Source organism: Sphingobacterium sp. UBA3519 (assembly GCF_002377215.1).
GTDB lineage: Bacteria > Bacteroidota > Bacteroidia > Sphingobacteriales > Sphingobacteriaceae > Sphingobacterium > Sphingobacterium multivorum.
Window position 1 is genome coordinate 115,344 of sequence record NZ_DFPI01000025.1, and the last position, 230,686, is coordinate 346,029.

Sequence of the window (230,686 nt, forward strand, 5' to 3'; positions counted from 1 at the left end):
TGAGATCATGGCCGGGAAATACCGAAATGGTTTTGAAAAAGCGCAGGCCCTGACTCCAGGAATGGTCGAAAAGGTGAATTTTGAAATGCCAGATGTTGCGCATACGTTCAAAAAAGGACATCGCATTATGGTTCAGGTACAAAACTCCTGGTTTCCGCTGGCAGAACGAAATCCACAGGTGTTTTTAGCGCCTTATACAGCTACCAAAGCTGACTTCCGTAAAGCCACACAACGTATTTTTCACGATGTGAACAATGCCACGTACATCGAATTTTCTGTCCTCAAAGATTAACGGTTAAATTTGAATAATAGCGTTTAAGAGCGAATTGAATAAGGCTACATCAGCTAAACAGCTGTGCCTGATGTAGCCTTATCTTTAATCTTCCGCTACATACTTATCTTCCCCGGCCTTCCATCCTGCAAACAATAAAAGTACGATACTGCCCGCTAAAAAATAGAAGGAGTAATTCCAGGTAGCATCTATTTCGTGCAGCTTACCGAATACCGGCGGGCCAAAAGCTGCAATCAGATAACTAACAGACTGGGCCATGCCCGATATTTTAATCGCATTCGCCGTTGACCTCGCCCGCAGGGTAAAGAAAAGAATAGACAAACTGAAAGAAAGTCCATTGGAAAGTCCCAACAATATGGCGGCAACATAAATTCCCTGAAGTTTGTAATGCCAAAATATAAAGATACTTCCAAACATGCCTATCGCAACAGCCGCTGCCATTAGACGCTGATCCTTCATCCGATGTGCCAAAATAGGCCCAATAAACATTATGGGAATCATGGCAATTTGGATCAAAAAAAGCAACCAGCCCGTATCCTCCGCTGGCATACCATAATCGACCAATACTTTAGGTAACCAAGAAATCAAACTGTAGTAAATTAAGGACTGAATACCCATAAATAAGCTGATATACCAAGCTAATCTTGACCTAAAGATATGTCCGATTCCACTTGTCGCCGGTCTATTTTCAGTGATACCCTGTGCTTTCTTTCGGCTTAAAGCATCAAAGGAAACAACGATAAGGGATAACAAGGCTAAAATCACCCAAACCCCCAAGGAACCCTGCCACCCGAGACCAGTCCATTCGCCCAATCGTAAACTAAACCCCGAAGCAAAAGCTGCGGTCAGATTCATTGCTACGGCAAAAATGCCTGTCATCAGTCCAATCTGCTTTGGAAAATTTGTTTTTATATAACCGGGCGTAACGACATTGCCCACACAGATCCCAAGTCCGATTAAAAAAGACCCCACAAACAGCGTTGGCATATTGCCCCAAACCCGAAGCACAATTCCTACACTCAACGCCATTAAACCGAGTAATAAAAAACGGTGCATGCCCAGTTTATGTGAATATCGGCTCACTGCTACAGAACAGCTCGCAAACATAAAAAGAGGTATTGCCGTCAATAGACTGCTTTGAAAACTATTTAATTGCAAATCTTCACTGATTTGCCCCAGTACAGGGCCAACGGCTGTGATTGGCGACCGCAGATTGGTGGAGACTAAAACAACAACCAATATGGGTAACCAGGTCCAAGACACAGCTGCGGATATTTTTATATTTTCTTTCATCATAAAACCACACTATACATGTAAACCAAACTATACACGTAATGAATGCTTGCAAAGGTATGTTTGGAATTTTAATTAAATTTGCCATTAATTTAATTTAAAACGACATGGATCAGACAAATCATACGTTGATAATTGAAGGCATCCAGAAATCAACCTATGTCTGGTTTGAAGAAAACTGGATACACGACGACGAGTTACACAGTCATCGGAAAGGTCAATTGATTTATGTTGAGCAGGGTTTTCAATACCTTACCGTTGCAGGAAAAATGTACCTACTCCCCCAAAATCACGTTGCTTGGATTCCTTCAGGTGCATTACATAAGACCAACTCCCACTCGGAACGCATTAAGCTTATGGTCCTTTTTTTTGATCCCCCACAATTTGACAGCTCACAAGAGCATTTGTTTTTCAATCAGGTACAGCTATTTTCGGCGCCTAAAGTATTACGGGAAATGATTTTATATACCGAAAAATGGTCAAAATTGAGAGAAGAAAATGAACAGGAAAGAGTTTTCCTCGGTGCTTTACTCCATGAACTCCCCTATTTCTGCTCACAATTACTCCACTTAGAAATTACCCTTCCGCATGAAAGCAGGCTTCAAACGGTCTTAAATCACCTACATGACCATTACACAGAAGCCATCACGTTAGACGAGATTGCCATGCTGTCCAATCTTTCGCTCCGAACTATTGAACGCCTTTTTAAAAAAGAAACCGGAATGACGCTTGCAAAATATCAGCAGCTCCTTCGCATTATCAAGAGTTTGGAGCTTTTGAGCACAAAACAATTCACCATCTCTCAAATTGCGTATAAAGTCGGTTATAAAAGCGTCCAAGCATTTACCAATAGCTTTTATGCCGTGATGAAATATAGGCCTTCAAACTTCATGGCGGGCTAGTTTTGGCGTATCCACAGGTAATTTTGTAGCTGTTCAGCTACAAAATTCAGGACGTTTAAAAAAAATAGTAACGAATATTTGCACAGGTGTAATATTTACACTATCTTTGTATCATCATAATTTAGGTTTATAATTGGTTATTTAAGGTTTTCATTCTCCCCGTTTGAAAACCTTTTTTTATTTATTTTCACCGTCCCTCAAATCATTTCGCTACTCCGCAAACGTAATAATTTCCCTTTTAGACCCAAACAAAAGCAGCTGATCGCATGTTCTCAAAAAATAGCGTTCAAATTAATTCTCAAAAAATTCAAGATATTCTTTAACAATACTGTATTTTTAACGAATATATTCGGATGAGAAAGGTCACGCGAATAGAAAAGAGTTCAAATATTATATTGAAAAAATAATCTAAACATATATGGCAGAACATGGGGATTTGCAAATCGCAATACTAATCGATGCGGACAATGTATCTTATCGAAAGATCGAAGAGATTTTGAATGAAGTCAAAAGATATGGAATTCCGACCATCAAACGCATCTACGGAGACTGGACCAACCCATATGTTGAAAAATGGAAGGATAAACTCCTTACCCATGCAATTACCCCCATACAACAATACAGTTATACACAAGGCAAAAATTCTACTGACTCGGCATTAATTATTGATGCCATGGATATTCTGCATTCAGACCGAGTTGATGGGTTTTGTATTGTATCCAGCGACAGCGATTTCACCCGACTGGCTACACGTCTTCGAGAATCCGGTAAACTGGTCATCGGTATCGGCGAGAAAAAGACCCCCAAACCCTTTATTGCCTCCTGCGACAAGTTCATCTACGTCGAAATTTTTGAGAAAAATCAAAAGAAAGAAACGGTCGCAAAGAAAAAGCAACAAAATCAGCCCAAACCTGCTCCCGTTGACAATCCAACAAGTATTGCCGTATTGGACGAGGAGACTTTGGAACTTTTAAAGGACACGGTGGATGATACTGCAGATGAAAATGGCTGGGCATTCCTGGGTGAGATCGGAAGTCTTTTCAACAAAAGAAAGCCTGATTTTGATGCGCGCAACTATGGATACGACAAGATGTCTCATCTTTTCAAAGCTTACAAAGAAGATTTTGAAATTGAGGAACGAAACACCGACAAATCGCGCATAAAACACTATTACATCCGTAATATTATTAAACGGCCTTTAGCAATGGCCAGCCCAGCTACAGCAGTGGACACCGAGCACAAAACTCCTGCTACTCCTACTCCTTCCGTACCCTCTACAGAAACTACGGAAAAAACTGCAAATCAAAACACCAGAAAGAAAGGGCGGCAAGATAAGAAACGTCAGGATAAAACAAACTCTGAGCCGATACAAAACGAGGCTCCAAAAGTTCAGGAAATTCAGGAGCAAAAAACAGAAACGCCCCCCCCTACAGCTGACACTCCGCCCACGAACATGTTGTTTCCTTCTGAAGGTAACAAGATCACTACAGATGACGTAAAAAAATCGCAAATACGGATCACGAAAGAATTTAAACCCCTATTCCCAACCAAATCCCAAAAATTAAGGATTATGATCAACGCTGGAGAATATGAATGTAATTTTACCTATCGCGGCAGAGGGTTTCATGTGCTTAAATTAGGAAAAGATGCGGCGACCAAACTTGGCCTTTCCGAGGGGATACAAATACAAATAGTCAGACTGAACGAAGTTAGCTTTAGCCTTCAAAATAAATCAGTTTAATATCATTCAGGGGAATTATCTTCTGTATCATACGATAATAGGACAACAATACATTGTCCTATTATCGTATTAAAGCCTTATGCAGGAGGTTTGTCGTATTGAAATAACAACTAGCGTCCACCAGCAAATTCCATCGTAAAATGGTAGTTCTCATCGATGGCCATTGGCTTACGATCCACTTTACGAAAATCGCGTGCTTCTTCAGTCCACAGGAAAGGGTAAAATGAAAAAACTTGATTGCCGCTCAGGAGTTTGACCTCTTCGCTCCAGTCTTTCCATTTAAATGTTTCGTAAAACTGTCTAATATCCCCTTTCAATGCCCAAAAAATAAAGTCCGAATAGCCACATTCCAAACTCTCCCATTGTAAGGTATCTTGTGCGAAATAATAGACCTGTCCAATAGCATCTCCCAGCGCACCGGCATTAATAGCGAAATAACCACCTAGAACATCGTCTGCAATCAGCAAAAAACCACCTTTTTCGCCTTCCTTGTCAAAACTTTTCCCTTTATTCCATTCCATAATCCCTCGGTCCAACTGCGACGAGCCTGAGCCTAAAATCCGCAACCAGCCCCCATCGATTAAAATACCACCAGTTTGATGAATAATGGCTCCCATAGGCGATTTTGTGGTAATTTGGGCCCTTAAAAGTTCCTCATCAGCCCGCTTAGGGTTTCGAGGAAGCACTTCATAAGCATTCGTCGCTTCTTTCATCCAACTTTCTACCAACTTCCATCCCGAATTACTTGTATCAATCAGTTCTTTTAGACTTTTCATTTCCTATGTGTTTTATGCAGCGACCAGCTAGTCTACCGGTCGAATTCGAACGCTATCCAGCTATTCATTGTGCCGAAATTACCATAATTCTTTATCGCATCCAAATTACAGCAGACCCAAGAGCAAATCGAAGAAAATATTCTTCGAAAACATACACCTAAAGATTAGGAACCTTGTGTCTATTTTAACTAATTTTAAGTCATGCAACATGAATTAGAAAAACTCAGATACCCTATAGGTCGCTTTGCGATACCCGATGTCATCGACAAATCCCTGTTGAATGACTGGATCAAAACAATTGCCGACTTTCCGGCCCGGTTAAAATCCGAAGTCGGCGATCTAACAGACGACGTACTGGAAAAACGCTACCGTCCCGAAGGCTGGACGATTCGTCAGGTCGTTCATCACTGCGCCGACAGCCACATGAACAGCTTTGTCCGTTTTAAATTAGCCCTCACAGAAGAAGACCCAACCATCAAATTATATGAGGAGAAATTGTGGGCCGAGCTTCCCGACGCAAAAAATATTCCAATAGAAAGCTCAATCAAATTGCTCGAAGGTCTACATGAACGCTGGGTTATTTTGTTGAAAAGTTTAACTGGCGAACAGCTTGAAAGAGGTTTTATTCATCCTGCGACCAAAAGGTTGATTTCTTTAAAGATCAATATTGGCCTCTATGCCTGGCATTGCAATCACCACCTGATGCACATTGTCAATGCTAAAAACCATTGATGGGCATCACATATCGCAATGATCATTTCACTTACAGTCAATAGATCATTGCGATAAATTTACTTTATTGCCGTCACCTTACGATAATGACATCGCCCATATAAAGGCCAGCAATCCGGCGGCAACCAGTCCAATAACACCCGATACCACAAAGGATAGGAAATAATATCCTACCGTCCGTGTTTGCTTCTTTAAACGATGAACAATGCCTGCAGATAACGTATAAAGTGTTCCAAATCCAAAAAAAACAATCAGGATCAAGTCGATCAGAATGCCACTAAAATCTATATTTGCTGATGATAACATAATTTACTTTTTCTTTTTAAACAGTTTGCCAAAAAAGGACGAGCTAGCACCTAAGTCTTCAGACTGATTATCCCATTGCAATAAATCCAGTTCGATATCCAGTTCATTGTTTTTTGCAAAATCAAGCCAATGGACATATTTTTCCTGATTTCTAAATGTAGGATCATTCTTGTAATAATCCAATAAGCGAGCAGTGGCACTTTCGTAAACACCATAGTCGTTGGCTCGTTCAAAATAGTGGATCGCCTTTTTACTGTCCTTTTTAAATTTAAGTCCCTGATCATAGAGTAATCCATAATAAATATTGGAATAACTATTTTCTTTATCCCTTTTCAAATAAACCAATAGACGATCGTAATCCTCCAAACTGTAATAGATAGAAGCTATATTGCTATTGTTCTCAACTAATTTTAATTCAGCTTTCTGATAATAGCTGAGGGCTTTTTCCAGATCTTCTTCGACATAGGTTCCACTTGAATAAAAGTAGCCTAAATTGGACAAAGCATAGCCATTACCCAACTCTGCTCCTTTCATGTAGGCATTAAATGACTTTTCCAGGTCCTTTTTATAGCCGATGCCATACTGAAAGAGGTAGCCAATTGCATTCCATGCAGCGGAATAATCTTTTTGGGCCGCTTGTTCATAATATTGAATTCCTTTGTCCAAATCTAAAAAAGGATTGTCTTCGCTATCAGTATCCGTATAGATATTCCCCAATTCATGCATGCTGCTTTCATTATTCTGGTCAGCAGAAAAGGTAAAATAGCGTATCGCCATTTCGACATCGCCTTGTCGGCAACAGTCCAAGGCCATATGATATAGCGTATAACTATCATAACTGGATTCAAAATTATCGCCCTTCGCAGCCTTCCACCCTTCAAAAAAACGATTACATACTTCAAAATCTTCCCCAGACAATTGATCCAGCTTCTTCAGAAACTGACCATATTGATCTTCCTGAATTACTTCCACACCATCGTAGCCCTTTTTATACAACAGGTCACCTTGCAACAACATCAGATCCTGATAGTGATTAACGCTTGCGCATACATAATCGTAGGCGGAACTGAGCGTCCTTTCCACTGCGTCAAAATAGTAATATCTTCCCGCATGGTCTTTCAGAATAAAATAATCCATCACAGCAGCATATACAATTTTCACATAGTGCGTTGAGAGCGGGACCAGCCACACCTTTTCAGCAGCCTGATAAATTCCCCTCCCGGTTGCTGTTTCGATAATATAGCAATCCCAGGCGCCATTACCAAAATCAGCCCACCCTTGAATGGACCGAATTGCCAAATCTTGCAGTACAAAGGCGCGGGCTTCCAGGTCATACAAACGGATGCCGCCGGAATCAGCAAAAAATAATGCGCTTCGGCCATTTCCGGCATTGAGTACAGCAACATCTTTGACCAAGATAGTTCCATCGGGAGACAAAACTGATTTTTTCTTTTTATTATTCAAATTGACTGCATAAAAATCAAACAGTAATTCGCTCAGTGCACTACTGGCAAAAGCGCCAAGCAAAATACCGCTATTGGAATAATAATGACGCAGTTTATTTCCCCCAATCTCTTGATAGATAAATCCATCATAATCAATTTCAAACGGTTTGTCCGCACCGGCAGCATTGAACAGCTGGCCTTGAGCATTGATGATATAATATTGCTGATCTTTCTTCCCCTGATAATAACCGTAAGCAAAATCTTCGAGTTCATCATATTCAAGTGGTATGATTATTTCTCCGTTCCCGACGTTGACTAATCCATATTTTTTAGCTAAGCTCACCTTACCAACCGTTGATCCGGTTCCATATTGGGCTGGCGCCGCCGATGAATAAACACAGGAAATAGTTTCTTCTCCACCCCTATTCAAATAACCGAACAACTCATTCTTCTGTATGACTGCGATACCTTCACACTCAAAAGTACCAATTTCCTGATAGCTAGCTTCGACCTTCACCTCCCCTTTTGCATTGCGTATCCCCCAAAGCCCCTGATCTTCAAAAAATTGATTATCCAGACTATCAATCGCGTCTCTATTCCACCAGCCTAAGCCATAGTTGCTCCATTCCAGTTCGAGCATCGCTAAAAAAGAAGTATAACCAGCGGACACCAAAATAAACTCAAGCTCAGCTAAGGATTGTTTTTCGATTGCTTTTTCATAGAGCAAATTCTTCTCAAGGATTTCAATTGCAAAATCTTTGGCCTGTTGGCTATGTTTAACATCGCTCATGTTAAATACATCACTTGCGTTCAGCTGGAAATAATCGAAGGGTAAACCGTCCAAAAAATCGAACAGTTTCCCGATAGCTGCCATGGCCAGCGCATCTGAATTTAACCCATATTCATGAATGAGCAAATCATACAACGCACGAAGCTTTCTGACTCCCGGTTCCTTTTCGGAGTAAACTAAGGTACCTTTTGCTTTCGGATTAGCAGCAAATAGGGGTAAAAAAAGGGGTGGAATCACATAGTTCCATTCTCCTAAATAATGAGGGAAGTAATCTTGATCCTTCTTATCTGTATTGTAAATATATATGCGATGAGCCATTTTCTATGCAATTTCCTTACTATTGATCAATTTCAACAGCATTTTCTTTAGCAAAATTGAACCAAAATCCGTATTTATCCGCGTCTGAAGCCGCTCCATGCGCTCCATAGAGTTGTAGCAAACGATTAACGGCATAGGCGTACACGCTATTTTCATTGGCTTTTTCATAGTTGCGGATCGCTTTTTGTAAGTTTTGCTTTACACCAAAGCCTTCCTCATAAAGAATCCCATAATAAATAGCAGAAAATTGATTGGTTGTATCCTTTTTCAAATAACGCAATAAGTTCGCATAATCTTGCCCTTGATAGTAGATTTCTGCGATTTGAGCATCATTATAAATCCCCGCTTTCTCTGCTTGTTTAAAATAATCTAGGGCCAAGGCATAATCTTGTTCCACATATTCACCCTCGTAATACCAGTTACCCAGGTTGCTCATGGCCTGCGCTTCACCCAGCGCAGCAGACTTTTGATAGGCCTTTAAGGCTTTGGATACATCAAAGGCTACACCATGGCCTGTGGCATATAAAAATCCCCAATTGTTCCATGCCTGCGCATGATCCTGAGCCATGGCCTTTTCATAAAAAGACTTTCCTTTTTCGATATCCATCCCCTCATAGTCATCATCCGTAAAGATATTTCCAAGCAGATATTGACAGTCTGCACTACCCCGATCTGCCCCAATGCTGAGCAGTCGAATGGCATCTGAAATCTTTCCCTCCGCTTCCAGCGTCTTACCATTTTCCAACAGCGTTTCATTGTCAAAATACTGTTCGTAGCCGTCGCCCTTACGCCTGATAGAACTGAACAAAATAACTTTGATCACGCCCCCGGAGCTGGTATCGCTCGGAATATAAATAGCCATATGCTGTTTCGGGAATCTCGACAACATTTCGATTTAAATCCAAATTAAACAACTTATCCCCTTTGAATAAAAGCAACAGTTCACCTTCGGCCGCTTCTGGTTTTGGGTAATGAAAGGGCGAACAGATATAATCATACAGCTCACTCCAGACGTTAAGCTTCGTATCGAAATAACGCATTCCATGTGCACAGTGTATGCGCATAAAATCCAAAAAGCAATGTTCGATTTTCTGATAGGCAATAGCAGGTTCAAGTAACCATTCCCCTCGATGAGCGTCATAAATCCCCTGTCCTTGGGCACAACCAACGACAAAGATATCTTTACGGTACTGCTGTATATGATCGACTAGAACCTGATCAATCGTTAAATCAGCCAATCGGAATAAGCCTAGTTCAAGCGAATAGATCTGCCATCTTTTATTTTTGAGATACGCAATACTTCGATAGTCGTCCAACACTATAATCCGGTCAATTCCTTCATCCAAAATATTACCATCGGGTTGAATGACGGCAATTTTTGACTGTAGCTTATTGGGTTTAATCCAAAAATAGCGATTGGCTAGCGGCTCCAGGCTACCTTCCAAAAAAGTCCCTAAAAACTGACCATCCATTAGGTAATAGTTCCTTTTTATCGTTCCTTTTTGCCGGCTATAGAACAACTTGTTATAGTCAAACATAAACGACTCGGCTGCGGGATCTGAAATAATCAATCGTCCTTCGGCCGAAAGGAGCATGTGGCTATCCCCCTGTCTTGCATTTAAAAAGCCATAGGCGATCCAGTCGAGTTCATCATATAATGCAGGTATGCTCAGCTGTTTGGTATCAATATGCAGTACCCCACGTTTTCCTGCCACTTCCACTTCAGCGTAATTGTTCCCGTTGATATGCCGGGCATCAAAGGCCTCCACATATTGACATGGAATTAATATAGTGCCACTCGTATCAATATAACCAAAAAGGCCATCGCGTTCAACAACGGCGATCCCCTGTTCATTGAATTCGAATATTTCATCGTAAATCGCCTCAACCAAAATATCCCCCTTGGCATTCTTTATTCCCTGCTTTCCTACTGCCTCAAAAACCTCAGGGTCTGGCTCTTTCAGAACGTCTTCTTCCCATAAACCCAATCCATAATCAATCCAATCGGTTTGAAGGGCATCTAAAAAAGAAGTATAACCAGACGCTTTCACAAGCGGGTCCAGCGGATCTAAGGACTGTTCTTCGACAGCTTGTTCAAACAATAAGGCTTGCATTTTAATTTCTTCCACCCAATCTTTGGCTTGCTCCACATCTTTTTCCGCATTCATGGTAAAAACATCGCGTCCATCGATCTGCAAGGTATCAAAAGGTAGCGCTTCCAAAAATTCAAACATGTTGTTGACAGGCTCATAATAGCTTTTTTTATAATGCAATTGATACCTATCAGCCAACAACGCATAAAAATAGCGAAGTCTTGCGATCCCATCTTCCTTGTTGGCATAAAGCTGAGAACCTTTGGAACGGATATTGGCGGAAAATAATGGCCGCATGAGGATGGGAATTTCATAATTCCATTCAGCCAGGTAAGTGGGATATATTTCTTTGGTCCTGAGATTTACATTATAAATATAAATACGATGTGCCATACTTTATTTCTTCTGTTTTTTGTTGTATCACATTGATCCGTTCCATACGACAAGAATCATGCGAATGCCGTAAAAATACCGTATTTATCGATTTTTTCGATTAGCGGAAAACAGGGATTTTTTTCTCCCCCTATTTTCGGCAACTTTGGATTGGATTTTGTAACAGAAAGAACAATGAATCATTTCAAATACAGTTATTATAGCAGTGCATTAGCACTCCTCGCGTTACAAATCGCTTGTCAGGAAAAACCAAAACAAGCTGAAGCACCTGTAAGTTCAAGCAAGGCCATGGAAAAAGCTGTCGAGGATACTGCCCCAAAAAAAAGTATCTCGTTAAAAACTTCCAAACTGGATAGCATTGACCAAGCAAATGCACAAAGCGTACTGGAATCTGACGAAATCACCAAAGCTTATGTAAACTTAAGTGCTCGAGACAGTATGATCCGCTTACATGCCAATATACGTATCGATCATCGCTTCTTTGGATACGAAGAGGCAGATAAACAGGCTACGAAGTTGCTTTTGTTTTCCATCTTTACAAATGATGTGGAACACAATCCATTTCAACTCAAATTGGGTGCATACTATGATACCTCCGACTTAGAAAGTAAAGGTTTAAAACTAAAATATGCTGGCCTAAAGGGCGACTTTGTAGCAGCGAAAATCATAGACGCCACCGATACACCGGTAGGCACCGTCTACTTCGAAAGAAAATGGGTTGAGATTGAATAACAAAAACCGTTTCTCAATCTATATGTTTATGAGTAACAACAATAATTGCGAAAAATAACGATGAAGGTAATCTTAAAGACTATGTTTCTGTCCTGCATGGTATTGTTTTTCAGCTGCCAGCAAAAGAATGGAGCCAAAAAATCAGCTGCCGCATTCAGCAGCACCGCCAGCATAGACTCCATAAAGAAACAAAAAGAGCTAACATCCATATCCGATGATAACCTTTCGCTCTTTAAACAGCTGTATCCTATTGCTATTCTTCGACCGGAAAGCAACGATAGTTTTAAGAAGTATGGCATCGAATTCTCAGGAATATGTTATGCATGCGATCTTGCAGAAATCAAAATGAATAAAAAACAACTGCTTTTGGTCAATGTCTGTGATTCCAATGAAATCTATCAAATCAAAGATTTCACCTATAATTTTCGTGACAGCGGCCTCACGATTAAGACTAAAAATAATGAGTTTTACTTCAAGAAAATAGAAAAAGAGCCCATTTTCGAATTAAAAATCAAGGGGGATTCTCTTTTGTTAAAAAATAAACGTGTCGCAAAATACTACACGCAGAAAGCTTTAGTCGATCAGTTCGAAGTCCATGATTGTGGTGATTTTCAGGGTTAGCCCAAACGCGACTCAGCTTGAATTAGTGCATTAAGACAGCGCTGCACCGGACATTAACGTAAGATCTTAAAAAGACCAGACAGCAATGAAAGCAGGCAGAAGCCAATTTCATGGTTGCCTGCTCCGTTCGTTAGACCTATACTTCAAAATAAAAGCCCGATTCAGTAAGTTCTTTATATTTTACCCTGTCAAAACTATAGATCTTTGCAGCCCTGGCACGCCGGTCTTTTTGCTTATCGCTGTGGTCGATCAATAAACCCATGCTGAGAATTTTTTTTCGAAAATTCCCACGGTCAATTGACCGCTGCAGAACGGTTTCATACAAATTGTGTAAATCGGGCAACGTAAACTGTTTGGGCAAGAGCTCAAAACCGATTGGTTGATAACGAATTTTACCCCTGAGCCGTTGTATGGCGGTGTTCAAGATCTGTTTATGGTCAAAAGCGAGATCCAACTTTTCGTCAATACCAAACCATTGCACCGCATCGATATCAACCCCTGCTTCCAACGTATAAGCATCGGGCCTGACAAGTGCATAATAGGCAATACTAATGACTCTTCCGCGCGGATCACGAGCTAAGTTTGAAAATGTATAAAGCTGTTCGAGGAAAATATCTTTGAGACCGGCCTCCTCCTGCAGTTTACGAAGCGCACAGTCGTCGGCGTTCTCATCTTCCTGAATAAAACCGCCAGGAAATGCCCATTTTCCCAAGAAAGGCTCTATTGCCCGTTTGGTCAATAATACCTTAAGCTGGTTTTTATCAAAGCCGAAGATTACACAGTCAACCGTAACAGCAGGTCTTGGGTAATCATATGTGTATTTTTTTTCGGAGGCTGTCATCTGCTACAAAGTTACTTCGGTTGACAATTTGATCTGGATTCCATACTTCTCCTTTAAAGCCTCAAACTGCTGTAAAGTCTGCGCTTCAAATCCAGCGATGGGCGACATACAGTCGATCAATAAGGTGATTCGTGACGTAATCGCTCGATCTTGTTCAAAATATTCCAAAATCTGCACGGTTGATGCTAAAACACAATGACTGGAAGCTTCACCGGCGATGTATATCGCATCGTAATCGCGAATTGCATCGAGCACAGCATGATTTACGAATTTATTATCGTCATATTCCGCTTTGATAATACCGTACATTTCCGTATTTGGATCTTGCCCCTTATAAACCAATATCGGTTTGACCTGACGCGCTGCACTGTGAAAATAAAGCATATTGGTAAATTGACTCTCCAGCTGCGCCCCCGAAGTCCCTTCCAGACAATGGTATGGCCAGATACACAATTGTTTTTTTCCCTCAGCTTCCAAATGCTGGAGATAATCCAGCGCTAAGGCCGTATGGTCATTCGCAGCACGCCAGATACCATCGCAGACATCGGCATGGCGAATAATGGTGAATGGCTCCGGATGATTTCCCGCACTGTCAAGCCACCAATCGGCATGGAAAATCTGCCTTATCGAGTGGCAATCGAGACTACACATGACTTGCGTTAAGGCCTCAATATTACGGTACATCCACTGCGTCAGACGTTGTACATCGGCCTTTGAACCGTTGACGGCAAGACTACCGATGGATTCCATAAAATCATTTTGGACATCGATCGCCAATAGCAAGGTTCGTTTTTTATCCAAGGCTGCTGGCTGTATATTTTCTTCCTGTGCCAACATCAACATGTTTGGAATATTATCCTTTTTGCCGCTGGCAATCTGTTGGACATCTACAATCTGATCAAATTGTGTTTTTATGTTATTCAGTTTCATAACATCTATATTTATTTCAACGCAGCCTTCATTTCGCAGAACGATGAAGCCATTAAAGCCTTCTTCCAGTGAAAAATCATCTTCACTATAGTACTTTTTTGTCCCTTGTTGCCTGTTATGAAGTGCTTGCGTCGACTTCTCGAACCATTTAAAATTAACCTTTGAATATAGGCACCGCTGCAAACTTGTGGGCAGATTGTTGTATACGTTTACGAATAATTTCGTCTATAACCGGATCGCCCGATGTACCTTTTAAAATAAACCCATCGATTTGCGCATAGGTCATACCCAATTCCTCTTCATCGGTCTGCCCCTCCCAAAGACCAGCAGATGGACTTTTATACTGAATAGATTCGGGCACCCCCAAATATTTGGCTAAGGTATATACTTCCTGTTTGGTAACCATTGCCAGCGGGTTCAGATCATAGGCACCATCGCCCCACTTCGTAAAATAACCTACAGTAGCTTCGGCCATATTCCCCGTACCAATAACAAATCTACTACCCAATTGTGCTAATTGATACAAATACGTCATACGAACACGTGGACGAATATTAGCAAGGCTCAAAGCGCGGTTAGTGGCGGTAGCTTCTGCGAAAAACTTTTCTTGATGAATGGCCAACGCATCCACCGCGGGTTGAATGTCAAATACATGAAATGGAAAATCAAATTTCTGAATAAGCTCCATGGCATGTTGATGGCTTTTACTTTTGTTCATATCACTGCCATACGGCATCAACACCAAGTGGACATCCACCTGTGCCAGCCGGCATAGGCAAGCGACAACACTGCAGTCTATTCCACCACTCATACCCAATACAAGTCCTTTGCGGTCGGCCGATTTCACCTGTTGGGCAATCCAGGATGCCATCAATTGTGCATACTGTGCAACGTTTTCATCCTGGATGAAAAACGGTTTGTTTACGCTATTTTCCATATACTCGAATTGTTTCAGTTCTTAATCTATTCCTTATTTCTTCAAAACGCGTTGTGCGTATAAATTCGCCATTCAGATAACATGTTTCCAGCAGATTTCGTTCACCCAGATCGGCGACCGTTTGCGGTGTAAGATCGTCTATCAAACGAAAATCGTCATTTTCAAAGACCACAGCGACCATCCCCTTTTGCGACTTTTTAAAGTTGCCAGTATCTGTAGCGGGACGTTTCTGTATCGCTTTAAACTCACCATTGACAATCTCAGCCGTCCCTTTTAACGCAAAGCCAAAGGTATCCCGTGTCACATACTGATAGGTATACGAACCTATGCCCAATATGGTATTCGTCGAGGCAAAACCCTTATCCAGCAAACCTTGACAGATCTTATCCGCTCGATCGACTGTAATGGAATCACCGTACACTACGCCAATATGGGGATCCAGCTCCTTAAAGCCTTTGCTGTTGGTCGTACCACCAAAAAGTTCAAACAAACGTTCGACGATACCTTTCTGCACAGTACTGCGATCAGATGCAGCATCGCCACAGATAATCTTCACAGGATCGCCACTATCGGGACGAATAACAACCTTCCCCTCCCTAGCCATAATAAGATCTTTCAATTGCGGCAATACATTGTCAACTACATTCCAGAGGTCGTAGGTATCCGATACGATGGAGATATTTCCACTTGGATACACCGTTGTGATTAAATGTCGAAATGCTTCTACCTCGTCCTCTCCGTACGAACACATTACACTGTGCTCCGTCGATGGGGTGTACATCATTACATCACTTTTTGCATGATAGTAGGATTTCAGATACTCCCGAACAGACAATGTAGCAGAGACACCGAAGCTCAACAGATGTCCCCCAGCCGTACGATAAGCCGTTTCAGGGGAACCCATACCACGCATGGAAAAATCTCCGGCCTGCGTAAAGACTTTATTGACGTCGCCCGTTCTCTCGGCAAACCCCGTCAATAACCTTTTATAGCGATCTGCGATTGTCGCTGCAGTCATCGGTGACCAGATAAAAGCCGATAATTGTGTTTCCAGGTAACCCGGAAGCCAGAAAAAATCGGGATGTGTATTTTCAATCGTAAACATTGGTACGCCGACAGGAACCAAGCTTCCTTCCTGCAACGCATTTACCTTGATTGGAAGATACCCCAGCCGATGTAAGTCGCGAATATGTTTCGAATCATGCGTCGCCGCAAACTTCGCGTTTGTATTTTCAAAAACAGTTGCAATTGCCTCTTCGTAAGCCGCCACGACCTCTTCTTCCGGTTGAGCAAAAAAGTTTGCATCAAATGAATTGGTGATTTCGGCCAAGGCTCCCTGTAATCCAAAAAATACAACATGACTAATACCTTCTATGCGAGACATGCGTGGCGTCCAAGTCTCATAAACCCATTCCGTATGTGTTGGATATTGATCCTTATGACACAATTTATAACCATCTGTCCAAAGTATTGGATTCTTGCTCATTGATTTAAACATAACTTTCAGTCGTTAAGTTGATATAATTTATTTTTGGGTGCTCGGTATCCATCATGGAATTGGTGGTAAAGACACTGGTTATTGGTGAATCATCATCCAACAGGGTCCCTTTAAAAATTCGGGCTTCACAATGTGTGACCAAAAGATAAACTGCACTGGCTCCCATTTCTTTCAATATTTTCCCGGCCCAAAGAAATGTGCCACCTGCAGAACAGAGGTCATCGACAATAATACATTTTGCGCCAAGCGGAATATCTCCAGCCTTAAGTTCCATCCCTTCTATCCGGCCTGTTTGTGGATTTCGCTTTTTCTCAAAAACACAGCTATTTTCATAGCCGCTGTTGATGTAACGTGCCGCCGCTCCTTTATCCGGGAAAACAATCCGATCATTGTCCGAAAAATCAAGCTTTTCCATCAACTGTGGCAACCAGTCCAATGCCGGATAAACCCCAACACTGTTCACTAAAAGTTCCAGGGTAACGTGGGAATGCGGTTCGACCACAAACACCTGATCAAATTGCAAACTGTTGATAAACTCCGCCACATAGTTCAATGTGAATAAATCACCTTCTATTTTGCGATCCATACGGCTATAGGGCATATAATGGATCAATAACCGACAAGTTTCAGCTTCGGTTTCATCCAACCGCTTCTTGACAAAAAGCAAGCGGATTAAGTCTCCATCTTCTTGATATGTAAATTCGACAAGGTTGTCTTTTAAGATCAACTGATCAAAATCTTTCACTTTTGTTTCCCCGTTTGGAAATTGTTCTGTGACTACCTGTTGCTTATTTAATACGATCATAGCTTTTAATTTTACTTTGTACTATTGAGTATTTTTTACTCAACAAATATGAGGATTAAATTTAAGCGCGCAAAATATATTGAGTACTTTTTACTCATAAAATCACAAAAACACCATAAAACACTATCAATCAATCAAATAATTTAGAGAAAATTAGTTTACTTAAAATTCATCCCCCATTTCTAACTATTGGTCCTAAAGCTGATCTCCTGATTCACCTATATTAAACCAAGCATACCTATACCAAGTCGTATCTCATAACAATTTTTAGTCACTATTTAGACAGTGATCATTCATTAATTATACAGTCCACACTGAGTCATCACTGAACAAGCACTGAACAAACAATGTTAAAAGGTAGAATTTGATAGCTCGCTCATCCCCGTTTGGCTACACGGCATCCCGCTCTCCGTTTGATTGACGGGCAGAAAGAAAAATACGTGCGACAAGACAGAAAAATGCGATGGAAATATGGACTGCACAGGTCCTATAGGAGATGCTCAGGTGATAAAAAACTGCTGAGCGACAGTCTCCATAAAAATTAGCTGATTATAGGGATTGAAATTTTGCGATAAAACAAGATCTTTGTCTATACCAAAGTCAAAAAATTCTTTGTCAGCAAATTTGTGAGCCGGCGGGGGACTTTAGATTACTTTAAGCATAAAGCATGGAAATAGCCAATCTTATCAAACAGGATATTGAGTCAATCTTACAGATTGAATCTCAAGACATCAAACAGTTGGTCGAGGACTATCGCGAAGACTTAATGGATTCGGAAACCTATGACGCCATTGATGCGTACAATATGCTCTATTCGAATATTTATGAAATGTCCGAGGAAGAATACCTCGATGCTTTTCGCACGTTGGGAGAGGCCTATCCGAACTTTGGCAAGGCCGATGAAAATGACGTCCAAAAATCAATCGCTGAATTGGAACGATTAAAACATGCCTTTAATGAACTACAACTCCATACTACAGAAGGCAAACAGCTGCTCGCACTACAATTAGCCGTTTTGGAACTAGATATTCAGGTCTATCGAAAGCTTACCTTGTCGCCGACTACAATGGAGATACAAGCTGAAATCAATTTATTGGAATCCGAATCGTTTGGGTTAACCAATCAGATCAATCAGTTTTTAGAGCTATACCACGATTAGTCATGCGATCATTTTATACCATAAATCGCTTAGGGTTAAAAATAGGTCTTTGCATGCTTTGCTTACTAGCCGGTCTGGCAACATCGTTATTTGCCTACCAAAACAAGATCGTTTTTCAGTCACAGCAGCAGCCGGGGAGCAGAATACCCTTTTACATCACAGAGCAAGGAACACTTTGTTATAATTTGCATGCAGACAAGTTGGGCGTATACGCCATACAGATCAATCTCAACAGGCTCTTTCCCACCGCAACGACAGCGCATCTTCGTTCAAAACATTATGAATTATCAGACAGTACAATAACAATAATCAACTATGCTGAACCAGCTATCTTTATCAACTATAGGATTGCTAACAACACCTTTGTAATAGCCAAATCCTCCAATTGGCTCGCGGACTATCAACCCGAATTTCAATTTATCGCTTTGGACAGCCTCAGACACATGGAGAATTTATTCGACACGAACGATCTGAGCGGCCTCATGCAACTGGAGGTAGCCAAGCTCCCTTTTGAAAATATACTTTTATTTTTTAGTCAGCTGCATGGATTTTCCACAGTAGAGGAATTTAGCAGCAATGCCATTCATCGGATTTTAGAAAAGGGACAGTACGCTATCGCCAAACAGTTTCACCATTTATTTCTAGCTAAAAACAGACAATTCAATGATTTCGAAATCCTGAAGATAGCAATAGAAAAAAACGACATGGATTTTATCCGTAAAACTTGTTTAAATAGCCTGAACCGACTGGGTATTGATGAAATTAAAGCTGATTATAGCTTTACACAATGCACATTACTTGGAAAAGCTATCTTAATAAAAAACAAAATAATCGTAGATTATCTTTTGCAGAACGGTGCAAACACGGAGAAAGTATACCAATATGAATCCGACGTATTATCTGCTTTTCAACTTGCCGAAAGGACCAAGTCAAAGAAAATCATGAAACTATTTCAATAAGTCATCAATAAAACAATGAAAAAGACATTTATATACCTGCTATCGCTGATTAGCTTGATGTTAGTCACACTGATCTTTGCTGAGCCAATACATGCTCAACCAAAAAAAGTGGCCCCCAAACACGCAAAAGATAATGCGAAATTGCCCCCACTCAAAGATGGTGATATGATCTTTCAGTCTTCCATTTCACCGCAATGTAAAGCGATCCAATTAGCGACGCGTTCTCCGTATTCCCATTGTGGGATTATTTTTTATGAGAACGGTAATCCTTATGTACTGGAAGCCGTACAGCCCGTAACTGTAACTAAGTTAGAACACTGGATTGCGCGAGGGGAAAAGCAGCATTACGCGGTCAAGCGCCTCAAAAATGCAGATCAGGTACTGACCAATTCGACGCTGGCCAAAATGAAATCAATCGGCAAAAATTTTCTCGGAAAAAATTACGATGCTACATTCGAATGGTCGGACGATAAAATATATTGTTCGGAATTGATCTGGAAAATATACCAACGTGGAGCAGGCATCGAAGTTGGGAAGCTGGAAAAGCTGAAAGATTTTGACCTAAGCAGCCCCGAAGTAAAAACCAAATTGAAAGAGCGTTACGGCAACAGCGTCCCGCTAAATGAAACGGTCATATCACCAGCTTCGATTTTTAATAGTGCGTTATTGATCACGATTGCGAATACGTATTAAGCATACCTACATAGTTTTTTATTTTTGAAGCAGAACCGTCTTGCCGCCGTTTAATTTACTTTCTTCGGCGGCGTCTATAAAGGCGCATATTGCCAGGGTTTCCTTTTCGTCAACCGGACTTACACCCGTTTCGAAAAATGGAAGGATCTTATCCAACAAGGGACCGTATCCCATAAATTGCCCCAAATGGACAATCTGATCTTTCAAAAAAACCGTTCCACCAAAATCATCCTTCCCCTCACGAATGCCCCGAAGTGAGGCAATTCTTCCATCCGCCCAGTTCCCAACATAAAACGAGGTACCCTGTTCCTGAACAGTCTTTACCGAAAGACACCCCGATCCCATCAACGCAAATAACATTTCAACGCCATGAATGCCGTACCAATATAAATCCTTATGTGAAGGTTCCGTTACTGCCGGACAATAGATATCTGCTCCGATAACCTTAGTCCTATCCAATTCCTGAAGACCGGTAATATAACGCAAGGAGCTTGACGAAAAAATAGGGCAACCATACTTTCTTGCAGCTTCAAAAATTTTGAAAGCGTCCGCATAGGAATTCGCTATTGGTTTGTCAATAAATAAAGGTTTCTTTGCTTTAATCACTTGAAGTGCCTGTTCCAAATGGAGATTTCCATCATTTGTCTCCAAAAGTACATAATCTACTTTCTTCAATAGTTCGGCAATACTTGATACGATCGAAACCCCGAGCTGTTGCACTTCCGCTGTAATTTTCGGAATACGCTTGATACTTAAAGGGATCGTTTTGCTTCCATAGGGGTAAGCCGCAACCACCCTGAATTTTCCATAGGGATGATTGCTGGCAGCCGTATTAATCGCTCTTGTAAAAGCAGCAGCGTGCGTAATATCCAGTCCAATGATCCCTATTTTTTTTACCTTCTCTTGCCTCGAGGACAGCTTGTTATTCGCATTAACGGCATAGGATAGTCCAAATGCAAAAGAGGACATCAAGAATTTCTTTCTATTCATTTGATTCATTCAAAAGAGAAATAGCTGCATTGACCAAAACAGCCATGGATGTTTCGAAAGCCTTTTCATCCAGATTGAACTGTGGATTATGAAGGCCATATTGCGTGGTGGAATCGTCGTTATTTGTCCCAATCAACATGAACAACGCCGGATAACGATAAGAATAATAAGCAAAATCCTCGGCCGCCATCCAGATTTCGAGATCTTGTGGCACACTATTCCCCATCGTTTCCGCAATAATTGTTTTGACTTTTTGCGTTAATGCGGGATCGTTATAAAGTGCGGGGTAACCATGCCGGACTTCAACTTCCACCTTTGCACCCAGCGATACGGGAAGCGTTGCCGCTATTTCAGCAACCATTTCCAGCGCCTCCTTGCGCCATACCTCATCCATGGTACGAAATGTTCCGGCTAATTTGACTTCCTCGGGAATAACATTGGCAGCACCATCCCCAATGAAACGACCAAAGGTCAATACAGACGGCACATCGGGGTTGGCTTTCCGGCTGACAACTTGCTGTAAGGTGGTGAGTAACTGCGCGCCGATCATAATGGAATCAACAGCCCGATGTGGCTCCGCGGCATGGCCACCACGTCCCTTAATGGTGAAATAGAATTCGTCGCTCGAGGCCATAAAGCGGCCCGAACGTAAACCGACTTTTCCTACAGAAACACGGGGACTTACATGTAACCCCAGCACAGCTTTAATCGTTCCACCAAAAGATTCCAGCATACCGGATTCCAAAACCTGAATCGCTCCGCCCGGAATCTTTTCCTCAGCAGGCTGAAATAGTAGTATAATTTTACCAGAAAACTCCGTTTTATAATCATTTAATATGGACGCCGCCCCCAAGAGATTAGCCGTATGAAAATCATGGCCACAAGCATGCATGACACCGCTATTCCTCGATTTATAGTCCACATCATTTTGCTCATGTATCGGCAAAGCATCAATATCAGCCCGTAATACCACAATATCATCGCTCGCCGATTTTTGTCCGGTCAGTACAGCCACAACACCTGTCTGAGCGACAAGCTCGAATGGTATACCCAGTTCGCGAAGTTGTTGCTGAATATAGGCACTTGTCTCGTATTCTTGAAAAGACAATTCAGGATGCTGATGGATATGTCGGCGCATTGCAACGATTTTTGGAAAAACAGTCGCTATCTTGGCATTTAATTCTTTCAATATTGGGTCGATCATCTGGATAAGTTTTAAGAGTATAACAGGTCAACAAGTTAAGCTAAAAATAACGTACATAAAAATAAAGCACCAACACCGTTATAATAATCCACCATAAGGTCGGATTCCGAAAACCACGGTAAGCGGCTTTATCCTGATCCGGTACCTGAAAAGAATCGCCCGTCAACACCAGATTTTTTAATCTTGCTTCGGCGACCGCTGGTGTCAACAAACTGACCACAGCACAAGCAAGCATACAAGTCCAGAATACAATGCCTGTTCTATTAAAAAACGGCATTTCAGGTAAGGTGTATTCCAAAAGTAAAGAAAGGGGAATTGTCAGTAAACCTGCTGTTAAAGCACCCTGCGATGTGGTTCTTTTCCAAAATACCCCCATTAAAAACATTGTTGCGATGCCTGGCGTGAAAAGACCATACAGATTCATCAAATAAAGGAAAACCGGCTTATCCGAATAACTGATCAGTACAACCGCACTCATGATCCCGAGTACGATAATAGCAACGCCGGCGCGCTTACCAAAACGGACCGCTTCGTAGTCGCTTGCATTTTTATTAATATACTGGCTATAGATATCCACGGTCAGAATTGTTGTACAGGAATTGATCGCTCCTGAAATGTGGGACATGATCGCCGAAATTAATCCTGCCATCACCAACCCTACCAGACCTTTGGGCAGTAAGGTTTCCACGAGTGTTGCAAACAGCAAATCGGGCTGATCGAGATGAGGTAGGAATTTTGGAGCCACCAATGCCGGAATAGTAATAATCAATGGAACCAAAAATTTAAGATAGTCACCAAAGATAACTCCCATACGCCCATGCCATTCATTTTTTGCCGCTAATACGCGCTGCACAATAAACTGGTTTGTCGCACAATAAAACACACTGATACACAACAATCCGCCTAAGTACATGGTCCAGGGAAAATCAGGATCAGAAGCAGGATAAAACATTTTCCAATCTTTCGATGAGTCTATGACCGACTGAAATCCCCCTGCTGCATCAATGGTGGCAAAAGTTAGTACAATTCCCCCCAACACCAAAATGACAAGCTGCACCATCTCTGTCCATATCACCGCTTTTAGCCCACCTAATACGGTATATAAACCGGTCAGAATTGCCATTCCAAAAATGCTGTATAAAATAGGAATGCCGAATAAAGCGTGCAGCGACAGACCGCCCAAATAAAGAACTGCCCCAATCTCCACAAACACATAAGTAAACAAGATCAAAATTGCATAAAGTACACGGGTAGCGTTGCCGTATCTCTTTTCGAGGTATTCAGGTATCGTATAGAAACCGTTGCGGATATAAAAGGGAAGAAATATCCACAATAATGCATTAAAACCGATTAGAATCGCGCCCCACTCCAGGGTAATGGCTACAAAACCACGACTATAAGCGGCGCCCATAGCGCCAACGAGATGATGACTGCTGATATTTGCTGCGATGATACTACCCCCGATCATCCACCAGGGCAGCTTATCGCCCGCAAGAAAATAGTCCCGCTTCGAGGCGGAGTTTTTTTTCGAAGCGTATAAGCCCAATACCACTATACCAATAATATACACGGCAAAAATAATGACGTCAATCCAATCGAGTTTCATCGGTCAATAATGTTTGAATTCCTAATTTAGTTTGTTCAATAAGTATTTCAAGACCGCCGCTGGCATAGGGGCTTTGCCACACGGCATAAATATCCTTATCATAAAGCTCTTTCGGTGCAAGGTACCCCACATACCCATTCGCGATATTGATAAAAACGATCGTATGATCTGGAAATTCGGCTCTTACTTCGATTTGATAACAGGAATAAGCTTCGTTGGCCTGCGCCACCAACACAGCATCTCCCATTTTCCAGATCCACACCGGAATAACAGCATCCTCTTGATCGCCGATGGATTTGCGGGTATTATATTTTCGCCAAAGGCGATCTTTCATAACACGGTCCGTACAGCCTTCGTATTCACTCAAAATTGCTTCGGGACTCGGTAGCTTTTTGTAAGGTACTTTGATCGATAATACCCTTTGCTTAAAATCGGTTGAAGCGCGCTGTTCCCGAAATCCCCAACAGGCCAGTGGCGCCCCCGAGATCAAAGATTCCTTAAAAATCCAATTTTTATGACTACGCTGTTCCTGGGCCAGCGTCGCGAGCACCGCATAGCCCAACTGCTTCCCGTTGGCTTCAACCAGTGCCGGATCTTTTACATACTGTCTCCGCGGAGCCAAATCACCGGATGCACCCTGTAAAAAAAGACAAGGCACGGATAAAGAGCGCTCTACTGTATTCCGCATCTCGCCAACAAAATCGGGCGAGAGCAAATCATTCTCGTGGGCAAAGCTGGTTGGGTGGCAGGCATAATTACAAATAACTGCTTTTAAGCTTTCAGTTTCATCATACAACCGCCCGACCAACAAGGTTGTATCCGCTTCTTTCAATGGATTGTAGCCAATCAGATAATGATCATCGACTTTCAGATCGCGGTTGCTGGCCAAATCGCATACACCATAATTCCAGGTTAGGCTGCCGTTAAACAGCCCACTTAGTGCCGTTTCGATGCAATATATCGCCTGTTGTTTGAGGAATTCAAGGTAGGGCGAAATCAGTTCACCTCCAGGTTGTGCTGCATCTGTCGAACAGATGCTTGGCCCGGCATGGGTATGCGACAGCGCAAAAATCAGCTGCGATTCAGCCAGATTAAAATGACTGAGCAGTGCTAATCGCAAATTTTGTTCATCAGCTGCATTTTTCCACCAGCCCAAATCGGCGGTTAGCAGAATTGCGGGCAAGCCATCGCAGGATTGCATAGCTAAACAATGCATCAACAGAGGTTGGTGAACAGCGGTTGCCTGGTCAAATGCAGCTGCACCCCAATTACGGGAATAGATGCCGACCGGTGGAGTAATATCACACTGGCTAAGTCCAAATCGTGCGTACAAGCTACCGGTCGTTTCTTTCAAGAGGTCTTTCTGTTTCATACATTAGGGTCTAATCAAGGACAGTCCACCATCCATCACAATTGCGGTACCAGTCATATGTTTACAATTGTCCGAACAGATCCAAAGTACCTGTTTTGCAACCTCTTCAGCTTCTATAATCTGACCAAGTGGCACCACAGCCTTTGCTTTCATTTGAAGTTCGGCATTTGATGACCAGACCACTTTGCTCAAGCCCGCATTGACATAGCCTGGTGCAATCTCGTTGACACGAATTCCGTATGCTGCATATTCAAGAGCCATGGCCTGGCAAAGCATACGCAGGCCAGCCTTAGAGACACTATATGCCGGTAAATTTTGATGTACGGCGTGTGCCGCCCAGCTGCCCATAAAAACGATCGAACCTGCGATCTCATTCTCCACAAATGACTTTGCACAGGCATTCGCCAAGAAGAATGAACCGTCGAGATTAACGGCCATTTCATTCTTCCATTCCGCATTGCTTAACGTGCTGAAATCTTTAATCGTAACGCATGCTGCATTCGCGATACAGATGGAAATTGCCCCCAGCTCCTGTCTTATCCGTGTCACCCAGGCGTCCACCTGCCCGGCATCCGCTACATCGACCTGATCATAAAATAGACGCGCTCCAGGGGCATCCAACAAGGGCCATCGCTCGCTAGCCACCTGTGGTTCAAACCGATCCGAGATGCATACAATGGCCTGCTGGGTCAAAAATGCTTCAGCCATAGCCCTTCCGATATCGCCAAGTCCCCCACTGATCAAGACGACCTTATTCTTATATTCCTCCATTATCGCTATTTTTAGACTACCAATCCCCTACACTACCGTCTTTATAAAAGGTTCGCTGCAATATTTCCTGTTGAAAAGGGTGTTTCTTTACCTCTTCTTCATTGATTTCAATACCCAAACCGGCGCGCTTATTCGGAAGGACAATCCGCCCTTTCTCTTGAACCGTAAACCCTTCGGTAACGACGTCCTGACGCCATTCGACGTCCTTATGCACACTTTCACAAATAATATAAGATGGTGTTGCAAATCCCAGCTCAATGGAAGCAGCCGTACTCACGGGGCCCTGTGGATTATGTGGTGCCATAGATACACGGTAAGCATCGGCCAAAGCTCCAATTTTACGCGCTTCAGTCAGACCGCCACAATGTGTAATATCAGGCTGTATAACACTTACGGCGCGCTTTTCGAGCATATCCCGAAAGGCATGCACTCCGATCAAACGTTCGCCTGAAGCAATAGGTGTCGTCACCGCCCGTTGAATCAAAGCAATATCTTCCATGGTCTCTGGCCAGCATGGCTCTTCAAAGAAATACAGGCCATAGGGCTCCAAGGCTTTCGCAAATTGCATCCCCATACGTGGGCTTGGCCGCGCGTGGCAATCCACCATAATATCAATATCGTCGCCGACAGCATCACGCATGGCCTTCACACAAGCTTCAGCATATTTAATGGGACGAAGACCTTCCAACGACATCGTCTCTGGAACAGCCATCGATTTAAAAGCAGTAAAACCCTCCTCAACAGCTTTTAGCGCCAGATCCCCAAATCGCTTGGCATCGTCCGGAGCAGTCTCATAAAAATCCTCCATGCGACCTCCACCTAAATGACAATACAAACGGATATAGTCACGTACACGACCTCCCCACAGCTCATGACAAGGGACATTGTGAATTTTACCTAAGATATCCCATAAGGCGATATCGATACCACTGATGGCCGTACCGCGAACGATACCGTTTCCATGCCAGAAATGTTGTCTATACATCATCTGCCACAGGTATTCAATACGACGCGGATCTTCGCCGATCAACAATTGAGAAATATCCTTGATAGCTCCGACCACACTTTGCGTATGCCATTCCAATGTGGCTTCGCCCCATCCCCAAAGCCCGGGCTGGTCGGTCATAATTTTGACAAAAATCCAATTTCGCATGCGCGCATGGCATACAAAGGTTTCAATAGCGGTTATTTTCATAGTTAGGGTTTACAAACTTTTTATTACGCGTTCAGTTGCCTCCAACGTTCTGTCGATATCATCCTCCGTATGCGCAAAGGAGATACTTCCTTGTTTAATTGGTGCCGGGAAATTGAAAATCCCCTCTTTTATGAGCTTTTTTCGATATTGGGTATCCAGCTCAAAATTGTGGTTATCCAAAATATCATGAAAATTGACTGGCGCATGGTCCATAAAATATGTACAGAAGGCAGATCCTTGGCGTGCGACATAAAACGGTACGCCTAATTTAGGAAATATTTCCTTATATCCTTGCTCCAAACGCGCACCAAGCGCCTCTACGTGCTCATAAACGCGGTGCTCAGCGCTTCCTAATTTTTTCAAAGTCGCAATCGCCGCCGCCGTCGTTAGCGGAAAAGCATTAAAGGTACCGGCAATCATAACGCGCTTCGACTTATCAGGATCCACAAAGTAATCCATATATTTTTTCTTCCCTGCAATAACCCCCAATGGGTAGCCGTTTGCAACCGCCTTTCCGAAGGTTGAAAGATCGGGCTGAATACCACAGATGGACTGATAGCCACCCAGCGCATGTCTGAATCCGGTTTTCACTTCATCAAAGATCAACAGAAATCCATGCGCGTCGGCCATGTTGCGTAAGCCTTCCAAATAACCTTCCTTTGGCTTCACAATCCCGATATTCTGAAGAATCGGTTCCAACAGAATACAGGCAACATCATATTTTTGAACCACATACAGCACACTTTCCAAATCGTTGTAGTTGACAATGTGTACTAAATCGCTGTGATTTTTGGGAACGCCAGCACTCAATGAATCGAATGGATATTCCCCCGGACTTTGATATGAACCCACATCTGCACGTTGACTGATCACATTGCAGGCCACATCGTTATGCCAGCCATTGTAGCCCCCCTGCATAACAATCACATGATCACGGCCTGTTACCGCACGAGCAATACGGATGGCATGGTAAGTCGCTTCCGATCCTGTCGTTGTAATCTGAACACTCTCCACCGAAGGAACAGACTGACAAAAAAGCTCCGCAAACTCTCCTTCGAGTAAGGTTGGCCCAGCCCCCATCAATACCTGCTGTTCCTGCAAGGTCTGTAACACTGCAGCGTTCACGTCAGGATCATTATGCCCCAGAAAGGATGCTGCAAATCCAGCCTGATAATCTATGTAGCTGTTCCCGTCAATATCTTCGACCAAACTACCATTCCCTTTGACGAAGCAGATATTCGGATCTGACTTCCGATTTAAGGACACCACTCCACCCGGTATCCATCTTGCATTCTCCCGCAGTATCGCGGCTGATTTTTCATTTTCTTGCATGCCTATTAAAAGTTTTGCTATTTGTTATTGTTATAATTGGACGATCACCGCCACACATGTTGCAGTCATCAATAATTTGTATTTAAATACACCTTATTTTATGTATACCAAATTACAATATTTTTGTATACATTTAAAATAAATTTTAAAATTTTTAAAAATGAATATTCTCATTGAAGGACTTCTTTTTCCAGAAGGCCCCGCTTTCGACCGGGAGGGTGGTATATGGCTTGTGGAGAAAGAAGCAGGAAACTTGATCTATTACAAAGACAATCAGTATAGCAGAATAGCTGTGAATGGACATCCCAACGGCATTGCAATCGATAAAAACGGCATAATATGGTTTTGCGACTCACAACAAAACAGCATCCGTTGCTATGATCCCTTCGACAAAACCTGCACAACAATAGCTACGAAAATCGCAGGAAAGCCATTAAAAATGCCCAACGACTTATGTTTTGATACCGAAGGGAACCTATTATTCTCCTGCCCGGGAAATGACCTGGAAGATGGTACAGGCTACATCTGCTGTCTACATAAACATGGTGCGCTTACGAAGATCCACACAGGTCTTTTTTACCCAAACGGATTAGCCTTTGCAGCAGACAACTGCACACTTTTTGTCGCTGAAACGGGTACAAAATGGATCTGGAAAATGCACTGGAACAGCTTGACACAACAGGTGGAGAACATCGAAAAATTCATCGAAACAGGTGGTCTTATTGGCCCAGATGGAATTGCCTTCGATCAGGATAACCAGCTTTATGCCGCTATCTATGGATCGCAACATATCCTATCCATTGATACCAAAAACAAGACGACCGAGAAAATACCTACGCCGGGAAAGAATCCGACAAATTGTGCTTTAGACCCAAAAGGCATTCAGGGACTTATGATTACAGAAGCTGAAAAAGGGCAATTGTTGCAGTGGAACAGCACAAAAAAGGGTCTATTGTAAACAATAGACCCCCTATAAAAATCCAAAAAATATTAAACCAATTCCAAGGCTTCTTGCTCGCCCCGATCCAAATGATGGACCAAAGTGGTATAAGCTTTATTCCAGTCATCCGCTTTCAACGCATCAACAATAGCGCGATGCTCCTTCTCCGTATCCAGGTAATCTTCCATCTGCCCCATAATAGCCCCGAGCTTCATATGAAATAAGGGAATGTTACTGTTCTTGTAAATAGAAATCAACCTTGAATTGCAAGTTCCCTCAATAATCCGCTCATGAAAACGAACATCCGCCTCGCAAGCACCACCATAATACCCCTTGCTGACCATCTCAGAAAAATCGTTACAGATCAGTTCCAAATCTTCGATAAGCTCTTTACTTTTCTTTGAAAACAGAATCTTTAATGCACCTATTTCCAACAACTCACGCAGCTCACGAATATCCTTCACATCTTCGACTGTCATTTTTTTCACAAAGCAGCCGCCTTTTTCACCAAACTCTACCAGACTCTCGCCTGCTAACCGCATAAAAGCCTCACGAACAGCCACTCGACTCACCGTCAACTTATCCGCCCAAGCACTCTCCACCAATCTCGCCCCTCCAGCCAGCTGACTGGACAAAATTTTCTTACGTACTTCTAAATAAACTTTATAGGCAAGCGAATCCTCTTTCATATTGTATACAATTTTATGCAAAAATAAGAATACAAAATCATTAAAAAAATTTAAACAACGTATTCTTTAATTAATCTTCCCCTCTTGGGCACCATACTGTCTCCCCGGCGACAAATAAATAGTTTCGGCTTTAGATTTCCAACTGGTTGTATGATTCCCTTTCAGGACATTTATATTAAAGCTACTATTTTTTAATGAACTTTTCATATTCCAGAAACCATCTTTCAAACCAACCACAACAACCTCATACTGCTGATCTCCCGGTACCGCAAATTCAATGGCTTCATTAAGATATTGATTTGGTTTGGCCACCACCAGTAAACGATCAGCCACCCTTATGAGGTAATAGTTTGCTTTTTCCTCAGCATACACCGGTAATTTTGAAGAACCACTCTCCGTCATCTGAAAAACCGAAGCATAACTCGCCTGATCACTTTCCTGTTTGGGCGAGACCATAATCCGTGTTCCTCTAGCCTCTGGCCAAGGAGACTTGACCTGATAAAGATCACCAAAGACAAAAGCAGTCGAATCGCCTGAATACAATTTCACCGCACAGTCTCTTAATTGCGGCTTCAGCAAATCAACATAGGTAGCACCAGCGACATTTTTAAATTGACTATGCAATACAAAACCTGTTTCACTTTGTAACGGCTTTTCAAGCGTATTGATCTGCCAGTAGGGCTCAAATTTCTGATCATTGGTCTTAAGCTCGTCCAATAGGACAATGACCGCAGGCACATCCTTCCGCTTCAAATTCAAAAACAGGAAACTTTTAGTATAGGATTTCACTTTAGCGGTATATGCAGCCGTTAGATCCACATTGAAATAGCTATAGCTCGGCTGAATGGGATCCTTACCAAATGCCGATGCCCTGATCTCTCCGGTATGGTACCAGGAGTCACTTAATACCTCCTCAACCGTACGTGGAAAACGCTGGCTAAACCGAGTACCACCATCGTTTGTTTTGGTCCTGAACAACAGCGGCTCAGCAGGATCACGCACCAAAAGCATACTATGCGCAACCGACCGCTTATTAAAGTTAAAATCATAAGGGGAGCCATAGGAAAGATACAGGCCAAGATCACCAACCTGAATACCATGATGATAGATCTGCAGCGCACCTGCATCGGCATGCTGATGATTGCCGAAATGATAACCACCACCCTTAATTTCTGCAACCACATCGGAACTTCCGTTCTCTTCGCTCCAGCCTGTCCGGGCAACCATAGACCCTAAGATGGGTCCAAAATCCTTTGTCAACGGCATTTTCTCACGGTCAAAATCCGGCTTCAATTTTGGATCATCCAAGAGGAGGAACAAGATTGGATTGTCGGGCAAACCGCCCTGCTTGACAAACTCGGCCTTGATTACCGGATTACCTGAATAGGCATAACAAAGCAACATGGTCTGCGGATTTTTCCAATAAAAATCGGCACTGCTGTTGTACTTTACATTAAACATATCCCCGTCGCGTAACATTTTTCCGTCAGGCGTTCGCATATACAGCCAGTAATACGGCATATCCTTGATGTTATCGTCAAAAACCGGATAGCCAAGCATGCGATAATACAACCAGGCTCCGTGCATTTCCCACCCAAAACGATAGCCACCGTAATCAACACCTTGATTATGGCGCGGAGACTGATACTCAAACTTGCGCATAGGCACCAACTCTTCCAATATCGAATATGAAGTATATTTGTAAGGTACAGGATCCTCATCATATAAAGCAATACTCATTGCCAGCAGATCGCGCGACACCTGCGCCTCATTCCCATGCCCATTGATAATACTTTCGATACCAAAAAAGGGAGGCCAGCCGATTTCCATATCTTGCGCCAGACGCATCATATTTTTATGCAGATTGGTCTTAACGCGCACATCCAACAACGAGTAGCACCAGTCGTACACCAGTGCACCCGTATAAATTGCACGTCCCAACTCGCGTGTAATATCACCATAGGATACATTCCCGAACTCCAACATCGTCAAGTATTGATCCGCCAGCCTGACCGCCTCTTGACCTATTTTTTCGTCACCGGACATGAGGTAATAAAACGCTTTTGATTCAATAGCACGCTCGAGCTTTTCATCGTAAAACATTTCCTTATTCGGATCAAAAATAAATTGAACAGGTTGCTGCGCAAGTGTTTTCACTTTTCCCCAAGCTTCCAGATGCTCCACCTCTTCCAGCCGCCCTTTAACAAGCAGCAAAGATTCTTTATTAACCCATAATCTGGGATGACCTGCAGGTGGAACAATCTTTGGTTTATAATTTTCCGCTGCAACCGGCGCAACTGGAGGTACAAAGGCATCGATCGAAATAGCTTTGACCTTAAAATAAGCGGGCAACTGCATACCGACTGTCTGCTTCCCTTTCTCAAAATAAAATTTACCAAGATCTTGTATCGCACCTTTAAAGCTGTCAAATACGATCCGTTTGGTCGATCGCGCAGCGCGAACATCAATCACCGCGTACAACGTCATCATACCTGTTTTATCCGCAGCCTTAATTTTATCCAAATCGGTAACCTCACCTTCTGAAACCAAGCTATAGACACCTGCCGTCGGAACATCCACCTGCACCTGCAACCTCTGTCCATTTCCCTTTATCGAAGTAACCTTTGCCTGCTGCCCATAGGACGTTCCAAGGATCGCCATAAAAGCGACCCCTAGCATAGTACCTTTAACTTTTAGCCATATCCTCGCACCCATATCCTTATTTTACTTGCAACCTTTTTACACTGATCTTCATTTCTTTCGTGGTATTATTTACACTATTGACAAATACATAAGCATTGTATTTACCATCAGCCGTTTGCAGCCATATCCCTGATTCAGCCTTCAAATTAATGGCAAAATCTGGCGCATCAATAAACGATTTGTCTTTCAAATCCACATCGTCCACAAATACACTGTATTGCAATCGCGCCAATTGTTGATCGCGCACGGTCCAAGCCTTCACGATCTTCGTTTTATTTGTCAGCCCGACAGGTAAGGTGAAGCTCGGCAAATAACTGGCATCCGTCGTGGGAGCAACCAATGAATGTGCATAAGTCACCGTTGGCAATGGCCGGTACAAATAGATCAAATCAATTTTATCCGGGTTTGCTGCAGCTTCCGTTGCTGTATACCATTTTAGATCTGCTACAGAAAAAAAGCAGGCTGCCCCATCTTTCCCGATCAAATCTAAGGCCATATCCATATTACGAATCGCATACGCTTCGGTCTTCAACGCAATTTCCTGCCCATTACTGGACCTCGCCCTGAATGTAAACGTAACCGATTTGCCTTTTGCTGCTGCCGGTATTTTGTAGCTATAACGCAGCGTTGAAGCCGAGGTGTCTTTTGTAAATTTCACCTCCGTGCTATTCCCATTTACTGTCGCGGGGTCGCCAACGACCACACCTACATCTGCCCCCGTACTACTGGTGTAGTACGATTTGTTTTCAAGCACAGTACCCTCATCACCCGCAATGCTAGCTTCCACAGCTATCGATGTGAGCTTCCCCTGATCTGGTAATATCGCCGCCGCATAAGCAAAGTCTATGGTAGCACCAACCACATTTGGCCCTAAAGAGCGCTTAATGATATCGTTTTGCAAACCATCTTTTGCTTTTGGAATTTCATAAGCTTCTTCTTTACAAGAACCTAACAGCAAGAGCCCAAATCCAATGGACAGTAGCTCTATTTTTAAATAATTTGTTTTCATCAGCTTACTTATTTTTGTACTGTCAAATAAACTTTATACGTCTTACGAACCTTTCTATTTCCAGACACGACAGTCCATTCACGTGGCGTATCCAAATTAGAAAAATCTTGTTTTCCTAAAATCTTAGGATCTAATACCGCATCGGTGACCAGTGAAAACTGTGGGTATAGATTTTTCAAATCCGTACCAAAGAGCACCTCCACTTTTATGGTTTGCTCAACGGTATCTACCAAGGCAGCTTTGGTCCGTACCGTCTGAAAATCGGCGCCCAACAGTTCAAAACTACTGACATAACATTCCGACCTGGTCGTGATCAACAAACCATCCTCATCCATTGGATAATCATCCTTACAACCGGACAAGCTAACGAACAGCATGCCGATTAAAAATAATGTATATTTCATCTTATTACAGTCAAGTGTTACCATCTTATTTCCAAGGTATATTTTGTGTTAAATTCGGATTCCGCGAACGTTCTGTTTCCGGGATTTGATAGATATAACACTTTTGATAAGTCAACTCAGACTCATTGAAGAAAAAGCGCTCCCAATTATTCCCAAAACTATCCTGGAACCATTTCCCATCACCATAAGGCTTACCAAATACGGTTTCCAGTTTACGCCATCTCCGCAGATCAAAGGCACGCTGTCCTTCACCAAACAACTCTACAATCCTTTCCTGTTCTATAGCATCAAAAAAAGCATCACGAGAAGCGGTTTTAGCACCAGCAAGCGCGGGCAAGTTACCACGGCGCCTGACCTTATTAACCAAATCAATCGCATCCGCCTGTGGACCACCAATCTCATTGGTCGCTTCAGCATACATCAGATACACGTCTGCAATGCGCATCAAAGGCCAATTGTAATTTCCGTCACTACGTGCCACACCACCATAATTGCGCACAAATTTACGCGATTGTAATCCCGAGAGATTTGTGGTATTATCGGTGAAGGAAGTTTTGTAAGAGACACCGTTAACCGTCACCGCAGCACCCCACGTTTTGTAGACAAAAGGAATATAACCTGTCGTCTCCGTAGGGCTCATACCCATAATCAGTTCATAATCCCACAACAAAGTCGCTTTCATGCGATAATCGCGATTACGGTACGACTCAGGGTTCACCGCTGAATTTGCTGTTGTACGTGCTGCCGGATTTTTCACTGGATCTAGCTGAACCATCTTGGGCAAGAAATCTCCCGTAATGGTAGATTGATAACGGTCGGCCAATTCATAACGCGGAATAGCTTGGTTCTGCCCTAAAGACACCAATGGCCCAGTCCACACACGTTGATATTCCTCACTCTGTTTTGTACCCACACCGCCATGGGTAAGCACCATGACCATTTCCTCATCTTGACTCAAGTTGCCCGTAGAAGGTATAAACATGTAGTAATAATTTGGGAGCACATCTGCCTTCCCCAATTCACCCCATGAACCCGGATCACCATTCCTAAACATTTTGATACCAAAATCATTGATCACACGCTTAAAATCCGCAGCTGCCGCCGTATAGGCCGACTTAGCGTCGGCAGCAGATTGCACAAATCCATCCAATTCGGGCCATCCATTTTTCTTCCACGAACCCCAGTACAATTGAAACTTACCACGGAAGGCCAACGCGGCAGGCTTACCGGCACGACCAATTGCAGCCCCCTTATTCGGCAATTTGTCCACAGCGTAATTTAAATCAGCCATAATGGAATCTTTCAGCTGCGCAATAGGCATTCTACGCACCGTATCAGCCTCTGCAGGCGCCGGTGCCGATTTATAAAAATAAGGTACATCGCCCCATAAGGAAATCAGTCTAAAGTAGGCAATGGCACGCAGCAATTTGGCTTCCGCCACGATTGTTTCCAAGGTCTGTTTTACAGCATCAGTTTTTGCTACGGGCAGCAAGCGCGCATTGGTATTTTCGATCACAAAGTTGGAACTGAATATAGATCCATACAATGCTCTATACATTGCCGACGCACCGGAACCATAATTCATCGGACTATTCACCGTTAATGAAATAGGCGCCGCACCGGTATTGTACACCTTCAGGTAATCACCATGACCATCAAAATGATAGTCACGATCAAAACAAGGTCTAAATATCGAATAGTTCGCCATTAAGGCAGCAAGCGCGTCATTTTCGTCCACCCAGAACGTTTCAGAGCTTGGCGTTGTTGTTGGATTTTGATTTAACAAATCTTTGCGGCACGCGGATAAACCAAGAAGCAACAAAGAAGAAATAAACACGATGTTATATATCGATTTCATAAGTTCAAATATTATAAGTCTACATTCAGTCCAACCACAAAACTCTTCGTCATCGGATAGGCATCATTGGTATAGGTACTTTTCTCCGGATCTAAGCCTTTAAAACTCGTCAAAACCGCCAAATTATCTACAGAACCGAATACACGTAACTTCTGGATCCCCAGCTTCATCAATAATTCTTTCTTAAAAGTATAGCCAAGCTGCAGATTTTTAACCCTTAAATAAGACATGTTTTGCAACCAAAATGTACTCAAGTACGCATTTGGACTCGTTGATCCCAATGTACTTGGAAGCAATTTAGGATAATCGGCATGGCGATTGTCCAGGCTCCACATATTATTCCACTGATCTTCCGTAATCGCCTGATTTGCCGTCCCTAAAAAATTTGAATTCGCTTTGTTCATCCAAAATTCTTTTCGTCCGGTAGCAGCCTGCAACAGGAAAGAGAAATCAAAACCTTTGTAGTCAACAGAACCTCTAAATCCGTAATTTACCTTTGGCCTACCCAATTGGTAAGCGGGATATGCCACGCGGTCATTCGCATCCAATTTGCCGTCACCATTGACATCTTTCAACAAAATATCTCCCGGAGAAGCCCCCTGAGGAACTGCATTATAGACATCCTGCCAAGACTGCGCAATGCCCAACGATTCGAAAGCATAGATAAAATTATAAGGCATATCAATAAATACCGAACCTCTTTGCAACTGCTCATTCCAAGACAGTAGCTTGTTCTTGTTGTAGCCCACATTAAAGTTCAGCATGTAACCCACATCACCTTTTCTATCATTCCAGATCACATTTGCTTCCAGCCCTTTATTCATCATATCGCCGATATTACGTCGCGGAGCAGCAAATAAACCCGTCAGATGCATCGATACATCCGAAGGTCTGTTCATACCGATCGTCTTTCTTTCGTAGTAATCCAACTCGGCCGTCAGTTTATTTTTAAAGAACCCAAGGTCCAAGCCCAAATTAAACACACGTGTCTTTTCCCAGGTAAGGTCATAGTTGATCAGTTTTTTATTGATCAACCCCTTGACAACAGACCCTGTTCCTGTACTATTGTCAATCAGATAGTAGGGACTGGACACCAAAGATTGTTTCTGCTCATACAAGCCTACACCACTATTATTACCCAATGAACCATAAGAAGCTCTAAATTTGGCCGAACTCAGGCTAATCTTATCCTTAAATGCCGACATAAACGCCTCATCTGAGATCCGCCACCCCACTGCCGCGGAAGGAAAAAAACCATATTGATCGCCCGGCAAGAAACGCGAAGAACCATCTACCCGGAAGTTCCCTTCAAACATATACTTTCCAAAGGCTGTATAATTTAATCGTCCGATATAAGAACGTAAACCTTCCGCCGATGATGATCCCGACACATTTTGTACATCTTCAGATGCACCATCGATTTCATGTAAACTAGGATGCAAACGATCTAAGCGACTACCCGCCAAAACACGATTGTTCCAATATTCTTCGGAATACACGGCCAAAGCAGAGAAATCATGATTAGCGCCGAACTTATGATCATAACTCAACTTGAAGTTCAGCTGTGTTTTGTAATTGTTCCGGTCTGTATTATAGATCCCATCATTTGTTGGCACAAGATCCCGGATAGACAATCCTGTCCGGATGTTATACAATTTTGTCGGCATATCTGCCTTCCATTGAAAACGCGTGTCATAATTTAGGGCATAATCCACTTTAGCCTCAAACCCTTTGAACGGCTTCCAGTTTAAATAACCATTCACCAGAGCCTGCTTTTGATTCATGTGGTTCTGGTTGCGCGTCATGTAATCCGCATAAATATTATTGGCCTGCGGACTTTCATTGTAAGACATTGCTCCACCATAAAAACCGGTCATAGGATCATAAGGCAATATACCTGCTGGCGAGGTAAACAAATCCATTCCACTTGTTGAGTTGGCAGTCATACCATCCTCGTAGTTATACCGGTAATCGGACCAATTTCCGGAGAACCGGACCCCAGCACCGATGGTATTGGTTACTTTTGTTTCGAAGTTAAATGCAGCATTATAACGTTTAAAATCATTATTGATCTGTATCCCCTTCTCATCCAGCATACCCACAGACAAATAGTAATTGTTATTTTCAGTCCCCCCATTAATGGAAACATTATAATTCCCACTTTGACCATTGCGAAGAATAACATCCCACCAATCGGTACTTGGATACAATCTCGGGTCGATCATACTTAAAGCCAACCATTCGTCGATCGTTCCATTTTTAAAATTGAATGCAGATGCAGCGGTATTATAAGCCTGGGCCCTTTGCGTAGCCGTCATTGCTTTTGCATAATTATTGACAAAATCAAAAGAGCGGGTAGGTTTCACCAGCGATTTGTTGGCACTAAAGGAAATAGCCGTCCTACTGTTTCTTTTACCAGACTTTGTCGTAATCAATACAACCCCGTTGGCCGCTCTGGAACCGTATACAGCAGCGGAAGAAGCATCTTTTAGCACGGTCACACTTTCAATATCATTCACATTCACACGGTTCATATTGACATCGGGCATTCCGTCGACCACGATCAGCGGTCCAGCACTATTGACCGTCCCCAAGCCCCGGATCAAAAGATCCGCTGCATTATTTCCGGCCATCCCTGAGTTTTGACTTACGGCCAAACCAGGAATAACACCCTGTAAGGCCTGCGAGGCATTGGAAAGCCCCCGGCTTGAAGTAGATTGGTCAAAATTGACACTGGCCACAGCACCAGTCAAGTTGCCTTTTTTCTGCTTACCATACCCCACCACAACCACTTCATCCAGCGCATTTTCGCTCGCATCAAGCACCAAAGCCTGCACGTCTTTCCCCGACACCACTTTTGTATTAAAACCGATTAACCGAAATTGAATCTGATCTGAAACCGAACCCGTTAATTTAAAACGGCCTTCTTGATCCGTAACGGTAACAGTTGCATTTTTAAGGTTACGCACTTCCACACCGGACAGTGGCTGCCCTTTGGCGTCCAGCACCTGCCCGACAAGCTGCTGCTGAAATTTAGCTAAACCCGGCGAAGGATTTAGAACATCCGAGATCGGAATCTTTCCATTATTAGGGGAAGAAGGTACATTTGCCAATGCAGCCATCGAAATAAAAGGTAGCCCTACCAACAGGCAACTCCTGTTTATTACATCCCGGATTTTAATCTGCTTTAGTATCATGAATACTCAGGTTAAAGTGGTTAAATAAATGATTTATAAGCTCTTTAGTTTATTGGTATTTTTTAAGAAAAATAATTTTCGACCCCTATGCGATCGCAATTCCTCTTCTTTACTTTATCATAGTGAATACAATAATATATATTTTTTGTATACAATTCAATATTTTTTTCACTTTTTTACAAAAATAGCCCTGCTAACAAGTTCGTGACAAATCTATAATACCACATTTTTGCCCACCAGATTATAAACTAAATCGTATTTACCTTAGGCCAATAAAATATTTTTGTATACAATTTAACTTATTTTTTGTATATTTATTTTTATTCAACTACATTTGACTAACCACATAAATCAAAGGAATAACCGTAGATCCTATATGAAAAAACACACCTATATTTGGCTTGTATCGCTGATCCCGCTGCTTTCTTCCTGTTCTTCCGAGACAGAAAGAGAACGTAAACCCATAAATAACATCCAACTGGAGCACAGCATACTATCGCTAACCAAAGAAGCTACAAAACTCCATGTGCCCTGGGATTTACAATATGACCGGGTCAATAACGCAATTCTGTTTTCTGAAATCGGAGGAAGTATACGAAGACTGGATACAAAAACAAAAGTTGTTACTTTGGTGGACAGCCTGACCGACGTATACCATCAGCGCACCCTGGGACTCTTGGGAATGGCGCTCTATCAGCCGGAACAGCAGCAAGCTTATCTTTACCTTTCTTACACCAGTAAAAAGAACAGCCTCATTTTCTCCAACCTATATCGCTACGATTATAATACGGCCGGCAAGTTGTCAAACCCAAAATTGCTTTTACAGATCCCTGGAAACACCGGACACAACGGCTCCCGAGTTATTGTTTCGACGGACAAAAAAGTGTACTGGGCGACAGGTGATGCCGCAAGTGATACCTTCGCACAAGACAGCACCTCCTTAAATGGCAAGATCTTACGCCTCAATCTCGACGGGAGCATCCCCAAAGACAATCCAATTAAAAACAGCTATGTATATGCCTGGGGATTTCGAAACATGCAAGGACTTACCCATGATGCAAAAGGCTTAATTTACACCTCCGAACATGGCGATGCCATCGAAGATGAAATCAACCTGATCCAACCGCTAAAAAATTATGGCTGGCCACAGATCGAAGGCATGATTGACACGGAAAAGGAAAAAGCTATCGCCAAAAGCTCGCCAAGACAGGAACCTATTAAATCGTGGACTCCAGTCGTTGCACCATCTGGTATGGCCTATTACGGTTCCAACGTTATCCCTGAATGGCAACATAGCTTATTGCTTGCGACGTTAAAAAATCAGTCTCTACGTATCCTAAAATTATCTGCCGATGGGCAGCAGATCGTCGATGAGAAGATCCTATTCAAAGATCAACTTGGCCGGCTAAGATCCGTATTGACCTTACCCAATGGGGACATTTATTTCTGTTCAAGCAACCGGGACTGGAATCCACAAAAGGGGTTTCCAAAACCCGATGACGACGTGATCTACCGACTCCTCATTACCGATAAAGCCGTTGCGCCAATGATTAAGCCCGTTGCAGCCAACGCCGTCAGCTCCCCGACCAAAAGTGGTCAAGCCTTATACGAAGCGTATTGTGCATCTTGTCATAAAGCAGATGGAAAGGGACTTACAAACACCTTCCCCCCATTAGCCAATTCATCTCTTGTCAAAGGCGACCCAACACCTTTATTGCGGGTTATCCTCCACGGACTGAAAGACAAAACAATAGCCAAGGTCAACTACGAGAGCGCAATGCCATCTTTTTCATTCCTGAAAAATGAAGAGGTCATTGAAATTACCAATTATATCCGTACACACTTTGGAAATTCTGCACCTAAAATCAACCAACAGCATTTAACCTCATTACGATAAATCTCATGGAAAACAACCTCGAGCCAAAACCCTCTTTGTTTAAAAATTGGCTATCCATCTTAGGTCCCGGCATCATTACCGCCGCCCTGGTTTTCGGGCCCAGCAAAATGACCATCACATCAAAAATGGGTGCAGATTATGGCTTCGCCCTATTATGGGTTGTCGTCGTCGCGATCTTTTTTATGATGGTTTTCACCAATATGGCGGCACGTATCGGCATTGCGAGAGACGAATCTTTACTTACCTTGATTCGCCAGAAATTTGGTAAAACAACCGCCATCATCATTGGCCTCGGAATCTTCCTTGTCGCAACCTGTTTTCAATCCGGAAATGCCACAGGGGTCTCCATTTCTGTTTCGGAAGCAACGGGGACAAACCCCAAAATATGGATCATCGTTTTTAATGTCATCGGCATTTTACTGTTGTTCTTCAAGTCTTTCTATGCGCTACTGGAAAAACTGATGCTAGCACTTATTATCCTTATGCTATTTGCTTTTTTATCCACAGCCATAATGACAAAGACGTCTGCACAGGACTTTTTCTTAGGTTTTATTCCAAGCCTCCCGCCTTTATCAATGGGTTTAATTATTGCTTTCACAGCGTCTTGCTTTTCGATCGTGGGAGCCTTTTATCAAAGTTATCTTGTGCAGTCAAGAAGAAAACTGTCGTCCAACAAGCAGACTTCGGAACGGCAGATAGTCGGGAGCAGAATCGGCATCATTATACTCGGGATCATGAGTGCTGCCGTGATGGTCTGCGCTGCAAATACCCTTCATCCGCAAGGCATCAGATTAAGTTCTGCCGCTGAGATGGGCCGTGCATTGGAACCGCTTTTGGGAAGCTACGCCTCACACCTCTTTTTTATCGGTCTTTTCGGCGCCTCCTTTTCTTCCTTGATCGGCAATGCTGTATTAGGCGGTTCATTACTGGGCGATACCTTTGGCTTCGGCAACAATCTCAATCACCCCAAAGTGAAACTCTTTATTTCTTTGGTCATGATTTTTGGGTCTGCCATCGCACTGATCTTCGGAAATCTCCCCTTGGAGCTTATTGTTTTTGCCCAAAGCATCACCATTTTTCTTGTTCCCTTTATTGGCATTATCCTCTTTCTGATCGCAAACGACAAAGAAATTATGGGTGCGCTCAGAAACAGCCCACTAACAAGATTATGGGCAATCCTCGGACTTCTCTTACTCGTTTTTCTTGCTTTTAGTAATTTCTATAATTTAATCAAATAATTCAGACATGGACCATAACAATTTAGCGGAATTGGAACAGCAAATACTTGCACCATCATTAGATCTAATTGAAGATATAAAAAAGATACAAGGTGATATCCTTTTCCTAGGTATTGGCGGAAAAATGGGGCCAAGCATGGCAAAACTAGCCATGAGGGCTATTCAAGCTGCAGGAATAGACAAAAAGGTCATTGGTGTTTCGCGTTTTTCAACCAAGGAACTCCAACAGGAACTGGAAGATCTAGGCATAGAGACCATCGCCTGCGACCTGCTGAATGAGGAAGAACTCAAAAAGATTCCGCAGGTTCCGAATGTCATTTACCTCGCAGGACATAAGTTCGGCACCACAGGAAATGAAGATTTCACCTGGGCAATGAACACCTATCTTCCCGGAATGGTAGCTTCTCATTTTCGAGACTCCAACATTGTTGCTTTTTCTTCGGGTAACGTACTGCCCTTTGTGCCGATAAGCAATGGCGGCGTTTCCGAGGAAAGAACTCCTGAGCCTGTCGGTGAATACGCACAATCCTGCTTGGGTAGAGAGCGCATATTCGAGTATTTTTCGAAGAAAAATGGTACACCTACCCTGATCTACAGATTGAATTATGCGGTGGATTTTCGCTATGGTGTCCTCGTAGAAATTGCAAAATCGGTCAAAGGGCAGCTCCCAATAGATTTGACAACCGAAAATGTCAATGTCATCTGGCAGGGAGATGCCAACGAAATTGCCTTAAGATCATTATTGCACTGTCAGTCTCCGGCCAAAATACTGAATGTCACGGGGCCCGAAATCCTTTCTACACGATGGATCGCAGAGCGCTTTGCTGAGCATTTCAACACTAGGCCCATCTTTGTGAATGAGCCCGCCGGAACTGCTTTACTAAACAACGCTTCCGAATGCCATCGTTTATTTGGCTACCCGAAGACAACCATACGGGAAGCGATAGACATTACAGCCAAATGGTTGATCCAAGGTGGCGAACTATGGAACAAAGACACGCACTTTCAAGAACGAAAAGGAAAATTCTAATGAAAACTTTAGACAACAAATTACAACAGTTGCTTTGGGAAGGGACGGTCATTCCGGCGCACCCCCTCGCCCTCAATGAGGACCGCAGCATTGACGAAGCACATCAACGACTCCTGACCCAGTATTACATAGCCAGTGGAGCGGGCGGAATTGCTGTCGCTGTACATTCAACCCAGTTTGAAATCCGGGACCCTGAGATCAATCTTTTTGAAACCGTGTTGAGATGGGCTAGCGAAGAAGTCGATAAAGCTGAGCTCCAACGACCATTTATCAAAATTGCGGGCATCTGCGGCGCCACAGAACAAGCGGTACAGGAGGCAACAACTGCACTTCAATACGGTTATGATATCGGACTTTTGAGTATGGGTGGACTTCAAAGCTGGACTGAAAATGCAATATTAGATCGAGTCCGGGCAATAGCAGCTATTATTCCTGTTTTTGGGTTCTATCTTCAACCCGCCGTTGGTGGCCGTATTTTCTCTTATTCCTTTTGGCAGCAGTTTGCCGAAATCGACAACGTCGTCGCGATCAAGTGCGCCTCCTTCAACCGCTACCAGACATTAGACGTCATGCGTGCTATAGCAAACTCCAGCCGGCGAGATCAAATTGCCATGTACACGGGCAATGATGACAATATTGTCAACGATCTGATGAGCGTGTATAATTTCCCCGTAGCTGGAGAAAACGTCTCCATAGAATTTAAAGGTGGTTTACTAGGTCATTGGGCCGTTTGGACGGCAAAGGCCGTTGAGCTCCTTCGGGAAATAAAATCATACAAACAGAACCCCAATAACCTCCATGCGAGCCATCTCCTAAGCAAAGCGATTGCTGTCACAGACAGTAATGCCGCATTTTTTGACTCAGCAAATGCATTCCATGGCTGTATACCAGGCTTACATGAGGTGCTCCGTAGACAAGGTTTGATGAAAGGTATCTGGTGTCTGAACCCCGACGAAAACCTTTCCATCGGACAGCAAGAAGAAATTGATCGTGTATATAAAGACTACCCTGACTTAAACGACGATGAATTTGTCAAGGAGTTTCTTAAATCTAGATCCCAATAGTCGCTTCCTTTTATAATAATCGGTTCCCTCTCAAAGGTCTCATCACCCGGGCTAGTCATAGCTAACGAGGTGATGGGACCTTCCTTTTTGCTCCAGTTCATATTTTACCAATCAATGACTGACCGGGAGGAATATCGCGCACAACAAAAGGTTTGATTTTTATAACTTTGCGTCATGACAACTTCTGAAAATATAATTGATTTCTATCAACGGGTATTTCGAGAATCCAATTACCCAATAGGCTCCTCGCCCGAACAAATTTCTCATTTTAACGTATTTTCACGTGAGCATTGTCCCTTAAAATCACCGTACAATAGAAAAGATTATTTCAAAATATCCCTTATGATCGGCGAGGGTCAACTGCATTATGGCGATCAATGGATCCCTATTGACCGTCCAGCGCTTGTATTTTCAAGTCCGCTTGTTCCCTACTCTTGGGAAACAGACAATCCCGATCAAAAAGGATGGTTCTGTCTTTTTACACAAAAATTCATTCAGGAGGACAAACATTACAACCACAACATCCTCGAAAGCCATTTTTTCAATCCGAGTGGTAGCCCCGTCTATTTCTTAACGGACGAACAGGTCGATCTTTTCGATCACATTTTTCAGCGCATCAATGCGGAACTGCTATCTGATTTTTCGTTCAAATATGAAATTATCCGGAATCAGTTGCAGTTACTCGTTTTAGAAACATTAAAACTAGCGCCAAATGAGGGAATATCACCTTACCAAAACGCCAATCAGCGTATTTCCCATCTTTTCTTAGAGCTACTGGAACGCCAATTTCCGATTGACACCGAAAATTTGCTTCGTTTTAAAAATGCAACGGATTATGCACAGCAGCTCAATATCCATGTCAATTCGCTAAACAGGGCTTTGAAACAAAATACAGGAAAAACCACACAAGAACTCATCGCACTACGCATCACACAGGAAGCAAAAGCCCTCCTCCAACATAGCAGCTGGAATATCAATGAAATCGCTTATGCCCTGGGTTTTGAGGAACCCGCAAACTTCAGTAATTATTTCAAAAAACATGCGGGCATACCGCCTTTAGCTTTTCGCAACAGGCCTGTTTGATTTTCACAATAATTTGTTTGAATTCTATATCTTTCGAAACAGGCAATGAAGCTACTTTTGTCCACATCATATTTAGCAGGTCAAAGAGAAAAAAGTGGCTGGCTGCATGAACGTCCATAGAGACGCGAAATTTAAAAAATTACAGGATGGAAAAAAACACTAAACCACAGCAATCTTTTATCCCGACGATACTAGCATTTGCACTTGTTCCGATTACGGGACTTGCGACCGATATTTATCTTCCGTCGATGCCACAAATGGCTCAGGAGCTTGGCTTGAATGAAAGCAAAATCCAGCTAACCCTTTCGCTTTTTCTAATCAGCTATGGTGTTGCTCAGTTCTTTACAGGAGCGTTGGTTGACGCTTGGGGAAGATATCGCATCAACCTGATATCACTTTTCCTTTTCATTGTCAGTTTCTGGATTACAGCAAGCACGCAAGATATTTGGGTTATTTACCTGATGCGTATTCTACAGGGCATCTTATCGGCATTCGTGGTCATCTCAAAAAGAGCCTATTTTGTGGATGTCTACGAAGGTGAACAGCGCAAGCACTACCTCAGCATTATGACCATCGTCTGGTCGATCGGTCCGATTGTCGCTCCTTTTATTGGCGGCTACCTTCAGACACAATTTGGTTGGCGTTCTAACTTTATGGTTCTGGCCGTTTACAGTGCTGTACTTTTCATCCTTGAACTGATCTTTTCTGGCGAAACAATCAAACAGAAGAAACCTCTCCATATCAACTACCTGATTGGCGAATTTAAAATGATGCTTAAAAGCAATGATTTTACCTTCGGTATAGTCATGTGCGGTATATCCTACGGTCTTGTCATGTTCTACAACCTCAGCGGTCCCTTTTTTATTGAACACCAGCTGGGCTATAGCGCAATCACAACCGGTTATACCTCGCTAATTATGGGCTTAGCTTGGATGTGTGGTGGTTTTATTGGTAAAGCCCTTATTAAAAGAGCCTTGGTTCCGAAGTTGAGAATCGCCAACTTCATTCAGATCAGCCTGATTGTATGTATGCTCTTGGTTTCACCTTACCTGTCAAATCTCTATACATTGACATTTTTCGCATTTGCTGTACATTGTACAGCAGGATTTATTTTTAACAATTATTTCAGCTACTGTTTAGGGAGGTTTCCATTGTCGGCAGGTATCGCCGGCGGATTGGTTGGCGGAATTACCTACCTGCTGACCTCTTCACTCAGTTACATCACGGTAAGCTTGGTAAACCCTTCTTCGCAGTTTCAGATTGGATTAGGTTATGGCATATTTGCGCTGTTGGGATTGACCACTTTATACGTTATTCATAAGTTGGTCAAAAGCGTATAAGCTATGGGCAGGTTCTTTCAGCGACAGGGCAATATTAACCTGTAGCTGGACAGCTACAAAACTATACTTAAAAGTTGAATTATTTTTAAAATAGTATTAAAAACAACTATATTTGTTGCATCATAATTTAGGTTTATAATTGGTTATTTAAGGTTTTCATTCTCCCCGTTTGAAAACCTTTTTTTTTGACCGAAAAAAAATTCAGTCTGCTGTCCTCGCTGCTGCTGACCAAATCACGAAAACCCTTGCTTATTTTTCTAAATTGCTACTTTCCTTTACACCGAATTTTTCAACATAGGTACGTGGACTCTCCTTATAGAATTTCTTAAATGATTTGCTAAAATACTTTGGATCATTGAACCCGACCTGATAAGCCACCTCGCTGATACTCAAACCTGTATCGTTCACCAAAATATAGGCTGCTTTCTTGAGACGGACCATATTAATAAATTCAACCAGATTCAGTCCCGTTTGCTGCTTAATCTTGCGGTACAAAACAGAGCGGCTCACACCGATGGCTTTTGTAAGATCAAGCACGCCAAAATCTTCGCAGCCCAGATTTTCTTCAACAATCTTCAACACTTGATCCAAGAAACGAGTTCTTTCGGGCAGATCTGTTCCCTGCGCTCCAAGAAGATAATGCTGTACAAATTTTTCCTCCAACCTTTTCCGCGTCTGTAAGATGTTAGAAATTTTCTGAATGAGGTGCGGCATACTGAAGGGCTTGGTAATGTAATCATCTGTACCGATTTCAAATGCCTCTGTGATATAAGGATCAGCTGTGCGGGCTGTCAAAAGAATCACCGGAATATGATTTGAACTGCTATCATTTTTAATCTGCTGCAAAAGTGTGATTCCGTCACAGTTGGGCATCGTTACATCCGAAATGATAATATCGGGCTGTTTTGTTTGCACCAATTCCAGGGCCTCAATACCATCGTTGGCTTCCAAAACAATATATTTTTTTCGTAAATTTTCACATAGAAAACAACGTAGCTCCACATTGTCCTCGGCAACAAGTATGATGGGTTTATCTTCCTCCGCCGCAGGACGCTCAATTGCTGTTTTTGTAGTATCCACATAGGGCATACCGGCATCTGCTGGGTCAGCGCATATCATCCCTGGAGTATCCGTTAAGACCGGTAGCTCTTCGATGACGACAGCGCTCTGGGGCAGGCTGATCCGAAATACCGTATTGTAGTCTGTCGTTTCCTGTACCATATTGCTTTCAACAGTGAGTTTCCCGCCGTGCAACTGGACAATGGAACGGCAAAGTGCCAAACCTATTCCACCGTTGGTAGCCGACAAGCCTTTTGTATTGGCCTGATAAAATTGTTCAAATACAAAAGGAATATCTTTGGGTGGGATTCCACGCCCGGAATCCCAAACGGAAACAAGCAATTTCTCCAACTCACCTTCCACTTCTAGCTCAACCTGTATCTTTATTTTACCCCCCTTATCCGTAAATTTAAACGCATTATAAATCAAATTGACAAGGACTTTTTCAAATTGTTCCGGATCGAAACCTGCAACGTAATTAGGACTTACCTTATTATCCAGAAAAAACTGAATATTATTTTTTTCGGCAATAAAGTGAAAATTCTGGCGAATGTTTTCCAAATACGTAGCAAGATGAACCTTTTGGCAAAACAATTTCATCTTTCCGCCTTCATGTTTTCTGAAATCAAGCAGCTGATTGACCAGATTCATCAACCGATCGGCATTTCTCGTCGCATAACCAAGGTGCTCCTGTGCATACGCTGAAAGCGATCGGTCGCCTTTTAATTGATTTAACGGCCCGATAATTAATGACAATGGCGTACGGAATTCATGGGAGATATTGGTAAAGAAATTCAGTTTTGCTTCATGGAGCTCCTCCTGTTTTTCCGAATCTATTTGCCGAATCAAAAGGTCCTGTTTCAATTTATTCCGGCCGTGGAAAAATCGGATAACCAAAAAACCGGCCGCAGCAAAAAGAAGAAAATAGCCGCTATAGGCCCACCATGTCTTCCAGGGTGCTGGCAGCACTTTAATCTTCAAAACCGTTGCCTTTTCGTTCCATACCCCATCGTTGTTGGCCCCCTTTACCCAAAGCTCGTAGGTACCAGGGTCTAAATTGGTATACGTAGCCACGGGATTGCTCACATAATTCCAGTCTTGATCAAAACCTTTCAGATAATACGCGTATTGATTTTTCTCCGGATGGACATAATTCAACACACTGAATTCGAGACTAAAAACATTTTGATTGTGATCAAGTATCAATTCATCCATCATGGATATATCTTTGGGAATAACAGCATCAATACCTGGGAGAACTGTTTTATTGAATAATTTCAGCTCTGTAAACTGAATGGGGGGAATATAATTATTGACACTTAAACTATCCGGATTAAATAGGGTGAAGCCGGAGAAACTTCCAAAGGCAAGTTTTCCGTCCCGCAACATTGCTGCTGCATTTTGAATATATTCGTTGCCAGGAAGACCATCGGTCTTCGTATAGGTGCGTACATGACCCGATAGGGGGTCGAAACAAGAAATCCCTGTATTTGTACTCAACCACAATTTGTTTTTCAGATCGCTCAACATCGCAAAAACATTGTTGATCGGCAATCCATTTCGTTCATTGAACCTTTTGAACGCTTTCTTCTCCGGAAGATAGCGATTGAGCCCGCCCATATAGGTACCGATCCAAATCTGTCCTTTTCGATCTTCATGGATACTCACAATATCATTTCCGCTAATTGAAAGAGAATCTTTCTTGTCATTTAGAAAGGAAACAAATTTATCGGTACCGGCTAGTTTTAGATTTAACCCATTGGAAGTACCGATCCATAGATTACCTTTTGAATCCTCTAGCAAAGCGCGCACCATATTGGAGCTCAATTGCTTTCCTGCAACATCAAATGTCTGGAAAGATCCCACTTTCTGGTTTTTACGAAGCACCTGTAGTCCGCCACCGAACGTGCCAATCCAAATATCGCCATTGCGATCCTCTAAGATTGCATAGACATTATTGTTTGCCAGGCCATTACTTACATTGGGATCGAAACGAAAATGTTCATAGCCTTGTTGCCCCTTTCGTCTTAAATTCAATCCACCGTCATAGGTACCTACCCATAAGTTCCCTCCCTTATCTAGACAGATGGACTTCACATTGTTATGACTTAGGCCATTCAGGTTATTTTTATCGTGACGTTCACTAAAAAACGAATTCGTACGCCGATTAAAATAATTCAATCCTCCACCCTCAGTTCCGATTACAAGTTCTCCCATTCCATTTTCAACAAAAGCGCTCACCACATTGTAACTTAAGCTATTGCGTTTAGCTTGATGGGTAAAATTCTGAAAATTGGGAATATCCTTGTCATAGATATTGACCCCTCCAAAATAGGTTCCGATCCAAATAGATCCCCTCTTATCCTGAAATATAGGACGAATGGAATTATTGCTTAAGCTATTGGGATTTCCATCGTCTGCCTGAATAAAAAGCAGTTTTCCATTTTGATAAACATATAGGCCATTGAATGTTCCGATCCAAATCTTTCCATCAACTGTTTTTTTTAAGGACCGTACATCTTGACTGGCCAAACCTGTATGATTGCCCGCTTCAGTTAACGAGGATATTTCGCCTGTATGCTCATTGATAATCCGAATCCCATTATATTTCGTGCCTACCCAGAATACACCTGGACTAACCTCCAATACGGCCTGAAACCGTTGATTAACTTTATTATCTACTGATTTCTCTTTGAAGTAAGTCCGTAGAACCTTTAAACTATTTCCATCTTTCGATGCGGCCTGCATGAGTACAATGGCATCATCAGTACAAAACCACAATCGCTTTCTGCGATCCTCATACACGGTTCGAAAATTACGATAGTATTCTTTTCCCTGGCTTCTTTCAACGGTAATCTCATTGAAGACCAATTCCGCTTCGAGATGCCGGCCCTCTTTAATCTTATACAAGCCTATATTTGTCGCAATCCAAATCTTGCCCTTGGAATCCTGAAAAATCTGATGAACGTTGACATCCATTTTTCCACTGCTACTCTCCACAGTAGGTAAGGGTATACGGATGAAATTGTCTGACGCACGATTGTATAAATTCAGTCCTGTCATTGTCCCTATCCAAAGCCGCCTTTTGTTATCTTCCGTAATCGCTTGAATAAAGTTGTGCTCTAAGGAAAGGCTATCTTGTGGATTGCTGCGGTAAATCGTAAACTTTCTGGCGTCGTACTTATTTAAGCCATCACGGGTACCGATCCACATAAAACCCAAATAATCTTGAGCAATAGCGAAAACGCTGCCCTGAGACAAACCTTCATTGACATCCAAGTGTAAAAAACGATAGTTTTTTTCCTGCGCATGCAAAACAGAAATTAACGCTAAAGCACAGCAAAAACAGCGCACAAAAACACGTAGTGGCATCATAAGGTATATAATTGAAATAGATGATAAAAATAATCATTCCATTGAATAAACACGAACAAGAATCACTTTAATCGATCTTTTAATTGTTGCTCATAAAGCGAGCCGATCGACATTATCCGGTTTTGATTTTCCCAATAACCAGCGTTTCTATTTTTCAATCTTCCAGCTACTTTCTCTCCCTTTACGCCTATGGCAAAATTTTGCCCAGAAGTCCAGGGCTGTTGTACTGCAGCACTTTTGACCGTACAATTCCATAAGACTTGTGTCACCCCAGCCCAACCGTGTCCACTCCCCCAATTACCCCGATCCTGCACATTAATTTCACCATCCGTTACGATTTGATCGTATAAGGTTCCAACAGCCCATCGATGATGTGGACCAATATCCGCATGTGTTCGTTCCGCGCTAGAAAGGCTAAAAACGTTCGGACCGAGGGTCCTGGCCCCTGTTACGTAATCATGACGACCTTCCGTCGTATAAAGTTCTTTAAATAAATTAAGCTGACCGTCATTATTGAACGAATACCTCCGCCCGCCTGTAATTTGAGATTTTCCATCCAGACACCGCGACTTCATTACTGTAATCTGTTTGGCAAAAGCACCAAGACTCACCGCCGCATAGCCAAAATAACGCGCGGTGATATTGCGCACCCAACCATTCGTTATTTTATCCATATCAATTGCAATCCAGCCGTGATTTTCGTCCGTATCACTTACAAAATCAGACTCGAACCGTATATTTTCGATCCCAACTTCACTTATACGCCCGTCGAAGGTGTAGGGAATGACGGCCACTTTTGCGTACCTCGGATCAATCGCCATCACCAGGGGATTATCAAAAAATACAGAGTCACCTCGAATGGCTAAAATAGTACGTTCAAAATTTAGCTTGTATTCCCGCGCTGTCCACTGTTTCGTCCCTTCTCTTTTTTCAATCTGGTTCATTCGAAGCGCTTCAATCCAGGCATCGTTCATTTCATACGAGAGGAGGACCTGCTCGCCCACTCTCCATTCCTTCGGACGATCGACCAGAACATAGTTAGCCCCTACAGGTCCATAGCCAGGCTTAACAAACTGTTGTCTAGCCTGGTCCACTGTATAATTACCCGTACCAGAAACTTTCAATAAGCTCCGTTGGTGCTGGCCTGCTGCTTTAAGCAGGGTTTGTCCTTCAGCATCCCCCTCACCTCTCAACACGACACCGCTGGCATGAATTTCCAAACTCCCAGGTATAGTGTACAGGCCTTTTTTTAACAAAACAGCACCTCTATAACCGTTTTTATCAGGTGGTTTTGCTGCTACGGCATCGATAGCCTGCTGTATAATTTGCTGATCATCGCCATTTACGCTGGGTTTTACCGTAACCACGACAGGAACATTGGGCAGCTTTTGATCACCTTGATGATAGCCCACATGGCTAAAGTCGGGGATGACGTTTCCTTGTGCATCCGGAAAATAGATCAATTGTCCCGCTGGATTTTTCCGGACCAGATCCGATTGCACTTTTCCGGACTGCAGCTCTTCTTGTCGATGCAGTGCTTCCAAGAAATAATAATCGGCGTAACTCAAAGGTTTATCCACTTCGGTATTGGAAGGTTTCGATCCCGTACTGTGTAATAATATAAAACCGCGATTTTTATTTGGTGGCGACATGTAATGGTCTATCAAGTTAGCCAATATGGTCTGTGCTTTTGCACGATAATCTTTCCCTTGGTTGCTATACGTGCTTAATTCCAACAGCCCCGATGCAATGACTGTCGCTGCCGACACGTCCCGTGGTTCATTTGGTATATGAGGTGCATCGAAATCCCAATAAGGGATCAAGTCTTTCGGCATATTAGGATGTGTAAACAGCCAATGCGCAACTTTTTCGGCTTGCTGCAGATATTTCGGATCGCCGGTTTCTCTGTAACACATCGTATATCCATAGAGTGCCCAGGCCTCACCCCGCGACCAGGTCGATTCGTCACTTAAGCCCTGATGGGTGTTTTTATGCTGCACAGCTCCTGTTTTCGGGTTGTAGTCTATCACATGATAAGTGCTGTAATCCGGTCTAAAATGATTTTTTAGCGTTGTGTTGGCGTGGCTCACCGCGATCTGATAATAAGTAGAGTCTCCAGTGAGTTTGGTTGCTTCAAACAGCAATTCTAGATTGAGCATGTTATCAATGATAACCGGAAAGTCCCAGCGGTGGCTATTGTGGTCCCACGAACGTATACAACCGACTGTTGGATTGAAGCGGGTTGCCAGCGTTTTGGCTGCCTGTACAAGCACCTCCCGGTACTGTGGATCTGCAGTTAAGCGATAACCATTTCCAACGCTACAGTAGATCTTAAAGCCCATATCATGGGTCTTACCATTAAATTGCTCCGCCTCGATCGACCTTGTTGTTTCCGAAGCGAGATCCTTCCATTGTTGTTTTCCCGACTTTTCGTAGAGAAACCATAGGACGCCAGGAAAAAAACCACTGGTCCAGTCCCCCCTTTTCACAGCAACCAGTTCGTTATCTGTGGAAAGCGTACGTGGCGAAACCAAGGATGAATCCCTTTTTTTCAAGAGCTGCAATTCTTTATAAAGTAGTTGAGCTTGTTGATCTGCAAGGCCCCACGCTTTTTGCAGCTGCCTGGTACTCTGTGCCTCAACGTGTTGAAAAGCGCACAGAATTCCCGTCAAAAATAGTGCTTTGGCAATGGATGGCCTTTTTAAATTTCGAAAGCGCAAAAAGAGGGTATATCTTCGCAAAGACGTCGCATTAACATTCATGTTATCTGTAGGTTTTTAAGGTGAAATGGTTAAGTTATTTTATAAAGAGCCAGGAAAATCAAAGCCATATAATCGGGTTGCGAATGGGCAAATTTCGAACAACCTCTTCTTGTTCAGGTGCATGATCAAGCTTTTTCCAAAGCTGCAGATAGTCTTTATTCTGGTAAGCTTCTGCCGAAAATACGAGTGCCGGATGCGCAATTGGCCACTGATCCCAATACATGACATCTTTCGGATACGGCCATTTTTCTTTATCTGCAATATAAGGGACCATAAAATCAACACCCGTTTTTATTGTCCGCCCATCTGACAATGTATACTGCCAAAGGGAGGTGTTGGTCTTGGACAAAATCTGGCAGATCATGGTCATCGCATCCAGATTAAACAACGCGTATCCATAAGGTTTTGTCCGCTGCAATTCTCTCGGAAAACTGCCATTAGACTCCATTTGATTCGGCAATAACACGTGCGCATAGCGATCTGCACATCTGTTGAGTAATACCGTGTCTTGCACCAAACTCGAAAATGCAGCGACCTGCATCACCCAACAGGTACCATGGTTATTGGCAGCATTCATTTCATCGATTCCATATTGATGCGTTGTAAGCCAGCGTAAATAGGTTGCAAACCAGCGATGTATGGCATCCTTAGCAGCCTGTGGAAAATTGGGGTCGTTTTCAAATATCTTTACGCCCTGTGCAACTTCCATCAGATGAATGGTATCAATAATGCCTATTCCTCGCCCTGTAAAACGCCCTTGTATAGCCTGAGCATAAAGAAGATTCGGATTCATCATCGTTTCTGCATCCACGAACCAAGCCTTTAAATGGCGAAGGGCCTGCTGTACGTATTTTTTATCCGGATTCAAACGATAGGCTGAAGCCAGTGCCCCCACAATTCGGCTGAAGCGGATCATCGCTTTACGATGTTCAACGAAATTGGCCGGACTAGTCATCCCATCCCGTTGAATATAGGGCGCAGCGGGATCTTTGGGATCGGGCCACCAATAATCACCTTCAGAATAAAAATCATGAATACCCCCGGCACTCCGAACTGCCTTATAAGCTGTCACAGTCACTGGCTTCTGCTTCATCGCCCACTTGGACTGCTTTAGGATAACAGGGCGCAGCGTCTGGATGATCTCCTGCTCAAAAACACCTTCCTTCATTTTTGCCCTCAAGAATAAAGGGAAAATTGCGATCCCAAGGAGACAGCCCATGACGCGAACAATTGATGTAAATTTCATTTTTCCTGGATTTTGATTTATAGCGGAACAATACGGTACCGTTTACCTTTTATGGTCTCAAATTGAACTTCAAACGTTTTTGGACCAGCTAAAAGGGGCAGTTTGGAAGAATCCGCTACCGTATACGGAAGTTGTTCCGGTTTATATAATAGCGCATTGTCTGTGACAGCTGCCGGATTTGATTCGACACCGACAACTTTAACGGGTAAAGGTGTACGCAAACGACAAACACCACCAATATTGGACACGATCATTGCTTCGGTCAATACGTTATTTTTCCAGGCAATATCTACGGTAAAGTTTCCCCTGGCCTTAATTCCTTTTATCGTCCCAGCAGACCATTCATCAGGTAGGGCCGGTAACAAGTGGACGGCTCCATCATGACTCTGCAGCAACATTTCAGTCATTCCCGCCGTAGCACCAAAATTCCCATCTATTTGAAAAGGTGGATGTGCATCAAATAGATTCGGATAGGCTCCGCCACCGCTCATCTGCGCACGGTCCAATTTGGGATCAATAAAATTTAAGGCATCCTTGAGGATTTTATAGGCATGATTTCCATCCTGAAGCCTCGCCCACCAATTTGTCTTCCAGGCCATCGACCAGCCGGTACTCACATCGCCCCTTAAAAGCAATGAACGCTTGGAGGCCGCAGCCAAAGCCTTGTTTTCTGCAAGGCTGATCTGATTGCCCGGGTATAATCCAAATAGGTGGGAAATATGCCGATGCTGGTCCTTTGGATCATCCCAATCTTTAAACCATTCCTGCAATTGTCCATATTGCCCCACCTGATAGGGATAAAGCTTCTCCTTCGCTTGTTCTAGTGCTGATTTAAATTCAGGATCAACGTTCAGTATAGCACAGGAGTGAATAACAGCTGTGAAAAGCTCCCGAATGATCGCCATGTCCATGGTAGAGGCCATGGTCAATTGATATTCCTTACCTGCTATTTTAATTGTATTTTCAGGTGAAGTGGACGGATTGGTGACGAGATATTTATTTCCGAGATCCGCAATCAGCCATTGCAACATAAATTGGGCTGCCCCTTTCATCAAGGGGTAGGCCTTCTCCTTCAAGAACGTTTTGTCACCCGTAAAACGGTAGTGTTCCCATAGATGTGTGCTCAACCAGGCTCCTGCCATAGGCCATGCCGACCAGCGCGGCATTCCTTTGGGATCCCAATCGTATCCGCCCGGAGGGGAAGTTTTGGCCCATAGATCGGAATTATGATGAACAACCCAGCCCTTATCGATATTGTAATTTATCGATGCTGTTTTGGCCCCATTGATAGCCAGCTCATCCATAAAATCAAACAAGGGTTGATGACATTCTGCAAGATTGGTATTTTCCGCGAGCCAATAATTCATTTCTGTATTGATATTGGTCGTGTAATTACTTCCCCAGGGCGGCTGCACATGATCATTCCAGATCCCCTGTAAATTAGCTGGTCTCCCTCCTTGTCTGGAACTGGCAATCAACAAGTACCGTCCAAAATGATAATACAGTGTCAGCAGCCCCAAATCGGCCGGTCCTTTGGAAAACTGTATGATACGTTGATCTGTAGGCAATTTATCATGCGCAGAGGTACCAGCCAGCTCAAAGGCTACTCGATTGAATAGTGCTTGATAATCTTTTTGATGATCGGAGAGTATGGTCTGAAAATTCTTTTTGGAGACAGTATGCATGCGGTTTTTTGCGAGCAGCGTGGCATCTTTACCTTCCTGACTCGGCGACTTATCAAAACCGTTAAAGCTTGTCGCTTCCGTCAAAAATAAAATCACCTCATCGGCGCCTATGATCTTAAGCTTATCCCCCTCTTTTTTTACCACACCACCGATATTCTTTACGCTTACCTGCATCGCAAAAGCCATCCCTTTTCCGCCAATACTGTCGTACACAACTTGTTGGGGTTCATAATCCCTATTGGCGACAAAACTTGGTGCTTTACCCTGCAAGGTCAGCTGATTATTCCCTTGCGCTGAAACACTGTATTTTAGCTTACTGGTTAAGGAAAGGTCGAATGTAATTGATTTTTTCTTGTCGGCCTTCAGTCGAACAACCAATGCTTTATCCGGAAAGCTGACAAAACTTTCTCTTAGGTATTGAACACCTTGATAGGAATAACTGACCAGATTGATCGCTCGCTCCAGATCCAGCTCCCGTTTGTAATCTTTTATCTTTTTTTCGTCCTGGTGAAAATCCAACCATAAATCGCCCATAGGTAAATACCGGGCAGAATAAGGTCCTTGCATTTTCTTCCAAAGAACTGCTGCCTCTTCATATTTTCCAGCAAAGATGGCTTGGCGCACCTGGGGTAAAACCTGCGGGCCGTTTGCATTATTGCCCGCATCGGGTTCACCCGACCATAGGGTATTATCATTAATTTGAAACCTATCTTTACTTAGCCCACCAAAGACCATCGCTCCTGTAGTGCCATTGCCTAGCGGTAGTGCCTCCTCCCAGAGCGAGGCCGGTTGATCATACCAAAGCTTGAGCTGCGGCGAATTGCCTTGTGCACGGCATGGCGCAAGCGACCCCATAAGGCCGAGCAGTAAAAAGAAGTTCAAATGATTCGTTGCTTTTAACATCTTGTGTTATTTTTCTATCGTTAACAAGGTACTTTTTGATCCTTCCATCCGGCCTGATACCACAGCGCTTCCCGAAGGCAGTCGAAGCTTAATCAATGCACGACCATTGTAGGCCTGCACTTTTTTCGACCCCGTAGAAGTGCCTTGGTCGACGATCAACTGACCATCGCCGGTCGAACCAAAATAGATCCAATCCTTTGCATCGAGACAGGGGGTATTGGTATTATCCACAATTTGAGCTTGCACAGTGATCATATCGCCTTCCGTGGCAATTTTTTCCACAAGAAGTTTTGCCGGTTTACCCCACTTTTTTGTCTGATACTGCTGTTCAATTTCATCCACGAGAATTTCCCGGCCGTTTTTCGCGACAGCTTTAATCTGATTGCTTCCTTCGTTCAGTTTCACCATCCAGCGCAAACCTGCCGCTGGAAAATCTTGGCTATTTCTTTTCTTTAGTCCTTGACTTTTGCCATTGACAAAAAGCTCAACCTCCTTGGCATTGGAATACACCTTGATCATTTTCGACTCGTCTTTTTCACCCCAACGGACCGGCCAGCTATGGCCATAAATATGCAACATTGGCTTCTCGGTCCAATACGACTGGAATACGTAGTACGATTCTTTTTTGGTAAAATCCCGTTCAACAACACCCTTCTGATTGACATAAGGCACAGGATTGTCTGGCCGGACCGGAGTTGAAAAATCTTTAAATGGCCAGTAGGCTGTTCCCGTGAGCCAAGGCATGGTTTCCTGTTCCTTTAAGTGCCAATCGATGAGATTACAGATGTAGCTTTCACTCCAATCGCCATCTTTAGAAACGCGTGCTGCTCCACCAATGAGCGACGCATCGCCTGCCCGTTCATCTGTTGTACCATCACCTTTGATTTTAGCTAGAGCACGGTCAGGGTCCTCTGCATGTCGTCTTGCATGACTATCCCCGCCCCACTCCACATGAAGGAAATGCTTTACCTTTTTCATTTCTTCCTCGGAGGCTGCTTTATAGTCGGTATAAACGCCTCTATACCAACCCGCCCAAATGGACGGAGAATAAACATCAACAATATCTTTACAGAAATCACAACGTCGTATCGCTGTTTTCCGGCTTGGGTCCAATTGATGAGCTAAGCCATTGAGTTCACTCATATAAGCTCTTATCTTCGCCTGATCAAACTCCGTAAAATCACCGGGCCAATCATTTTCGTTGCCGAGGCCCCAAATAATGACCGATGGATGATTATAATGCTGTTCAATCATATTGGTTAACATCCGTTTTCCCTGAAGCTGATAGACCTCTCCACCCAATCCACCTCTGCACCATGGAATCTCTTCCCAAACCAAAATACCCAGACTATCGCAGGCCTCAAGCACTTTACGACTCTGCTGATAATGTCCCAAGCGTATAAAGTTTACACCCATCTCTTTCATCAGGGTCATCTCCTGTAAGGTCTGATCGTCAGTCATTGCTGCAGCAACTCCGGCATGGTCTTCATGACGATGGGTACCGCGAAGCAAAAGTCTTTTCCCGTTCAGCAGAAAAGGACCTTTTTCTTTAAACGCTACATGTCTAAAGCCAAAGACACTCTCTTCCTTAAATACTTGTCCATTGCTTTTGATTGTCGTAACTAAACGGTATAAAGCCGGTTGATCAGGGCTCCAAAGCTGTGGCTTCTTGACCATGAATTGTCCAAATTCAAGATTTAATGCGCCCTTATTAACCTGTGGTTGCTGGGTTTGCACGATTTTTCCAGCGGGGTCGTAGAGCTGCATTTCGACTTCAAAATTAGTCTGAGCCGAAAATGGCATCAGTCGTCCATGGACGTTGGCTACCCCCTGCCTGCCATCAGCCCCTACTGACGCCTCAACAAATACACGTTCCAAGGCTGTCTGCGGAACATATTTCAGGTTTAGATGTCTGTAAATACCGCCATAGACGTTAAAATCAGACAGATTGGAGGGAATCATTTCTAAATCACGCGAATTATCCACACGAATTGAAAGCGGTATTTTACCCTTAAACTGTTTTTTAAAAGCAGCTGTTTTTTTAAACTTTTCAACCGCATCCGTAATGTCCACAGTCCATTCGTCGTATCCACCAACGTGCTCCCCAACTTTAACGGTATGGATATAAACAGCTGTCTTTTGTCCGGCTCCTTCAAAATGAAGGAGAGTGTGACCATTTAAATAGGGGTTGTCGATCTCCAGCGATTTTCTATACCAACTGGGTCCCTGATAATAATTGATAGCTGGATCAACAGCGTCCAGCGCATTATAACAATGCGGTAGATCAACCTGCTGCCACAATGGAACAGATTCGGGATTACCGACTCCCACCGGCCTTACAGCTTCCCAGATTCCACCCAGATCGCTCTTTAAGAAATCCCAGCCATGATCAATCCGCTTAACTTCCTGAGCGTGGAGCTGAGCAACTCCAAAAGTCAACAACAACGCAACTATTTTATTCAATCTACTTTTCTTCATTATGCTATTTTAGTATCTGCTTTCCATCTTATCGGCCTTACTCGTCCAAAGCTCCAGTTTTCATGTTCTTTGCTCCGGGCCCTTTTTCGCGCTTAAATTTGCCAGCCACTTCGATTTTAATCACTGTAGCAACAGAATCAATGGCCTGCTCAGGCACGGCAATCTGAATACCATTGGCATTCGATTTTACCTTTAACACTTGATTATTGGCTAAAAGGCTCGCTTTTACAACTTTATTTTCAATCGGAAGTTCAACTAGGCCATTTTTTGGCCAGTCAAATACAGAGACATACAAATAAGTCCGCTTTCCATCTTCCTTTAGGGTACACCGCCCCCATTCAAATGGCTGTAAAGGACTACTCTTGGTTGCGTAGATCGCTTCACTATTGACTTTCATCCATTTGCCAATTACAGCCAGACGTTCTATACTCTCCTGGGGGAAGGATCCGTCGGGTTTTGGGCCAACGTTCAACAGGTAATTTCCACCTTTGGAAGCAATATCAACGAGATTGCGGATCAAGGTTTCGGCAGACTTCCATTTATGATCCGATGTGCGGTAGCCCCAAGTACCGTTCATGGTCATACAGGTTTCCCAATGTTTGCCTTCGAGTTCACTCCAATCTGGAATTTTTTGCTCCGGCGTTTTGGTATCGCCGGGGAAATTAGGCCGTTTCAATCGATCATTCGTGATAATATTGGGTTGTAATGCCAATTGGTCCTGAAGCATATTTGCGGCTTCGTCGGTCATATTGGTTGGCGTATCCCACCATAGCACAGCAATATCGCCATAGTTACTCAACAATTCTTTGACCTGAGGTACAGATACATTTTTAATATAGTCACTAAAACTCGCTGTTTCTTGTTTGGGATCCCAATGGCCATGATGTGCTAGCGTGTAGTCATCGATACGGGTTGAATCTGGATTAGGCCAGCCTTCTCGCATTAACTTACGAGCAGCCGACCCACCAGGGTTATTCCAATCCTGCGCCTGTGAGTAATAAAAGCCAAGCTTCAGTCCATATTTTCGGCAGGCATCGGCCAAAGGTTTCAAGACGTCTTTGCCATAGGGCGTAGCGTCCACCATATTCCACTTACTCGCTTTTGTTTCAAAGAGTGCAAAACCATCGTGGTGTTTGGCTGTGATAATCAAATATTTCATGCCCGCATCTTTCGCCATGCGTACCCATTCGTCTGGATTATAGGCGATGGGATTAAATTGTTTCGCCATGGCCTGATATTCATCAACTGGAATTTTTGATCGGTTCATAATCCATTCTGCTCCACCACGTGCCTGTTCGTGTCCCTTATAAACACCGCCGAACTGTGCATATACTCCCCAATGGATAAACATACCAAACCGGGCTTCCTCCCACCATTTCATGCGTACACTATCTGGTAAGCGATTTACTTGCGCATACAATAATCCCGTGCTCATTCCCACGATGAGGATAAGTGCCAGCAACATTTTATATATAGCTTTCATACCTAAATTTTCACAGTTCTTCATTTAGAAACCTGGTGTTTGTTTAAAATTGTCATTACCTAAACTTTTGGCCATATCTACCTCAGATTGAGGGACTGGCCATAAGGTATCTCTTGCCATAAATAACCGTGAAGCGCCATCTGGATCCTTGGTTTTATCCATCACCTCTTTGATTATCCCCCAGCGTTTCAAGTCAAAATAACGTTGACCTTCCAAAGCCAGTTCAATCCGCCGTTCATGACGGATAATATCGCGGAATTCATTTTTTGTCAAGGAACCACTAAACTGTACGAGCGGCATTTTCACATCAGCCCTAGATCTTACCTTATTTAATGCATCCACAGCTGTTTGATCAGGCCCTGCACTTTCATTCTTCGCTTCTGCATACATCAATAAAATATCGGCATAGCGCAAGAATACCCAATCCTGATCGCTTTGTGTCGCGTAACTTGTTGGCCATTTCGATTCGTTGATATACTTTCTCGGTAAAAAACCACCCAACACGCCCTCGGCAACGGGATCAAAAGCGGAAGATGCTGTAGTTCCGCGCCATACACCGCGGTACATAATTGTTGACTTCAACCGTGGATCTCTATTTTCGTAAGGATTTTTAGCATCGTAAACTGTCGATTCTTTAATATCCTTTCCATCGATGGCATAATAAGAATCAACCAGATAACCCAGCGGTTGTATGGTCTTCAGATAAGAATACATCATATCTGCCGGACTATACATATTGGGTGGTAAAAATCGAGCGGAAAACATGATTTCGGGATTATTATTTTGTCCCGGCTTTCGGAACAGATCGCGGTATCCACCCTGATAGATCGAAAACTTGTTTTCATCCATAACAATCTTCGCTGTTGCAGCTGCCTCAGCCCATTTTTTCACCGTCAACAACACCTTTGTTTTGTACCCCAGTGCAGATCCCCGCACAGCATGTCCTTTATACCCTGTATTTGGCAGTTTTTCACTCGCATAATCTAAATCTGCCAAAATCGCTTCGATAATGTTGGTTTTAGGTGTTCTACCGAGCCGAATACTCGCATCGTCCATGCCCAGAGGTTCTAAAGTCAATGGCACATCACCGTACAGATTGGTCAACAAAAAGTAGTAATGGGCGCGGATAAAACGAGCCTCTGCTTTATATCGGTCACGGTCCTGCTGGCTCATGCTTGTAATACGGTCAATATTGGCAATCAATTTATTGCATGCTGAAATGGCCTGATACGAAATCTCATAGCCCTCAGATTGCATGCCACCCGTTGTCGAGGTGATTCCGGATCGCGAAATAATATTGAAGTTATTGGAGGTACTGGACACAAAAGCATCGTCTGAAAGCCCATCCCAAAACATACTTGCTCCACCCCAACCACCACGTGCATTGGATGAAGACGTCGAATTGTATCCTCGGCAAAGAAATTCATAACAGCCCGAGAGTGCCAAATCAGCATCAGTCTGCGTTTTCCAGAAGGTTGACTCCGAAATTTTATCCGTTGGATTTTTATTTAAAAAATCTTTTGTACAGCTACCCAATGCAGCTAAGGCTGCTAAGCTTAAATATAGATATGTTTTTTTTACGCTCTTTTTCATCTGTAATTTTTTTTTAGTTACCACTCGATTAGAATGTGATGCTCGCCCCAAATGCGAATACTTTATTCTGCGGATGAGTCACATAACGTCCTGATGTTGCACCACCGCTTGATGAAACACCACGTTCGGGATCTAAACCAGGGAACTTGGAGAATGTGAGCAGGTTATCCGCCGCAAAATAAATGCGAAGGCCAGAAATACCAGCTTTGGACAAGGTGCTCTGTGGAATAGCATAGCCTACCTGAATATTTTTAAGGCGCAAGAAGGATCCATCTTTTAAAAAGAAAGTCGATGCAGTCCGTACATTATTTGCCGCAGGGGTATTTTCAGCACCCACTATTGGAAGCGATGCATTCGGATTCTCTGGAGTCCAAGCGTTCATCCAGTCGCGAGTGAACGTTCCGCCTTGCCTAAAGGGCACGATTCCCCACTCACTCACAAATATTTTTTGTCCCTGGGAACCAAAGAAAAAGGCTGTAAAATCAAAGTTCTTCCAAACAGCCGTTGCATTAAAGGAGTAATCGAAATCTGGATACGCTCCGGGCACGACAATTCGATCATTATTGTCCACAACTTTATCTCCATTAACGTCAGCAAATTTCAGATAGCCCGGTTGTGCCGGAATCTGTTGCACTGGAGAAGCTGCCACCTCTTCCTTCGAACGGAATATGCCCGTGTTCTCCAAAAGGTAAAAACTACCATAAGGTAAACCTTCCCGGATAATGGTATTGCCCGAGATACGTTCGGCCCCATATTTCATCACCTTGTTGCGATTGGCCTGAATATTTCCATTGAGGGTCAAGGATACCGCTCCAATTTTATCACGGTATTGAAGGCCGAGCTCTATACCTCTGTTACGCAATTCACCATAATTTACGGTCGGTGCAGTCAATCCAATATAAGAAGGGAAAGCTGTAGATGCAGATAAAATATCGGATGTTACTTTGTTATACCAATCGAAAGAAGCGGTCAATTTGTTGTTCCATAAACCGATATCTACACCGAAATCCAAGACTTTGGTACTTTCCCATTTGATCCGGTCATTGGCCATGGCTACCTGACGAGCTCCCTGTTGGAGCGTTTCATCAAAAGGATAAGCAAAAGAGGAATTGTAAACAATCTGATATGGGTAGTTACCAATATTTTGATTACCCAATGTTCCAATGGAGGATCTTAACTTTAGTTCATTAACAACTTCTTTCAATTTCGGACCAAAAAAGTTCTCATCCGAGACTTTCCAACCACCAGATAATGAAGGGAAAAACGCCCATTTTCTATTTTCAGGGAAACGTGAAGAGGCGTCATAACGTGCATTCCCTTCGAGTAGATACTTGCCTTTATAGTCATAGTTTAACCGACCATAATAAGACCTCAATGACCACTCATTGGTGACACCATTATTTGATTGTTGTCCAGCTCCGCCACCATCGAGCTCAAGCAGGTCATTGTTGGGAAATTGCAACCTACTTCCGAACAATTTTTGTGTTTTATTATATTCTGCCTGGGTTCCTGCCAGTACTTTCATGTTATGATTTCCAAAAGACTTATCGTAAGTCAATTGCGTATACCCGACTGGATATACATTGTTGTCGTCTGTTACTTCTAGCCCCTGACCACCTACATCAAGTTGTCTGGCGGGTAGGTCATCCGGTTTGGCGAACCACATGTATTGATTAATCACAGGTTTGTTGGTATAATTTTTTGTAAAACCATACGTCAACCCGCCGCTCGTCTTCCAATCCAGTCCATCCAATATTTTCACATTTAAAAAAATATTGCCTTGCATAAAATAATTGTTCAGTCTTGTAAATGCATTTTCAGCAACTGCAACAGGGTTTTTATTTGGGGATTGAAAAGGATATGCCCTAGACGAATAACGACCACTACCATCTGGTAATACAGGTCCATAAAGTGGTGATTGACTAATGGTAGACAAAAACTGATCCTCACTACCATTTCTAGGATATTTCCGATCCCCATAATTCAAGGTGATACTTGAACCAAAACTTATCCGATCATTTATTTTAGAGCCTAGGTTAAGCTGTAGATTATACTTTTTAAAAGAAGTCCCGATCATAATATCAGGCTGATTGACGTAGCCCAATATAACGTTGTAATTTGTTCCTCCGGCACCACCGCTTAAGCTTAAATTGTGCGTTTGCACCGGGACAGTTCTAAAGACAGCATCTAACCAGTTAAAATCGGGATATAATCTTTTATCTGTTGCATTTTTGTAGGCATCAATCATCTCCTGGCTAAAGGAAGCATTTGGATTTGTGACACCCGAGTTTTTATTTGCCTGATTATACAAGGTCATGTAATCAACGGAATTATATACGAGGTCTGGAAGAGCTGAGGCCTTGGTAATTCCGACATTATAATCGTAGCTCAGTTGTGTTTTTCCAGCTTTACCCTGTTTTGTCGTCACAAGAATGACTCCATTTGCTGCTCTTGCCCCATAGATAGCAGCTGAAGCGGCATCTTTCAATACGGTGATATTCTCGATTGCTTGGGGATTCAAATTTTCCAAACTACCGGGGATACCATCTACGATAACCAGTGGAGCAGAAGAGGCGCCGTAGGAACCCAATCCCCGTACCTGGAGATTCACATTTTCATTCCCCGCTTCTCCCGATCCTTGGGTAACACGAAGTCCGGGCATGCGACCTTGAAGTAACTGCGTTGGATTTGTAGCGATACGTTTGTTAAGCACCTTTCCATCGACAGCAGCAACAGCACCCGTTAGATTACTTTTTTTCTGGGTACCATAGCCTACTACAACCACTTCGTCAATCAGGCTACTGGACTCCTGCAGTACAAGATTAATGTGATCTTTCTTATCGACCTGGACTTCGGTTTTCTCTTTGCCTACCAGCGAAAATATCAGGACATCAATATCTCGCGCAAGAATCTGATAATTGCCGGCCCCATCGGTTACAGTGCCGTTTTTCACCCCCTTTATTTGTACGGTAACCCCCGCAAGAGGCTCGCCTGTTGAGGAGCTTACTTTTCCGGATATCTTTATTTGCGACTGGGCAAGCACCGCCGGTGCAGACATGCTCATCAACGAAAATAAAAGCAACCCCTTACCTACCGTTTTGGTCATCGGTGTTATCATAGTTGTTTTGGTTTATTTGGTTATTTAACGAAGTAAATGAACTCAAATATCAAAAATCGTTTACAGCAAAAGGAGTATTTTTTGTTCAAATTAGTGGAATAAATGGCTTCATTCCTGATTTTCAACACAATTAAATGGTTTTTAAAAAAAAAGAAAAATACCCCCCCCTTGGCAGCTGCTAATTTTTCTTCCAACAATCGATCGGTTGATCTTCAAAATAAGCTAGCGATCTGCCAGAGCATCCTACAACGCTAGAGATTATCAATTTTGCAATAAAATCGATATATTGCCCACAAATCAATTTAAAGTGAGGGAGTCGATGACAACAAAAAAATATAGGAACGTCTATATCTTTTGGTTTTGCAGCATGTTATTTTTTTTACTGCCCGAGGGTTACTGTCAAACAATCATACCCACAGGTACGCCTTTTGTCAAACAATACAAAAAAGACCAATACAAGGCTGGAAATCAAAACTGGTCTTTGGCAGTCGACAAAGATGGTCGTATTTATAGTGCCAATACCGAAGGTCTATTGCAGTTCGACGGACAATATTGGCGCATCTTTCCGCTTCCTAATCATTCCACGGTACGAAGTGTCGCAATCGGTAAAGATGGCAAGATTTACACCGGTGGAAGAGGTGAATTTGGCTATTGGACTTCCAAACCCTTTGGAAACTTGACTTATCAAAGTCTCTCTAAGCTGGTACAGGACAAAACCTACTTTCCAAACGAGGAAATCTGGAAAATCATTGTTGAAGACCAACGGGTATTTTTTCATACATTTTCGAAATCCTATATCTGGGAAAACAATCGTATACGGCAATTAACGGCTAAAGGTGAGCCTTTTTTATTTCCGCATCAGCTCAACAATAAATTATTTTTTGAACAACTACCAAGTGGTCTGCATGAATTTAAACAGGATAAATTAATTCCTGTAAAAGGAAAAGATGTCTTGAAAGACAAAAATGTACTTGCCATCTTACCTTACGACGCAACGACTTCGCTTATTGCGACCTCGCGAAACGGCCTCTACCTGATGAAAGCCGATGGAACAATCCTACCCTGGGCTGCTCCGGCAAATCAGCTCTTAAGCCAGTCACAAATAAACAATGGCTTATACCTCTACGATGGACAATATGCTTTTGGCACCATCCAAAACGGTGTTATTATCATCAATAAAAATGGGCAGGTCATTCAACATATCAATAAAAACAATGGTCTCCAAAACAATACTGTACTCAGCATTGTCAAGGACAATCAGAAGAATATCTGGGTGGGACTTGATAATGGCATTGACCGTATTGAAATCAATTCCCCATTATCATTCTACACTGATTTTGTCGGAAAAATAGGTACCGTTTATACATCGATCATCTATCAGGGAAAAATCTATCTTGGAACTAATAAGGGCTTATTTTCAAGTGAATGGAAGGGATTGACCAATTACAATTCATTAAATTTCTCTCAGATTCCAAATTCAAATGGTCAGGTTTGGACATTAGCACAATTTGGTGATGAGTTGATCTGTGGACATAATGACGGAACCTTCAAATTAGATAACGGGAAGCTTGAAAAGATCTCTCAGATTACCGGAGGATGGGTTTTCAAACCTATTTTTGGAACAAAAAATATTCTTCAGGGGAACTATACAGGCTTATCGAAATTCACGTTCGATGGTATACACCTAGCGTTCGTTCAGCAGTTCACAGGCGTTAAAGAACCGGTTCGATTCTTGGCGCAAAAAGATAACCATGCCTTTTGGATTGGCGATTGGGGACAGATACAACTACTCGGACTTGATGCGAATTTCCAGCAGGCAAAGATTTTATTTTCCTCCAAACAGGATAGTATCGCTTCAAAGAGGCAATTTACGGGGATTTATACCTTAGAAAATAATCTTGTATTTGCTACAGACAGCGGATTTCTCCAATTCGACAATATTGTAAAAAAATTCAGCTATGCCAATGAATTAAACACAGCGTTAGGCAGCTATAAAAATTCAAATAAGGTCATACCGATCAATACAAACAGCTACTGGTTTATTCAGAAGACTAAAATTGCTAAAGTAGATTTTGACAGTAAGGGCGAACTACATATTGACTCCAATCTGCTCAGTCCCTTACAGGATCGAATGATGAATAACTATGAAAACATTCTTCCGATTGAAAACCAATACTATCTCATTGGTTTAGATGATGGATTTGCGATCTACCGTCATGCCGATAAATCACAAAAATACAGGTTGCCACTTCCGCAAATAGCGCAACTTGTCAACTTGACAACAGGCCAGGCTATTATCCCAGATTCAGCGTTTAAACTATCATCATCGGACAATAATCTTAGAATTAGCTTTTCAAGTCCATATTATTCGACTTCGCCACTTCAATACCAATATTATCTCGAAGGTTACTCAGACAATTGGTCCGAATGGAGTGAAACTGCCTATCAAGATTTCACAAATCTACCTTATGGAGAGTTTCAAATTAAAATCAGGGCGAAGGACAATATGGGGTCAGTTTCGGAAGTCCAGACATTTTCATTTACCATTCGGCATCCATGGTTTCTTTCTTGGTGGGCGAAGTTATTTTATACACTCGTCCTGATAACGCTCATCTATTTAGCTTACAGGTTTAATCTTCAACGGGAGCGCAAGCGTCAGTTTCAAATACGGCGAAAATGGCTAGAAGAGAAAAAGATTGCCTTGGAACGCGAAACAGAGCAAAAAGAAAAGGACTGGATTAAACTTAAAAACCAGCAATTAGAAGATCAGCTTCAATTAAAAAATAAAGAACTTGCCAATGCGGCACTCAATATCGTTTACAAAAATGAGATGTTGAACAATTTACACGCCGAGCTCAAACAGCTTAAAGATGCTGATGGCAACAAGCTGAGTTCGGATGAATTGAAAAAGATAAACAAGCTTATCGATGATGCCCATAACGACGATCGTGACTGGCATATTTTTGAAAGAAGCTTTAACGAATCACATGAGAATTTTTTCAAGAAATTGAAACAAGAGTTTCCTGATCTCGTCCCCAATGATCTGAAACTATGTGCCTATTTAAGGCTCAATATGTCGAGTAAGGAAATTGCCTCATTACTCAACATTAGTACACGCGGTGTCGAGATTAGACGCTATCGACTACGCAAAAAGTTAGGCATTCCAACAGACAAAAACCTTTCTGAATTCCTGATGGAACGTTAAATTTTCATCACAGACACTACATCATTACCACACACGAGCTTTAGTGTATAAAACACACTAAAGCTCGTGTTATTTCAGTAAAAACAACAACACAAAATACTGATTATCAAAAATATAAAACACAATAAAAGGTAGCCTGAGCAAGCCGAAATTTCATGTAGTAGCGATGTGAATATGTTAAATTTTGGCAAAGTTGTACTACATCAACATATTTGCTTCAGGGAAATAACCAACGTATTTTAAACAAACACCAAAAATTAACGATATGAGGAATCTATCCGCATTATTTTTGACATCCATGGTCGTATCGGTTGCCTATGGACAAACTTCGGTACAAGGAGTGGTCAAAGATGGCACAAGCATGATATCCATGCCTGGCGTCACCATTAGTATCAAAGGGAAAGCAGTATCTACAAAAACCGACGCAACGGGGAAATTTCAAATCAATGCCTCTCCTACCGACTCACTGGTCTTTAACTTTCTGGGTTATCGCACACAAACGGTATACATTGGTAATCAAACGCAACTCAATGTATTCTTAGAAAATCAAAATCAAGCATTGGAAGAGGTTGTTGTTATCGGTTATGGTACACAAAAGAAAGCAGATCTGACCGGATCGATCAGCTCCTTGAAATCATCCGATATCACGAAGCAACCTGCCATGTCGGCCATGCAATCCATCCAAGGTAAAGCTGCAGGTATCAATATTATTGCAAATGAAGCTCCGGGGTCATCACCCAATGTCATTATCAGGGGCTTAGGAACTGCATTATCAGGACGGAATCCACTCTATATTGTCGACGGAATTGCACAAACAGATATTAATAATATCAACCCATCCGATATTGAATCTATGGATGTTTTAAAAGATGCATCCTCCGCATCTATTTACGGTCTTCGGGCGGCTAATGGCGTTATTATCGTGACGACGAAGAAAGGTAAAGCCGGAACAACAAACATCAATTATGAAAGCTTTGCGGGTATAAAAAACGTATTGAACCGCGTGAAAATGGCCAACGCTGATCAGTTTAGAATATTTGCAAATGAATACCTCACCTCGACCAATGGGTCTTACCGTTTAGCTGAGAATCAAAAATATAATACAGATTGGTATGACGAATTATTACGTACAGGTTCTGTATTTAATAATGCTGTTAATATTTCTGGTGGAACTGAGAAAGTTGATTACTTCGTATCAGCAAACAATTATACCGAAAATGGTATTCTTGAAGGCTCCAAATTTGTAAGAAATACCATACGCAATAACAACGTATATAAATTTTTAAACAACCGCCTAAAGTTCAGCCAAAATTTAAATCTTACATTAACAAATGCAACACCTAAGCCTTATAGTGCTTTCACCACGGCTTACCGTCAGTCGCCACTTGCGCCCGTTATGTTTGATAATGGCCGTTACGGTTTAGGTCGTGTAAATACAACAACAGGTGTCGCTGGCATTGAGGCCGCACCAGGCCAAGCCATCGGAAATCTAAATTCTATTGGAAATCCAGTGTATGAGGTTTTACGCCAAAATGAAAGAACAAATACGCTACGCTTACAAGGAAGTTTTGAGGGAGAATTTAAGATTACAGATTATCTGAAAATCAATTCGCGTATTGGCGGGAATAAATTTTATTCGAAACAACGGATTTTTAATAATGTAAAAGATCAATGGTTAAATGCTAATACTTTATTGAATGAATCTGATTTCATCAAATTAAAGGAAAACAATCCAAAAGCGCTTGATTATGTAGACAACAGCTTGAAATATGAAAATCTAGAACAATTCCGCTGGTCTATCGAGAATTTCTTAACATTTAACAAGAATTTTGACAAGCATCATATTGAGGCGGTTGTGGGGATGTCGCGAGAGAAATACGACATAAACAGCATGAGTAGCCAAACGGGTTATAATGTACCTGAACAAGAGCAATACTGGAATATCAATCTTGCAAAAGGAACAACCAATTATGGTATTGTTGCGCTGCAAACCTCTTATACCCCAAGAGCATTAGCTTCGTATTTTGGACGTTTGCAGTACAATTACGATAGCAAATATTATTTAACGGCAACATTGCGTAGAGATGGATCAAGTGTTTTCCGTAATACAGGAAAATACTGGGGTACATTCCCATCGGTGGGATTAGGTTGGACGGTAACCAACGAAAGCTTTATGAAAGATGCCAGCTGGATTAATTTATTGAAAGTGCGCGGAAACTGGGGTAAATTAGGTAACCAAGATATCCCGCTAAATGTTTCCACAATTTTAACAAGTCCAGAAAGTTCAAATTACAACTACGTTTTTGGTCCTGAACAGAATATGGTTTATGGAAGCGCATATGGCACTCCAGCCGTAAATCTAACCTGGGAAGTAACCAGAGAAACGGGCGCTGGCGTAGACTTTGCGTTTCTAAACAATCAGCTTTCAGGATCCATTGACTACTATCATAAGCTGAATACCAATACTATTCTTGATGTCACACCGACTTACACCTCTCCATCCGAAAAAAACTTCTATGCGCATGGTGCTAAAGTATTAAACCAAGGTGTGGAAGTGGCCTTAAATTGGAACAAAAGTATAAGTCCGGAGTTCAGTTATACATTCGGTGTTAATTATTCATACAATAAAAATAAAGTAACGGAAGTGGTCCCGGCTTATGACCGTGCTACTGGAGGCAGTTTAAATAATGGGGAGATTACCAAACAGCTTCGCGTTGGACAACCGATCTATGGCTGGTGGATGTTTGAGGCAAATGGTGTCTTTCAAGATGCGGAAGATGTAAAAAATTACCCATCGTTTGGTGCTGCAAAACCTGGCTATCTGAAGTACAAGGATCAAAATGAAGATGGTGTCATCGATTCCCGCGACAAGGTTTTCTTTGGATCATTTTTACCGACTTCAACATATGGTATCAATGTTGGTGTTAATTATAAAGCTATTGATTTTAATGTTTCCGGATATGGTGTCGCAGGCAATAAGGTTTACAATGGTTTAAATAGCGTTCGTTCCAATGCAGGTGAGAACATCGCGTTATCAACTTTTGAAAATCGCTGGACTGGCGCAGGTTCAACCAATGAACATCCCGGTGCAGAAAGAGCATATTGGGCTTCGAGTTATTTCCTCGAATCGGGCGCTTATTTCCGTATCAATAATATCACTGTAGGATACACTTTCAATAACTTATATAGCTCGAGATCTAAATTAAGATTATATGTTACTGCTCAGAATCCATTTATATTTACGAATTATAGTGGTTTCTCTCCTGAACTTGCCGGCGACGGTAGTCCAAATTTAACTTCTGGTATTGAGCTTTCAGCTTATCCAACGACACGTAATTTCTTATTTGGACTTAACATGCAATTTTAATCACCTTAGTTTTGAAGACAATGAAAATTAACAAACTTTATATAGCAATTCTTCTTAGTGGGGGCATTGCATTGCAAGGCTGTAAAGACAACAACTTCTTAGATGTACCTTCTAAAGAATATGTTGAAGCCGAAGACAGTGAAGAAATCTACACACCCGAGCAATTTGTCAATGGTGTATATGGAATGTTTACTGATTGGGATTATTCTTTCTCTTACATCGGTATCACGGACATGCTTTCCGATAATGCGGATAAAGGTAGTTCAGCGACAGATGCCGGTGGTGACAAGTTAAGTTTAGACGAGTTGACTTACACTTCAACAACGGGTTCCTTTCTTTCCATGTGGACACGTTGGTATAAATCCATAGGGCGGGCTACACAAGCTATTGCATACACAGAAAAATTTGGACTGACAGACGAAGCTTATAAAAACAGATTGATTGCCGAAGCTCGTTTTCTGCGTGCATTGAACTATTTCTATCTTGTCCGCGGATGGGGCGATGTTCCTATCCAAGAACGTGATTTAATAAAAAGAGAACCCGCAGCTGAAGTTTACGCCTATATTGAAGCGGATTTACAATTTGCTATCAACAATCTTCCACTCAAATCTGCTTATGCTGCAAAAGATTTAGGTAGAGCGACCAAAGGTGCCGCACAAGGGTTATTGTCGAAAGTCTATTTGTATCAAAGCAAATGGCAACAAGCTGCCGACATGGCGAAAACTGTCATCACATCTGGAGGATATAGTCTCGAACCGGATTACGCAACAATTTGGCGTTTGGCAGGGGAAAATGGTCCCGAATCATTATTTGAATTTCAAGCAAGGGGCACCTCTATCGCACATGGTATCCAACAATATAGTCAAGTACAGGCACCTCGTGGAGGAGCGGTCAACTTAGGCTGGGGTTTTAATATCCCAAGTCAAAATCTATTGGATGCATTCAATGCCGAAAAAGATAATATCCGCCGGGATGCTACAATTATTTTCAGAGGTGAAACCCTCTATGATGGCCGTCTGATTGACAATGGTGTAGAAAACCCAATGTATAATGAAAAAGCGTATTCCTCAGCAAATGGAGGTGCCGCTGACGGTGATAAAAACGTACGTTACCTCCGTCTGGGTGAAATTTATCTTATCCTGGCCGAAGCCGCAAATGAGGTTGGCAATAGCAGTGAAGCGCTGAATGCATTGAATACCGTGCGCACACGTGTAAAATTAGCCAACGTAACAACAACCGACCAAGCGCAGCTCCGTCAATTGATCTGGAAAGAAAGACGTCTTGAATTGGCATTTGAACACGACCGTTGGTTTGATTTGGTGCGTACAAAACAGGCAAAAACAGCCATGGCTGCCAATGGAAAAACTTTCCAGGATAAAATGTTGCTTTTTCCAATTCCGGAGAATCAACGTATCCAAACACCAGAAATGCCTCAAAATACCGGTTGGTAATCATTTACACAAAATAACGTAGTTCAAACGACCATAGGTCGTTTGAACATTTTTTCAAGAATTAAACAACATATCCATGAGAAAACGAATAGCATATCCAGCACTTAGCGGTATAGCTTTGGCGCTTATTCTCAGCAGTTCGTGCCAAAACACTGCTAATAGCAGTCCAGACAGTCCCTCAAAAATTGATTCAACCAGCGGAAGCAAGATCAATGAAGATTCGCTATTGACCACTATTCAGCAACATACATTTCAATATTTTTGGGAGGGTGCCGAACCTACTTCTGGTCTCGCTAGAGAACGCATCCATATGGATGGTGTATACACCCAAAATGATCGTAATGTCGTGACCATAGGTGGTAGTGGCTTCGGACTCATGGGTATGATTGTCGCGATGGAACGTGGTTTTATCAGCCAGGAACAAGGCATTCAAAAGTTGAATCACATCATGGATTATCTAGGCAAAATCGAACGGTTTAAAGGAGCTTGGGCACACTGGTACGATGGAGAACTGGGTACAGCGAAACCGTTCAGTGAAAAAGATAACGGTGGCGACATTGTCGAAACGGCTTTCTTAGCGCAGGGATTAATTGCTATCCGGGAGTATCTAAAAGATAAAGGTGATTCCGCCAAACTGATCGCTCAAAAAGCAGACAAGCTATGGAAAGAAATCAATTGGAATCACTATACAAACGGACAAAATGTTATTTATTGGCATTGGAGCCCTAAATTTAACTTCCAGCAAAATCATCCCGTCAGAGGATATGACGAGTGTCTTATTACCTATATTTTGGCAGCCTCTTCCCCTACTTATCCGATTGCACCCCAGGTGTATCATGAGGGATGGGCAAGATCTGGTGCAATTAAAAGCTCCGCTAAAAAATATGATATTCCACTCGTGCTGAAGCACAATGCCAAAGAAGGTGAAGTGGGCCCGCTCTTCTGGGAACATTACTCCTATCTAGGATTGAGCCCCAAAGGATTAAAAGACCAATACGCAGATTATTGGGAAGCGACAAGCAATCATGTTAAGATCAATTTGGCATACGCAGATCTGAACCCAAAAGGTTACAAAGGTTATGGTTCAACGAAAGGTTGGGGCTGGACGGCCAGCTATTCCATCAACGGATACGATGCACATCATCCAGACAACGATCCTGGTGTGATCTCCCCTACAGCGGCTTTATCGTCTATGCCCTACGCCCCACATGAAAGCATACAGTTTGCACAATACTTAAACAATCAGCTCGGCAATAAAATCTGGGGTAAATATGGCTACTATGATGCCTACAGTGAAACGGCAAATTGGTATCCACAACGTTATTTAGCCATCGATCAGGGGCCTATTATTGTCATGATCGAAAACTACAGAACCGGAAAAATCTGGGACCTATTTATGCAGGCTCCAGAAATTCAACAAGGACTAAAGAAACTCGGTTTTACCAGTCCTTATTTAAAGTAGTGGCCTATGGAATCATTTTCAATCCGTCACACGTTGAAAATGGTTCCTTCCACGAAAAATAACAGGACATCTGATCAAGAAAACTCAGGGATCATCTTGAGCACTTGACATAAACTTACCCTATTGCGCGGAAAGCAAAATCCACGCGCACAAAAAAATAATACGATGAAAAAAGTAGTAGGTACTTTCCTTCTTGCATTGCTCGCCTGGCATACAAGTCCAGCGCAATCCAATCCGAAAATGGACACATTCATTGATCAGCTTATGGCTAAGATGACTGTCGAAGAAAAGATTGGACAACTTAATTTGGTAACCGGTGGCGAAGCGACAACTGGAACCACTGTATCCACCGATGTGGATACCAAAATTAGAAACGGCCAAATCGGTGGTATTTTCAGCATGAGCACACCAGCGAAAATTCGCAAAACGCAAGAAATAGCCGTCAAGCAATCCCGCTTAAAAATACCCATCATTTTTGGAATGGATGTCATTCACGGTTATCGTACGGTATTCCCAATTCCCTTAGGTCTTGCTGCTACCTGGGATATGAACTTGATTCAACAATCGGCACGTATTGCCGCCGAAGAAGCTACCGCTGATGGAATTAATTGGGCATTTTCGCCCATGGTCGATATCTCGCGCGATCCACGCTGGGGCCGTATTTCCGAAGGTGCGGGTGAAGATACCTATCTAAGCTCGCGAGTTGCAGAAGCCATCGTCTATGGCTTCCAAGGGGATAACCTGGCAGCACATAACACCATGATGGCCTGTGTCAAACATTTCGCCTTATATGGTGCAGCCGAAGGTGGTCGTGATTACAATAGCACGGATATGAGCCTTCACCGCATGTACAACGAATATCTACCTCCTTATAAAGCAGCGATAGATGCGGGAGCAGGAAGTATCATGACTTCTTTTAATGATATCAATGGTGTCCCTGCCTCGGCAAATAAATGGTTAATGACGGATGTGTTGCGTAAGCAATGGGGCTTTAAAGGATTAGTCGTAACTGATTACACTGCTGTAAACGAATTAACAGCACATGGCCTAGGTGACCTCCAACAGGTCTCGGCCTTAAGCCTGAATGCTGGCGTTGATATGGATATGGTCGGTGAAGGGTTTCTGACGACATTAAAAAAATCTTTAGATGCGGGCAAGGTCAAAATAGCAGACATCGATAGGGCCTGTCGGTTTGTTTTGGAAGCCAAGTATAAATTAGGCTTATTTGACGATCCCTACCGCTATTGTGACGAAAAACGGGCAAAAACTGTAATCGGATCGGCTGCCAATCATGCCAAATCCCGGGAAATTGCAGCAAAGTCTTTTGTCTTGCTGAAAAATGAAAACCAAGCACTTCCATTAAAAAAAACAGGTACAATTGCTGTCATTGGTCCATTAGCCAATTCAGGTCCAAATATGCCCGGAACGTGGAGTGTCAGTGCTGAATTGGACAAAACAGCCTCTTTAGTGGAGGGAATGAAAGCCGTGTTGGGTAATCAAGTCAATATCCTCACACACCTGGGCAGCAATCTGTTGGAAGATCCAATTTACCAAAAGCATGCAACCATGTTTGGCCGTACCATAACACGCGATTCCCGAAAAGAAGAGGAGATCATCGCAGACGCTGTAAAAGTTGCTCAACAATCCGATGTGGTCGTGGCTGCCCTTGGTGAATCATCAGAAATGTCGGGTGAAAGCTCCAGTCGCTCCGAATTGGACATCCCGAAAAATCAACAGAACCTATTAAAAGCATTACTGGCAACAGGAAAACCAGTTGTATTGGTGTTATTTACGGGTAGACCACTTACGCTTACTTGGGAAGATGCTCACGTACCAGCCATATTAAATGTGTGGTTTGGCGGAACGGAAACAGGAAAAGCAGTAGCCGATGTCTTATTTGGGGACGTCGTTCCTTCAGGTAAGATTACCGCCACCTTCCCACGCAATGTTGGTCAGATTCCGATCTATTATGCGCATAAAAACACCGGTAGACCCTACGGAAACTCGGGCGATTTTGAAAAATTCAAATCAAATTATCTCGATGTAAGCAATTCCCCACTCTACCCTTTTGGTTATGGATTAAGTTATACGACGTTTACCTATGGTGAAATTCGTCTTGACCGCAACACAATTGACGATAAAGGTACGCTACAAGCAAGTATCGACATCCGCAATACAGGAAACTATGATGCGGAAGAAACCGTGCAGCTCTATATCCAGGATGTTGTTGGTTCTGTCACGCGTCCTGTAAAAGAATTAAAATGCTTTCAAAAAATATTCCTCAAAAAAGGAGAGCAAAAAACGGTAAACTTTAACATCAAAGTAAATGATCTCAAATTTTTTGACAACAATCTGAATTACGTTGCCGAACCAGGAACTTTCAAAGTCTACATTGGTCCCAACAGCCGTGATGTCAAAGAAAAAGAGTTTGAATTGCTTTAAATCTATTGCATCTCTATAAAAAAACAAGGCGACACTTCGAAAATAAGTGCCGCCTTGTCTATGTTTAACGATGTCTATGTTTAGTCATTGCTATTTCTAGCTACTTCATATTCCCATCAAAGCTTTCAAACAATAAACGCAATTCCGCCGCTTTTTCTGGATATTCCGTTAAAATATTGGTTCTTTCACTCGGATCCCAGGCAATGTTATGTAGTTCTTCAATAGCATCATAAGGTTTACCCGAAATCTGATTGACTCCACCCGCTATCCGACGATACTTCCAGTCACCTGACCGAACCGCCTCAACATGTCCATAATTCACTAAAAATATTGGTCTATGTGCTGTTTTTAAATCTTCCGATTTGCCGTTCAATAAAGAATCGATCGCTTGACCATCGATAGATTTCTTCGGCAATGATGCACCGGTCCATTTGGCGATGGTCGGCAACACATCCAAGTTGCTAATTGCCTGTCGAAGAACTTTCCCTTCTTGGGCATAACCTTTTCCATAAATAATGAACGGTACACGGACGCCACCTTCTGTTGTTTCGGCTTTCGACCCTTTGAAGACACCTGCAGTACCCACATGCCAGTTCTTTGTAGCGTGATCGTCAGACATTCGCGATGGATAAGCTATCCAGGGACCATTATCACTTGAAAAAATTAAAATGGTGTTATCGGCGAGGCCTTTTCGCTCAACCGTTTTCCAGAGCTCCGAAAAATTATGATCCAGCTCCTGCATCACCGCACCCAGAGGGCCTGCATTTTGCTGATCTGCAAATCGGTTCTTTTTGTTGGCAAATGCCAAAGGAAGATGCGGAAAATTATGCGCATAGTATAAAAAGAATGGATGATCTTTATCTTGATCTTCGATAAACTTCACTGTTTCTTTGTGATAAAGTGCGCTCAGATCCGAATCGTCGGGTGCCACGACTTCAGGTTTCCGATTCCGGAAGATCTTAATGACAGAGTCGGTCTTTACATAAGGATCGCGGTAATCGTGGCTATACAGCATGCCATAAAAAGAATCGAAGCCTTGCTGATTAGGATGATGGTAAGTTTGTTTATCTCCTAAATGCCATTTTCCGACCAATGCTGTCCGATAGCCTACCTTTTTTAATAATTCGGCAATCGTTTCCTCTTCATCAGGCAAGCCTAAATCTGAGCCTGGACCGATTGGTGCTGGAAGATTATAACGTGAAGCATATCTCCCGGTTAATAAAGAAGCTCTTGAAGGTGTACACGAGGGCGTAGAAACCATAAAGTTTGTTGCTCTCACGCCCTTACTGGCGATCGAATCCAAAAAGGGGGTTGAAATATTCGGACTTCCATAACAGCCAATGTCGCTATATCCGAGATCATCGGTCAAAATTAAGATAATATTAGGCTTTTTTTGCTGGGCATTGGCAAAAGCCACCAGTAAAAATAAAGCCATAGCGGTCATAAATTTAGTGTATCGCATCATAGTTGTATGAGTTAATTGGATTCGTGCCACAAGATAACAATTTTTACCAATTTGGATTCTGTTTTAAATTCGGATTGAGGTTAATTTCCCGTTGTGGAATGGGCCAGAGATAATGCTTTTTCGCATCAAAAACACGGCTTTCGGAGGCTGCTTCAACGACAACTGCCTCTCCGTTATTATTTTGATAGGTGATGCCATACACTTTACCGGGAACAACCTTTTCAGCAGTTTTCCATCGTCTTATGTCCGCAAGATGTAATCCTTCAAATGCCAGTTCCACTGTACGTTCCCGACGAACCAGCTGACGAAGTTGTTCCTGATTTGCTTGATTACTTACTATTGGAAGCTTTACATCCGTTCGTGAATTTCTAATTTGGTTGATCGCATCATAAACACTGACATCGACCTCACCGAGCTCAATCTTCGCTTCCGCATAGGTCAATAATATCTCAGCATAACGTAATAGTATAATATTCAAGCCACTTTTAGAAGGGTTTGCCAAATCCTTTTTATCGATATACTTCTTTATATTAAAACCTGTTGTGGAAGCAATATAGGTGCTCCCCACAGCATCGGCAGTCCCACTATTGGGTGCGGGATGAAAAATAGCTCCATTTGGAAGCGGATCGCCATCCAAAAAAATTGAGAAAGCAAGCCTCGGATCGCGATTTTTATAGGGATTTTTGGAATCATAACCACTATTAGCATCCGTAATTAAATCCCCTTTAGATGTGGTATAGCTATCGACCAAGGCTTTGGTAGGCACATAGGTACTCTGCCCATTTTGCTGGCTATAGGGGGCCAAGAGGTTAAAGACACTTTGGGTGTATATATTCTCCAGAAATTGTTTATCCAACAACACCTCTTTGTTATTTTCAGCTGCATACGTAAACAGATTTGCGTACGAAGGGTAAAGCTCGAATCGTTTGCCCTCGATAATCTTTTTTGCTGCCTTTGCTGCTGCTGCAAAACGTCCTGCATATAAATCCGACCGGGCTTTCAGGCCCAATGCGGCCCAACGGGTTATGCGTCCGATATCGTTACTGGAGTAGCTTTCAGGCAAACTTGCCACAGCCAGTTCCAATTCGCTGTCGATAAAATCATAGATTTCAGATAGCGTCGCTTGTTGTACTTCTCTTCCTTCCTGTAGTGTCAATGGTGCCTTTACCAGAGGAACTGCACCGAATAAATAGGCCAATTTGATATATTGATAGGCTCTCAACACGCGCGCTTCGCCGATATATCGAGCAATCAATGTTTCATCTTTGCTGCCCTCGATTTTACCAACATTCGCCAAAAAGTAATTGGCTGCACCGATTCCTTTATAGGCACTGCTCCAGGTGTTGTACAACCGGGAACTTGAAGCATCATAGGTACCCAATTCAATATAGGCATCCACAGCGAAAGGCTGATTGACATGGGCTATATCCGTCAATGCATCGGAATAGAAGATTTCTGCTCCATCCAGGTCATTGTAGAGCGCATTTACAGCTAGCTCCGCATCGGCTTGGCTCTTCCAAAATATATTTTCCGACAGGCGGTCTGTAGGTACAGCATCTAACAGATTCTTATCACAGCTAATCAGCATAAGCGAAAACAGTCCGAAACTGAAAATCAGGTTTCTTTTTTGATATAGATAGTTGTAAAAGTTCATTCGTATTCAATTATATAGTATTAACAATCACACTACAGGGTCAAATTGACGCCCAGTGTATAAAGGCCGGTTTGCGGATAATATACCGCTCTTCCAGATTCAGCTTCGGGATCCAGGTTCCATTCATTCAATTTTGAAATTGTCCATAAATTCGTCGCGGATAGGTATACCCGAAGTTTGTTGATTGCTGTCTTTCCGATAGCATGTAGTGGCACTGTATATCCAACCTGTATGTTTTTCAACCGCAGGTAAGAACCGTTAACCACTAAACGGTCCGAGGTTGCGACATTACGCAAATCATATTTGACCACGCGCGGAAAGCGTGCATCCGTATGTGTTGGTGTCCAATAATTGTTTGTAAATATTTCGTGTGTAAAGCCTTCCTGATTTCCCATCTCAGCCAATGCTCCTGACAATCGGGTATCGACTTTTGCTGCACCTTGAAAGAGCAGATCAAGATCAAAATTCTTAAAGGTGAAACTCCCATTTATTCCGAAGGTATATTTGGGGAAAGAGTTGCCAATAGCGGCCATGTCATTTGCATTGATCACCCCGTCGCCGTTCAAATCCACATATTTCACATCTCCGGGCTTCGTATTTGTAGCATACGTAGCGCCATAAGCTTGAATTTCCTCCGCAGACTGAAAGAGACCATCGGTCTTATATCCCCAAAGTGTGTTGATCGGAAGTCCTTTAGCAATAATATACCTTGGGTCAATATCCGATCCGGCAATGTAGGGTCCAGTACCTTTTAGATCGGTTACTTCATTATGGTTGATACTTAAATTTCCATTCAGCTGGTAAGCAAAAGCCCCAGGCGCACTTGGTCTTTTCTGATAATTTGCGCTGAATTCCCAACCGCGATTCAGTACTGTTCCCGCATTTTGGGGTGAAGGCTTTAATCCCAAAACGGCAGGAATATCCAGATTTAGTAGAATATCGTCAGTTACCTTTTTATAGTAATCCAGGGTAAAAGTCAAGCGATTGTTTAGGAAAGCGGCATCCAAGCCCAAATCATACTGCATCGTAGACTCCCAGCCCAATTGCTGATTGGCATAACTGTCCAGTCGATACCCCTGTACAGATTTACCCCCAAAATCATATCCTGCCGCAATGAGGGCAGAATAATAACTATACAAATCTACCGATTGGTTTCCTGTCTTGCCCCAGGAAGCACGCAATTTGAATTCGTTCAACGAATTTCGAATAGGTTCCCAAAAGTTTTCCTTGGATAAGAGCCATCCTGCTGATGCCGAAGGGAAAAAACCATATTGCTTGTCGCCCGTAAAACGGGATGAACCATCGTAACGCCCATTCACTTCGAGCAGATACTTGCCATCCCAATCGTAATTTACCCGACCAAAAAACGAACGCAAGCCATACTGCACATCATATCCATTATTGTTTTTGGTCGCATCATCAGCTCCTTGTCCGATAGAGGTGATATCATTATTGTAGAATCTTTCGCGATAAGCCGTTAAGTAATTTTGATAATTGTGAATCTGTGAATAGCCAACAAGTGCCTTAATATGATTTGGCCCAGCCGCCAATTGATAGGTCAACAGATTGTTCCATGTATACTCGCTGCTATTATCACGAATTTCGTTTAATGAATTGATCGGAAAACTTTTTACAATACCTGTATTTCGGTCCTTATTGTCAAAAGCGTTCAAAAAGGTTTTGGTATTATTTAGGTTCACTCTTACACCAAATTGGGACGTAAATAACAAATTTCTCCACAATTGAATGTCGGTTTTAACGATGGAGCTTAAGTAGTTTTCATTAACCTTTTTAAAACCACTTTTCTCAATCAGCATTAAAGGATTATTTCCTTGTGTACTTAATCCGTAGGTACCATCATCATATTTGGGGACCACCCACATCGAGCCATGGAGAAAGTTATTGATTGGATCACGTCCGGGCTCGGCGGCTTTACTATATCGGTAGTTTATACTTCCCGTAAAATTAAGCCAAGAGCTTGCTTTATAATCGTTGTTTAGCCTAATATCCGCCAGTTCAGCACCATAATGATCAATAATACCATCCTGTTTATTATAACGAACCGCCAATCTAGAACGTAGAATGTCATTTCCACCTGCGAATGACAAGGCATGGTCTTGTTGAGGAGCTGTTTTCAACAGCGTATCAAACCATGTATTCGGTAAAGGATATTTTTCGCGATCGGTCGCAGTCCGATAAGCCGTTATTGATTCGTCAGTAAATCGCGCCGGCACCGCCAGCCCCGCGTTACGGTAGGCGTCCTGTTGCAATTGGAGGTAGGATACGGCGTCCATCTGCTTTGGGGTGTTGATTGATTTTTGTAAGGCGTAGTAGCCATTATAATCAATCACAACATGTCCAGATTTTGCACTTTTGGTAGTTACAATAATTACACCGTTGGTCGCACGTGATCCATATATCGCCGTGGAAGCCGCATCCTTCAGGACTGAAATTGAAGCGATATCATTGGGGTTTAACTTTGACCAGGGTTGTTCAATTCCGTCCACGATGACCAAAGCATTATTCTTGCTGAGATCATATCCACTGGTGCTGCTCGAATTGGTATTAAATGTCGTCAATCCTCTAATTCGAATATTGGCAGCCGATTGCCCTGGTTTTCCACCAAGGTCTTGAACAGTCACCCCCGGTAATAAGCCCTGCAAAGCCTGCTGCGTATTAGAAACTGGTCTTTTCGTCAATTTATCACCATCAATACTGGCGATTGAATTGGTCAACGAGATTTTTTTCTGAGTTCCATAGCCAACAACCACCACCTCATCCAGGTCCTGTGTAACTGGCTCTAATTCAATTTTTGTGGGAGATTCGGAAACTAACAAGGACTTTTTCTTATAGCCAATGCGCGAGAGTGTAATGGAAAATGGTAATTTCTGTCCCGTTACAATTTGAAAAAAACCTTTTTGATCTGTTGTAACAACATGCGTTACAGCTTCGAGTTGAATGGTTACGCCTTCAAGAGGCTGCTTACGTTGACTATCATATACATAGCCTGATAAGGAAGCATTGACAATCGGTTTAACATCTGTTTGCGCATATACCTGATGCCCAACGCCAGATAACAATAAACATAGCGACAAGGTAGAATACCGGAGTACCCTAAGATTTTTCATAGATAAAGTATTAATGGTGAATACGAACAAGTGCCAACGCCAATCGAAAACTTGTTTTTATTTTGAAGACATGAGGGGAAGCGAGCGCCTCCCCTGCTGTCAGTTTGAGAAAAGATAAGGGAAATTATCCTATATGACACATTCGCATCTTTCTTACATCAGGGGATTTAGCCTTCAGAGACTTTGCAGTAATACTTACGAAAAATGTGCTTTTACTAATATTGATATGTTCCATAATAATGTGTTAATACGCCACGCTGAAAAGTAATGCATATTTTCAACAGCGATCTGTTATCTTTTCACAAATATAGGAGTAAATTTAATATAATCTACTAATTCTATAGATTTTATTAAAATAAATATACGAGACCTGCAAAGGGACTATATAAGCAGACTGGTAGCCGTAAAAGGTTACCGATTAAGGATAAGCAAGGAACGCTTATTTTAAAGTTTTTAGATAGGTTTTAATCAGCAGGATGCCTTCATCATGCAATACGGTGGTTCCCTTTTGAGGCATATGCATCTCTCCCAATGTAGACATCCGTCCAATAATCTTCGCTTGTTTCAACCAAATTCCAGTTTCATGCATGGGGCTTTCATAACGAAGATCCAGCATGGTCATATAGGCTGTCCCTTTCGGATTGTGACAATGGGCACAGTTGATTTCCAAATAAGCTCGCGCACGACTTGCAGTCGATTGGGCAAGGTCATCATAACTCGGTAAATTCGTGAAGCTTTTCATGGACTTCAGTTCGAGAGCCCCCTGTTTGGTCAACTGCACCAGTTGCTGGATGCTGTCACCATCCTGACCGATTATCCGGTTCAGATTTCTGATCTTTGGACCTATCGGAAACAGCTGATTTCCTTGTCGATGGCATGCCATACAATCGTTTCGTGAAGGAATAATATAATTTGTTTGTCGCTCGTCACCTTTGCTGTCCAAAAACGAAACATGCACGGAAGCACTGTCCATCAACAACAAAGCTTCATCTTGGGCTACATTCCATTGATAGGTTGCTGCATTCCACTGTCCGTCTTTATAAATCAACAGCCGTGTTTCAAGCAATTGCTGTCGTACATCTCCGGCCGCATCTTTTTGCGGATAAAAAAATGTTTTGGCAATTAGGGTACCGTCGGGGAAGCTGGGCAAACCATCATCTGAGGCGATCATTTTTTTCCCCTGGGAAGAAAGATGACGCGCTTTTTATCGGTATAGTCTGTAAATAAGGTCGAGGCTAATTCATAGGAAATTCCCTGGTCGTTTGGAACAAGATCAGCAATTTTGCCTTTGAATAAATTGTAATCAGATAATTTATCTCGAAACACAATATTATCTTTAGCGATTGTACCGCGCCCCGTATTATTCAATACAATAAAAAATATAGGTATCAATAAAACACCCATCAAAATCAGCACTTTCTTCATTTCCCTAATGCTCTTTTCTACCGTTCAAGTCCGTTTTAAATTCGGGCGAAGATAAGATAAAAAAGAGATTATGCTGATTGATATCTGCTATTGAGGTTCAGATTTTACAATACGTACAGAAAACAATAAAAGGCCCGTTATTTTATCAAAAAATAAAACAGTTTCATGGATATATACGCGAATAAAAGGTTATATTTAGCTGTCTTTTAACCAAAACTTCGGCTACATGGAAGATATGATTCTCTATAATCGACTTCAGTTCGCATTTACGATTACATTCCATTATTTATTCCCTCAATTGACCATGGGTTTATCCCTCATGATCGTCTATTTCAAATGGAAATTTCTGCAAACACAAAACGAAGATTACAACCATGCATCCAAATTTTGGATGAAAATCTTTGCGCTTAACTTCACCATGGGCGTTGTAACAGGTATCCCCATGGAGTTTCAATTTGGTACCAACTGGGCTAAATTTTCTGAACTTACGGGTGGTATTATCGGACAGACCTTAGCCATGGAAGGTATGTTTTCCTTTTTCCTGGAGTCATCATTTCTGGGGATGTTTCTTTTTGGAGAGAAGTTGCTGGGGCATAAGCTCCATTTTTTATCCGGACTCATGGTCTTTATCGGATCTTGGGCCAGTGGTTTCCTGATTATCGCCACACATTCCTGGATGCAGCACCCTGTTGGGTATGAGATTCTTGAAAATGGCAAATTTGTACTGAACAATTTTAGTGCATTATTCAATAATCCATGGTTATGGCCATCTTATTTACATAATCAAGCCGCTTCGTTGGTGACCAGTTCCTTTTTTGTGGCCTCTATTGGAGCTTTCTATCTCCTAAGCGACCGGCATAGTAAGTTTGGAAAGATATTCGTTAAAAGTGGCGTCATCTTCGGCGCCATTTCATCGGTTATGTTGGCATTTCCTACGGGAGACCTTGCCGCCAAAAACGTAGTCAAATATCAGCCCGCAGCCTTTGCCGGCATGGAGGGCATTTTCAAAACGGAGCAAGGCGGATCCGAGATTATCCTGGTCGGCCAACCCGACATGGAAAACAAAAAGCTGGACAATAAAATAGCGGTGCCGAATGTCTTGAGCTTCCTCACCTACCAGCGCTGGGATGCAGAAATCAAAGGATTAAATGAATTTGACCAGTCCTTACATCCAACCAACGTACCCGGACTGTATTACAGCTATCACATCATGGTAGGGCTGGGTACCATATTCATCGGCATTATGGTTCTTGGAGCGCTACTGCTTTGGCGGAACAAATTGTATCAAACCAAATGGTTATTGTGGATCATCATGTTTATGATTCCATTTCCATACATCGCGAATACTGCAGGTTGGTATACAGCTGAATTGGGGCGGCAGCCTTGGCTTGTTTATAATCTCATGCGAATGTTAGACGGTGTATCCCCTACCGTATCTTCCGGAAATACATTATTTACCTTTCTCGGCTTCGTCGGTTTATACATTCTTTTGGGCTTGTTATTTCTGATGTTAGTCTTGAAGATCATTAGAAAAGGTCCTGAAACGACAGTTGCATTAACCTAATTAGCTATGGAAATATTCTGGTTTATCGTCTTAACTTTTATGCTGGGAATTTATATCGTACTCGATGGGTACGATTTTGGAGCGGGAATTGTCCATCTATTCTTTGCTAAAACCGAACAGGAGAAAAAAGCTGTTACCAACTCAATTGGGCCGTTTTGGGATGCCAATGAAGTCTGGCTCATCGCTTCTGGTGGTGTCCTATTTTTTGCTTTCCCCACACTCTACGCCTCCTCCTTCAGTGGTTTCTACCTTCCCCTAATGCTTGTACTTTGGTTACTTATTTTTAGAGCAATAAGTCTTGAACTCAGAGGTCAGGTTCACCATCGTCTTTGGGAAGCTTTATGGGATAAGGCTTTCGGCCTCGCAAGCCTGTTGCTGGCACTTTTCTTTGGCGCCGCGCTGGGCAATGTCGTTCGCGGAGTAAACCTGGGTATGGTAGAGAATGGTGTATCTACCCAAGAGCCGCACTATTTCTTCTTGGCACTTTGGAACCCGACATTTGACCCATTAGCCCAACATCAAGGCATCATAGACTGGTTCACTATCATATTAGGTTTAGTTGCCGTCGTTACATTAACCATCCACGGCGCAGGCTGGGTCATTCTGAAAACATCCAGTACATTGAACACGAGACTAAAGAACATTGTTTTTAAGCTCAACTTTGTCTTGCTTATTCTCGTCATACTATCGGCCTATGTATGGCATTATGTGAAACCCATCTCCCTTAACAATCTTCAAAATCATTATTGGCTATGGATATTCCCTGTGATAGCTGCCGTTGGATTACTTGGACAATTTTGGATCAAAACCTTTAAAAAAGATGGTATTGGCTTCCTATTTTCATCGCTGTTCATCCTAGGGAGCTTTGCGACGACCGTTGCTTCCATGTTCCCGATAGTATTGCCTTCAACGAATGACGTAAACCCCTCCTTGACGATTCAAAATGCGGCGGCGCATGAATATGGTCTTTCCGTAGGTTTAGGCTGGTTTATGTTTGCCGCAATTCTGGTGATTGCCTATTTTATCATCCAATTTAGGGTCTTCAAAGGTAAGCTGGATGACGTGGGTTACGGCGAACATTAAGAGCGGTCTCTATTCGAGTCCCAACAACTTATGTTTCATTGCCAGCTGTACGAGCTCAATCATATTTTTAACTTTGAATTTAGTCAGGAGATTGCGCCGATGCGTTTCAACCGTAACTGGACTTAAAAACAACTGTTCAGCAATTTGGTTCGTCGTAAGTCCCTTGGAGATCAACGTCAAAATCTCTTTTTCACGCTGTGTAAGCCGAGGTAGACCGCTGATCGTCGAAATTGCACCACGATAAAGTTCTTTTGCCCGATCACAAACGGCCTCTTTCCCATCGAGCCCAAGCTCTACGCAGCGCAGGAATTCTTCGTTGGTAACATCCTTTAAGATATAGCCATTTCCACCAGCCTGCATAAACTGAAAAATAAGGTTTCCATCGGCTAAATTGCTCAATGCAACAATGGGAATCATCGGAAACAGTTTCCTCACCTGTGTACAGACATCCACCCCATTTGTCTTTAACAGCTGCATATCCATCAGGATGAGATCGGCCCCCGTGATCTTTAAAAATTCAATTAACGCAATCTCTTCCAAAAAGGGGTATACGAGATACCCATCCTGATTATTGAGAAAAGAAGCGACACCTTCCAACAATAAGGGATGATCGTCTAACACTGCAATTATCTTCATGACTCCGCTTATTTAAACCGTTACACCAATTTCGATCTGCGTTCCAGATCCAAGCTTACTCTGAATATCAATTGATCCATTGATCCATTTCACCCTATTGACCATATTATTTAAACCCAATCCATAATTTAACACAGCAGAATCAAAGCCTTTGCCATTATCCTCAACGAGGATATGGAGTACTTCCTCCGATTTACTTACCTGAACGATAATTGAATCTGCATTTGCATACTTTAGTGCATTTGAAATAGCTTCTTGAACAATTCGATACAGGGCCAACCCCTTTTGAAAGTCCACATTCAATTCAGGCTCGTAGTTCTCAAACTGGATCGAAACGTTACTATTTTTCATCGCCATACACAATTGCTCCAATGCTGCTATCAATCCAAACTGACGCAGCGATTCGGGCATCAGGTTATGGGATATCCGTCTTACTTCACCTAAAATATCGTTCAACTTCTGCGGCACTTCATCTGTCAAGAGCGTACTCTTTGCCACATCGCCGGCAATCTTAAATTTTAAACCTGTCAACATGCCACCTATGCTATCGTGCAGATCTTGGGCAATACGCTGACGCTCCTGCTCCTCTCCTTTTAGCATCGATTCCGAAATTTGCAACTGCTTTTCCTTTTCCATTTTGTCCAATGCGATTTCGTGATTGAGCTGTATCTGTGTATTAAGCTTCCGTTGTTTTCGATAGGAAAAAGTAACAAATAGCACAATAAAGAAAAGCAAAACGGCAATACCCAAAACGAGGAAAATCCGAAATTGGTTGCGTTCCTTTTCTGCGCGCAGATTCAGAATCTCTTTTTCTTTTTCTACGGTTTTATATTTTGCTTCCATCTCATTCATTTTCTCCAACAATTGGACCTTCTGAATACTGTCGGATAGCTGATTTGCCTTATTGGATATTTTCAGCGCATCCTGATAATTACCCATCAGCTCATTTACAGCCGCCAGTTGACTGTACACAATTTTACTGTTGTAAAGATCTCGCGTTAATAATCCATTTTTTACGATTTCCTCCAACTGTAGTTTAGCATCAGCATACTTTTTCTGCAGGAGATACACATTAAACTTTCTGAACCGCATCATCTGGAATAATTTCCAATTGTTCATTTTCACCGACCAATCCAACCCGATATCCAGCAGACGAAGGGCTTCATCAGTCTGTTGCTTTGTGGTAAAATAAAGCGCCTCATTGTAATAGTAATTGGGTAATTGCGAAGAATTTGGATAATCTTTCAAGAGCTGTTTGACTTTATCCAGTAGCACTCTTGCTTCTTTAGATTTCACCTGATAGCAATAATTGCTGACTGTATTGAGATAAGCCACCACAAGTGCTGTACTCGGCGGTTGCTGCTCGAGTTGCTTGATGGCCAATTGATGATATTCATCAGCTTTTGCAAGCTGATTGGACGACATAAAGGTCATGCCGATCATCGTATTTATACTACCTTCCATGATGGGGTCATGTGCTTTGGCATAAGGCAGGCACTTCCCGTTTAGGATATCCAGAAAATCAGCAAATCCTTTTTTAGGAAATCGAATCAAGCCCAGATTATACCAAGCTTTGGCCAAAAGGCCCTGCTGAAAAGGTTTTTGCGCATTTCCAAGGAGGTCTACACATCGTTGGGCTTCAACTCCGGCATTTTTACTATCCAGAAATTGTCCATAATAAAAGCTTTTGTAGAGTGCCCCCATCGCCTGTAAACTCCGGAATGGTTTGGCGAAACGCTCCCCCTCCCGCATATGATCCCAAAATTTGGTCGTATCCCTAAATCGATAGTAATCTGCCAAATAAAAATACTGCATTGCCTTCACACTGTCATCCGAACTCGACAGCAATAACCTTTCCGCATCAGATCGATATCTATTTTCATCCAATGGCAGAAAACTCTGTGCACTTACAAGATGCACAGTAAAGTATACTATAAAAAAGGCAATTATCTTCGTTAACTCTTTCAACTGAAACATTATTAATCCAATTTCTTAATCATTTCAACAATTAAACTAAATGGGGCCTTTTCAGCCAATGGTTTCATAATATGCAACAAGAAAGTCTGATGGTGGTTCAAGACTTCTCCCTACGTCTAAATTTGCGGTCGATCCGGCTTTGTCAAAGTCGACAGTAGAAAACGTAGGTCGGAAAACCGCATAGTCAATTAGCGGATCCAAAAAACAAAGATATATCTCCGCGATGAATTGCTAAAGACATTCTTCTACTTTTTTTGAAATTAATTACCAGCATAAGATTAGCCTAATCTATTTAAATATAGGCTAAAACATATCCCGTTGATAAAAAAGCCTCTCGAACTATCGAGAGGCTTTTTTATCAACGATATTCGCTACTCTTTTTCGTAGCAATATCCATCAGCAAATCCAGCTTACACTGGTAAACCGAAGAAAGCACATTTGGATTATCCGGCTCAAAAAGCGCCGATTTCATAATGGGCACACTAAAAGGCAATGTCCAGGCGCGGAGCGACTTCGCGATAGCATCCATTGCATTAATGCCCTGTAGTGCGTGTACACCATCGGCCCAACACACCAGTCCGATATGTTTATCCGTCAGATAAGCCGGTTTATTTTTAGCACTGACTTCAAGCCAATCCAAACAATTTTTCATCACACCGGGAATACTTCCATGATAAAGCGGAGACAACCAAAAATGTACATCTGCTTCTAGAAACTGAGTATTCATAATCTTGACGGCATTGGGCACCCGATTGAGACTCAAATCAAATAAGGGTATTCCGCTATCAGCCAGGTTAAAAATCGTATTTTCAATACCTCGTTGGTTTAGTTGGTCGGAAACATAGTGTGACAGTTTTCCCGATGTCGATTCTTGCCTTCTTTCCAAGGCACCATTGAATATTAATGCTTTCATTATACTTTCCCTTTTTTAAAAATAACTTTTGGCATACCAACCTCACCATACATCAAGGTCTGCACAATAGGAATCAAACGTTCCGTCGCCAACATATAAAGTGACGCCGGGATATTCGGACGGGCCCGTATGACAACCTTTTGCTGCTGAAAATGCGATAGATCCATTGCTTGCAAAGCCTGTATCCACAAATCTATTTCCAAAGCCTCTACCGTCTTAAAATCGTAATACGCTGCAACAGGATGAAGTTTTTCCGCCAGGGTCATATAGACCCAAGGCGGGATAATTGCGTCGACAGAACAGTTGATAGCAACCGCCTGATTTCGGAAAGCAGACCAGTCCACCGCGGTCAACGCTTCTCGGAATTCCTTTTCTTTCACGATTGCTTCCCGATACAACAATGTTTTGATGTCAAAACTTTGGATGGCGAGATTGGACTTAAAATCAATCAGATCTAAAGCCAATATACCCGTGTTTTCGACTTTATTTATAAACATATCAAACCAAGCCTGCAATCACGGCATCGTATTTTTGTTCAACAACAGACCAATCCAAAAGCGACCAAAATGCATCTAAATAATCGGCCCTTTTATTCTGATATTTTAAATAATAGGCATGCTCCCAAACATCGACACCCAAAATAGGAAAACCTCTACCGGTCAATTGTGTATCCATCAGCGGATTATCCTGGTTGGCCGTTGCGACGACATCTAAGGCACCTGAATGCTTGACATAAAGCCAGGACCAGCCCGAACCAAACTGCCCAAGCCCCGCATTTTTGATCTTAGCTTTGAGCTCTTCCAAAGAACCAAAAGCTGCATTTATCTCATCTGCTAACTTCCCTGTGGGTACCGTTTTTGGATTAGGCGATAAGATTTCCCAAAATAACGTATGGTTAAAGTGACCGCCGCCATTATTGCGGACTGCTGGGCTATATGTACTTATGTTTGTGAGTATATCCAATAGCGTGTCAGCTTCGCTTTCCGATCCTTCCAATGCCTTATTTAGATTGTCGACATAAGCTTGATGATGCTTTTGATGATGAATCGTCATGGTCTCGCGATCAAAATAGGGTTCAAGCGCCGCATAGGAATATGATAACTGGGGTAATTGAAATTTGTGCATAGTTTTATTGTTTTTTATGATAAGTCAAAACTAGAGAATCAATTTTAATAAAACAACTAAACAGTTGTTTTATTAAAGTCATAAAACTAAATTCGAAAAGACTAAACCTGTATCTGAAACACTTTTTAGAACAAAAAATAAAAATGCTATCTTTGTTGGTAGTACATAAAACAACTTTTTTATTGTCAAATGCAGAAAAGTCCAGCTGATCGAATATTGATGTTATTAAAAATGCGCCGAGAAGCCACTGCAGCTTTGATTGCATCGGAATTGGCGATAACAAAAGAAGGAGCCCGTAAACATTTATTGAACCTCGCGAATCAAAACCTGATTGTATCCAATGCCCGGAGCGAAGGTATAGGCCGGCCCTCGACTTATTACAGTCTGTCGCCACAGGGTATGGCAAGATTTCCAGATAGTCACGCCGACATTACCGTACAATTATTGCAGTCGATTAAACAAGTGCTTGGCGAGAATGCGTTGGATCTACTGATTAGTGATCGGGAATCTAAAGTATATCAGAAATATACTGACGCAATATCGGATATTGAATCCATCGGAAAAAAACTTGAAGTTATAGCTGCCAAAAGAACAGAGGAAGGCTATATGGCTGAATGGAGAAAAGAGGCTGACGATTATCTTCTCATTGAAAATCATTGCCCCATATGTGCAGCAGCAACCGAATGTCAGGGATTTTGCCGTTCAGAACTGAATAATTTCCAGCAACTCATCGGTCCGGCATATCGTATCAGTAGAATAGAATACATCATCGAGAATGCGCCGCGCTGTACCTATCGCATTTCAAAGGCGAAATAAAACCAATTTCTAAGACATTCCTGCACAAATTACTAATATACCAAAAAGTATTTTTTATATTTGCATTAAAAGAACAGGAATAACATGTCAAAAGCAGAACAGACACGGCAATATATCATTGAAAAAACTGCGCCCATTTTTAATAAGAAAGGCTATTTTGCGACTTCGCTCTCGGACATCACGACAGCGACAGGATTAACAAAAGGAAGTATCTATGGTAATTTCAAGGACAAAGATGACCTGGCTACTCATATCTATACCTACCAGAGCAAAAAAATCGCCGAAGCCGTTAATCAGCAAATTATCCAGCAAAAAACAGCGCTAAAGAAGCTAATGGCTTTTCTAGATTTCTACAAGGAAAATTTCAAAAATATCGCAGCTTCAGGAGGCTGCCCCATGATGAATGCGGCCGTAGAGGCGGATGATTCACTATCTTTTCTAACGCCCAAAGTCAAACGTTCCTTTGACTTATGGAGACAACGGTTCATTCTAATACTTGAAGAGGGAGTCGCCAGCGGCGAATTTAAACAGCATATTTCTGCTGAAAATTATGCCATTATGTTTATGGCAATGATCGAAGGCGGAATCCTCCTTTCCAAGATTTCCGGTCGGGGAAAAGATCTTGCCATTGTATTGGATAAAATGAAGGAAATGGTGGATCAGGAGATCAAGGCTTAATTTTTTTTACAAAAACAAATACCAATTGGTATATTAATAAGTTTATATTAAAATAAAAAGAGATGAAAAGAGTTGTCATAACTGGCATGGGGACAATTAACCCGCTGGGAGAAAACATAGACATATTTTGGGATAACATTTTACGGGGCGAAAACCACACAACGATGATTAGCCGTTTTGATGCATCGCTGTTTCGAACACAGATTGCAAGTGAAATTAAGCACTTTCAACCCGAAAAATACTTAGATAGAAATGAGATTAAACGAAGTGATCTTTTTACGCAATATGCTTTATATAGCGCAGCGCAGGCGATGGAAGATTCGGGACTAGATCTCGATGCTATGGATCCATTTGATATCGGTGTGATCTGGGGTGTTGGTCAGGGTGGAATGGAAACTTTCGAAAATGAAGTTGAGGCTTACGTAACGGGAGATTATAAACCGAGATTCAGTCCTTTCTTTGTACCTAGACTTATTGTGAATATGGCATCAGGCATGATTTCAATGAAGTATGGCTTAAAAGGAATCAATTACACCACCGTATCAGCTTGTGCCACATCCAATACGGCCTTTATGGACGCCTTTAATTACATTAGGCTCGGCAAAGCCAAAGTCTTCATCAGCGGTGGTTCCGAAGCCCCCATCACACCGGCATCAGTTGGCGGCTTTTCTGCAATGAAAGCCATGTCGAGCCGGCATGATAGTCCACAGACTGCGAGTAGACCATTTGACCGCGATCGTGACGGTTTTGTCATGGGTGAAGGAGCCGGAGCACTCATCTTGGAAGAATATGAACATGCAAAGCAAAGAGGCGCAAAAATTTACGCAGAGCTTGTTGGGGCTTCAATGACCGCAGATGCTTACCATATGACCTCGCCCCATCCCGAAGGGATAGCGGCAGCCAAAGCCATGTCATTGGCGCTGGAAGAAGCAAAAATCGATATCAGCCAGCTCGACTATTTGAATCTCCATGCGACTTCCACACCAGTGGGTGATATCGCCGAACTTAAGGCCGTGCAACGGGCTTTTGGAAGCCCAAATAATCTATGGGTCAGTTCCACCAAATCGATGACAGGACATTTACTTGGGGCGGCTGGCGCTATCGAAGCAATCATTGCCATAAAATCCATCAACAATAATGTAATTCCTGCAACTATTAATATCGAAAATATCGATCCAGATATTCCCGAAGGAGTTCAGATTGTCATCAATCAACCGCATGAAAAAACAGTTCAGACCGCAATGAGCAATGCCTTTGGCTTTGGAGGACACAATTCGAGTATCGTCTTCAAAAAGATTTAATTTTTTTGAAATAATTCTTGACAAAGTGTAAAAAACACACTATCTTTGTAGTATCATAATTTAGGTTTATAATTGGTTATTTAAGGTTTTCATTCTCCCCGTTTGAAAACCTTTTTTTTTGCCTATTTTTTTCATCAATTGCACGTATAGATCTGCTTTTTTGAATCGTTATTCCTGTTTGAAGGTCTTTAGGTTTATTTCCAGGAGTCGAATGGGTATAGAATTAGCATCACATCTGCATATCAACTTATAGCTAATCACAATTTTCAATCAATTTTTAGACAGTGATTCGTCACTCGTTATTCAGTTTCCACTGAGTCATCACTGAACGAGCACTGAACAAACACTGAACGAGCACTGAACAAGCACTGTCTAAAACTATAATATAATTCCTACTTGATCCACAGTTGATTCGAAAAAAATTAAGACGAAAAAAGATAAGAGAGGACATTCTAACTGTCTTACACGTACATTGGAATTTAAAATGTGGTAAAATAGCAATTAAAGGATGCTATTTAAAGGCTATAAAAAACAGCGAGGCAACGGAAGTTGCCTCACTGCAAACCTGTTCTTTCATTTTACGAGTTTTAAATCGATAGTTGCCTTGTTGTACTTTAGCGGCAAGCCTAAATCTTGATTTCGGTACTGTATTCTAAATCACAGAGTAAAGCGTTTGTTTATATTGCTGCACATACTCTTTTGGATTGCAGCCTACGATTTGTTTAAAAACCCGATTAAAATTGGTAATGCTATTAAATCCGCAGTTATAGGCAATAAATGAAACACTGTCTAAGTGATCTTCATTTAATTGATTACACACTTCCTTGACTCTTATTCTATTGAGGTAGGTAACAAAAGTTACACCACAATGCTTTTTAAAATATCGACAAAATGCCTGTGGAGTAAGATTTGCATGGTCAGCAACATCTTCCAGCGTAATTTCGTCTTTATAGTGCTCCTTAATATAATTGCAGATGATATTAATGCGATTTGATCCGTGCATCGTATCAAAGGCAACTTCCACCCGTTCGTTACAAAGTGCTTCCGCCTCGCGTGAAATATTTGCCAATGCTCTTAATAAATAGAAAAAGTGCATTAACTTATCCATTTGGTCCGCAGATTTTAATAAACAGACCCGTTCTGCTATTTGGGGAAAATATGAATCGGGAACCTTAAACCCTCTTGAGTTGTTATAAATAAACTGATTCAACGATTCAAATTCCTCCAGGGAAAAAAGCGATTTAAGCCTTCCATTTGGATCGAAAAAAATGGAAACGGAGCGAGATTCATTCGAGAATCCGTCCTGGGAGGCAGACTTAAATACATGTGGTTGATTCGCTCCCAAAAAGAAAATATCATTTTCCTTAAAAGGATGTAAGGTGTCTTCCACAATCAAAACTCCCTTACCTTTTTTTATCCACATTAATTGAGCTTCTTGATGTCGATGGAAATGAGGATAAAAAGTTTCCAATATATCTTCTTGAATTGTTAGACTCTGTCCTCGCATGGTCGGCACAATAAATTGGAGCGTTTTCATATAGGTTTGTTTAGTTTTATGTTTACTGTTTAGTAACATAAATATAACAACTCCAAAGCAACAACACGACTTGGAAATAAAACATAAAAATACTATACTAAAATATGTTTAGTATTCGACAATATTTAATAATCCTCTAATAATACCACGCACAAAACAACGAATTGACAATAAAAACCCATTTATATTGGAAAAATGGGTTAAAATACAATTAGACTTTGATAAATTGTGATAATTATTATTCAATAGAAAGATTGAACTTTATTAAATTTCGTTTTTAGCACTTTTTAGTATAAAAAACGGAGAACATATCATTTGTAACAAGAACAAACACTACACATTAAAGAAAGACCTTTTAAATAAATCATTTTGAAGCGCATAAATTTTACGATATTCGTATTACACAATAGGCACCTAATTAGACAATCCAACTTCAAATAATTCCCAAAACTTATGTTCAAAAAAGAAATATATCTTAATCGCCGAAATAATCTGTTATCAAAGTTCACAACTGGCAAAATTCTTTTGCTAGGTAACATTGAAAATCCGATCAATTTTGAGCACAATACCTATCCATTTCGTCAAGACAGCAGCTTTTTATATTATATAGGTATCAAAAGTCCACGTTTGGCTGCCGTATTGGATGCTGAAAAAAACGAGACCATATTATTTGGCGACGAAATGACAATCGATGATATTGTGTGGATGGGTCAACAGCAAACTTTAGCTGAAAAGGCAGACCTGTCGGGTATCGACAAAATCCTGCCTTTCAATCAACTTTTCGACTACCTTAGCAAAGGAAAACAGGAGGATATTCACTATCTTCCTCCTTATCAGTCGCATAATAAATTATTACTTGAGCAGCTAACCGGCCGTACTGCAAATCAGCTCACCCCCTCTGTAGCTTTGATTAAAGCAGTCGTCGCACATAGAAGCATTAAATCGGCAGAAGAAATCCTCGAACTGGAGAAAGCGGTAGATATTGCCGTTGAGATGCATCGTATCGCTATGCGTATGACAAAACCTGATTGTTACGAATATCAGATCAGTAATGCCATGCAGCATTTTGCGCAAGATCAGGGTACCTCCTTCTCCTATCCACCGATAGTTACAAAACGGGGTGAAATCCTACACAATCATATGCAATTTCACCAACTTTATGCAGGTGATCTGCTTCTCAATGATTCGGGCGTCGAAACCGCTATGGGCTATGCGTCAGACTTGACCAGAACCTTTCCTGTAGGAAAACGTTTCACTGCGTTACAAGAGGAAATATACCAGATTGTTTTACATGCGTTTAAAACGGCAGAGCAGCTCCTGACTGCCGGAATCCACTTTAAAGAAATTCATTTAAAAGCTTGTGAAGCGCTTGTAGACGGACTTATACAAACAGGATTTATGAAAGGGAATACGCAAGATGCTGTCGCGAACCATGCCCATGCACTTTTCTTTCAATGTGGACTCGGCCATATGCTCGGCCTCGATGTACATGATATGGAAGATCTCGGCGAGCAATATGTTGGATATACCGAAGCAGAACCAAAGGATACCCAAACTTTTGGCATTAAATCGCTGCGGCTCGGTAAGAAACTGGAAGCTGGTAATGTGCTAACCGTTGAACCTGGCATCTATATTATTCCAGAACTAACGCAGCTTTGGGAGCAACAAAATTTACACAAAGAATTTATCAACTATGATTTCTTAAATAAACACCTTGATTTTGGTGGGGTTCGTATTGAAGACAATTACTTGATCGAGCAGAATGGATACCGACGTCTCGGACAATACCTTGAACGTGAAATCCAGGAAATCTATCAGCTTAAAGACAATCCAATTGACTAAATAAACTCGTGATAAAACCTTGAAAGTGAACTGAAATCTTTTTTGGGGATTCTTAAAAAAAACAGATAAACAAATGAACAGAATTAAACAGTTAATCTTTATTATCCTTATACTGGTTTTTTATGCGCCAAATTTACTTGTTGCACAGCGATTGTGGACAGATCAGGGTGACCAGTATTATGAATTTTCCGACAAGGGAATAGAAACGGTAAATCCGATAAATGGCATGCGAACAGTCTTCCTTTCGCAACAATTACTTATTCCGAAAGGCGCAACGGCAGCCTTAAAAGTCGAAAATTTTTCCATCTCCAAAAATAAGGAGCTTATTTTGATCTATACCAATAGCAAAAGAGTATGGCGAGAGAATACGCGAGGTGACTATTGGGTTTACAACAAGAAGACCAATCAATTGCAGCAACTAGGCAAGAAATTCCCAGCATCGCAACTGATGTTTGCGAAGTTTAACCCGCAAGCAGATAAAGTAGCTTACGTGAACAAAGCTGACCATAATATTTACCTCGAGGATCTCGCCAATGGCAGCATTGTTTCGGTTACTAACGATGGTACAGACCGTTTAATCAATGGTACTTTCGACTGGGTATACGAAGAAGAATTTGGTTGTAAAGACGGTTTCCGTTGGTCGCCGGACGGTGCTTCCATTGCCTATTGGAAGCTTGATGCCCGCAACATTCGCAATTTTCTAATGATCAACAATACCGATAGCCTCTACTCCTACACCATTCCTGTGGAGTATCCTAAAGTTGGACAATCACCGAGTGCCTGCTCCATATGGACTTATGAACTTGCAAATGAAAAGAGCACAAAGATCAATATCCCCGGAGATCCCAACCAGCATTACATCCCCCGTATGGAATGGTGCCTGGATAGCAAACAACTTATTCTGGAGCAGCTCAATAGAAAACAGAATGAGAGTAAGATTTATACTGTTGCGCTTTCCAATAATAAAGGGCAAAACATACATCAGGAGCAAAGCGATTCGTGGATTGATATCAAAGCACGGTGGAACAACAATGATCCTTCCGGATGGGACTGGGTTCAAGGTGGAAAGGCCTTCATCTGGGTATCCGAAAAAGACGGTTGGCGCAAAATTTACCAGATCGATCTAGCAGGAAATGAGAAGCTGGTTATGAAAGCCGATTATGATATGATCAATCTTGATTTTTTTGATCCGAAAAATGAAACCATTTATTTTACGGCCTCGCCAAGCAATGCGACACAAAAATATCTTTACAGCGTGTCTACAAAAGGTGGCGTTCCAAAACGACTTACACCAGCCTCATACGAAGGAACCTGCGATTATGATATTTCAAAAGACGGTAAAATCGCCATCTTCAACTTTAGCAACCGGACAACATTACAGCACAATGCTGTTATTGAATTACCGACCCACAAAATACGCGTCGACTTTGAACTGAAACGTGAAAAGAAAGTCAGCGACGGCATTGCGGAATTTTTTAAAGTTAAAACCACCGACGGCATTGAATTAGATGGCTGGATGGTAAAGCCCCTGGATTTCGATCCCAATAAAAAGTATCCTGTTGTCTTTATGGTTTATGGCGAACCCGCATCGCAAACTGTGATAGACAATTTTGGTGCAGGTTATAACAGTCTATATAAAGGAAATATGGCACAGGACGGTTATATTTATATTTCGTTGGATAATCGCGGAACGCCTGCTCCTAAAGGCAGCTCTTGGCGAAAAAGCATCTACCGCAATATCGGACAGCTCAATATTCGCGATCAGGCTTTAGCAACGCAAGAAATACTGAAATGGCCGTTTGTCGACAATTCACGCGTGGCCGTTTGGGGCTGGAGCGGTGGCGGATCGAGTACGCTTAACCTATTGGGGCAATATCCGCAGATCTATAAAACCGGTATTGCCATTGCAGCGGTAGCCAATCAGTTACTATACGACAATGTATACCAAGAACGCTATATGGGCCTTCCGCAAGAAAATCTGGCGGACTTTGAAAACGGCTCGCCACTGAAATATGCAAAAAATATCAAAGGCAACCTACTCTACATCCATGGAACTGGAGACGACAATGTGCACTATCAAAATGCCGAAGTCCTGATCAATGAACTGATCAAAAATAACGTGCAGTTCCAGCTGATGTCTTATCCAAACCGCAGCCATTCAATTAGCGAGGGACAGGGCACACATGAGCATTTAAGGACATTATTTACAAACTATCTAAAATTACATTGTCCTCCGGGAGGAAGATAGACTGAATCGTTATTATTTAAAAATGAAAAAAATACTGTTATATGCATTGGGTACCTGCGGTCTATTGACCGCAGGTATACAGCAATCGGCAGCGCAGCTGATGAAAGAAAAAAATGAATTCACAAGAGCGGATTCACTGCGCGGATACCTGACGCCATTACGCACCTGCTACGACATCCAATACTATCATCTGGATGTTAAGGTGGATATAGATAATAAATATATTTCAGGTTCAAACCTTTTCCGTTTCAAGGCCACGACTGATTTTAACCGCCTGCAATTTGATCTTTTTGCAAATTTAAAAGTAAATAAAGTCATTTATAAAGGGAAAGAACTTTCCTTTACCAGAGAGCACAATGCGGTCTTTGTCGAATTTCCTACTGCGATCAAGAAAGGGACACAGGATGAATTTACCGTGTTTTATGAAGGTCATCCTACAGAGGCGGTTAAAGCTCCATGGGATGGTGGCTTTGACTGGAAAAAAGACAGCAAGGGCAAACCGTGGGTAGCAACCGCATGCCAGGGTATGGGCGCGAGTGTCTGGTGGCCAAACAAAGACCATCAATCCGATGAAGTGGATAGTATGATGATTTCCATTGCCGTCCCAAAAGAGGTGATGAATGTATCCAATGGTCGCCTGGTCAAAGTAGAAAAAATGAAGGATGGTTATACCAAATACCATTGGAAAGTCGCCAATCCGATCAACAACTACAATGTCGCCATCAATATCGGCGATTATGTTCATTTTAAAGAAAAATATAAAGGTGAAAAAGGACCATTGGATATAGATTACTATATCTTGCGCGAAAATGATACGGCAGAAAAGAAAGCTCATCTTCAAAAAAATGCCAACCAGACCTTAGAGGCTTTTGAACATTGGTTTGGTCCATATCCGTTCTATGAAGATGGCTATAAGCTTGTTGAAACCTACCATACAGGCATGGAACACCAAAGTGCCATCGCCTATGGAAACCATTATCAAAATGGCTATCGTGGCGGGGATGCGTCGGGAACTGGCTGGGGACATAAATGGGATTTTATTGTGGTCCACGAATCTGGCCACGAATGGTTTGGCAACAATATAACCTCCGCTGATCTGGCCGATATGTGGATCCATGAAAGCTTCACGAACTATTCTGAAGGTTTATTTATCGACTATTTCTATGGCAAAGAAGCTAGCCAAGCGTACGCTCATGGTATCCGAATTGGAATCCAAAATGACAGCCCCATTCAGGGCCCCTACCACGTCAATAAAGAAGGATCTGGCGATATGTACCCTAAAGGCGGTGTTATGCTCAACATGATCCGTACGATGATGGACAATGATGAAAAGTGGCGAAATATTCTCCGGGGATTAAACAGCAAGTTTTATCATCAGCAAGTCGATTATAATGATATTGTCAACTACGTAAACCAGCAATCCGGTTTAGACCTTTTAAAAGTATTTGAGCAGTATGTACAGCATAGCGCCATTCCTACACTGGAAATCAAGCAAGATCCTTCAGGGAGAGTCTTGGGCCGATGGATCAGTGAAGTCAAAGGCTTCCATATGCCTATACATATTGGGGTAAAAGGTCAAAAAAGAGAACTTATCCAATTGGATCAACGTTTCAGACCGATTAAAATAGCCGGTTTAACGAAAGATAATATTGATATCGATACGTTCAACTATTATGTCGGCGTATTGGTCGAATAAAAACGGTTTCAAGGTTACAGACATAAAATAAATACAGCGCCCCGGAAAGTTACTTACTTTCCGGGGCGCTGTATTTATTGAAGCATTCCTATCACTTCATCTGTATTCCCAATTGGAATAAAACTTTTATGACTTCGCATACACGAACAGCAATGAAAGCAAACTGAAGGTTCTTTCTAACCAATAAGATCGGACACTGTCAGAAAAACAGGCGTTAGGCCTACCTTATAGGATCATTATCCTATTGAAAAGATCAATACTGATTCCAGGCAGGCGGGTCTACGCCAAGTAGATGTTTGACAAAATAGTCCCTTCTTTTTCGTTCACCATAATCTCCCCCAGAGGAATGTCCCATCCCGGGAACCATAATAAAATCATGGTTCTTACGTGCTTTGATTAAGGCATCAACCAATTGGAAAGTGGATGAAGGATCCACATTATCATCCAATTCACCTACAATCAATAAAAGATTTCCTTCCAGTTTAGCGGCATTTTCAATATTGGAGCTCGCTGCATATTCAGGTCCTACAGGCCAACCCATCCATTGCTCGTTCCACCATATTTTATCCATTCGATTATCGTGACAGCCACAGGAGGAAACGCCAACTTTGTAAAACTCCGGATGGAATAACAGCGCGCCCGTCGAGCTTTGACCGCCAGCCGACGTACCATAGATCCCTACCCTACCGATATCCATGTATTTGTATTGTTTTGAAGCAGCCTGCATCCAGGCTATCCGATCGGGAAAACCCGCATCTTTCAGATTTTTCCAACAGATATCATGAAAAGCCTTTGAACGATTTGACGTCCCCATTCCATCGATCTGCACCACGATAAAGCCCAATTCCGCCAATTCATACATCCCACTCGGGTTGCTGTAGAATGATTTGGGCACGAAAGAGCTATGCGGTCCCGCGTAAATATATTCGATGACAGGATAACTTTTTGCAGGATCAAAATTGGTCGGTCGAATAATAATACCCCAGATATCCGTTGCACTATCCCGTCCCTTGGCTTTAAAGACTTCTGGAGCACGCCAGCCTACCGCTTCGAGCAAGCTGCTGTTTGTTTTCTCCAGTTCCATGATAAGACGACCATGGTTGTCGCGCAATACTGAAATTGGCGGCTGATCAACTCGGGAATAGGTATCCACAAACAAGGAATAGTCTTTATTGAAAAAAGCTTGATGATTTGCATTTTCTTCCGTCAGCAGTTTTAAGCCCTTTCCATCTAAACCGATTGAATAATAATGGATCAAATAGGGATCTTCCTCTGCATTCATACCACTGCCTTCAAAAATGACCGTTCGTTTGTCAGCGTCGACATGTACAACTTTCCGAACCACCCAATTTCCCTTTGTGATTTGATTTTTCACTTTTCCAGTAGATCCATCATAAAGATACAGGTGGTTCCATCCGTCACGCTCAGAAGCCCACACAATTTCCTTTCCATCGGCTAGATCCTCCCGATATTTCTTACCGCTATAATCGATAAAGGTCTTATTTTGTTCTCGGATCAAATAACTGGACATACCGCTATTGGCATCCATTTGCATGACACCATAGACCTGATGCCCGCGTTTGTTATACTCGAAGGTAAATGCTCTACTGTCATCGCGCCAGGATAATTCCGAAAGATAAAATTGATTCGGTATAAGCTCCGCATCAAATACCCACAGTTTATCTTTTTCGAGATCATATAAAACGGGTAGTTTTTGCGCTAATTCGTCACCAGGTTTGACATAATCTCGTGTCTGAATCTTTGGCTGTAATTGATCTTTAGGGGAAGATTCAATAAGCGTCAGTTGTCTGATCTCTATTTTTTGTGTTTTTACTGTAGCCAATTTCCGGCTATCCGGTGCCCATTGAATATCATTGCTATAGTAGTTTGACGTATTACCATCAAACGTAATTTGTCGCGCCTGATTTAAGTTTCCCTTCTTTGCTAAGAAAACATTATTGTTGCGGATAAAAGCAACATGTATTTTATCTGGAGATTCAACTTCCCGATAGGTATTTCCTTGTTCACGCTGCCCCCAATATCGCGGATTGCGCTCTTTACTTCCACTTGCAGCGCCCTGGCTCAATTGCGAGGAACGGCGGTTCCAGATCCAAAAGTAGCCCGCGATATCGAGCGAAACTTGATCTTGATCCATCAATTTTATCTGATCATTGGAAATAACGCGATTTTCGACTTTTCGTTCCAGCTTTTCATCCACCAAGGAAAATACCTTCGTTAGATCAAACAGCGGTTCTTTTGTTTTTGCCTGGGGATTGACCAAAATGTACTCTTTTCCCTGCGCCGTATTTCGATCATACCAAAACAGGTCCCCCCGATCATTCCAATAAAACTGCCCCGGTAGATTTTCGATTTTATTGGTCAATTGTTTTTTTAGGTTTTGTGCACGGGTATAATCTACCAAAGTTCCTTGACCAAACAGAAACTGTGCAGACAACAACAAAACCACTGTACTAAGAAACTTCATATTTTCTTCGCTTAGGATTGATTAAATAATAGATCGGGATACCCAATAGTGCAATGATAATGCCTGGCCAGGTATAATTTGGTTTAAAAATTACCATCAAGCCGATAAAGGCTAGCCCCATCAGAATATAAAGAATGGGAAGAAAAGGATATCCAAATGCTTTATAGGGTCTGTTCAAATCCGGACGCGTGATACGGAGGCGAATAATACCTGCAATTGCAAGGACATAAAAGATCACGACCACACAGGTAATCATATCCAATAAGTCACCATATTTTCCACTCAAACACCATATTGACGCTGCAAGACACTGTATCCAGAGGGCCCAGGCGGGTACCGCATGTGCATTCAGCTTGCCTGCCCTTTTAAAAAACAAACCATCTTTAGCCATGGAATAATACACCCTCGCGCCGGCCAGGATAATTCCATTATTGCAACCGAAGGTACTAATCATGATCATAATGGCTATAATCGTGATCCCAAAAGGGCCGAATACTTCTTGTGCCACACTCATCGCTACCCGATCCTTTGGTGCGTTGACCATAGCTTCCAAAGGCAATATGCCCGTATACATTAAATTGGTCAACAGATAGATGACGGTGACCAGCAAAGTCCCTAATGCCAGACTCAATCCGATATTGCGTTGCGGATTCTTAATTTCGCCCGCTACAGCTGAGGATGAGTGCCAAGAATCGCTACTGAAGAGGGCTCCGACCATAGCCGCAGAAAAAGCACCCATTGCTGAAAACCCATCATAAGATGTGTAGGTTCCATCCACATTTAAGCGGCGCATGGACCAAAGCGAAATATTGTCCCAGTTCAAAGCCCAAACTTCATGTTTCAAAGCCAGGAAGCCAAAGAGCAACAAAAGCAACAGGCTCCCAATTTTGATCAATGTAATGGATGTCTGCACACGCTTTCCGCTATTTACACCCCTTGAATTAATGTAGGTTAATACCATAATGACCGCAATGGCCAGCACCTGTGCTGCCGAGACGCGGTAATCTGACCATTCAAGCAGATAGACATCTTCGTCCATAAAGGGGAAAAGGTAGGCAGTGAATTTAGCAAACGCAACGCCGACGGCGGCGATTGTCGCGGTTTGTATCACAGCAAAAAATGTCCAGCCAAATACAAAACTCAATACGGGACCATAAGCCTCCCGAAGATAAATATATTGGCCACCGGCCTTGGGAAACATCGCGCTGAGTTCACCATAACTCAATGCTGCTGTTAAAGTCATAAATCCACAGATTAGCCAGACAACCATCATCCAACCCGCAGAACCGGTATTGCGTGCGATATCTGCAGAAACGATGAAAATTCCAGAACCAATCATACTTCCAACAACAAGCATCGTTGCATCGAGCAATCCCAGCGACTTTTGAAAAGTTTGTTTTGACTCACTCATAAACACCTAGTTGTTAAAATGATAGAATTTCCAATTTGTCTCATGGTCTGGTTTTAATTGCTCGCCTTTGATAATCGCTCTTAGCATTTCCATGGGCAGGTAATTTTCTTTAATCACACGATCATGAAAATCAGCAAATGACATTTTACCCTGATCAACCACCTCCTCTTTGATCCGCATCAGTTGTAATCCGCCGACCAGATAAGCCAACTGGTATAAGGGATCATATGAACCTTCAAAAGACCTCTTTACTTCACCATGGGCATTAGCAGACTCAAATCCCACCCTGTCTACCAAGTAATCTATGCATTGCTGCGGCGTCCATTCACCCAAATGAAATTTAATACTAAAGGTTATTCGCGCACAGCGGTGCATACGCCAAAATAACATTCCTATACGCTCTTCGGGAGTTTTGGCAAATCCTTTACTATACAATAATAATTCCCAATAAAGTGTCCATCCTTCTGTCCAAAAGGGTGTATTAAACGCTTCCTCGCGATAAGGCTTGTAGCGCCTATTCATAAAATATTGCAAATGATGACCGGGGACCAATTCATGCTGCACAGTACCGCGGGAGAAATAAGGATTATTACCACGCATACTCATCAATTTTGCCTGTTGATCCATCGTGTTGGTTGGATATGATATACTAATTTCCCGACCACCCGTAAAAAAAGGGTTGACACGCTGACGTTCTGGGGTCATCATGATCATTCCCCAAGTTTCATCTGCCAGTTCAGGAATATCCATGAGTTTATTTTTTTGAATAAACTGCTGTGCATCGTTATACAATTTCAGGATGAGTTCCGGCTGTTTACCAATGGGAACGTAGGAGTTTTTAACCTGCTCCTGTGCTGCCCGCCAGTCGTCTCCAAACCCCATTTCACGACTCGCTTTCAATAACTCTGCTTCACACCATTTAAACTCTTGATCAGCCAATTTTAGCAGATCGGCAGCTGTATAACTGATCATTTCAGCTTTGAGTCTTCGGTTTATTTCTTTTTCGCCAATCGGCACACCCGCAATCTGGCTACCATCATCAAAAACTTTCCGGTCGCTTTTTGCGGCTAATTTCTCCTTATAATCCGACAATTTACTTTTCACCTGTTGAAATATGGCGGGTACCCACCAGGTAAATTCAGGGTCGTATCCATTATAGAAATCGAAGGTGCTTGTTATCCTTAAATCCAAAGAATTTAATAGGCCAACCAAAAAGTTCACATCTGCATCAGGAATATTGGTCTTTTCTTGCAAAGCGGTTATCGATCGATCGATTTCATCGACAACCCGCGTCAGCTCTTTCGCGACATCTTCTCCCGCCAAACGTTTTCCTCGACGACGTTCCTTTTCGAGTTTAAATATTCGTTGTGCAAAAGGTAAATACAGGGATAACCTGTTGTAATTCGACTCATGTTCTTTCAGTGCAAGGAGATCACTTTTTAGTTTGCGCTTCAGTAAGATAAAATCCACCTGCCCAGATGTTTCAAGTTCTTCATAGGGAAATTTGTCCAATTTGTTCAAATATTCGTTATCCAAACGTTGAAGACGTGCCAGCTGTTCGGGCGATGCTGCAGCCTGTTGATTGCCCCAGCCTTTGGGCATTGGACCATAGAAATAGTTGATCGCCTCAACATCATGCCCATATTGCACGATATAAGGTTCTATGGGGGTGGTATGCTCGTATAATTTCATCTTTTGTGCATGTGTGGATACCGGGAATAGAAAGAGTAGTCCATAAAACAGTGTTTTGGGAGCTTTAAAAGAAAAAGAACGATTCATAATTCAGGTATTGGTTTATATCATAATTTTATCGATCAAAACGATCGGGCCTAAACCCATCAATATCAGCCTGTATTTTTTGTCCGGCCAATAAATCTGCAATGATTTTCCCGTATGCTGGACCTAAACTCAAGCCCATCATCCCACCTCCACCGGCAACCAGGACATTGTCAAATTTTTCCAATCGTCCCAAATAAGGCAATCCATCGGGCGAGCAGGGCCTATAACCATACCATATTTTTTCCTTTAGATAATCGACTTGTAGCTCCGGGTAATATTTGGGAATAGACTCTACTATGCCACGAACACGATTTTCATAAATTTTATCATTTGCAGGTCCCAATTCCATCGTACCACTGAATCTGATCTGGCCATTCATGGGGGTTACAGCAACACGAGCTTCCAGTAATAATGCCGCATGATTCAAGCTCTGCTCACCCTGGGGCTGATACATAAAAGAATATCCTTTTCCAGGCATAAGCGGTGTATTTAAATGCAACTTTGAAGTCAGCTGCGGCAAATAAGCACCGCCAGTCAAGACAAAAGCATCTGCCTGAAAACTTCCTTTATTGCTGATTGCCTCTTTAATCTTATTTCCGGCCGTCATAAATTTATGGACTTCAGTTTCTTCGAAAAAAGCAACACCTGCGGCTTTCAGGTATTGAATCAATTGCTGCATTAACTTGGGTGGATATAGTTTTCCATCGCAGCGATAAAGTATAGCACCCAATACATCTAGCTTCAGATTAGGTTCCAGTTCTTGAACGGTATTTCCTTCGAGGATATCGACATCGAGTCCGAGGTCCTGTGCACGATGCGCCAGCTCAATCTCCTCATGTTGCATTTCTTTCGATTTATACATCATCAGGATACCATTCTGCTTCAATTCAAAATCAAAATTATCTTCTTGGGCCAGTTCGTCATACAAGCGGCTGCTATAGAGATTCAGGTCACGTATGGCGGAAGCATGTTGCTCCACATGCGTGCGGTTGGCATGTTTTAGGAATTTCAGACCCCAATTGATCAACCGCGGATTGAGCGAAGGCCGTACATAAAAGGGGCTTTTACTATTGAACATCCACTTTATTCCTTGCGCGACTATCCCGGGGGCTGCCAAGGGCGTAAAATGACTGGGGACGATCATGCCTGCATTGCCATAAGAACAATTATTGTCCAAAGTATTTTTTTCCAGGATTTTCACATCCCAACCATCTCTCACCAGGTAATAGGCCGAAGCAAGACCAGCAATTCCAGCACCTATTACAACAACTGTACCTCTATTATTTTCTTTCACGTTGCTCTTTTCTTATTAATGTATTAAATCACCTGAAAACCGCCAAAATAAGGATCTTCATCATCCAAAAAAATGGTATTATATCCTGTTATCCGTGCCCAGCCTTCGATGGACGGCACAATAGCAGGCTTACCATCCACGGTTGTTTCCGCTTCAATTTTGCCGGTAAATTGTGAACCAATATAACTTTCATGTATAAATTCCGTTCCTTTTTTAAGCTTCCCTTTCGCGTACCACTGTGCCATACGCGCCGAAGTACCTGTACCACAAGGAGAACGATCCAAGGCATTATCGCCAACCAGTACGGCGTTGCGTCCGGACGAGTTGGGAAGCGTTGGATTACCTGTCCATTGGATATGTGTCAACCCATGAATATTCGCATCTTCGGGATGAACAAAAGCATATTTTTCGTTGAGCAGTTGACGAATTATTTTCCCATAATGGATCAATTGGCTCGCAGAATAAGAACTGATATCGTCAAAATTAGCCTGGGGATCAATAATACCATAGAAATTGCCACCGTAGGCAACATCTACGCTGATAATTCCTAAATCTGGACAGTCTACCGTTAGCCCTTCAGCATATAAAAAAGACTTGACGTTAGTAAGCTTTACGCTTTTCACCTTAGGACCCTCTTGAACATAATCGATATGTACAAGTCCTGCCGGAGTTTCCAACCTTAATTTTCCGGGAATTTTAGGTTGAACGAGCCCCTCCTCGATGGCAATCGTTACGGTACCGATCGTTCCGTGTCCGCACATAGGCAGACAACCACTGGTCTCAATATAAAGAACGCCGATATCGTTTTGCGGATCAAATGGTGGATAAAGCATACTTCCACTCATCATGTCATGTCCCCTTGGTTCAAACATCAATCCTTTGCGAATCCAGTCGTACTCACGTATAAAATGCAATCTGCGCTCCATCATGGAATTACCCGCTAGCAATGGGGTTCCCCCTGCAACCAATCGTACGGGACAACCACAGGTATGCGAATCAATACAAAAAAAAGTCTTCTTCATTTCTGAGTCCTTGTTGTTTATATGGTCATTTATCTATATTATGCTTTCGTCCATTGTTGATTGACCAGACGATCAATTTGTAATGGGTTTCCGTCTTGTAACTCTTTAGGTAAAAACTCATTCGGCCAATTCTGGAAGCTAAAAGGTCGGACGAACCGTTTTACCGCATCTGGCCCTACTGAAGTAAAACGAGCATCTGTGGTTGCTGGATAAGGTCCGCCATGCTGCATGGCATACTGAACCTCTACGCCTGTTGGCATACCTTGGAACAGCAGTCTTCCGCATTTGTCCTGAGCCATTGCAAAAAGAGCCGGGCATTCATGTATGTCCTGCGCCGTGGCAGCGAAAGTCAGGGTAATCTGCCCATCAAGCTGTTGCATGACAAGATTCATCTCATTTTGGTCGTTACAGGATACAATCAGCCCAAAAGGTCCAAAAACCTCTTCCAGCAAGTTGGGATTGTTTAATACCTGACTGGCTTCAGTTTCGACAAGTACAGCCCGGGCAAAATCATGTTGTGTATTATCTTCTCCTTCCCCCAATACGCTGATCCCTTCCGATTGAACCATTTCGCTTTTTAGGCGATTGTAGCTATCCAGAATACCCGCATGTAACATTTTCCCTGTAGCAGCAGATTTTAGTTCGCTCTTTAAGGCCAGTTTGAGCCGATCGAACGGTTCGCCCGCCAAGCCTACCAATACACCCGGATTAGTACAAAACTGCCCTACACCGAGGAGTAATGATCCAATATACTGCTTTGCAAATGCTTCCAGATGATTAGCGAGGTAGTCTTGCAAAATAAAAACCGGATTTACGCTTCCCATTTCAGCAAATACCGGAATAGGTTCAGGTCTCGACTGCCCTAAATCAAACAAGGCTTTTCCGCCACGAAATGAACCTGTGAATGCCACAGCCTTTACCTGTTTATGGCTTACCAACTGTTGTCCAACAGCAAATGAATCTGACAGTATATGATTAAAAACACCGATTGGGGCACCCTGTTTTGAAACCGCACGATCAATAGCGTCAGCCATTAATTGAGAAGTTTTAAGATGCGCAGGATGAGCTTTTACGATGACTGAGCAGCCAGCACCAATGGCACTTGCTGTATCTCCGCCAGCTGTTGAAAAGGCGAAAGGAAAATTACTCGCGCCAAAAACGACCACTGGACCAAGTCCTTTGTTATATTTCCTTAAATCAAATTGGCCATTTGGATCCCGATCTATCCGAGCTTCACTGTATAAACCAGTACGAACAGCATCGGCATATCGACGCCATTGATTGACTGTTCTCGCCTTTTCACCCTGCAGTCTTCCCAAAGGTAGTGCCGTTTCCAGATGAGCAGTTTCAATCAATATTTCGCCCAATTCCTCAATTTCAGCGGCAATGGCATACATCAATTCCGCTCTTTCGATGACATCCTTTTGCTGAAGAAACTGAAATCCAGCCTCCGCCTGTTTTACGACGTCATCAATCTCATTTTCGTTTCTATCCATTCCTTTTGTTTTTATTGTAAGTAGTATCTTCAAAAATCAATAAAAACCTTCCCTATATTTTCATTCCTTGCGGTTATTCAATATAATAAGAAGGTCCTTCTCGCCTATTTTTACTTGGTCCCTAAAAGAAAATTTCCTGAACCCTCATAGCTAGAAAGTTCAGAAGCATTCCTATAATTGTGGTCTCGTTGCGATTGAATCTGCAATAATTTTTTTCACACGTTGTTCTTCCTCACCGATCAATGGTAATCTTGGAGCGCGTGTATAAGGTGTTGAAATTCCTTCAGCTGTAGCGGCCAATTTAATGTATTGGACCAATTTAGGATGAATATCCAATTCCAACAAAGGCATAAACCAACGGTATATTTCTACCGCTTTTTTATATTCACCAGCTTTCACAAGATCATACATAACCACTGTTTCTCTTGGGAATGCGTCCACCAATCCAGCGACTAACCCATCAGCCCCTAACATTAAAGACTCGAGCCCCAAGGTATCTACACCGGCCATAATCTTTAATCGATCACCAAAACGATTTTTCAAACGCGTGATATTGGTTAAATCTCGTGTAGATTCTTTCACTGCCTGGATATTTGGTTCCAACAATAGTTCTTCAAACATATCCAACGATACATAAGTACTATAGTCAACTGGGTTATTATAGATTAAAATTGGCAGTTTGGTACTTTGTGCAACAGCACGAAAATAAGCGACAGCTTCTCTATCATCGGCTCTATAGCGCATTGGTGGCAATAACATCAAACCATCGGCTCCCAATTCCTCACTGGTCTGCGCCACTTTGATCGCAGCAGCAGTTGTATTTTCTGCAATATTTAGCAATACGGGTACACGACCACCAACAAGTTTCAACGCATAGGTCAATAAATCATACTTTTCTTCTGTAGTCAAAACACTTGCTTCCCCCAATGATCCAGCGATAATCAAACCGTGAACACCTCCATCCAATTGTGCTTCAATGTTTTTACCAAACATATCAAAATCCAAATTTCCATTTTCATCAAATGGTGATAACATTGCAGGATATATTCCTTCCCATTTAAATTGTGCCATAGCGTATTATTTTAATATTTCTTTATCACAAATCTATCTGGAATAGTACGTTCAGTCTTCTTATGAATTAATCAACACTGACCTAATATTGACCTTTTCTCGTAAATACAACTCACGAGGATTCAAAAGAATGTTTTTTCTAATTTTAAATACAGCTTTATAACTTATCTCGGCAAAACTTCAACGAAGTGCTTTTTATGTTGAGGCTTAATTTAAGGAACTTAAATGTAAATTCAACATTTATAACAAGATTTACACAAAATAGCATGTAAACGATATATCGCTATTCGCTTCAACTTTGGATTGCTATTACGAAACGTACAGCTGCATGTTAAAAATAACAAAGGTTGCACTGTCAGACAGGCAACCTTTGTTTCGTATATAATAATTAAAAATGGGTAACTAATCGCGGTTCTCCTTCTTATAAGCGAAGTAAAAAACAATAGGTAGTACTGAAAACGAGAGAATCATACAAATAATCAATCCACCAACGATCATAATCGCCAGAGGTTTTTGAATTTCAGACCCCATACCGTTTGAAAGTGCAGCTGGCAATAAGCCCATCGCCCCCATTAATGCAATCATTAAGATGGGTCTGATCCGGCTTTTGACAGCTTCATAAATAGCGGGTTTCAAGCGCATTTTATTCAACAGATTTTCTTTCATAATCCCGATTAAGACAATACCATCAATCGTGGCTACCCCAAAGAGAATAATAAATCCGATACCGGCCGAAATTCCAAATGTCGTTCCAGTAATCCACAAGGAAATGAATCCACCAATAAAAGCAAAGGCGAGGGTCAGTGAAGAAATCAGCGTATCTTTGACATTACCAAAATTGGCATACAGCAAGAGTAAGATCAAAATCAACGAAATTGGCACAACATTCATCAGTTGTTTTGTTGCCCGTTCCTTGCTTTCGAATTCACCAGCCCAGACGACCTTATAGGATTTGGACAGTTTCACATCTCTTTCTATCTGTTTTTTCGCATCGGCAATTGTGCTTCCCAAATCTCGACCTTCAATATTGAAGCCAACACCAATATAGCGGGAATTCCCTTCTCTGTAAATAAATGCCGGCCCGGTATGATAATCTATTGTTGCGATCTCCCGTAGGGGTACTTTCTGATCATTCATCGTCGGAATAATGATATTTCCGATCTTCTCGGGGTTGTCGCGGTATGATTTTTGGAAGCGCAGGCGAACATCAAAGATCCGCTCATTTTCGTAGAAATGTGTCACAGATTGCCCCCCGATAGTCATTTCGATCACGGACTGCACATCTTTGGTTGAAACGCCATATTTAGCCATTTTTGAATCATGCAGTTGAATGCGGAGTTCTGGCAAACCTATATTTTTAAAAACATTGACATCCGTAATGCCATTGACCTTTTTTAGTGACTCTGCAAACTTATTGGCCTTATTCTCTAAATCTTGTAAGTTTTCACCAAAGATTTTGATAACTAGTGGACTTTTTACCCCGGCCACATACTCCTCCACATTATCCTGAATCGGCTGGCTAAAGCCAAAGTTGATTCCAGGAAAAGTCTGCAGGCTATCCCGCATCTGACTGATCAATTTCTCTTTGGAAAGTTTACGTTTCCACTCCCCCTCGGGCTTCAATTCAATATTAAATTCAATATTAAAAAAGCCTGTTGGATCCGTGCCATCATTGGGACGGCCTGTCTGTGTCATTATAAAGTCGATCTCGTCAAACTGCTTCATCAGTTTTGTTTTCATTGTTTTGGTCAGCTTCACCGATTCTTCCAGGTTGACACTATTGGGTAAGGTTGCGCGAACATAGATTGCACCCTCATTCAATTTTGGAAGAAACTCGGAACCATAATGGCTAAACCGGAACATACAGACGAACAAGACAACCATAAAAATCGACAATGTCCATTTTGGATGGTCAAAAGCCTTTTTAAAACCTTTAAAAATGGCATTACGGCTGACTTTAGTGATCTTATTTTCATCTTCTTTGATGTTCTTTTTTAATAAGTATTTACACATCGCGGGCACATAGGTCAAACTTAGGATCAAGGACCCCAATAAGGCGTAACCGAGCGTAAAGGCTAATGGTGAGAACATTTTTCCTTCCACCTTTTGAAAAGAGAAAATAGGAGTCAGTGCGACAATTAAAATCAATAGTGCAAAAAAGATATACCCTGCAACAGAACCTGCACTTTTTTTTATGATCCCTAGCTTGGAGATTTTATTAAAGCGTTCCGTCCCAAGCCGATGGGCCTCTTTTTCTAAAGAGACAAAAACAGTCTCGACGATTACCAATGTTCCTTCGAGCAAGAGTCCAAAGTCCAACGCCCCCATTGAAATCAGATTGGCCGGCAAACCTTGTATTTTCAATAATATAATCGCAAAGAGGAAAGCCAGTGGAATGACCGAGGCAACAATAAAGGTTGTCTTCCAGTTGTTCAAAAAGATAAAGACAATAATCGAAACCAGAATAACCCCTTCTATCAGGTTTTTGGAAACCGTATGCACGGTATTATTCACCAGTTTAGTACGATCTATAACGGGTTCGATCTTGACATTTTCGGGTAAAATACGTTGGTTTAGCTCTTCGATTTTTGCCTTTAGCCTTGTGACGACAGCCGAAGGATTTTCTCCCCGCAGCATAATGACTATTCCCTGTACAAGATCATCTTCCTGATTGAGTCCCACTTGGCCAAGTCGTGGCTTTGCGCCCAGTTCTATTTCGGCTACATGTTTGACTAGAATCGGTGTATTGCCGACCACCTTGATCAAAATATTACCAATATCGTCGATCTTATCCAATAAACCTACTCCACGAACGACATAGGCTTGATTTCCTTTCTGGATCACATCGCCACCGACGTTGATATTCGAACGCGATACGGCTTCATATACGTCCAGTGGCGACAAGTTATAATTCGCCAGCTCTGTTGGGTTGATCTTTATTTCATAGATCTTTTCCTCCCCCCCAAAACTCACGACGTCCGCCACACCTGGCACCCCCACAAGTTCCCTTTCGATCACCCAATCTTGAATGGCAGAGACTTCTTTAATCGGAAGATTGCTCTTCACCACATAGCGAAAAATTTCTCCGGTAGCACCCGAGGGTGGTTCGATGGAGCTTTCCGCGCCGTCCGGCAAATCGATGGAACGCATCTTATTACCCGCATACTGCTGGGCATAAAAGTCCTCTACACCATCCTCAAATTGGATCGTTACAACGGATAAGCCAAACAAGGAGATCGAACGAACATCCGTATTCTTTGGGATGGTATTCATCTCTTTGGTTACCGGTAATGTGACGAACTTCTCGATTTCTTCAGCACTACGTCCCGGCCATTGTGTGATAATCCTGACCCGTGTATTGGTGACGTCGGGGAAAGCTTCAATCGGTGTATGCAGGTAGGCGTATATCCCGCCGAATAATAATGCCAACGTAAAAAATAGGACGACCAAGGAGTGTTTCAATGAAAACGAAACAATATTTTGTACAACTTTCTTCATCCTATCTATTTATCAATTCATCAAATACAATCAGCTCATTTTCTGTCAGCACCTGATCTCCCTCGGCTATTCCTGTTTTGACAAAAGCATAGGTTTCATTCTCAGCAACAATATCCACAGGCTTTACGGACAGATCACAGTCATTTTTGTACAGCACCACGAAATTCTGGTTATTATGCAGAATGATGGCATCTTTGGGAATAGCCAGCATCTGCTGTTCTTGTCCTGAAACAGCTTTTTCCACCAATACATCCACACTCATGCCCGGCTTTAACCTCAGGTCTTTGTTCAACAACTTTACACGCGCCTTGACGACACGTTCTTCAGGATCGAAGAAATTGGCTACCTGATCAATATAGCCATCAAAAGATTCCCCTTTATAGGCTAACGTGGTGATTTTGACAGGCGCACCATTTTTCACAAAAGGTAAATTATTTGCATAAATATTGACCGAAACCCATACTTCATTTAGTTTACTTACCGAGAGTAACTCGGCATCATCACCAACTGTCATACCGGGGCTCACCTTTTTATCGACTATATAACCCGCTTTGGGTGCACGAATGTAAAATAGACCATTTTCTGATGATCCATTGAGCAGGTTCATATTGGCCTTTACATGACGTATTCCGATTTGTGTGGCTTTCAATTCGCTTTCCATCTCTTCTAGTTCCCGTTGGGAAGCCATACCATCTTTCAGTAGACTGCGAAGACTTGCCAATTTACTCTCCACCAAGCGCTTGCTATTCTCCAGCTCACGCAGCTCCTTTCCTAAATCATTGACCGAGGTCCCTTTAAGCGATACAAGAATCTGTCCCTTCTCCACATAATCACCCATCTTGACGGAGACAGACTGCACGATACCGGGTATCGGGCTCTTTAGTGCAGCAAGCTCATCCTGATCGTATTGAATGACCCCATTTAAAGCGATCTGTTCAAATACCGCCCGCTTCTGAATCGAATCAATTTTAATTTGGTTTTTGAAATCTGCGCTAAGGCAAAAACCTTTAGTTGGCGGCGTAACCTGCTCTTCATTTTTCGTTGATTGACAGCTCCACAATAAACATATGGACAGGAGTGTCAGTGGCATTAAAAAGTTCCCTTTCATTAGACAATGTCCTTTCCGATTAAATACGTCAATTCTTCCTTATACTGAAGGTATTTTGCCCTGCGCTCCAATATTGATTCTTTGTTTTCCATGTAATTATTGATAAAGTCTATAAATTCAACGATGGTCAACCGTCGTTCTTGAAAATTGCGGACATAGCGTTCAAGCGCGACATCCAGTTTACGATCAAAGCCTGTATCCATCGTTTTCAAGCTCGATTCGAGATTGCTCAAACGCGCCGAAAGGAACTCGATCTCTCGTTCAATATCGATACGAAATTGTGCGATTTCAACTTTGTTTTTCTCAAGTTCCAGTTGAGCAACTTTGATATTGCCCTGGTTTCGATTAAATAAAGGAAGATCCATAGCAACACCCAGGCCTATAAAATCGCGCATGATATTTCCGCCCCGGTCATAATTCATTGATACCTTGAGATCTGGTGTACGTTCTGCTTTTTCGATTTCCAACTGCGCATTACTTTTCTTCCAGGTATTGTGGATGATTTTATAGTCGCTACGGTTTTCCAGGGCCATCATTTTCCATTCCTGTTTCGTCCCCAGGAGAAAAAGTGGCATACCTATCGTATCCGAAATGTAAAGTGCAGTCCCCTTATCTCCTAGATAGCTCGCAACTGTATTCATTTTTGCAATTTTTTCCTGCTGGATTTCGTTGAGTTTATTCCCAAATGCAATCGACTCACTTTCAATCCTGAGATAGTCCATTTCACTCACATTGCCTTCTTTCCATTGATTTTGAAAGGACTTCGCTAGGGTCTGAAAAATATCGACCTGACTACTGTATAATTGTTCTTTTTCCTGTAAGATCTGTAGTTCGAGGCATTGGCTCCGGAGATCATATTTCAAATTCCGCAATAATTCTTCAAATTGAAGCCGGGCATTCTCTTTTTCCAAAAGCTGCAATTGCACCCTTTTTTTCCGTTTCCCGGCCATTTCGATCGTCTGTTCCAGCTCAACCGCCAGCTGCTGGTATTTACCATAATGACCGATCAGCGCAGGAAAGGATTCGCTGCTGGAATTTTTCCAAAGATTGACCTCTGAGATTGAGATCGTTGGATTGGGCCAGAGCTTTGCCTGAAGTACTGCTGCATCAGCCTGTTGTATATGAAAACGTTGTGCCATTAAGCTCAGGTTATGCGCAAGGAACACCTGTTCAATCTCCGATTTTCGTAAACGGCTTTCAACCGCTTCCTGCGAAAATAGTTTGCTACTCAGGCCAAGAAGTAAAAATAATGTAATACGTAGCTTTCTCACTTAATTTTGAATTTCCACAAAACTAACGGACAGAGATTACAGGCAACTTTAGGTTAAATTAAAGTTTAATTAGAAGAGATTAGAAAAGGATTAGAATTTAGGGAATAGCAGTGATACGGTAGTTCCCAGATGGTTCGAGCGAATATCAAAGTCTACGCCTTGATCCTTAAAAACGATTTGCGCAAATGAGAGACCGATGCCGCTTCCCTTCACCTGACCGACATTTGATCCACGATAAAAAGTCTGTTTCACAGACTCCAGTTCGGCCTTTGGGATACCGATGCCGTGATCTATAATTTGTAAAGACAGTCTGCCATCTGCACTGGTCATTCGGATAAGCACTTCTTGCCCATTTGCGTATTTCAGTGCGTTTTCGATTAAATTAGAGATCGAAAGGGAGATGAGCATCTTGTTGCCCCGAAAATTAAAGTATTGTGGTTCGTCGACCTCTATATCGACTTTCAAGGGTACGGCAAATGATCTCGAAAATTTAGGTACAAGGTCCCACACGATCTCATCGATACGAAAGGTTTCCAGGGAACGTTTCAGGGCCTGATCTTCGGTCAGTAATAGAAAATTACCAATAAGCTGATTCAGAAAATTCACATGCTCGGTAATGGTTTCGGCCAGTTCACGGTATTCTTCCTCCGTTCTAACTTTTGCGCCGAAGACCTCCATTGAGCCCAGGATACCCGCTAAAGGCGTTCGGAACTCGTGGGAAACATAACTTACAAAGTTCTTTCTGATAATCATATTTTCACTGATCCGACGTAGGAGTGCATTATAACTTTCAATCAGATCCTGGAGTTCATCCTTGGTTTTTATGGCGGTCAAGGGCTCCTGAATGGTACTTAAATCTTTATGCTGAATTTCTTGGATCACTTTACGAATGGGCAGATAAGCATACTTACTCAGCCAGACCGACAACAAGGCAATACTAATCAATGCAATGAGAAAAACAAAGACAAGCGTAATGAGTAAACGGTTCAACTGATGATCAAAATCTGCGCTGGACTCTTTGACAAACACAAAGAAATCGCCCTGATTATCGGGATAATACAAACCAAAATAAAAGCTATCGGCTGTTTTAAAATAAACCGTTTTGTCTGTTTTCAGCTGGTTCAGCAAATCTGTATTAATTTGATTATCAAACCGCATACCACCATAACTCACCTTCCCCGCTGCGTTGTAAACGGCTACCATCGCGCGCTTGACCAGACTTTCATATTGATTTTTGGATTCCATGTGCTTTAGCGGACTCTGTTCGTCCGCTTCAAGGTAATAAATACCGGCTATCTTCGCATTTTTTTCCAGCGAGCTTATCAGATGTCGTTCAGAAGAATTATAAAATATCCAGTAGATGACTAGCGTTGCAAGCCCAAAAATGATGGTGAATACCAAGGTAGAAAAGAGTGTGAGTCGAATCTTTAAATTCATGGTCAGTCCGTTGTGAGCATATAACCTACCCCTTTCACCGTTTTGATAATGGAGGTATCACTCCCCGCATCAATCTTACCTCTTAAATAAGAAACGTATACATCGACAACATTGGTATTATTATCAAAATCAATTCCCCAGACAGCCTGTAAGATCGCTGTTCTTGAAAGGGTTTTATTGCGATTTTCGATCAGATACTTCAACAGTTTAAATTCTTTAGGTGATAGATCGATATTTTTACCATTCTTATGGACTTCATACCGTTCAAGATCCACTTTTAAATCATGAATTTCTACGCAGCTATCCTTTGGTACGTTTTTATAATTGTCGCGGCGTACCAAGGCTTTGATACGGCTAACCAATTCCTTAAAGGAAAAGGGTTTGACAAGAAAATCATCAGCACCACTTTCCAAGGCCTCGACTTTATCTTCAACTTCTCCTAAGGCACTTAAAATCAATATTGGAATATGATTTTTTCGATATCGGATCATCTTCGTAAATTGTATACCATCTATTCCGGGCAACATAATATCAAGTACGACAATGTCCAATGAATCCGCATTGATCCATTCACGTGCCGCTTCCGCAGATTCAACCAAAATGACCTTGTGGCCCATCTCTTCTAGACCTTTAACAACAAAGCTGCTAATACGGCGATCGTCTTCTACTAAAAGTATCTGCATATACTCAGTTTATTTTTATGCGGGATTATAAAAATCCCGCATTTCTCTTAGAATTCTACAAGTATACGAATTTACAAATTAATCGTTTGGGTGATCCAGAGCAGTGTCGAGGATAAAAATCTTTGTCTATAACGTTGACAAGTCCATTATGCGGAATTCTCGATTATTCAGGTAAAAAATATTACGTCCTATATTATTTGTTTATATTTAACCTAACAATTCGGAAAGGAATTAAAATGAACACAGCATTGCTCTCCAATAGAAAAAGAAGTGAAGAGATTACAGTTCAATATTTTGACTTTTTAGATCGCCATTTAGCGGAATTGGTTCGTGGAGACAGCATAGAAATGATGGAGCTTCAGGATATCGCCAACATACTCTGTGTTTCACAAAAGCATCTTATCAAGATTATACAGGAAACTTCCGGAAATCATCCCTGCTATTTTTATGTACAAAAGATATTAGCTTGTATCAAGGACCTACTCGTTAATAGTGATTTGACCATTGCGAAAATTGCACAAATGCTGACATACGACCCGTCCAACTTCACAAAATTTTTTAAAAAATATGAAGGCATGTCGCCATCACAATTTCGTCAATTAAAAAAAGCGAAAAGTTCACCATAAGAGGTTCCTTAACATTTGTGAGATTTGCTATAATCAAAATTTAAATTATTATGGCAAGAAATGATGTAAAAGGAAAAGTTGTCCTTATCGCTGGTGGTGCAAAAAACCTTGGCGGATTATTAAGTCGGGATTTTGCGGCTCAAGGGGCAAAGCTGGTGATCCATTACAATAGTGAATATACCAAAGCAGACGCTGAACAAACTCTGGAAGCTGTCAAATCCGCGGGGGCAGAAGCAATATTAGTGCAGGCGGACCTGACAAAAATTGAGCATATCACGAAACTTTTTGATGTCGCAATTGAGCAGTTTGGTGGCGTAGATATCGCCATTAATACGGTCGGTAAAGTATTGAAAAAGCCAATTGTGGATACCACGGTCGAAGAATATGACAGCATGAGTGACATCAATTCAAAAGTTGCTTATTTCTTTATTCGGGAGGCGGGTAAAAAACTGAATGCAAATGGCAAAATCTGTACGATTGTTACCTCATTATTGGCGGCCTATACGGGATTATACTCTACTTATGAAGGACTGAAAGCTCCAGTAGAGCATTTTACGCGAGCTGCTTCAAAAGAATTTGGAGAACGGGGAATTTCGGTTACTGCTGTAGCCCCAGGGCCAATGGATACGCCATTTTTCTATGGACAGGAAAGCGAAGACGCTGTTGCTTACCATAAATCTGCTTCAGCATTAGGTGGGCTAACCGATATAAAAGACATTGCGCCTTTGGTGGAATTCTTGGTCACCGATGGTTGGTGGATAACGGGGCAGACCATTTTTGCCAATGGTGGTTATACAACACGGTAAAACAACAAAGAGAAAGCATCTTGAGAAAGATGCTTTCTTGATAAGCCTATTTCTTTGGATTGATTCGTATATCACAAAAGCTAAGCAACAATAAACAAGCCCTGATATTTATTAACTAGAGTTGCTCCAAAAAACGGAGATAGCGCGTCACGCCCTCTTCTACCCATGAGGTAGATGACTCTTTTTCAATTCCATAAAAGACGAAAGGTTTTTGATAATCCGCTTTAACATAATCAAAAGTAATTTCAAAAGGACTTGTTAATTGATCCATGCTATATTTATACTTTCCTGTCTCCCTATACTCCTGCTCGTCTATCCCAGCAGAAATTGCTAATGCAATTTTCTTTCCTTCCAATTTTTAGCCACTGTTCTTACCATAAGCCCATCCATAAGTAAGCACTTCATCCAGCCATTGCTTGAAAAACGGCGGACAATTAAACCAATAAAAGGGAAATTGAAAGACAATTTTATCATATTTCTCTATCATCTGCTGCTCGGCCAAGACATCAATTTTACCATCAGCATAGACTTGGTGCAATTGATGGATGTCATACAACTCAGGTTGATTTTCCAAGGCCTTAACCCAACTTTTATTTACGACGGAAGCAGCAAAATTGGGGTGAATAACGACTATTAATGTTTTCATTTTATTATGTATCTATATATGCACAAGTCACCACATTTAGCCGATTCGTAGCGGCAGTTTTAATAAACGACAGGACTATGATTTAAAAATAGCGACATAATTCCTATTTTGGCTTATCTGTAACCCAATGTTAGGTACTATAAAAAATGTGCGTATGACTAAAATCAAGACGAGCTCCACTAACTTTTCAAATAAAAAGCAACTTGAGCATAATTGCCCCGAAGTTTTTGCCGCTAATGTGATTGGTGGTCAATGGGCTCTAGCCATATGCTGCTATCTCATCAATGGCGCGCTACGTTATTCTGAAATCAAAAAATGTTTACCGGGTATCACTGAACGTATGCTCACCTTACAATTGCGCAAGCTAGAAGATGATAACATTATTAAACGTACTGTATATGCAGAAGTCCCGGCACGTGTACTTTATGAGCTGACTGCACTGGGATATGAACTCAAACCAATTATTCGAGAACTAGGGAAATGGGGAGAGAAGTTACAACAGGTTCAAAAATCTTAGACTTTAGCTGACAGAACGAAAGGTTGTTTTTATTTCATACATCGTGCTGTTACCAGTAATTGGCCGACATGACGCTGTGCATGCTCTGCAGCGTGGAACAACAAACCAATCAACGTAGTAGGGATCCGTTTTCTACCCAAGAAACGTAGTTCCGTCAAGGTGTCCGGATCAATTAACGCCAGTTTTTGCAAAGATTGCTGAATCTGCCGATGTAAGTTTTCTACAAGCGATATCACGCTTAAAGCACCATCTTCTAGACCTTCCTGACGGAGGTCGTCAAATTGTTTATCCGTTAAGGATTTATTTTCGGCATAAGTAAACATGCGATCGATTACTCCACGAATATGTTGCAGGTGAAAACCTATACTGGCGTTGCCACCCGGTTTTGTCCAAAGCTGCGCTGAGGATATTTGTGCGGTATACTTCAAAACATCTTCTTCAACTTGTAAAAGTGCATGCGCAACAGGTTGGAGAAGAGCGGGAACTCCTTCAATAGGTCCACGCATCCATACTTCTAAATTTTCCATGCTTTTAAAATAGCTAACAGTCTACGCGGATGCTTTTTAAAATCCATAAAGCTACAGCGTTTAAAAAGAATGCAGATAGCAGTCCGTTTCGTCAAAAATACAGTTTACTCCTATAAAAATAGCTACTTCCTATAGCTTGTTTAAAATCGATTCAATTATTTTTTAAAATAAATTTGCATAGTGTAGTAAATACACTTACCTTTGTATCATCATAATTTAGGTTTATAATTGGTTATTTAAGGTTTTCATTCTCCCCGTTTGAAAACCTTTTTTTTTATAAATGACTGCAAAAATATAATCTTCCATCATCCTTTATCATATCACCGAATCGAGAAAAAAGCAGGCCCATCTTCCCAATAATAGTAGGGATAGGTTATAAAGGCTTTTCATTTCAAACATAAAAAGGGCAATGTTCACATTGCCCTTTCTTTTAGATACCCATTTAATGGCCTTTACATCTTATAATATTGCTCCCAACCTCTTGCTGGTGGAGGTCCGGCTAAGAGTGCGTTGGCAAACTTATCATTGGTCACTTCTTTTGTCTGCGTATTCAATATCAACTTACTGTTTAAGCGTTGTGCAATTACACCCAAGCAAAATACTTGGCTCAGAGGACCTGCAATTTCAAAAGCCGAGCGGGTTTTTTCTTCGCCTTTACAACCTTTCAAGAAATTAGCAAAGTGGTTTGACGGTGATTTTGGCACTTCCGGTAACCGAGACTCCATTTCCTTGGCTTTCGTTGCTGGAATAATCTGCAAGGTACTGGCATGGGAGCCACCTTTAAATATCAAATCCTTGCTGTAGATAATTTTCCCAGGATTTAGTTTGGCGGGTTCCAATTTCCCTGTACTAGGTGCAGGAATATTGGGATCCAATCCGGATACACCATAGCCTTCGGGTATAGGTGGCAAATTATCCAGTCCATCATACCAATTGATATCGACTGCTGGCATCTTTTTCCTTTTTGGGAAATGAAATTTCAAGGTTGAAGACATGGGGAAAAAATAGGAATTATGCCCATCAAGCTTCACAGCAGACACTTCTGTAGGCAGCCCCAAATCTAAAAATTCATGTGCTGTATCCAATATATGTGCCCCCCAATCGCCTAGAGCCCCCATTCCAAAATCATACCAACAGCGCCACTGACCATTCACAAAATCTTTGTTATAATTATGGCCAATAGTCTGCATTTGCCAAAGATCCCAATCTAATGTTTCGGGGATCATTTCTGCGGCAGGAAAACCCTTTATATTTACATCCCAGCCATGCCATCTACGCGGCATATTCATGTGCGCATCGATGCGCGTCACATCCTTAATAATGCCGGCATCCTTCCAGGCTTTAAACTGAAAGTAATTTGCTTCGGAGTGCCCTTGATTTCCCATTTGGGTAGCAAGCTTAGGGTTTTTCCGAGCTTTATTTGCCATCAGTTCGACTTCAAGGAATGTTCTCGCCATTGGTTTTTCCACGTAGACATGTTTACCTAAATCCAGTGCAAGCATCGTTATGGCAAAATGCGAAAAATCAGGAGTTCCGATACTTACAGCATCAATCTGATTTCCCATTTTGTCAAACATTACCCTAAAATCCTTAAACTTCGGTGCATCGGGAAACAAACCCAAAATTTCCTGCGTATGTTTCGCACCAAGATCGACATCACATAGCGCAACAATATTACAGAGTCCTGTTTTATAGAGTTCTTTAATGATGTCGGCAGCCCTGTTTCCCAAGCCTACACAGGCTAAGTTGACACGTTCATTTGGTTTGGCCAAGTTAACATTCCCCAATACACTATTGGACAGCATAACCGCTCCTGCAGCGATAACGGACTGTTTAACAAAGCTTCTGCGCGATAAATAATGATTCATAAGAGATAGGCTTAATTCGGTGTATTAATTTTTATGCTGCGAAATGAAACACGATCACCATGGTCCTGGAGAAGAATAAAACCTTCCTTCGCTTCGCCAAAGTTTTCCCAATCTTTGTATTTACTGATCTGAACTAAATCTTTAAACGCTTTGGATCCCCGCTCATAAGACAACATCTTAATGCCATTTAAATAGTGTTCAACTTTGTTATCTGCTGTGACCACAACTCGACCTCTATTCCACTCGCCGATCGGTCTACGCGCGCGATCATCACGATTGGATGTAATGAGATCGTAAAGCGATGCCAAGGTACGATTTCCGTCACGTCCCAACTTCGCGTCAGGATGTAAAGCATCATCCAGCACTTGATATTCCAAACCAATAGCCGATCCTTTTGATTTTTCTTTTAAAGTCACAAAATACTTAACACCACTATTGGCTCCCGGACTAAGCTTAAATTCAAATGAAAGATCAAACACCGCGTATTTATCTTTTGTGACGATATCGCCACCATTGGTCGATTCACCACCGTCAGATTTTAGCACAGTCATTTGGCCATCCTTAACTTCCCAACCGCGTTCCGGAAATTTATCGCCATGTATACTCCGCCAGCCCTTATTGGTTTTACCGTCGAACAAAAGCTTAACACCTTTCTTCTTTTCAGCGTCAGCCAAGTCGTTTGGCTTCAAGTTCACGATATAAAGATCTTTTGGAAAACCTTTTGATTTGAGGTCGGTTGTTTTTATTTTAATATTCTTAAAGTACACTTTCTTTCCATCCAGTTTAGGTGGAATACCATGCACCTGCAACCCGATAAAGCCAGATCTATCGATCGTATCAACGACATAAGCAACAGGAATATCATTGATCCAAGTGCGCAGCTCATCACCAATGGCTTCAATTCGTATATGATTGAATTCCTCTACTTTATAGGCTTTTTTAGCATTTTCATTTAAATCGAGTGGATAAATCCATCCACGACGCGCCTCATCATAGATTCCACCTGTCCAAGCACGGGCAGAGGGGTCTATTTCTACTTGCCTTCCATATACACGTCCGCGTCCATCATTAGCCTTTGGATCAAGATGGCTCCGTGTCTGAATACCTGAGTTTGTTTCATTGCCTTCAAGTTTAACATCCAGCTCCAATATGAAATCACCATATTCTTTTTCAGTGATCAAAAAAGAATTGGGTGTACCTTTTGTCATTCGACCTACGATAGCATCGCCCTCTATAGAATAAGGTGCTTTTCCGCCGACAGACTTCCAGCCATTTAGCGTTTTTCCATCAAAAAGGTTCGTCCAACCTTTCTCATTACTCTTATCTGTCTGGGCATACGACATAACAGCATTGCCGACCATAGCAGCCATCAAAACAGATTTAAATAGTGTATTTCTTTTCATTGTAAAATTTAATCTTGAGTCTATTGACCCGGTTTATTTATTCATCATTGGTTTGTAACTTACAACGTGTGTCTGGCCAATTTATTGAAAATTATCATCCACAGCTTCTCCACATTCAAGCCTGATACATATCATTTACTAAGCAGTCATTAATCATTTGACTCAGCGAAACAATAATATCAATTAATATAAGTGAAATGAATCAAATGATCTGATTTATTTACGAAAACGTTTGAAAACACTTGTTACTTACCTTCAACCAATAGCGGCGTTTTATTTTTCTCTGCACCTGGGTAACCTATATTTTGATTGATAACACCTTTAATATTGGTATTAATCGCATTAGCGGGCACAGGCCATAAGATATGGTGCACACTAATTTTATATTCGGCCCACTTATGTTTTACCCCTTTATTATAGAAATTACTTTTAGCAACCACTCTATCGTACCAGAAATTAACTCCAGTTTGTTTAATGTTCGCATTCGTTCCGCCCGGGCCGCTAATCTGTTTTAAATCATAGACACGACCACCAAAAATTTCGCATGGTTTTCGGGTCTTTGCATAGGTATAGGCAATCCTTACGAGCTCAATATGTCTGTTTTCTTCGTAATACAACTCACGTGTGCGCTCATCTAATAGCTCACCGATATTGATTTCATCTGCTGTTAGCTGTGATGCACCGGCGCGTTGACGGACTTCGTTAATGGCCATAGCGGCCTGACCATGATCATTTTTCCAATAGTAACTTTCGGCCAACAATAAATAGACTTCTGCAGAACGGTAAATATACCACGGGGTCTCCCCGCCTTCCCATTGTGTCTGCAATGGATCCGGCACAAATAATTTGTAATGCGGCCAAGAGAACCATAGACGAATGGAATCCTCCACACTCATTCCCACCGGTTTAACCAGATTTTTTCCATACCAGGGATTGCCCGTCTTTTTTAAGTTGGGCTCATTGTACTTCAAATCTTCCATCTTTCGCCAACTATCCCGGTTAAAGATCCCCCGCAAGTCATTATCCTCTTTGCCAGGCCTCCAAATCTGATTTGTAAAATACCAGGTTGGACGCAATCGTCCTATACCACGACCATAGTTCTTATTTAAGTCCAATGAAAGATCAGTTTCATCCGCTGCCAATGATAATCCTGTCCCCGTTTTCCCGTCTGGTGTTTTTATACCGCCGTTGTTCCAAAAAGGAACGCCATTACGCATTGTTCTGATACGATCAGAACCATCAACTCCAGGATAAGAAACTACATACATTAAACCTTCGGTATTGGCACCATCTAATTTTGCTTCAACACTATGAAGATCAAACATCAGATTGGTATTTGGCCTTGTCTTATTCACTGTAAATCGACTTTTCATAAGTGGGTGTAGTGCAACTATCTCTTTTCCAACAGCAATCGCCCTATCAAAATCCGCCAAGGCCATGCATACCTTCATTAACAATATACCACAAGCCGATTTGGAGGTACGCCCACGGTCTACTTTTTCGGGCACCCATTGGTAGGCAAATTCCAGGTCTTTTCGTAATTTTTCGAGAATGCTCCAACGATCGTAACTATAGAAATCGTACTTCGGTTCATTTATTTCTTTATCAATAAAAGGAACATCGCCAAACTGGTGCACCAATTTAAAATAACGATAGGCACGTTGAAAATAAGCAGCTCCTAAAATCGCGTTTTTTTCATTTTCGTCTTTAAAAGTTCCTACATCTATTCTTGAAATAATCAGATTGGCATATTTTATCCCCTTAAATCCCTCGTACCAATACCACCCCACTTTAGTTCTATCGTTGTGATTGAGATCTGCATCGGGGAGCAGTGCAATATCCATATCCATTTGTGGACCAGCTTTATCTGTTGTCCCCTCTACGGCTACTTCAGATTGGATAATCTCGGTCAGAATGGGCGCAGCATCGCCAAAAAATTCATGCCGCATATTTCTTTCACAGGCCGTTAAAGCGGAGTACATACCTTGCGCATCGGCAAGTGCAACATCAGGCTCATAGAAAGACAAGGGTTTCGGTTTAAGCCAATCCTTACTACACGAAAATGTAAAAACAGCCATTGAACCAATACATAAACTAAATAGTATATTTTTTTTCAATTTCATGATCTAAAAATTAAAGGGTAAGGTTTAAACTAAGGTTATACGTACGGGGGGTTGGGTCACCTGAAGCTTCAGGATCACCGAATCTCCAATCTTTTGTCCAATAGGCTACATTTCTCACAGATGCAGCAACACGTAACTGCTTTATTTTCAACGAATTCAAGAGTATTTTAGGAATGGAATATGATAATACGATATTTTCCAATCTAATATAAGACTTGTTGATGTAGTTAGTCCCGTTATTTTTTGAACCAATTCGGGCATAATCATTGATCGGATTTTCGGGGGTCCAACGAGGTAGCGCATAATCCGTACTGCGATCTGCAAAATTACTATTGTTTGCGGCCCTATTGAATTCTGCGAAATGCCCCCAATTGGAGTACATAAAGAAAGAGAAGCTCAAATCTTTATAGCGCAATTCATTTCGAAACGACCAGCGAAAACGCGGTGTTGTATACCCCTGAAATACGCGATCGGCATCCGTTAAGACCCCATCTCCATTTTGATCTATATATTTAAAATCGCCAGGTTGGTTACCATATTTTGCTGCCATTTCCTCTTCCCCTAATTGCCAGATTCCATTTCGTTGGTAGGCCCATATCCGGTCGGGATCCTGGCCAATAAACCATCTATTTTTAACATCGTCCGCTTCCTTCTGGCCAACGATATTTCCCTCACTATCTTTCACATCCACCATATCACCATATAACTTCACGATTTTTCTCCGATTCAACATAAAGATCGCCGTCGCATTCCAACTAAAATCGCCCCTATTCATGATGTTACTATTCAAGGTAATATCAAAACCTTTATTGGAGAGCTCACCAAGATTGGCGGCAACACTGTTAAACCCTATAATTTCTGGCAATGCTCGATCCACCAATAAATCCTGCGTCGTCGCCGTATAAAAATCTAGTGCGCCACTCAGACGGCCTTGGAAAATTGAAAAATCCAAACCGGCATTATACGAACTTTTATTCTCCCATTTTAAGCCCAAATTGGCCATTCTATTCACGTATAGCTGAGAAGAAAGATAAACTTTTCCACTCGCATCAATATAGGGATGTAATCCAGAGGTCATGTCGGAAAGAGCTTCATACATTCCAATATCGCGGTTTCCGTTTCTTCCCCAGGAAAGCCGCAGTTTACCATAGTCTAACCAGGATTTGGTCTTTTTCATAAATTCTTCCGCCGTAAAATCCCAGGCAAAAGCCAGGGCGGGAAAAGTTGCTCTCGGATTTTGAGCGCCAAATGCTGAATACCCATCACGTCGAACAGAAGCAGTCAACATATAACGATCTTTAAAGGAATAAAATAAGCGGGCCATCAAGGCGTCCCCTGTCCGGTAGGTATCATTACTTTCATTCAATGGAATAGTGCCCGCCTGCAGACGATGCCAACCCAGGACATCAGAAGGTACAAACTGAGAAGCTGTGGCCTTGGTCTGCCAATACTGCCCTTTCTCTGCATTTTGAAGCAATGTTACTTCAAAATTATGTTCATCAAATCGCCGCTTCCAACGCAACACATTATCTAACTGCCAATTATAGGTTTTTTCAAATGATCGTTCGCTACTGCCCCCTTTTGCCTTCCACTCTGGATTTTTAGAAGAATCGTGGTTATAATATTCGTGCCAGATAAACGAAGGCGTAAAATTGGATTGTAATTCTATCCCAAAGGGCAAAGTAATGACACCGTACAAACTGGAATTCAATGTATTGTAATGATCTTTTCGGTCTCTAAATTGATTATCAAAAAAAGGATTTACTGGTGTAACATCTCCAGTAGGAAGTCTTTGATAAATACTTGTAGGATCATCGATATTATTTGATCCATAGGGAGATATCACAGCGGACTGTTTCCAATCCGCCTGTAAAAAACCTTCATTTCGAACCGCAAAATTAGTATTAGCACCAACTTTTAAATAGGGTGTAATCTTTGTTTCCAAATTTAATCTAGTACGAAAATTTCTAAATCTATTACCAGATATAATCCCCTCTCTATCAACATGATTCAAGGACAAATAATAATTTGACACCTCATTACTATTCGATACAGCAACTGCATAATCCTGCTGGATCCCCTTTTGAAAAACCAAATCCTGCCAATCCGTAATCTTATTGTTCATGTAATTTTCAATTTCCGGCGTCTTAAGCTCTAATCGAGAAAGCCAAGACCTGATCAGCTGATCCTCTGTTACATTTGTAACGGGCGTCTTTTGATCGTAATTATACCAGTCCAATTGATTGGTTCCATTGAGCAGTCTTGGGTCCACAAACATTTCGGGGTGTGCTTTAAGATAGTCCTCTGTCCGACGACCTACTTCAAAGTCATAACGATATTTCAAAAACTCATCAGCATTCATCACTGCAGGCATACCTGCATTTTCCACCATTCCAAAATTACCATTGAAAGTAATAGACGGTTTTCCTTTTTTACCTCTTTTTGTCGTAATTAAGATAACGCCATTGGCTGCTTTTGCACCGTACACAGCAGTCGCACTAGCATCTTTTAAAATATCGATTGACTGAATGTCATTGGGATTAATATCAGCAAATGTTCCGTCAAAAATAACGCCGTCCACGACATTTAGCGGACTGCTGCCAGCTTTCAATGTTCCCTTTCCCCTTACGAGCAAATCAGCATCACCTTTAGCTGAATTACCCTGTCCAATCACCAATCCAGCTGCATTTCCCCGCAGGAGATCCTGAACTGACCTGGGCGCCTCCTTCTCAAGCTTTTCGGTCTGCACAGAAACGATTGCACCTGTCACATCTTTCCGCTTGGCTGTTCCGTACCCAATAACGACAACTTCATCTAGATTCTCTGTAGATTCAGAAAGGGTAATCTCTATTTTCTTACCCACTTCTACCTCAAGTTCTTTGGACAAGTACCCTGTATGGGTAAAAGTTAAAGTAACTTTAGCAGTACTACGCTGCAATTTTAAACTAAAGCGACCGTAACTATCTGTTACTGTACCCATGGAAGTTCCCTTCATCAAAACGGTGACTTTTTCCAAAAAACGACCATCATTTGTTTTGACGGTACCCATTAGTTCTTTTCCAGTTCCTTGTGAATAAACAATTCCTGTAGACAGCAATAGCATACACAAAAAAGAAAAGCTAACGAAAATTAAACGATTAAATTTTCTCATAGATTAAGATTTATTGGTTATTAATAAATAAAACTATAAAAAGCCCAAAAACAAGACCTTTTAGTCCATTAATATCAATTGGTTATTATTTAATCAACACAAAACAATAGTATTAATTAAGAATACACAATCAAATCTTTTTAATCCATTTATTTACGAAAACGTTTGAATGACCATAAAAAACAAATCACGGCATTCCAACAAAATAGAGAGAATAGGTTATACCTCAGGCAAAAAAAACAACACACGGCAAACAAAAAAGCCCTTAATATGCTTTAAAGTGAATAAAAACTAAAATAAATTGATACAAAAAAGCATATTTTTGACACAAAATGATATCTTTTTACACGTACAATTTCATTATCTTTTAAATTAAAACAAATATTGAATTTATAAATTTTCATAAAAGAAACCACACACACTTTACTAAATTCAAGAACGACATGATCAAGAATTTTTTCTTGGCCGGGGACAAAAGTCACCTGTATTATTTACATCGGGTCAAATGAAAGAATCGGAGTTTGGAACAAAATCGTATTGCTGATGAGTTAGCCAAAACAGGTCTCCATCATTCGGCGTCAGAAGTAGTTGGACTAATCTCCAATTCTACATACAACCTCTTCTCATTAGCTTATTTCTAACATTGCCCTACCCAGGCCGTGTAAACCAGGTGCCCCCACATTGAAAACAACTAAAAAAGTTAGCCTCAACATAGACTCACGTTATTTGTAGGAGGAACTTGATGATACGATGGTCATAAAAAGGGCTCAACGACAGGGTCGTGTACGCAATTCGTATTATTTTAGAAAAGTAAATAAAAACAATCAGTAAAAAATTTGGAGAATACGAAAATTATATACAACTTTAAAGCACAAACACCTGCTCTAAACAGGCTACAAGTTAACAAAGGAAATTTTTTATTTTAAAACGAGGATTTTATCTTAGAATCGCTCATAGATAAAAGTCTAAATTAGTTTTTTTGCAGAAAAACTTACTTTTACTTAATGTACAAACAGTAGCATACAAAATATGACAACCAACCCCATTAAGGTATATACAGTAGTTTCAAAAGAAGTAAAAGAAGATCCAGATTTATTCACCAATCTGGAAGGTGTCTTCTCAACATATGAAAAAGCACAGGAATATATTGATCACTTCTTTGGTAATGCTAAATATGGTTATCGATCTATTGTTACGACCTATTTAGACCCCTTTCAGGAAGAAATCCAAAATAATGATTCTTATTATAGCATATCATCTCAATTAATAGGGCCGCATTTAGAAGTTGAGATCTGTAAAACTTCTTTTGCTGTTGTCCTCTCCGAAGTTGAACAATTGCGTATCGATCCGGCCACCTCAGAGAAACCCTTGGAATTAAACCTGCACTGTTTTGCTGCTTCTGAGGAAAAGGCAATGGAAAAATTCGAAAAATTAGCACAAGACTATGCAAAAGAACACAAGCTTCAATTTCAAATTAGCCCTTTTCGCATTGCAGATTCGGACCAATGCTATTAGCCTTCAATTGCAATGAAATTATAGCAAGAGATTCAGGGAAGTATTTTTTTTACGGATTTCACTTAAATATTCTGGCGTAAATCCCAGATACGAAGCAATCAGGTATTGCGGAACACGTTGTACAAACTGCGGATATTTACGGAGCATATCATGGTAGAATTCTTCTTTAGATTTAGAGAATAGATATTTAACCCGCATTTGCGCAGCAGCATAAGCCCTTTGGTAGACAAATCGAAAATAACGCTCCATGATCGGAAATGCAGCTACCAATTTTTCTTGATTTTCTTGACTGATATAAACTAAATCTGAGGTCTCTACGGCCTGAATGTAAAATGACGTAACAAGCTTATGTTCGAAAGCCATATTGTCCGTAATCCACCAATTTTCTATGGCAAATTCAGTCGTTTGTTCGACTCCCTTTTCATTAACAAAGAATTTACGGAGAATACCTTTCAATACAAAAAAATGGTATCTACACACTTGGCCCTCCTCCAGTATATTTTCTTTTTTCGCGACCGTTTTGGTCTTAAAGTAATGCAATATTTCTTCTAATTCGACCGGATCGATAGCGACAAATTTCTTTATATGTTCTTTCAGTTTTTCCAACAGTCTGTCAATTTTTTGTACAGACAAAGCTACTCATTCATTTTATCATAAAAAATACATGCGGCACCATTTCAAATAAGCTCGAAGAGCAAGGCTGGGAAAATAAATTCAAGTAATGGATGTCATCGATATCAAAGAAAAGGACCTCATGTCCATGTTAACACCAAAATTGAAGGAATGACAGCACATTGTGACTAGTGTTCCTAAAAAGGATTCTAACAGAAAATCAGCCCGCCATTAAAATAGGCGGGCTGATTCGCATTTATGGTATCCAATACGGTTTATCAGAAAACAACCTTACTATACTAACGTAAAATTCGAACTTTTCGTACTTTATTTACTTAATCCGTAAAACCAATCTACAAAGCCGCAATCTCCTGCTAAAAAGCGCCAACTATTCCGTAATGTAGTGAACCTCATGCGCCTCTGTCAACTGCGGAACTTCCAAATTATGAAGCATTTTATCCAATACAACATCTGGCAGTGGATATTCCCGATCGTTATTCTGCGTGCGCCAAATCTTGTAGGGTTTTTCAACGTACAACAATTTCACGTAGGCTTGATAGCTGACAAAAAGATCGATCAATTGTTTTCGCATCTGGGAAGTTATATTAGTGGCATTCCAGATAAAATCCTGTCCGCAGCGTAAGTATTTTTTTGCCTGCTCTTTTGCTTCCTGTACAACCCATCCGTTTCTCTTTTTATCGGTCGGATCAATGCGATACTTGCGTCTGATGTCGTCCAGACTAATAACGGGGAGGTCGGTATTCATTGCTAAAATCTGATAATCTTTGCCCATTCCCGGCAAACCTGAAAGTACAGTCACCGTGGATTTGAATATATCAAAAGGCACATAACCAACATAACTATCGTTTCCATTAAAATATGTAAATCGTGCATTTTCAGACAAAAAAGAACGCGTGGCATCCCAGCAGCCAATCTCTTTACTATACAGTTCGAACATATCCAATGCATAGAGCAAATTATCCAAATCGCCACAATACCTTCCTTTAGCATCAGCTTCGGCCAACAACTTAAGTTGACTCATTTTGACACATAGTGACGCTTCCAAGGCGCTCTTCATCGGATCGGCTTTTTCCATCAACCATAATGGCAACCCATGATAGCGTACCAATGCGACAATTTCCTCCCGTAATGCAAAAGGGGTCTCCACATCACGAAATAAAATCTCCCGTGTGGTCTGTGCTCCTTTTTTGGCATGATTTGGTGAACTGATACGACCATCGGCAGCGACAACTGTCGTCGATCTCTTCTCGACATCATGCAATAAAGCGGAAGCCCAGAGGAGCTCCTGCTTTTGTTCATCCAGATTCCGATATTCAGGCAATACTTCCAGCTGCTGTAATACCATTTGGGTATGAATCGCGACATTCCCTTCGGCATGATGTAAAGGATCCTGTTGTACCTGTTCCATATCCCTGACCCAAGAAAATTGTTTCGCTAAAGCCGACCAATCCTTATTTGTTGCTATTGTCCATTCCATGAATAATCCCTCCTTTCCCAAATCATTTTTGCTCTTCGCCATGATTTTGTCCAATGTTCGTCGGTCTGCACATGTCCTTTTCTAACGTATTTAAAAACATTGTGCTGAAATTCGCTGACGGTATATGCATCAGCATTCCTGCAGACTAACCCCTCCATCGTACATGCTTCTTCAGTTTTAGGATCAACCGATCCAAATATAGAAGACTGCATGGCCAAATTTTCGACTAAACGCCGAAGTTCTAACTCAGTCAAATCCTTTACCATGTCGAGTTTTAAAACAGGTACAGTAGGCAAATCAAATAAACTGGCATAAAAAGTAACTTCTTCCCATGAAAGCCACTGATCTTTAATTCGAGCAGCAAAAACATAATAATAGTGCTCAAGTTGCATATACTCGATCGAATGCACAGAATAAAGATTTTCACCAAAAAACTCCAAATCACCCAGATCGTTTTTTAATCTGGACCAATGCTCCCGAAGCTGGGCCGTCCATGGCGACGTGGTTGGAGCTGCATGAGATCGTGCAAATACTCCACGCCGTGAAAGGCAATTATTCTCGCCATCTAATTTTTCTGTAAATAACAGTTGATGGAAAGATTGCATATCCTTCCAATAATATTGATTAAAACGATCGTCGCTGCTTGTCCCTGGCGAAAATGGGAAATGATAGGTACGACCATATTTTGTTGATTCCATTTTTAAAATTTAAATCCATACTAAAAAATTGAAGACATAGGCATTGGGTAAACAAATCGGGTAAATCCCGTTGTTTACTTTCTTCCTAAATATCGACAATGCATTACATGACTTTAAATTTTAAAAATTGACAACACAAATGATCTGTTGCTACAAAAGTATACAATTTATTTTAAAAACATAAATACGCTCCCTTTGATTTTTGGACAACACACCGCCTTCCCTACTTTCTAATCAGCCTTGATTAGTCAAAAAACGCGTCAATTAATATAATTTCAATTCAGTGTATGTCGTTCCAATGGGAATAACCCTGTCTGCTACCCAAATTTGGGTTTTGTCGAACTTCATCATTTTACTTCGTGCGACGATAAATGCTCTGTGACAACGAACAAATTCGCCCTTCGGGAGCAGTTCCAGCAGCTCGCTAATGGTAATTCTAGAACTAACGCATTTATTATCGTTCAAATGTATTTGGGTGTAATTGCCTGATGCTTCAATATACAGGATACGGTCGAATTCAACTTTAACATGTTCATAACCATCTTTGACGAACAGATAGTCTTTGTTATGCTGTAGCTTTTTTGCCCGAAGGCTATACAATTCGCTCGCCTTGTTGCAGGCTTTCAAAAACCTGCTCATAGAAAATGGTTTAAGCAAGTAATCGATGGCGTCGAGCTCGAAACTCAATAGCGCATGCTCAGAATAAGCCGTCGTAAAAATCACCATTGGCGAAGTATTCAAACTGCGCAGAAACTCTATTCCTGAAATATCTGGCATTTTTATATCTAAAAAGATAAGGTCCACCTGCTCCTTCTGGAGATAATCAATCGCCATAAACGCATCCGTAAATGTACTTTTTAATTCAATAAAAGGGACTTTAGCTATATGGTGTTCAATAACCTGCAGTGCCACAGGTTCATCATCTATCGCGATGGCTATCATAACAATTATTGATTTAAAATCTGATCTATTTGGTCATACAGTTGTTTTCCATTACTTGGTCGAAGAGCCTTTTCCACAACTAATTTTCCTGTTTTATCAAATATAAAATATTGCGGATAATATTCGGCTTTGTCTTTTGCATTTAGCAGTAATTCCTTCCAAAAGGGCTCAATCTGTTTCCTATTTTTACGTAAATGGATTCCGGTTAAATTGTTGACGCGTATAAAGTCTTTCCAGTCCTGATCGCGATGGTCTTCATCCATATCCAAATAAACGAAGGCAATATCTTTATCCATGTATCTTTTCTTCAGTTCAGGTGTATACTTCAATTCAAACTTGCAGGGACCACACCAGGTTCCCCAAACATCCAAATAGACCACTTTTCCTTTCAATTCAGCAATCAGGTCGTCGATCGATGAGATAGGTTGATCATCTTCAATCAACCGAATCTGTTTGTTGTGTTTATTCGCCACCAAAAGAGCGTCAAGATCGGCAATATAGCTTTCAACAAGCGGCTTATGCTTATCTTTTGGAAATATCTTCCAATGTGCCCCTGCCAATGCTTTTAAATGCGTTAAGTCCTTGTCATGATATAGATTGACCAATTGTTGAAAATTGTAGTTTTCTACGATAGGCTTGGAGAAATTATTTAAAGCACCGATAAACCGCCAATAATCTTTACTATAGATAGTCATTAATCTATTTGCACTGTCTAAGCTTATCCCGAAATAAGGGATTGGTTCACTAGACGGAATTTTCTCGGCCCGAATCTTAACAAATGCTTTCGTTTCCAAATAACGCAGGTAATTGTCAAGGAAAGAATAAAAAGAAGGGCCTCCAAAGTCGTCCTGTAAATTAATAAGTGCTTTTCCAAACAGCTCTAGAACCAAACTATCTGCGGTAGACTTTGGCAATTCAGCGATACGGGCAAAATCGTTCAGATGGTTCATCCGTTGCGCGTAAAACTCAGTACGTATATAGTTTTTTAGTGAGGAAGACAATGGACTAGTTTGGATCACTTTATTGATTTGATTGCAATCCGCTAAACAGGGAATTAAAACTTGCTGTCTCAACTGAGCCAAAGAGCATTGAGCAAGATTATTTACGTTCGGGGCCTTCATAAAAAAAGGCACTTCATCGTGTTTTATTTGCTGTATAATTTTGTTTTCTGTCAAAGCACTACCGTCTGTAAATACGATCGTAGTGTCGGTTAAATTCAGGATAAGATCTTTACCGGGGCTTAATAACAAGGTTTGAAATACACTGCTGTAATTTAGAGTCGCGGATTTTCGAGCTGTTATTGGCAGTGCGACCTCAAATGTGCCATCGCTGGCAACGGTTATCTGTTGCGAATTTTCTTTATAAAAACCAAAAACAAGAGGAATATTAATTTCCAAGGCCTTGTTTGGATCATAATTCCAAATCTTACCGCTCAATTTAAATTGAGCATGACTGCTTAGACAATACAAGGTCATAAGCAAAAAAACAAGTATTTTTTTCATTGCTATTAATTAAGGAACCAATAAATCAGGTGAATAATTGATTAAAAGATAGTGGAACTAGTTAGATTTAAATAACACTAGCGATCTTTAAATATGTAAAGTTAAATGGATAAAAAATTCATTGGCATTTTCACGTATCATCAGTTCATGTCGATCTCGATATAGCAATGAAAGACGTTGGCGTACATTCTCCAAACCGACACCACTTTTTAGTTTTTCGGGATCACGATCACTTTTCGGATTAATGCTATTACTCACATCGAAAAACAAAACCTGGTCTCGCACTTGCAAAGATATTTTAATATAAGACGATTTCTGAAGGCTTATACCATGCTTAAATGCGTTCTCGACGAAAGGGATCAGCAACATAGGGGTAATTTGATAATTTTCAAACTGCTCCTCTATTTCCGTTATAATGGTAATTTTGTCTGACATCGAAGTCCGCAGGGTCTGTAAAGCGATGTAATTATTCAGGTATTCTATTTCACGCGTCAACGAGATTTTATCTTGCGTATTTTCATGGAGCATAAACCGCATCATATCGCCCAATCGCTGAATTCCCTCCCCTGTCCGTTCGGCTTTTTCCTGTAATGCCGTGCCATACAATGTGTTTAAGGCATTAAATAAAAAGTGTGGATTTATTTGAGATTTTAGAAAGGTCAGATTCGCATCCGACTGCCCGAGCTCCGTACGTAGGGATGCTATTTCGTTTTGACGCATTAGACGTTTTTTAAAGAGAAACCAGGACAGCGGAATGCTAACCAATAATTGCGTGGGTAAATGAAACATAGCAACGATAAAGATCACTTCGTTTGTCTGATTAAAGAAAAATAGCGCCGGCACACTTAATGGCAGGACTGAAATCAAGCTAATAGCAAAGATAGTCCAGAAGAAATCACGGAATTTCTTCTGTTTTTCCTGTAATTTTGGCAACAAATAGTATAAGGAATAGATTACAATACCGACTGCAGACAACACAACCAAAGTCCATAATACCGAAAGTTGTGAATGGGATCGCGATGTAATCAAAAAAAACAATCCAATAAACCAGCAACCAATTCCAAAGGATAAATCCATTTTTAGCTGCTTTTGCAGGGTCAGATTTTCTGCCTTGCTTTTAAGCAAATAGCTGATCAGATATTGCGCACACGTGTATAAAGAAATTATAATTGTTAATAAAATAGCTTGCGCAAAAGCCTTAAAAAATATACTATTATAGCTTCTTTGAATACTGTCATAATCCTTCAATTCGTAGGCGTGGCTATAGGTCCGGCATACACCTAAAATCAGTCCGGATACCAAGATCAAAGCAGCTAGTAATGAATAATTCAGCAGCTCCCGTTTTCTGTTGATGAGGGAAGGAATAAGGACAAAATTTAAAAGGAGAAACATCACATATAGAAGCAAATCAATGATAAAATTTGGCACAAAAAAGTTAAAGAAATAGGAGTAGCTTATTTTTTGGTGAAGGAAATAGTTATGCATACCGCTATCATCCCGATTGTTTGTATCAACAAGCAAAGCATAAACAACAGCGACAAATACGACAGTTGCCATCCAAAATTCTATTTTTCTTACGTCTTTCAGTTTCATGTTATTGGTTTTGATGAGGCAATATTAATTGAAATGAAAACATAAAACAGAAAAATGTGACGAATACCACCAAAAATGTGATGAATCAAATGTTTCTTCATCTTATAGCTGGGATTCTATTGTTGTTTCTATAAAATAGAATTTGATTTTACTATCTTTAAGCTGAAAAGTATCAAACCAGCTTTATTAACTTTATTCAAAAAAGACACTACATAATTAATCCGCTATTTACACATTCACGTCCTATTTTGCGGTGTTACGGCAAATAGCCAAGATTGCACACAGCATTGGACTGTCAAATGATCATAAATACAGGTATTAAAAAATAATTGATCACATGGATACATATATCGTGTTAAAAAGGTTCTCTAGTTTAGAAGAAGCTCAAGAATGTCATAAACTACTTTCGGAAAAAGGTGTAACAACGCGGTTGGCAGATAATGTCCCCCCCGTGGATATTACATTTTCTGGAAACACGGTTGGATATCAATATGAGGTTCAAATAGACCCTGCCAATTTCGCAAATGCAGAATCTATTTTAGAAGAGCAGGAAATGCAGTCTCTCCCTTTGGTTGAAGACGACCATTACCTGTATCAGTTTTCCGACGAAGAGCTCTTAGAAATTCTTCAAAAATCCGATGAATGGAACAAATTAGACTACGCACTGGCTAGAGAAATTTTATTAAAAAGAGGGAAAGATATTGATCAGGAAAAGCTTGATCTTTTGAAGCAGGAGCGACTCATGCAACTACGGGAACCGGAACCGCAGCAGAAGTATTGGATTATTTTTGGCTATATTTCCGCCCTTCTAGGTGGACTTTTAGGAATTGCAATCGGGTATATGCTGTTTAGTTCCAAAAAGAGCCTACCGAATGGCGAACGGATATTTTCCTATTCGGATCATGACAGAAAACATGGGACAAATATATTCTATATCGGATTATTCGTATTCACAATATCCGTTCTCATCAAAATGCTCTGGGGATGATAACATAAAATGAATACGATTTACATTTTTTAGCGGAACAGCTCGAGTGCAGCTTTGTGACTGTGGTATTCTGTATCCTATCGCGATCTAATTAGCGCTAACGTCAACTGTAAATTTTTAATACTAAAAAAAATACCTATATTTAAGATGACATCTTTATTCTTGAATTATTTTTTGTAAACCTACAAACAAATTAACTTTATGAATAGTTTAAAGACCACAGCCACTCATTTCCGTTATAAAAAGCATCCGGGAGATCTATTCAGAAATACGTGCGTTCAATTATTACCGCATCCCTATAAAAATCAAGAAGACTTTTGGGTATGGTTTCATCCCTCCTACCACCGTAGTGAAGACATTTCAGATTTAGGCGACCTGTACAAACAGCTTCACGATACGCCTTGCCAAGAAACGAGAGTATCATCAAAAAATGAGCTTTGTTACCCTGCGGTCTCGAAAGAACGTCTCTTTGAGGAAATAAAATCATTGGAGCAAAAGATCTATCAGGATTGCTTTGAAAACTTTTATTTGCTGATTATCGAAGGCCGTATCGAGCTGTTAGAGAGTCATCAAATTGAAAGTAAAGAACCTGGCTCCTAACACCTATTCTTTAAACCGTTATGCATTATTTGACTTGTGCGATTATAAGGGAGGACGATAAGATACTCATTTGTCAGCGTCCGGCATCGGTGACGCATGCCTTAAAGTGGGAATTTCCTGGTCGCATTACCGAGTCCCACCAATCAATGAAAGCAAATTTGTCGCTCAAAATCAGGGAAGAGCTTAATATAGATATTCTTGTCGGAAGGCCGTTAAAGATGACGCAACAAGACTATACAAGTCCAGCACCTTGTCTCTATCCTATTCTCTGCACCTTTTGTTCTGGCGAAGTTGCCTTTCAAAAATATGTTCAAGCATTATGGGTTTCCCCCGCAGAATTATTACATTTTGACTGGACCGATAGTGATCGACCAATTGTAGACGAGTATACCAAATACCTTGAAGATTCAAATCCTCCGTCCCGCATAAAGGAAGCTTTTTTAGAAATCCTGATTGGACTCATCGGCTTTACACTGGTCCATATATTCTTCAATCTATATATAGCCTTATTGATAACATTGATCTTAATCACTGTTACCGGAATTTAGACCTATTACACCCGAAAAAATATAAAGAAAAGAATCCCATAAAACTTCCCTACATTTATAAAACTAAGTAACCCATAATTTCATTTTAGCCATATTGAAGACTTAATCAAATGAAAGATTTCCCACAATTAGTTACAGAACGACTTATTCTCAACGCCATTGACACGACTGATATTCCACAGATTGTAGACTATCTGCAAGACAAGGTTTATTCGGACTTTACCTCAAATATTCCCTACCCATACCGAAAAGAAGATGCTGAATATTGGCTTAAATTAGCCGAGGAAGCGTTTGCCAATCGTAAAGGCTTCACTTTTGCTATTCGAAATAAAGATAAAAAGCTGATCGGAGCTATTGGTCTGCACGATGAAGGCTCGGATAAGGCCGAGTTGGGATACTGGATCGCTATTCCTTACTGGAATAATGGTTATGTCACGGAAGCCGCAAAAGCAATCATTGAGTTTGGTTTTAAAGAACTAAACTTCAATAAAATCTTTGCGACCTACTTCCCACATAATCCAGCCTCTAGAAAAGTCATGGAAAAAATAGGCATGAAAAAAGAAGCCCTGCTAAAACAACATTTAAAGAAAGATGGCCGGTATTATGATATTCCATTGTATGCTATTTTTAGAACGGATCTATCTTTTTAATAAAAATCAATCATTTAATCTGCTAAAAAAATGAAAAACAAAATTGGATATATTGCCGTCGTTTTTTTATTTCTCACTGGACAAATCACCTATGGTCAAGAAACAAATCGGGAAAAAGCTTCTTCAAAAGGAAAGGAAGCCATCCAACTCATGGACGATGGAAAGGTAGATGAGAGTATCCTATTATTGAAAGAAGCTCAAAATCTCGATCCGAATAGTATCACGTACCCCTATGAGCTCGGCTACGCCTATTATTTAAAAAAAAGACTATAAAAAGACGATTAAGTACTTAGAAAGTATTAAAAGTGAAAAGATTACCAATGACAGAGTATATCAATTATTGGGAAATGCATACGATATGCTTGGCGAAAGTGATAAAGCTGTAGGTACTTACGAGAGTGGATTAAAAATATTTCCCAAATCAGGTCATCTTTATTTGGAAATGAGAGCCATCCAACGTGTCAAAGGAAATTTAGAAGATGCATAAGGTTATTATGAAAAGGGCATAGAGGTGGATCCGGAATTTTCTTCAAATTATTATTGGGCATCAAAGATATTTTGTATTTCCGATGAAAAGGTTTGGGGAATGATTTACGGTGAGATATTTATGAATTTAGAACGAAACACCAAAAGAACAGCTGAAATAAGTGAGCTTCTTTATGATCAATACAAAACGCAGATAAAATTGAAAAGTGACACAGCGCTTTCCGTTAGCTTTAGTAAAAACGCATTTGTCAATGCAAAAGCAGCAGATTCCAGTCAAATAAAACTGCCTTTTGGAGTAGGAATTTATGAGACAACATTAGCGATGTCAATACTTGGTTTAAAATCTATAGATATCAATACATTAGACACTATAAGAACTAACTTCATAAACAACTACTTCAGCAGTAAACACAACAAAATATTTCCAAATGTCCTCTTCAGTTATCAAAAAAAGATCATCGATCTAGGTTACGGCGAGTCTTACAATCATTGGATATTAATGAAAGGCGACGAAGATGCTTTCGAAAAATGGCTAGAAAACAATGAAGAGAAATGGACACTTTTTTCAAATTGGTTTTTGAAGAATCCCCTAAAAATAGACAGCACAAACAATTTTTTTCGTAAACAATATGATTAAACCTTCAGTATCATAAATAGCCAAATTGATATAGCGATTTGTTCAAAATCTATTCCAAAAAATGAAAATTTATTTTCGTGAAAAATTGATTAAATTTAAGCAACTGATATTCATAAAGGATAAAACATGAAAATATTTGCATTCGCTGGGAGTAATTCTTCCACATCGATTAACAAACAATTGGTCAAATTTGTACTTAAAAGCTTCGAGGGGCACGAAATTAATTTGATCGACCTGAATGACTATAACATGCCTGTTTTTTCTGTAGACTTAGAAAAAAATGGGTTCCCACAGGAAGCGCAGCTTTTCCTAGATCATATAGCCTCGAGTGACATGATCATTTGCTCCCTCGCAGAGAATAATCGCTCCTATAGCGTAGCGTTTAAAAATGTATTCGACTGGGCATCTAGAATAAATGTCAAAGTTTTCCAAGATAAACCCATGTTGCTTATGACAACTTCACCAGGTGGTTATGGTGGTGGAAATGTGATGGCCGAAGCGCAGAAATTCTTTCCGCAGTTTGGCGCTATCATTAAAGAAACATTCTCGCTTCCCAAATTTTACGAAAATTTTGATCAGGATAATGGCGTAATCAGTCCGGAACACCTCAATAGTCTGAGGGAAAAAATAGCGGACTTTAAGGAACAGATTTCTTCCTAGTGATATCCCGCTAAAAATCTATTTGCCTTTTCGTGCATTCTGCATAACTTATGCCGATGTACTGAGTACATACTGCTTTGCATATTATTGACCTTTTGCTTACCTTTTCTTTGTTTTTCAGGCAAAGAAACACCAATAAAACGACAAAGAAATAGCAAAGAAGAAGCGAAAAAACAGCAAAGAAACACCGAAGAAACAGCACCGGAATAGCAGAGAAACACCAAAGAAATTGCGAATAAGCTGCAAGCCGTTACCCTAGCTCCCCAAAGAGCGGCACTATAATATAAAACGGACCCCGTAGGGATAGCAGCTATTAAAGGTTCATAATTAAGGAGGGGTGAATCACCCCTCCTTAAAATTTATTTAAGTAACTCTTCGAGTTTCTCTATCAACTTTACTCCTTTTAAGTTAATTCCAACAATCTTACCTTCTGGAGAGATGAGGTAATTTTGCGGGATAGCCTGAATACCGTACAATTGAGCGGCTTGATTTTGCCAACCATTCAGATCCGACACCTGAGGCCAGGTTAATCCATCTTGTTCAATCGCTTTCAGCCAGTTATCTTTCTTTCCTGGTTTATAGAGTGAAACACCCAGTATTTCAAATTTTGATCCTTTAAATTTTTGATAAGCTTTCACTAGATTAGGATTCTCTGCACGACAGGGACCGCACCATGATGCCCAAAAATCCAGAAGTAGGTATTTACCTTTAAAATCTGAAAGTTTTAGCTCCTTACCTTCGGGAGTTACCTGTGCAAAATCTAAAGCTGGCTGTCCAATTCCTAGTTTTTTTGCTAGTTGAATATCTGCATTCAATTTTTTTCCGATAGCTGTTTGCCTTAATCTCGATGACAAATTGAAAAACAAAGGTTCGGTGGTAACTACATTATCATCGTAGCTGGCAACTTCCTGCAAGGCCAACAAACTGAAGTAATTGTCTGGATTATTGACGATAAAATTTCGCTGCGCCTTCTTACGTTCTGTTTCGATCTTGTCTATTTCTTGCGCAATTTGGTTGAGCGCATTCTCGTCACGATTTTTTTACTGATACAAATCAGCTCTTTTAGACTGCTGAACCATAAGCTTTTTCTCATAGGAGTTTAAATAATCTTGATACTGCTTATAGGCTACCTGCAGTTTACCGCCTTTCACCAAGGAAGACTCGAAAGGACGTTGAACAGTGATTTGCGTATTGGGTTCCATAGGGTCTACGTAAAATGTAAGACGCTCCATCGGGCCACCTTTGCGGTTCCAGAAGGAAGCTCCATCTTTGGAATAAAATAACATGACTTGCGTTGGTTCCATAATTTCCCCCTTATAGATCACATCATTGGATCCAAAATTAATAGAGTCAATTGTCAATTTTCTGTCCACGATGTAGCGAACAAATGCTTTAGATTTTGCGGGAAATTGTTTTCCCTTTATTGTTAATTGAAAACGCTGACCTTGAGCCGATACTGTCCCAAGACAACTTAAAACCAAGAATATGGATGTAGCTATTTTTTTCATATTGACTATTACAGTGCTTTAGCACGTGCCACAAGAGCATCGGCCAGTTTAATAATTTTTGAAGTTTCCAGTTCCGCCAATCCACGCGCAGCTTCTGCAGCTTGAACAGCTTCTTTCTTTTTTTTCAATGCGATACAAATATCGGCCAATGTTCCTTGATTGGAATAACTTGAGGGATTCAATTCGACTGCCTGTTTGGCCAGCACATAGCATTGTTTTAGGATAACTGGATTTGCAATATTTCCTTTTGCATTGGCATTGCGGCGGGCAATAAAGCTCAATCTCTCGTCCTCATTTTTGAGCAGGCCTTTTCTTAAGACATTCGTGAGGGTAACAAACTCCTTATGGGTACCATGTGCAGCGGTCCATTCTACTTTATACAGTGCAGCTTCTATTTTTTGTTCTTGATCTTTTAGGCCTTCAAAATAGGCTAGGCCAGCATTAAACTCATCTACTTTATGATCTCTAATATAGCCATACATGGCATAACGTAGCAGCTGTGCCTCTTTTTTCGCAAAATCCGCCGGCACTGCTATGCTTTTAAAATAAGATTTGTTCGACTCAAAAAATTTTCCGTAACGATCATCCAGGCTTTGTGCCATCATTTTTATGGTTTCCCATCCGTTTGGGCTCCTCAAAAATTTATCGGTAGCCACGCTGTCCAATGCCTTTTTCGCTGCATTTGCTGCTTGACTATCGGTTTGCTCCATCACTTTAATATAGCGGATTAGAAAATTAGACTCCCGCATACCCAAATCGTACGATTTACGCAAGTTGGGGATTTGAAAATTGGGATCATTAGCTTGCTCTGCCTGTTTCAGGAACAAATCAGCTTCCATGCGAGACTGGGTTCTATAGATCAATGTCCCCTGCCCATCTAAAAATAAATACGTGGGAAAACTTCTGATTTGGTATAATTTAGCAATGTCTACACCCTCTCCTATCTCGCAGTCAAATTTAGTATTGATAAACCTGCTATTAAAATAACGAGCGACTTCAGGTTGTGAAAACACATTTCCTTCCATCCATTTACAGGGAGCGCACCAGGAGGTAAATCCATCCAGGAAAATCAGTTTATTTTCTTGCTTGGCCAATTCCTTTGCCTGGCCAAAAGTGATCTTCTGAAACTGTATATGTTCTTGTGCGAGCAATAGCATCGACTGTGTAAAAGCCAGTGCTGTCAATAGTATCTTTTTCATATTTTTTTATTAAGAACCTAATCAATTTCCATGTTGATAGAAATTGATTAGGAATGAGTGGTCTACATCTAATTTTTTAGCGTTCGTATTGGGGAATTCCCGGATTCAACGAAAGTACCTTTGGGGGAACCGGAAGTATCATCCGGGCATCCGTGGATTCCATTTCGAAAACTTTCCCTGCCAATGGATATTGGATTGACTTCTTAAAATTGTCTGCTATAGCGAGTCGTTTCAAATCAATCAGCCTATCGGATGCCATAAAGGGCATTTCACGACGTCTTTCGTCAAGTACCGTCTGTAAAACAATTTTTGGATCCGTTGAGGTTAACGCTTTATTATTCTCTATTCGGCTATTTCTTAATGTATTCAAGAAGCTTAGTGCCTCCGCCGTATTACCCGTCCGAACAGCTGCTTCCGCAGCAATCAAAAACAATTCAGGCGTATTAAATCCTGTGCTAAATTCGACGTAGGGAGCAAAAAGAACCCGTCCTGGAAATTTTACAATAGTAGCACCTAAAGAAGCCTGATCGCGACAGAAAAATAATTCATAACGTTTGTCGGTTGCACCTGCTGGCAAATCTTTGGCGTATGTTTCTATCAGCTCTTTAGAGGCATAAAATTCGGCATTGGGGCTACCTAGGGAACTTGTTCCCAATCGAGACCATACAGCCTCCATATTCGTTCTGGAATCGGGAAATTGAACCGAATTATCTGTTTTAAGACAAACTCGTCCCCAAGTCGTCTTGTCTTTATTGGTATATAAACTATAATCAATGAGCGTTTTATTCACAGCAAGTGCTTGTTTTGCATTCTCAAGGGCCTCTTTGTATTTTCCCTGATAGAGATAAACCCGACTTAGAAAAGAGAAACCGACGGAACGTACTGCTTGAAATCTATTTGACTGCACTGTACTCAAATTTGGCAACGCGTCATTAAGATCGCTAACTACCTGATCATAGATCGCCTGAACAGATACACGTTCGTATTTTTGATTGATATCCTCTTTCAGCACCAAAGGTACCCCTAGATCTTTTGTTGCACTTGCAGGATTATAATGAGCGGCATAGATATTCACTAGACTAAGGTATTCAAATGCACGACCGACCTTAGCCTCAGCCCAAACCCTTTTCTTTTCGGCTTCCGATCCCTCTGTTGCTGCCAATACATTGTTAATAACAACATTGTAAGTGAATATGTGGCTATAAGCCGATTCCCAGTATGGATCATACTGGCCATCTTCAAATATCGCACCGTGAGCAAAGCTATAGAGTTGTTTTTTTACATAGTCATAATAGTCATAGCTTGCTGCCGATTGTACATCCTGAGGATCTCCGGACTGTAAATTATCTACTAAATAGTTCGGATAAACAGCGGAAGCCCTTACTAAAGATTGATCGTTTAGAAGCAATTTGTAATCATTCAGATTCTCTGGAATTGTAAAACCTTTTGGTTTAATATCCAAGTATTTGTTACAGCTATTCAATGTCAATAAACCGAATAGCAATCCTATATATATTTTTCTCATGATATTTTCTTATTAAAATCCTACAGATACACCTAAATTGTAAATTATTGGTGCTTGTATCCCTCTACTTGGACTCGTTACCGTACTATACCCAGCCCAAACCTCGGGATCAAGATTATCCTTGTTAGCGACCCAACGCCATGCATTCAATACCTGTCCTGTTCGACGCACATAAGAAAGTTTTGTCGGTGCAATCCATTGTGCAGGAAGGTTGTAGGATAATGAAATATCGCGCAATTTAATATAGTCAGCCTTCTGAACAAATTTATGTGCAGCATTGAAAATATCGGAAATATTGCCTGAAGCAGCAGAAACAAATGCGGGAACAATATCAGGGTTACTTTCATCACCTGGGTTCTTCCAATAGTTCAACCATAATTTGTCGAAGTTATTATTGTAGTTAAGCTCCGCGTATTTACTCAAGAACTCTGGATGAACTCCCCGCATCACATGGCCACCATTGAAAATAAACATAAAGGAAAGCGTCAAATCTTTATACTTAAATCCATTTCTGAAAGAAACAGTGTAGGGAGGTACTGTCGTACCTTCATAGATTAAATCATCGACAGTCAATTTTTGCGTGGTCTCGACCAGACTACCATCAGCCTTTCGTGCCAAAGGTCGTCCCTTATCATTTAATCCCGCATAATCTATGCTATATAAACTACCCATTGGGATTCCAACCCGATTTTGGGGAGCATAATAGTAATAGTATGGGGTATTCTGTTCAACATATAGATTGGTAATCTTATTTTTGTTGTAACTAAAATTCACTGTGCTGTTCCAGCTGAAGTTTTCACGTTGAATCATCTTACCATTCAGCCCCAACTCGATCCCGCTATTCTGCATATCAGCATAATTAAGCAACACCATATCCCATCCCAAAGTTGGATCCAACGGCGTATTCCCCAATAAATCAGAAGTTTTCTTATTGTAGATATCAAGAGTAGCTGTAAGTCTATCTTTAAATAGTGAGAAATCAAAACCAACATTGAATACTTTTGTTCGCTCCCATCGCAACAATGGATTAGGCGGAGAATCAATGTAGGCTTGCATTTCACCGTTAAAGTAGTTCAGATTGTTATTCACCCTCGAAATCAAATATGGTCCATTATCCTTTGGGACATTTCCATTTACACCATAAGTCGCACGTACCGACCAACGATCTAATGGTTCCCAATCAATTCTTGGCAGATGATATAAAGCGCCTATGGACCAAAGAGGTTTGTATTGATTTTTGATATTTGTTCCAAACAAATTAGATTGATCCATCCGGATGCTTCCACTCAAAGTCAACTTACGATCATAGGTATAAGATCCATTGGCATAGAAGGAAACAAATCTATCGACTAGATCCTTAAATCCAGTCTCTTTTTTCGAAATAGTATAGCTATTAAAAAGCGCCTGTGTGTTTTGGATCTGAATACCAAAAAGCTCTTCATTAATTCCTTTGTAGACTAGGCTATTTTCATCGTAACCATACTTGTAAATATTCGTATATCGGTTATTGATCTGTCTACGTTCAGCACCGGCGATTGCGACAATTTCATGTTTTCCCTGAATATTATTTTGATAATTAAATTGGCCACGTAAGGTATAGCTATTGACATCATTACGTTGTTCAGCAAATTGTCCCCCTTGCGGAATATTGCGTTTGATTGCCCCGTCCTTTCCGATTTGGGTAGCGTCATTCACCATACCTACAACCGATTGGGCATTTTTCCTATTCAATGTGCCATTATACCCTTCGGTCCGTTCACTTTGATAGGACATATCGAAGTCCAGTCCTTTGATAATCTTAAAATTTGCAGCAAAATTTAAGTTAAGGTATTTATTATAGAACTTTTCGTGAATCGCGGCAACATGATTTAAAGGAATATAGGTCTCATCTTCCAGTCCCAGCGCATTCAAGCGATCAATCTCAAACTGAGATTTTGAACTATACCATTGCGCTGGAGAACCATCCTCATTTTCAAGCAGATAATAGGATGCTTTGCCTCCCATATAGTTATCGTAGAAATTGAAGCCAATATCACCCTCTCTATTTTGGTTTTTCCCCAATACATTTGCGCGTAAACTAAACCAGTCGGTAAACTTAAAATTATTTTTCAGACTAAATCCCAGCTCCTTGTTTGTCGCCCGTCCCTTATTGTAATCTCCCGGCTGCGTATAATTGAGGGAATAATGGTATGTATAACGATCGGATCCTCCCGAAATAGCGAGATTATGCTGCTGATCGAATCGGGTCGTATTCAGAAATTTATCCATTTGACTAAAGCGATCACGATTTCGATATACATCCAGCCGCTTTTCCATCTCTTCTTCCGAAATTACTCCACCTTTGCGATCGTACAAAATTCGATAAACGTCGTTCATCGCTTTTCTCGGGTCAATAACTGCATAATCTCCCGAACGGTAATTAAACATTTCCTTTTGAAAGTTGACCAGTTCAGCGCTACTCATCTGATTGAGGTAGCTACGGCTTGGAAGTCCTCTAAAAGAAAGCGTATTGCTATAATCAATCTTTGTTTTGCCTGCGGAGCCTATTTTTGTCGCAATAACAATAACACCGTTAGAGGAACGAACGCCATAAATGGAGGCTGCCGAAGCATCTTTCAAAACGGTTATGGAAGCAATATCATTGGGATTAATAGCTGTTAAGTCACCTTCAAAAGGCATACCGTCAACAACGATTAGCGGAGCAGCCTGTGCGTTGATGGTGGAGCGTCCACGAACCTCGATACCCAGGTTATTTTTCGAATTCTGTGGACTTGAAGTATTTCGCACCAAATTTAGCCCGGGCAACAATCCATCGATCCGGTCCAATAAATTAGGTTGAAGCCGTCCTTCCATGTCTTTGGCTGTCACCTGAGCAATTGAGCCTGCTACTCTTTCTTTGCTTATTTTTTGGTATCCTGTATTGACTGTAATGTTCACTTCCTGCAATTGCTCATCCAAGGCTCTTAAGGTAATCGTACCCAAATCGGACTTAGCTGCAATCGTAAGTGGAGCAAATCCGACCATGGTAATGTCCAAAAAGCTATTTAAACTAACGCCATTAATTTCAAAATGACCATGCTGATCTGTAACGGTTCCTTTTGGAACACCTTTTACACGAATCGTTGCACCTTGAAGTGGTCTGTTGTTATAATCGACAATAAAACCTTTTACCGTCATTAACTGATTAGTGATCGATCGTTGAGTCTGTTGAGATTTTTCGTGTACGACAATAATCTTCCCCTTGATCTCAAAATCGAGATCCAAATCGTCCAATAACTTCCCAAGAGCATTTCCCAACGATTCTTTTTTAACGGTTAAGTTAACCTTTGTATCTGGATCAATAGTTGTGGCCGCCCATACATAAGAATAGCCAGTCTGCTTATTGATCTCTGAAAAAACCTTTCTCAACGACACTGATTTCTCCTGTATCGATACGTCCTGTCCATACGTTTTAGCTCCAACATGAAGCAAACAACAAGACATTAGTATGGTTTTGTAAGCGATATGCGCATAATGTTTCCCCTCCATTGCGGCCTACCCCAAATATCTGGGCGATCGCTGTTTTTCATTTGTTGCGTTTGATCGTATAGGGCACGACCAAGTTGTGCATAATTTTTATAGTTTTGTTTTAGGTTAAGAATTAAAATTCTGTTACAGTTAGAATTACTTGATCTGAAGCCCTAAATGTTGCAAGCGTTTAGGGTTTCGTCTTTTCATTTAGGTTGTTTTGTCTACATAAATGGTCTTTCCTTTAAATTTAAACTTAATTTTCCCGGTACTCTCCAGTACGTTGATGATATCTTTCAGACTGCTGTTACGAGACAACATCGCTTCAAATTTTTCCGATTTTATTTGGTTATCGAGATAGACGACATCTACATTATACCAAGACGCTAACTCATCCATAATACCCCCTAAAGTCTCCGAATTGAACACGAAATATCCGTCTTTCAATGCATTGCGCGCGTCAAGATCAATTATTCGTCGTTCAATTTGACCGAGTTTGATATACGATTCTTCCCCTGGCAACAGTATAATCTGCCTGTCGCCCTGTCGAACCCTAACTTTACCTTCGTATAATGTCGTTTTAAAGTCTTCTATATTCTTGGTTGATTTCACATAAAAATGTGTCCCCAATACGGAGATATTGATCTTCCCTGCTTGTACCACGAAAGGTTTCAGTTTTGGAACCTCACCTTCCCATGGTAAATATTTTTTGGCAACTTCAAAATAAGCCTCCCCCACCAAACGAACCTCCCGCATACTATCTACTTCATAATAATCCAACTGCGTTTTGGCATTCATCCATACTTTGGTTCCATCAGGTAATAGCATGGTCATTTTCCCACCCTTGGGTGTCGCAGCGAATAAATTATTCACTCGTGCCGCTTTATTTTTAACGGGTGATACAAACGATAATAAAGTATCTCCTGGAGCCATCGAAATTGAATTTCCATTTCCTAGACGTACTACCCCTGTCATTTGAGCGGGTTGAATATCTTTATCCGGAGTCTCCTGATAGACCGTATCCGAAAGATTATGTATAAAAAACAACACGAGTAATCCAATCAACGCCGCGGCGATACCATAGGACAACATACGTTTATAAAAAGGTTAAGTGTATGAGGTATTGAGGTAATCTTGTTCAAAGAGGGCAAATGATTCCTCCCAATCATAACGGGCTATCCCGTCTAAATCCGCTTGCATTTGATCTTTGTTGTCAATCAGATCACATAGCCCCTTATTTGCATCAGTTTCGGACCGCCATAAGTCCAACTTTAATTTTTCGTCATCGCGCAATCCTTCCAGCTTGGATTTGCTCAGTAAATAAATGATATGTTGGGGTATTTGCTCCATATTGCTCTATATACTTAAAACAATATTTTGATTTCGTTTCTCTAAAGAGGTGGTAGATATTTTCACAAAAACCTATGTATCAGAAGTATAAATTTTCTAATAATAGAGTAAAAGCAAAAGTAGGCAAAAAAACCGGTCAGGCTTGAGTCTTAATCTCAAAAGTTCAATTCCCCTTTTCTTTTGATTGTAAATCGTACTAGTGGTTAGTCCTAAGGAGATCGCTGCTTCCTGTGGGCTTAAATCTTCAACAATCAACTTACGCATCACTTGCTTACATTGCTCAGGCAGGGTATCAATGGCATCATGGATCGTTCGAAGCGTCTCCAAATAGATCATTTGATGGCTGATCGGTAAATCGACCAGATCGACCTGTGACGTATAAAAATTGGTTTTTTGTTGAATTCTATTTTCTTGTTGGATCCTGTTTAAAGCGGCGTTTCTACAACTTGTGTAGAGAAAACCTCGGATTGATTCAACATGATCAAAATCTATCCGGCGCTCCCAAAGCTTTAAGAATACATCCTGCACGATTTCTTCGATGGTACCTTTATCAAGATTCATCTTTTCTAAAAAATAGCACATTGGACTATAGAAAGTTTTGTACAGAAACTGTAAACCATCCCTTCTGCCCTCCCGAAAAGATTTTAAAAAATCTTGCTTGCTAAATTCTTGGTTTACCTTGTTTTTCACAATTCAATATTACTTAAATTTTAAATAAATATGAAAATTTCATTTATTGTGATCAACAGTCCCGCGCTGGCAAGCAATAGAAAACGGACAGGCCAAACCGGTTGACACAATACTATTCCATTCGGCAGCGATAGCGTAAAAGCGAAGCAAGATCGATGTATTTAGATTATAATTTCTACACGATCAATTCTGGTGATACAGACTCTTCATAGTAGGCTTCATTCCATTTTGCCAATTGGCACATAATAGGTATTAAAGCCTTGCCCTTTTCTGTCAAAGAGTACTCTACGCGTGGTGGGAGCTCCTTGTACTCTTCTCTCAAAATAACGCCATCCTCTTCCAATTCTTTTAATGAACTGGTCAAAACCTTTCGAGAAATATGTTCGATGAGCGCATCCAATTGACCAAATCGGGCTTTTCGATCGCGCAAAGTATAGATAATCACAGGCTTCCACCGGGTACCTAAAATTGCCATGGAACGCTGCATGGCACAGGAACAACTTTTAAATTCAGTCCTTTTCATTTGAATATATTCAAAATAGTTACACGAAGGTAACTAGTTTATACTAATAATAGTTACAAATATATACTATTTAAAATATATTTGTGAAGATTCACGATTTAAAACGAGAAAAATGAGCATACAAACACTTTTTAATCCATTTGAGTACAAAAATCTAACACTCAAAAACCGCTTTGTAATGGCACCAATGACGAGAGCATTTTCGACGGATGGAATTCCCGACAGCGCTGTAGCGGGATATTACGAGCGTCGTGCCGCGGGAGATGTCGGTTTAATTTTGACGGAAGGTACCGTTATCGAACGACCTTCATCAAAGAATTTAAAGGATATCCCAAACTTTTACGGTGACCAAGCACTGGCCGGCTGGAAAAATATCGTGGATGCAGTGCACGAAAAAGGCGGAAAAATAGCCCCTCAACTATGGCATGTTGGTTATACTCCTATGCAATGGACTCCGCCCGCTGCGTTTGAAAGCCCAGATACAATGACATTAGCGGATATAGAGGCCACGATACAAGCTTACGCTGACGCTGCTAAATCTGCAAAAGACCTCGGTTTTGATGCTTTTGAAATCCATGGCGCCCATGGCTATCTGATCGACCAATTTTTCTGGGAAGGAATGAACCACAGAACAGACGAATTTGGTGGAAAAACAATTAAGGAGCGCTCTAAATTTGCGGTTGAGGTCGTCAAAGCAATGCGAAAAGCGGTTGGACCTGATTTTGTAATCATTCTACGTCTATCACAATGGAAGCAGCAAGACTACACAGCCAAGCTTGCTCCCACCCCCGCAGCGATGGAAGACTGGATCCTACCATTGACAGATGCCGGTGTCGACATTTTTCATGGAAGCCAACGTCGTTATTGGGAGCCGGAATTTGAAGGTAGCGACTTAAATTTCGCTGGATGGCTCAAAAAAATTTCAGGACAACCCACAATCACGGTTGGATCCGTAGGTCTTGACAAAGATTTTGGCGATGTATTTACAAATTCGGAGTTCAAGTCCTCTCCCGCTTCACTGGATGAACTGGTTCGTCGTTACGAACGTGGCGATTTTGACCTTGTAGCTGTAGGCAGGGCGATCTTGCAAGATCCGAATTGGGTGAAAAAAGTGCAAGCCGAAAAATACAACGAATTATCGACTTTTGAAGCGAAGAGTTTGGCGAGCTTATCTTAGTAAGCTCGAGCGATTAGGTGGATTAAAATTACGTTATTTAATATTTACGTTATTCAATAGTATAAACAGGGGCAAAAATTGATTTTCGAATCAATTTTTGCCCCTGTTTTGTAGCGATAATTCAGCACCTTGTCTCCGCAAATGGATACAGACACTTGATTAAATGAAAATCACCGCAACCAAAATATATGTCATCAGCGGATTGGGTGTAGATCAACGTGTATTCAGCAAAATAGACTTTGGCTCGCTTGATCTAACCTATCTAGATTGGATTACACCAAGCCCCAATGAACCACTGTCTATTTATGCAAAAAGAATATCGACTAAAATTACTGCAAAGAACCCCATCCTCGTTGGGCTTTCCTTTGGAGGAATGCTTGCAATAGAAATTGCCAAGATTATCGAAACAAAACAAATTATCCTGCTTGCTTCAGCCAAAGGACGGCATGAATTACCCAAACTGTATCGCTTAGCAGGCAGACTCAAAATCAACAAACTGGTTCCTAGTCCGTTACTAAAGTTCCATTGTTTTCTATCAGATTACTTTTTTGGCATACGTAACAAAGAAGATTCCCGCTTGCTAAAACAGATTTTATACGATACAGACCCCATCTTTATGAACTGGGCAATACATCAAATTCTGCAATGGAAAAACAATTCGGTTCCGGACAATTTAATTCATATACATGGTAGTAGAGATCATATTATCCCCATCAAAAATGTAAAGCCCAACTTTATCATTAGGGGTGCGGGACATTTTATGACAGTCACCCATGCCCAGGAGGTTGAAAAGCTCTTGCAAGAAATCTGCTTGTAAATCACCTCCTTTTAATCACCGAGACCAATCCCAACTTTTCTAGTCGCTCAGAAAATTAAATCCAAGCGGATTCGTATCGACATGAAACACACGATATGCTGAGCAGTGTAAAAAAGTATTATTTGAAGAAAAGGACAAACAATAATTGAGAATAGAAGGTTCTTCTATGAGAGCGCGGTCTCTTTACGTAACTAAAAAATCGCTGTTTATTGCTTAATGGGACCAGTCCAAAGTAATATAGTAAGGTTAAATTATAACAAGAATATGCGAACACGGCTCATATTAAGTTTTTTATTCTGTCACATCTTTTTTCTCACTATGCTGGCACAAGTTAATGATACTACAGCCCCGAAATTGGAGGTCGCAGCAGCTTTAGGCCCGTACCGTCCGATCGGTGTTAGCGCTAGCTCCAACAATCGATTATTTGTTTCCTTCCCAAAACAAGCTAAAAATTATCAGTATGCACTTACTGAAATCATCAATGGAAAACCTGTTCCTTATCCAAATGAAGAATGGAATTTAGAAGGAAAAGAGAATTCCCACTTTGTAAATGTTCAGGATATATTTGTCGATACCGAGGACAATCTCTGGGTATTGGATTCTAAACCATCTGCTGCTGGATCAATTTTTGGCAAAGATGAAAAATCAAATCAAGGCCAGTTTAAATTATTAAAAATCAATACAAATACAAATCAAATTGAACATATTTATCGTTTCGACGACCTTGATAAAACCAAATCAGGTCTAAATGATATGCGTATTGATCACAAGCGAAATTTAGCCTATCTCTCCGATCCCGGCCAAGCGGCCATCATTATTTTAGACCTTAAAACTGGACTGACTAGAAAGGCTTTAACTGGAAGCCGTTTTACGCTGGCTGATCCTGATGTATTATTAAGCTATAATGGTATTGAAATGCGTAGTGAAAATGGAAAGCCTTTTTCTTCCAACGTGAATGGCATAGCATTGAGTCACGACTTTAAATATTTATATTTCAAAGCCATCAATCAGACCCATTTGTACTGTATTGCAACAGAATTTTTAGCCGACGCAGGGCTGACGGATCAAGAATTGGAGGCAAAAGTGGAAGACAAAGGAGAAGTCGGAATCACGCATGGCTTACTAGCAGACATTGATGGAAATATTTATCTCACATCGTCAATAGATTATAGTATTAAATATTTAAATCCTGAGGGAAATGTGAATACCCTGGTAAGGGACTCCCGAATACTATGGCCCGATTCTATGGGTATCAGCGGAGATGGATACCTCTATTTCTCTTGTGCACAGCTCTTTAAAGACCCGCAATGGAATAAGGGAGCTGATAAGGTAGAGTTGCCATATTATGTCTTTAAGGTCAAATTACCGAAATTTTGAAAAAAATGTTACAACAAGTGAAATTCTTAAGCATAAAACTCGCGCTGACACATCTACTTTTCACCTAGCTATTATTCTATGCGCAGCCTTCACAAAATTCCCTTCGAATAGTTCCCCTTTATATTTGTCCATCTTTTCTACCCACAAGAAAAGGAACTGAAATTCAGATTCATAAAAACAATAAAATCGAAGTAAAAGCACAAATCACTAAGACATGCCTCCAACTATAAAAAAACAACAGCCTGTTAGATGAAGTATAAAATTTTTAGCAAAAACTTTTTTATACTAATATTTTTAGTATATTTGAATATCAGTTTTAGACAATGCTTTTATGGAACACAGCGCAGCATATGACAATAAGGATTTACACGTAGGTGACATCGTTCGCTTTCATACCCCCCATCCCGATGAGGATCCAAATACGATTTTCATTGTACTATGGTCATACTACGATCCGGCTGGAAAATCATCACGGGCTGAAGTGGTTAAATTTGACCAACGTTCCAAACAAACACCTGTCATTCAGAAGTGGTTTATACGAGATTTAGAAAGAGTCCCCGAAGTAAGTCCAGAATTGCTGAAACAAATTGAGTTATTTATGAAAAGTAAACTTGGCAATGCTATTATCAGTAAGCTAGTCATCTAACAAATTTTAGATCTTCAAATTCGACGTAAAATATGGAAAATAAATTCAAAGAGAAGCGAGGGATGGTGTCAGGTCCGATCTGGTCTGACTGGCGAGAACAACTCCGGGAAAGTGAATTAATCGGCTTACATCAGAGACTCGAGAATCTAGAAAGAGAAATACTCCTTGATTGGCTACAATGGCATGATCCAAAAGGAAACTATACCGATCGTAAATGTATTGAAAATGGCGTGCAGCAGCTTTCCAAATTAAAGGCTGTCGCGTATATCCATAAAGAAATCCTGCGCATCCACATGAAAAGAAGATACAATGCCTTTTCGAATACACACGCACAACTCATCTTTAACAACTAAAATTTCAGATTATGGAGTCTTTTATTAAACAGATCATAGCGCATCAGCTTCCAAAAATTCTAGCTATGGAATCGCATCGCACAGATTGGCGTTATCAGCTCATGAACTTAAAAGATAAGACACTATTCGATAGATTAATGCTGATGAAAAGACAAGAATTACTTGCTTGGCTACAATGGCACGATAATGCTGGGACTTACGCTGATCACGACTGCATCCGGAGAGGTATTCCCTTATTTACGAAAACTCAAGCATTGACCAATGCTTATCAGCGGATTATGCGTGAACATGAAGGCTGGGACGGCTATATGGGAAATGAATATATCCGTGGCAGTGTACTTTAAAAAAAGACACCTTTTAAGCAGGAAATATTTTGTTCGCAGTGATATACGAGGCTAATGTCTTTAGATTAGGAAGTGCCGCTCCTATTGTATTATTAAAATAAGTATAGACTTCTTTTCCCGCTGCAATCCATTCGTTAATATAGGTACTGTATTCCAACAATAGGCTGTCCGAATAGCTTCCCTTATAGTCACCATTTGGGCCATGAAAGCGCATATAGATTATCTTTGCATCCGCATATTGAAGACGCATACCTTGCATATCCTTATCATGAATAACCAGATGCATTTCATAGGATTTTAAAAGTTCGAAAGTTTCTTCTCTATACCAGGAAAGGTCCCTAAATTCTACACATACCTGCCATTTTTCACTTCTCTTATCCTGGGCAATACAATCCAGCAGTTCAACAAGCATTCCAATAGAAGCAAATTTAAAAGATGGTGGTAATTGTATGAGCAAGCACCCTTTCTTTTGGCCGATAGCGTCAATAACAGATAGAAATCTAGCGACATCCTGTGGATCAAACTTAAGTTCTTTTTGATGCGTAATTCCCTTCCATAGTTTAAAGGTGAAACGAAAATCATCGGTCGTCTCTTCGGACCATCTTCTGACTGTTTCTTCTCTGGGAATTTTATAAAAAGAACTGTTTACTTCCAATGAGTTAAATAGTAAACTGTATACAGCCAATCGACTTTTATCCTGTAACTCCTCAGGATAATAACTTTTATTCTTGTAAGGTAAAAGGATACCGCTCGTTCCAGTAAAATATGATTTTTCCATACCCTTATAACAATCGAGCAGCATGCAATGGTTCATTTTTTTTTTCATAGACGAATTATCCTTTGTATTGGTCTGCAATTGAATTGCATATAAAAAACAATTTATCTAAGTTTGAGAAACAAGTAGTACAGCAACAGCTATTTTTAAGCAACTTGTTTTCTAGTTTATTAGTGGATAATTAATCAAGCACACTATATCAATGCAAAAAAAATCGTACCTCATTTGTTTCATTATTGGCGCCATTTTGGGCAGTTGTACCGGAAATAAAAGCAACAATACCAATACAACTTTAAGTTCCCAGTCCGAACATGCTGATGAAAATCCGACATTTACCTTTGACAATATTAAACAGCACTATACGCGGGGTGAGGATCTGATATTAAAGATGTATAGCAAAAACACATCCAAAATAGACTCTGTTATTTACGCTATAAACGATAAAAAGATTGGCCAGGTCGTCGGAAATGAGCCCTTCAATTATTCATTAAAACAGGAGAAATTTGGTAAGCAAATTATTAAAGCTGTCGTATTTAGTAATGGAAAGCGAGAAGAAAATTCGGTCAACATCGATCTATTCGCCTCTAACCCTCCGCTTTTGCTAAGTTATAGCATTGTGAATATTTATCCACATGATGCCAAAGCTTTCACACAAGGACTGGAGTTTTACGGTGATAATTTGATCGAAAGTACTGGGAATGGGGTTGGTCCAAGTGGAAATAAGGGGAAATCGAGTATCCGTATTGTTAATCCTAAAACGGGTCAGCCCATCAAAAAAAATGAATTGGATGATTCAATTTTTGGCGAAGGTGCTACCGTCCTAAATGGAAAATTATATCAATTAACCTATAAAAACAATCTAGCCTACCTCTACGATATAAACAGTCTTTCTGTTATTAAGACACTTCCTTACTTTCAGCCAATGGAAGGTTGGGGCTTAACTTCTGACGGTAAAAACTTATTCATGTCGAATGGTTCTGATTATATCTATACACTTAATCCAAATGATTTCTCAAAAGTGGATTATATCCGTGCAGCAACGAACACGGCCATCGTGGATCAAATCAATGAAATGGAATGGGTAAAAGGGAAAATCTATGCAAATTTCTTTATGGAGGATGTCATTGGACGAATAGACCCTAAAACAGGTACAGTGGAGGCTTTAGTCGATCTATCCAAATTACGTGAGCATGTAACACAGCATGTGGATTTAGATGTATTAAATGGTATCGCTTACAATAAAAGATCAAACACCTTCTTTGTTACCGGTAAAAACTGGGATAAAATGTTCGAGATAAAGCTAACAGAATAGCTTTATCTCCATCAAAAAAAACAACATGCTGTTCCGGAAAGAACCAAATCGCACTATTTTTGACTTTATGGTAATTCTTTCATTTTGTTAAAGCCCTCAGTTACCATCGGTATAATTTGTGGTGCAAATAACTGTGGTATAATCGTCCTTGTCCCCGTATCCTTATTGGCAATCCATTGCGCATATTTATTTGCTAAAAATTCCAATCGCTGTGCTGAAGATAATCCCGGTAAGGTATAATAGATACTTTTTTCGCCTTCTTTACCTTCCATCTGCACATACCGCCCTTTAGTTACTTTCAGGTGACTGCGGTGTTCAAAATCACGTAGGAAAAGCTCATCCTTGTCTGCATTATCCCATTTCGGGTCACGCGGGCAACAAACCGATCCGTAACTGTCTCTTCGATAAATTGTAAGCATGCCTTTAGCTGAAATTGGTTTAACAAAATCTAATCTAGGGTTATCAAGACCAGAAAGCCGGAGACTGTCGACTTTAACCATACCGTCCTCTCTTTTTATGGAATAATAAAAATTGGTTGTCGCAGGTTCTATACACATCCCATTTTTCGAAGCTTCTTCGGCGACTTCACCATAAAACTTCCAATCGGGAACAATCAGTACAAAATGTTGAAGATCGGGATAGAATTCATTGGATTTTTTTAGTAACTCCACTGGAATTTTAGTACTCAAAAAGAAAACGTAAGTGGAATCCGGAACGATCTGCAAAGGAAGATCTACTAAATAATTGCCATCTTTCTGCGTTACAAAATCATTGTCGATCATTACAACCCGACCATAGTATTCACGATACCAATCGGGTTTCACAGTATCAGCTAATGAATACGGGGGTATTGACTGATGCGCTGCTATTTTGCTCTTACAGGACAATGCCATCATAGGTAAAATGATAAGCAAATACCACATATTTTTTCGTATTAACATGGTTATAAAATTAAAATATATTTCAACTACTTTCCTGTTTGACTATCTACTTTTATTCCAGCTTGATTCATGAAGGCTATTTGATGTCCTAAACACGACTCAGCTAAGGCTTCAATTTTCTCTTTTTCATCAGTAATCTCCCGCAACAGACTTTTCCGAGTCCCTTTTTTCTGTTCATCAATATATTTAATTAATAAAATACCATATCCATCAACGATCTCTGTCATGTAACCAACTGAAGCGATGTGAAAACTTTCGGCAGTTTTACTGTATTTCAGTTGAGAGGCTTCGCATTTTAATCCTTTGATGTAACTACTCAAAGCGCGTGCCTCATTCAATGTCATGTGATAGGAATAGTCTGATTTATCGACATCATATTCCCCTTCTAGCAATTTTCCATAGCTCTCATCCATTTTTTCTCGACAGCTATGAAAGAGCTTAGCCATTTTCTCATTGTACCCCAAATCCAAATTACCCCTACAGGAACACATGGTAAATAGCATAAAGATTAAAGCTAGCATTCTCATTTCTTAATTTTTTTTACAAATAACAGTTTTTTAAACCAGCCTATCCGTCTCGTTTAATATTCGTGGTCGTTGTTTTAAGATTCGTTATTTTCCGTACAACCTGCTCGCTAAAAAGCAATACGCTTATCCTTACTTTGCACAAACTATTTATTTCTTTGAGAGATGAAAAGCCTACTCTTCTAAACAGGGAATCCATAAAAATCACCTTATACTGCATTATTGTAAAAAAGGTCCTTCGAAACCTACTATATTAGCCATTTAATTAATCATTTTTTAAAAAATCAGAAAAAAAAGCTATATTTATTTAAGAATCACACATCATTTAAGGCAAAATTCTTTGTTTCTTAAAAAAAATTACGGAACTTAGAGACTATAAACCACCGAAATATGAATAACAGACCTTTAAACGGAATGACTGACGAAGAGCTTCAAACCAACAAAAAAAATGCGCTGGTAATTACATGGATGCTCACCACCATGCTCTTTATTCTATTAGGCATGGGGATCTATACGTCAATTAACAAAGGATTCAGCGCACTAATGGCGATTCCCTTCGCCTTATCTCCTATTGTTATTCTCAATTTTAAAAGAATAAAAGAAATCAATGAAGAACTCAAAATAAGAGGAGCTCAATAAACCCATCATGAAACACCTCGCATTATTCATATTCTTTCTTTTCATCTCGGATATTGTATTTGGCCAAGAGATAAGTAAATCAACGACACAGACGATCACCCAATCGGGTATTGGGCTGGGTTCTGTCATTGCCGTTGTCACCTCATGGGATCGCAACAAATCCATACTATGGGCTTTAATTCATGGGATACTCGGTTGGTTATACGTCATCTATTATGCATTCACCCGCAACGAGTAACGATTTTTAACTATAATTCTCACCAGAAGAGCCAAGCCGATCATTAGCAGAATGTCTTTTCTTACATAACACAGCGATCAATTCCTTTTCTATATCTCATCCGCAATCAAACACATGAGTTCCTCACCTATTTCCAATACAGATTTTGTCGTTGAAGAAGTCAACGAATCCAGCATTACCTTAATTTCTGAATTAGTAGACCTGACTTTTAATATTGTCCAAGGAGGTGCCTCTGTAGGCTTTATGGAAGATCTAACAGTTGAGCAGGCAAAAAGATTTTGGACTGAAGTACTGAACAAGGTCAAGCAGCAAAAAACAATATTGATTATTGCAAAAGATGCTTCTACGCATCGAATCGCAGGAACCGTTCAACTCCAAATCGACCTCCCCTCAAATCAAATACATCGTGCAGATGTAGCCAAAATGTTAGTCCATACTGACTTTCGAAGAATGGGCATTGCACAAAATTTACTTCAACACATTGAAAATATAGCTATTGATCTAAATAAGACACTATTGGTACTAGATACTGTAACCGATAGCCCGGCTTATATTATGTATCAAAAATGTGGCTGGACGAAAGTCGGCGATATCCCAAATTATGCGCTCTTCCCGAATGGAACATTGTGTAGCACGACATATTTCTACAAAAACTTAATTCTGCCAACAAAATAAAAGCCCCCAAATCGATTAATATTCATTTGGAGGCTTCTCTTAATTATTTGGGAGCTTCACATATGAATCTCCATATACTTATAGATCCTATTTATTTTTGTACCATATCGGTCCCGGTTTTTCGCCCATTTCTAACACCAATGTCGCTCCGGACATAATTTGTTCGTGTGTGATATAACTTGTTTCAAGAGGCTTACCATCAATCGTAATGGCTTGGATATAAATATTGGCTTTACTGACATGGTTAGCTTTCACGGTAAATTTCTTTCCATTGGACAACTTCAATTCAGCTTTTTCAAATAAAGGTGTACCGATTTCGTATTTTCCACTTATGGGATCTACAGGATAAAATCCCAATGCGCTGAATACATACCAAGCCGACATCTGCCCGCAGTCATCATTTCCACTTAATCCCGAAGGTGTATTCAAGTAAAGTTTGTTCATTACCTCGGCTGCATATTGCTGCGTTTTCCAAGGCTGTCCAACCGCATTAAATAAATAGAGTGCATGATGGCTCGGCTCGTTACCATGTGCATACTGCCCAATCATTCCTGTACTAAAAATTGGCAGCTTGCTGGTGTCGGAAGGATGAAATGTAAACATGCTATCTAGCTTCTGTCCAAAGCGCTCTTGCCCACCAACAAGTTTAATCAATCCAGGAATATCATGTTGTACAGACCAAAAATATTGCCATGCATTACTTTCACAAATATGTGCACTATATTCCTCCGCATCAAACGGGGTAATAAATTTACCATGGCTATCTCGAGGTTGCATAAATGAAGTAGCCGGATTATACACATTTTTATAATTTTGAGCTCTCGCAAAAAACGCTCCTGCAATATCTTTCCTTTCCATCTTATCGGCCATCATTGCGATACAATGATCGTCATAGGCATATTCAAGTGTTCGTGATAAGGACCAGTTTTCGGCATTGTATTCATCTTTTACGTCATAGGGCACATAGCCTAATTTTTTATAAAGACCTATACCCCGGTAATTATCAATATTAGCTGTGGCAACACAGGCTTCTAACGCTTTTATTGCATCAAAATCACCAATTCCTTTTAAATATGCATCTACAATGACAGGAATGGCATGATTGCCAATCATCATATCCGTTTCACTCCCATAAATATTCCATACCGGTAGTCGGCCATGCTGTTCATAAAAGGCAATGAAGGACTTAATCATATCATTTACTCGACTAGGGTCTATATAGGTAAATAATGGATGCGAAGCTCTATAGGTGTCCCAAAGTGAGAACGTGCTATAATTGGTCCAACCTTCAGCCTGATGTACCTTCCGGTCCGCCCCCATGTAAGCACCATCAACATCACTGAAAATTGTCGGTGCCAACATCGAATGGTATAGTGCTGTATAGAATTTAACCTGTTCCTCTTTGTCTTTGGTCTCGATTGCTACCCGCCCCAATTCATGGTTCCAATTTTGTTCGGCCTCTTTTAAATAATAATCAAAATCATCATTTGGAACTTCTGCTTTTAAGTTCTTTGAAGCGCCTTCCATACTTACTCCCGAAAGGGCCGTACTTAAAGTCACTTGTTCTCCAGCTGCTGTCTTGAAATCAAAACGTGCTTTGAATGCTGTACCAATACGTTTTGCACTTTTTGCCGTTGTATCAGCACTGGATAATATTGCTGAACTATCGATATGAACGGCCATAAAAGGCTTAGAAAACCGAGTTTCAAAATAAACGCGTTGGCCTCTTGCCCAGCCCTCCGAAAAACGGTAACCACGGATAGTAACAGAATCAACCACTTCGATGTGTGAATCTGTTGTAGCATCCCAATTCATTGCTTTCTTTAAGTCTAAAAATACTGCAGACTCGGCTTTTGGAAACGTATAACGTTGAATACCGCAGCGTGCCGTTGCTGTCAGCTCTACATTTATATCGTAATCAGTAAGTTTTACCTGATAGTATCCGGCGTGAGCCTTTTCGTCTTTATGCGAAAATTTGGAATGTATACCTAAGGGAGCCGGGGCTTCATGATAAGGTAAGGTAACCGGCATATAAGATATGTCGTACAAGTCGCCGGCTCCGGTTCCACTTAAATGTGTATGGCTAAAACCAGCAATCGTACTGTCAGGATAAAAGTATCCGGAAATACGGTCCCAGCCAGGCAGTCCATTATCTGGGCTAAGCTGTACCATTCCAAAAGGTGACTGTGCTCCAGGATATGTATTCCCCATAAAATCCGTTCCGATAAAAGGATTTACATACCCAGCATAAGAAGTCTCATCGGAGTTTTTTAGTGAAGCGCAACCCATTAAGGACAAAAGGCCTGCACAGACCGCGTAATTAATATATTTCATCGTGTAGATCAGTTTTTCAATTTAGTTTGCCTAATTATCTATTTCCAGTAACGATTAGAATATCCTTGCTATTGACCAAAGTCTGATGGTTGATTTTAAATCCATTGAATGGTTTTCCATCGATAAAGATCTTTTTGATATAATCTCCGGCACCCTCTTTTTGACGTCTTATTGTCACTTTGTCGCCATTTGGATAATATTTTTTATCGAGTTGAATGGTCACTTTGTCGAAAACAGGTGTTACAACAGTATAATCTGGTCTACCTGGACAAAAAGGATAGATGCCGATCATGTTCATTAAAGCCCATGTGGACATTGTTCCCGTATCGTCATTTCCCGGTATACCCCCAGGGCTATTCGTAAAATGTTTTTCTAAAATTTCCTTAACCAGCTTTTGGGTACGCCATTCTTCTCCTTTGATTTCCGAAAACACATGTGGATACAGCATATCTGGTTCGTTGGTAACATCAAAATACCCTTTATCAAACGTTGCCTGCAGTCTATCCACAAATTTTTGCTTTCCGCCCATCAACTTCACCAAACCAGGTATATCAAATGGTATGGCAAAGCTATAGTTCCAAGCGTTACCTTCATGGAAACCATGATTTGGTTCAAAATTGGCGCCCATCAATGGGCTAAATGGACTTAAAAACTCGCCGTTAGGAAGAATAGGCCTGAAAGTCCCATACTCCGAAGAATAATAGTGTTTATACCCCTGTGCTCGCTTAGCAAAAAGCTGAGCATCTTTAGTTTTCCCCAATGAGGCGGCCAGTTGGGCTAGGTTCCAATCGGCAACATAATATTCAATGGCATGAGATACCGAATTATCGAATGAATCGCGCAGTGGAACATACCCATACTTCACATAGTCCGCATTGTCTGGTCTAATTTTATTTGTCGAATCCGTAGTCGTAGCCGATTTCAGAAACGCTTTGTAAGCTGTATTAACGTCAAAATCCCGAATGCCTTTCATCCATGCATCAACGATCACTGGAACTGCCGGATCGCCATCCATGGTATAGCTTTCTCGACTATACAACTCCCATTTGGGCATCCAACCGCTTTCCTTATAAATATCGATCATGGAACGTATCATACCCACCTGCTTATCAGGATAAACCAGTGACATTAGAGGCTGAACATTTCGGTACGTATCCCATAGCGAAAACACGGTGTAACGATTGTGATCTGCAACGAGCGTCTTCCGGGTTTCCATTGCCGGATATTCTCCATTTACATCCTGCAAGATATTTGGATGAATCATAGCATGATATAATGCCGTATAGAACACTGTTTTTTGGTCCTCTGTACCACCTTCGACCTGTATCTTTGACAATGCATTATTCCAAAGTGAAGCTGCGTGCTTTTGCGTTTTTTCAAAGCTAAAGTCTGCTTGCTCAGCGTCTAGATTTTTACGCGCATTTTCAACACTCACAAATGATACGGCCAGCTGTACTTCTAAGCTTTCATTTTCTTTGACGTCAAAACTAAAATACGCACCAAGATCATCGCCTGAAAGCTGATCGGTATAGTCCGTAAAAATTTTATATTTTCCGGCATCTTTATTCCAATCGTTTTCCCATTTTTCTCCGGCACGCTGGAATTTCCAATATCCTCTTTTTGACGGTTTTTTATTGACACGCATAACAAAGAAGATGGGATAAACAGCCTGATTGTTCGTGTAACAGAAAGAGCCCAACAATTTAGATCCTTCTATTTCGGTGTCACTTACATAACGAACTGTTGCTCCCGTTTCATTTGTTAACCCTTCGCCTAGATTAAGTAGGATATTTGCCTGTCCTTTTGGAAAAGTAAATTTCGACACACCTACACGGGTTGTCGCTGAAACTTCTGTCTTGATACCGTATTTCTTTAATATATTGCTATAATATCCCGGATGGGCAACCTCTTGTGTATAGGTACTCCCATATTGATGATAATCAACCTCCAATTTCCCCGAAGTTGGCATCAACAACAGACTTCCCATATCTGGACATCCTACCCCACTTAAATTAACATGAGAAAAACCTGTAAAATAACTATTGCTATGTTCATAGGGAGTAGACCACCATCTTGCATCCTTATCAAATGCATTAAGTGATGATCCCATTACATTAAACGGAGAAACATTCATCAAGCCGTTGGGAACCTGAGCACCCGGATTAGTTGTTCCATAATTACTGGTACCAATAAACGGGTTGACATAGTCTGTAGGAAGCTTTTGGGCAGAAACGTTCTCCCAAAGAAATAATCCTAAAAGTAAAAAACGAATAGATTTGATCATATAATCTTGATAGACGACATTGTTAATTGCTTTCATTCAAGCAAACACCATAGGCCGCGCATTTTAGCGTGTACCTACAATACTACAGATAATCGCAAAGATTTACAAATCGTACTTGTCGTTATATCGATGATTTTACGTTTGTTAATAGGATTTAGCAAAACTATACATATTAAGCAAAGAGATTTATGATGGTCAATAACAACAAAAGCCTGAAGTGGGGAACTTCAGGCTTTTACTAACTAACCAATTATTAACCTAAATTATGAAACTACTGATATAACGTCATCAAAAACGAGTTTCTTATGTTAGGCCGAATGGTTTAACCAAATTTTAACAAATCGTTGTTATCATTCAATGCGCATCAGGTTTGGTCCAGCAATAAATATATTTTATTGATACAGTCCCCATTGCTTATTCGGTGTAGCGCCCATTTCTAAAACAAGCTCACCTCCTTTCAGAAGTTCCGAAGCATCAAAATAAAACGTATTAAGCGGTTTTCCATTTAATGTAGCACGTTGTATATACATATTTTTCTTATTTGCATTTTTCGCTATGATAATAAATTGTTCACCTCTACCGTATTTACCGCCCAATTTAATCTTCACTTCCTCAAAGAGAGGGCTTCCAATTTCATAAATTGGCTTGACTCTTGTCCCGCCATCTATCTGAAATAAACCAATAGCATTCATAATATACCAAGCACTCATTTGCCCTTGGTCTTCATCTCCCAAATAAGCATTTGAAACCCCTTGGCCATAATAGCGTTCACCTATGGAGCGACTCCATTTTTGCGTCAACCAAGGCTTATTCAACCAATTAAAAATATAGGCAAAATGCATCGATTGCTGATTTCCCTGAACAACAGGATAATCCCAATATTGATCATTGGGACCATTGTAGCGCCATTTCTCACTTTCCGGAAATCCCCATTCCAATCGTTTTAAAAACACATCCTGTCCGATCATTTTAGCTAACCCAGGAATATCCTGTGGCACAAAAAAGGTCAGTTGCCATGCATTTCCTTCTACATAATGATGGTTAGCTCCCGATTTAAAAGGATCAAAATCTTTATACCATTCTCCTTTTGAATCCTTCATCCGGGCATAGCCACTACTGACATCTATCGCGTTTCTCCACCATTTTCCGCGATCATTGAAATAGTTGTACTCCTGCTCCTTTCCTAACGATTTTGCGAACTGCCCAACTGTCCAGTCGTCAAAACTATATTCCATTGAATTGGAAAACCGGCCCAAATCATAAGGAACGTACTTATATTTTAAATAGACATCCAAATCACGATTACCTGCAAAACCACCTTCAAATTTCAATGGACTTGTTGTCTGCATTTTTTTAACAGCTTCAAATGCCTTTTCAGTATCGTAGTCTCTAATCCCCATCTGGTATGCCCCAACAATTAACGGTATTTCATGTTCTGCAACCATGACGGGAATATACTCCATTCCAGCCGGTCCTTTCGCCAACCAGCCATTTGCGTCATACATCGCAAGTTGCGATCTGACCCATTTATTGGACCATTCCGGCGTAACCAAGTTCCAAAACTGATTTAAATTCCAAAAGGTATTCCAGAAAGCATCACAGCCTAAAGCGAGATCCCCTTTATGGGCTAAAGTTCGTATCACTTCATCCGAAGATCTCCATTGACCATTCACATCACTAAATGTGTTTCGGCTTGCCAAAGTGCGATACATATTTGTATAGAATTTCTCTTTTTCAAAATAGTCTGAAGACTTTATCGCCAATCTACTTAAAAGTTCATCCCAAACTTTATGTTGGTTTTCCACGACCCGATCAATCGACCATCCGAATGGCTCCGACAGTTCCGTTTTTAGATTCTCCTCCGCATTGGCTAAGCTCACATAAGAAATCCCTGTGCGCAGTTGTACAGCCTTATCTTTATGCACATCAAATTCCACGTACATTCCCGCAAATTGAGCGCTATCAGCAACCAAATCAGCCCGTTCAGTCAACCGATCGTTATGCCATGTGCCATAGTTTATGATAGGTTTGTCAAACTCCATCACAAAGTATACGACATAATCCTGTTTTGCATCCGTGGACCAAACGTTTTCAGATAATTGATTACTATATCCTACGACCTTATAGTCAGAAACCTTTTTTAGCGAGAAGACTTTAATTTTATAATCATATTCTCCGTTAACCTTAAGATCAATCATAATACGTCCTGTGTCCGACTTATGGTAGGTATATTGTTGAAAACTGGAACGTGTACCAGCCGTCAATTTCACATCGATATCGTGATCAAGCAGATGAACAGCATAATATCCCAATGGTGCCTTTTCACTGGTTTTATCTATCGCTGATCGATATCCTGAATTTTTACTGTACTGATCTCCGACCCGAGTCTTCAATTGACCTGCTGTCGGAAATGTACCCAATCCAGCCATTGTCCATTCATGGATATGGCTAAAAGTACCAATAGATTCGATAGAAGGTTCATAACCTGCCTGCCAGCCAATATTTTGGTTATCTGGACTTATCTTTACCATGCCAAAAGGCATCCATGGTCCCGGGGCTATCATCCATCTGGAATGTGCTGCCCCCATCATCGTGTTCACATAATCTGAAACTCCACCTAGTCTTTTTGGGCCCCGCTTGATTGTTGAAGACTGTATTAATTGCCCATTACTATAAATTTCATACTTACTCCATATATCCTTAGCGACATAAGGCATTGGTATTTCCAATTTCGCTGCACCTTTTTCAAGTGTTTTCTCATAAATTTTCTTTCCATCTAAGACTACTTTCAATTGTTCATCATCTTTCAATTTCAAGAGATCAACCAGCATATTTTGGACGGGTTTCCCTGCATTTAAGATCTCAAATTCAGCTTGCTGTACATTTTTAACAATTACAGAACGATTGGCTATTAGCTTTACTTGCTGTGGCCCCAGCAGTTTAAAGGAATCAAATTCTACCCATCCTCCCTTTATGACAGTCATTGTAATCTGATTTCCGCCTTTCTTAATGAGATCAGCTGGTAATGGTATATTTATCGTAGAATTTCCAGATTTTAAAGGATTCTCTAACGGCTCACCATTTCCTGCTCCCCCCTCCACCTCGAAATTATAGGGCTTGCCATTGATTACGATCTGTAGTGTAGGTTTATTTTTAGGGTCACTATTGGCCAATTTAACTTGAAGTGTACACTGACCATTTTTTATACTATTGTTTAACACATAGTATAAATTCAAAAAATGTGTTCTCAGGCCAGAGGTTCCTCCAGTCCCGCCCCATTCATTGGCCGGACCGGGCAATACATAGGGTAAATCCCTTGTTAAAGAAGATTGGCCGATAATAAACGCATTGTCTTCATAACCGAAATCATGTTCCAAAAATTTCTTATATCCATTCGGGGACAAGGCAAATTCGCTGCTTGAACCGTCTGAATTTCCCAATTGCCATATTGTGTGCTCCTGGCCAACAACAGACTGAGCACACATGAACAACAGACCGGCGACAAAAGAAAGTGAGAAACGTAATTTCATAAGTATCAGATTTTATAATTTTTAATTACATCAGTTGCTTTCCTCATAAACTGCACAAAACAATTCACAAAACACATTACATTGTACATACATTAATAACTTACAAAAACGGTTAAAAGCAAAACTTTATGCACAATATTACTACAAAAAAAACAAATATCAAATGAAAAACAGCAAAATGTATATACATATAAAAAGAAAGAAATAAAATGAATTTATTGACACAAGTTAGCGAAAATGAAAGGTTTTGATTCTTAGAGAGGAAAGTTAGGTCAATTTGTAGTTTGCGCAATATCCACCGCATTTTCCAGTTTTCGGGGAAAAATTGCCTTTACTTAGAAAAGTGTTTCTACAGATTATTTATGATAAAAAAACTTAATAGAAGTTTTCTCATTGCAATCCTAGAGTCCATTATTTTAGGATTAAAACTTTGTCAAAACTCAAGTAAAGCAATAATTACTATTGGCTATTTGGATCTAATAAGTTATATTTATACAATTATTTGCTTTGAAACCTTAAAGATAAGAGTATTATCTTTTGTATTATCATTATAAACGATATTCTACCCATTTGTGTAGAAACTTATTTCATTGCTGGATAGAGATGCAATGTTTGAACAAGTTCAACTATAAACGTTGACAATGATTACGAGGTAAGGATAGGAAGGTAAAAAAAGTCTATTATTAGCGTATAAATTGAGATTACGTCCTTATTTTTGTAACTTGCACGCCAGGACAACATCGATTTTACGTGGTATTCAAAAGCGATTGCGGATCATCTTTGTATTTTACACTATGAAAATTAAGATTGAAGATTTTTTCAAGCCGGTACAAGTTAAAGACGACTTTAGCAAAGATGATTATGAGATTGTCGAAGCCTTTATAAATTTTGCCAAGTCCTTAAGCAGATTAACCTATCAGAGTATATATTTAATTGACTATTCAAAGAAAAGCTTTCTATTTGTGTCTGATAATCCAATCTTTCTGTGTGGAAGCACGCCTGGGGAAGTCATGCGAGAAGGGTATTATCACTATGTTAATAATGTACCTGAGAGTGATTTACATTTATTAAAAAAGATCAATGACGTTGGTTTTGACTTTTTTGGAAATTTAGATGCCGAAGATCGCTTAAAATACTCCATATCTTATGATTTTCATTTAAAACAACCGGGAAATAAGCCACTGTTAGTAAACCATAAACTAAAACCTCTGCTCCTGGATAAATTTTCTAACCCCTGGATCGCCCTATGCTTAGTTTCTATGTCCTCACATGCTAACTCAGGAAACATTAGATTTAAATCTGATGAGGACGGAAAACAGTTTGAATATGACTTGGATAAAGATATTTGGGTAGAAACTCCGCGAATTAAATTGAAACCCCGTGAAAAGGACATTCTTCTTTTTTCCGCACAGGGTCTTACTATGGATCAAATAGCAGATCGACTTTATGTATCGATTGATACGGTAAAATTTCATAAAAAACAGATATTTTCAAAACTGAAAGTCAAAAGTATTACAGAGGCTACAGCATTAGCCATTGAACTATCTCTTTTTTAATCTTATTCATTATTTTTTGAACATAATAGCATTAGTTTTGACATCTCAACAAATTTTTGAATATCGGCATGATTTCCTATACTAAACTGGGAATATTTATTTTTTTCAATAAAAGTCTCCAGCCATTCCGATTTAATATAGATCGGTAATGTCTCAGAATAGAGGTAGATGATTGGATCACCAAGTTGAAAAGATTCTATCTCCAATTTTCGAAGCGTATTGACCACTTTTCGATCACATTCAGCTATAACCAATCCACTACCAAGGCTGTACGGACCATAGAATGCGTCAAAAAGCATCTTTTTCAGAATATTAATGCGATTACCTATTATCTTTCCAGAAATTACGAAACGTCCAATGTGCCAAAAATTCTTTACATCTGGAATTAACAAACTTTCTGTCTCGATATCAAATAATTTTTGAATCGGCAAACTCGTTTCCTTATCCCAAAATGTAATTCTAATGGATGCCTGAATACAGTTATCAAGCTTACTTCGAAGCACATAATAAATGGAACGATCAAAAAAAATTTGATCCTCTCCTATCAATGACTCAAAGTCAAACGCATATTCCTCTTCGGAATAACTATCCAGTTTGTAATGCTGCTGAGTCGTTACTAAATAAAAATGAATAAGTTCAGGAAGTTCGTTTTTATTAAGCTTGGTAAAATAATAGTTTTCAGGCGTCCAGTTCATGCAAATGTTATTCGATATGCAATTATAAAAATAAAGACTTTTCGTTTAAATTCCCACAGAGACAAATTTACTACACAAAAGTGTAATGAAACGAATGTTTTTTTCAACTATATTAAGTTCAACCAATCATTGATAAATAATAGGAATCTGGAAAGAATTTTACAGGTTTAGATGTCGCTAAATTAAATACAATATGACTAACCATTCCCGATAATAAATACAAACCTAATGATAATTGCGGAGGAGAAGACGTCAGCGCGATTTTACCATATTCTGCCAAAAATTCCTCAAACCATTTCGTTTCCATTCCTTTTGTTTTTAAACTGTCAACAATAAATTTACCGACATTTAATTCAAATGTCTTGTGGGCCTTTTCCAATGAATGAAGATTAAGGCCTTCAGGAGGAAGAACCGTTAAAAATCCTGCCCAGCCCAAATTATAAGGATGTACTACCGGTATATTTCGTTTTGCCATATACTGGTCAAAGACAAAAGGAATATCAGAAGAAAAATCCAACGCATTAATGGCAACCTTATGATTAATATCGATATTATATAAATTATCTTGGTTAATAAATTCAGAAAACACTGTTATTTTGGCTTGCGGGTTAATTGAATGCAAACGTTCCTGCAAAGCAAATACTTTCTTAATACCAATATCCTTGTTTGTATAATTTTGTCTGTTTAAATTTGTCAATTCGACAACATCTCCATCGGCAATTGTCAAATTTTCGAAACCCATACGCAATAAGCACTCGGCAATGTAACTTCCTATTCCACAACCTCCTATTAACACCGGAAAGTCTTTGATATGTTGTTGATCCTCTTCTTTAATATGTATGTTATTTCGAATATACCTCAAATCCATATATAATCTCTCAATAATTTTGTATCACATAAAGATAGAATTATAATTTATATTATTATTAAAGAAATTGCTAAGTAAATTTCATAGTTGCGTAGTACAAATTAGCGGCGATTTTGCTTAATTTAGCCACCTATCTTTTGTTTTTATTTTCATTCAAAATGAATACCTTTAATAAAATCAACGTGTAAAAATGGATAATACAAGAATATATCGCATGTCATTTGCTGGTGTATACCCGCTTTATATACAAAAGGCCGAAAGAAAAGGACGTACAAAAGAAGAGGTTGACGAAATCATTTTCTGGCTTACCGGCTATACCCCCATATCGTTACAGCAAGTAGTTGAAAATAAAACTGACTTTGAACATTTCTTTAAACAAGCACCAAGTTTAAACCCGAATGTTTCGAAGATCACGGGTGTAATCTGCGGCTATCGCATTGAAGATATTGAAGATCCGCTGGTTCAGAAAGTTCGCTATCTCGATAAATTAATTGATGAACTGGCCAAAGGTAAATCCATGGAAAAAATTTTGAGAAAGTAAACTCTGCTACGATTCGTAAATAGCGCGTACTTACTATTCCAATGCATAGATGGCACCATCAGCGGAGCTAAAATAAAGCCGATTTTCATCAATCCATATTGTTGAAAAGATACTTCCCATCTGCAGGTAGTCTGCAAACAGTCTTGTAATATCATCCTCATATTTTTGTTGCAGATCGGCTCGCAGCACATTTTCATCATTTATAAACAATTGCCTATTCTTTTTACTTGACTCCGTTTGAAAAATAGGCGCAACCCCTCCGTTTTTTATATCCAATCTATAAATTACACCATCCAGCGTTCCAAAAAAGGCCTCATTACCTACGATAGTGGCACTGCTAAATGTATTTAAAGGCACTTTAGGTTCAACTATTTTCACGCCGTCCATTCTATTTAAAACAAGTATACTATAGGAATCCGACATGGTTACGACAAGCTTATCGTCAAAAATACTAGGAACACTCGTCCAGCTCCCTGGTTGATGATATACCCAAAAGCCACTTCCATTCGCGGCATTAAGCGCATATACATTAAAGTCACGAGCACCAAAATAGACTGTACTGTCGGCGACTGCTGCATGGAACTGAATCTCGCCTTTTGGAAAATAACGTTCACCAACCGTTTTAAACTTCCAATGTAGGGTACCATCTTTTTTCAAACAATAAAAATAACCATCAAAACTACCAATGAAAACACGTTCTTGTGTCAGCGTTGGGGCTGCATGCACAATGCCCCCAGTCAGGAATTTCCAAACAAGTTTTCCCGATTTAGCATCTACGGCATAGACATGATGATCCCCAGATCCAAAATAAACTACACCATCTGCAACCGCAGGAGATGAGAGGAAATAGTCCCATATATCATAAATCTTTTCACCATCGGTTGAAAACTGCCATAATTTTCGACCTGTTTGGGCATCCAGGGCATACAAGTAGCCATCAGTGCTTAAAAAATACACTTTTCCGCCATCAAGAGCAACAGTCGACCGAATTTCACCGGTAGTTTTATACTTCCAAAGTATATTACCGCTCGTTTTATTCAATGCGTAAAGATTACTGTCGCAAGACCCGACAAAAACGATATCCTTCCAAACGACGGGCGAAGAAAACAGCCTTCCCTCTGTTTTGAATTTCCATTTCAACGCGGGATTTAACCTAATGTTGGATTGTGCTGTATAATTTTGGCGATCTAGGTCTCTAGCCAGATGCTGCGCCCGTAATTGACAAAAACATCCCACTGCAATAAATAGGATAATAATTGGGCGCCAATCATATTTTAGTCCAAACATCGCTGTACTTCTATTCAGGTTATATTATTGATAGATAAGGTATTTTTCCCTAGTTTTTCTATAATTACTTAGACCCGGCTCCCAGCTTTTTCGGATTTCTTCTTCCGAAACACCGGCTTCAATTTGCTTCCGAAATAAACCTACGCCGACGAGCTTTTCGATACTGCCAATCTGTTTCGAAAATGATTGATCAAAAAACTTATCTTTTTCCGGAGAATTCCGATAAAGCGCTATCATCCAGGATAGGTTTATTTTTTTGCTATCGACAAGCTGCTGCAGATCATATTTACGCAGGTCTATTCCATAACATTCTTCATTCATAAAGAGAGGCGATTCACTCATCCCTTTTTTACTGACGGGGACAAATGAGAAATCATATGTACCCTTATAGATTGGGCTACCGATCACAACAAAGGGATAATCGGTGCCTCTACCATGATTTACTTTTACACCTTCAAAAAGACAGGTACTTGGATATAAGAGTATGCTTTGTTCCGTATTTAAATTGGGCGAAGGATTGACTGGCAGCTTATAAAGCATACTATGATCATAATCTGCTACAGGAATAATCTTCAATTTACACTTCTTTTTAGTATTCATCCAACCTTCTCCGTTGATCATCTGGGCAAATTCAGCAGTAGTCATCCCATGCGCAATAGGAACAGGGAATTGCCCAATACCCGACTTATATTCTTCCTCCAAAATAGGACCGTCAATTAGATAAGCATTGGGATTGGGCCTATCTAAGATCAAGAGCTCCTTATCATTTTCTGCGCAAGCTTCCATAATATCCCGAAGGGTATTAATGTTGGTATAAAACCTCACCCCCATATCCTGCACATCATAAATAAACAGATCGATATCTTTTAGATCCTTCGCTGTTGGCTTTTTCTTATTCTCGTATAAAGAGACAATAGGAATTTTAGTTGTCGGATCGACTTCATCCCCCACTTCAGTTCCATTACTTGCATTCCCTCGAAATCCATGCTCAGGCCCAAAGATTCTCACAATCTGAACCCCGCGCGCAAGCAGACTATCAACAAGGTGCCGCCCTTTAATAACCGTAGATGGATTGCCCAATATCGCAATGCGTTTATTCATTAAATAAGGAAGGTAACGCTCGGTTTGTTCTGCTCCAGTTTGTATACGATCATTACAATAATTCAACGAGATCTGTGCAGTTGCATTTCTGAATAGGAATAGAATCAAGATAGAAATAAGCACTGGTTTCATATTCATTTGGTTTATACTATTAAAATATAGCCCCTGAGCATCAAGCTATTTATCCGATTGCAAAAACTAAACTAAGGATAAAGCTTTATTTTAGCAAATCATTTGTTAAAATTGATAAACAAGTTTTATCCAGCTACCTTTGGAATATTATTGGGAGCGTGATTTGCACATGAAACAATAGATGACATTCAGAAGCTGTGGCATACTAAATTTTATACTAATAATTGATAATGGAAAAGCAGGTAAATGCGGGCGAATTTGTAGATCGTTTTATGACAGGTAGTTTGGAGCACCTTCGCTACCAGCAATCGCCGATCAAGATATTTCAGCTCAGTGAAATCGCCCCTTACATTAAATTCCCTACTCCGCCTATTTTCTTGGGCTATAACCTCCTCGTCCATATAACTGAAGGTTATTTTAAACATCAGATCGGTGCCAAAGAATATGTCGTTCAGGCTCCAGCAATTCTTATCAGCAATTATGGTAATATTTCAACAATAAAGTCTGTCGATAAATCTTCGAAAGGGCATTGCGTCTTGATCAACGACAATGCGATGACGTCCATATTCAGGGAACAGGAGATTTTGAATATCTTTAACATCTCGCCCTTACTTAACTTAACTGCACAAGATAGTAGTGATCTTCAGGAGCTTTTTAGATTACTTTATAATGAACTACTTTCGGAATTCCCTTATCGAGAACTGTTTGAAAATTTGTTAAAATCGGCAATTTTAAAAATCATCAAACTTTCGTCCTCCAATCAAGCCCTCAATCGTCGGCAGGAAATTGCAATGATGTTCAAACAGCTTGTGCACAAAAACTTCAAAAAGCAAAAAAATATTTCATTCTACGCCGACAAACTTGCAGTATCTACAAACTACCTTAATCGCTGTGTATTTTCAGTATTTAAAAAATCTTCCAAAGAACTTATTCTAGAAGTACTGATTATGCACAGTCAATTTCTGCTGTTTGAATCCACTAAAAGCATTGCAGATATCTGTTATGAATTGGATTTTTCTGACCCGTCTTACTTCTCACGACTTTTCAAAAAAATAGTTGGCGTCTCTCCTACTTCTTATCGAAACAGAGCAACTTAAATTTTCAACATGCACGATTTGTCCTATCATTTATACTGAAGTACACAAGAAAATCAAATTGATTGCAGTTATTTTTGTGTAAGTCATTGAAGCAAAAGAGAATTTCAGTTCGGTAGCACTCTTTATTCTCGATGTTTCAATTTACATTGTTCCATCATTTAATTACATATTTAAAGATGCTTAAGGTTTCAGAAGACAACAATATAACCCAGGATTTCGATTTGTTTATTGCAGATTTTAAAACTAGGCTGTCAAGCTTATTTAATAAGGAATACGATTACAACTCGCTCAGTTTAACGCGTGGGCTTCCGCCTGAGTTTTTAAAAGAGATCATGAAAATGCAACCATTGTCGGTTGCTATCCCCGAACATCACGGTGGTCGTGGTCTTCATGTAAAAGAATGTTTGGGTGTACTGGCGGCAGCTTCTTATGAATCACTATCGTTATCGCTAATCTTCGGGATTAATATTGCACTATTTTTGGAACCTTTTGCCAAATACGGCAACACCTTACTTCAAGAGAGGGTATTCCATCAATTTTTGGAAAATCAGGCAATGGGAGGACTAATGATTACCGAACAGGCTTACGGCAGTGACGCACTCAATATGCGAACATCTTACGAACAAAGGGACGATAAGTACTATATAAAAGGTGAAAAACACTGGCAAGGTCTTACTGGAGCTGCAGACTTTTGGCTCGTGACGGCACGCAAGAAAAATGAAAATGGAGAACTGGTGCGGGATATAGATTTCTTTGTCACAGAGAACGCCGTCGAAGAACAAAAGATTGTTGTAACAAAGAAATACAATAGCCTCGGTCTCTATGCAATTCCTTATGGTGTCAACAACATTGATATCAATGTTCCCGCGGATCATAAACTAAATCCGGAAAGTACAGGAATTAAATTGATGTTAGATACCCTCCACCGCAGCAGATTACAGTTCCCAGGAATGGGCATGGGTTTTATAAAACGAATGTTGGATGAGGCCATGACACATTGTTCCGAACGCCGTGTAGCAGGTATTAGTTTAACTGAATTAGACGCTGTTAAATTTCAGTTGTCGCGCATACAGGCTGCATTTACCTTGTGTTCTGCAATGTGTTCATACAGTGTCTCGATCAGCTCTATCCATAATGACCTTTCAGCCTATGGTGTAGATGCCAATAGTGTGAAAGCATTTGTGACAGACTTAATGCATGAAGCCGCGCAAATATGTGTGCAATTATCCGGTGCAAATGGCTACAGGTTAGACCATGTTGCCGGTCGTGGCCTCATAGACAGTAGACCTTTTCAAATCTTTGAGGGATCAAATGAAATGCTATATTCTCAAGTTGCTGAAGCGATCGGTAAACTTATGCGCAAAACCAAAGAAAGCAACTTATTATCTTTCTTAAAAAAATATAGCTCAACTGAATTTGCAGCACCATTTTTCTCATCAATCTTGAATTTTGACTTTCCGCTACAGCCGAAACAACGTGAACTGGTTACACTTGGAAAGGTAATCGCCCGCGTCATTTGTTTTCAGTATGTTTTAGAAATTAACAATGCCGGGTTCAATGATAAGATGACTGAAATAACACGTCAACACGTAAGTATGGATATTTATATGTTGGTAGGCCAATTATCAAATAACAATAATGCCGAACCACTTATGAACTATGACGAGAACACGGATTGGATGAAGTTCACTTCTTAATCAGGAGAGATTACAGGAATCAAACTAGTCAGTAAGTTTCAATAAACGCAAGAGGCCACTTCCTATGAAGTGGCCTCCTGCGTTATATTGCTGAAATATCCCATTCCCAAACACTATGATAGTGCCCTATCGACTCGGTATAGGCAATAAATTCTCGGTAAAACGGATGTGAACCTATTGTAGCACTATCTCCAATAACAACCAATTTCTTCTTAGCCCTAGTCATTGCCACATTCATCCGGCGGACATCAGACAAAAAACCAATCTGCTGTTCAGCGTTACTTCTGGTCAAACTGATATAAATAACATCCTTCTCTTGTCCCTGAAAACTGTCTATTGTCTGTATTTTAATCAAGTCATTAAAAGGTCGCAGCTCGTCTTCCCCTTCCAATACTTCCTTCAGGAAAGTAGCCTGTTTCCGATAAGGTGCAATCACCCCGATGCTCAGGCTTTCATTTAGGGTCGAGGAAGCTTTCCAAGCCCCAATATGGTCGTTTAGATGAGCTTTAATAAAATGAGCTTCGCCCATATTGAAGATTGCGCCGTCACTTTCCGTTTCTTCAAATCCCGCTCCTGCTGTATCAATAAATAACACCGGTTCAGTATCCACTGCTAAGCTCCACTGTGCCACGGTACTATCTGCTCTTAACGAACCATTATATAAGGCTACAGATGGGTAATGCATAATTTGTTCATTCATGCGATACTGCACATCTAGCAAAGAAACTAATTGTGGATTACGGTCTACCAATTTTTCAAATAATGTATGACTCAGGCCATGGTTAGATCCCTTACTCGATTTTACTGTTGGAGGTAATTGATTATGATCACCGGCCAAAATAAGCCGATGTGCCTTTAATATCGGTATCCAGCAAGCAGGCTCTAATGCTTGTGCGGCCTCATCAATAATGACTGTTTCATAGCTACGATTGCGGATAACCTCATGATTTGATCCAACCAAAGTTGCAGTGATTACCTGCGATTTATCCAAAACATCTGCACTGATAAAATCTTGAATTTTATCGACATCTTTTCTGATTCGATGGGCCTCATCAAACAATGCTTTTCTTTGCTCCCGCTCAGCCTTTCCAAAATTACGTTTATATTTTTGAGCCATCTCTGTATACGTCCGCACTTGTTTTTGAAGTGTTTTAATATCCTTATTTGCGGGATGTCGATCAATCTTTGCATCGAGTGTCAATTCTTGAAGATGTTCCGAAACCTTAACAGGATTACCTATTCTTGTTACTGTAATGCCAGCAGCGTCTAAACGTTCGGTTAGCAGATCAACGGCCGTATTGCTCGGGGCAACAACCAATACTTGCTTGTTGTATTGTTTTAGGAGTGCCTGCACGGCCTGAACCAATGTTGTTGTTTTCCCTGTCCCCGGCGGCCCATGCAAAAGAGCCACGGTACTTGCTTCCAATAGCTGTTGGATCGCTTTATTTTGCCCCATATTTAAGCTGGGATGCTCAAAGAATTCTCCAATAGAAGCAATCGGAATGACCTCTTCACCGATTAATCTTCTCACTAAACTACCCTGCTTTGCATCACGGCTCAATTCCTTTCCTTTCTCCAATGCATTAAACATCTCCCGATAGGAATACTCATCAAATAACAAATCAACACCAAGCTTCCCTCTTCTGCTCCATTCTGGAAGTTCATCGACACGAAATGAAATTCGCATCCCATCCCTATTGATCGAAGATATGATGCCCTCTATTCGATCTCGGTCGGGATCGTGATTTGAAAACAGACAAACTGGCATACCAAAGCGAAACTTATGTTCGACCTCATAATGATTTGTTCGGTTTAAGTTAACGGACAAATAGTCTCCTCTTCCAAGCTCCATATCCGTTATCTGAATCGGAAACCAGGTGACACCTTGCATTCTTCGTTCATTCAAACTACTTTTCAACAACAAATTTTCATGTTGTAATTTATCAAATTGCTGCTCTTCTTGTAATAAAGTAATAAGCTCCTCGAAATAATTCATCGTGTCATATATATATTGCTCAGGCACAAAATAACTGTTTTTTCACGTATTTGGACCATTTGGTTTTTAATTTCATCTCATCCTTTGCCAAATTTTGTAAAGCAAATCGATATCCTTCTAAGGAAGCAATGGATGTAGCCGTAAATTCATTTTTTTTTGTTATAATTGAAAAACAGAGCGTTTTCCAATCGAAACATCCATAAATCAACAATTAGATGAGCGAAATATTCTTACACGACAGCGAACAGCAATGGACAGACTTGGGCGAAGGTGTGATGCGAAAAATACTTGTTTTTAATGATGAACTCATGCTCATGAAAGTTCGTTTTAAAAAAGGGGCCATCGGTGCACTTCATCAACACCCCCATACACAGATTTCTTATGTTAGTGCTGGAACATTCAGATACCATATTGACGGTGTTGATCGCATCCTAACTGCAGGAGACTCTTGTATCATCTATTCGCAATTGGTTCATGGATGTGAATGTCTCGAGGAGGGTGAACTGATCGATTCATTCACTCCTTATCGCAAAGACTTTGTTCAGTATACGTAAAAATGCATTGATAAGGTCTTGAAAAAATAATAATCATTTTGTTCTAACGTTAATGCAATAACATTCAAAAATATGATCTCACTTCTTTCTCCTCATATGCGCGCAACATTTGCTGGTGTATGCCTGAGCATTGGTTTACTCGGTCTTTCCCCATCTCTACAAGCGCAAGAAAAACCTCTTTTAATAGAGAAGATAAATTCGCAACTATACCTCTATACCACCTTTAATAATTTTGAAGGCACCAAATATGCTGCTAATGCGGTCTATTTAATAACAAAAAAAGGCGTTATTCTATTTGATACACCATGGGATTCCACACAATATCAACCCTTATTGGACAGTATCAAACAGAAACATAATTTACCCGTCATTGCGGTGTACGCAACACACTGGCACGAAGACCGTGCGGGTGGTTTTGCGTATTACAACCGTATTGGAATTCCAACCTACGCAACGAAAATGACGAACGACCTACTAAAGGCAAATCACAAAGCCCAGGCCACTCATCTTGTTTCCACCAATAAAACCTACAGCGTCGGCGGACAATCTTTTGTTCTGAACTTTTTTGGTGCCGGACACTCCATGGACAATGTTGTTGTCTGGTTTCCTGAATATAAGATTCTAGACGGTGGTTGTTTTATAAAAAGCTCCGAAGCCCAAGATCTAGGATTTACGGCAGATGGGGATATAAAATCCTGGAAGCCATCCCTAGCGAGGTTATTGGCAAAATATCCCGAAATTAATATGGTTATTCCTGGACATGATGCCTGGAAAGATAAAGGTCAGATAAAGCGAACCGAAGCTCTGCTTACTGAAGGACACTAATACATTTCTTTTATCCCCAAGGATGCCGGTAAACTCTCTTGTTTTTCAATAGGATAAAAATATCTGTAAGGAACCAAATAGATAAAACCATTGATTATAATGCATTTAGGTCGTCAAAAAAGAAGCAACTGGATAACAGACCTACAAAAAACAGTAGAAAAATAAAAAAGAGGCTTTGTTTATCCAAAAAAGTACTATCTTAGCGACACCAAATAAAGCAGGGGCATTAGCTCATTTGGCTAGAGCGCTTCGCTGGCAGTGAAGAGGTGATCAGTTCGAATCTGATATGCTCCACAAAAAAAGGGTACTTAAGTACCCTTTTCTTATTTTTAATCGACCAATTTTGACAGCAAATTCTTATTTATAAGAGTTTACAGATTTAGAAATTTTCCAGGTTCCGTTTTCTTTAACCAGTGTGATCAGATATGTTTTAGCAAAACCATCAAATTGCATCGTAACTTTCGCAATGGCATAATCAGGTAATTCTTCAACGATCTGTGTTGTTGTTCTGCAGTTCATCTTAATTCCTTTTTGTTTTTTCAAAAATTCAATCATCTCATGACGGCTATGTTTCAAATCTTGTTTACCACAAACCTTTTGATCAAAATCAGCTGTAAAAAGCTTGTCTAAATTAGCTACTTGACCTTCGGTCATTGCACCAACGTATTCATCGATGGCTAAATCAGCAGTAATTAAATTGCGTTCTTCTGGCTTAACTGAAGCCATCGAGCAAGTAGAGATTGCAATCATTGCCGCTGCTACAAATGTTTTTACTAAAGTTTTCATATCTTTTTCAATTTTATAATGTATTAGTATATTTTCTTATTTTACTGTCGCTTACTCTATAAATTTGTTGCGTACTTTTTTTATTTATTTTCTGATTCAAAGTTAAGACAACTCATATATTGATTTCATTACATTTAGATTAACATTACATTAAAATCGGTAAATGCTATTTTTTTCTAGGCGAATGAAATTTCCAATCAATTCGCTGTATAGCCAAAACGTGACAGAATAAATAAATTATTGGTTTGAATATTGTTATTCTGTCTATTTCCTGCTAGATTGCATTCTTTCATGACACACTACGATAGCGTATATTTTTTTTATATTAAATGTTCTATTTTGATGGTTTTACTTGTACTTGGCGACACTGTATATGCACAACGTCCTGTCAATGAAATAGAAACCACCAAACATCTCGCCGATACAAGTAGACAACGGGACCTGATTGATATTGGAAAAGAAATATTACATATCAAGCCACCCCAAACAGTCGATAGTACAGGAAAGAAAATCTATTTTTCCTTTTTACCGTTTTCGACAAATGTTCCCGGAGGAGGACACGCCTTAATTACAAGTACCACAGCAGGATTTTATTTAGGAGATCGTTCCGATACCTATATGTCCAAGATGACATTTACCCCTTACACAAATTTTGGTAAACGATTTGGTCTGCCAATACGTTCTTACATCTGGTTAAAAGAGAATACATGGGTGATCGATGGCGATATCCGACTACTAAAATACCCGCACGAAACTTGGGGAATTGGCAAAGAGCATTATGGCGATCAGCAGATTAATTTAGACTACACCTACTTTCGTTTATACCAACACGCATTAAAAAGAATTCATGGGGGACTTTTTATGGGAATCGGTTATGATTTAGATTATAGAATGAATATTAAGTCTACGAGCAACACCAAGCTCGAAGACTACACGTCCTACCCTTATGGAACAGATTTAAAAGACAATACCATGTCTTCGGGAGTAAGCTTCAATTTAATTTACGATACACGGGCCAATTCGATCAATACTTGGTCGGGTAACTATGCCAATTTACAGTTCCGTATAAATCCGACATTTTTAGGTAGTGATCAGAATTGGAAATCGCTATTTCTTGAAGTTAGACGATACCATAGGCTCACCCAAGACCGAAACCGACAAAATATGATTGCCATAAGGAGTTTCTTCTGGACCGTATTTAATAGTAAAGCACCCTATCTCGATCTTCCTAATTTGGGATGGGATCCATACAATAGTTCGGGAAGAGGCTTTCCAGTCAGCCGTTTTCGTGGCAAATCACTTTATTACTTAGAAACGGAATATCGTCGTGATATCACTCAAAACGGCTTATTTGGATTCGTAGCATTTATGAATTTTACGACATTAAATGGACCAAAGAATTCCATGTTCGAGGACTGGAACGTCGGCACTGGTGCAGGTGCGCGAATTAAGTTTAATAAAAACTCGGGCACCAACATCGGCATCGACTATGGTATCAGTAAGAACCACCGCGGTGTTAGACTCACCTTGGGTGAGGTATTTTAATTACTAACTCAAATGATAGCGCTGATTTTTAAACTCCATTGAAGCATAATACTGATATTTCCTATTGTCCAAGGGATAATCCCAACAGCCCATACGGTGGTAGATTTCACCACCAAATCCTGTTTTGAAACGATAAAGCCCATATAAAGGATGTGAAGGATCTGCCTGTGGCGATACCCCAAAAAAATCATATTCTGTACAACCTTTTTCTTTCGCAAGCTGCATAGCACGCCATTGCAAAGCATAGGTCGCCATATAATTACGATTTTCGGAAGCAGAAGCTCCATATAGATAAGTCCCCCGATTTGCCGCAATCACCAAAAACATAGCGGCCAAAGGCTGGTTATCCACTTCAGCCACTAAAAGATAGACATCTGCGGGAGATAATGTATCACTTGCCCTTGCAGAAAGAACGATCTTAAAATAGCTTATATCATGTAAGAAAAAGTTATTTCGAAGAGCTGTCTGCCGATAAAGCTCATACCAAACCGCCAAACTTTCAAGCCCCAGCGAACGCACACGTACGCCTTTTCGTTCTGCTAAATTGATATTATACCGTGTCTTAGATTTCATATTTCCAAGCAAGATGTCCTCCCCTTTTCTAAGATCCATAAAAATCGTGTTTGAAGGAAGTATGTCCGTATTGGCTTTATGAAAGTTCCAGTTTTCTGTGTTAAAATTAAAGCGCATTTCCTGAATCCGTTTCTCCGGCACCCCTAGCCAGTTACCATGAAGATCGTAACAATCATCCTCTTTAGCCCAATGTGATTCCCAAGATAAATCATAGCGTATCATTATACAATTTGGTGGCAGATGGGAACGTAAACTTTCCGACAACTGTTCTAAAAAATAGCCCTGGTTTTCATCTGAAGGTTCAATCTCAGGTCCATAAGGTACATAGGCTATGCTATGTTCCTGATCTATGGCTTGTATAATAATTAATAGATCACCGATAAAATAGGTATCGTCGTCGACTCCGACATACAGATCGGATTGTTTGGATTTAAAATTAAATGCCTTCGATTGTATACCTTGCATTTTTTTTACTGCAGACCAATAAGCCGTTTGTTGAATAATACCTGTTTTATAAAGTCCACTGATTTCTTTGTCACTAATGTCTGCTATCATGTTAATTTACTATTGAATAGGGATGTTTTTTAAAGGATAGTCACAAAATAACTCCAATTTTAACACCCAAAAACGGCAAACATAGCCAAAATGTTTGGTTAAGCGCACATGCATTTGTCACTTTGTTGTTAATTTCAAGAAATAGAGAAAAACAGGCATTCAAAGTCGCTTTTTTACATTATTTAACGCTATAATATCCGCGTTTGAATTGTTATTTTGACCTAAAATTTAAGATATTTGTAGCTTAACAATTCAAATACGATGGACAATAAAGCGATCTCAAAAATTTTCAAATTATGTAGCCAATTGATGGAGCTTCACAACGAAAATCCTTTTCGAACAAAATCCATTGCAAGTGCATCTTTTAAGTTGGACAAGCTACCTTTCCGTATTGAAGAGGCCAGTCTTGAAGAATTGAGTGCACAACCTGGAATAGGAAAAAGCACTGCTGAAAAAGCCAAAGAAGTCGCTGCTACGGGAACTTTCAAAGAGCTTGAGGATCTTATTGAAAACACACCATCCGGTATTATTGAAATGTTAAATATTAAGGGCCTTGGCCCTAAAAAGATTCAAATTATCTGGAAAGAACTCGAGATTGAAAGTGTCGGCGAATTACTTTACGCCTGTAATGAAAACCGTCTCGTAGAAGCAAAAGGGTTTGGTCTTAAAACGCAGGAAGACATCAAAAAATCCATTGAGTTTTCTATTTCCAACAAAGGATGGTTTTTATATGCGAAAGTACTTCCACTGGCAGAAAAATTTTTCAACGAATTGAAATTGCATTTCCCTTCTTCGCTGCTGTCATTTACAGGAGATTTCAGAAGAAAATGCGAGGTTTTGAGTACCGTAGATCTTTTAATATCGGAAAGTATAGACAACGTCGAAAAATTCCTCGATGGATTTACTTTAGTGGAAAAAACAGAAAACTCCATAGAACTGACCGATGAATTGGGGTTTACTTTCAAAGTATTCAGTAGTAATATCAATGATTTTTATCGCGACCTGATTCTTAGTACCGGATCCACTGCACATCTCGATCTTCTATTTAATATTCTACCGGATCTACCTTCACTTTCCAGTGAAGAGGCCATTTACCGTAACTTGGGTTTAGATTATATTGAACCCGAATTACGAGAGGGCTTGAATGAAATAGTGCAGGCCCAAACTCATACACTGCCAAAGCTGATTCAATACAAAGATCTCAGGGGAACACTCCACAATCACTCCACCTATAGTGACGGCGTACATAGCCTCGAGCAAATGGCAGTGCATTGTAAAGATGTCCTGGGGCTAGAATATTTGGGTATATGCGATCACTCGCGAACTGCAGTCTATGCCAACGGCCTTTCCATTGAGCGATTGGAACAACAATGGAATGAGATTGCTACCTTAAACGAAAAATTGGCTCCATTCAAGATTTTCAGGGGAATTGAATCTGATATTCTAGGTGACGGTTCATTAGACTATCCCGATGAGGTATTGGCTAAGTTTGACTTCGTTGTCGCCTCCGTACACTCCAATCTGAAAATGGACGAAGACAAAGCCACAACAAGACTAATCAAAGCGATCGAAAATCCGTATACAACAATCTTAGGCCATCCAACAGGAAGACTATTATTAAGTAGAGCCGGATATCCCTTAGATTTTAAACGGGTAATCGATGCTTGTGCGGCAAATGGCGTTGTCATTGAGATAAATGCAAATCCTTTACGATTAGATCTGGATTGGAGATGGCACCGTTATGCAGTAGAGAAAGGAGTTTTACTTTCCATCAATCCCGATGCCCATCGTACAGAGGGATTGCATGATATGCAATATGGTGTATTGGTGGCTCAAAAGGGTGGTCTGCAAGCAAGCAACTGTTTGAATGCATACGCGCTAGATGCCATAACGACCTATTTTAATAAGAAAAAACAAGGCTAGGGTATGTCGAGTAAAACAAATGCTGTTCGGCTGTTGGACACAGCAAAAATAACGTATGAACTCAGAGCATATGAGGTAGACGAACAGGACGTCAGTGCTGCGCATGTCGCCGAAACCCTAGGTTTATCACCCGAAACACTTTATAAAACCTTAGTCTTAAAAGGCAACAAAGATCCTTATATTGTCGCCGTAGTTCCCGGAAATGCACAGCTCGATCTAAAAAAAATAGCGAGGGCCTCTGGGAATAAAAACTGCGAAATGCTCCCGATGAAAGACCTTTTAACGGTGACCGGCTATATTCGTGGTGGCTGTTCACCTATTGGCATGAAAAAACAGTTCCCAACCTTTATTGAAGAGGCCGCACAATTGGAGACAGCGATTTCGGTAAGCGCAGGAAAAAGGGGGCTTCAGATTATTTTAGCCCCAACAGACTTGGCTACGATCACAGCTGCCCATTGGTCCGATCTGATCGATATGTGAATTACCCTTTACGCCCATATAATAAAATGCGCTTGAAAGAATAGATCGCTGGAAATTTAGTAAAATGTTTTTTGATGCGTGTTTTAAATTCAGTTACAAACATAGGCTTCTTATCTTCCTCCAATTGTTCCATGTAAGGAATCAAAGCAGACCCAGCGATAAAATTGTAAAGCATGTCTGCATCAGCAGCAATGAGCGGATATACACGAAGAGAAAGGTTTAATTGATCCAGGCCATTATCAAATAACAATTGCGCATAAGTATCAATATCCAATACCGAAGAAGGCCTATTCCAGCCCCTTAAATAGGATCGATAGGGTTCTTCCGTCGCCAATTCGAATAAAATTTTATTTAGTATATTTTCGGGCTGATAAGGCATTTGTATCGCCAATTGCCCGCCAACATTAAGCTTAGAAATAATTTGAGGGAAAACAGCCTGATGATCTTCCAGCCATTGTAAAGCAGCATTACTGAATATAAGATCCCATGTTTTTGGCTCTGCAATGAAGTTCTCAACGGAACTTTGCCTAAATTTTAGACGTTCCGTTTCCAACTTATGACTTTTAGAAAGCATTTCCGCAGAAGAATCTACCCCAAGAAAGGTCGCTTGAGAAAATTGTTCGCTTAAGATAGCTGTCTGTTCACCTGTACCGCAACCTAAATCGACTGCATGCTCCATTTTATCGGCAGTAATTAGCTCAGATAAATCATAAAACGGTTTAAAACGGATATCTTTAAATTGATTGTATACAACTGGATTCCAAGGCATATATTTATTAATTAACACCCGTATCGGGCAATACTACATTTTCTATTTAAACAAGGTAAGAATTTCTGCGGGTTCAACTTTACCAAAATACGCCGTCAAATCAATTGATTTCAGTAAGCTATCAATTTCTCCTACTTCATGCTTTTCACCAATCAATAAATTTTCAAGTTCATGAATTGATCGGGATGCAAAAAAATCACCGAAAATTTTAGCCCTTTCAATGTATCCTTTATGTACATCCAAATGCAACTCGATGAATCCTGCTGGGATCTTAATTGCTTTTTTAAAGTTATAATTTGGTGAAAAACCGAAGTTCCAATCCCATGTTTCATACTTCTCTTCGACCAATTTTTCTATATTTTCAATATCCGAAGCGGTAAACTCAATCATTTTGGCTGCTGGATTCTCACGTTTTATTTCTTCAATCAGCAATTCCTTAAAAACTCCAGTCGTAAAACCAGCAGGTAGATATTCAATTAAATTTGTGACACGTGCGCGATTCGATTTTACCGCCTTATCTACAAACTTCAATGGATTGACCTTTAAGGCATCGCTTAATACCTGCATCTGCGAATCAATCAATATCGTACCATGTTGAATCATCTTCCCATTTTTTGCAAGCTTGGCATTTCCACTAAACTTCTTCCCATCTACCAGGAGGTCATTTCTTCCTTCTAATTTTGCAGGGATATCCAATTTGTTCAAAATATGTACAATCGGCTGGGTAAAGGTCGAAAAATCCATAAAATCATGATTTCCCAATAAGGCATGAAAAGAAAAATTTAAGTTTCCAGCATCATGATAAACAGCACCACCGCCAGACATTCGTCGCACAACCTTAATCTGATGCTCGTTGACATAATCAAGATTGATTTCGGCCAAGGTATTCTGAAATTTACCAACGATAATTGAAGGGTCATTTACATAGAGTAAAAAAATATCCTCTTCCGGAAATTTACCCAATAAATACTCCTCTGAAGCGATGTTAAAATAGGCGTTGCGGGATGGAGAATCGATAATCAGCATATTTTTCTTTTTTCAAAAATAACAAGAATTTAATTCCTGTAATTCATTTCAAATTCATAATTACCGCAAATCATTAGCTTAGCACTCCTGCAGCGATTTCAACAACATCAATTTTCATCGATACAACTGTCATCAACCTCGTTTTCTGAAAGCAACCTTTTCCGCTAATTTTTCAATAATAAGCGCCGAAAAATCCTCTTTTACAATTTCTTCCGTCTGGCATAATGCTCCCGGACTAAATACATTGATTTCCATAATACGATCTCCTACCACATCCAAACCAACGAAATACATTCCGTCTTGAACTAATTTATTCCGGATCTTATCGACCATAAGCAATAACTCCGGTGAAATAATAGCTGCTTGGGTCTTTGCACCTTGATGCACATTGCTCCGAATCTCATCCCCTTGTTGCACGCGATGAACAGCAGCATATTTTCCATTGATCGAAATAGGCTCTCCATTTAGTAAAAAGAATCTTATATCACCGCGGGCAGCTTCCGGAAGATATTCCTGGCCAATTACATACCCATCTCGGGCAATAGCTTCTACCGTTTGCTTGAGGTTTTGCTGATTATCCTTATTGATTAAAAACACGTTTTTACCGCCGGACCCCTTCAAGGGTTTCAAAATAATAAGCTTATTCTGTTGTTCAAAAAATTCAATGACATCGGCATAGTTTCGGGTTACAATTGTTTTAGGTCGAATAGATTCATCAAATCCCTCGAGATACAACTTATTACTGGCCCGACTAAGGCTATCGGGATCATTGATAACCAATACACCTTTTTCTTTTAGGAGAGCGGCAAATTGTAGGGCTGAAGCGGCAGCCCAAGGTCGGCTAACCATATCGAGGACTGGATCAAATCGTAGCCAGACCACATCCATTTCTTCCAACATCATCTTCGTTTTTTCTGTTGCGCGCAATACTTCCATGAGGCTATTGGTTGAGGTAAGCATCTGATCAGGGAGTACTTTTCGCACATGGGCGGCAATATGGGCCGATTCATAGTAGAAATCGGCCAAGCCAATATAATAAATTTCATGTCCCATTTGATGGGCTTTCAATGCCAAAACAGTCGTCGTGAAACGAGCAGTTTCTTTATGGGTTTGGTTGATCACGAATGCTATCTTCATATAAAATATCTGATTATTGAATCATTTGAAATATTCCATTACTTTTTTTGAGCTGTAATAAGGCATCCTTGTATGGATCCATTAGATACCTTGGTGTCAGGAGCGGAGCCTTCAAGACGCCCTTTAACATGAGTTCTTCAACGATTGGTATATAATCTTCGCGGATTTTGCCCATCGTCAACAGGGATAGATCTCGCCCACTCTTGATATAATTAGTCAATTCGATTAAACCACTCAAGTATAATGCATCTTTGGTAAGCCCACCACTTCGATAGACCCGCATCGCCATTTGAAAAGCTGTTTCGGTCAAAAATTGGTACTTGTCTACCAATACTGAAAATGTATCAATAAATGAACTGCCCTGCTGCATATGATGGACAGCGATAACTCTGCCTGCCAGAATACGTAGTCTATTATTTGTCAGGCCCCCCACCAAATATTCAGCAAGTACAGCGAGGCCTTCCTGAAGTTTTTCATAACCGGGAACCCCTAATCTAAAGAGACTGAACGGCTGTTGCTTCCCATTATAGTAAGTAACAATATGTGTACCGACCTCATGTTGGATCAATGCCTTTACCCTATTCCTAGGCAAACTATACTGCTTACTTATATTGAGTACCCCTTGATTTACCATCACACCATAGATATCATCCCGTAGCCTCACTGTGGTACCAAAGCTTGGATCTTGATTTTTGAGATAATCCAATTCTTCCTGGGCGAGCTTAGCAAACTCTTCGGCATAGACAATATCCTCTTCTTTCGTTCTCACTTCTCGATCCGTTGTCGTAATGGTCAAAATTGCCTGAGCCTTTTCCAGCAATTTTTCATTGACAGTACCAAAAACCTGCATACTGCCCAACAAAAATCCTTCTTTTCCCCGCTCGCTCAACATGGTCATCATCTGATCAAGCTCCTTGCGTTTATCACGAAACAAATAAGCAATGGAAGGATCAAATAAATCTTCGATATGCAAGTTATAGAGGTTTCTCTTGATAATATCTGGATCAATAGGCATGGGCCTATATCGAAAAACAGGAGTTTTTCGGTAATTCCCTTTTTTAAATTGCTGCCAGGCATCGTAAGAATTTGTCGGTGTAACCAATAATAAAAAATCAAATCGTTGACTTTCCCGTGCTAATTTCTGATCAATCTCCCAAGCTAAAGGAAGCATCTTTTTAGGCTGGCTTATTTTAAATGCCGTAGGTTTAGATAAGGTGTGTATACGTATGAATTCAAAGAATGTTTTCGACAGACTCCTGGATATGGCTTCACGGAAATGACGCAGATCGATCGGTAAAATTTGCTGATCTACGCCTAAAAGGTATTTCGGTTTTATCTCTAGCCCCATGTAAAATATATTGGTGTTCAGATTATCCAACTGTACACTCGAAGGGGATAAACTTTGCGTTGCATTTGTTTTGGAATCTGTCAGTATCTCCACTTTGGAAATCGATTCTTCTGTTGTCAGTTGCTTACCTAGATACTGAGCGATAGCCTGTACATTTTTCCGCGCAATATGAATTTGGATATCTTCCTCCTGTGATGAATCTGCTGCCCAAGCTTCAATAATCAAACAAGCACCAAACTCTTCGACAAGTTGATTAAGGATTGGAGCGATCCATTCAGAAACATTCATCTGCGGATCTCTTACCCTAAAATAAGCTGGTTCTGATTTAACCAACTCTGCCAGCATAGGATCTTGACTAAAAAACTGTCTGTATAAAAACAGATAAGGAACAACTTGATTAAATACCAGTTTGTTTTTTGGCGGAATCTGTACGTGGAAAACCTCCTTATTTTTGATCATTTTTAAAATGCCAGCAAGTTGTTTCGCATTATCTTTCATAGGCAAAATAATTTTCCAGTGTTCCAATGCTGTGCAAGAGAAGTTGTTTATACTCCTGAAGCTTTTGCGGATATACTTCCCCAGTCCATTCGTCCATAAAGTCTTTCCGAAATTCGATAGAAAAAATACAGCCTTTATCACCAAACTTAGCATTCAAATACGCAGAAAGGAATCCGCCCTTAAACTTGACATTCTCACGTACGTCGTAAACTTGTCCATCTTTTCCAGTCTGTAGTGCTTCCAAAACCTGATCAGTCAGCGTTCGCCATTTTTTGTGATTATGTTGTGTCCCAATATTGATCTGCGGGTCGGCTGCATTGTTCAAACCGGTTTCAGCCCCACCGCGACGCATATTATAACTATGAATATCATACACGATAAAATAGCCATAACGATCAATCGTGCGCTGAATCGCTTGGTTTATTTCCTCATATATACCATCATAGGCTGCATACAGCCGATCTTTTAGTTCATTGTGTAGATCTGTTCGCCATACCCGCATCCCCCAAGATTGCTCGGGTGTAAGATAAATAGCATCTTCTCGTTTTCGATTAAGATCCAGTTGAAACCTGGAAGTTCCAGATACAAATCGATTACAGGGTAATTCGGCCAAAATAGCCGTATAAGGATCCTCCTCGCGTAATCGTTCCTCGTCTGAAATATTTATGTAGGGCATCAAATGCGCATCGACCTGATGGCCGTCATGAATGGCAAAAGCCCAAAATGGGCTATCGTAATTTTCAAATTGATAGCGATATGTTAAAGACATGTACCTTTTTTTAACCAGTTTACGACAAATAGACAGCATTGATTGCTGACCTTTTTGTTTAGATAAACGCTTATGAGCAACAAAAGGTTTGAAAATTAACTGGATTGTCTTGAGAATTAGGGGCTCCCTTCTTATCCGAAAAGAGGCTGTTAAAAATCGTTAAACAGCTAACGGTTTCAGTACATTGGCATCCTTCTTGAATATTATTTTGTAGTTTCATAAATTTAGGTTAATAATTTAGTTAGTTTATAAAAAACCTGTTAGTCCCCGCTAACAGGTTTTTTATTTACCCTAAAAAGAAAACAAAATAAATAGTAGTATATTTTATTGGAAATCAATAGCAAATAGTCAAAAAATGTTAAAAAGTAAAAAAAACTCCAATCAGTTGAAACATTTCTTGAACTTACTACGTTATATAGGTACTTTTCATAAATTTAGGTTAATAATTGGTTAGGAAAACTCCTGTTGCTCCCCGCTTCGGGAGTTTTTGTTTATCAGCACTTTAAGGAAAATAAAAAACAAAAAATTTCATCAAGAGGACCAATATTTGAAAACTACAGGATGAAATTTGTTTTTAGTCTACCCCCGTTTTGATCTTTCAACAAAACTTCAAAAAAAACAAATTTCAGACAGAAATTTTAATAACAAAAAAATGACAATATGTTCATGCTAAGAAAATAAGTTTTGGCATAGGTATTGCACTGTTTTAAGCATTCATAAATTTAGGTTAATAATTGGTTAGTTAAAACACTTGAAGTTCCCCGCTTCAAGTGTTTTTTTTATAGCGTTATAGCAAAAGCAAATTAGAATTTAGCCTCTTATAATTCGTTAATGGTTTCCACCAACTGTTTCAATGCAATTTCATATGCTCGCGATGATATATGTGTCTTTTTGGAGGAAACGGTCCTAATTTTCTTTAATGCTTCAAAAATCACACTGGAAACATCCGAAAAAATTGCGTCGTCACTAATTTCGATATTAGGTTGCATTAAATAAGCAAATACTCTCGCCATACCACAATTGGCAATAAAGTCAGGTATGACCGCAACATGCTGATCTGCGAACTCCATAACAGGCCCATAAAATATTTCTTGATCTGCAAATGGCACATTGGCACCTGAAGCGATCACCTCAAGCCCATGACTTATCATGTGTTGGATCTGATCTTTTGACACTAAGCGGGAGGCCGCAGCAGGCACAAAAATATCCGTTTCCAGGCTCCATATTTCTTTTTGTATCTGATCAAAGGGAATCAGATCCGGAGAACAAAGCTCATTGCCTTTGCGCTCTAAAAACAAACGGGTAATATCTTCCTCTCCAAATCCTTCCGGATTGATCAGTCCGCCGACTCGATCAATTATACCAACTATTTTTACACCAAGTTTAGACAGATAAAATGCCGCTGCGGCAGCAACATTACCCCAACCTTGAATTACCGCTCGCTTTCCAAAGCAATTTTCGCCAAAAAGTTCATAATAATGACGAATTGACTCTGACACGCCATATCCCGTGATCATATCTGCCACTTTGTACTTGCGCTTCAGATCCGGGCTGTAGGAGCTATCTTCCAATACTTTGGAAACCCCATAACGCAATTGTCCAATTTGATGAATACGATTGCTTTCATTCACCTTAAAGTGACCATTCAAAATGCCTTCTTGCGGATGCCATAGTCCATATTCTTCCGTCAACGGTATTACATCATGAATTTCATCAATATTCAAATCTCCACCTGTCCCATAATAGTTTTTCAATAGCGGTGTGACAACCTTAAACCAACGTTCTAAGACTTCATTTTTCCTTGGGTCAAGTGGGTCGAAATCAATTCCAGATTTCGCGCCTCCTATTGCAGGGCCCGATACCGTAAATTTGACCTCCATTGTTTTTGCCAAAGATTCTACCTCATGCCTATCCAATCCAGCCCGCATTCGGGTCCCCCCGCCAGCTGCACCTCCACGTAAGGAATTGATAACAATCCATCCCCTGGCATCAGTTTCACTATCTTTCCATTCGAAAACAATTTCCGGACTTTTGTGCTCAAAAGCCCGCAATAATTCCTTCATCCCTTCCATACTCCTATAAGTTCCCTCGGCGTTCCTGTTCACGTTCTATTGCTTCAAAAAGAGCCTTAAAATTTCCTGCTCCAAAACTTTGTGCCCCCTTACGTTGGATGATCTCATAAAATAAAGTTGGTCGATCCTCTACCGGTTTTGTAAAAATTTGCAGCAAATAACCTTCTTCATCACGATCAACTAGAATACCCAGTTCTTGGATGATCCGTATCTCTTCATCAATTTTTCCAACTCGTTCGGGCAACATATCGTAATATGCTTCGGGAGGAGCACCCAAAAATTCTACCCCCCTTGCTTTAAGTTCCCGCACGGTGGCCACAATATCTTTGGTTGCTAGAGCCGCATGCTGAACACCTTCACCCTCATAAAATTCAAGGTATTCTTCTATCTGCGATTTTTTCTTTCCTTCGGCAGGCTCATTAATTGGAAACTTAACAAAACCATTTCCATTGCTCATCACTTTACTCATCAAAGCCGAATATTCTGTATTAATTTGCTTATCATCAAAAGATAAAATATTGACAAACCCCATCACATCCTGATACCATTTTACGGTTTCATTCATCTTATTCCAACCAACATTACCTACACAATGATCAACATAAAGCAGTCCAGTCTCCGTTGGATTGTAATCGCTTTCCCATTTTTCATATCCCGGCATAAACGGACCAGAATAATTGCGGCGTTCAACAAACATGTGGACCGTTTCGCCATAGGTATAAATACCTGCTGTCCAAACTTCTCCATTTTCATCCTTCAGAAGTTGTGGTTCCTGATAGACTTTCGCCCCTCTATTTGTTGTTTCTTCGAATGATTTTCGCGCATCATCTACCCAAAGCGCCAATATTTTGACACCATCACCATGTTTTTTAACATGTTCTGTTATAGGATGTTCAGATTTCAACGCTGTGGTAAGCACTAAACGTATTTTATTTTGTTTTAACACGTAGGATACACGGTCTCGAACGCCTGTCTCCGGTCCGGCATACGCATCCGACTGGAAACCAAAAGCTGTTTTGTAATAATGTGCGGCCTGTTTGGCATTGCCAACATAAAATTCAATATAATCTGTGCCATTAATAGGTAGAAAATCTTGCGCTTGGGCAATCTTTTCTGCAAATGTATTTGCCATAATTTATATAAAGGTTATTCTTTTATTTTTCCTAACTCATCCAAGATTTATAATAATCTGGATCTTCTATATCGAGTGCTTCTTGGGTCAACATCAGTGGTCGAAAAGGATCGATCATCACGGCCAACTCCTCGGTTTTCACTTGCCCAATGCTTTTTTCCACCGTCCCTGGATGAGGTCCATGCGGTATACCACCTGGATGTAACGTTATCTGTCCCCTTTCCACAGATTTTCGACTCATAAAATCGCCATCCACATAATATAGGACTTCATCTGAATCTACATTACTATGGTTATATGGTGCCGGAATCGAATGCGGATGGTAATCATACATACGAGGGCAAAAACTGCATAATACAAAATTATCTGTTTCAAAGGTCTGGTGAACGGGTGGCGGTTGATGCAATTTACCTGTTATCGGCATGAAATCATGAATCGAAAATGCCCATGGAAAATGATAGCCATCCCAACCAACAAAATCAAATGGATGGCTCCCATAAACATACGGATAAATCATCCCTTGCTTCTTGATCTTCACTTCAAAGTCACCCAGCTCATCAAAAGTTTCCAAATTTTGAGGTACCCGAATGTCCCGCTCAAAAAAGGGCGCATGTTCCATCAATTGACCAAATTCATTGCGATAACGTTTGGGCGTACGTACGGGCGAGAATGATTCAACAATAAACAGTCGATTATCTTCCTGTTCAAATTCCATTTGATAAATCGTTCCTCGGGGGATTACCAAATAATCTCCATACTTAAAGGGGATACTCCCATATCCAGTCTTAAGTTTTCCCATCCCCTGATGGATGAAGACAATCTCATCTGCCTGGCTATTTTTATAAAAATAGTCATCCATCGACCGACGGGGAGCTGCTAAGGATATATGTAAATCCTGATTAACCAACACTGGTGTCCTGCTTTCGAGATAGTCATCTTTTGCCTGTACCTGAAATCCCTTTAGACTGGTATGTTTAAGATGTTTGTCGCGGGCAATCCGGGGAGACACATCATAAGGCGCTCTTATTTGTTTAACGAGTGTGGGTGGATGACAATGGTACACTAAGGAATAAAGACTGGAAAAACCATGCGTGGATACTAATTCCTCGGCATAAAACGTGTTATCGGGCTTTCTAAAATCAGTATGTCGCTGCATTGGAATTTGCCCTTGTTTAACATAAAATGGCATAATTCTACGATTTAAACGGTTATAAAATTAAATGAATATCCAAATTGCCAATAGAACTATCGGCAAGTAGTAAAAGAGAAGATTAGTATTGTGCAAAAACGATATCAGCTATGATTGCTTTATTAAAAGCAACATAGGGCATGGAGGACGCAAAGCGATGTACACCACGATTGATCATTTTTTATAGTTTATAATGCTTTAATAAAGGTAAGAATATTTTTCTATTTTCAAGAGAAGAAATATTTTTTTCAAATCTTATACAATATATTTGTGTCGAATGCTAACAACATTGAATAACCAAATAGAACACTTCATATATGAGAATTGTCACTAGCACTAAAAATGGTCAACAAGAATTGGGCATTGTTATAGACGACCGCTTTTATAGTTGCTCAGTCATCGATCAAAACCTTCCCACAACGATGTCGGACTTCCTCAAAGGTGGCGAAGAGACCATGAATCAGCTACAAATCTTTGAAACAGCTTTGCGTCAAGGAGCTATGAACAGGCCCTATCGTCTACTAGACGATATCCAACTTATCGCCCCCGTGCCACAGCCAACATCTTTTCGTGATGCTTACGCTTTTCGACAGCATGTCGCAACCTCGAGAAGAAACCGCGGATTAGATATGATCCCTGAATTTGATCAATTTCCCGTTTTCTATTTCTCCAACCATCAGTCCATACAGGGACCTGGTCCTGTTCAATGTATGCCCTTACACTTAAATCAACTGGATTTCGAACTAGAAATTGCAATAGTCATCAACAAACCAGGAATCAATATCCCCGCCGCTCAAGCGGATGAGTATATTGCTGGCTATATGATTATGAATGATTTTAGTGCCAGAAAACTTCAAATGGAGGAAATGAAATTGAGTTTGGGCCCTGCCAAGGGCAAAGATTTTGCAACAGCAATTGGACCTTACTTGGTAACAAAGGATGAATTGGAACCTTATAAGGTTCAACCTGCAGCAGGACATATGGGCGACTGTTATGAGCTCAATATGACTTGTAAAGTAAACGGCACGCAAGTCTCAGCGGGTAATTTTGCGAGTATGCACTGGACTTTTGCAGAAATTATTGAACGGGTTTCCTATGGTGTACAAATTTCCCCTGGTGATATAATCGGTTCTGGGACAGTCGGAACAGGCTGCTTTCTTGAGCTCAATGGCACGGCACGCGTAGCCGATCCTAATCATAAAGACCAATGGCTCGACCTTGGCGATGAGATTGAACTCGAAATCACGGCGCTCGGAAAACTTTCCAATTCTATTGTATTATACCATTCATAAATCTACGGATATGACCTCTTCCTTTGAAACCATCACCTTTGAATCTGTTAAAGACAAAGCTATTATAGATAATTTAATTAAGTACGCTGTTGCACCGCGGCCAATTTGCTTTGCAAGCACGATCGATAGCAATGGCAACATAAATTTAAGCCCCTTCAGCTATTTCAACCTGATGTCCCATCAGCCGCCAATCTGTGTTTTCTCTCCATTGCGACGCATGCGTGATGGTAGTACCAAACATACATTGGATAATATCCAGGAGGTCAATGAAGTTGTCATCAATATTGTGAACTACGCTATGGTCCAGCAACAATCACTTGCCAGTACCGAATATGGCAAGGAAATAAATGAATTTGATAAGTCGGGTTTTACGCCCATCCCCTCTATCCGAGTTGCACCACCTCGTGTAGCCGAATCCCCAGTCCAGCTGGAATGTCGGGTCAGAGAGGTTGTCGCATTAAGCGATGAGCCAGGAGCTGGAAATCTCGTTATCGCCGAGATCCTCTATATGCATGTCCATAAACACTTGTTGGGCAAGAACAATACCATTCAACAAAAAGATCTGGATCTGGTAGCCCGGCTCGGTGGTGATTGGTATTGTCGTGTAACCGACGAAAACTTATTTATTGTCCCGAAGCCCCTCCGTAGCCTGGGAATTGGCATAGACCAACTTCCAGAAAAAATTAGATTTTCGAATGTATTAACCGGAAATCACCTGGGGTTGCTGGCTAATGTTGAAACACAACCAACAATAAAAGACCCACAGCAAGAAGATAAATACTTCAACTATCTGAAGCTAAATTTCGAAGATAGCCCATCAAAATTCACGCAAAAAGTTCATGAATACGCTGCCCAACTATTAGATGCGGGCAAACTTCATGAAGCGTGGCAAATTTTATTAAGGGGCTAGTATAATTAAGTTCCAGAAAATAGTACGTTCAAACTCTTAGACCGTCCTATTTTCTAGAACTCAATGCTAAAGGCCAATTAGTTTTCCTATTGCTCAGCTGATATTTTAGTGATTATTTAAAGCCTCCTCTTTAGCAACACGCAGTCCATCGCGAATCAGTTTTTTCAAATTTGGATATAGGGTAATAAATTCCAAGAGCCTCTGTTCGGCCTGAGTAGATAATTGCTCTTCATCATTAGCCCAGGCAATTTCAAATAATTCAACCAAACCTAACCAATGATCTGCATTTTCCGGCCCCAATTGACTGAAAATTTCCAGCCAGATCTTTTGATTAAATCCGTTGTCCCGCAAATTCCGTATCGCAGCATGACACTTCACTAGTTTAACATCTTCCGTTTCGGTAGGTACTGAAGATAGAGCCTGATCCAAATGCTCCTCAACCAAATCATAGGCATCTTTATCTGCAGCGCCCGCAAATACAGATACAATTTCTGCTCCGACAGCCATATCGTATGTTCCCCATTCAGGTTTAAAATACACCTCTTCCCCATTGCTACGGTATACCTCACATCCGGTAAATGAAATCAAAACAATCTTACTCAAATGACGTACAACTCCTTGAACAATTCCTGATACAATAATCCCAGAAGCAAAGTTTAACGAACACTGCCGCCCTTCCGCTATACCATATTGAATCAATGTTGTTTCATCAAAATCGGCTAAGTTACGATCGGCACCTAGCAAGTGTCCCACCGGAGAGCCAAACCCTTCACTATGATAATTTATACTATGGCCTTCAAGTTGTTTACCCGCTACAGCCAAAGCTGTAGGTCCTTGTGTTTGAATATAAGAGAGATTTTTATCCGCGTTGGCCAACTTAAAAACGCCCGACACCTGCAAACCGGAACTATATTCCACAGTGCAAACAGCTTTACAGTCTATTGCCTTGTCAAGGCTCTGTTTGCCCCCTACGCGAAAAGCCATGGTATCAGCAAATTTATCCAATACGAGCTTTAGGTGTTCAAAATCCGGTGTAACAAATAGCTGTGGTTGTGGTTTGGTAATATCATAAGGATATTCGATTGCATTTAAACCATACGCCAACTTAGGCACATCTTTCTGCATGCAGCTTGCGCTTTCTCCAATGGAAGACAGTAAACCAGCTCCATAAATTTTGGGGTTATGAAGATCTCCAATAAGTCCGTATTCCACAGTCCACCAATGCAACCTGCTCAACAATGCCATCTCCGAAGGCTCGCCCATATTATCTTGAATGATCTGCAAATTTTTCTCTGCTTCCGCCAACTCAGCCGCCGTTGTTGTAGCGTGTTCTTTTAAAATAGATAGGTGACGAATAGCTTCGTAGAGTTCAAAATCTTTGCCCGAAGAAAGTGCTTTCGTGCCAACCTCCCCAAAATACTGCAAATATGTCGCATAATCTGGCTCACCGATTATAGGTGCATGTCCCGAAGATTCGTGGATAATGTCTGGTGCCGGTGTATATTCGATATGTTCCAATTGACGTATGTCTGCAGCAATAACAAGTACGCGATGTGCCTGAAATTCCATAAAAGCAGCCGGCGGAATAAATCCATCCACTGTCACTGCCCCCCAGCCAATTAATTTTAGACTATCGTTCATGTCCTGTAGGTTCGGGATGGTCGCAATGGATAATCCCGCTTTCTTCAATCCAGGAATATAGGGGTAATAGGCTACATCTTTTAAAAAAGAATAATTCTGACGCATGACATAACGCCACAATGCTTGATCCAGCGCGGTGTAACGTTCATATCGTTGGGCTACTACATAGCGTTTCAAATGTTTGGGCAACCGCTCCAAAACAATATTATTATATGTTTCCATCTATAATTGGTATGAAAATAAAGTATGAGACTCCTATATGAAGGTAGAAATTATTTATGGTTTAAGAAAGAATCTTTACGTTAATTTACGGCTTTTAGCAAAATATTACAAAAGTATACCCTCACAAACCTTACTAAATAACTTTAAAATAAGTTCTTTTTCCTAATTTAATTTTAAAACACACATTCAAGTCAACCATTAGCTCCGCATTCAGCTGTTTTATCGTATCAATCTGCACCGCACCGCCCATAATCAATCTTCGCATAGCTGACTTTGTTCCCCCCTTTAGGAAATGACATAGATCGACCAGCTTAACTTGTTCACCAAACTGGTCGCGCAATAGTTGACCCGATACCTCCTCAAAGACCTTTTCTTCCAATTTCTTGCGCTGAAATTGCCTGACAAAATAATCAACAGCACTGGTCGCAAACTCGTCGCCATGGTATTGAGCAACTAGATTCTGTGCAATAAGTTTCTTAATTTCCATTGGATTTTCCCCCATTTCAATACGGGTTTTCATGCTAAGTTTGGTTTCCTGATTGAAATCAGTAGTCAAGTCAATATATTCCGGAATTAAATGATCAGGAATAGACATGGTTTTACCAAACATTTCATTCGGTTCATCCAAAAGACCAATCGTGTTGTTTAATGATTTACTCATTTTTTCTTTTCCATCCAGCCCGCGCAATAACGGCATACACAGCACGATTTGCGGATCCTGTCCAAATGATTCTTGCAGCTGCCGGCCCATCGCGCAATTGAATAGCTGGTCCGTTCCCCCCATTTCGATATCGCTATTGACATGTACGGAGTCAAAGCCCTGCAATATCGGGTACAGCAATTCATGCATGGCTATTGATTGGTTTTCGTTAAAACGCTTATTAAAATCATGTCGTTGCATCAACTGTGCAACAGTGACTTTCGATACCAGCTGGATAACAGCTGCAAAATTTAATTGATCCAACCAGTCTCCATTAAAAACAATTTTCGCTTTTGAAACATCAATAATTTTAGACAGTTGCGCAATGTAGGTTGCCGCATTGTGAGCGATCGCATCCTGGCGCAAAGGCTTACGGGCTTTATTTTTTCCTGTAGGATCGCCGATACGGGCTGTAAAACTACCAACGAGGATCACGATTTCGTGCCCCAGTTCCTGAAACTGCCGTAGTTTCTTTAACACAACAGCGTGCCCTAAATGAAGATCCGGAGCTGTTGGATCAAAACCAAGTTTTATAATCAGTGGTCGGTTCTTTTCTTCAGCCTCCTTCAACTTCGATGCAAGTCCCTCCTTCGGTAAAATAATCTCGATATTTTCTGCTAACTCTTTTAACATGGTGTGATATAAAATAAAAAAAGCCCGAACGTTATGTTCGGGCTTAGCTATAAATAATAATTGAATTTCTTAATTTAATAGGCATAGGGGTCCCGAACGATTATCGGGAGATAATAATTAAAGAAAAATGGAAGACGTAATATGTTGTTCATTTTCTTCATTGTTTGACAAAGGTAGCGCTATATTTTTTAAATTCAAAAATATTCGCATCCACACTTGCTTGGATATGCATTTTTAAATTATCCACCCGTATTTTTATCCATCAATTTTCCCGCTCCATTATAAACATACTTTTCTGTATTCCCTTTATCCTTTTTCTCCACGACCTTTTGCACTAACAATGAATTCTTAAAATACTCATGGTAAAAGCAGTTATTAACGCTATATTTCCGCTCAACAAGATTATTATTCTGATATAGATCCGTGTATTCAATTTTAGCTTTCCGATAGGTATGTTTTAGTAATTGACCATTGGCATCAAATGACTTTGATTCCTGTACCTGACCACCACAATTCAATTTGGCACTGTACATCAACGTATTGTCTAATCGATAGTCGGCTCTGGTATGGTCAAAATCATTTTCAACCGTGTAATAATTATCAAAAAAGACTTTTGTCACTTTTTTACCCCTATTGGCAGCTCGGTAGAATACCGTCTTTTCCTGACTGATTTTCCCATTCTTAAAATTACGCTGCACACTTGAACTATCCGTTATCATATATTGAAAGTCTGGCAAGGCAGCAGATCTCACATTCATTTGCTGCAATACACCATGTCTTACGATAACATCACCGGTACGCCCATCTTTTTCAATTTTAAAATCACGATCGACGATGCCATCCTGATTAATCGTAATAAATGCATTGGAAAGTCCCATAAATTGATTCTTCTGCAGAATATATTTACCCTGTTTCAATTTCGTCTCCTTACCTTTTTCTAGTATCCGGATGGTATCCTTTGGATATTCCGACAAATGCAATTGATAACGATCTTTGTCCAAGCGAACATACTCTTGCGCAACTCCCAACTGAACAGCTAAACACAAGCATAATAATAGGATAAAACGTGATTTCGACATAATGTAATAAAATTGTTGCAATCATAGTAATACAATTATTACACCAAAAATTAAAGTACAGTTGATTTTCCAAACAATTCCCCAATACGATAGATGCTGTAGTACCCTCATATTGCAGAACAGACAAGCTTAATCGTGAAATGAAAAAAGGGGAGTTATTTATCAATAACTCCCTTTTTTCAAAGCCAATTGGTACTGGTACCCATCGTATGAATAACATTCGAGAACTAAACAGACTCTAAATATTGTGCATAACAATACCCTTCTTCATTATCTTTGGTTCTGACCAACCACCATTGATCATTAGCCTTACTAATCAATGTGATGATTTCTCCTTTAGCAGCTTTTCCCACGATAGGCTGGTCTGTACCGGGACCTTTTCGAATGTTCAAATTGCTATTTTCTGTTATAACTTTCACCTGGCTTCCGGGCACTTCTGTAGCCACATCTACATTTAAGACCACATCTCCGGTTTGGAAATTAGGATCTATATTACCGTAGATTTCCCAGAGCTTATTTTTCACATCTGCTGTTGGTGCGGTACCACGAATTTGTAATACGCCATCCATTTCGGCATAGTTCAAGTCATTTACACCTGAAGACTGTGCCGTATCTAAAAGAACCTTATATTTTTCCTGCAATGACATAATTTCACTAGTTTATTTTTTGACAACAATACCGCTTAAATCTACTTTTTTGGGATTTAAGTTATCCAAACCTTGTTTTAAAGTAATTATCTTAGCTTGCTCCAAAGTACCTGTAACTGCGATCACACCGTCCTTTACACTGGCCTGTACTGTAGGAAAATCCTTCATAAGCGTATTCACTGCTGCGCCAAGTACCGCATCATTATTGGATACCTCAATAGGAGCTGGCGTTGAAGACACTGGTGCGCTAACGATAATATTGTTTTGAATAGACTTGACGTCTTTATCACCTGCTGTTTTAGCAATCGATTCCACTTGTTGCTTTTCTTCTTCGGAAGCAACTGTACCACTTAAGATAACTTTCCCTTTTTCAACTTCAACGTCGACTGTTTTACGCCCCGTGAGTGCATTTTCGATCTTTTCTTCCAACTTATCATCAGACAAACCTGATTTGCATGCCGTGAAGGAAAGTACAACCGTAGTTGCCAATAGACAAAATGTTAATTTGCTCAATTTCATAAGACCAATTTTAATTTATTAATTCCAACAATAATCCTAACAAACTCCCTACACAATTGTTTGTTCATTTTTTTTTAAACTTAAATTCCCTTGCCTGATCGTAATTATATAATTAAATTTAGGAGCAGAGGTATTCATGATGGTTTCATTCGGATCATTTTCTCCGCTACGGTTATAAAAAACGCTTTGAGTAACAGATACGCACGTTGATTATTCAATCAAACAGCTATTAATTATGGGATTTTTGAACACTATTTTTGGTAAAAAAGAAAATAAAAAGGACAGTATAACGGAGTTTTGGGATTGGTTTAAAAAAAACGAACAGGCATTTTTTCAAATCGTCAAGGCTGGAGAACAAATTGATCAGCATTTTTTCAGCAAACTTTCGCCGAAGATCGATGCTCTTCGCAAGGAGCTATATTTCCTAACGGGAATGTACGATGATAACACCGCAGAACTTGTAATCACCCCTGACGGTGTCATCAAAAACATTGCGTTCGTAGAACATCTGATCGCTTCTGCTCCAGCATTAGCGCATTGGAAATTTACCGCATTAAAACCCGCTATTGCGGATATGGAAAAATTCAAAATCACGATGTATGGCTTCACTTTTGACATCAAGGATATGTTTTTTTACCCCATTCAACATAAATACCATCCGGATGAAGTTGATATTGTTATTGTTCACCCCGATTATACGGAAGAGCATAAAGCCAATATTTCCCATGGTATAGAAATATTTCTCGACAATTACATTGGTGAATTGAACTCGATCATAGCCATAGACAACCTAAATGTAACCTCAAAAGAGCTTGCAGCAGAAGAGCTGATTCCACTACTTAAATTAAAAGACTATTTGATCTGGCGGGAAAAGGAATTTGTGGAAAAATATACCGACGTTAGACACCTAACTGCAGATGATACATACACCGCTTTTGAGGGCACCCTGGAGAATGACTTACCCATCTTTGCCATCATAAATACGACCTTGTTGGACTGGGATGGAAAAGCTTCTCATCCCTGGATAGTTACATTAAAGATTAGTTATGACGGAACAACAACCAATGGTATGCCCGATCAGGAGACCTACGATTTAATGGATAAATATGAAGAAGAATTAATGAATAGTCTTCCAAATGATATTGGATTTCTTAATATCGGTAGAGAAACTGCCGATAGCCTAAGGGAAATTTACCTGGCTTGTACAGAATTCCGAAAAGCCTCACAAGTGATCGATCGATTAATTGAACAATACAGGGAAATTCTTCAAATTGATTATAGCATCTACAAAGATAAATACTGGAAAACCTTCGAACGATTTTATAAACAAATAGAATAGGTCTCCCGTACAACTGCCATAAGTTCTACTAAAAGTACTTGATGAATTATGCTTTATTTACATGAATAAAATCATTCTTTTGGTTATTATCCTTGGAATTGGCCTTATCACATACAAAACCATTCAAAAAAACACGCTTTTAGCCGTTGTTGATAAGGAAGAAAATGCTCCTTCAGACGCCTTTCGCTATACGATGGCAATAACGAACGTAAAAAAACGCATCATAAACAACAAAAAGTATAATAGTGACATATCCTTTCTCTTGGATATGAAAAGACCCTCGGGAAGAAATCGTTTTTTTGTCGTTGATCTAAAAACAGATCGGATTCTAGATCAAGGGCTAGTGGCACATGGATCCGGCTCCGAAACCGGAAAAAAGAATCTTTTGCAATTTAGTAATACGGATAACTCTCATGCGACATCGCTAGGTAGTTATGCTATCGGCAGCTCGTATAACGGTAAATTTGGAAAAGCATATAAATTATATGGCTTAGATAGCTCCAATAGCAATGCATATGCTAGAAACATCGTTCTACACAAATATGACCGCATGCCTTACGATGAACAAGTAGATCCAATATGTCTCAGTGAAGGCTGTCCTATGGTAAACGTCGAATTCTACAAAAGACTACAGAACCTGATTGACTCCTCAAAGAAACAAATCGTCTTACATATTTATTATTGATCACCGGCTATCCTCTTTGATCAAATTCAATAAAACCTGATACGGACTTTGAGATACAATAAGAGCTTTCAACCAAGCAATAAATCCCATAATAAATAAATCTTTATTTTCTTTGTCCTCCGCCATAGTTTGAACAGCTGCCCGAAAGGATTTCCCTTGAATAACTGCTGGATTTAAAAGATATTTCTCTACCAATTTGGCAAAATCAATCACTCTGTTTTCCTTGACATTCAGCAAGTATTTTTTATACCTACCGACAAAGCTTTTTAATTTCAAGGTTGCCAAATCGATGTGATCGAATTGAATATGGATCAGAATTTCAAGCAGACTCTTCCGAATCGTCCACAACATGCCCATTTTCTTCTCGTACCAAGCATCTGTTCGAATCAACTGCCGAAGCTCAATCAATGCTGTTTTATCTTCAAATTGCGTTAAAAACATCACCAAACACAACTGTAGATCCGCAAGATCAACCTCACTTGATTTTGGTGAGGCTTGCTTAATCCCCGCCCTTAACACGGAAAGACCTTTTACTCCATCGCCAAGGTAATGGAAATTCAATGCCATCAACAAATGGCACCGCAGCTGAAACTGGACTCGAAAAACCGTATTTCCTTGAGATAAAACTTCATTCAAGCGTTCTAAATACCCGATGCTCTCGTTAAAGAATCCGTTCCTCAAATTAAAATTGGCCAGATAATACAAAATATGAAGATAGTAAAATAGCTGATGCGCCGATGGTTCATCGTACTTCATCAAAAAATTATCTGCTGTTTTTAAAAAAGAATGAACCAGTGTATAGTTTTGATGTATTGCGGCATACTCATTTGCAATATACAGAAGTTGATAGAGTGATTTAAATGATAAGAGATCATCCAAAGAAATACTGTATTTACTCAGTACACTCAAAATCAACTTATTGATATCAATTATTTTTGCTTTCAAATGAATATCCTGCAATGCTGAACGCAATAGCGCATAAGCAATCTGAAATTTTGCTTCTTGCTGCAGTTTTTGCTGATTTTCGGTAAAACGATCGATAAGCAATTCCAAATTGACATTCAAATCTAAATGTGCATATTGTAGTCTGATTTGCAAGATTTCGTTCAGCAAACTAAACTGCTCCAGAACAAGAGCCTTGTCCTCAGCCCGTTGAAGGCATTTGAATCCAATCTTAATGAACTGACTTTCCAATAGAAAACGGCCCACAACAAATAATCTCAACGCTTCGTGGGCTTCACTGTTGTCTCGTTCAAAAACCTTATTTGAAAGAAAAAACAAAAGACTATCATGAAGTCTTTTCCTCAATGCGTGATAAGCATCCCGGTTTTTAATGGGATCATATAACTTTTTTAGCTTATTTATATCATCAGTTTCTATAATATCAAGTAACTTGATATTTTTCACATCATTTCGCTTATTCTTTTGTTTCAAAAAGGTTTTAAAATCCCTAATATCATCTTTATTCAATAATAATAGGAGATCCGATATCGCGTCCGCCATAGCTAAAATTTAGAATTAAACAAATATATTAAACAAAATTATATCGTCAGTATTCTTATAAATTCAAGTTTTAAAATAATTAGTTCCTATCGATATTTGAATCATAAAACAACAACAAATTAAAACTAAAACAAGAAAATTATGGAACCGCTAAAAAACATGATTGAAGAAAAAAAGGCTGAAAGAAATTTAGACAAAAGAAACCCATTTAAACCAACAGGAGCATTTATCGGAGCCTCCTGGACTGCATTATTGGTTGGTACCGTTGGCTATTGTGTAGGTTTATGGAATGCAACAATGGCATTAAATGAAAAAGGGTATTATTTTACAATTTTACTATTTGCGCTATTTGCGGTTATCTCCGTTCAAAAAAGTGTAAGAGATAAAGCAGAAGGACTAGCTGTTACCGAATTGTACTATGGTTTAAGCTGGTTTGCAACAATTGCTGCGGTCGTGCTATTAACTGTAGGCCTATGGAACGCGGATCTGCTGTTAAGTGAAAAAGGATTCTATGCAATGTCCTTCTCATTGAGTATTTTTTCAGCTATCGCAGTACAAAAAAATACACGTGATGCAAAACTTATCGATGACAATGAAATAAAACTTTAGCGGGTGCCGATCCTGCAGCCTCTGCGTAGCAAGCTGCAGGATCTTTCAATCTCTCGTAAAGCAAAAAAGGAAGAGCTTCTCATGGAGCTCTTCCTTTTTTTAAGTGGATTGTTTAAGCGGTGCAATAGGAAGGTAAACGAAAAATGCACTTCCAGTACCAAAAACACTTTGCACATCAATCTCTCCCCCCATGCTTTCGATAAATTCCTTGCTTATGCTTAACCCCAAGCCTGTTCCTTCCTTTGTACCCCCCGGAACACGGAAATACCGATCAAAAATCTTCGCTAAATATTGTACCGGGATTCCTTGCCCCTGATCTTCAACACGCAAAAGCACCCTGGCGCCCATTCTTTTGACAGCAAGACAAATCGCCCCCCCTTCATCGGAATAACGAATTGCATTGGACAGTAGATTCGTCAATACCCATGCGGTCTTCTCGTTATCAATAAAAACCATCGGCAGTTCCTCTTCCAGTTCAACCTGTAGTCGAATTTTCTTTTGGTCAAGCATTGAACGATTGGCTAACAGGGCATAATCTATAATCGGTCCGATTGTCGCCGGATTCAGCTTCATCTGAATGGTACCACTCTCCACTTGTGCAATATCCAAAAGTTCTCCCGTAATTTTCAGAAGTCGCTCTGTATCATCAGCAATTCCTTCAAGCAAGTCTTTTTGTTCTTCATTCAACGCTCCAATCCGCTTATTCTCGAGCAATTGGATCCCCATGCGTATTGATGCGATTGGAGTCTTCAGTTCATGAGATACCGTTCCAATAAAATTTGTTTTTGCGACATCACGTTCCTTAAAACTTGTCACGTTCTTCAACAAAATAAATTGTCCAATAAACTGCGAACTCTCCTCTCCCGTTGGTACAACATTAATGTCGATAACCTCCAGTTCAAAGTAGTTATCTTTTCCATAGGCAAAGATCTGAACTAAATCCAGACGCTCAGATTTCTGATTTAAAGAGTCAATCTTATCGAGAAGCTTATTAAGTAAATCATTGGAAGATGCTATTTCCGCTAATTTTTGCCCTTCAAATTCTGCGTGTTTTAACCCCGAGAGCAAACAAGCGGGTTCATTTGCAAAAAGCACTCTTTTTTCCTCATCTATCCCTATAACGGCATCATGCATATTATCAATAAGCGCTTCAATTCTCTTTTTATGCTGCAAGATCTTACCCAATTTACTTTCTGTATATTCCTCGAGCTTTTGAGCCATTGTATTGAACGAATGCGCCACTTCTCCAAATTCATCCTTTCGCTTAAAGTGAAGTCTCCTTTTATAGTTCCCAGCAGCAATTTGTTTAATACTATCAGTTAATTGTACAATTGGGCCAGCAATGGCTAGAGGGAGGTTCACAAGCAATACAAATGCCATCATAAAACAAAGCGCACCTACAATGGAGATGGCCAAAATTGCTTTTTCAGCTGTTGCATTGGCAATATTATTTTTGTGTTCAATCGCCTGCATATTAAGATACATTAACTGAAATATATCTTTGTGCAGGTCAGCAGCAATTGTTGCATCTTTCACCTGTTTCTTTAAACTCAAAAAGTGTTGATCTATACGTCCGGTCACCGCCCGTTCTCCAGGCTCGGTTACATTGCGCTTCTGGAGTCTTAAATTATCTTCAAATAGCGCCATGCTCTTCCCATTCGTATGAAGGTCTTCCAAAGCCAGCAACATATTTCTGGAATAATGCAGCGTATTATAATTGTCGACTAAAATATTATTGGTATCTTTTTTTAATCGATAAACATAATACCCACTCACTATCGCAAGCAGCAAGATCATAGAAAATAAAAATCCTACCCCGAATGTCAGCTTTGCTTTAAGTTTCATTGGATTCGATATTCTTCAATTTTTCGATACAAAGTAGCGATGCCGATTTCTAACAATCGAGCTGCTTCAGCTTTATTTCCATTCGTATGTTTTAATACACGTTGTATATGCTGCCTCTCCATGTTGGACATTGCAAAGTTTGACAAGACGTTTGCCCCTTCCCTATACTCACGTTCACCAAAAGGAAGGCTCTCCACACCTAATACGCCACCCTCACTCAAAATCACACTGCGTTCAATCACATTTTTCAGTTCACGGATATTTCCCCGCCATAAGTTGCCTTCCAAAGCCTGCACAAACTCAGGGGTCATCTGCAACGGTTTCAAGTTGGATTTTAAAGCAAAGATATCAGCGTAGTATTGCGCCAATGTCGCTATATCTTCAATGCGCTCGCGCAATGGCGGTAATTCAATCGTGAAAACAGAAAGCCTATAAAATAGATCACTCCTGAAATGGTCTGATGCAATTTCGGTTTCGAGATTTCTGTTGGTTGCTGCTATGATGCGCACATCCACTTTCGTTGGTTTGGAGTCCCCAACTTTTAAAAACTCGCCAGTTTCCAAAACACGAAGAATTTTAGCTTGAAGTTCCAAAGCCATCTCCCCGACTTCATCCAGAAAAATAGTCCCCAAATGCGCTTCTTCAAACAAACCACGTTGATCCTTAGTCGCACCAGTGAAAGCACCGGATTTATGGCCAAACAACTCATTTTCCAGCAAATCTTTTGTAAATGCGGCACAATTAATCGCCACAAAACTACGATCTCTTCTTGAACTCGCCTGATGGATTGCCTGTGCAAAAACCTCCTTACCTGTGCCGGTCTCGCCCGTTAGCAAGACCGTTGTATTTGTAACAGCAACTTTTTGTGCCATGCCGATGGCCGCTTTTATTGCACTGGATTTCCCAATAATCTTATCAAAAGAAAGTCGGTCGCCTAATCGTTTTTCTAACTGCTCCACCCTTCTAGCTAATGCAACCTTTTCACAGGCTTTATAAAGCAACGGTATAATGCGATTATTGTCATCTCCTTTCGTAATGTATTCAAAAGCACCATTTTTTATCGCCCGAACGCCATCCGGAATATTCCCGTATGCCGTCAATAAGATAATCTCTACAATTGGATACCGCTCTTTAATTAATTTAGCCGTTTCAACTCCATTACCATCAGGTAGCTTCACATCACAAAGTACAACATCTACATCACTGACTTCAAGCTTTTTTAACCCCGATTTAATGTCAGCAGCCTCGATCACATCAAAACCTTCCAGGCTAATAATTTTGGCCAGCAATTTCCGAAGCTTCTCTTCGTCATCTATAAGGAGAACTCTATTCACAATATTCGTTTTTTCAAAAGTACAATTTGTCCCAAGCAAATAGTAGAAAAATAAACAATTTGACTATTCCTCAAAAAATTTCCCGACATCAAAATAAAAACGCTATATTTGTAGCGCTCAACATCGTTAAAACTGCATGTAAGATTAAAATTCTTTAGAACGAAATAAATACCATCCATTGACGATACCCGTACAAATGGTCTTTTCTAACATTTAAAGAATTTCAACATGCTTTCATTACAACAACTTTCCTATATACATCCAAATAAAGATTTATTGTTTGAGAACATAAATCTGCACATAAACGCGCAAGAGAAAATCGCACTGATCGGTCATAACGGCGTTGGAAAATCAACGGCACTACAACTGATTGCCAAAGAATTATCGCCGACCAGTGGGAGCATACATAATAGCGCTAGCACCTATTATGTCCCTCAGGTTGTTGGACAATTCGAGCATAAGACGGTGGCTGAAGCACTTAGAATCGATAAAAAATTGAATGCTCTTTATGCCATATTGGCCGGTGATGCGTCTGAGGAAAATTTCAATAGACTTCAAGATGACTGGGCTTTGGAAGAACGTTGCCAAGAGGCTTTCAAACAATGGGATCTGCCCAACATACAATTGGCTCAGCAAATGTCTTCCCTTAGTGGTGGACAAAAAACGAAAGTTTTATTGTCCGGAATCCAGATTCATCGATCCGAGCTTATTCTTCTTGATGAACCGAGCAACCATTTGGATATGGACAGCAGAACACAACTATACGATTGGATTCAATCAAGCAAAAACACTATAGTCGTTGTCAGCCACGATAGAACCCTGCTTAATTTACTGGATGACATGGCTGAAATGGCCCCAAATGGCATCAAGCGATATGGGGGTAATTATACCTTTTACGAGGCTCAAAAGGAGATCGAACGCCATGCGTTGCAACACGATATCCACCACAAGGAAAGAGCGATCAAAATCGCAAAAGAGAAAGAAAGAGAAACAATCGAGCGCCAAAACAGACTAAACAACCGTGGTCAAAAAAAGCAGGAGAAGGCAGGTGTAGCTCGCATAATGATGAATACGCTACGTAATAATGCTGAAAAGAGTACCGCCAAAATTAAAAATGTACACCAGGACAAAATTGGAGATATCAGATCGGATCTACAGGAACTTCGTGGTTCACAATCCGCATTGGATGAAATTAAAATAGATTTGGGAAACAGTAATTTTCCAACAGGAAAAAGTATGATCAAGGCCGAAAACATCAATTTCAGCTATGGCGCAAAACAGCTTTGGAAAGATAATATAAACGTTCAATTATTCAGTGGGGATCGTATCGCACTCCAAGGCCCGAACGGATCTGGGAAAACAACATTAGTTAAACTCCTTCTCAACCAACTAATGCCTGAACAAGGAAAAATTGAGCGGCAATCATTTCGCGCAATCTATTTAGATCAGACGTATTCCATCTTATCTCCACATTTAAGTATTTATGAGCAAGCGCAGCAATTCAATACCGCCGCGCTACCTGAACATGAAATCAAAATTAGACTCAATCGGTTCTTATTTGAAAAAGACGATTGGGACAAGCCCTGCCAACTATTGAGTGGCGGTGAAAAAATGCGTCTGATAGTATGCTGTCTCACCATCCAGCAACAGTCTCCCGATTTGATTATCCTTGATGAGCCTACAAACAATATAGATCTTCAAAATATACTGATGCTAACCAGAGCGATTCAGCTTTATAAAGGTACCCTACTCGTCATTTCACACGATGAAGTGTTTCTACAAGAAATCCATATAAACAAAGTCATCAAATTAAAAAACCTCTAAAAGATAACGCCGTGTATTTCGCTGCAACGAAATACACGGAATATTTAAGTATCGCTCGCCATAAAATTTTAATAAAACAGGGTATTTTTTGTAACAATCCCATATTCTTTATTTAAAATCTGCTAAATCGATAAATTAAATTAAAAAAAACAAATTTTTATCGATATATTCACGATGATTTTAAACATGAAACAATAACCATTAAATTAATTGAACCTCCACATTTACATAGTAAGCCTTCAGGCAAATGTATCGCACAGGCCTCTCAATTAATTACTTCATTTAATTATGTCAGATTATCAAATTAAAGAAAATCCCGAATTATTTGACGCCATCGTAGTTGGTTCCGGCGCAGGTGGTGGTATGGCAGGTTATATACTTGCACATGCGGGGCTTAAAGTATTGATGCTGGAAGCAGGTCCTTTTTATGACCCAGCAAAAGATTCGTTACAACTACGCTGGCCTTGGGAATCCCCAAGAAGAGGTGCGGGTACCACAAGACCATTCGGGGATTTTGACGCAGCCTTTGGTGGTTGGCAAATCGAAGGCGAACCCTACAGCAAAGTAGCGGGAACTGAATTTGAATGGTTTAGAGCACGCATGCTGGGCGGCAGAACCAACCACTGGGGTCGAATTTCATTGCGTATGGGACCTGACGATTTCAAGCCAAAGGATGGAGTAACGGATGAATGGCCTATTACTTATGAAGAGGTTAAGCCATTTTATGACCGTGTAGATCGAATGATCGGAATATATGGCACGGCAGAAGGTATTCATAACGAACCCGATGGTATTTTTATGAAACCACCTAAGCCACGCTTAAACGAACTATATATTGCAAAAGGTGCAAAAAAAGCTGGAGTTCCAGTGATTCCCGGAAGAGGGGCGGTATTAACCGAAGTATCAAAAGATATTAAAGATCGAGGTACCTGTTTCTACTGTGGGCAATGTGGTCGTGCATGTAAAGTTTATGGAGACTTTTCCTCTTCATCTTGTCTGGTTATTCCAGCGATGAAAACGGGTAACCTGAAGGTGATAGACAATGCAATGGTAAGAGAAGTCATTACAAATGATGAAGGAATTGCAGTTGGTGTTTCTTATGTTAACACCAAGGATTTGCAGGAATATACCGTTAAGGGGAAAACCGTTATTTTGGGTGCTAGTGCCTGTGAAAGTGCGCGGATCATGTTAAACTCCAAATCAAAATCACATCCTGGTGGTGTTGGTAATAGCAGCGGTTTAGTCGGAAAATATCTCCACGATTCTACGGGAGCCAGCTTATCGGGCTTTTTACCACAGCTACTCGACCGGAAGCGTTATAATGAAGATGGCGTTGGAAGTGTCCATATTTATTCACCATGGTGGGAAGATAATGCCAAATTGAACTTCCCTAGAGGTTACCACATCGAATACGGCGGTGGTTTACATATGCCATCTTATGGATTTTTGAATTGGGTACCGAAAGTAAATGACCATGCAAAAAATTCAGCTGGAAAGTCAAAGGCCAAAGGCGGTTATGGTACTGCATTAAAAGAAGATTTCCGCAGCTATTATGGTGCAAATGTCGGCATGGCAGGACGCGGAACGGCATTGGCAAGAAAAGACAATTATTGTGAAATTGACCCCGATAAAGTCGACAAATTCGGAATTCCTGTACTACGTTTCAACTACAAATGGGCCAATGAAGAAATCGCGCAAGCCAAGCACATGCAAGAGACATTTCAGTCTATTATGCACGAAATGGGCGCTGTCATCACTTCTAAAATACCCGGAGCAGATACATTGTACGGCCTAGAAGCTCCCGGAAAAATTATTCATGAAGGCGGTACCACAAGAATGGGAAATGACCCTAAAACCTCCGTATTGAACAAATGGGGACAAGCCCACGATTGTAAAAATCTCTATGTCGTCGATGCGGGACCATTTGTTCAACAAGGTGACAAAAACCTGACCTGGACAATACTCGCTTTATCGATGCGAACAGCAGAATATATACTTCAAGAAAAGAAAAAATTAAACGGTTAAAAGCATGAATAGAAGAGAATCTTTAAGAGCATTAGGATTAATTGCAGCTGGATCTGGTCTTTTAACCGCAGCCTGCAATTCAAAAGATGCTAAAAATGCAGCAGCAGACAATAGCAAAAAATTACCTGGAGTCCAGGATTTTGAATACGAACGCACGGAACAATTATACGCCGAAAAGTTTTTCGACGAACATGAAATGGCGACAATCACTGTTTTGGCTGACATTATTATTCCTAAGGATAACATTTCAGGAAGCGCTTCGGAAGCGGGAGTCCCCGATTTTATCGAATTTATCGTAAAAGATTTGCCTGATAATAAAATCCCGATGCGCGGCGGACTTCGTTGGCTCGACCTACAGTCCAAAAAGCGTTACGGAACAGTATTTATCAAATGTAGCGCAAAAGATCAACTTGCATTGGTGGATGATATCGCCTACCCTGATTTGGCAAGACCGGAAATGAAACAAGGTGCCGCCTTCTTTTCATTGATGCGCAACCTGACTTCTTCAGGATTTTACACCAGTGAAATGGGTGTAAAAGATATTGGCTATGCCGGAAATAAACCTGGAGTCTGGAATGGTGTACCAGATGATGTGTTGAAAGGGCACGGTTTTGACCCAACTAAATTCTTTGGATAATAAAAAAATCCTTTCCAAAATGGAAAGGATTTTTTTATTTACCCAATTAAAATCTATTGTCCCGATGGTAACTCGGTAGCTTCCGGAGCCTTATCAATCAACTCCATAAATTGATCCAATTTAGGTGTGATGATAATCTGCGTTCTTCTATTCCGTTGCTTACCTAGCGCGGTCGTATTATCTGCAATTGGATTATATTCTCCTCTACCACCCGCAGTTAAGCGCTTCGGATCCACACCATATTTATTTTGTAAAGCCTGTACCACAGAAGAGGCTCTCAGGGTACTTAGATCCCAGTTATTCCGAATATTAGGTTTAGAAATTGGATCCGTATCGGTATTACCTTCAATCAAAACTTCATAATCTCTATAATCCTGGATAATTTTCGCAATTTTGCTTAACGTCTGATCGGCCCTATCATTAATTTCATAGCTACCGGATTTGTAAAGCATGTTATCAGCAAGTGAGATATAAACGACCCCTTTTAATACCTGTACATCAACTTCCTGCAGTTCCTCACGGCTAAGTGATCTTGTCAAATTATTGGTCAATACCAGATTCAAGGAATCGGATTTGTTTTTCGTCTCAACGAGATGCTTAATGTATTTATTTGAAGCGTTAATTTCATCAACCAGCTTAGAAATATTAATATTTCCCTGTGAATTCTGATTAATACTGTTATCGAGCGATTTCTGCAAAGCAGCATAAGCAGATCGGAGGTCCGCATTATTTTGACGTTCAGAAGCCAACTGATCTTCTAAGCTCTTGATCCGCGTCCGGCCTTCAGCTAATTGAAGTTGTCCATCCTGATATTGCTTGGTCAATTGACTGTGCTCCGTTTGCAATTTACTATAGTCGGACTGTAAACCAGCATATTGCTTTTTGCTGACACCACATCCGACAACAAACAAACTGGCCGTTAATACAGTCATTGGAAAAACTAAATTCTTCATGATATACTCTTTTTGTAGATGTTGAACTAATTCATATAGCAAGATACGCAATATTCTAGCCAAAATACCCCACAGTCTTGTCAAATTAACAACCTTTAACGTCCTATTGGGCTAGCTCCTTCAACTCTGTAGCGCTAAATACTTGCCCACCTTTAAGATAAGGATTGGCGCCTTTGAGATAATTATAAATAATGGATTTAGCCTCTTCACTGGGTAATTTATAAAGGTTTTTAACCAGGAAATTTTTATCCTCAAGGATATTATTGTTGTAGCCCAAAAAAGAAGGCGCATGCACCTGTACGCTCCAACGTATAAACCGTGCTTCAATATGATTTGGATTTTCCTTAATCACTTCTTCCAAATGCTTTTTCCCCTCTTTGAATTGCCCAACTTTCTTAAATGGATTGCCGATATGTTTCGCTAACAGTATTTGATAGGCGGCTAGATAGGCTTTCTCTGTCGGCGATTTGGCCCCTTCGGTCAATGCCTCCAAATTATGTTCACACAGATCCTCGTCCTTCACGGCCTCCGCATATTCTTTTCGAATTTTCTCCATATTCACCTGCTGGCCAAGCCCAACTTTTGTTAAAGTGAATAGAACAATTGTCAATACTATTCGTGTTATCATAATTATAAATCAGGCTATTTCAACAATTTCAATTTCCGACTTAAATTACTAAAAAAATCGAATCCAACTATTAATTTTCAATTATCATACCATAAAGGCCAAAATTCATGTCATCGTATCGCCACAGCTAGCCTTAAAAAAGAGAAAAGTCTTTATTAAAGTATATTTTTAAAGCAATTTTGCTCCATGAAACTGATTTTAGAAACAAGCCCAGTCTGGTTAAAGGTGATTTTGTCAATTCTATTTGGTGTGATATTAGGCTGCTTTTTAGGGGAAATAGTTTACACCTTATTGCAGGCATAAGCTCTTCATCATAATCGATATCCCCTCCTTTACCTGAGGATCTGCTGAATTTTATGCCTACAGATAGACCGCTAATTGCGGTTATTTGAATAGACCACTAAGTTTCATTATCCTTGCCAAAAATCAAATTATTTTTGCTATATTGCTTATACCAATATAAATTTAAAGCGAGCTATGGAAACTAAAGCAGAGTATCAGATTTGGGACACTATTGTGAATAGCGCAAAAACTAAATTCGATTATAAGCATATTCGTGCTATGTTTAAAAAGGAAGATGACGAAATAACCGATAAGTTTCTATTCCATATTATTGCAGGATTTGCCTGTGGTGAAAATCATCAGACCATCTCAACCAATCTTTTCAATGAATTACAAAGTATTCATTTTGAATGCAATGAAGAACAGATCGACCGGTTTATCGCTGATAAGCACGTAAAATTCAGTCCTGAAATCTACGCCACCTATCTTGCATTCTCTATGCTGGAAGATGGTGAAGAGGTCGATAACATCACCGAAATCATTAATAATCTTTTGCAACTAGATAAATAATTATCCGGAAGTATCGTTTAATTTTGGCTAAAAACTTATATTCGTGAATTATTACACCTATAGTTATGCGCCAGTTTTTAACGCTATTTTTAATATTTTCTATTTATACAAATAGTATAGCCCAGACTTTTGACTTTGGTAAAGTTTCTATTTCAGATTTTTCACGAACAGATCTGGATAGCAATGCCAATGCAATCGTGCTCAATGAGTTTGGACGGAGCTCTGTCTTTGTTGATGATTATGATAATCGCGTAAAACTTCAACATGAATACCATGTAATTATCCGGATCAATAACAAAGAAGGGTTTAAAAAAGCTAATTTTGAAATTCCTTCGTATAAACGCGGGAGTTACGTCCGTGACTATTTTGACGAACTAAAGGCTGTTACGTATAATTTAGAAAATGGTAGGATCGAGAAAACAGAGCTTGAAAATAAAAAAGTTTTCAAGGAAAATTACTCAGCCTATCTGGATCTTAATAAGTTCACCCTTCCGAATATTAAAGAAGGATCTATTATTGAAGTGTCTTATCGGACGCTGGAGCAGGATTTATTTAATTTCAAGACATGGGAATTCCAAGATGATATCCCCAAAATTCAAAGCCAATATATCGCAATTATTCCCGCTTCCTTCGCCTACAATGTAGTTTTACGCGGCCCCTACAAGCTTACCGATCAAAAAGCCGAAGCACTGAAAGAATTTATTTTCCTGGATGGGTTGCGAATGGATTGTTCAAAATTGACCTATACCATGAAGAACATTCCGGCATTTATGGAAGAGGATTACATGACTTCGCCAACCAATTTCAAATCTGCGATCTATTATGAGCTTGAATCGATCTTTTATCCGAGCACAGGCAGTAAGAAGACATTTAGCAAAACCTGGAAGGACGTCGATACAGACCTCATGAATGAAAAGACTTTTGGAGGTCAATTAAAAAAAACAGACTTATTCAAAGCCAATTTAGCAACAATTCTATCGCCCACTGACACCAAATTAGAAAAAGCAAAAAAGATATATAACTATATCAACAAACAAATAAAATGGAATAATTATTTAGGTAAATATGCTGAAACTGGTATTGAAAAAGCACTGGAAAAACGAACCGGGAATATTGGCGACATCAATTTAGCACTGGTAACTGCTTTATTGGCGGCAGATCTGGAAGCCTATCCTATTATTTTATCAACACGTCGAAATGGTACACCCAATGGCCTATTCCCGGTATTATCGGACTTTGATTACGTCATCGCTTGCGTGGATATAGACGGTGTAAAGTATAAACTCGATGCCTCCAATTTATATTTACCTTTTGGACAGCTCCCTTTACAATGCTTAAATGAACGGGGAAGAATCATCTACTCCAAAAAAAGTTCCGATTGGTTTCCACTTACGGCTCAAGAATCTTCCGATGTAAACTATATCTTGGAAGGGGCTCTGAATGACCAATTTAAAATCAAGGGAAAACTCACCATAAGCAGTAGCGGTAACAAAGCACTCCTAAAGCGGCAACATATTGCCAAATTCAACTCTTTGGAGGAATACTGGGAAAAACTAGACGAAGAAATGCCCAATATCACGTTAACAAAATCAAGTATTCAAAACCTGGAGGATATCGATCAACTATTGATAGAAGAATTTGATGTTATCCTAGATGTCTCCAAACAAATGGAACAAGACATACTCGTATTGGCTCCAAATATTATTGACAGGATTTCCTACAACCCCTTTAAAGCACAGGAAAGAACTTATCCGGTTGATATGGGTTTTAAATCCAAAACATTGTACTCCGTTAAATTGACCATTCCTGATCATTATGAAATTGCTGAGAAGCCTCAGAATGCATCGTTAGCACTCCCGGAGTCAACTGCAAAATATAGATATGTAACGCAGGTCAATGGCAATCAACTTGAAATACTACAGAGCCTCGCTTTCAACAAACCCATCTTTTCAGTCGATGAGTATTTTTCGCTCAAAGAATTGTATTCACGTATTATTCAACAACAAAAGCTAGACATAAAATTAATCGGTAAAAAATGAAAATCGTATTCATCAACTTACTATACTTCCTGCTTCCGATCCTCGCAATTGGGCAAGATAACTACGACGTCGCCAATATTCCAAGTACATTAAAGAGCAGGGCTGTCGCTACGGTGCGCAATGATAAAACGGTGGTAGAAATAAAATCTCCCGAACAAGTCATCACCACCATAACCTGTGCCATAACAGTGTATAATAAAAATGGAGACCGGTATGCCACGCTCCCAGTATATTATAATAAATCTACCGAGATCAAGAGTCTTAAAGGGGCTATCTATAATGAAATGGGAATATTGCAAAAGAAAATTGCAACGAAAGATTTCAAAGATATTAGCGCTGTGGACAATAGTACGATGTTTGCCGATTCCCGGGTAAAACTATTTGTACCTGACTACCATAGCTATCCCTATACCGTCGAATACCAATACGAGGTTAGGAGTAAACAAAACTTGATCATTCCATCTTGGACTCCTGAAGTGTCCAATAATGTATCTGTAGAAAAAAGCAGCTTTCAATTTATTGCTCCAATAGGCACAGAATGTCGAATTGAAACAACGAATTATAAAGGAAGTATCAAAGAAGAGAAAAATGACAAAACGGAAAGTAAAACATGGAATGCTGAACAGATCGCGGCAAAAAAAGAGGAATCTTATAGCCCCAATCCTAGCCTGAAAAGAACAAACGTACTCATCGTTCCCAAAAATTTTATTTATTATGGTAAGACAGGAAATTTCGGGGACTGGAAAGAATTTGGCCAATGGGTATCCAACAGCCTATTGAACAAAAAAGACGATTTGACGGAAGCGTCTAAACAAAAATTTATTGCATTAACAAAAGACGCAAGCTCAGATAAGGACAAAGCAAAGATTCTATACAATTACTTACAAAAAAACACACGTTACATCAGTATCCAAATCGGTATCGGGGGCTTGGAGCCCTTTCCCGCTTCTGAGGTTGACCGCTTAGGTTATGGTGATTGTAAAGCACTGGCCAATTACATGCGAAGCATGTTGTCGGCCGTCAATATCCCTTCCTATTACTGTATTGTCGAAGCAGGCAGACGCAAAGAAAGTTTCCACAAAACCTTTGCAAATGCCCAGGACGGTAATCACGTCATTCTATGTATTCCATTCAAAAATGATACGACCTGGCTGGAATGCACGAGCCAAAATCTTCCATTTGGTTTTCTTAGCGACTTTACCGACGATAGAGATGTCGTTGCCTGTACCGAAAATGGCGGAGTTATCATGCATACACCGAAATACATTAACTCCACCAACCTTCAATTGCGCTATGCCGACCTAAAACTTTCGGAAGACGGAAGCATCCAGGGGACCTTAAACACCAAATTCTACGGAGCCCAATATGAGAACCATATGGACGTGCTTTTAGCCAGCAATAATGATAAGAATAAGCTCCTCACGGAATACTATAATATAGACAATATCAATTTTAATCAGGTAAACTATATTGAACATAAGGAGGAAAATCCATTTATCGAGGAGAACCTGAATATTTTTATTAAAAACTATGCGGTGAAAAATGGTAATAAACTTTTGATCCAGCCTAATTTATTCAATACACATTCCAGCATTGCCGAAAGTAGAAATAGAACGGAAGATATTTTCATTGAAAGAGGCTACGCCGATATCGATAGCATTAGCATTGCCCTTCCAGAAAATATGCTCAAAAACATAACTTCTGAGAAGAAAATTATTGAGAAACCATTTGGAAAATATGAATTTAGGTCAGAAATAAAAGACAATAAACTGTTCACCTACAGAAAACTGGAACTTTTTGAAGGCAGTTATCCTGCCAGTACTTATGAAGACTTTTTCCAATTTCATAGTGAGGTAAGCAGCTGCGACAAGGGACGCTTTAATCTAAGCTTTCTCTAGTCGGAAGAAAATATTTACCAGAATATGAAGGAGTAAAATCGATCAAATAAGGCAATTATTGTATATTAGCTCAATGACAGAATACGCAGCAATCTTTGACATGGACGGTGTTATCAGCCACACCAACCCTTTCCATGCGGAAGCTTTTAGAGCTTTTTTTAAAAACCACAATGTACAACAGGCGACAGAAGAGGAATTTGAGCAGCATATGTATGGTAAGCATAATAGTTACATTATGCAACATTTCTTTCAACGTCCGATATCCCCTGAGGAACTGCGAACCCTTGAATTTGAAAAAGAACAGCTTTTTAGAGTCATTTATAAAGAGCACGTTGCCCCTATTAAGGGCCTGATTGAATTTCTGACAGAATTAAAGAATAACGGTTTTAAGCTTGCTGTGGCGACATCAGCTCCACGAGAGAATATGGATTTAATTCTGGACGAATTGAATATACGCCAGCTCTTCTCGTCCACACTGAGCAGCGAAGATGTGAAACTACATAAGCCACATCCTGAGGTTTACCTAAAATCTGCAGAAAACCTGCAAATTCCTGTTGACCGCTGTATTGTTTTTGAAGATTCTTTTTCTGGTATTACCGCAGCGAAAAATGCCGAAATGAAAGTTGTTGCCGTACTTTCAACCCATAAAAAAGAAGAATTGCCTGCAAGTGATGATTATATAAATAATTATACAGAAATATCTGTTGCCAATGTAAAGGCCATTTTAAAAACACAAGAATTATAACTTGGTTGAGTGTGTGCCGACACTTAGCCCGAGGACTTCAGCTGTCTCCTCTCTACCGATAAAAAAAGAGATTCCTTAAGGAATCTCTTTTTTTATCGGTTTGCCCAAGCGAGCTGCAATTTTCGTTCACCGCTGCTAGACTAAATTTTCACGAAGTGATTAATCTCTTTTTAGACCAAACTTCTCTATTTTACTATACAGATGGCTACGTTGAATATCTAAATCGTCGGCCGTCTTGGAGACGTTCCAATTATTTTTTTCCAATTTATATTTTATAAATTCTTTCTCCGCATGATCTTTATAATCTTGAAACGAATCAAAGGAGTCCATATCTAAACCATAATTCGTTGCGCCTTTTTCATGCGCTATACCGTTTACCGGTTCACGAGAAGGATTAGCAAATGCGACAACATCTTTATCTGTAATAGATCGATCACTCAAAATAATTAAACGTTCAATCATATTGCGCAATTCCCGAATATTACCTGTCCAGGGAAGATGGCTCAATTCCCGCATGGCCGCAGTCGTAATTTCCTTCACAGGTATCCCATATTCCATACAGATTTCTTCACAAAAATTTGTTGAAAGCAGGGGAATATCATCCACACGGTCGATCAAAGCAGGTACATGAATCAAGATTACCGACAGGCGGTGATACAAGT

The 230,686-nt window shown here is 40.5% G+C and carries 179 protein-coding genes, 1 tRNA gene and 1 pseudogene (2 of these 181 only partly in view); 73 read left to right on the forward strand and 108 right to left on the reverse strand.

The window, feature by feature from the left end; translation table 11 throughout:
* Positions 1–292 carry the final stretch of a CocE/NonD family hydrolase gene (locus tag B3297_RS15775; protein ID WP_286769745.1) on the forward strand. 1,568 nt of this gene lie to the left of the window's left edge, so the window shows 292 of its 1,860 coding nt (coding positions 1,569–1,860); the start codon falls outside the window, past its left edge; its stop codon occupies positions 290–292.
* A gap of 84 nt (positions 293–376) precedes the next feature.
* Here the strand turns inward: B3297_RS15775 and B3297_RS15780 are convergent, their stop codons facing one another.
* Positions 377–1,588: a CynX/NimT family MFS transporter gene (locus tag B3297_RS15780; protein ID WP_286769746.1), complete on the reverse strand. Its 1,212-nt coding sequence runs from the start codon at positions 1,586–1,588 to the stop codon at positions 377–379.
* A 104-nt stretch (positions 1,589–1,692) separates the two neighbouring features.
* On the opposite strand from B3297_RS15780, the gene B3297_RS15785 reads away from it, so the two are divergent.
* Both B3297_RS15785 and B3297_RS15790 read left to right on the forward strand, forming a co-directional pair.
* Complete coding sequence (locus B3297_RS15785; RefSeq protein ID WP_112374433.1) at positions 1,693–2,487, forward strand: AraC family transcriptional regulator; 795 nt, start codon at positions 1,693–1,695, stop codon at positions 2,485–2,487.
* Between the two features lie 418 nt (positions 2,488–2,905).
* Entirely contained in the window at positions 2,906–4,228 is a 1,323-nt protein-coding gene (locus B3297_RS15790) for an NYN domain-containing protein (protein WP_070569629.1), read from the forward strand.
* A 110-nt stretch (positions 4,229–4,338) separates the two neighbouring features.
* On the opposite strand, the gene B3297_RS15795 is transcribed toward B3297_RS15790, so the two are convergent.
* Complete coding sequence (locus B3297_RS15795) at positions 4,339–5,004, reverse strand: DUF2625 domain-containing protein (RefSeq protein ID WP_286769748.1); 666 nt, start codon at positions 5,002–5,004, stop codon at positions 4,339–4,341.
* 201 nt (positions 5,005–5,205) lie between these two features.
* Between B3297_RS15795 and B3297_RS15800 the strand changes: the two genes are divergently transcribed.
* Positions 5,206–5,736, forward strand: coding sequence for a YfiT family bacillithiol transferase (locus B3297_RS15800; RefSeq protein WP_112374430.1), 531 nt, complete (start codon positions 5,206–5,208; stop codon positions 5,734–5,736).
* A 78-nt stretch (positions 5,737–5,814) separates the two neighbouring features.
* Here B3297_RS15800 and B3297_RS15805 read toward each other — a convergent pair whose 3' ends face one another.
* Genes B3297_RS15805 through B3297_RS15820 form a run of 4 tightly spaced genes read right to left on the reverse strand, consistent with a single transcriptional unit; the run spans position 5,815 to position 11,081 of the window.
* Positions 5,815–6,042, reverse strand: coding sequence for a hypothetical protein (locus B3297_RS15805; protein WP_286754391.1), 228 nt, complete (start codon positions 6,040–6,042; stop codon positions 5,815–5,817).
* A 3-nt stretch (positions 6,043–6,045) separates the two neighbouring features.
* Entirely contained in the window at positions 6,046–8,595 is a 2,550-nt protein-coding gene (locus B3297_RS15810; protein ID WP_286779124.1) for an SEL1-like repeat protein, read from the reverse strand.
* 19 nt (positions 8,596–8,614) lie between these two features.
* On the reverse strand, positions 8,615–9,418 hold the full coding sequence (locus B3297_RS15815; protein WP_286779125.1) for a tetratricopeptide repeat protein: 804 nt from the start codon (positions 9,416–9,418) through the stop codon (positions 8,615–8,617).
* A complete protein-coding gene (locus B3297_RS15820; protein ID WP_286769751.1) occupies positions 9,381–11,081 on the reverse strand; it encodes a WG repeat-containing protein in 1,701 nt (566 codons plus the stop codon). The genes B3297_RS15815 and B3297_RS15820 overlap by 38 nt, the downstream gene beginning before the upstream one ends.
* A 174-nt stretch (positions 11,082–11,255) precedes the next feature.
* Here B3297_RS15820 and B3297_RS15825 point away from each other — a divergent pair, with 174 nt between their 5' ends.
* Together B3297_RS15825 and B3297_RS15830 are read left to right on the forward strand one after the other, a co-directional pair.
* Positions 11,256–11,813, forward strand: a complete 558-nt coding sequence (locus tag B3297_RS15825; protein ID WP_112374427.1) for a hypothetical protein — start codon at positions 11,256–11,258, stop codon at positions 11,811–11,813.
* A 60-nt stretch (positions 11,814–11,873) separates the two neighbouring features.
* Positions 11,874–12,434 carry a hypothetical protein gene (locus B3297_RS15830; RefSeq protein ID WP_201639417.1) on the forward strand — a complete coding sequence of 187 codons (561 nt, stop codon included), beginning with the start codon at positions 11,874–11,876 and terminating at the stop codon, positions 12,432–12,434.
* Positions 12,435–12,570: 136 nt separating this feature from the next.
* Here B3297_RS15830 and B3297_RS15835 read toward each other — a convergent pair whose 3' ends face one another.
* The 5 genes from B3297_RS15835 to B3297_RS15855 form a co-directional block, all read right to left on the reverse strand.
* Entirely contained in the window at positions 12,571–13,275 is a 705-nt protein-coding gene (locus tag B3297_RS15835) for an NUDIX hydrolase (RefSeq protein WP_201639418.1), read from the reverse strand.
* 3 nt (positions 13,276–13,278) lie between these two features.
* Positions 13,279–14,205, reverse strand: a complete 927-nt coding sequence (locus tag B3297_RS15840; RefSeq protein ID WP_286769752.1) for a hypothetical protein — start codon at positions 14,203–14,205, stop codon at positions 13,279–13,281.
* A 154-nt stretch (positions 14,206–14,359) separates the two neighbouring features.
* Positions 14,360–15,142, reverse strand: a complete 783-nt coding sequence (gene nadE, locus B3297_RS15845; protein WP_286769753.1) for an NAD(+) synthase — start codon at positions 15,140–15,142, stop codon at positions 14,360–14,362.
* On the reverse strand, positions 15,132–16,628 hold the full coding sequence (locus B3297_RS15850; RefSeq protein WP_201649465.1) for a nicotinate phosphoribosyltransferase: 1,497 nt from the start codon (positions 16,626–16,628) through the stop codon (positions 15,132–15,134). Before B3297_RS15850 ends, nadE begins: the two co-directional genes overlap by 11 nt.
* Before the next feature lie 4 nt (positions 16,629–16,632).
* The gene (locus B3297_RS15855) at positions 16,633–17,445 is read right to left on the reverse strand and encodes a ribose-phosphate pyrophosphokinase (protein ID WP_115048038.1); all 813 of its coding nucleotides are present in this window, start codon (positions 17,443–17,445) and stop codon (positions 16,633–16,635) included.
* A 667-nt stretch (positions 17,446–18,112) separates the two neighbouring features.
* Between B3297_RS15855 and B3297_RS15860 the strand changes: the two genes are divergently transcribed.
* The 3 genes from B3297_RS15860 to B3297_RS15870 are packed head-to-tail and all read left to right on the forward strand — an operon-like array spanning position 18,113 to position 20,256.
* Entirely contained in the window at positions 18,113–18,604 is a 492-nt protein-coding gene (locus B3297_RS15860; protein ID WP_112374175.1) for a hypothetical protein, read from the forward strand.
* Between the two features lie 53 nt (positions 18,605–18,657).
* Positions 18,658–19,563, forward strand: a complete 906-nt coding sequence (locus B3297_RS15865; protein WP_286779126.1) for a hypothetical protein — start codon at positions 18,658–18,660, stop codon at positions 19,561–19,563.
* Positions 19,564–19,578: 15 nt separating this feature from the next.
* The gene (locus tag B3297_RS15870) at positions 19,579–20,256 is read left to right on the forward strand and encodes a YiiX family permuted papain-like enzyme (protein ID WP_070569578.1); all 678 of its coding nucleotides are present in this window, start codon (positions 19,579–19,581) and stop codon (positions 20,254–20,256) included.
* A gap of 18 nt (positions 20,257–20,274) precedes the next feature.
* Here the strand turns inward: B3297_RS15870 and B3297_RS15875 are convergent, their stop codons facing one another.
* Genes B3297_RS15875 through B3297_RS15905 form a run of 7 tightly spaced genes read right to left on the reverse strand, consistent with a single transcriptional unit; the run spans position 20,275 to position 28,726 of the window.
* Positions 20,275–21,246 (reverse strand): Gfo/Idh/MocA family protein, encoded by a 972-nt coding sequence (locus B3297_RS15875; protein ID WP_286779127.1) that lies wholly within the window; start codon positions 21,244–21,246, stop codon positions 20,275–20,277.
* Positions 21,239–22,450, reverse strand: a complete 1,212-nt coding sequence (locus B3297_RS15880) for a M20 metallopeptidase family protein (protein ID WP_286769756.1) — start codon at positions 22,448–22,450, stop codon at positions 21,239–21,241. Before B3297_RS15880 ends, B3297_RS15875 begins: the two co-directional genes overlap by 8 nt.
* Positions 22,451–22,490: 40 nt before the next feature.
* On the reverse strand, positions 22,491–24,056 hold the full coding sequence (locus tag B3297_RS15885; protein WP_286754380.1) for an SLC5 family protein: 1,566 nt from the start codon (positions 24,054–24,056) through the stop codon (positions 22,491–22,493).
* A complete protein-coding gene (locus B3297_RS15890; RefSeq protein WP_286769757.1) occupies positions 24,037–25,428 on the reverse strand; it encodes a hypothetical protein in 1,392 nt (463 codons plus the stop codon). Before B3297_RS15890 ends, B3297_RS15885 begins: the two co-directional genes overlap by 20 nt.
* A gap of 3 nt (positions 25,429–25,431) precedes the next feature.
* Positions 25,432–26,199 (reverse strand): SDR family NAD(P)-dependent oxidoreductase, encoded by a 768-nt coding sequence (locus tag B3297_RS15895; protein WP_286754378.1) that lies wholly within the window; start codon positions 26,197–26,199, stop codon positions 25,432–25,434.
* A 16-nt stretch (positions 26,200–26,215) separates the two neighbouring features.
* Positions 26,216–27,394, reverse strand: coding sequence for a galactonate dehydratase (gene dgoD / locus B3297_RS15900; RefSeq protein ID WP_286769758.1), 1,179 nt, complete (start codon positions 27,392–27,394; stop codon positions 26,216–26,218).
* A gap of 9 nt (positions 27,395–27,403) precedes the next feature.
* On the reverse strand, positions 27,404–28,726 hold the full coding sequence (locus tag B3297_RS15905) for an aspartate aminotransferase family protein (protein WP_046675766.1): 1,323 nt from the start codon (positions 28,724–28,726) through the stop codon (positions 27,404–27,406).
* 160 nt (positions 28,727–28,886) lie between these two features.
* Here B3297_RS15905 and B3297_RS15910 point away from each other — a divergent pair, with 160 nt between their 5' ends.
* On the forward strand, positions 28,887–29,684 hold the full coding sequence (locus B3297_RS15910; RefSeq protein ID WP_286769759.1) for an SMP-30/gluconolactonase/LRE family protein: 798 nt from the start codon (positions 28,887–28,889) through the stop codon (positions 29,682–29,684).
* Between the two features lie 32 nt (positions 29,685–29,716).
* On the opposite strand, the gene B3297_RS15915 is transcribed toward B3297_RS15910, so the two are convergent.
* The 6 genes from B3297_RS15915 to B3297_RS15940 form a co-directional block, all read right to left on the reverse strand.
* A complete protein-coding gene (locus B3297_RS15915; RefSeq protein WP_046675764.1) occupies positions 29,717–30,355 on the reverse strand; it encodes a GntR family transcriptional regulator in 639 nt (212 codons plus the stop codon).
* A gap of 66 nt (positions 30,356–30,421) precedes the next feature.
* The gene (locus tag B3297_RS15920) at positions 30,422–33,070 is read right to left on the reverse strand and encodes a hypothetical protein (RefSeq protein ID WP_286769760.1); all 2,649 of its coding nucleotides are present in this window, start codon (positions 33,068–33,070) and stop codon (positions 30,422–30,424) included.
* A gap of 4 nt (positions 33,071–33,074) precedes the next feature.
* A complete protein-coding gene (locus B3297_RS15925) occupies positions 33,075–34,067 on the reverse strand; it encodes a DUF4466 family protein (protein ID WP_286769761.1) in 993 nt (330 codons plus the stop codon).
* 8 nt (positions 34,068–34,075) lie between these two features.
* Positions 34,076–34,471, reverse strand: a complete 396-nt coding sequence (locus B3297_RS15930; protein ID WP_046676362.1) for a hypothetical protein — start codon at positions 34,469–34,471, stop codon at positions 34,076–34,078.
* A 25-nt stretch (positions 34,472–34,496) separates the two neighbouring features.
* Positions 34,497–36,329, reverse strand: coding sequence for a RagB/SusD family nutrient uptake outer membrane protein (locus tag B3297_RS15935; RefSeq protein ID WP_046675762.1), 1,833 nt, complete (start codon positions 36,327–36,329; stop codon positions 34,497–34,499).
* 11 nt (positions 36,330–36,340) lie between these two features.
* A complete protein-coding gene (locus B3297_RS15940; RefSeq protein ID WP_286779128.1) occupies positions 36,341–39,526 on the reverse strand; it encodes a SusC/RagA family TonB-linked outer membrane protein in 3,186 nt (1,061 codons plus the stop codon).
* Positions 39,527–39,902: 376 nt separating this feature from the next.
* Here B3297_RS15940 and B3297_RS15945 point away from each other — a divergent pair, with 376 nt between their 5' ends.
* The 6 genes from B3297_RS15945 (at position 39,903) to B3297_RS15970 (ending at position 47,178) form a co-directional block, all read left to right on the forward strand.
* The gene (locus B3297_RS15945; protein ID WP_286769763.1) at positions 39,903–41,423 is read left to right on the forward strand and encodes a PQQ-dependent sugar dehydrogenase; all 1,521 of its coding nucleotides are present in this window, start codon (positions 39,903–39,905) and stop codon (positions 41,421–41,423) included.
* 5 nt (positions 41,424–41,428) lie between these two features.
* The gene (locus B3297_RS15950; protein ID WP_286769764.1) at positions 41,429–42,661 is read left to right on the forward strand and encodes an Nramp family divalent metal transporter; all 1,233 of its coding nucleotides are present in this window, start codon (positions 41,429–41,431) and stop codon (positions 42,659–42,661) included.
* A gap of 7 nt (positions 42,662–42,668) precedes the next feature.
* On the forward strand, positions 42,669–43,691 hold the full coding sequence (locus B3297_RS15955) for an NAD-dependent epimerase/dehydratase family protein (RefSeq protein ID WP_115048011.1): 1,023 nt from the start codon (positions 42,669–42,671) through the stop codon (positions 43,689–43,691).
* On the forward strand, positions 43,691–44,755 hold the full coding sequence (locus B3297_RS15960) for a dihydrodipicolinate synthase family protein (RefSeq protein WP_286769766.1): 1,065 nt from the start codon (positions 43,691–43,693) through the stop codon (positions 44,753–44,755). The genes B3297_RS15955 and B3297_RS15960 overlap by 1 nt, the downstream gene beginning before the upstream one ends.
* Positions 44,756–44,929: 174 nt before the next feature.
* Entirely contained in the window at positions 44,930–45,838 is a 909-nt protein-coding gene (locus tag B3297_RS15965; RefSeq protein ID WP_286769767.1) for a helix-turn-helix domain-containing protein, read from the forward strand.
* Positions 45,839–45,984: 146 nt separating this feature from the next.
* On the forward strand, positions 45,985–47,178 hold the full coding sequence (locus B3297_RS15970; protein ID WP_115048005.1) for an MFS transporter: 1,194 nt from the start codon (positions 45,985–45,987) through the stop codon (positions 47,176–47,178).
* Positions 47,179–47,427: 249 nt separating this feature from the next.
* Here the strand turns inward: B3297_RS15970 and B3297_RS15975 are convergent, their stop codons facing one another.
* The 8 genes from B3297_RS15975 to B3297_RS16010 form a co-directional block, all read right to left on the reverse strand.
* The gene (locus B3297_RS15975) at positions 47,428–51,612 is read right to left on the reverse strand and encodes a hybrid sensor histidine kinase/response regulator transcription factor (RefSeq protein ID WP_286769768.1); all 4,185 of its coding nucleotides are present in this window, start codon (positions 51,610–51,612) and stop codon (positions 47,428–47,430) included.
* Between the two features lie 62 nt (positions 51,613–51,674).
* Positions 51,675–54,374, reverse strand: a complete 2,700-nt coding sequence (locus tag B3297_RS24725) for a glycoside hydrolase family 88 protein (RefSeq protein ID WP_312905136.1) — start codon at positions 54,372–54,374, stop codon at positions 51,675–51,677.
* Between the two features lie 58 nt (positions 54,375–54,432).
* On the reverse strand, positions 54,433–55,620 hold the full coding sequence (locus tag B3297_RS15985; RefSeq protein WP_286769769.1) for an alginate lyase family protein: 1,188 nt from the start codon (positions 55,618–55,620) through the stop codon (positions 54,433–54,435).
* 17 nt (positions 55,621–55,637) lie between these two features.
* Positions 55,638–58,208 carry a glycoside hydrolase family 95 protein gene (locus tag B3297_RS15990; protein WP_286769770.1) on the reverse strand — a complete coding sequence of 857 codons (2,571 nt, stop codon included), beginning with the start codon at positions 58,206–58,208 and terminating at the stop codon, positions 55,638–55,640.
* A 6-nt stretch (positions 58,209–58,214) separates the two neighbouring features.
* Complete coding sequence (locus tag B3297_RS15995; protein ID WP_286769771.1) at positions 58,215–60,686, reverse strand: glycoside hydrolase family 2 TIM barrel-domain containing protein; 2,472 nt, start codon at positions 60,684–60,686, stop codon at positions 58,215–58,217.
* Positions 60,687–60,723: 37 nt separating this feature from the next.
* A complete protein-coding gene (locus B3297_RS16000) occupies positions 60,724–62,193 on the reverse strand; it encodes an alpha-L-fucosidase (RefSeq protein WP_286779129.1) in 1,470 nt (489 codons plus the stop codon).
* Positions 62,194–63,762, reverse strand: a complete 1,569-nt coding sequence (locus B3297_RS16005; RefSeq protein WP_286779130.1) for a RagB/SusD family nutrient uptake outer membrane protein — start codon at positions 63,760–63,762, stop codon at positions 62,194–62,196.
* A gap of 28 nt (positions 63,763–63,790) precedes the next feature.
* Positions 63,791–66,880, reverse strand: coding sequence for a SusC/RagA family TonB-linked outer membrane protein (locus B3297_RS16010; protein ID WP_286769774.1), 3,090 nt, complete (start codon positions 66,878–66,880; stop codon positions 63,791–63,793).
* A gap of 367 nt (positions 66,881–67,247) precedes the next feature.
* Between B3297_RS16010 and B3297_RS16015 the strand changes: the two genes are divergently transcribed.
* From B3297_RS16015 to bglX, 5 genes are all read left to right on the forward strand, one after another.
* Complete coding sequence (locus B3297_RS16015) at positions 67,248–70,085, forward strand: helix-turn-helix and ligand-binding sensor domain-containing protein (protein WP_286769775.1); 2,838 nt, start codon at positions 67,248–67,250, stop codon at positions 70,083–70,085.
* Between the two features lie 265 nt (positions 70,086–70,350).
* Positions 70,351–73,452: a SusC/RagA family TonB-linked outer membrane protein gene (locus tag B3297_RS16020; RefSeq protein WP_286769776.1), complete on the forward strand. Its 3,102-nt coding sequence runs from the start codon at positions 70,351–70,353 to the stop codon at positions 73,450–73,452.
* Between the two features lie 20 nt (positions 73,453–73,472).
* A complete protein-coding gene (locus B3297_RS16025; protein WP_286769777.1) occupies positions 73,473–74,903 on the forward strand; it encodes a RagB/SusD family nutrient uptake outer membrane protein in 1,431 nt (476 codons plus the stop codon).
* 76 nt (positions 74,904–74,979) lie between these two features.
* Positions 74,980–76,365 carry a glucoamylase family protein gene (locus B3297_RS16030; RefSeq protein ID WP_112374161.1) on the forward strand — a complete coding sequence of 462 codons (1,386 nt, stop codon included), beginning with the start codon at positions 74,980–74,982 and terminating at the stop codon, positions 76,363–76,365.
* Positions 76,366–76,530: 165 nt separating this feature from the next.
* Positions 76,531–78,807 (forward strand): beta-glucosidase BglX, encoded by a 2,277-nt coding sequence (gene bglX / locus B3297_RS16035; protein ID WP_286779131.1) that lies wholly within the window; start codon positions 76,531–76,533, stop codon positions 78,805–78,807.
* A 100-nt stretch (positions 78,808–78,907) separates the two neighbouring features.
* On the opposite strand, the gene B3297_RS16040 is transcribed toward bglX, so the two are convergent.
* The 5 genes from B3297_RS16040 to B3297_RS16060 all read right to left on the reverse strand — a co-directional run bounded on the left by B3297_RS16040 (position 78,908) and on the right by B3297_RS16060 (position 86,479).
* Positions 78,908–80,242, reverse strand: coding sequence for a sulfatase-like hydrolase/transferase (locus tag B3297_RS16040; protein WP_254667765.1), 1,335 nt, complete (start codon positions 80,240–80,242; stop codon positions 78,908–78,910).
* Between the two features lie 73 nt (positions 80,243–80,315).
* Entirely contained in the window at positions 80,316–81,926 is a 1,611-nt protein-coding gene (locus B3297_RS16045; RefSeq protein ID WP_286779132.1) for a RagB/SusD family nutrient uptake outer membrane protein, read from the reverse strand.
* Positions 81,927–81,958: 32 nt separating this feature from the next.
* On the reverse strand, positions 81,959–85,054 hold the full coding sequence (locus B3297_RS16050) for a SusC/RagA family TonB-linked outer membrane protein (protein WP_286779133.1): 3,096 nt from the start codon (positions 85,052–85,054) through the stop codon (positions 81,959–81,961).
* Between the two features lie 439 nt (positions 85,055–85,493).
* A complete protein-coding gene (locus B3297_RS16055; RefSeq protein ID WP_286779134.1) occupies positions 85,494–86,225 on the reverse strand; it encodes a hypothetical protein in 732 nt (243 codons plus the stop codon).
* Complete coding sequence (locus B3297_RS16060) at positions 86,222–86,479, reverse strand: hypothetical protein (RefSeq protein ID WP_286779135.1); 258 nt, start codon at positions 86,477–86,479, stop codon at positions 86,222–86,224. Before B3297_RS16060 ends, B3297_RS16055 begins: the two co-directional genes overlap by 4 nt.
* Positions 86,480–86,705: 226 nt before the next feature.
* Here B3297_RS16060 and B3297_RS16065 point away from each other — a divergent pair, with 226 nt between their 5' ends.
* Together B3297_RS16065 and cydB are read left to right on the forward strand one after the other, a co-directional pair.
* On the forward strand, positions 86,706–88,043 hold the full coding sequence (locus B3297_RS16065; protein ID WP_286779136.1) for a cytochrome ubiquinol oxidase subunit I: 1,338 nt from the start codon (positions 86,706–86,708) through the stop codon (positions 88,041–88,043).
* Between the two features lie 6 nt (positions 88,044–88,049).
* A complete protein-coding gene (cydB, locus tag B3297_RS16070; RefSeq protein ID WP_115047975.1) occupies positions 88,050–89,126 on the forward strand; it encodes a cytochrome d ubiquinol oxidase subunit II in 1,077 nt (358 codons plus the stop codon).
* A 9-nt stretch (positions 89,127–89,135) separates the two neighbouring features.
* On the opposite strand, the gene B3297_RS16075 is transcribed toward cydB, so the two are convergent.
* The 5 genes from B3297_RS16075 to B3297_RS16095 form a co-directional block, all read right to left on the reverse strand.
* Complete coding sequence (locus tag B3297_RS16075) at positions 89,136–89,762, reverse strand: LuxR C-terminal-related transcriptional regulator (protein WP_070569509.1); 627 nt, start codon at positions 89,760–89,762, stop codon at positions 89,136–89,138.
* A gap of 12 nt (positions 89,763–89,774) precedes the next feature.
* The gene (locus B3297_RS16080) at positions 89,775–91,730 is read right to left on the reverse strand and encodes a sensor histidine kinase (protein WP_286779137.1); all 1,956 of its coding nucleotides are present in this window, start codon (positions 91,728–91,730) and stop codon (positions 89,775–89,777) included.
* Between the two features lie 367 nt (positions 91,731–92,097).
* Positions 92,098–92,652, reverse strand: coding sequence for an NADPH-dependent FMN reductase (locus B3297_RS16085; protein WP_115047969.1), 555 nt, complete (start codon positions 92,650–92,652; stop codon positions 92,098–92,100).
* Positions 92,652–93,149 (reverse strand): DUF2480 family protein, encoded by a 498-nt coding sequence (locus B3297_RS16090; protein WP_112374155.1) that lies wholly within the window; start codon positions 93,147–93,149, stop codon positions 92,652–92,654. Before B3297_RS16090 ends, B3297_RS16085 begins: the two co-directional genes overlap by 1 nt.
* Position 93,150: 1 nt before the next feature.
* Complete coding sequence (locus B3297_RS16095) at positions 93,151–93,777, reverse strand: superoxide dismutase (RefSeq protein WP_115047965.1); 627 nt, start codon at positions 93,775–93,777, stop codon at positions 93,151–93,153.
* A gap of 189 nt (positions 93,778–93,966) precedes the next feature.
* Here B3297_RS16095 and B3297_RS16100 point away from each other — a divergent pair, with 189 nt between their 5' ends.
* From B3297_RS16100 to fabF, 3 genes are all read left to right on the forward strand, one after another.
* Complete coding sequence (locus B3297_RS16100; protein ID WP_286779138.1) at positions 93,967–94,593, forward strand: helix-turn-helix transcriptional regulator; 627 nt, start codon at positions 93,967–93,969, stop codon at positions 94,591–94,593.
* An 84-nt stretch (positions 94,594–94,677) separates the two neighbouring features.
* Positions 94,678–95,271: a TetR/AcrR family transcriptional regulator gene (locus B3297_RS16105; RefSeq protein ID WP_115047961.1), complete on the forward strand. Its 594-nt coding sequence runs from the start codon at positions 94,678–94,680 to the stop codon at positions 95,269–95,271.
* A gap of 62 nt (positions 95,272–95,333) precedes the next feature.
* Positions 95,334–96,572: a beta-ketoacyl-ACP synthase II gene (gene fabF / locus B3297_RS16110; protein ID WP_115047959.1), complete on the forward strand. Its 1,239-nt coding sequence runs from the start codon at positions 95,334–95,336 to the stop codon at positions 96,570–96,572.
* Between the two features lie 652 nt (positions 96,573–97,224).
* Here the strand turns inward: fabF and B3297_RS16115 are convergent.
* Positions 97,225–98,109 carry an AraC family transcriptional regulator gene (locus tag B3297_RS16115; protein WP_115049497.1) on the reverse strand — a complete coding sequence of 295 codons (885 nt, stop codon included), beginning with the start codon at positions 98,107–98,109 and terminating at the stop codon, positions 97,225–97,227.
* A 453-nt stretch (positions 98,110–98,562) separates the two neighbouring features.
* On the opposite strand from B3297_RS16115, the gene B3297_RS16120 reads away from it, so the two are divergent.
* From B3297_RS16120 to B3297_RS16130, 3 genes are all read left to right on the forward strand, one after another.
* The gene (locus tag B3297_RS16120) at positions 98,563–99,951 is read left to right on the forward strand and encodes an aminopeptidase P family protein (protein ID WP_115047957.1); all 1,389 of its coding nucleotides are present in this window, start codon (positions 98,563–98,565) and stop codon (positions 99,949–99,951) included.
* A gap of 73 nt (positions 99,952–100,024) precedes the next feature.
* Positions 100,025–102,199, forward strand: coding sequence for a S9 family peptidase (locus B3297_RS16125; protein ID WP_286779139.1), 2,175 nt, complete (start codon positions 100,025–100,027; stop codon positions 102,197–102,199).
* Between the two features lie 22 nt (positions 102,200–102,221).
* The gene (locus B3297_RS16130) at positions 102,222–103,895 is read left to right on the forward strand and encodes a M1 family metallopeptidase (RefSeq protein WP_286779140.1); all 1,674 of its coding nucleotides are present in this window, start codon (positions 102,222–102,224) and stop codon (positions 103,893–103,895) included.
* A 253-nt stretch (positions 103,896–104,148) separates the two neighbouring features.
* Here B3297_RS16130 and B3297_RS16135 read toward each other — a convergent pair whose 3' ends face one another.
* The 12 genes from B3297_RS16135 to B3297_RS16190 all read right to left on the reverse strand — a co-directional run bounded on the left by B3297_RS16135 (position 104,149) and on the right by B3297_RS16190 (position 122,450).
* Positions 104,149–106,380, reverse strand: a complete 2,232-nt coding sequence (locus tag B3297_RS16135; protein WP_286779141.1) for a S9 family peptidase — start codon at positions 106,378–106,380, stop codon at positions 104,149–104,151.
* On the reverse strand, positions 106,367–107,791 hold the full coding sequence (locus B3297_RS16140; RefSeq protein WP_046675729.1) for an APC family permease: 1,425 nt from the start codon (positions 107,789–107,791) through the stop codon (positions 106,367–106,369). Before B3297_RS16140 ends, B3297_RS16135 begins: the two co-directional genes overlap by 14 nt.
* 6 nt (positions 107,792–107,797) lie before the next feature.
* Entirely contained in the window at positions 107,798–109,570 is a 1,773-nt protein-coding gene (locus B3297_RS16145) for a DUF885 family protein (RefSeq protein ID WP_217493567.1), read from the reverse strand.
* Positions 109,571–109,598: 28 nt separating this feature from the next.
* Positions 109,599–110,864 (reverse strand): NAD(P)/FAD-dependent oxidoreductase, encoded by a 1,266-nt coding sequence (locus B3297_RS16150; protein WP_286779142.1) that lies wholly within the window; start codon positions 110,862–110,864, stop codon positions 109,599–109,601.
* 23 nt (positions 110,865–110,887) lie between these two features.
* Positions 110,888–111,886, reverse strand: coding sequence for a 4-hydroxyproline epimerase (locus B3297_RS16155; protein ID WP_046675727.1), 999 nt, complete (start codon positions 111,884–111,886; stop codon positions 110,888–110,890).
* Between the two features lie 38 nt (positions 111,887–111,924).
* On the reverse strand, positions 111,925–113,382 hold the full coding sequence (locus tag B3297_RS16160; RefSeq protein ID WP_286779143.1) for an aldehyde dehydrogenase (NADP(+)): 1,458 nt from the start codon (positions 113,380–113,382) through the stop codon (positions 111,925–111,927).
* Positions 113,383–113,553: 171 nt separating this feature from the next.
* Complete coding sequence (locus tag B3297_RS16165; RefSeq protein WP_070569465.1) at positions 113,554–114,453, reverse strand: dihydrodipicolinate synthase family protein; 900 nt, start codon at positions 114,451–114,453, stop codon at positions 113,554–113,556.
* 402 nt (positions 114,454–114,855) lie between these two features.
* A complete protein-coding gene (locus B3297_RS16170) occupies positions 114,856–117,951 on the reverse strand; it encodes an efflux RND transporter permease subunit (protein WP_070569462.1) in 3,096 nt (1,031 codons plus the stop codon).
* 1 nt (position 117,952) lies between these two features.
* Entirely contained in the window at positions 117,953–119,059 is a 1,107-nt protein-coding gene (locus B3297_RS16175) for an efflux RND transporter periplasmic adaptor subunit (protein WP_070569459.1), read from the reverse strand.
* Positions 119,059–120,330, reverse strand: coding sequence for a TolC family protein (locus B3297_RS16180; protein WP_083296095.1), 1,272 nt, complete (start codon positions 120,328–120,330; stop codon positions 119,059–119,061). Before B3297_RS16180 ends, B3297_RS16175 begins: the two co-directional genes overlap by 1 nt.
* Positions 120,331–120,420: 90 nt before the next feature.
* Positions 120,421–121,767 (reverse strand): sensor histidine kinase, encoded by a 1,347-nt coding sequence (locus B3297_RS16185; protein WP_286768280.1) that lies wholly within the window; start codon positions 121,765–121,767, stop codon positions 120,421–120,423.
* Positions 121,768–121,769: 2 nt separating this feature from the next.
* Complete coding sequence (locus B3297_RS16190) at positions 121,770–122,450, reverse strand: response regulator transcription factor (RefSeq protein ID WP_046675722.1); 681 nt, start codon at positions 122,448–122,450, stop codon at positions 121,770–121,772.
* Between the two features lie 236 nt (positions 122,451–122,686).
* On the opposite strand from B3297_RS16190, the gene B3297_RS16195 reads away from it, so the two are divergent.
* A complete protein-coding gene (locus B3297_RS16195) occupies positions 122,687–123,076 on the forward strand; it encodes a helix-turn-helix domain-containing protein (RefSeq protein ID WP_286768281.1) in 390 nt (129 codons plus the stop codon).
* A gap of 50 nt (positions 123,077–123,126) precedes the next feature.
* A complete protein-coding gene (locus tag B3297_RS16200; protein WP_286768282.1) occupies positions 123,127–123,882 on the forward strand; it encodes an SDR family oxidoreductase in 756 nt (251 codons plus the stop codon).
* Positions 123,883–123,997: 115 nt separating this feature from the next.
* Here the strand turns inward: B3297_RS16200 and B3297_RS16205 are convergent.
* A pseudogene (locus B3297_RS16205) lies at positions 123,998–124,528 on the reverse strand (NAD(P)H-dependent oxidoreductase).
* A 154-nt stretch (positions 124,529–124,682) separates the two neighbouring features.
* Here B3297_RS16205 and B3297_RS16210 point away from each other — a divergent pair.
* Entirely contained in the window at positions 124,683–125,045 is a 363-nt protein-coding gene (locus B3297_RS16210) for a winged helix-turn-helix transcriptional regulator (protein ID WP_046676349.1), read from the forward strand.
* A 29-nt stretch (positions 125,046–125,074) separates the two neighbouring features.
* Here the strand turns inward: B3297_RS16210 and B3297_RS16215 are convergent, their stop codons facing one another.
* From B3297_RS16215 to B3297_RS16235, 5 genes are all read right to left on the reverse strand, one after another.
* The gene (locus B3297_RS16215; RefSeq protein WP_286768284.1) at positions 125,075–125,572 is read right to left on the reverse strand and encodes a DinB family protein; all 498 of its coding nucleotides are present in this window, start codon (positions 125,570–125,572) and stop codon (positions 125,075–125,077) included.
* 452 nt (positions 125,573–126,024) lie between these two features.
* Entirely contained in the window at positions 126,025–127,440 is a 1,416-nt protein-coding gene (locus B3297_RS16220) for a Gfo/Idh/MocA family protein (RefSeq protein WP_286768285.1), read from the reverse strand.
* An 11-nt stretch (positions 127,441–127,451) separates the two neighbouring features.
* Positions 127,452–128,843: a 3-keto-disaccharide hydrolase gene (locus tag B3297_RS16225; RefSeq protein ID WP_084823277.1), complete on the reverse strand. Its 1,392-nt coding sequence runs from the start codon at positions 128,841–128,843 to the stop codon at positions 127,452–127,454.
* A 245-nt stretch (positions 128,844–129,088) separates the two neighbouring features.
* A complete protein-coding gene (locus B3297_RS16230) occupies positions 129,089–130,966 on the reverse strand; it encodes a RagB/SusD family nutrient uptake outer membrane protein (RefSeq protein ID WP_286779144.1) in 1,878 nt (625 codons plus the stop codon).
* 10 nt (positions 130,967–130,976) lie between these two features.
* Positions 130,977–134,117, reverse strand: coding sequence for a SusC/RagA family TonB-linked outer membrane protein (locus tag B3297_RS16235; RefSeq protein WP_070569436.1), 3,141 nt, complete (start codon positions 134,115–134,117; stop codon positions 130,977–130,979).
* 1,029 nt (positions 134,118–135,146) lie between these two features.
* Between B3297_RS16235 and B3297_RS16240 the strand changes: the two genes are divergently transcribed.
* The gene (locus B3297_RS16240) at positions 135,147–135,632 is read left to right on the forward strand and encodes a hypothetical protein (protein ID WP_070569433.1); all 486 of its coding nucleotides are present in this window, start codon (positions 135,147–135,149) and stop codon (positions 135,630–135,632) included.
* Positions 135,633–135,650: 18 nt separating this feature from the next.
* Here the strand turns inward: B3297_RS16240 and B3297_RS16245 are convergent, their stop codons facing one another.
* From B3297_RS16245 to B3297_RS16270, 6 genes are all read right to left on the reverse strand, one after another.
* The gene (locus B3297_RS16245) at positions 135,651–136,238 is read right to left on the reverse strand and encodes a Crp/Fnr family transcriptional regulator (RefSeq protein WP_254667763.1); all 588 of its coding nucleotides are present in this window, start codon (positions 136,236–136,238) and stop codon (positions 135,651–135,653) included.
* A gap of 394 nt (positions 136,239–136,632) precedes the next feature.
* Entirely contained in the window at positions 136,633–137,784 is a 1,152-nt protein-coding gene (locus B3297_RS16250; protein ID WP_286779145.1) for an AAA family ATPase, read from the reverse strand.
* The gene (locus B3297_RS16255; protein ID WP_286779146.1) at positions 137,727–138,440 is read right to left on the reverse strand and encodes an RNA ligase family protein; all 714 of its coding nucleotides are present in this window, start codon (positions 138,438–138,440) and stop codon (positions 137,727–137,729) included. Before B3297_RS16255 ends, B3297_RS16250 begins: the two co-directional genes overlap by 58 nt.
* A gap of 264 nt (positions 138,441–138,704) precedes the next feature.
* Positions 138,705–139,382 (reverse strand): LytR/AlgR family response regulator transcription factor, encoded by a 678-nt coding sequence (locus B3297_RS16260; protein ID WP_070569424.1) that lies wholly within the window; start codon positions 139,380–139,382, stop codon positions 138,705–138,707.
* Positions 139,383–139,387: 5 nt separating this feature from the next.
* Positions 139,388–140,884 (reverse strand): TlpA family protein disulfide reductase, encoded by a 1,497-nt coding sequence (locus B3297_RS16265; protein WP_070569420.1) that lies wholly within the window; start codon positions 140,882–140,884, stop codon positions 139,388–139,390.
* 87 nt (positions 140,885–140,971) lie between these two features.
* Positions 140,972–142,477 carry a sensor histidine kinase gene (locus B3297_RS16270; RefSeq protein ID WP_070569417.1) on the reverse strand — a complete coding sequence of 502 codons (1,506 nt, stop codon included), beginning with the start codon at positions 142,475–142,477 and terminating at the stop codon, positions 140,972–140,974.
* A gap of 337 nt (positions 142,478–142,814) precedes the next feature.
* On the opposite strand from B3297_RS16270, the gene B3297_RS16275 reads away from it, so the two are divergent.
* From B3297_RS16275 to B3297_RS16310, 8 genes are all read left to right on the forward strand, one after another.
* A complete protein-coding gene (locus B3297_RS16275) occupies positions 142,815–143,465 on the forward strand; it encodes a hypothetical protein (protein WP_286779147.1) in 651 nt (216 codons plus the stop codon).
* Between the two features lie 201 nt (positions 143,466–143,666).
* Positions 143,667–144,065, forward strand: coding sequence for a hypothetical protein (locus B3297_RS16280; RefSeq protein ID WP_070569411.1), 399 nt, complete (start codon positions 143,667–143,669; stop codon positions 144,063–144,065).
* 20 nt (positions 144,066–144,085) lie between these two features.
* Complete coding sequence (locus B3297_RS16285) at positions 144,086–144,613, forward strand: NUDIX domain-containing protein (RefSeq protein WP_070569408.1); 528 nt, start codon at positions 144,086–144,088, stop codon at positions 144,611–144,613.
* Positions 144,614–144,723: 110 nt separating this feature from the next.
* Positions 144,724–145,263 carry a GNAT family N-acetyltransferase gene (locus B3297_RS16290; RefSeq protein ID WP_286779148.1) on the forward strand — a complete coding sequence of 180 codons (540 nt, stop codon included), beginning with the start codon at positions 144,724–144,726 and terminating at the stop codon, positions 145,261–145,263.
* 30 nt (positions 145,264–145,293) lie between these two features.
* Positions 145,294–145,536: a hypothetical protein gene (locus B3297_RS16295; protein ID WP_083296093.1), complete on the forward strand. Its 243-nt coding sequence runs from the start codon at positions 145,294–145,296 to the stop codon at positions 145,534–145,536.
* Between the two features lie 85 nt (positions 145,537–145,621).
* On the forward strand, positions 145,622–145,750 hold the full coding sequence (locus tag B3297_RS16300) for a hypothetical protein (protein WP_286779149.1): 129 nt from the start codon (positions 145,622–145,624) through the stop codon (positions 145,748–145,750).
* A gap of 24 nt (positions 145,751–145,774) precedes the next feature.
* Positions 145,775–146,386, forward strand: a complete 612-nt coding sequence (locus B3297_RS16305) for a hypothetical protein (protein ID WP_286779150.1) — start codon at positions 145,775–145,777, stop codon at positions 146,384–146,386.
* A gap of 126 nt (positions 146,387–146,512) precedes the next feature.
* Positions 146,513–147,046 carry an NADPH-dependent FMN reductase gene (locus B3297_RS16310; RefSeq protein ID WP_070569402.1) on the forward strand — a complete coding sequence of 178 codons (534 nt, stop codon included), beginning with the start codon at positions 146,513–146,515 and terminating at the stop codon, positions 147,044–147,046.
* 359 nt (positions 147,047–147,405) lie between these two features.
* On the opposite strand, the gene B3297_RS16315 is transcribed toward B3297_RS16310, so the two are convergent.
* From B3297_RS16315 to B3297_RS16355, 9 genes are all read right to left on the reverse strand, one after another.
* Complete coding sequence (locus tag B3297_RS16315; RefSeq protein WP_286775053.1) at positions 147,406–147,966, reverse strand: peroxiredoxin family protein; 561 nt, start codon at positions 147,964–147,966, stop codon at positions 147,406–147,408.
* A gap of 120 nt (positions 147,967–148,086) precedes the next feature.
* Complete coding sequence (locus tag B3297_RS16320; RefSeq protein WP_115047901.1) at positions 148,087–148,554, reverse strand: DUF4369 domain-containing protein; 468 nt, start codon at positions 148,552–148,554, stop codon at positions 148,087–148,089.
* A gap of 8 nt (positions 148,555–148,562) precedes the next feature.
* Complete coding sequence (locus B3297_RS16325; protein ID WP_070569393.1) at positions 148,563–149,753, reverse strand: thioredoxin family protein; 1,191 nt, start codon at positions 149,751–149,753, stop codon at positions 148,563–148,565.
* A gap of 76 nt (positions 149,754–149,829) precedes the next feature.
* Entirely contained in the window at positions 149,830–151,278 is a 1,449-nt protein-coding gene (locus tag B3297_RS16330) for a RagB/SusD family nutrient uptake outer membrane protein (protein ID WP_286779151.1), read from the reverse strand.
* Between the two features lie 12 nt (positions 151,279–151,290).
* The gene (locus B3297_RS16335) at positions 151,291–154,761 is read right to left on the reverse strand and encodes a SusC/RagA family TonB-linked outer membrane protein (protein WP_286779152.1); all 3,471 of its coding nucleotides are present in this window, start codon (positions 154,759–154,761) and stop codon (positions 151,291–151,293) included.
* A 234-nt stretch (positions 154,762–154,995) separates the two neighbouring features.
* Positions 154,996–155,877, reverse strand: a complete 882-nt coding sequence (locus B3297_RS16340) for a FecR family protein (RefSeq protein WP_070569385.1) — start codon at positions 155,875–155,877, stop codon at positions 154,996–154,998.
* A gap of 15 nt (positions 155,878–155,892) precedes the next feature.
* On the reverse strand, positions 155,893–156,135 hold the full coding sequence (locus B3297_RS16345) for a hypothetical protein (RefSeq protein WP_115047897.1): 243 nt from the start codon (positions 156,133–156,135) through the stop codon (positions 155,893–155,895).
* Positions 156,136–156,231: 96 nt separating this feature from the next.
* Positions 156,232–156,825 carry an RNA polymerase sigma factor gene (locus B3297_RS16350; protein WP_070569382.1) on the reverse strand — a complete coding sequence of 198 codons (594 nt, stop codon included), beginning with the start codon at positions 156,823–156,825 and terminating at the stop codon, positions 156,232–156,234.
* Positions 156,826–157,000: 175 nt separating this feature from the next.
* Positions 157,001–157,348, reverse strand: a complete 348-nt coding sequence (locus B3297_RS16355; protein WP_070569380.1) for a winged helix-turn-helix transcriptional regulator — start codon at positions 157,346–157,348, stop codon at positions 157,001–157,003.
* Between the two features lie 112 nt (positions 157,349–157,460).
* On the opposite strand from B3297_RS16355, the gene B3297_RS16360 reads away from it, so the two are divergent.
* The 6 genes from B3297_RS16360 (at position 157,461) to B3297_RS16385 (ending at position 162,062) form a co-directional block, all read left to right on the forward strand.
* On the forward strand, positions 157,461–158,525 hold the full coding sequence (locus B3297_RS16360) for an NADH:flavin oxidoreductase (RefSeq protein WP_070569377.1): 1,065 nt from the start codon (positions 157,461–157,463) through the stop codon (positions 158,523–158,525).
* A 163-nt stretch (positions 158,526–158,688) separates the two neighbouring features.
* Entirely contained in the window at positions 158,689–159,342 is a 654-nt protein-coding gene (locus B3297_RS16365; protein ID WP_070569374.1) for an alpha/beta fold hydrolase, read from the forward strand.
* Between the two features lie 318 nt (positions 159,343–159,660).
* The gene (locus B3297_RS16370) at positions 159,661–160,719 is read left to right on the forward strand and encodes an SMP-30/gluconolactonase/LRE family protein (RefSeq protein WP_236560156.1); all 1,059 of its coding nucleotides are present in this window, start codon (positions 159,661–159,663) and stop codon (positions 160,717–160,719) included.
* 331 nt (positions 160,720–161,050) lie between these two features.
* The gene (locus tag B3297_RS16375; protein ID WP_070569368.1) at positions 161,051–161,365 is read left to right on the forward strand and encodes a hypothetical protein; all 315 of its coding nucleotides are present in this window, start codon (positions 161,051–161,053) and stop codon (positions 161,363–161,365) included.
* Between the two features lie 32 nt (positions 161,366–161,397).
* A complete protein-coding gene (locus tag B3297_RS16380; protein WP_070569365.1) occupies positions 161,398–161,718 on the forward strand; it encodes a hypothetical protein in 321 nt (106 codons plus the stop codon).
* An 11-nt stretch (positions 161,719–161,729) separates the two neighbouring features.
* Positions 161,730–162,062, forward strand: coding sequence for a hypothetical protein (locus B3297_RS16385; protein WP_070569361.1), 333 nt, complete (start codon positions 161,730–161,732; stop codon positions 162,060–162,062).
* A gap of 13 nt (positions 162,063–162,075) precedes the next feature.
* Here the strand turns inward: B3297_RS16385 and B3297_RS16390 are convergent, their stop codons facing one another.
* Entirely contained in the window at positions 162,076–162,888 is an 813-nt protein-coding gene (locus tag B3297_RS16390) for a DUF72 domain-containing protein (RefSeq protein WP_286779153.1), read from the reverse strand.
* Positions 162,889–163,039: 151 nt separating this feature from the next.
* Here B3297_RS16390 and B3297_RS16395 point away from each other — a divergent pair, with 151 nt between their 5' ends.
* Positions 163,040–164,149, forward strand: a complete 1,110-nt coding sequence (locus B3297_RS16395) for a glutaminyl-peptide cyclotransferase (RefSeq protein WP_070569358.1) — start codon at positions 163,040–163,042, stop codon at positions 164,147–164,149.
* Between the two features lie 65 nt (positions 164,150–164,214).
* Here the strand turns inward: B3297_RS16395 and B3297_RS16400 are convergent, their stop codons facing one another.
* Positions 164,215–165,090, reverse strand: a complete 876-nt coding sequence (locus tag B3297_RS16400) for a hypothetical protein (protein WP_139145081.1) — start codon at positions 165,088–165,090, stop codon at positions 164,215–164,217.
* A 26-nt stretch (positions 165,091–165,116) separates the two neighbouring features.
* A complete protein-coding gene (locus B3297_RS16405) occupies positions 165,117–165,617 on the reverse strand; it encodes a hypothetical protein (protein ID WP_286779154.1) in 501 nt (166 codons plus the stop codon).
* A 387-nt stretch (positions 165,618–166,004) separates the two neighbouring features.
* Here B3297_RS16405 and B3297_RS16410 point away from each other — a divergent pair, with 387 nt between their 5' ends.
* From B3297_RS16410 to B3297_RS16420, 3 genes are all read left to right on the forward strand, one after another.
* The gene (locus B3297_RS16410; RefSeq protein WP_046675688.1) at positions 166,005–166,253 is read left to right on the forward strand and encodes a hypothetical protein; all 249 of its coding nucleotides are present in this window, start codon (positions 166,005–166,007) and stop codon (positions 166,251–166,253) included.
* A gap of 7 nt (positions 166,254–166,260) precedes the next feature.
* The gene (locus tag B3297_RS16415; protein ID WP_197084131.1) at positions 166,261–166,491 is read left to right on the forward strand and encodes a hypothetical protein; all 231 of its coding nucleotides are present in this window, start codon (positions 166,261–166,263) and stop codon (positions 166,489–166,491) included.
* A 114-nt stretch (positions 166,492–166,605) separates the two neighbouring features.
* On the forward strand, positions 166,606–167,166 hold the full coding sequence (locus B3297_RS16420; RefSeq protein WP_112374362.1) for a GNAT family N-acetyltransferase: 561 nt from the start codon (positions 166,606–166,608) through the stop codon (positions 167,164–167,166).
* Positions 167,167–167,253: 87 nt separating this feature from the next.
* Here the strand turns inward: B3297_RS16420 and B3297_RS16425 are convergent, their stop codons facing one another.
* The 3 genes from B3297_RS16425 to B3297_RS16435 form a co-directional block, all read right to left on the reverse strand.
* Positions 167,254–169,500, reverse strand: coding sequence for a GH92 family glycosyl hydrolase (locus B3297_RS16425; RefSeq protein WP_115047893.1), 2,247 nt, complete (start codon positions 169,498–169,500; stop codon positions 167,254–167,256).
* Positions 169,501–169,534: 34 nt separating this feature from the next.
* Positions 169,535–171,820, reverse strand: a complete 2,286-nt coding sequence (locus tag B3297_RS16430; RefSeq protein WP_201303499.1) for a GH92 family glycosyl hydrolase — start codon at positions 171,818–171,820, stop codon at positions 169,535–169,537.
* A gap of 356 nt (positions 171,821–172,176) precedes the next feature.
* Positions 172,177–175,314 (reverse strand): GH92 family glycosyl hydrolase, encoded by a 3,138-nt coding sequence (locus tag B3297_RS16435; RefSeq protein ID WP_115047891.1) that lies wholly within the window; start codon positions 175,312–175,314, stop codon positions 172,177–172,179.
* 794 nt (positions 175,315–176,108) lie between these two features.
* On the opposite strand from B3297_RS16435, the gene B3297_RS16440 reads away from it, so the two are divergent.
* The gene (locus B3297_RS16440) at positions 176,109–176,870 is read left to right on the forward strand and encodes a response regulator transcription factor (protein WP_070569349.1); all 762 of its coding nucleotides are present in this window, start codon (positions 176,109–176,111) and stop codon (positions 176,868–176,870) included.
* Between the two features lie 2 nt (positions 176,871–176,872).
* Here B3297_RS16440 and B3297_RS16445 read toward each other — a convergent pair whose 3' ends face one another.
* Both B3297_RS16445 and B3297_RS16450 read right to left on the reverse strand, forming a co-directional pair.
* A complete protein-coding gene (locus tag B3297_RS16445) occupies positions 176,873–177,565 on the reverse strand; it encodes a hypothetical protein (RefSeq protein ID WP_286779155.1) in 693 nt (230 codons plus the stop codon).
* A 118-nt stretch (positions 177,566–177,683) separates the two neighbouring features.
* Positions 177,684–178,433, reverse strand: a complete 750-nt coding sequence (locus B3297_RS16450) for a ThiF family adenylyltransferase (protein ID WP_070569344.1) — start codon at positions 178,431–178,433, stop codon at positions 177,684–177,686.
* Between the two features lie 190 nt (positions 178,434–178,623).
* On the opposite strand from B3297_RS16450, the gene B3297_RS16455 reads away from it, so the two are divergent.
* Positions 178,624–178,974 carry a DUF2200 domain-containing protein gene (locus B3297_RS16455; RefSeq protein ID WP_286779156.1) on the forward strand — a complete coding sequence of 117 codons (351 nt, stop codon included), beginning with the start codon at positions 178,624–178,626 and terminating at the stop codon, positions 178,972–178,974.
* 33 nt (positions 178,975–179,007) lie between these two features.
* Here the strand turns inward: B3297_RS16455 and B3297_RS16460 are convergent, their stop codons facing one another.
* Positions 179,008–180,261 (reverse strand): PQQ-binding-like beta-propeller repeat protein, encoded by a 1,254-nt coding sequence (locus tag B3297_RS16460; RefSeq protein ID WP_286779157.1) that lies wholly within the window; start codon positions 180,259–180,261, stop codon positions 179,008–179,010.
* Between the two features lie 24 nt (positions 180,262–180,285).
* Positions 180,286–181,500, reverse strand: coding sequence for an exo-beta-N-acetylmuramidase NamZ family protein (locus B3297_RS16465; RefSeq protein ID WP_286779158.1), 1,215 nt, complete (start codon positions 181,498–181,500; stop codon positions 180,286–180,288).
* 224 nt (positions 181,501–181,724) lie between these two features.
* Between B3297_RS16465 and B3297_RS16470 the strand changes: the two genes are divergently transcribed.
* On the forward strand, positions 181,725–182,591 hold the full coding sequence (locus B3297_RS16470) for a helix-turn-helix domain-containing protein (protein WP_172462352.1): 867 nt from the start codon (positions 181,725–181,727) through the stop codon (positions 182,589–182,591).
* Between the two features lie 176 nt (positions 182,592–182,767).
* A complete protein-coding gene (locus B3297_RS16475; protein ID WP_201639451.1) occupies positions 182,768–184,288 on the forward strand; it encodes an acyl-CoA dehydrogenase family protein in 1,521 nt (506 codons plus the stop codon).
* Between the two features lie 82 nt (positions 184,289–184,370).
* Here B3297_RS16475 and B3297_RS16480 read toward each other — a convergent pair whose 3' ends face one another.
* A complete protein-coding gene (locus B3297_RS16480; protein WP_286779159.1) occupies positions 184,371–186,284 on the reverse strand; it encodes an AAA domain-containing protein in 1,914 nt (637 codons plus the stop codon).
* Positions 186,285–186,499: 215 nt separating this feature from the next.
* Between B3297_RS16480 and B3297_RS16485 the strand changes: the two genes are divergently transcribed.
* The 3 genes from B3297_RS16485 (at position 186,500) to B3297_RS16495 (ending at position 187,957) form a co-directional block, all read left to right on the forward strand.
* Positions 186,500–186,838 (forward strand): cupin domain-containing protein, encoded by a 339-nt coding sequence (locus B3297_RS16485; RefSeq protein WP_286779160.1) that lies wholly within the window; start codon positions 186,500–186,502, stop codon positions 186,836–186,838.
* 96 nt (positions 186,839–186,934) lie between these two features.
* A complete protein-coding gene (gene bla / locus B3297_RS16490; protein ID WP_070569933.1) occupies positions 186,935–187,663 on the forward strand; it encodes a BlaB/IND/MUS family subclass B1 metallo-beta-lactamase in 729 nt (242 codons plus the stop codon).
* Positions 187,664–187,883: 220 nt separating this feature from the next.
* A tRNA-Ala gene (locus tag B3297_RS16495) sits at positions 187,884–187,957 on the forward strand.
* Positions 187,958–188,020: 63 nt separating this feature from the next.
* Here the strand turns inward: B3297_RS16495 and B3297_RS16500 are convergent.
* On the reverse strand, positions 188,021–188,449 hold the full coding sequence (locus B3297_RS16500) for a nuclear transport factor 2 family protein (protein ID WP_286779161.1): 429 nt from the start codon (positions 188,447–188,449) through the stop codon (positions 188,021–188,023).
* A 342-nt stretch (positions 188,450–188,791) separates the two neighbouring features.
* On the opposite strand from B3297_RS16500, the gene B3297_RS16505 reads away from it, so the two are divergent.
* Positions 188,792–189,994, forward strand: coding sequence for a hypothetical protein (locus B3297_RS16505; RefSeq protein WP_236586181.1), 1,203 nt, complete (start codon positions 188,792–188,794; stop codon positions 189,992–189,994).
* A 3-nt stretch (positions 189,995–189,997) separates the two neighbouring features.
* Here the strand turns inward: B3297_RS16505 and B3297_RS16510 are convergent, their stop codons facing one another.
* Positions 189,998–191,122 (reverse strand): lipid II:glycine glycyltransferase FemX, encoded by a 1,125-nt coding sequence (locus tag B3297_RS16510; RefSeq protein ID WP_286710309.1) that lies wholly within the window; start codon positions 191,120–191,122, stop codon positions 189,998–190,000.
* A gap of 261 nt (positions 191,123–191,383) precedes the next feature.
* Here B3297_RS16510 and B3297_RS16515 point away from each other — a divergent pair, with 261 nt between their 5' ends.
* Together B3297_RS16515 and ybaK are read left to right on the forward strand one after the other, a co-directional pair.
* Complete coding sequence (locus B3297_RS16515) at positions 191,384–193,045, forward strand: DNA polymerase/3'-5' exonuclease PolX (RefSeq protein WP_115047882.1); 1,662 nt, start codon at positions 191,384–191,386, stop codon at positions 193,043–193,045.
* A 3-nt stretch (positions 193,046–193,048) separates the two neighbouring features.
* Entirely contained in the window at positions 193,049–193,525 is a 477-nt protein-coding gene (gene ybaK, locus B3297_RS16520) for a Cys-tRNA(Pro) deacylase (RefSeq protein ID WP_286710308.1), read from the forward strand.
* 1 nt (position 193,526) lies between these two features.
* Here the strand turns inward: ybaK and B3297_RS16525 are convergent, their stop codons facing one another.
* The 8 genes from B3297_RS16525 to B3297_RS16560 all read right to left on the reverse strand — a co-directional run bounded on the left by B3297_RS16525 (position 193,527) and on the right by B3297_RS16560 (position 203,465).
* Positions 193,527–194,294, reverse strand: a complete 768-nt coding sequence (locus tag B3297_RS16525) for a methyltransferase domain-containing protein (RefSeq protein ID WP_115047878.1) — start codon at positions 194,292–194,294, stop codon at positions 193,527–193,529.
* A 42-nt stretch (positions 194,295–194,336) separates the two neighbouring features.
* Complete coding sequence (locus B3297_RS16530; protein ID WP_115047876.1) at positions 194,337–195,320, reverse strand: lipoate--protein ligase; 984 nt, start codon at positions 195,318–195,320, stop codon at positions 194,337–194,339.
* 132 nt (positions 195,321–195,452) lie between these two features.
* Entirely contained in the window at positions 195,453–196,457 is a 1,005-nt protein-coding gene (locus tag B3297_RS16535) for a glutathione synthetase (protein WP_075991800.1), read from the reverse strand.
* A 13-nt stretch (positions 196,458–196,470) separates the two neighbouring features.
* Entirely contained in the window at positions 196,471–198,303 is a 1,833-nt protein-coding gene (locus B3297_RS16540; protein ID WP_070569297.1) for a flavohemoglobin expression-modulating QEGLA motif protein, read from the reverse strand.
* Positions 198,293–199,072, reverse strand: coding sequence for an N-formylglutamate amidohydrolase (locus tag B3297_RS16545; protein ID WP_286779162.1), 780 nt, complete (start codon positions 199,070–199,072; stop codon positions 198,293–198,295). The genes B3297_RS16540 and B3297_RS16545 overlap by 11 nt, the downstream gene beginning before the upstream one ends.
* An 818-nt stretch (positions 199,073–199,890) precedes the next feature.
* Entirely contained in the window at positions 199,891–201,177 is a 1,287-nt protein-coding gene (locus B3297_RS16550) for a Glu/Leu/Phe/Val dehydrogenase dimerization domain-containing protein (RefSeq protein ID WP_236560153.1), read from the reverse strand.
* Positions 201,149–202,276, reverse strand: coding sequence for a 4-hydroxyphenylpyruvate dioxygenase (hppD, locus tag B3297_RS16555; protein ID WP_115047871.1), 1,128 nt, complete (start codon positions 202,274–202,276; stop codon positions 201,149–201,151). Before hppD ends, B3297_RS16550 begins: the two co-directional genes overlap by 29 nt.
* A gap of 31 nt (positions 202,277–202,307) precedes the next feature.
* Positions 202,308–203,465, reverse strand: a complete 1,158-nt coding sequence (locus B3297_RS16560) for a homogentisate 1,2-dioxygenase (RefSeq protein WP_115047869.1) — start codon at positions 203,463–203,465, stop codon at positions 202,308–202,310.
* A gap of 317 nt (positions 203,466–203,782) precedes the next feature.
* On the opposite strand from B3297_RS16560, the gene B3297_RS16565 reads away from it, so the two are divergent.
* Both B3297_RS16565 and B3297_RS16570 read left to right on the forward strand, forming a co-directional pair.
* Positions 203,783–204,757 (forward strand): fumarylacetoacetate hydrolase family protein, encoded by a 975-nt coding sequence (locus B3297_RS16565; protein ID WP_115047867.1) that lies wholly within the window; start codon positions 203,783–203,785, stop codon positions 204,755–204,757.
* A 10-nt stretch (positions 204,758–204,767) separates the two neighbouring features.
* Entirely contained in the window at positions 204,768–205,667 is a 900-nt protein-coding gene (locus tag B3297_RS16570; RefSeq protein ID WP_115047865.1) for a flavin reductase family protein, read from the forward strand.
* Positions 205,668–205,772: 105 nt separating this feature from the next.
* Here the strand turns inward: B3297_RS16570 and B3297_RS16575 are convergent, their stop codons facing one another.
* The 5 genes from B3297_RS16575 to B3297_RS16595 all read right to left on the reverse strand — a co-directional run bounded on the left by B3297_RS16575 (position 205,773) and on the right by B3297_RS16595 (position 211,108).
* Complete coding sequence (locus B3297_RS16575; RefSeq protein WP_115047863.1) at positions 205,773–207,530, reverse strand: aromatic amino acid hydroxylase; 1,758 nt, start codon at positions 207,528–207,530, stop codon at positions 205,773–205,775.
* 133 nt (positions 207,531–207,663) lie between these two features.
* Positions 207,664–208,863 (reverse strand): tyrosine--tRNA ligase, encoded by a 1,200-nt coding sequence (gene tyrS, locus B3297_RS16580; RefSeq protein WP_070569280.1) that lies wholly within the window; start codon positions 208,861–208,863, stop codon positions 207,664–207,666.
* Between the two features lie 239 nt (positions 208,864–209,102).
* Positions 209,103–209,942 carry a hypothetical protein gene (locus B3297_RS16585; RefSeq protein WP_115047861.1) on the reverse strand — a complete coding sequence of 280 codons (840 nt, stop codon included), beginning with the start codon at positions 209,940–209,942 and terminating at the stop codon, positions 209,103–209,105.
* 227 nt (positions 209,943–210,169) lie between these two features.
* Positions 210,170–210,589 carry an SH3 domain-containing protein gene (locus B3297_RS16590; RefSeq protein ID WP_046675658.1) on the reverse strand — a complete coding sequence of 140 codons (420 nt, stop codon included), beginning with the start codon at positions 210,587–210,589 and terminating at the stop codon, positions 210,170–210,172.
* Positions 210,590–210,601: 12 nt separating this feature from the next.
* Positions 210,602–211,108: a BON domain-containing protein gene (locus B3297_RS16595; protein WP_115047859.1), complete on the reverse strand. Its 507-nt coding sequence runs from the start codon at positions 211,106–211,108 to the stop codon at positions 210,602–210,604.
* 235 nt (positions 211,109–211,343) lie between these two features.
* On the opposite strand from B3297_RS16595, the gene B3297_RS16600 reads away from it, so the two are divergent.
* Together B3297_RS16600 and B3297_RS16605 are read left to right on the forward strand one after the other, a co-directional pair.
* Complete coding sequence (locus B3297_RS16600) at positions 211,344–212,447, forward strand: DUF695 domain-containing protein (RefSeq protein ID WP_115047858.1); 1,104 nt, start codon at positions 211,344–211,346, stop codon at positions 212,445–212,447.
* Positions 212,448–212,508: 61 nt separating this feature from the next.
* Positions 212,509–213,132 (forward strand): murein L,D-transpeptidase catalytic domain-containing protein, encoded by a 624-nt coding sequence (locus tag B3297_RS16605; protein WP_201639462.1) that lies wholly within the window; start codon positions 212,509–212,511, stop codon positions 213,130–213,132.
* Here B3297_RS16605 and B3297_RS16610 read toward each other — a convergent pair whose 3' ends face one another.
* Complete coding sequence (locus B3297_RS16610) at positions 213,133–214,635, reverse strand: hypothetical protein (RefSeq protein WP_115047854.1); 1,503 nt, start codon at positions 214,633–214,635, stop codon at positions 213,133–213,135.
* 141 nt (positions 214,636–214,776) lie between these two features.
* Here B3297_RS16610 and yiaA point away from each other — a divergent pair, with 141 nt between their 5' ends.
* Positions 214,777–215,244 carry an inner membrane protein YiaA gene (gene yiaA, locus B3297_RS16615; RefSeq protein WP_046675653.1) on the forward strand — a complete coding sequence of 156 codons (468 nt, stop codon included), beginning with the start codon at positions 214,777–214,779 and terminating at the stop codon, positions 215,242–215,244.
* A gap of 99 nt (positions 215,245–215,343) precedes the next feature.
* On the opposite strand, the gene B3297_RS16620 is transcribed toward yiaA, so the two are convergent.
* Positions 215,344–217,089 carry a sensor histidine kinase gene (locus tag B3297_RS16620; protein ID WP_286727720.1) on the reverse strand — a complete coding sequence of 582 codons (1,746 nt, stop codon included), beginning with the start codon at positions 217,087–217,089 and terminating at the stop codon, positions 215,344–215,346.
* Entirely contained in the window at positions 217,086–218,423 is a 1,338-nt protein-coding gene (locus B3297_RS16625; protein ID WP_112374412.1) for a sigma-54-dependent transcriptional regulator, read from the reverse strand. The genes B3297_RS16620 and B3297_RS16625 overlap by 4 nt, the downstream gene beginning before the upstream one ends.
* Before the next feature lie 228 nt (positions 218,424–218,651).
* Between B3297_RS16625 and B3297_RS16630 the strand changes: the two genes are divergently transcribed.
* The 3 genes from B3297_RS16630 (at position 218,652) to B3297_RS16640 (ending at position 222,909) form a co-directional block, all read left to right on the forward strand.
* Positions 218,652–220,247, forward strand: coding sequence for an ABC-F family ATP-binding cassette domain-containing protein (locus tag B3297_RS16630; RefSeq protein ID WP_286779163.1), 1,596 nt, complete (start codon positions 218,652–218,654; stop codon positions 220,245–220,247).
* 288 nt (positions 220,248–220,535) lie between these two features.
* Complete coding sequence (locus B3297_RS16635; protein ID WP_070569252.1) at positions 220,536–222,272, forward strand: GMC family oxidoreductase; 1,737 nt, start codon at positions 220,536–220,538, stop codon at positions 222,270–222,272.
* 4 nt (positions 222,273–222,276) lie between these two features.
* A complete protein-coding gene (locus B3297_RS16640; RefSeq protein WP_070569248.1) occupies positions 222,277–222,909 on the forward strand; it encodes a gluconate 2-dehydrogenase subunit 3 family protein in 633 nt (210 codons plus the stop codon).
* 53 nt (positions 222,910–222,962) lie between these two features.
* On the opposite strand, the gene B3297_RS16645 is transcribed toward B3297_RS16640, so the two are convergent.
* Together B3297_RS16645 and B3297_RS16650 are read right to left on the reverse strand one after the other, a co-directional pair.
* A complete protein-coding gene (locus tag B3297_RS16645) occupies positions 222,963–223,862 on the reverse strand; it encodes an OmpA/MotB family protein (RefSeq protein WP_070569245.1) in 900 nt (299 codons plus the stop codon).
* A 103-nt stretch (positions 223,863–223,965) separates the two neighbouring features.
* Entirely contained in the window at positions 223,966–224,490 is a 525-nt protein-coding gene (locus B3297_RS16650; RefSeq protein ID WP_286779164.1) for a hypothetical protein, read from the reverse strand.
* Between the two features lie 477 nt (positions 224,491–224,967).
* Between B3297_RS16650 and B3297_RS16655 the strand changes: the two genes are divergently transcribed.
* The 4 genes from B3297_RS16655 (at position 224,968) to B3297_RS16670 (ending at position 230,024) form a co-directional block, all read left to right on the forward strand.
* Positions 224,968–225,342, forward strand: a complete 375-nt coding sequence (locus B3297_RS16655) for a hypothetical protein (RefSeq protein WP_070569242.1) — start codon at positions 224,968–224,970, stop codon at positions 225,340–225,342.
* Positions 225,343–225,407: 65 nt separating this feature from the next.
* Positions 225,408–227,381: a transglutaminase domain-containing protein gene (locus B3297_RS16660; protein WP_070569241.1), complete on the forward strand. Its 1,974-nt coding sequence runs from the start codon at positions 225,408–225,410 to the stop codon at positions 227,379–227,381.
* The gene (locus B3297_RS16665) at positions 227,378–229,279 is read left to right on the forward strand and encodes a DUF3857 domain-containing protein (protein ID WP_286779165.1); all 1,902 of its coding nucleotides are present in this window, start codon (positions 227,378–227,380) and stop codon (positions 229,277–229,279) included. Before B3297_RS16660 ends, B3297_RS16665 begins: the two co-directional genes overlap by 4 nt.
* A gap of 73 nt (positions 229,280–229,352) precedes the next feature.
* On the forward strand, positions 229,353–230,024 hold the full coding sequence (locus B3297_RS16670) for an HAD family hydrolase (protein WP_070569236.1): 672 nt from the start codon (positions 229,353–229,355) through the stop codon (positions 230,022–230,024).
* 159 nt (positions 230,025–230,183) lie between these two features.
* On the opposite strand, the gene B3297_RS16675 is transcribed toward B3297_RS16670, so the two are convergent.
* A protein-coding gene (locus B3297_RS16675; protein WP_070569233.1) for a sigma-54-dependent transcriptional regulator crosses the window boundary here: on the reverse strand, positions 230,184–230,686 show its 3' end. It continues 889 nt past the right edge of the window; only the last 503 of its 1,392 coding nucleotides appear in the window; its start codon lies beyond the right edge, outside the window; it ends in the stop codon at positions 230,184–230,186.

Coding starts and splice junctions, on each gene's coding strand:
- B3297_RS15780 (WP_286769746.1), bottom strand. CDS start 1,588: ATGATGAAAGAAAATATAAAAATATCCGCAGCTGTGTCTTGGACCTGG.
- B3297_RS15785 (WP_112374433.1), top strand. CDS start 1,693: ATGGATCAGACAAATCATACGTTGATAATTGAAGGCATCCAGAAATCA.
- B3297_RS15790 (WP_070569629.1), top strand. CDS start 2,906: ATGGCAGAACATGGGGATTTGCAAATCGCAATACTAATCGATGCGGAC.
- B3297_RS15795 (WP_286769748.1), bottom strand. CDS start 5,004: ATGAAAAGTCTAAAAGAACTGATTGATACAAGTAATTCGGGATGGAAG.
- B3297_RS15800 (WP_112374430.1), top strand. CDS start 5,206: ATGCAACATGAATTAGAAAAACTCAGATACCCTATAGGTCGCTTTGCG.
- B3297_RS15805 (WP_286754391.1), bottom strand. CDS start 6,042: ATGTTATCATCAGCAAATATAGATTTTAGTGGCATTCTGATCGACTTG.
- B3297_RS15810 (WP_286779124.1), bottom strand. CDS start 8,595: ATGGCTCATCGCATATATATTTACAATACAGATAAGAAGGATCAAGAT.
- B3297_RS15820 (WP_286769751.1), bottom strand. CDS start 11,081: ATGGCACATCGTATTTATATTTATAATGTAAATCTCAGGACCAAAGAA.
- B3297_RS15825 (WP_112374427.1), top strand. CDS start 11,256: ATGAATCATTTCAAATACAGTTATTATAGCAGTGCATTAGCACTCCTC.
- B3297_RS15830 (WP_201639417.1), top strand. CDS start 11,874: ATGAAGGTAATCTTAAAGACTATGTTTCTGTCCTGCATGGTATTGTTT.
- B3297_RS15835 (WP_201639418.1), bottom strand. CDS start 13,275: ATGACAGCCTCCGAAAAAAAATACACATATGATTACCCAAGACCTGCT.
- B3297_RS15840 (WP_286769752.1), bottom strand. CDS start 14,205: ATGAAACTGAATAACATAAAAACACAATTTGATCAGATTGTAGATGTC.
- nadE (WP_286769753.1), bottom strand. CDS start 15,142: ATGGAAAATAGCGTAAACAAACCGTTTTTCATCCAGGATGAAAACGTT.
- B3297_RS15850 (WP_201649465.1), bottom strand. CDS start 16,628: ATGAGCAAGAATCCAATACTTTGGACAGATGGTTATAAATTGTGTCAT.
- B3297_RS15855 (WP_115048038.1), bottom strand. CDS start 17,445: ATGATCGTATTAAATAAGCAACAGGTAGTCACAGAACAATTTCCAAAC.
- B3297_RS15860 (WP_112374175.1), top strand. CDS start 18,113: ATGGAAATAGCCAATCTTATCAAACAGGATATTGAGTCAATCTTACAG.
- B3297_RS15865 (WP_286779126.1), top strand. CDS start 18,658: ATGCTTTGCTTACTAGCCGGTCTGGCAACATCGTTATTTGCCTACCAA.
- B3297_RS15870 (WP_070569578.1), top strand. CDS start 19,579: ATGAAAAAGACATTTATATACCTGCTATCGCTGATTAGCTTGATGTTA.
- B3297_RS15875 (WP_286779127.1), bottom strand. CDS start 21,246: ATGAATAGAAAGAAATTCTTGATGTCCTCTTTTGCATTTGGACTATCC.
- B3297_RS15880 (WP_286769756.1), bottom strand. CDS start 22,450: ATGATCGACCCAATATTGAAAGAATTAAATGCCAAGATAGCGACTGTT.
- B3297_RS15885 (WP_286754380.1), bottom strand. CDS start 24,056: ATGAAACTCGATTGGATTGACGTCATTATTTTTGCCGTGTATATTATT.
- B3297_RS15890 (WP_286769757.1), bottom strand. CDS start 25,428: ATGAAACAGAAAGACCTCTTGAAAGAAACGACCGGTAGCTTGTACGCA.
- B3297_RS15895 (WP_286754378.1), bottom strand. CDS start 26,199: ATGGAGGAATATAAGAATAAGGTCGTCTTGATCAGTGGGGGACTTGGC.
- dgoD (WP_286769758.1), bottom strand. CDS start 27,394: ATGAAAATAACCGCTATTGAAACCTTTGTATGCCATGCGCGCATGCGA.
- B3297_RS15905 (WP_046675766.1), bottom strand. CDS start 28,726: ATGCAAGAAAATGAAAAATCAGCCGCGATACTGCGGGAGAATGCAAGA.
- B3297_RS15910 (WP_286769759.1), top strand. CDS start 28,887: ATGAATATTCTCATTGAAGGACTTCTTTTTCCAGAAGGCCCCGCTTTC.
- B3297_RS15915 (WP_046675764.1), bottom strand. CDS start 30,355: ATGAAAGAGGATTCGCTTGCCTATAAAGTTTATTTAGAAGTACGTAAG.
- B3297_RS15920 (WP_286769760.1), bottom strand. CDS start 33,070: ATGGGTGCGAGGATATGGCTAAAAGTTAAAGGTACTATGCTAGGGGTC.
- B3297_RS15925 (WP_286769761.1), bottom strand. CDS start 34,067: ATGAAAACAAATTATTTAAAAATAGAGCTACTGTCCATTGGATTTGGG.
- B3297_RS15930 (WP_046676362.1), bottom strand. CDS start 34,471: ATGAAATATACATTATTTTTAATCGGCATGCTGTTCGTTAGCTTGTCC.
- B3297_RS15935 (WP_046675762.1), bottom strand. CDS start 36,329: ATGAAATCGATATATAACATCGTGTTTATTTCTTCTTTGTTGCTTCTT.
- B3297_RS15940 (WP_286779128.1), bottom strand. CDS start 39,526: ATGATACTAAAGCAGATTAAAATCCGGGATGTAATAAACAGGAGTTGC.
- B3297_RS15945 (WP_286769763.1), top strand. CDS start 39,903: ATGAAAAAACACACCTATATTTGGCTTGTATCGCTGATCCCGCTGCTT.
- B3297_RS15950 (WP_286769764.1), top strand. CDS start 41,429: ATGGAAAACAACCTCGAGCCAAAACCCTCTTTGTTTAAAAATTGGCTA.
- B3297_RS15955 (WP_115048011.1), top strand. CDS start 42,669: ATGGACCATAACAATTTAGCGGAATTGGAACAGCAAATACTTGCACCA.
- B3297_RS15960 (WP_286769766.1), top strand. CDS start 43,691: ATGAAAACTTTAGACAACAAATTACAACAGTTGCTTTGGGAAGGGACG.
- B3297_RS15965 (WP_286769767.1), top strand. CDS start 44,930: ATGACAACTTCTGAAAATATAATTGATTTCTATCAACGGGTATTTCGA.
- B3297_RS15970 (WP_115048005.1), top strand. CDS start 45,985: ATGGAAAAAAACACTAAACCACAGCAATCTTTTATCCCGACGATACTA.
- B3297_RS15975 (WP_286769768.1), bottom strand. CDS start 51,612: ATGATGCCACTACGTGTTTTTGTGCGCTGTTTTTGCTGTGCTTTAGCG.
- B3297_RS24725 (WP_312905136.1), bottom strand. CDS start 54,374: ATGAATGTTAATGCGACGTCTTTGCGAAGATATACCCTCTTTTTGCGC.
- B3297_RS15985 (WP_286769769.1), bottom strand. CDS start 55,620: ATGAAATTTACATCAATTGTTCGCGTCATGGGCTGTCTCCTTGGGATC.
- B3297_RS15990 (WP_286769770.1), bottom strand. CDS start 58,208: ATGTTAAAAGCAACGAATCATTTGAACTTCTTTTTACTGCTCGGCCTT.
- B3297_RS15995 (WP_286769771.1), bottom strand. CDS start 60,686: ATGAAGAAAAGTAGATTGAATAAAATAGTTGCGTTGTTGTTGACTTTT.
- B3297_RS16000 (WP_286779129.1), bottom strand. CDS start 62,193: ATGAAGAACTGTGAAAATTTAGGTATGAAAGCTATATATAAAATGTTG.
- B3297_RS16005 (WP_286779130.1), bottom strand. CDS start 63,762: ATGAAAAAGAGCGTAAAAAAAACATATCTATATTTAAGCTTAGCAGCC.
- B3297_RS16010 (WP_286769774.1), bottom strand. CDS start 66,880: ATGATAACACCGATGACCAAAACGGTAGGTAAGGGGTTGCTTTTATTT.
- B3297_RS16015 (WP_286769775.1), top strand. CDS start 67,248: ATGTTATTTTTTTTACTGCCCGAGGGTTACTGTCAAACAATCATACCC.
- B3297_RS16020 (WP_286769776.1), top strand. CDS start 70,351: ATGAGGAATCTATCCGCATTATTTTTGACATCCATGGTCGTATCGGTT.
- B3297_RS16025 (WP_286769777.1), top strand. CDS start 73,473: ATGAAAATTAACAAACTTTATATAGCAATTCTTCTTAGTGGGGGCATT.
- B3297_RS16030 (WP_112374161.1), top strand. CDS start 74,980: ATGAGAAAACGAATAGCATATCCAGCACTTAGCGGTATAGCTTTGGCG.
- bglX (WP_286779131.1), top strand. CDS start 76,531: ATGAAAAAAGTAGTAGGTACTTTCCTTCTTGCATTGCTCGCCTGGCAT.
- B3297_RS16040 (WP_254667765.1), bottom strand. CDS start 80,242: ATGGCTTTATTTTTACTGGTGGCTTTTGCCAATGCCCAGCAAAAAAAG.
- B3297_RS16045 (WP_286779132.1), bottom strand. CDS start 81,926: ATGAACTTTTACAACTATCTATATCAAAAAAGAAACCTGATTTTCAGT.
- B3297_RS16050 (WP_286779133.1), bottom strand. CDS start 85,054: ATGAAAAATCTTAGGGTACTCCGGTATTCTACCTTGTCGCTATGTTTA.
- B3297_RS16055 (WP_286779134.1), bottom strand. CDS start 86,225: ATGATCGCCTCAGATGATGGTTTGCCCAGCTTCCCCGACGGTACCCTA.
- B3297_RS16060 (WP_286779135.1), bottom strand. CDS start 86,479: ATGAAGAAAGTGCTGATTTTGATGGGTGTTTTATTGATACCTATATTT.
- B3297_RS16065 (WP_286779136.1), top strand. CDS start 86,706: ATGGAAGATATGATTCTCTATAATCGACTTCAGTTCGCATTTACGATT.
- cydB (WP_115047975.1), top strand. CDS start 88,050: ATGGAAATATTCTGGTTTATCGTCTTAACTTTTATGCTGGGAATTTAT.
- B3297_RS16075 (WP_070569509.1), bottom strand. CDS start 89,762: ATGAAGATAATTGCAGTGTTAGACGATCATCCCTTATTGTTGGAAGGT.
- B3297_RS16085 (WP_115047969.1), bottom strand. CDS start 92,652: ATGAAAGCATTAATATTCAATGGTGCCTTGGAAAGAAGGCAAGAATCG.
- B3297_RS16090 (WP_112374155.1), bottom strand. CDS start 93,149: ATGTTTATAAATAAAGTCGAAAACACGGGTATATTGGCTTTAGATCTG.
- B3297_RS16095 (WP_115047965.1), bottom strand. CDS start 93,777: ATGCACAAATTTCAATTACCCCAGTTATCATATTCCTATGCGGCGCTT.
- B3297_RS16100 (WP_286779138.1), top strand. CDS start 93,967: ATGCAGAAAAGTCCAGCTGATCGAATATTGATGTTATTAAAAATGCGC.
- B3297_RS16105 (WP_115047961.1), top strand. CDS start 94,678: ATGTCAAAAGCAGAACAGACACGGCAATATATCATTGAAAAAACTGCG.
- fabF (WP_115047959.1), top strand. CDS start 95,334: ATGAAAAGAGTTGTCATAACTGGCATGGGGACAATTAACCCGCTGGGA.
- B3297_RS16115 (WP_115049497.1), bottom strand. CDS start 98,109: ATGAAAACGCTCCAATTTATTGTGCCGACCATGCGAGGACAGAGTCTA.
- B3297_RS16120 (WP_115047957.1), top strand. CDS start 98,563: ATGTTCAAAAAAGAAATATATCTTAATCGCCGAAATAATCTGTTATCA.
- B3297_RS16125 (WP_286779139.1), top strand. CDS start 100,025: ATGAACAGAATTAAACAGTTAATCTTTATTATCCTTATACTGGTTTTT.
- B3297_RS16130 (WP_286779140.1), top strand. CDS start 102,222: ATGAAAAAAATACTGTTATATGCATTGGGTACCTGCGGTCTATTGACC.
- B3297_RS16135 (WP_286779141.1), bottom strand. CDS start 106,380: ATGAAGTTTCTTAGTACAGTGGTTTTGTTGTTGTCTGCACAGTTTCTG.
- B3297_RS16140 (WP_046675729.1), bottom strand. CDS start 107,791: ATGAGTGAGTCAAAACAAACTTTTCAAAAGTCGCTGGGATTGCTCGAT.
- B3297_RS16145 (WP_217493567.1), bottom strand. CDS start 109,570: ATGAATCGTTCTTTTTCTTTTAAAGCTCCCAAAACACTGTTTTATGGA.
- B3297_RS16155 (WP_046675727.1), bottom strand. CDS start 111,886: ATGAAGAAGACTTTTTTTTGTATTGATTCGCATACCTGTGGTTGTCCC.
- B3297_RS16160 (WP_286779143.1), bottom strand. CDS start 113,382: ATGGATAGAAACGAAAATGAGATTGATGACGTCGTAAAACAGGCGGAG.
- B3297_RS16165 (WP_070569465.1), bottom strand. CDS start 114,453: ATGGCACAATTTAAATGGGAAGGAATATATCCTGCAATGTTATCACCA.
- B3297_RS16170 (WP_070569462.1), bottom strand. CDS start 117,951: ATGAAGAAAGTTGTACAAAATATTGTTTCGTTTTCATTGAAACACTCC.
- B3297_RS16175 (WP_070569459.1), bottom strand. CDS start 119,059: ATGAAAGGGAACTTTTTAATGCCACTGACACTCCTGTCCATATGTTTA.
- B3297_RS16185 (WP_286768280.1), bottom strand. CDS start 121,767: ATGAATTTAAAGATTCGACTCACACTCTTTTCTACCTTGGTATTCACC.
- B3297_RS16190 (WP_046675722.1), bottom strand. CDS start 122,450: ATGCAGATACTTTTAGTAGAAGACGATCGCCGTATTAGCAGCTTTGTT.
- B3297_RS16195 (WP_286768281.1), top strand. CDS start 122,687: ATGAACACAGCATTGCTCTCCAATAGAAAAAGAAGTGAAGAGATTACA.
- B3297_RS16200 (WP_286768282.1), top strand. CDS start 123,127: ATGGCAAGAAATGATGTAAAAGGAAAAGTTGTCCTTATCGCTGGTGGT.
- B3297_RS16210 (WP_046676349.1), top strand. CDS start 124,683: ATGACTAAAATCAAGACGAGCTCCACTAACTTTTCAAATAAAAAGCAA.
- B3297_RS16215 (WP_286768284.1), bottom strand. CDS start 125,572: ATGGAAAATTTAGAAGTATGGATGCGTGGACCTATTGAAGGAGTTCCC.
- B3297_RS16220 (WP_286768285.1), bottom strand. CDS start 127,440: ATGAATCATTATTTATCGCGCAGAAGCTTTGTTAAACAGTCCGTTATC.
- B3297_RS16225 (WP_084823277.1), bottom strand. CDS start 128,843: ATGAAAAGAAATACACTATTTAAATCTGTTTTGATGGCTGCTATGGTC.
- B3297_RS16230 (WP_286779144.1), bottom strand. CDS start 130,966: ATGAAATTGAAAAAAAATATACTATTTAGTTTATGTATTGGTTCAATG.
- B3297_RS16235 (WP_070569436.1), bottom strand. CDS start 134,117: ATGAGAAAATTTAATCGTTTAATTTTCGTTAGCTTTTCTTTTTTGTGT.
- B3297_RS16240 (WP_070569433.1), top strand. CDS start 135,147: ATGACAACCAACCCCATTAAGGTATATACAGTAGTTTCAAAAGAAGTA.
- B3297_RS16250 (WP_286779145.1), bottom strand. CDS start 137,784: ATGGCGAAGAGCAAAAATGATTTGGGAAAGGAGGGATTATTCATGGAA.
- B3297_RS16255 (WP_286779146.1), bottom strand. CDS start 138,440: ATGGAATCAACAAAATATGGTCGTACCTATCATTTCCCATTTTCGCCA.
- B3297_RS16260 (WP_070569424.1), bottom strand. CDS start 139,382: ATGATAGCCATCGCGATAGATGATGAACCTGTGGCACTGCAGGTTATT.
- B3297_RS16265 (WP_070569420.1), bottom strand. CDS start 140,884: ATGAAAAAAATACTTGTTTTTTTGCTTATGACCTTGTATTGTCTAAGC.
- B3297_RS16270 (WP_070569417.1), bottom strand. CDS start 142,477: ATGAAACTGAAAGACGTAAGAAAAATAGAATTTTGGATGGCAACTGTC.
- B3297_RS16275 (WP_286779147.1), top strand. CDS start 142,815: ATGGATACATATATCGTGTTAAAAAGGTTCTCTAGTTTAGAAGAAGCT.
- B3297_RS16280 (WP_070569411.1), top strand. CDS start 143,667: ATGAATAGTTTAAAGACCACAGCCACTCATTTCCGTTATAAAAAGCAT.
- B3297_RS16285 (WP_070569408.1), top strand. CDS start 144,086: ATGCATTATTTGACTTGTGCGATTATAAGGGAGGACGATAAGATACTC.
- B3297_RS16290 (WP_286779148.1), top strand. CDS start 144,724: ATGAAAGATTTCCCACAATTAGTTACAGAACGACTTATTCTCAACGCC.
- B3297_RS16295 (WP_083296093.1), top strand. CDS start 145,294: ATGAAAAACAAAATTGGATATATTGCCGTCGTTTTTTTATTTCTCACT.
- B3297_RS16300 (WP_286779149.1), top strand. CDS start 145,622: ATGCTTGGCGAAAGTGATAAAGCTGTAGGTACTTACGAGAGTGGATTA.
- B3297_RS16310 (WP_070569402.1), top strand. CDS start 146,513: ATGAAAATATTTGCATTCGCTGGGAGTAATTCTTCCACATCGATTAAC.
- B3297_RS16320 (WP_115047901.1), bottom strand. CDS start 148,554: ATGAAAAAAATAGCTACATCCATATTCTTGGTTTTAAGTTGTCTTGGG.
- B3297_RS16325 (WP_070569393.1), bottom strand. CDS start 149,753: ATGAAAAAGATACTATTGACAGCACTGGCTTTTACACAGTCGATGCTA.
- B3297_RS16330 (WP_286779151.1), bottom strand. CDS start 151,278: ATGAGAAAAATATATATAGGATTGCTATTCGGTTTATTGACATTGAAT.
- B3297_RS16335 (WP_286779152.1), bottom strand. CDS start 154,761: ATGTCTTGTTGTTTGCTTCATGTTGGAGCTAAAACGTATGGACAGGAC.
- B3297_RS16340 (WP_070569385.1), bottom strand. CDS start 155,877: ATGTTGTCCTATGGTATCGCCGCGGCGTTGATTGGATTACTCGTGTTG.
- B3297_RS16345 (WP_115047897.1), bottom strand. CDS start 156,135: ATGGAGCAAATACCCCAACATATCATTTATTTACTGAGCAAATCCAAG.
- B3297_RS16355 (WP_070569380.1), bottom strand. CDS start 157,348: ATGAAAAGGACTGAATTTAAAAGTTGTTCCTGTGCCATGCAGCGTTCC.
- B3297_RS16360 (WP_070569377.1), top strand. CDS start 157,461: ATGAGCATACAAACACTTTTTAATCCATTTGAGTACAAAAATCTAACA.
- B3297_RS16365 (WP_070569374.1), top strand. CDS start 158,689: ATGAAAATCACCGCAACCAAAATATATGTCATCAGCGGATTGGGTGTA.
- B3297_RS16370 (WP_236560156.1), top strand. CDS start 159,661: ATGCTGGCACAAGTTAATGATACTACAGCCCCGAAATTGGAGGTCGCA.
- B3297_RS16375 (WP_070569368.1), top strand. CDS start 161,051: ATGGAACACAGCGCAGCATATGACAATAAGGATTTACACGTAGGTGAC.
- B3297_RS16380 (WP_070569365.1), top strand. CDS start 161,398: ATGGAAAATAAATTCAAAGAGAAGCGAGGGATGGTGTCAGGTCCGATC.
- B3297_RS16385 (WP_070569361.1), top strand. CDS start 161,730: ATGGAGTCTTTTATTAAACAGATCATAGCGCATCAGCTTCCAAAAATT.
- B3297_RS16390 (WP_286779153.1), bottom strand. CDS start 162,888: ATGAAAAAAAAAATGAACCATTGCATGCTGCTCGATTGTTATAAGGGT.
- B3297_RS16395 (WP_070569358.1), top strand. CDS start 163,040: ATGCAAAAAAAATCGTACCTCATTTGTTTCATTATTGGCGCCATTTTG.
- B3297_RS16400 (WP_139145081.1), bottom strand. CDS start 165,090: ATGTTAATACGAAAAAATATGTGGTATTTGCTTATCATTTTACCTATG.
- B3297_RS16405 (WP_286779154.1), bottom strand. CDS start 165,617: ATGAGAATGCTAGCTTTAATCTTTATGCTATTTACCATGTGTTCCTGT.
- B3297_RS16410 (WP_046675688.1), top strand. CDS start 166,005: ATGAATAACAGACCTTTAAACGGAATGACTGACGAAGAGCTTCAAACC.
- B3297_RS16415 (WP_197084131.1), top strand. CDS start 166,261: ATGAAACACCTCGCATTATTCATATTCTTTCTTTTCATCTCGGATATT.
- B3297_RS16420 (WP_112374362.1), top strand. CDS start 166,606: ATGAGTTCCTCACCTATTTCCAATACAGATTTTGTCGTTGAAGAAGTC.
- B3297_RS16425 (WP_115047893.1), bottom strand. CDS start 169,500: ATGAAATATATTAATTACGCGGTCTGTGCAGGCCTTTTGTCCTTAATG.
- B3297_RS16430 (WP_201303499.1), bottom strand. CDS start 171,820: ATGAAAGCAATTAACAATGTCGTCTATCAAGATTATATGATCAAATCT.
- B3297_RS16435 (WP_115047891.1), bottom strand. CDS start 175,314: ATGAAATTACGTTTCTCACTTTCTTTTGTCGCCGGTCTGTTGTTCATG.
- B3297_RS16440 (WP_070569349.1), top strand. CDS start 176,109: ATGAAAATTAAGATTGAAGATTTTTTCAAGCCGGTACAAGTTAAAGAC.
- B3297_RS16445 (WP_286779155.1), bottom strand. CDS start 177,565: ATGAACTGGACGCCTGAAAACTATTATTTTACCAAGCTTAATAAAAAC.
- B3297_RS16450 (WP_070569344.1), bottom strand. CDS start 178,433: ATGGATTTGAGGTATATTCGAAATAACATACATATTAAAGAAGAGGAT.
- B3297_RS16455 (WP_286779156.1), top strand. CDS start 178,624: ATGGATAATACAAGAATATATCGCATGTCATTTGCTGGTGTATACCCG.
- B3297_RS16460 (WP_286779157.1), bottom strand. CDS start 180,261: ATGTTTGGACTAAAATATGATTGGCGCCCAATTATTATCCTATTTATT.
- B3297_RS16465 (WP_286779158.1), bottom strand. CDS start 181,500: ATGAATATGAAACCAGTGCTTATTTCTATCTTGATTCTATTCCTATTC.
- B3297_RS16470 (WP_172462352.1), top strand. CDS start 181,725: ATGGAAAAGCAGGTAAATGCGGGCGAATTTGTAGATCGTTTTATGACA.
- B3297_RS16475 (WP_201639451.1), top strand. CDS start 182,768: ATGCTTAAGGTTTCAGAAGACAACAATATAACCCAGGATTTCGATTTG.
- B3297_RS16480 (WP_286779159.1), bottom strand. CDS start 186,284: ATGAATTATTTCGAGGAGCTTATTACTTTATTACAAGAAGAGCAGCAA.
- B3297_RS16485 (WP_286779160.1), top strand. CDS start 186,500: ATGAGCGAAATATTCTTACACGACAGCGAACAGCAATGGACAGACTTG.
- bla (WP_070569933.1), top strand. CDS start 186,935: ATGCGCGCAACATTTGCTGGTGTATGCCTGAGCATTGGTTTACTCGGT.
- B3297_RS16500 (WP_286779161.1), bottom strand. CDS start 188,449: ATGAAAACTTTAGTAAAAACATTTGTAGCAGCGGCAATGATTGCAATC.
- B3297_RS16505 (WP_236586181.1), top strand. CDS start 188,792: ATGGTTTTACTTGTACTTGGCGACACTGTATATGCACAACGTCCTGTC.
- B3297_RS16510 (WP_286710309.1), bottom strand. CDS start 191,122: ATGATAGCAGACATTAGTGACAAAGAAATCAGTGGACTTTATAAAACA.
- B3297_RS16515 (WP_115047882.1), top strand. CDS start 191,384: ATGGACAATAAAGCGATCTCAAAAATTTTCAAATTATGTAGCCAATTG.
- ybaK (WP_286710308.1), top strand. CDS start 193,049: ATGTCGAGTAAAACAAATGCTGTTCGGCTGTTGGACACAGCAAAAATA.
- B3297_RS16525 (WP_115047878.1), bottom strand. CDS start 194,294: ATGCCTTGGAATCCAGTTGTATACAATCAATTTAAAGATATCCGTTTT.
- B3297_RS16530 (WP_115047876.1), bottom strand. CDS start 195,320: ATGCTGATTATCGATTCTCCATCCCGCAACGCCTATTTTAACATCGCT.
- B3297_RS16535 (WP_075991800.1), bottom strand. CDS start 196,457: ATGAAGATAGCATTCGTGATCAACCAAACCCATAAAGAAACTGCTCGT.
- B3297_RS16540 (WP_070569297.1), bottom strand. CDS start 198,303: ATGAAAGATAATGCGAAACAACTTGCTGGCATTTTAAAAATGATCAAA.
- B3297_RS16545 (WP_286779162.1), bottom strand. CDS start 199,072: ATGTCTTTAACATATCGCTATCAATTTGAAAATTACGATAGCCCATTT.
- hppD (WP_115047871.1), bottom strand. CDS start 202,276: ATGGCAAATACATTTGCAGAAAAGATTGCCCAAGCGCAAGATTTTCTA.
- B3297_RS16560 (WP_115047869.1), bottom strand. CDS start 203,465: ATGCCATTTTATGTTAAACAAGGGCAAATTCCAATGCAGCGACATACT.
- B3297_RS16565 (WP_115047867.1), top strand. CDS start 203,783: ATGAGAATTGTCACTAGCACTAAAAATGGTCAACAAGAATTGGGCATT.
- B3297_RS16570 (WP_115047865.1), top strand. CDS start 204,768: ATGACCTCTTCCTTTGAAACCATCACCTTTGAATCTGTTAAAGACAAA.
- B3297_RS16575 (WP_115047863.1), bottom strand. CDS start 207,530: ATGGAAACATATAATAATATTGTTTTGGAGCGGTTGCCCAAACATTTG.
- tyrS (WP_070569280.1), bottom strand. CDS start 208,863: ATGTTAAAAGAGTTAGCAGAAAATATCGAGATTATTTTACCGAAGGAG.
- B3297_RS16585 (WP_115047861.1), bottom strand. CDS start 209,942: ATGTCGAAATCACGTTTTATCCTATTATTATGCTTGTGTTTAGCTGTT.
- B3297_RS16590 (WP_046675658.1), bottom strand. CDS start 210,589: ATGTCATTGCAGGAAAAATATAAGGTTCTTTTAGATACGGCACAGTCT.
- B3297_RS16595 (WP_115047859.1), bottom strand. CDS start 211,108: ATGAAATTGAGCAAATTAACATTTTGTCTATTGGCAACTACGGTTGTA.
- B3297_RS16600 (WP_115047858.1), top strand. CDS start 211,344: ATGGGATTTTTGAACACTATTTTTGGTAAAAAAGAAAATAAAAAGGAC.
- B3297_RS16605 (WP_201639462.1), top strand. CDS start 212,509: ATGAATAAAATCATTCTTTTGGTTATTATCCTTGGAATTGGCCTTATC.
- B3297_RS16610 (WP_115047854.1), bottom strand. CDS start 214,635: ATGGCGGACGCGATATCGGATCTCCTATTATTATTGAATAAAGATGAT.
- yiaA (WP_046675653.1), top strand. CDS start 214,777: ATGGAACCGCTAAAAAACATGATTGAAGAAAAAAAGGCTGAAAGAAAT.
- B3297_RS16620 (WP_286727720.1), bottom strand. CDS start 217,089: ATGAAACTTAAAGCAAAGCTGACATTCGGGGTAGGATTTTTATTTTCT.
- B3297_RS16630 (WP_286779163.1), top strand. CDS start 218,652: ATGCTTTCATTACAACAACTTTCCTATATACATCCAAATAAAGATTTA.
- B3297_RS16635 (WP_070569252.1), top strand. CDS start 220,536: ATGTCAGATTATCAAATTAAAGAAAATCCCGAATTATTTGACGCCATC.
- B3297_RS16640 (WP_070569248.1), top strand. CDS start 222,277: ATGAATAGAAGAGAATCTTTAAGAGCATTAGGATTAATTGCAGCTGGA.
- B3297_RS16645 (WP_070569245.1), bottom strand. CDS start 223,862: ATGAAGAATTTAGTTTTTCCAATGACTGTATTAACGGCCAGTTTGTTT.
- B3297_RS16650 (WP_286779164.1), bottom strand. CDS start 224,490: ATGATAACACGAATAGTATTGACAATTGTTCTATTCACTTTAACAAAA.
- B3297_RS16655 (WP_070569242.1), top strand. CDS start 224,968: ATGGAAACTAAAGCAGAGTATCAGATTTGGGACACTATTGTGAATAGC.
- B3297_RS16660 (WP_070569241.1), top strand. CDS start 225,408: ATGCGCCAGTTTTTAACGCTATTTTTAATATTTTCTATTTATACAAAT.
- B3297_RS16665 (WP_286779165.1), top strand. CDS start 227,378: ATGAAAATCGTATTCATCAACTTACTATACTTCCTGCTTCCGATCCTC.
- B3297_RS16670 (WP_070569236.1), top strand. CDS start 229,353: ATGACAGAATACGCAGCAATCTTTGACATGGACGGTGTTATCAGCCAC.